The organism is Streptomyces sp. NBC_01283 (assembly GCF_041435335.1).
In the GTDB taxonomy this organism is placed as follows: domain Bacteria; phylum Actinomycetota; class Actinomycetes; order Streptomycetales; family Streptomycetaceae; genus Streptomyces.
The window spans coordinates 2326646-2557331 of sequence record NZ_CP108430.1 but is presented as its reverse complement, the minus strand read 5'-3'; the positions used below and the strand labels follow the sequence as shown (position 1 = coordinate 2557331).

196 protein-coding genes and 2 pseudogenes (2 of these 198 cut by a window edge) are annotated in these 230686 nt (G+C 70.8%); 95 read left to right on the top strand and 103 right to left on the bottom strand.

The window, feature by feature from the left end; all coding sequences use genetic code 11:
• Together OG302_RS11560 and OG302_RS11555 are read right to left on the bottom strand one after the other, a co-directional pair.
• Positions 1-231: the start of a UDP-N-acetylglucosamine 1-carboxyvinyltransferase gene (locus OG302_RS11560; RefSeq protein WP_361842539.1), read on the bottom strand. It extends 1299 nt beyond the left edge of the window; the window shows 231 of its 1530 coding nt (coding positions 1-231); the start codon lies at positions 229-231; the stop codon falls past the left edge of the window.
• 121 nt (positions 232-352) lie between these two features.
• Positions 353-2272 (bottom strand): amidohydrolase, encoded by a 1920-nt coding sequence (locus OG302_RS11555; protein WP_371526720.1) that lies wholly within the window; start codon positions 2270-2272, stop codon positions 353-355.
• Positions 2273-2405: 133 nt separating this feature from the next.
• Between OG302_RS11555 and OG302_RS11550 the strand changes: the two genes are divergently transcribed.
• Positions 2406-3407 carry a LacI family DNA-binding transcriptional regulator gene (locus OG302_RS11550; RefSeq protein ID WP_371526719.1) on the top strand — a complete coding sequence of 334 codons (1002 nt, stop codon included), beginning with the start codon at positions 2406-2408 and terminating at the stop codon, positions 3405-3407.
• Here the strand turns inward: OG302_RS11550 and OG302_RS11545 are convergent.
• Positions 3389-4498, bottom strand: a complete 1110-nt coding sequence (locus OG302_RS11545; protein ID WP_371526718.1) for an alkene reductase — start codon at positions 4496-4498, stop codon at positions 3389-3391. The two genes, OG302_RS11550 and OG302_RS11545, sit on opposite strands and share 19 nt — an antisense overlap.
• 87 nt (positions 4499-4585) lie before the next feature.
• Between OG302_RS11545 and OG302_RS11540 the strand changes: the two genes are divergently transcribed.
• The 5 genes from OG302_RS11540 (at position 4586) to OG302_RS11520 (ending at position 15572) form a co-directional block, all read left to right on the top strand.
• Complete coding sequence (locus tag OG302_RS11540; protein WP_371526717.1) at positions 4586-5497, top strand: sigma-70 family RNA polymerase sigma factor; 912 nt, start codon at positions 4586-4588, stop codon at positions 5495-5497.
• Between the two features lie 157 nt (positions 5498-5654).
• Positions 5655-8369, top strand: a complete 2715-nt coding sequence (gene acnA, locus OG302_RS11535) for an aconitate hydratase AcnA (protein ID WP_371526716.1) — start codon at positions 5655-5657, stop codon at positions 8367-8369.
• Positions 8370-8498: 129 nt separating this feature from the next.
• The gene (locus tag OG302_RS11530) at positions 8499-11678 is read left to right on the top strand and encodes an NACHT domain-containing NTPase (protein ID WP_371526715.1); all 3180 of its coding nucleotides are present in this window, start codon (positions 8499-8501) and stop codon (positions 11676-11678) included.
• Positions 11679-11808: 130 nt separating this feature from the next.
• Positions 11809-13998, top strand: coding sequence for an ATP-binding protein (locus OG302_RS11525; protein WP_371526714.1), 2190 nt, complete (start codon positions 11809-11811; stop codon positions 13996-13998).
• On the top strand, positions 13995-15572 hold the full coding sequence (locus OG302_RS11520) for an ABC transporter substrate-binding protein (protein ID WP_371526713.1): 1578 nt from the start codon (positions 13995-13997) through the stop codon (positions 15570-15572). The genes OG302_RS11525 and OG302_RS11520 overlap by 4 nt, the downstream gene beginning before the upstream one ends.
• 16 nt (positions 15573-15588) lie before the next feature.
• Here OG302_RS11520 and OG302_RS11515 read toward each other — a convergent pair whose 3' ends face one another.
• Positions 15589-15978 (bottom strand): VOC family protein, encoded by a 390-nt coding sequence (locus tag OG302_RS11515; protein ID WP_371526712.1) that lies wholly within the window; start codon positions 15976-15978, stop codon positions 15589-15591.
• 144 nt (positions 15979-16122) lie between these two features.
• Positions 16123-16470 carry a hypothetical protein gene (locus OG302_RS11510; protein WP_371526711.1) on the bottom strand — a complete coding sequence of 116 codons (348 nt, stop codon included), beginning with the start codon at positions 16468-16470 and terminating at the stop codon, positions 16123-16125.
• 155 nt (positions 16471-16625) lie between these two features.
• Here OG302_RS11510 and OG302_RS11505 point away from each other — a divergent pair, with 155 nt between their 5' ends.
• Positions 16626-19487: a BTAD domain-containing putative transcriptional regulator gene (locus tag OG302_RS11505; RefSeq protein ID WP_371526710.1), complete on the top strand. Its 2862-nt coding sequence runs from the start codon at positions 16626-16628 to the stop codon at positions 19485-19487.
• Positions 19488-19491: 4 nt separating this feature from the next.
• Here OG302_RS11505 and OG302_RS11500 read toward each other — a convergent pair whose 3' ends face one another.
• The gene (locus OG302_RS11500) at positions 19492-19734 is read right to left on the bottom strand and encodes a DUF397 domain-containing protein (RefSeq protein ID WP_371526709.1); all 243 of its coding nucleotides are present in this window, start codon (positions 19732-19734) and stop codon (positions 19492-19494) included.
• Positions 19731-20561, bottom strand: a complete 831-nt coding sequence (locus tag OG302_RS11495) for a Scr1 family TA system antitoxin-like transcriptional regulator (RefSeq protein WP_371526708.1) — start codon at positions 20559-20561, stop codon at positions 19731-19733. Before OG302_RS11495 ends, OG302_RS11500 begins: the two co-directional genes overlap by 4 nt.
• Positions 20562-20645: 84 nt before the next feature.
• On the opposite strand from OG302_RS11495, the gene OG302_RS11490 reads away from it, so the two are divergent.
• On the top strand, positions 20646-21110 hold the full coding sequence (locus OG302_RS11490; protein WP_371750096.1) for an ATP-binding protein: 465 nt from the start codon (positions 20646-20648) through the stop codon (positions 21108-21110).
• Here OG302_RS11490 and OG302_RS11485 read toward each other — a convergent pair.
• Complete coding sequence (locus OG302_RS11485; RefSeq protein WP_371526707.1) at positions 21053-24907, bottom strand: GH92 family glycosyl hydrolase; 3855 nt, start codon at positions 24905-24907, stop codon at positions 21053-21055. The two genes, OG302_RS11490 and OG302_RS11485, sit on opposite strands and share 58 nt — an antisense overlap.
• Before the next feature lie 522 nt (positions 24908-25429).
• On the opposite strand from OG302_RS11485, the gene ngcE reads away from it, so the two are divergent.
• The 13 genes from ngcE (at position 25430) to OG302_RS11420 (ending at position 42485) form a co-directional block, all read left to right on the top strand.
• Positions 25430-26863: an N-acetylglucosamine/diacetylchitobiose ABC transporter substrate-binding protein gene (gene ngcE, locus OG302_RS11480; RefSeq protein ID WP_371526706.1), complete on the top strand. Its 1434-nt coding sequence runs from the start codon at positions 25430-25432 to the stop codon at positions 26861-26863.
• 58 nt (positions 26864-26921) lie between these two features.
• A complete protein-coding gene (locus OG302_RS11475; protein ID WP_371526705.1) occupies positions 26922-27971 on the top strand; it encodes a carbohydrate ABC transporter permease in 1050 nt (349 codons plus the stop codon).
• A 21-nt stretch (positions 27972-27992) separates the two neighbouring features.
• Positions 27993-28886, top strand: coding sequence for a carbohydrate ABC transporter permease (locus tag OG302_RS11470; protein ID WP_371526704.1), 894 nt, complete (start codon positions 27993-27995; stop codon positions 28884-28886).
• Between the two features lie 150 nt (positions 28887-29036).
• Complete coding sequence (locus OG302_RS11465) at positions 29037-30299, top strand: ABC transporter substrate-binding protein (RefSeq protein ID WP_371526703.1); 1263 nt, start codon at positions 29037-29039, stop codon at positions 30297-30299.
• Positions 30300-30374: 75 nt separating this feature from the next.
• Positions 30375-31289: a carbohydrate ABC transporter permease gene (locus OG302_RS11460; protein ID WP_371750095.1), complete on the top strand. Its 915-nt coding sequence runs from the start codon at positions 30375-30377 to the stop codon at positions 31287-31289.
• A complete protein-coding gene (locus tag OG302_RS11455; protein WP_371526702.1) occupies positions 31289-32173 on the top strand; it encodes a carbohydrate ABC transporter permease in 885 nt (294 codons plus the stop codon). The genes OG302_RS11460 and OG302_RS11455 overlap by 1 nt, the downstream gene beginning before the upstream one ends.
• 199 nt (positions 32174-32372) lie before the next feature.
• On the top strand, positions 32373-33572 hold the full coding sequence (locus tag OG302_RS11450; RefSeq protein WP_371526701.1) for an ROK family transcriptional regulator: 1200 nt from the start codon (positions 32373-32375) through the stop codon (positions 33570-33572).
• Positions 33573-33692: 120 nt separating this feature from the next.
• The gene (locus OG302_RS11445; RefSeq protein ID WP_371526700.1) at positions 33693-34811 is read left to right on the top strand and encodes a sugar ABC transporter substrate-binding protein; all 1119 of its coding nucleotides are present in this window, start codon (positions 33693-33695) and stop codon (positions 34809-34811) included.
• Positions 34812-35004: 193 nt separating this feature from the next.
• Positions 35005-35793: an ATP-binding cassette domain-containing protein gene (locus tag OG302_RS11440; RefSeq protein ID WP_361842598.1), complete on the top strand. Its 789-nt coding sequence runs from the start codon at positions 35005-35007 to the stop codon at positions 35791-35793.
• Complete coding sequence (locus OG302_RS11435) at positions 35790-37079, top strand: sugar ABC transporter permease (protein ID WP_371526699.1); 1290 nt, start codon at positions 35790-35792, stop codon at positions 37077-37079. The genes OG302_RS11440 and OG302_RS11435 overlap by 4 nt, the downstream gene beginning before the upstream one ends.
• A gap of 200 nt (positions 37080-37279) precedes the next feature.
• On the top strand, positions 37280-39250 hold the full coding sequence (gene dxs / locus OG302_RS11430; protein ID WP_371526698.1) for a 1-deoxy-D-xylulose-5-phosphate synthase: 1971 nt from the start codon (positions 37280-37282) through the stop codon (positions 39248-39250).
• A gap of 145 nt (positions 39251-39395) precedes the next feature.
• Positions 39396-40898 (top strand): amino acid permease, encoded by a 1503-nt coding sequence (locus OG302_RS11425; protein ID WP_371526697.1) that lies wholly within the window; start codon positions 39396-39398, stop codon positions 40896-40898.
• 84 nt (positions 40899-40982) lie between these two features.
• Entirely contained in the window at positions 40983-42485 is a 1503-nt protein-coding gene (locus OG302_RS11420; RefSeq protein ID WP_371526696.1) for an ArnT family glycosyltransferase, read from the top strand.
• Here the strand turns inward: OG302_RS11420 and OG302_RS11415 are convergent.
• Positions 42440-42847 carry an NTP pyrophosphohydrolase gene (locus OG302_RS11415; RefSeq protein WP_371526695.1) on the bottom strand — a complete coding sequence of 136 codons (408 nt, stop codon included), beginning with the start codon at positions 42845-42847 and terminating at the stop codon, positions 42440-42442. The two genes, OG302_RS11420 and OG302_RS11415, sit on opposite strands and share 46 nt — an antisense overlap.
• Positions 42848-42926: 79 nt before the next feature.
• Here OG302_RS11415 and OG302_RS11410 point away from each other — a divergent pair, with 79 nt between their 5' ends.
• A complete protein-coding gene (locus OG302_RS11410) occupies positions 42927-44048 on the top strand; it encodes a hypothetical protein (RefSeq protein ID WP_371526694.1) in 1122 nt (373 codons plus the stop codon).
• Positions 44049-44133: 85 nt separating this feature from the next.
• Here the strand turns inward: OG302_RS11410 and OG302_RS11405 are convergent, their stop codons facing one another.
• The 5 genes from OG302_RS11405 to OG302_RS11385 form a co-directional block, all read right to left on the bottom strand.
• The gene (locus OG302_RS11405) at positions 44134-46266 is read right to left on the bottom strand and encodes a 3-hydroxyacyl-CoA dehydrogenase NAD-binding domain-containing protein (RefSeq protein ID WP_371526693.1); all 2133 of its coding nucleotides are present in this window, start codon (positions 46264-46266) and stop codon (positions 44134-44136) included.
• Positions 46263-47489 (bottom strand): acetyl-CoA C-acyltransferase, encoded by a 1227-nt coding sequence (locus tag OG302_RS11400; RefSeq protein ID WP_361842619.1) that lies wholly within the window; start codon positions 47487-47489, stop codon positions 46263-46265. Before OG302_RS11400 ends, OG302_RS11405 begins: the two co-directional genes overlap by 4 nt.
• 817 nt (positions 47490-48306) lie before the next feature.
• Entirely contained in the window at positions 48307-49584 is a 1278-nt protein-coding gene (locus OG302_RS11395) for an HRDC domain-containing protein (protein WP_371526692.1), read from the bottom strand.
• A 78-nt stretch (positions 49585-49662) separates the two neighbouring features.
• Positions 49663-50325, bottom strand: coding sequence for a response regulator transcription factor (locus tag OG302_RS11390; RefSeq protein ID WP_160507754.1), 663 nt, complete (start codon positions 50323-50325; stop codon positions 49663-49665).
• Positions 50326-50615: 290 nt separating this feature from the next.
• Complete coding sequence (locus tag OG302_RS11385; RefSeq protein WP_371526691.1) at positions 50616-51284, bottom strand: DUF3000 domain-containing protein; 669 nt, start codon at positions 51282-51284, stop codon at positions 50616-50618.
• Between the two features lie 122 nt (positions 51285-51406).
• On the opposite strand from OG302_RS11385, the gene hemE reads away from it, so the two are divergent.
• A complete protein-coding gene (gene hemE, locus OG302_RS11380) occupies positions 51407-52474 on the top strand; it encodes a uroporphyrinogen decarboxylase (protein ID WP_371526690.1) in 1068 nt (355 codons plus the stop codon).
• Between the two features lie 167 nt (positions 52475-52641).
• Here the strand turns inward: hemE and OG302_RS11375 are convergent, their stop codons facing one another.
• Both OG302_RS11375 and OG302_RS11370 read right to left on the bottom strand, forming a co-directional pair.
• Positions 52642-54024 carry an FAD-dependent oxidoreductase gene (locus OG302_RS11375; protein ID WP_371526689.1) on the bottom strand — a complete coding sequence of 461 codons (1383 nt, stop codon included), beginning with the start codon at positions 54022-54024 and terminating at the stop codon, positions 52642-52644.
• Between the two features lie 37 nt (positions 54025-54061).
• Positions 54062-55021 (bottom strand): DUF4349 domain-containing protein, encoded by a 960-nt coding sequence (locus OG302_RS11370; RefSeq protein WP_371526688.1) that lies wholly within the window; start codon positions 55019-55021, stop codon positions 54062-54064.
• A 126-nt stretch (positions 55022-55147) separates the two neighbouring features.
• Here OG302_RS11370 and hemG point away from each other — a divergent pair, with 126 nt between their 5' ends.
• The 3 genes from hemG (at position 55148) to OG302_RS11355 (ending at position 57901) form a co-directional block, all read left to right on the top strand.
• Entirely contained in the window at positions 55148-56608 is a 1461-nt protein-coding gene (gene hemG / locus OG302_RS11365) for a protoporphyrinogen oxidase (RefSeq protein WP_371526687.1), read from the top strand.
• A 4-nt stretch (positions 56609-56612) separates the two neighbouring features.
• Complete coding sequence (hemQ, locus tag OG302_RS11360) at positions 56613-57332, top strand: hydrogen peroxide-dependent heme synthase (protein ID WP_371526686.1); 720 nt, start codon at positions 56613-56615, stop codon at positions 57330-57332.
• 194 nt (positions 57333-57526) lie between these two features.
• Positions 57527-57901, top strand: a complete 375-nt coding sequence (locus tag OG302_RS11355) for an RNHCP domain-containing protein (RefSeq protein WP_150215590.1) — start codon at positions 57527-57529, stop codon at positions 57899-57901.
• 4 nt (positions 57902-57905) lie between these two features.
• Here OG302_RS11355 and OG302_RS11350 read toward each other — a convergent pair whose 3' ends face one another.
• The 10 genes from OG302_RS11350 to OG302_RS11305 form a co-directional block, all read right to left on the bottom strand.
• Positions 57906-59525, bottom strand: coding sequence for an alpha/beta hydrolase (locus OG302_RS11350; protein ID WP_371526685.1), 1620 nt, complete (start codon positions 59523-59525; stop codon positions 57906-57908).
• A 97-nt stretch (positions 59526-59622) separates the two neighbouring features.
• Positions 59623-60384 (bottom strand): TIGR04222 domain-containing membrane protein, encoded by a 762-nt coding sequence (locus OG302_RS11345; protein ID WP_371526684.1) that lies wholly within the window; start codon positions 60382-60384, stop codon positions 59623-59625.
• A 40-nt stretch (positions 60385-60424) separates the two neighbouring features.
• Positions 60425-61285, bottom strand: a complete 861-nt coding sequence (locus tag OG302_RS11340; RefSeq protein WP_371526683.1) for a DUF4142 domain-containing protein — start codon at positions 61283-61285, stop codon at positions 60425-60427.
• Between the two features lie 134 nt (positions 61286-61419).
• Complete coding sequence (locus tag OG302_RS11335; protein WP_371526682.1) at positions 61420-62412, bottom strand: TIGR04222 domain-containing membrane protein; 993 nt, start codon at positions 62410-62412, stop codon at positions 61420-61422.
• A 13-nt stretch (positions 62413-62425) separates the two neighbouring features.
• A complete protein-coding gene (locus OG302_RS11330; protein WP_371526681.1) occupies positions 62426-63736 on the bottom strand; it encodes a DUF692 domain-containing protein in 1311 nt (436 codons plus the stop codon).
• Positions 63737-63846: 110 nt separating this feature from the next.
• On the bottom strand, positions 63847-64611 hold the full coding sequence (locus OG302_RS11325; RefSeq protein ID WP_371526680.1) for a DUF4142 domain-containing protein: 765 nt from the start codon (positions 64609-64611) through the stop codon (positions 63847-63849).
• A gap of 86 nt (positions 64612-64697) precedes the next feature.
• On the bottom strand, positions 64698-65336 hold the full coding sequence (locus tag OG302_RS11320; RefSeq protein WP_371526679.1) for a TIGR03086 family metal-binding protein: 639 nt from the start codon (positions 65334-65336) through the stop codon (positions 64698-64700).
• 6 nt (positions 65337-65342) lie between these two features.
• Entirely contained in the window at positions 65343-65798 is a 456-nt protein-coding gene (locus OG302_RS11315; protein ID WP_371526678.1) for a hypothetical protein, read from the bottom strand.
• 137 nt (positions 65799-65935) lie between these two features.
• Complete coding sequence (locus tag OG302_RS11310; RefSeq protein WP_371526677.1) at positions 65936-66649, bottom strand: TetR/AcrR family transcriptional regulator; 714 nt, start codon at positions 66647-66649, stop codon at positions 65936-65938.
• A 79-nt stretch (positions 66650-66728) separates the two neighbouring features.
• Positions 66729-67730: a LysR family transcriptional regulator gene (locus OG302_RS11305; RefSeq protein WP_371526676.1), complete on the bottom strand. Its 1002-nt coding sequence runs from the start codon at positions 67728-67730 to the stop codon at positions 66729-66731.
• Positions 67731-67930: 200 nt separating this feature from the next.
• On the opposite strand from OG302_RS11305, the gene OG302_RS11300 reads away from it, so the two are divergent.
• Positions 67931-68824, top strand: coding sequence for an NAD(P)H-binding protein (locus tag OG302_RS11300; protein ID WP_371526675.1), 894 nt, complete (start codon positions 67931-67933; stop codon positions 68822-68824).
• Positions 68825-68892: 68 nt separating this feature from the next.
• On the top strand, positions 68893-69282 hold the full coding sequence (locus tag OG302_RS11295) for a darcynin family protein (RefSeq protein WP_371526674.1): 390 nt from the start codon (positions 68893-68895) through the stop codon (positions 69280-69282).
• 52 nt (positions 69283-69334) lie between these two features.
• Here OG302_RS11295 and OG302_RS11290 read toward each other — a convergent pair whose 3' ends face one another.
• Positions 69335-70099: an aminoacyl-tRNA hydrolase gene (locus OG302_RS11290; RefSeq protein ID WP_371526673.1), complete on the bottom strand. Its 765-nt coding sequence runs from the start codon at positions 70097-70099 to the stop codon at positions 69335-69337.
• 91 nt (positions 70100-70190) lie between these two features.
• Here OG302_RS11290 and OG302_RS11285 point away from each other — a divergent pair.
• Together OG302_RS11285 and OG302_RS11280 are read left to right on the top strand one after the other, a co-directional pair.
• Positions 70191-71042: pseudogene (locus tag OG302_RS11285) on the top strand (ATP-binding cassette domain-containing protein); the annotation flags it as partial.
• Between the two features lie 281 nt (positions 71043-71323).
• Complete coding sequence (locus OG302_RS11280) at positions 71324-71992, top strand: ABC transporter (RefSeq protein ID WP_371526672.1); 669 nt, start codon at positions 71324-71326, stop codon at positions 71990-71992.
• 44 nt (positions 71993-72036) lie between these two features.
• Here OG302_RS11280 and OG302_RS11275 read toward each other — a convergent pair whose 3' ends face one another.
• The 3 genes from OG302_RS11275 to OG302_RS11265 all read right to left on the bottom strand — a co-directional run bounded on the left by OG302_RS11275 (position 72037) and on the right by OG302_RS11265 (position 74260).
• A complete protein-coding gene (locus OG302_RS11275; RefSeq protein ID WP_371526671.1) occupies positions 72037-72198 on the bottom strand; it encodes a hypothetical protein in 162 nt (53 codons plus the stop codon).
• Positions 72199-72208: 10 nt separating this feature from the next.
• Complete coding sequence (locus tag OG302_RS11270) at positions 72209-73108, bottom strand: polysaccharide deacetylase family protein (protein ID WP_371526670.1); 900 nt, start codon at positions 73106-73108, stop codon at positions 72209-72211.
• Between the two features lie 102 nt (positions 73109-73210).
• On the bottom strand, positions 73211-74260 hold the full coding sequence (locus OG302_RS11265; RefSeq protein ID WP_371526669.1) for a GlxA family transcriptional regulator: 1050 nt from the start codon (positions 74258-74260) through the stop codon (positions 73211-73213).
• Positions 74261-74400: 140 nt separating this feature from the next.
• Here OG302_RS11265 and OG302_RS11260 point away from each other — a divergent pair, with 140 nt between their 5' ends.
• From OG302_RS11260 to sph, 7 genes are all read left to right on the top strand, one after another.
• Entirely contained in the window at positions 74401-75258 is an 858-nt protein-coding gene (locus OG302_RS11260) for a trypsin-like serine protease (RefSeq protein ID WP_371526668.1), read from the top strand.
• A gap of 38 nt (positions 75259-75296) precedes the next feature.
• A complete protein-coding gene (locus OG302_RS11255) occupies positions 75297-76289 on the top strand; it encodes a GlxA family transcriptional regulator (RefSeq protein WP_371526667.1) in 993 nt (330 codons plus the stop codon).
• 277 nt (positions 76290-76566) lie between these two features.
• Positions 76567-77172 (top strand): TetR/AcrR family transcriptional regulator C-terminal ligand-binding domain-containing protein, encoded by a 606-nt coding sequence (locus OG302_RS11250; RefSeq protein WP_371526666.1) that lies wholly within the window; start codon positions 76567-76569, stop codon positions 77170-77172.
• 238 nt (positions 77173-77410) lie between these two features.
• Entirely contained in the window at positions 77411-77818 is a 408-nt protein-coding gene (locus tag OG302_RS11245) for a VOC family protein (protein WP_371526665.1), read from the top strand.
• Between the two features lie 135 nt (positions 77819-77953).
• On the top strand, positions 77954-79183 hold the full coding sequence (locus OG302_RS11240) for a Cmx/CmrA family chloramphenicol efflux MFS transporter (RefSeq protein ID WP_371526664.1): 1230 nt from the start codon (positions 77954-77956) through the stop codon (positions 79181-79183).
• A 77-nt stretch (positions 79184-79260) separates the two neighbouring features.
• Positions 79261-79839 (top strand): TetR/AcrR family transcriptional regulator, encoded by a 579-nt coding sequence (locus tag OG302_RS11235; protein ID WP_371526663.1) that lies wholly within the window; start codon positions 79261-79263, stop codon positions 79837-79839.
• A gap of 227 nt (positions 79840-80066) precedes the next feature.
• Positions 80067-81062: a sphingomyelin phosphodiesterase gene (gene sph / locus OG302_RS11230; RefSeq protein WP_371526662.1), complete on the top strand. Its 996-nt coding sequence runs from the start codon at positions 80067-80069 to the stop codon at positions 81060-81062.
• Positions 81063-81121: 59 nt separating this feature from the next.
• Here sph and OG302_RS11225 read toward each other — a convergent pair whose 3' ends face one another.
• Together OG302_RS11225 and zapE are read right to left on the bottom strand one after the other, a co-directional pair.
• Positions 81122-82486 carry an alkaline phosphatase PhoX gene (locus OG302_RS11225; RefSeq protein WP_371526661.1) on the bottom strand — a complete coding sequence of 455 codons (1365 nt, stop codon included), beginning with the start codon at positions 82484-82486 and terminating at the stop codon, positions 81122-81124.
• Positions 82487-82580: 94 nt separating this feature from the next.
• The gene (gene zapE, locus OG302_RS11220; protein ID WP_371526660.1) at positions 82581-83675 is read right to left on the bottom strand and encodes a cell division protein ZapE; all 1095 of its coding nucleotides are present in this window, start codon (positions 83673-83675) and stop codon (positions 82581-82583) included.
• 37 nt (positions 83676-83712) lie between these two features.
• Here zapE and OG302_RS11215 point away from each other — a divergent pair, with 37 nt between their 5' ends.
• The 4 genes from OG302_RS11215 (at position 83713) to msrB (ending at position 87091) form a co-directional block, all read left to right on the top strand.
• Positions 83713-84477, top strand: a complete 765-nt coding sequence (locus OG302_RS11215; protein ID WP_371526659.1) for a pyrimidine reductase family protein — start codon at positions 83713-83715, stop codon at positions 84475-84477.
• A 145-nt stretch (positions 84478-84622) separates the two neighbouring features.
• On the top strand, positions 84623-85096 hold the full coding sequence (locus OG302_RS11210; protein ID WP_371526658.1) for an indole-3-glycerol phosphate synthase: 474 nt from the start codon (positions 84623-84625) through the stop codon (positions 85094-85096).
• Between the two features lie 149 nt (positions 85097-85245).
• Positions 85246-86643 (top strand): UDP-N-acetylmuramate--L-alanine ligase, encoded by a 1398-nt coding sequence (gene murC, locus OG302_RS11205; RefSeq protein WP_371526657.1) that lies wholly within the window; start codon positions 85246-85248, stop codon positions 86641-86643.
• A 40-nt stretch (positions 86644-86683) separates the two neighbouring features.
• The gene (msrB, locus tag OG302_RS11200) at positions 86684-87091 is read left to right on the top strand and encodes a peptide-methionine (R)-S-oxide reductase MsrB (RefSeq protein ID WP_371526656.1); all 408 of its coding nucleotides are present in this window, start codon (positions 86684-86686) and stop codon (positions 87089-87091) included.
• An 82-nt stretch (positions 87092-87173) separates the two neighbouring features.
• On the opposite strand, the gene OG302_RS11195 is transcribed toward msrB, so the two are convergent.
• From OG302_RS11195 to OG302_RS11185, 3 genes are all read right to left on the bottom strand, one after another.
• Positions 87174-88481 (bottom strand): M28 family metallopeptidase, encoded by a 1308-nt coding sequence (locus OG302_RS11195; RefSeq protein ID WP_371526655.1) that lies wholly within the window; start codon positions 88479-88481, stop codon positions 87174-87176.
• A 315-nt stretch (positions 88482-88796) separates the two neighbouring features.
• Positions 88797-89258, bottom strand: a complete 462-nt coding sequence (locus tag OG302_RS11190; protein ID WP_361842731.1) for a hypothetical protein — start codon at positions 89256-89258, stop codon at positions 88797-88799.
• A gap of 114 nt (positions 89259-89372) precedes the next feature.
• Positions 89373-89783 (bottom strand): organic hydroperoxide resistance protein, encoded by a 411-nt coding sequence (locus tag OG302_RS11185; protein ID WP_361054176.1) that lies wholly within the window; start codon positions 89781-89783, stop codon positions 89373-89375.
• A 125-nt stretch (positions 89784-89908) separates the two neighbouring features.
• Here OG302_RS11185 and OG302_RS11180 point away from each other — a divergent pair, with 125 nt between their 5' ends.
• Positions 89909-90448 carry a MarR family winged helix-turn-helix transcriptional regulator gene (locus tag OG302_RS11180; protein WP_371526654.1) on the top strand — a complete coding sequence of 180 codons (540 nt, stop codon included), beginning with the start codon at positions 89909-89911 and terminating at the stop codon, positions 90446-90448.
• Between the two features lie 52 nt (positions 90449-90500).
• On the opposite strand, the gene OG302_RS11175 is transcribed toward OG302_RS11180, so the two are convergent.
• From OG302_RS11175 to OG302_RS11150, 6 genes are all read right to left on the bottom strand, one after another.
• The gene (locus OG302_RS11175; protein WP_371526653.1) at positions 90501-91514 is read right to left on the bottom strand and encodes an ABC transporter substrate-binding protein; all 1014 of its coding nucleotides are present in this window, start codon (positions 91512-91514) and stop codon (positions 90501-90503) included.
• Positions 91515-91537: 23 nt separating this feature from the next.
• On the bottom strand, positions 91538-92317 hold the full coding sequence (locus OG302_RS11170; RefSeq protein WP_371526652.1) for an ABC transporter ATP-binding protein: 780 nt from the start codon (positions 92315-92317) through the stop codon (positions 91538-91540).
• A gap of 1 nt (position 92318) precedes the next feature.
• Positions 92319-93455, bottom strand: coding sequence for a FecCD family ABC transporter permease (locus tag OG302_RS11165; RefSeq protein ID WP_371526651.1), 1137 nt, complete (start codon positions 93453-93455; stop codon positions 92319-92321).
• A 133-nt stretch (positions 93456-93588) separates the two neighbouring features.
• Positions 93589-94854 (bottom strand): MFS transporter, encoded by a 1266-nt coding sequence (locus OG302_RS11160; protein WP_371526650.1) that lies wholly within the window; start codon positions 94852-94854, stop codon positions 93589-93591.
• Positions 94851-95678 carry a Rossmann-like domain-containing protein gene (locus OG302_RS11155; RefSeq protein WP_371526649.1) on the bottom strand — a complete coding sequence of 276 codons (828 nt, stop codon included), beginning with the start codon at positions 95676-95678 and terminating at the stop codon, positions 94851-94853. The genes OG302_RS11160 and OG302_RS11155 overlap by 4 nt, the downstream gene beginning before the upstream one ends.
• 45 nt (positions 95679-95723) lie before the next feature.
• Entirely contained in the window at positions 95724-96713 is a 990-nt protein-coding gene (locus tag OG302_RS11150; protein WP_371526648.1) for a pyridoxal-phosphate dependent enzyme, read from the bottom strand.
• Between the two features lie 135 nt (positions 96714-96848).
• On the opposite strand from OG302_RS11150, the gene OG302_RS11145 reads away from it, so the two are divergent.
• A complete protein-coding gene (locus tag OG302_RS11145; protein WP_371750094.1) occupies positions 96849-97799 on the top strand; it encodes a kinase in 951 nt (316 codons plus the stop codon).
• A gap of 41 nt (positions 97800-97840) precedes the next feature.
• On the opposite strand, the gene rbsD is transcribed toward OG302_RS11145, so the two are convergent.
• The 9 genes from rbsD to OG302_RS11100 form a co-directional block, all read right to left on the bottom strand.
• Positions 97841-98230: a D-ribose pyranase gene (rbsD, locus tag OG302_RS11140; RefSeq protein ID WP_371526647.1), complete on the bottom strand. Its 390-nt coding sequence runs from the start codon at positions 98228-98230 to the stop codon at positions 97841-97843.
• Complete coding sequence (locus OG302_RS11135; protein ID WP_371526646.1) at positions 98227-99168, bottom strand: ribokinase; 942 nt, start codon at positions 99166-99168, stop codon at positions 98227-98229. Before OG302_RS11135 ends, rbsD begins: the two co-directional genes overlap by 4 nt.
• A gap of 70 nt (positions 99169-99238) precedes the next feature.
• Entirely contained in the window at positions 99239-101185 is a 1947-nt protein-coding gene (locus OG302_RS11130; protein ID WP_371526645.1) for a substrate-binding domain-containing protein, read from the bottom strand.
• Positions 101175-102764, bottom strand: a complete 1590-nt coding sequence (locus OG302_RS11125) for a sugar ABC transporter ATP-binding protein (RefSeq protein WP_371526644.1) — start codon at positions 102762-102764, stop codon at positions 101175-101177. Before OG302_RS11125 ends, OG302_RS11130 begins: the two co-directional genes overlap by 11 nt.
• Positions 102761-103777, bottom strand: a complete 1017-nt coding sequence (locus OG302_RS11120) for a LacI family DNA-binding transcriptional regulator (RefSeq protein ID WP_371526643.1) — start codon at positions 103775-103777, stop codon at positions 102761-102763. Before OG302_RS11120 ends, OG302_RS11125 begins: the two co-directional genes overlap by 4 nt.
• Positions 103778-104196: 419 nt before the next feature.
• Positions 104197-105483 carry a DUF1266 domain-containing protein gene (locus OG302_RS11115; RefSeq protein ID WP_371526642.1) on the bottom strand — a complete coding sequence of 429 codons (1287 nt, stop codon included), beginning with the start codon at positions 105481-105483 and terminating at the stop codon, positions 104197-104199.
• Between the two features lie 120 nt (positions 105484-105603).
• A complete protein-coding gene (locus OG302_RS11110) occupies positions 105604-106956 on the bottom strand; it encodes a cytochrome P450 (RefSeq protein ID WP_371526641.1) in 1353 nt (450 codons plus the stop codon).
• A complete protein-coding gene (locus tag OG302_RS11105) occupies positions 106953-107774 on the bottom strand; it encodes an alpha/beta fold hydrolase (protein ID WP_371526640.1) in 822 nt (273 codons plus the stop codon). The genes OG302_RS11110 and OG302_RS11105 overlap by 4 nt, the downstream gene beginning before the upstream one ends.
• Before the next feature lie 150 nt (positions 107775-107924).
• Entirely contained in the window at positions 107925-109145 is a 1221-nt protein-coding gene (locus OG302_RS11100; RefSeq protein WP_371526639.1) for a hypothetical protein, read from the bottom strand.
• A gap of 246 nt (positions 109146-109391) precedes the next feature.
• On the opposite strand from OG302_RS11100, the gene phsA reads away from it, so the two are divergent.
• Positions 109392-111311, top strand: coding sequence for an O-aminophenol oxidase PhsA (phsA, locus tag OG302_RS11095; RefSeq protein WP_371526638.1), 1920 nt, complete (start codon positions 109392-109394; stop codon positions 111309-111311).
• On the opposite strand, the gene OG302_RS11090 is transcribed toward phsA, so the two are convergent.
• Entirely contained in the window at positions 111290-111652 is a 363-nt protein-coding gene (locus OG302_RS11090) for a hypothetical protein (protein WP_371526637.1), read from the bottom strand. The two genes, phsA and OG302_RS11090, sit on opposite strands and share 22 nt — an antisense overlap.
• 111 nt (positions 111653-111763) lie before the next feature.
• On the opposite strand from OG302_RS11090, the gene OG302_RS11085 reads away from it, so the two are divergent.
• Together OG302_RS11085 and OG302_RS11080 are read left to right on the top strand one after the other, a co-directional pair.
• Entirely contained in the window at positions 111764-112588 is an 825-nt protein-coding gene (locus OG302_RS11085) for a PDZ domain-containing protein (protein ID WP_371526636.1), read from the top strand.
• A 203-nt stretch (positions 112589-112791) separates the two neighbouring features.
• Positions 112792-113913 (top strand): M24 family metallopeptidase, encoded by a 1122-nt coding sequence (locus OG302_RS11080; protein ID WP_371750093.1) that lies wholly within the window; start codon positions 112792-112794, stop codon positions 113911-113913.
• Positions 113914-113989: 76 nt separating this feature from the next.
• Here OG302_RS11080 and treZ read toward each other — a convergent pair whose 3' ends face one another.
• Positions 113990-115735: a malto-oligosyltrehalose trehalohydrolase gene (gene treZ / locus OG302_RS11075; protein ID WP_371750092.1), complete on the bottom strand. Its 1746-nt coding sequence runs from the start codon at positions 115733-115735 to the stop codon at positions 113990-113992.
• 158 nt (positions 115736-115893) lie between these two features.
• On the opposite strand from treZ, the gene OG302_RS11070 reads away from it, so the two are divergent.
• Positions 115894-116445, top strand: a complete 552-nt coding sequence (locus OG302_RS11070; protein ID WP_361842779.1) for a DUF1707 and FHA domain-containing protein — start codon at positions 115894-115896, stop codon at positions 116443-116445.
• Positions 116446-116503: 58 nt separating this feature from the next.
• On the opposite strand, the gene OG302_RS11065 is transcribed toward OG302_RS11070, so the two are convergent.
• A complete protein-coding gene (locus tag OG302_RS11065; protein ID WP_371526635.1) occupies positions 116504-117754 on the bottom strand; it encodes a M14 family zinc carboxypeptidase in 1251 nt (416 codons plus the stop codon).
• A 337-nt stretch (positions 117755-118091) separates the two neighbouring features.
• Here OG302_RS11065 and OG302_RS11060 point away from each other — a divergent pair, with 337 nt between their 5' ends.
• Positions 118092-118724, top strand: coding sequence for a hypothetical protein (locus tag OG302_RS11060; protein ID WP_371526634.1), 633 nt, complete (start codon positions 118092-118094; stop codon positions 118722-118724).
• Positions 118703-119095 (top strand): cytochrome P450, encoded by a 393-nt coding sequence (locus OG302_RS11055; RefSeq protein ID WP_371526633.1) that lies wholly within the window; start codon positions 118703-118705, stop codon positions 119093-119095. Before OG302_RS11060 ends, OG302_RS11055 begins: the two co-directional genes overlap by 22 nt.
• On the opposite strand, the gene treY is transcribed toward OG302_RS11055, so the two are convergent.
• The gene (treY, locus tag OG302_RS11050; RefSeq protein ID WP_371526632.1) at positions 119075-121501 is read right to left on the bottom strand and encodes a malto-oligosyltrehalose synthase; all 2427 of its coding nucleotides are present in this window, start codon (positions 121499-121501) and stop codon (positions 119075-119077) included. The two genes, OG302_RS11055 and treY, sit on opposite strands and share 21 nt — an antisense overlap.
• Positions 121502-121582: 81 nt before the next feature.
• Here treY and OG302_RS11045 point away from each other — a divergent pair, with 81 nt between their 5' ends.
• The gene (locus tag OG302_RS11045; RefSeq protein ID WP_371526631.1) at positions 121583-122917 is read left to right on the top strand and encodes an MFS transporter; all 1335 of its coding nucleotides are present in this window, start codon (positions 121583-121585) and stop codon (positions 122915-122917) included.
• On the opposite strand, the gene glgX is transcribed toward OG302_RS11045, so the two are convergent.
• Positions 122892-125000 (bottom strand): glycogen debranching protein GlgX, encoded by a 2109-nt coding sequence (glgX, locus tag OG302_RS11040; RefSeq protein ID WP_371526630.1) that lies wholly within the window; start codon positions 124998-125000, stop codon positions 122892-122894. The genes OG302_RS11045 and glgX overlap by 26 nt on opposite strands.
• A 158-nt stretch (positions 125001-125158) precedes the next feature.
• Here glgX and OG302_RS11035 point away from each other — a divergent pair, with 158 nt between their 5' ends.
• From OG302_RS11035 to OG302_RS11020, 4 genes are all read left to right on the top strand, one after another.
• A complete protein-coding gene (locus OG302_RS11035; protein WP_371526629.1) occupies positions 125159-125944 on the top strand; it encodes a Tat pathway signal sequence domain protein in 786 nt (261 codons plus the stop codon).
• Positions 125945-126008: 64 nt separating this feature from the next.
• Complete coding sequence (locus tag OG302_RS11030; protein ID WP_371526628.1) at positions 126009-127325, top strand: copper amine oxidase; 1317 nt, start codon at positions 126009-126011, stop codon at positions 127323-127325.
• Positions 127326-127398: 73 nt separating this feature from the next.
• Positions 127399-128670, top strand: coding sequence for an SAV2148 family HEPN domain-containing protein (locus OG302_RS11025; RefSeq protein ID WP_371750091.1), 1272 nt, complete (start codon positions 127399-127401; stop codon positions 128668-128670).
• A 136-nt stretch (positions 128671-128806) separates the two neighbouring features.
• The gene (locus OG302_RS11020; protein WP_371750090.1) at positions 128807-129532 is read left to right on the top strand and encodes a 3'-5' exonuclease; all 726 of its coding nucleotides are present in this window, start codon (positions 128807-128809) and stop codon (positions 129530-129532) included.
• Between the two features lie 29 nt (positions 129533-129561).
• Here the strand turns inward: OG302_RS11020 and OG302_RS11015 are convergent, their stop codons facing one another.
• Positions 129562-130416, bottom strand: coding sequence for a phosphotransferase enzyme family protein (locus OG302_RS11015; RefSeq protein ID WP_371526627.1), 855 nt, complete (start codon positions 130414-130416; stop codon positions 129562-129564).
• A gap of 182 nt (positions 130417-130598) precedes the next feature.
• On the opposite strand from OG302_RS11015, the gene OG302_RS11010 reads away from it, so the two are divergent.
• Genes OG302_RS11010 through OG302_RS11000 form a run of 3 tightly spaced genes read left to right on the top strand, consistent with a single transcriptional unit; the run spans position 130599 to position 133650 of the window.
• Positions 130599-131522, top strand: a complete 924-nt coding sequence (locus tag OG302_RS11010) for a carbohydrate ABC transporter permease (RefSeq protein ID WP_371526626.1) — start codon at positions 130599-130601, stop codon at positions 131520-131522.
• On the top strand, positions 131519-132361 hold the full coding sequence (locus OG302_RS11005) for a carbohydrate ABC transporter permease (protein WP_371526625.1): 843 nt from the start codon (positions 131519-131521) through the stop codon (positions 132359-132361). The genes OG302_RS11010 and OG302_RS11005 overlap by 4 nt, the downstream gene beginning before the upstream one ends.
• Positions 132361-133650 carry an ABC transporter substrate-binding protein gene (locus OG302_RS11000; RefSeq protein ID WP_371526624.1) on the top strand — a complete coding sequence of 430 codons (1290 nt, stop codon included), beginning with the start codon at positions 132361-132363 and terminating at the stop codon, positions 133648-133650. Before OG302_RS11005 ends, OG302_RS11000 begins: the two co-directional genes overlap by 1 nt.
• A 59-nt stretch (positions 133651-133709) precedes the next feature.
• On the opposite strand, the gene OG302_RS10995 is transcribed toward OG302_RS11000, so the two are convergent.
• Both OG302_RS10995 and OG302_RS10990 read right to left on the bottom strand, forming a co-directional pair.
• The gene (locus OG302_RS10995; RefSeq protein WP_371526623.1) at positions 133710-134450 is read right to left on the bottom strand and encodes a response regulator; all 741 of its coding nucleotides are present in this window, start codon (positions 134448-134450) and stop codon (positions 133710-133712) included.
• Positions 134447-135649 (bottom strand): sensor histidine kinase, encoded by a 1203-nt coding sequence (locus OG302_RS10990; RefSeq protein ID WP_371526622.1) that lies wholly within the window; start codon positions 135647-135649, stop codon positions 134447-134449. The genes OG302_RS10995 and OG302_RS10990 overlap by 4 nt, the downstream gene beginning before the upstream one ends.
• 279 nt (positions 135650-135928) lie before the next feature.
• Between OG302_RS10990 and OG302_RS10985 the strand changes: the two genes are divergently transcribed.
• Positions 135929-138148 carry an MMPL family transporter gene (locus tag OG302_RS10985; RefSeq protein ID WP_371526621.1) on the top strand — a complete coding sequence of 740 codons (2220 nt, stop codon included), beginning with the start codon at positions 135929-135931 and terminating at the stop codon, positions 138146-138148.
• 30 nt (positions 138149-138178) lie between these two features.
• Here the strand turns inward: OG302_RS10985 and OG302_RS10980 are convergent, their stop codons facing one another.
• Positions 138179-139291, bottom strand: coding sequence for a hypothetical protein (locus OG302_RS10980; RefSeq protein WP_371526620.1), 1113 nt, complete (start codon positions 139289-139291; stop codon positions 138179-138181).
• 81 nt (positions 139292-139372) lie between these two features.
• On the opposite strand from OG302_RS10980, the gene OG302_RS10975 reads away from it, so the two are divergent.
• The 3 genes from OG302_RS10975 (at position 139373) to OG302_RS10965 (ending at position 142297) form a co-directional block, all read left to right on the top strand.
• On the top strand, positions 139373-139819 hold the full coding sequence (locus tag OG302_RS10975) for a MarR family winged helix-turn-helix transcriptional regulator (RefSeq protein ID WP_371526619.1): 447 nt from the start codon (positions 139373-139375) through the stop codon (positions 139817-139819).
• Between the two features lie 65 nt (positions 139820-139884).
• The gene (mgt, locus tag OG302_RS10970; RefSeq protein ID WP_371526618.1) at positions 139885-141105 is read left to right on the top strand and encodes a macrolide-inactivating glycosyltransferase; all 1221 of its coding nucleotides are present in this window, start codon (positions 139885-139887) and stop codon (positions 141103-141105) included.
• A 223-nt stretch (positions 141106-141328) separates the two neighbouring features.
• Positions 141329-142297 carry a CDP-alcohol phosphatidyltransferase family protein gene (locus OG302_RS10965; protein ID WP_371526617.1) on the top strand — a complete coding sequence of 323 codons (969 nt, stop codon included), beginning with the start codon at positions 141329-141331 and terminating at the stop codon, positions 142295-142297.
• Positions 142298-142388: 91 nt separating this feature from the next.
• Here the strand turns inward: OG302_RS10965 and OG302_RS10960 are convergent, their stop codons facing one another.
• On the bottom strand, positions 142389-144650 hold the full coding sequence (locus OG302_RS10960; RefSeq protein WP_371526616.1) for an MMPL family transporter: 2262 nt from the start codon (positions 144648-144650) through the stop codon (positions 142389-142391).
• Positions 144651-145019: 369 nt separating this feature from the next.
• On the opposite strand from OG302_RS10960, the gene OG302_RS10955 reads away from it, so the two are divergent.
• The 4 genes from OG302_RS10955 to OG302_RS10940 all read left to right on the top strand — a co-directional run bounded on the left by OG302_RS10955 (position 145020) and on the right by OG302_RS10940 (position 148307).
• The gene (locus OG302_RS10955) at positions 145020-146228 is read left to right on the top strand and encodes a S8 family serine peptidase (RefSeq protein ID WP_371526615.1); all 1209 of its coding nucleotides are present in this window, start codon (positions 145020-145022) and stop codon (positions 146226-146228) included.
• A gap of 66 nt (positions 146229-146294) precedes the next feature.
• Positions 146295-146858: a DUF1697 domain-containing protein gene (locus tag OG302_RS10950; RefSeq protein ID WP_371526614.1), complete on the top strand. Its 564-nt coding sequence runs from the start codon at positions 146295-146297 to the stop codon at positions 146856-146858.
• Positions 146851-147234 (top strand): DUF4440 domain-containing protein, encoded by a 384-nt coding sequence (locus OG302_RS10945; RefSeq protein ID WP_371526613.1) that lies wholly within the window; start codon positions 146851-146853, stop codon positions 147232-147234. The genes OG302_RS10950 and OG302_RS10945 overlap by 8 nt, the downstream gene beginning before the upstream one ends.
• A 32-nt stretch (positions 147235-147266) precedes the next feature.
• The gene (locus OG302_RS10940) at positions 147267-148307 is read left to right on the top strand and encodes a ketopantoate reductase family protein (RefSeq protein ID WP_371526612.1); all 1041 of its coding nucleotides are present in this window, start codon (positions 147267-147269) and stop codon (positions 148305-148307) included.
• Here OG302_RS10940 and OG302_RS10935 read toward each other — a convergent pair.
• The 14 genes from OG302_RS10935 to OG302_RS10870 all read right to left on the bottom strand — a co-directional run bounded on the left by OG302_RS10935 (position 148300) and on the right by OG302_RS10870 (position 159945).
• Positions 148300-148809, bottom strand: coding sequence for a GNAT family N-acetyltransferase (locus OG302_RS10935; RefSeq protein WP_361839133.1), 510 nt, complete (start codon positions 148807-148809; stop codon positions 148300-148302). The genes OG302_RS10940 and OG302_RS10935 overlap by 8 nt on opposite strands.
• 47 nt (positions 148810-148856) lie before the next feature.
• Positions 148857-149714, bottom strand: coding sequence for a hypothetical protein (locus tag OG302_RS10930; RefSeq protein ID WP_371526611.1), 858 nt, complete (start codon positions 149712-149714; stop codon positions 148857-148859).
• 11 nt (positions 149715-149725) lie between these two features.
• Positions 149726-150487: a sirohydrochlorin chelatase gene (locus OG302_RS10925; protein ID WP_371526610.1), complete on the bottom strand. Its 762-nt coding sequence runs from the start codon at positions 150485-150487 to the stop codon at positions 149726-149728.
• A 6-nt stretch (positions 150488-150493) separates the two neighbouring features.
• Positions 150494-151414: an ABC transporter permease gene (locus OG302_RS10920; protein ID WP_371526609.1), complete on the bottom strand. Its 921-nt coding sequence runs from the start codon at positions 151412-151414 to the stop codon at positions 150494-150496.
• Entirely contained in the window at positions 151401-152192 is a 792-nt protein-coding gene (locus OG302_RS10915) for an ABC transporter ATP-binding protein (protein WP_371526608.1), read from the bottom strand. The genes OG302_RS10920 and OG302_RS10915 overlap by 14 nt, the downstream gene beginning before the upstream one ends.
• 37 nt (positions 152193-152229) lie before the next feature.
• Entirely contained in the window at positions 152230-153363 is a 1134-nt protein-coding gene (locus tag OG302_RS10910; protein WP_371526607.1) for an aliphatic sulfonate ABC transporter substrate-binding protein, read from the bottom strand.
• A gap of 230 nt (positions 153364-153593) precedes the next feature.
• Positions 153594-154967: a sulfate adenylyltransferase subunit 1 gene (locus OG302_RS10905; RefSeq protein ID WP_371526606.1), complete on the bottom strand. Its 1374-nt coding sequence runs from the start codon at positions 154965-154967 to the stop codon at positions 153594-153596.
• 2 nt (positions 154968-154969) lie between these two features.
• The gene (cysD, locus tag OG302_RS10900; RefSeq protein ID WP_371526605.1) at positions 154970-155908 is read right to left on the bottom strand and encodes a sulfate adenylyltransferase subunit CysD; all 939 of its coding nucleotides are present in this window, start codon (positions 155906-155908) and stop codon (positions 154970-154972) included.
• Entirely contained in the window at positions 155905-156492 is a 588-nt protein-coding gene (cysC, locus tag OG302_RS10895) for an adenylyl-sulfate kinase (protein WP_371526604.1), read from the bottom strand. Before cysC ends, cysD begins: the two co-directional genes overlap by 4 nt.
• On the bottom strand, positions 156492-157205 hold the full coding sequence (locus tag OG302_RS10890; protein WP_371526603.1) for a phosphoadenylyl-sulfate reductase: 714 nt from the start codon (positions 157203-157205) through the stop codon (positions 156492-156494). The genes cysC and OG302_RS10890 overlap by 1 nt, the downstream gene beginning before the upstream one ends.
• Entirely contained in the window at positions 157202-157381 is a 180-nt protein-coding gene (locus OG302_RS10885; RefSeq protein WP_371526602.1) for a hypothetical protein, read from the bottom strand. Before OG302_RS10885 ends, OG302_RS10890 begins: the two co-directional genes overlap by 4 nt.
• The gene (locus tag OG302_RS10880; RefSeq protein WP_371526601.1) at positions 157378-159075 is read right to left on the bottom strand and encodes a nitrite/sulfite reductase; all 1698 of its coding nucleotides are present in this window, start codon (positions 159073-159075) and stop codon (positions 157378-157380) included. Before OG302_RS10880 ends, OG302_RS10885 begins: the two co-directional genes overlap by 4 nt.
• A gap of 116 nt (positions 159076-159191) precedes the next feature.
• Positions 159192-159275, bottom strand: a complete 84-nt coding sequence (locus OG302_RS10875; protein ID WP_323178717.1) for a putative leader peptide — start codon at positions 159273-159275, stop codon at positions 159192-159194.
• A gap of 109 nt (positions 159276-159384) precedes the next feature.
• Positions 159385-159945, bottom strand: a complete 561-nt coding sequence (locus OG302_RS10870; protein ID WP_371526600.1) for a GNAT family N-acetyltransferase — start codon at positions 159943-159945, stop codon at positions 159385-159387.
• A gap of 108 nt (positions 159946-160053) precedes the next feature.
• On the opposite strand from OG302_RS10870, the gene OG302_RS10865 reads away from it, so the two are divergent.
• Positions 160054-161091 carry a M36 family metallopeptidase gene (locus OG302_RS10865; protein ID WP_371526599.1) on the top strand — a complete coding sequence of 346 codons (1038 nt, stop codon included), beginning with the start codon at positions 160054-160056 and terminating at the stop codon, positions 161089-161091.
• A gap of 50 nt (positions 161092-161141) precedes the next feature.
• Here OG302_RS10865 and OG302_RS10860 read toward each other — a convergent pair.
• Both OG302_RS10860 and OG302_RS10855 read right to left on the bottom strand, forming a co-directional pair.
• Positions 161142-161372: pseudogene (locus OG302_RS10860) on the bottom strand (transcriptional regulator); the annotation flags it as partial.
• Positions 161373-161467: 95 nt separating this feature from the next.
• The gene (locus OG302_RS10855; protein ID WP_371526598.1) at positions 161468-163105 is read right to left on the bottom strand and encodes an acyl-CoA dehydrogenase family protein; all 1638 of its coding nucleotides are present in this window, start codon (positions 163103-163105) and stop codon (positions 161468-161470) included.
• 17 nt (positions 163106-163122) lie between these two features.
• On the opposite strand from OG302_RS10855, the gene OG302_RS10850 reads away from it, so the two are divergent.
• Positions 163123-164274, top strand: a complete 1152-nt coding sequence (locus tag OG302_RS10850) for a YihY/virulence factor BrkB family protein (protein WP_361839095.1) — start codon at positions 163123-163125, stop codon at positions 164272-164274.
• 116 nt (positions 164275-164390) lie between these two features.
• Here the strand turns inward: OG302_RS10850 and OG302_RS10845 are convergent, their stop codons facing one another.
• The gene (locus OG302_RS10845) at positions 164391-165248 is read right to left on the bottom strand and encodes an NAD(P)H-binding protein (RefSeq protein ID WP_371526597.1); all 858 of its coding nucleotides are present in this window, start codon (positions 165246-165248) and stop codon (positions 164391-164393) included.
• 80 nt (positions 165249-165328) lie between these two features.
• Between OG302_RS10845 and OG302_RS10840 the strand changes: the two genes are divergently transcribed.
• Positions 165329-166264, top strand: coding sequence for an AraC family transcriptional regulator (locus tag OG302_RS10840; RefSeq protein ID WP_371526596.1), 936 nt, complete (start codon positions 165329-165331; stop codon positions 166262-166264).
• Positions 166265-166290: 26 nt separating this feature from the next.
• Complete coding sequence (locus OG302_RS10835; protein ID WP_371526595.1) at positions 166291-167010, top strand: DUF6597 domain-containing transcriptional factor; 720 nt, start codon at positions 166291-166293, stop codon at positions 167008-167010.
• Here the strand turns inward: OG302_RS10835 and OG302_RS10830 are convergent.
• The gene (locus tag OG302_RS10830) at positions 166991-167410 is read right to left on the bottom strand and encodes a VOC family protein (RefSeq protein WP_371526594.1); all 420 of its coding nucleotides are present in this window, start codon (positions 167408-167410) and stop codon (positions 166991-166993) included. The genes OG302_RS10835 and OG302_RS10830 overlap by 20 nt on opposite strands.
• 143 nt (positions 167411-167553) lie before the next feature.
• Here OG302_RS10830 and OG302_RS10825 point away from each other — a divergent pair, with 143 nt between their 5' ends.
• Positions 167554-168213, top strand: coding sequence for a DUF4389 domain-containing protein (locus tag OG302_RS10825; protein WP_371526593.1), 660 nt, complete (start codon positions 167554-167556; stop codon positions 168211-168213).
• On the opposite strand, the gene OG302_RS10820 is transcribed toward OG302_RS10825, so the two are convergent.
• On the bottom strand, positions 168174-171107 hold the full coding sequence (locus OG302_RS10820) for a glycoside hydrolase family 2 TIM barrel-domain containing protein (protein WP_371526592.1): 2934 nt from the start codon (positions 171105-171107) through the stop codon (positions 168174-168176). The genes OG302_RS10825 and OG302_RS10820 overlap by 40 nt on opposite strands.
• 186 nt (positions 171108-171293) lie before the next feature.
• Between OG302_RS10820 and OG302_RS10815 the strand changes: the two genes are divergently transcribed.
• Positions 171294-171974 (top strand): pyridoxamine 5'-phosphate oxidase family protein, encoded by a 681-nt coding sequence (locus tag OG302_RS10815; protein ID WP_371526591.1) that lies wholly within the window; start codon positions 171294-171296, stop codon positions 171972-171974.
• Positions 171975-171979: 5 nt separating this feature from the next.
• On the opposite strand, the gene OG302_RS10810 is transcribed toward OG302_RS10815, so the two are convergent.
• The 5 genes from OG302_RS10810 to OG302_RS10790 all read right to left on the bottom strand — a co-directional run bounded on the left by OG302_RS10810 (position 171980) and on the right by OG302_RS10790 (position 178040).
• Entirely contained in the window at positions 171980-173251 is a 1272-nt protein-coding gene (locus OG302_RS10810) for a hypothetical protein (RefSeq protein ID WP_371526590.1), read from the bottom strand.
• Positions 173239-174474 carry a hypothetical protein gene (locus OG302_RS10805; protein WP_371526589.1) on the bottom strand — a complete coding sequence of 412 codons (1236 nt, stop codon included), beginning with the start codon at positions 174472-174474 and terminating at the stop codon, positions 173239-173241. The genes OG302_RS10810 and OG302_RS10805 overlap by 13 nt, the downstream gene beginning before the upstream one ends.
• 132 nt (positions 174475-174606) lie before the next feature.
• Positions 174607-175497 carry an ANTAR domain-containing protein gene (locus OG302_RS10800; RefSeq protein WP_371526588.1) on the bottom strand — a complete coding sequence of 297 codons (891 nt, stop codon included), beginning with the start codon at positions 175495-175497 and terminating at the stop codon, positions 174607-174609.
• 24 nt (positions 175498-175521) lie between these two features.
• Complete coding sequence (locus OG302_RS10795) at positions 175522-177444, bottom strand: CheR family methyltransferase (RefSeq protein ID WP_371526587.1); 1923 nt, start codon at positions 177442-177444, stop codon at positions 175522-175524.
• Positions 177444-178040, bottom strand: coding sequence for a chemotaxis protein CheB (locus OG302_RS10790; protein WP_371526586.1), 597 nt, complete (start codon positions 178038-178040; stop codon positions 177444-177446). The genes OG302_RS10795 and OG302_RS10790 overlap by 1 nt, the downstream gene beginning before the upstream one ends.
• 179 nt (positions 178041-178219) lie before the next feature.
• Here OG302_RS10790 and OG302_RS10785 point away from each other — a divergent pair, with 179 nt between their 5' ends.
• Positions 178220-180763 carry a polysaccharide lyase family 8 super-sandwich domain-containing protein gene (locus tag OG302_RS10785; protein WP_371526585.1) on the top strand — a complete coding sequence of 848 codons (2544 nt, stop codon included), beginning with the start codon at positions 178220-178222 and terminating at the stop codon, positions 180761-180763.
• Positions 180764-180799: 36 nt separating this feature from the next.
• Here the strand turns inward: OG302_RS10785 and OG302_RS10780 are convergent, their stop codons facing one another.
• The gene (locus OG302_RS10780) at positions 180800-180991 is read right to left on the bottom strand and encodes a ferredoxin (protein WP_371526584.1); all 192 of its coding nucleotides are present in this window, start codon (positions 180989-180991) and stop codon (positions 180800-180802) included.
• A 9-nt stretch (positions 180992-181000) separates the two neighbouring features.
• Complete coding sequence (locus OG302_RS10775; RefSeq protein ID WP_371526583.1) at positions 181001-182203, bottom strand: cytochrome P450; 1203 nt, start codon at positions 182201-182203, stop codon at positions 181001-181003.
• Positions 182204-182454: 251 nt separating this feature from the next.
• Here OG302_RS10775 and OG302_RS10770 point away from each other — a divergent pair, with 251 nt between their 5' ends.
• Complete coding sequence (locus OG302_RS10770) at positions 182455-183333, top strand: radical SAM protein (protein WP_371526582.1); 879 nt, start codon at positions 182455-182457, stop codon at positions 183331-183333.
• A gap of 25 nt (positions 183334-183358) precedes the next feature.
• Positions 183359-183769, top strand: coding sequence for an NUDIX hydrolase (locus OG302_RS10765; protein WP_371526581.1), 411 nt, complete (start codon positions 183359-183361; stop codon positions 183767-183769).
• Here the strand turns inward: OG302_RS10765 and OG302_RS10760 are convergent.
• The gene (locus OG302_RS10760; RefSeq protein WP_371526580.1) at positions 183741-185441 is read right to left on the bottom strand and encodes a hypothetical protein; all 1701 of its coding nucleotides are present in this window, start codon (positions 185439-185441) and stop codon (positions 183741-183743) included. The two genes, OG302_RS10765 and OG302_RS10760, sit on opposite strands and share 29 nt — an antisense overlap.
• A gap of 43 nt (positions 185442-185484) precedes the next feature.
• On the bottom strand, positions 185485-186141 hold the full coding sequence (locus tag OG302_RS10755) for a hypothetical protein (RefSeq protein WP_371750089.1): 657 nt from the start codon (positions 186139-186141) through the stop codon (positions 185485-185487).
• Between OG302_RS10755 and OG302_RS10750 the strand changes: the two genes are divergently transcribed.
• Positions 186058-186342, top strand: a complete 285-nt coding sequence (locus OG302_RS10750; protein ID WP_371750396.1) for a hypothetical protein — start codon at positions 186058-186060, stop codon at positions 186340-186342. The genes OG302_RS10755 and OG302_RS10750 overlap by 84 nt on opposite strands.
• Positions 186343-186470: 128 nt before the next feature.
• Here OG302_RS10750 and OG302_RS10745 read toward each other — a convergent pair whose 3' ends face one another.
• Entirely contained in the window at positions 186471-186968 is a 498-nt protein-coding gene (locus OG302_RS10745) for a hypothetical protein (RefSeq protein ID WP_371526579.1), read from the bottom strand.
• Positions 186969-187040: 72 nt separating this feature from the next.
• Positions 187041-188066: an AraC family transcriptional regulator gene (locus OG302_RS10740; protein ID WP_371526578.1), complete on the bottom strand. Its 1026-nt coding sequence runs from the start codon at positions 188064-188066 to the stop codon at positions 187041-187043.
• A 69-nt stretch (positions 188067-188135) separates the two neighbouring features.
• Between OG302_RS10740 and OG302_RS10735 the strand changes: the two genes are divergently transcribed.
• The 3 genes from OG302_RS10735 (at position 188136) to OG302_RS10725 (ending at position 192584) form a co-directional block, all read left to right on the top strand.
• On the top strand, positions 188136-189728 hold the full coding sequence (locus tag OG302_RS10735; RefSeq protein WP_371526577.1) for a flavin-containing monooxygenase: 1593 nt from the start codon (positions 188136-188138) through the stop codon (positions 189726-189728).
• A 242-nt stretch (positions 189729-189970) separates the two neighbouring features.
• Complete coding sequence (rsgA, locus tag OG302_RS10730; RefSeq protein WP_371526576.1) at positions 189971-191119, top strand: ribosome small subunit-dependent GTPase A; 1149 nt, start codon at positions 189971-189973, stop codon at positions 191117-191119.
• A gap of 112 nt (positions 191120-191231) precedes the next feature.
• On the top strand, positions 191232-192584 hold the full coding sequence (locus tag OG302_RS10725; RefSeq protein WP_371750088.1) for a DNA-3-methyladenine glycosylase 2 family protein: 1353 nt from the start codon (positions 191232-191234) through the stop codon (positions 192582-192584).
• A 201-nt stretch (positions 192585-192785) separates the two neighbouring features.
• Here OG302_RS10725 and OG302_RS10720 read toward each other — a convergent pair whose 3' ends face one another.
• The 3 genes from OG302_RS10720 to OG302_RS10710 all read right to left on the bottom strand — a co-directional run bounded on the left by OG302_RS10720 (position 192786) and on the right by OG302_RS10710 (position 194887).
• Entirely contained in the window at positions 192786-193154 is a 369-nt protein-coding gene (locus tag OG302_RS10720) for a PPOX class F420-dependent oxidoreductase (protein ID WP_371526575.1), read from the bottom strand.
• A 197-nt stretch (positions 193155-193351) separates the two neighbouring features.
• Positions 193352-193834, bottom strand: a complete 483-nt coding sequence (locus tag OG302_RS10715) for a DUF456 domain-containing protein (protein ID WP_371526574.1) — start codon at positions 193832-193834, stop codon at positions 193352-193354.
• A gap of 69 nt (positions 193835-193903) precedes the next feature.
• A complete protein-coding gene (locus OG302_RS10710) occupies positions 193904-194887 on the bottom strand; it encodes a helix-turn-helix transcriptional regulator (RefSeq protein WP_371526573.1) in 984 nt (327 codons plus the stop codon).
• A gap of 219 nt (positions 194888-195106) precedes the next feature.
• On the opposite strand from OG302_RS10710, the gene OG302_RS10705 reads away from it, so the two are divergent.
• The 3 genes from OG302_RS10705 (at position 195107) to OG302_RS10695 (ending at position 202477) form a co-directional block, all read left to right on the top strand.
• The gene (locus OG302_RS10705) at positions 195107-198868 is read left to right on the top strand and encodes a S8 family serine peptidase (protein ID WP_371526572.1); all 3762 of its coding nucleotides are present in this window, start codon (positions 195107-195109) and stop codon (positions 198866-198868) included.
• Between the two features lie 129 nt (positions 198869-198997).
• On the top strand, positions 198998-200671 hold the full coding sequence (locus OG302_RS10700; RefSeq protein WP_371526571.1) for a protein phosphatase 2C domain-containing protein: 1674 nt from the start codon (positions 198998-199000) through the stop codon (positions 200669-200671).
• A 63-nt stretch (positions 200672-200734) separates the two neighbouring features.
• Entirely contained in the window at positions 200735-202477 is a 1743-nt protein-coding gene (locus tag OG302_RS10695) for a pyruvate dehydrogenase (RefSeq protein ID WP_371526570.1), read from the top strand.
• Positions 202478-202484: 7 nt separating this feature from the next.
• Here OG302_RS10695 and OG302_RS10690 read toward each other — a convergent pair whose 3' ends face one another.
• Complete coding sequence (locus OG302_RS10690; protein WP_371526569.1) at positions 202485-205544, bottom strand: alpha-mannosidase; 3060 nt, start codon at positions 205542-205544, stop codon at positions 202485-202487.
• Between the two features lie 217 nt (positions 205545-205761).
• Between OG302_RS10690 and OG302_RS10685 the strand changes: the two genes are divergently transcribed.
• Positions 205762-206244 carry an ATP-binding protein gene (locus OG302_RS10685; RefSeq protein WP_371526568.1) on the top strand — a complete coding sequence of 161 codons (483 nt, stop codon included), beginning with the start codon at positions 205762-205764 and terminating at the stop codon, positions 206242-206244.
• Positions 206245-206283: 39 nt separating this feature from the next.
• On the opposite strand, the gene OG302_RS10680 is transcribed toward OG302_RS10685, so the two are convergent.
• Both OG302_RS10680 and OG302_RS10675 read right to left on the bottom strand, forming a co-directional pair.
• Positions 206284-207348: a DUF2637 domain-containing protein gene (locus OG302_RS10680; protein ID WP_371526567.1), complete on the bottom strand. Its 1065-nt coding sequence runs from the start codon at positions 207346-207348 to the stop codon at positions 206284-206286.
• Positions 207349-207580: 232 nt separating this feature from the next.
• Positions 207581-208432, bottom strand: coding sequence for a (2Fe-2S)-binding protein (locus OG302_RS10675; RefSeq protein WP_371526566.1), 852 nt, complete (start codon positions 208430-208432; stop codon positions 207581-207583).
• Between the two features lie 135 nt (positions 208433-208567).
• Here OG302_RS10675 and OG302_RS10670 point away from each other — a divergent pair, with 135 nt between their 5' ends.
• Positions 208568-209374 carry a GntR family transcriptional regulator gene (locus OG302_RS10670; RefSeq protein ID WP_371526565.1) on the top strand — a complete coding sequence of 269 codons (807 nt, stop codon included), beginning with the start codon at positions 208568-208570 and terminating at the stop codon, positions 209372-209374.
• 48 nt (positions 209375-209422) lie between these two features.
• On the opposite strand, the gene OG302_RS10665 is transcribed toward OG302_RS10670, so the two are convergent.
• A complete protein-coding gene (locus OG302_RS10665) occupies positions 209423-210184 on the bottom strand; it encodes a hypothetical protein (RefSeq protein WP_371526564.1) in 762 nt (253 codons plus the stop codon).
• Between the two features lie 154 nt (positions 210185-210338).
• Positions 210339-212039: a PucR family transcriptional regulator gene (locus OG302_RS10660; RefSeq protein WP_371526563.1), complete on the bottom strand. Its 1701-nt coding sequence runs from the start codon at positions 212037-212039 to the stop codon at positions 210339-210341.
• Between the two features lie 371 nt (positions 212040-212410).
• On the opposite strand from OG302_RS10660, the gene OG302_RS10655 reads away from it, so the two are divergent.
• The 6 genes from OG302_RS10655 (at position 212411) to OG302_RS10630 (ending at position 220545) form a co-directional block, all read left to right on the top strand.
• Positions 212411-213301, top strand: coding sequence for a xanthine dehydrogenase family protein subunit M (locus OG302_RS10655; protein ID WP_371526562.1), 891 nt, complete (start codon positions 212411-212413; stop codon positions 213299-213301).
• Positions 213301-213894 carry a (2Fe-2S)-binding protein gene (locus OG302_RS10650; protein ID WP_371526561.1) on the top strand — a complete coding sequence of 198 codons (594 nt, stop codon included), beginning with the start codon at positions 213301-213303 and terminating at the stop codon, positions 213892-213894. Before OG302_RS10655 ends, OG302_RS10650 begins: the two co-directional genes overlap by 1 nt.
• Before the next feature lie 2 nt (positions 213895-213896).
• Positions 213897-216287: a xanthine dehydrogenase family protein molybdopterin-binding subunit gene (locus OG302_RS10645; RefSeq protein ID WP_371526560.1), complete on the top strand. Its 2391-nt coding sequence runs from the start codon at positions 213897-213899 to the stop codon at positions 216285-216287.
• A 267-nt stretch (positions 216288-216554) separates the two neighbouring features.
• On the top strand, positions 216555-218033 hold the full coding sequence (locus OG302_RS10640) for an NCS2 family permease (RefSeq protein WP_371526559.1): 1479 nt from the start codon (positions 216555-216557) through the stop codon (positions 218031-218033).
• Positions 218034-218073: 40 nt separating this feature from the next.
• Positions 218074-219231, top strand: a complete 1158-nt coding sequence (locus tag OG302_RS10635; protein WP_371526558.1) for an XdhC family protein — start codon at positions 218074-218076, stop codon at positions 219229-219231.
• Positions 219232-219324: 93 nt separating this feature from the next.
• A complete protein-coding gene (locus OG302_RS10630; RefSeq protein WP_371526557.1) occupies positions 219325-220545 on the top strand; it encodes an FAD-dependent monooxygenase in 1221 nt (406 codons plus the stop codon).
• Positions 220546-220663: 118 nt separating this feature from the next.
• Here OG302_RS10630 and OG302_RS10625 read toward each other — a convergent pair whose 3' ends face one another.
• From OG302_RS10625 to OG302_RS10615, 3 genes are all read right to left on the bottom strand, one after another.
• A complete protein-coding gene (locus OG302_RS10625; RefSeq protein ID WP_371526556.1) occupies positions 220664-221122 on the bottom strand; it encodes an SRPBCC family protein in 459 nt (152 codons plus the stop codon).
• 39 nt (positions 221123-221161) lie between these two features.
• Positions 221162-221905, bottom strand: coding sequence for a polysaccharide deacetylase family protein (locus OG302_RS10620; protein ID WP_371750087.1), 744 nt, complete (start codon positions 221903-221905; stop codon positions 221162-221164).
• Positions 221906-222084: 179 nt separating this feature from the next.
• Complete coding sequence (locus OG302_RS10615) at positions 222085-223515, bottom strand: aminopeptidase P family protein (RefSeq protein ID WP_371526555.1); 1431 nt, start codon at positions 223513-223515, stop codon at positions 222085-222087.
• Between the two features lie 110 nt (positions 223516-223625).
• On the opposite strand from OG302_RS10615, the gene OG302_RS10610 reads away from it, so the two are divergent.
• The 6 genes from OG302_RS10610 to OG302_RS10585 all read left to right on the top strand — a co-directional run bounded on the left by OG302_RS10610 (position 223626) and on the right by OG302_RS10585 (position 229433).
• A complete protein-coding gene (locus OG302_RS10610; RefSeq protein WP_371526554.1) occupies positions 223626-224804 on the top strand; it encodes an NAD(P)/FAD-dependent oxidoreductase in 1179 nt (392 codons plus the stop codon).
• Positions 224805-224842: 38 nt separating this feature from the next.
• Positions 224843-225163, top strand: a complete 321-nt coding sequence (locus OG302_RS10605; RefSeq protein WP_371526553.1) for a (2Fe-2S)-binding protein — start codon at positions 224843-224845, stop codon at positions 225161-225163.
• On the top strand, positions 225160-226629 hold the full coding sequence (locus tag OG302_RS10600; protein ID WP_371526552.1) for an FAD-dependent oxidoreductase: 1470 nt from the start codon (positions 225160-225162) through the stop codon (positions 226627-226629). Before OG302_RS10605 ends, OG302_RS10600 begins: the two co-directional genes overlap by 4 nt.
• A 73-nt stretch (positions 226630-226702) precedes the next feature.
• Positions 226703-227608: a dihydrodipicolinate synthase family protein gene (locus OG302_RS10595; protein WP_371526551.1), complete on the top strand. Its 906-nt coding sequence runs from the start codon at positions 226703-226705 to the stop codon at positions 227606-227608.
• A gap of 52 nt (positions 227609-227660) precedes the next feature.
• Positions 227661-228662, top strand: a complete 1002-nt coding sequence (locus tag OG302_RS10590) for a proline racemase family protein (protein WP_371526550.1) — start codon at positions 227661-227663, stop codon at positions 228660-228662.
• Positions 228663-228734: 72 nt separating this feature from the next.
• On the top strand, positions 228735-229433 hold the full coding sequence (locus OG302_RS10585; RefSeq protein WP_371526549.1) for a GntR family transcriptional regulator: 699 nt from the start codon (positions 228735-228737) through the stop codon (positions 229431-229433).
• Positions 229434-229458: 25 nt separating this feature from the next.
• Here the strand turns inward: OG302_RS10585 and OG302_RS10580 are convergent, their stop codons facing one another.
• Together OG302_RS10580 and OG302_RS10575 are read right to left on the bottom strand one after the other, a co-directional pair.
• Complete coding sequence (locus OG302_RS10580) at positions 229459-230388, bottom strand: hypothetical protein (RefSeq protein WP_371526548.1); 930 nt, start codon at positions 230386-230388, stop codon at positions 229459-229461.
• Positions 230385-230686, bottom strand: the final stretch of a protein-coding gene (locus tag OG302_RS10575) for a CotH kinase family protein (RefSeq protein ID WP_371526547.1). Its footprint extends 1450 nt past the window's final position; the window shows 302 of its 1752 coding nt (coding positions 1451-1752); its start codon lies beyond the right edge, outside the window — the gene reads right to left on this strand; it ends in the stop codon at positions 230385-230387. Before OG302_RS10575 ends, OG302_RS10580 begins: the two co-directional genes overlap by 4 nt.

Below are 230686 nucleotides of genomic sequence, written 5' to 3'. Positions count from 1 at the left end.
GACGCGCAGATGCATGGGCCCCGCGTACCCGAGCGAGACGATTTCACTGTCGAGAGCCTCGCCGATCCGGGCGATCATCTCAAGGCTGATGTTCTGGTTGCCCCGCTCGATGCGGTTCACGGCGCTCTGACTTGTGCTGAGCGCCTCGGCAAGCTGCGACTGTGTCCAGCCCCTGTGCTGACGGGCGTCGCGGATGAGCTTGCCGATACGTACGAGGTAATCGTCTGCCATGTTTCGCAGGTTATCTCAGATATGAGATGACGCATGCGCTGGGGTAGGCCATCCGGGAAACGACCGATTCAGTACGGAAGTTCCCGTACGTCGTTTCCGTACGCCACCTGCCCCTGCCGGGTCAGCCGCATCCGCACGAGGCGTGCCGCCCCCCGTGCACCGCGGCCTGCGCCGTGGGCCGGGGCCCGGCCGCCGCGCGTGTCACCCGGGCGGCGGCAGCGCGCCCGGCCGACGACTCGGCGTCATGCACCACTGTGCCTCCGGTCAACGTCAGACGCACTTCGGAGGAGCTGATATCAGCCACCGGACACCGCGTCACATCGCGGTCGAGCAGCACCAGATCGGCCGACTTTCCCGTTTCGACGGTGCCCGTCAGATGGTCCATCCGGAGCTGACGCGCCGTGCCGAGGGTGTGCATGAGCAGGGCGGACGAGCGGCTCAGCCCCTCCTCCTCGCGGTAGAGATCGCCCTCGCCCTCGTACCCGAACCGGTCGACGGCGGTGCGCACCTGGTTCCACACCTGGAGCGGATCGACCGGCCAGTCCGAGCCACCGGAGAGCAGCGCCCCGTGCCGCTCCAGGCTGCGCGCCGGGTACTGCCAACGGTGCCGCCCGGCTCCGATGTAGGGCAGCAGGGCGTCCATGGTCCAGGTGTTGCGGGTGGCCCACTGGAGCTGCATGCAGGGGATGACGCCGAGCCGTGCGAAGCGGGGCAGGTCGGCGGGGTCGACGAGTTGGAGGTGGGCGGTGGTGTTGCGCAGGCCGCGCGCTCCGGTCGTGCGCAGGGCGTACGCGTACCCGTCGAGGGAGGTGCGGACGGCGCGGTCGCCGATGGCGTGCGCGTGCATCTGCCAGCCGTCCTCGTTGAAGGCCGCGGTGAGCCGGCCGTAGTCCGCCGCCGACACATAGAGATCCCCGCGGTGGTCGGTGGGCCTGCCGTCCTTGTCGAGGTAGGGCTTCAGGAGCGCCGCGGTCTGCGCCGGGTACTCGATGACCCCGTCGAGGAACACCTTGACCGTGCCGAACCGCAGTCCGCGTACGTCCTTGAACTCCGCGCGCAGCCCCCGCGCGTACGCAAGGGCGGCCGCCGGGTCCTTCGTCTTGTCGGTGTCGATGCGCAGGGCGGGCACGATGCGCTGCGGCAGCTTCCCGCTCTCGGCGAGTGCCTTGTAGAGGCCCAACTCGCCCTTGCCGACGACGGCTTCCATGAACGTGGTGATGCCCGACGCGGCGGCCTCGGCGAAGACCTTCGCGGCGGCGGCCACGAGCTGCTCCTGGTCGGGCTCGGGGATGTGCCGGGTGACGAGCGGCTGGGCGTCGTCCTTGAGCACGCCGGTGGGCTTGCCGTCCTGGCCCTTGACGATCTTGCCGCCGACCGGGTCAGGGGTGGACGCGGTGATGCCCGCGATGTCGAGGGCGCGCTTGCTGACCCAGATGTTGTGCCCGTCGCCGCCGCGCAGCGCGATGGGCCGCCGGGTCGGCAGCGCGTCCAGCATGGAGTGGTGCGGGGCGGTGCCGTGCGGCAGCAGCCCCACGGGGTTCCAGTCCTCCACCACCAGCCATCCGTCGGGCTCCTGGCCGTCGGAGTCCTTCAGGAACGCGGTCAGCGTCTTCTGCAGGTCGGCGACGGTCTGCTCGGCTCCGGCGAGCGAGGGCCGCAGCGAGCGGCTCGCGGCGTCCATGGGGTGGGCGTGCCCGTCGTGGATGCCGCTCATGAGGGTCCCGCCGCGGCCGTCCACCACCTCGGTGTCCCGCCCGATGAACCGCTTGAGCGAGGAGTCGTTCCCGACGGCAAGGATCTTCCCGTCCCGCCCGACGGCGACGGCCCGCGCCCGCTCATGCTCCCGAGTGCCGCTGAAGACACGGGCGTTGTGCACCACGAGGGCGGCGGACCGGCGCCGCGGGGCGTGCCCGGCGGCCACGGCGGGCGCACCCACCGCGGCGAGCAGTCCGGCGGCCCCGGCGGAGGCGATGAGGCCGCGCCGGGAGAGGGGGGAGGTGTACGGAGACGAGGGGGAGGACGGAGTGGACGGAGAGGGCATGGGCGCTCCTGAGTCGGGAAGGATCCGCCGCGAAGCGGTGGCACAGAGACTCACCGAGTAACCCGTTAACCAGAAGCGGCCGCCCGCGACGGATTCCGTGGGGACATGGCCCCCGGGGCAGGGAATCCGTAGGATGACCGTCGTGCCAGGGCCCACCCTCACCGACATAGCCCGCGCAGCGGAGGTGTCGACCGCGACGGTCTCGCACGCCCTGAACGGCACCGGCCGCCTGGGCGCCGCCACCCGCCGCAGGGTGCGGGAGACCGCCACCGCCCTCGGGTACGGCACGCCGGGGCCGCCGCGCAGCCGAACGCTCGGCATCGCCGTCACCACGTTCGCCACGGCCTGGAACTACACGGAGATCGCGTACTTCTCACGTGCCGTCACGGCGGCCACCTCCGCGGCCCACGCGCGCGGCTACGCCCTCACCACGCTGCCCGCCGACCGCGCCGCGGACGACACGTGGCACAGCCTCTCCGTCGACGGCATGCTGATCATGGACAGCCCGCGCGGTGATCCCATGGTCCACGCGCTGCGCGCCCGCGGCATTCCGCTCGTCTTCGACGGCGCCCCCGGCGACCCGCGCCCCGGCGACCACTGGGTCGACAACGACCACGAGGCGACCACCCGCGAGGTCCTCGACCACCTCGCCGCCTCCGGCGCCCGCCGCATCGCCCTGCAGTCCGGCCACGGCGACGAGCACTACGCACGCGCGGTGACGGCGGCCTACACCCGATGGTGCGCGGAACGCGGCGCCGAGCCGCTGGTGGTGCCCTTCGACGTGTCGGACGACCAGGGCCGGGCGTTCGACGCGCTGCTGCGGGGCCCGGACCGCGCCGACGCCGTCCACGCGGTGTACGACCCGGGCGGGCGCCAGCTCCTGGCCGCCGCGGCCCGTCTCGGCCTGCGAGTCCCGGACGAGCTGCGTGTCGTGTGCGCGAGCGAGGACCCCGGGTACGCGACGACACGGCCGCCGGTGACCACGGTGACCCTCGACCCGGAGCGCACGGCACGCGCCGCCGTCGGCCTGCTCGTCGACCTGATCGAGGGCGCCGTGACGCCGCCGGGCCCGGTCGTCGTACCGGCGAGCCTCCTGGTGCGTGACTCGTCGCGCGCTCAGCCCGCGGCCGGATAGTCGACGTACCCCCGCGCGCCGCCCTGGTAGTACGTGGCGGGGTCACCGGTCGCCAGCTCCCGGCCCAGGGCGAACCGGCCGGCGAGGTCGGGGTTGGCGACGAAGTGGGTGGCGAAGGACACGGCGTCGGCGCAGCCGGCCTCGACGAGGGCGTTCGCGGAGTCCTGGCCGAAGCCGTTGTTCGCGATCAGCGGGCCGTCGAACCGCTTCCGGTAGCGGGCGAACGCCTCGAAGGCAGGAGTCCCGCCGGGCGCCGCGACGTCGGGGCCGCGCAGGTGGAGATAGGCCAGGGGGCGGTCATTCAGCGCCGTCACCAGCTCGTCGTGGCCGGCGAGCATCTCCTCGTCGACGACGAAGCGGTCGGTCGCGGCCATGTACGGGGAGAGGCGCACGCCCACCCGCCGCCCGTCCCACTCGGCGGTGACCGCGTCGACGACGTCGAGCAGCAGGCGCCGCCGCCCCGCGCGGTCACCGCCGTAGGCGTCGGTGCGGTGGTTGAGACGGGGGTTGAGGAACTGGGCGAAGAGGAACGCGCCGAGGGCGCCGATCTCGACCCCGTCGAACCCGGCACGCCGCGCGTTGGCCGCCGCCGCGCGGAACTCGGCGACGGTCGCCTCGATGTCCGCCGCGGTCATCGCGCGCGGCGTGAGCGTCTCCTTGAACCCGCCGGGCGTGAAGGTCCGCGCACGGGGGTCGATCGCCGAGGGCCCCGCGGGCAGTTCGCCCCCGAGGTGGTCGGGGTGCGAGGCGGCGCCGGTGTGCCAGAGCTGCTGCACGATGCGGCCGCCGAGGGCGTGGACGACCTCGGTGACGCGGCGCCATCCGGCGACCTGGGCCTCGCTGTAGATGCCGGGGACGTTGACGAACCCGATGGCCCGCTCGCTGACCCAGGTCCCTTCGGTGATGATGAGCCCGGCGCAGGCCCGCTGTCCGTAGTAGGCGGCGTGCAGTCCGGTGGGGGCGAGGCCGGGATTGTCGGCGCGGGCCCGGGTGAGCGGGGCCATCACCACGCGGTTGGGTAGCCGGAGCTCGCCCAGGCCGGTGCCGCGCAGGAGCGGCTGGTCGAGGGCGGTGGGCAGGGTGGCGGTCATGGTGGTTCTCCTTCGTGGCGCTAGTGTCACGGCGGCTCGGCCGCGGGGGACACGAAGGTGACGGCGTACGACGGGGAAAGGTGACCGATGGACGGGCAAGAGGTGCTCGCGGACCGCTTCGAGGCGCACCGGGGCCATCTGCGTGGTGTCGCCTACCGCATGCTCGGCTCGCTCAGCGACGCCGACGACGTCGTGCAGGAGGCCTGGCTGCGGCTCAGCCGCACCGATGCCGATGCCGACGCCGATGAGATCGAGAACCTCACCGGCTGGCTCCGCACGGTCGTCTCCCGCCTCTGCCTGGACATGCTCCGGTCGGCCGCCGCACGCCACGAGCAGCCGGCCGGCGAGCACCTGCCCGACCGGATCCCGGAAACCGGCGACGGCGGGGACCCGGAGGAGGAAGCGCTGCTCGCCGACTCGGTGGGCCGGGCCCTGCTCGTGGTGCTCGGCACCCTGGGTCCCGCCGAACGGGTCGCGTTCGTGCTGCACGACCTGTTCGCCGTGCCGTTCACGCAGATCGCCCCGGTCGTGGAGCGCACCCCGGCCGCCGCCAAGAAGCTCGCGAGCCGCGCGCGCCACAAGGTCCAGGCCCCGCCCGAGGTCCTCGCCGCACCCGGGCTCGCGGGGGACCGGCGTGTCGTCGAGGCCTTCCTCGCGGCGGCCCGCGACGGTGACCTCGAAGCGCTGCTCACGGTCCTCGCCCCCGACGTGGTGCGCACCGCCGACCTCTCCACGGTGATCCGCGGCGCGCGGGCGGTCGCGGAGGAGACCGTGCTCCTGCGGCGCAACGCCCGCTTCGCGGAGCCCGCGCTCGTCGACGGCACGGTGGGGCTGGTCGTGGCCCCGTACGGGCGACTGCTCCTCGCCCTGCTGGTCAGGGTCGAGGGCGAGCGGGTCGCCGCGTACGAGGTGATCGCCGATCCGAAGCGGCTGCGCGGGCTGCATCTGCGCACGCTGGCATCCGGGCAGGCGGGCGCGCCTCGTCGTTCACGCGGGTGATGTACTAGAGTTATCTCGACATCGAGATATCTGCCGAGGCGCACCAGAAGCCGCCACTCGGTAAGGGTTACCTAACTAAGCCTTACCTTAGCGGATCGACGAGGAGTCGTGGCGGCAGGATGTGACGGAAACGCGCACATATATGAAGGAGACTGTCGTGTCGGCGAACAGCTTCGACGCCCGCAGCACGCTGCGCGTGGGCGACGAGTCGTACGAGATCTTCAAGCTGGACAAGGTTGAGGGCTCCGCGCGGCTGCCCTATAGCCTGAAGGTCCTCCTTGAGAACCTGCTCCGCACCGAGGACGGCGCGAACATCACCGCCGACCACATCCGTGCGATCGGCGGCTGGGACTCCCAGGCCCAGCCCTCGCAGGAGATCCAGTTCACGCCGGCCCGCGTGATCATGCAGGACTTCACCGGCGTGCCCTGCGTCGTCGACCTCGCCACCATGCGGGAGGCCGTCAAGGAGCTCGGCGGTGACGCGGACAAGGTCAACCCGCTCTCCCCGGCCGAGCTGGTCATCGACCACTCCGTCATCGCCGACAAGTTCGGCACGGCGGACGCCTTCGGCCAGAACGTCGAGCTGGAGTACGGCCGCAACAAGGAGCGCTACCAGTTCCTGCGCTGGGGCCAGACCGCCTTCGACGACTTCAAGGTCGTCCCGCCGGGCACCGGCATCGTCCACCAGGTCAACATCGAGAAGCTCGCCCGTACGGTCATGGTCCGCAACGGCCAGGCCTACCCCGACACCCTGGTCGGCACCGACTCGCACACCACGATGGTCAACGGCCTGGGCGTCCTGGGCTGGGGCGTCGGCGGCATCGAGGCCGAGGCCGCGATGCTGGGCCAGCCGGTCTCCATGCTCATCCCGCGCGTCGTCGGCTTCAAGCTGACCGGTGAGCTGCCCGCCGGCACCACCGCCACCGACCTGGTGCTCACGATCACCGAGATGCTGCGCAAGCACGGCGTCGTCGGCAAGTTCGTCGAGTTCTACGGCGAGGGCGTCGCCGCCACCTCGCTCGCCAACCGCGCCACCATCGGCAACATGTCGCCGGAGTTCGGCTCCACCGCCGCGATCTTCCCGATCGACGACGAGACGCTGAAGTACCTGCGCCTGACCGGCCGTGACGAGCAGCAGGTCGCGCTCGTCGAGGCGTACGCCAAGGAGCAGGGCCTCTGGCTCGACCCGGCCGCCGAGCCCGACTTCTCCGAGAAGCTGGAGCTCGACCTCTCCACGGTCGTCCCCTCCATCGCCGGACCGAAGCGTCCGCAGGACCGCATCGTCCTCGCCAACGCCGCGCAGCAGTTCGCGCTCGACGTACGCAACTACGTCGAGGACGACGACGAGGCGGGCAAGGAGTCCTTCCCGGCCTCCGACGCCCCGGCCACCACGAACGGTGTCCCGTCGCGTCCGACCACCGTCACCGCCCCCGACGGTTCGACGTACGAGATCGACCACGGCGCCGTCACCGTCGCCGCGATCACCTCCTGCACCAACACCTCGAACCCGTACGTCATGGTCGCCGCCGCGCTCGTCGCGAAGAAGGCCGTGGAGAAGGGCCTGACCCGCAAGCCGTGGGTCAAGACCACCCTCGCCCCGGGCTCCAAGGTCGTCACCGACTACTTCGACAAGGCGGGGCTCACCCCCTACCTCGACAAGGTCGGCTTCAACCTCGTCGGCTACGGCTGCACCACCTGCATCGGCAACTCGGGCCCGCTGCCCGAGGAGGTCTCCAAGGCGGTCAACGAGCACGACCTGGCCGTGACGTCGGTCCTCTCCGGCAACCGGAACTTCGAGGGCCGCATCAACCCCGACGTCAAGATGAACTACCTGGCGTCCCCGCCGCTGGTCGTCGCGTACGCCCTCGCCGGTTCGATGAAGGTGGACATCACCAAGGACGCGCTCGGCGCGGACCAGGACGGCAACCCCGTCTACCTGAAGGACATCTGGCCCTCCGAGGCCGAGGTGAACGACGTCGTCGCCAACTCCATCGGCGAGGACATGTTCAACAAGTCCTACCAGGACGTCTTCGCGGGCGACGCCCAGTGGCAGGCCCTGTCGATCCCGACCGGCAACACCTTCGAGTGGGACCCGCAGTCGACCTACGTCCGCAAGCCCCCTTACTTCGAGGGCATGACGATGGAGACCACCCCGGTGGCCGACATCACGGGCGCCCGCGTCCTGGCCAAGCTGGGCGACTCGGTCACCACCGACCACATCTCCCCGGCCGGTGCGATCAAGGCCGACACCCCGGCCGGCAAGTACCTCACGGAGCACGGCGTCGAGCGCCGCGACTTCAACTCCTACGGCTCGCGCCGTGGCAACCACGAGGTCATGATCCGCGGCACGTTCGCCAACATCCGCCTGCGCAACCAGATCGCGCCGGGCACCGAGGGCGGCTTCACCCGCGACTTCACGAAGGACGACGCCCCGGTGTCGTTCATCTACGACGCCTCGCAGAACTACCAGGCGGCCGGCACCCCGCTCGTGATCCTCGCGGGCAAGGAGTACGGCTCGGGCTCGTCCCGCGACTGGGCCGCCAAGGGCACCGCGCTCCTGGGCGTGAAGGCCGTCATCGCCGAGTCGTACGAGCGCATCCACCGCTCGAACCTCATCGGCATGGGCGTCCTGCCGCTCCAGTTCCCGGAGGGCCAGACCGCCGAGACCCTCGGCCTCACCGGCGAGGAGTCCTTCTCCTTCACCGGCGTGACCGAGCTCAACGAGGGCCGCACGCCGAGCACCGTGAAGGTCACCACCGACACGGGCGTGGAGTTCGACGCGGTCGTCCGCATCGACACCCCCGGTGAGGCGGACTACTACCGCAACGGCGGCATCATGCAGTACGTGCTGCGCTCGCTGATCCGCAAGTAGGCGATCCGCAAGCAGGCATTGCCGTAAGGCAGTTGGGCCCGCATCCCCCTCACCGGGGGGTGCGGGCCCTACGCTTTGTGTGCCAGAGAGCGCGCGGCGGCGACGGGGGTTTCTGTGGACGCGGGAGCAGTGGGAATCAAGGTCGCCTCCTCGGTCGTCGTGCCGCTCCTGAAGCGGCTGCTGCTGCCGCCGCCCAAGGCGCCCGGCGCCGAGTACACCGAACGGCCCGTCCGGATCAAGGGGCTGCTGGCCTTCGTGGGGGACCACCCCTCGCTCAGCAAGGACGACATGCACCGGCTCGCCCAGGAGCTGGTGCGCCGGGCGGTGCGGGCAGCGGGTCCCCACGAGCGGCCGATCGCGGACGACGAGCACGACGCCGTCGGGCAGGCCCTGACCCGGACCCTCTTCGCGCTCGGCGAGCTCGACATGGACGACGTGCAGATCTTCGTGCTCGGACCCGAGGAGCTGGCCAAGGAGCTGTCCCGGAAGGCCGGGCCCGACACGCGCAGGCTCCTCACCCGCGACGCGGCGCTCTTCCACGACGTACTCCTGCGCACGGCGTGCGTGCACCTCGTGCGCTTCTTCACCCAGCGGCCCGGATTCGCGGCCCGCGCCCAACTGGAGGAATTTCACGAACTGCGGCGCCAGCGCGAGCAGTTGGAGGTCATCCTGCGCCGCGTGTCGGGCGACGACTGGGCGGCGGCGGACGCCCGCTTCGAGGAGAAGTACGCAGGCTACGTCGTCAAGCGCCACGGCAGCCTGACCCTCTACGGAGTCGATCTGCGCGACCGCCGCGGCAAGGAATGGCCCCTGGAGAGCGCCTACCTGAGCCTGCGGGCGGTCGCCACGGCCGCCGTCGACGAGGAACCCGAGGCGGCCCGCGAGGGAAGGGCGGCGGAGCTGGAGGAGAGCGTCGAGACCGTCCTCGTCGGGCGGCAGCGCGTCCTGCTGCAGGGGCTCGCCGGGACGGGCAAGACGACACTCGTCCAGTGGCTCGCCCTGACCACCGCCCAGCAGGACACCGTGCCGGGTCATCTGCCGCAGCTCCTGGGGCGCGTCCCCTTCGTCCTGCCGCTGCGCACCCTGGTCCGCGAAGGGACGGAACTGCCGCTGCCCGACGACTTCCTGCGCCGGATGGGCTGCCCGCTGGCCGGCACCGAACCCGCGGGATGGACGGCGCGCCTGCTGCAGAACGGCCGCGGAGTCCTGCTCATCGACGGCCTCGACGAAATCCCGCACGCCGACCGAAACCGCACCCGGGACTGGCTGCGCCAGCTCCTCGCCGCCTTCTCCGGCAACCTGTGGCTCGCCACCACCCGCCCCTCCGCGCTCGCCCCCGGCTGGCTGGAGCGCGAGGGCTTCCACGAGTTCACCCTGAACGCGCTGCGCCCCGACGACCTGCGGCGCTTCATCCAGCGGTGGCACACGGCCGCCGCGGCGGAGGAGGGCGAGGGCGACGCGCTCATCCAGTCCCTGCGCGCCCGCCCGGAGTTGAGCAGGCTCGCCACCAACCCGCTGATGTGCACCCTGATCTGTGCCCTGCACCGGGAGCGCAGCGGCTATCTGCCCGCTGGCCGTGCCGCCCTCTACAAGGCGGCCCTGTCCATGCTGCTCGAACGGCGCGACGTGGAGCGCGGCCTGCGCGGTCTCAAGCTCAGCGAGGAGGCCGCCGCCGAACCGCTCAAGCGCCTCGCGTACTGGCTGATCCGCAACGAACGCACCCAGATCGAGCGCCCGGACGCGGTGGAGCTGGTCCGCAGGCTCCAGCCCCAGGTGCCGAGCCTGCAGAAGATGGGCGAACCCGAGGACGCCCTGCAGTACCTCGTCGAACGCACCGGAGTGCTCCGTGAACCCGCCTCGGGGGCCGTCGACTTCATTCACCGCACCTTTCAGGACTATCTCGGGGCCAAGGCGGTGCTCGAAGAGCGGGACTTCGGCATTCTGGTGAAGAACGCCCATGCCGACCAGTGGGAGGACGTGGTGCAGATGGCCGTCGCGCAGAGCGATTACAACGGACGCGCCGATCTGCTCATGCGGCTCAGCGACCGCGGCAAGCGCGAGAAGGACGCCACGGTCAAGGCCAGGCTCCGGCTGCTCGCCCTCGCGTCACTGGAGCAGGCCACCCGCCTCGACCCCACCGTGCGGCAGACCATCGAGACCGAGGCGGCGCGCATGGTCCCGCCGCGCAGCCTGCGCCAGGCCAGGGTCCTCGCGCGCACGGGGCCGCTGCTGCTCGGCCTGCTGGACAAGGTGCGTGACCTGGAGGGCGACGAGGAGCTGGCGACCGTCCACGCGATCTGCCAGATCGGCGGTGACGCCGCCATCCCGCGCCTGCGGAAGTTCCTCGGCACCCGCCAGCCCGTCGTGCGCGCCCAACTCCTGGGCCACTGGGACAGGTTCGAGACCGGGGTGTACGCCGACGAGATCATCCGGCCGCTCCTCACCGAGGACCCTTCGCAGCCCGTCACCGTGCGCTCGCGCGCCGAGCTCGACGCGCTCGCGACGCTGCCCGGCTGCGAACGCGTCGGCATCCACGGCGACTTCGCCCCGGAGGCCGTACGCGCGGCGCTGGACCCCCGGCGGCTGCGCGAGCTGCGGCTGCGCGGCGCGCTCCAGCTCGACGACCTCGGCCTGCTCGCGGACTTCCCGGCACTGGAGAGCCTCACCCTGCGGGGCTGTCGCAACGTCAGGGAGCCCGCGCCGCTCACCCGGCTGCCCCGACTGCACACCCTCGTACTGGAGGATCTCCCGCAGTTCGAGCCGCTGGCGAAGCTGGCGGAGTGCCCGAACCTCACCGCCCTGCACCTGGGCCTGCAGGTGCCCTGGCGCGGGCTCGCCGACCTGTCCCGCCTCGGGGACCTGCGCGTCCTCGCGCTGCCGATGGGCACGGTCGAACTGACGGAGATCAGGCACTTCCAGGCACTGGAGGAACTGCGCCTGCACGAAGCGGGCGACCGGCTGCTGCCTGACGGGTGGGGTGCCCTGCTCGCCCTGCTGCCCGAGCTGCGCACGCTGACCCTCTCCCCGGAACAACTGAGCACGCTGCTCTTCGACCCCAGGGCGCAGGTCTCACAAGTCACCCATCTCTACGTGTACGCCAAGCCGGGCGCCTCCGTGTCGTTGCGGCGCATCGCCCGGCGGCTGCCGGGGCTCGTGGAGATCCACCTCACCCAGGGCACCGACATCGATCTCTCGCACCTGGCGGGCCTGTCCGGGCTGCGACGGGTCAGGCTCGCCTATCCGGGAGCGGTTCGTGCGGCGGTGGATCTCCCAGACCGGGTCGATCTGGAGATTTACCCGCAGCCCTGAAGCGAAGGGGGGTAAGTTCCACTGTTCCGAGGGGAGTTGGAGCAGCAGTCAGCGGCTGGTGTCCGGGGGAGCGCTGCGCCTCGCCCCGGTGGTGGCCGAAGGCTCCCAGGGGGAAGCAGGAAGTCGTCGGATGGGCAAGCCGCACATGCCACTGCTGTACGGTCGCGGGCCTCTGGTGGGCTCGCTCGTACCGTCACTCACCGGGCTGGCCTACGACGAACGGGCGCGCAGGAAACGGGAGTTCGGCGACGACGTGCCCGTCCTCCTGCTCACCGGGCAGCACGGGCTCGGACGCAGCGCCGTCCTCGAAGGGCTGGCGCGGCACTACCACAAGCGGCTCCCTCTGGCCCATGTGCGGGTCGTCGTGCCCGGCGCACCCGCCGCCGTATCCGTCGGGTCCGCGCAGCCCGGGGGTGTGCCCGCCGCCCCCGCCGCCGACTTCGTGCAGATCCTGGAGCGGATCGTGTGCGCGCTCGCACCGGGGTTCGGCCTGTTCCCCGTCCTGGTGCCCGGCCTGTTCGCGGTCTCCGGCTGGTCGCTCGGCGACGCGGACGTGCGGGACGCCGTGTGCGCCCGGCACGCCCGGCTCCTGATCGCCTGCGGGCTGCTGGCCGGGGGCGAGCGGGACGTGGCGCGGGAGTGGTCGGAGCGGGTCGAGGCCTCCGTGGCCGAGGCGAAGGGCGCGGCCGACGCGGGCGCGGAGGTGGCGGACGACGACGGTTCGCTGCCGGTCACCGCGGCGATCCTGCGTGAACTCCAGTCCCTGCGGGGCCTGACCCCCGCCCGGAACTGGTACGGGCAGCGGCACACCGCTCCGGACGGCGCCACCGGGAAGCCCGACGCCCTCCTCGAAATCGGCCGGCGATTCCACCGGGGCGGCGACTACCGGCACGCCGTCGAGAACACCCTCATGGCCGCCTTCCTGGAGGAGGTGGCCGCCGGCTACGGCCTGGTGCGGCACCTGAACCGCGAGCCGTGGCCGCTGATCCTCCTCGACGAGGCGCACGCCCCCGCGGGGCAGCGCTTCCTGCAACTGCTCCTCGAACACCGCGCCCTCGTGCAGCGCCCCCACCGCGACCGGATCACCGTCGTCGCCACCCGGCTCGGGGACATACCCGAGGAGGAGGCGCCGCAGGCGGTCCGCCGCGAACTGGCCGACCTGCTGCCGGCCGCGGGCAGCGGGCGGCGCAAGCAGGCCGCCGCCATCTGGCAGCGCACCGGCCACGATCCGTCCGCCGGACTGCTCGTCGTGCCGCTCACACCGCTGTCCAGGGACGACGTCCTGTCGATGCTCGACCGCGCGTCCGCGCGGCTGCTCCACCCGCACCTGGCGTCGGCGCTGCATTCGCTGACCGGCGGACACCCGGCGGCCAGCACCGTGCTGTGCGACGCCGTGGTGCACGCGGCCCGGCAGAACCGCACGGTGGCCCCCAGGGACCTCCTCGACCTGCCCACCCCGCAGGGGCGCCCGGTCACCCAGGTGCTCCTGGAGGACCTGCTGCCGGATCGGCGCCAGCGCGACCGGCTCCTCGTGCTGTGCCTGGCGCGGGACAACGCGACCGCGGAGGCCCTCGCCGAGGACCTGCGTCTCGACGGGCCGGAGCAACTGCCCGCCAACGCGGCGGCGCAGTACCTGGTGGAGCGGCAGTGGCAGCAGTCCGTCCCCGTCGATGCGCCGTTGGTGGAGAGCCCGCTCCTCCAGTCGCTCCTCGTCCACGAGGCGCGCCGCATCTCGCCGCCGCCCGACGACCCGCACAGCTGGCACCAGATCCACCGCTTCCTGCACCTGCATCATGTGCAGCGCTCCGACACCGGGGAAGCGGACGCGCTGCGGCACAGCCTGGCCGCCGGGAACGCGCCCCGGGTGGTGGACATGTTGACGGACGAGTTCGGTGCGGAGGAGGCCGAGCAGAGCGTCCAGCACTGGCTGCTCTGCCTGCGGCACTGTGCCACCGCCCCGACCCCGCCGTCGGTCGGCACCGCGGCCGCCACGCACTCCCATGAGGACAGCGGCGGCTGGAGCGACCACCGGATGGAGATCGCGCTCGGCGAGCACGCCGCCCGCTACACCCACCTCGACGAGGCGGGCCGCAGCATCAACCGCCTCCTGCACGCCCTGTGGTACCTGTCCGAGCCGTACGCCGACCCGGCGATCGACCCGGACGCCGAGACCCTGTGCCAGGCGGTGGGCGACGAACTCGGGTTCCTCTCCCGCCGCCACCGCACCTGGTACGCAGCCCTGGGCAGGGCCGCCCGCGACTGGCCGGTGGCCGCCCGTAAACGGCAGGTCCTGCCCGTCCCCGCCAGTGAGGGGTCATGATGTTCAACCACCCGCCCAAGGAGTGGGGTCCCCTCGAATGGCTCGTGGCCGCGGTGGTGGCCGGCGCCCTCGTGATCGGCCTCGTGACCTGGAACAGTGCACGCCCCGGCCCGTGCGGCGAGGGCCTCGACGAGCTCGCCGGGCAGTGCGTCGGCGTCACCGACCAGGCCTTCGACGCGGACGAGAAGGCCAAGAGCCTCATCGAGGCGGTGGCGGACGAGAACGCCCGGGTCGCGCGGGACTGGGAGAACCCGCCGGGCGACGGGCCGCACATCCCCTACGTGCGCATCGCGCTGATGATGCCCTTCACGTCGGACGCGTCCAGCGCGATGACCAGCGACATGATCCGGCGCGCACTCGCGGGGGCCCTCGCGGCGCAACTGGAGGCCAACAGCGCGAGCGGGCCGCACTACCAGCTGCTCTTCGCCCCCGACGGCAAGGACCTCAGCCAGTGGAAGCCCGTCGTCGACCGGCTCGCCGAGCTGGCGAAGGACACCGAGGCCCCGCTGGTGGGCGTGACCGGCATCCCGAGCAGTACGACGGAGACCCGCGAGGCCGTGGCCGAGCTCACCGAGCGCGGCATCCCCACGGTCGGCCCGGTGATCACCGCCGCTTCCATGAACTTCCGGTACTTCTTCAAGACCTCGCCCAACAACGAACAGTTCGCCAAGGCGCTGTCCCACTATCTCGACCGCTATCCGCAGAACGAGAAGGGCCTGCTGCTCTGGGACAGCCGCGAGGGCGACGTCTACTCGAAGAACCTGCGGGAGATCTTCGACCGGCACTTCGGGAAGACCTACGACCTGAAGAACCACAACTCCCACTACATCGGCTCGTCGGGCGAGGACCAGGGCATCCCGCGGCGCTTCGCCGACGCCGTCGCGAGGATCTGCCGCGACAAGGCGGACACCGTCTTCTTCGCGGGACGCGACCAGGACCTGCCCGCCTTCATCAACCGCCTCGCCAATGAAGGAGGTTGTGACCGCGGGGGCAAGCTGCGGATCCTCAAGGTCGGCATCGGTCTCGAACCGACGCTCACCTCCGCCGCCATCGAACGCAGCCTGCGCAGGGCCAACGCCACGATCGTCGACGCCTCGGCGTACGAACCGGACTGGGCGGACCGCCCCGGCGAGGCGCCCTCGGGCTTCTCCCCCTTCCACGCGCGCTTCAAGAAGATCAACAGTGCGCACGACCTGGGTCCCAACGCGTTGGAGGACGGGTACGCGGCCATGTACTACGACGGGTTCGCTCTCCTAGCCTCCGCCGTCGACCGCACGTACAGCGAGATCAGCGAAGGCGGCAAGAAGACGCCGGACCCGAACCGGCTGCCCTCCACCAAGGACGTGTACAGCACGCTCACCATCTCGACCATCAGCGGCGACACCTGCACCGGCTGTCTCGTGGGGGCGGGCGGCACCTACGGGTTCACCGGCCCGGGGGAGAACGACCAGTGGGCTGTCTGCAAGCCCGTCCCGATCATCGAGTTCCCCCCGGTGGCCCGCTCCGACGGCGAGGAGAAGCTGCCGCTGTACCGGACCTACCGGGGGGACAAGGCGAAGAGCTGCCCGTCGTGAACGGGCGGGGCGGTGACTACTGCGGGAAGCCGCCGTACGGCACGGTGATGAGTTCCATGGCGTGCCCGGACGGATCCAGGAAGTACACGCCCCGGCCGCCGTCATTGGTGTTGATCTCGCCCGGCAGCTTCTGGTGCGGGTCGGCCCAGTGCTCGACGTCGCGCGCCTTGATCTTCTCGTACGCCGCCTCGAACTCCGCCTCGGAGACCAGGAACGCGTAGTGCTGCGGAGTGATCTTGTCCGCGGGGATGGTGGCGAAGTCCAGGGTGACGGAGTTGCTCAGCCCCACCGCGATGAACGGGCCCCACTCGGAGGTGATTTCGAGGCCCAGAACGTCCGCGAAGAACTCGGCGGACTCCCGGTTGTCCCGGGCGTGGATGATCGTGTGATTCAGTTCGACCGACAAGGAATGCCTCCAGAAGGCATCTCCCGACACCTCCATGCCTCACCCAGCCGGTGACCGACACGCGATGTCGCCGTGGATCTTAGGCACGGCGACACCGCGCTGTCGAGCTATTTCCCGTGGACGGTGGTCACCGCTGCCGGAGGGTCACCCCTCCTCGACGAGCACACCGCCGACGCCCGAACCACCGAAGCAGCGCGCGCTCGAGATGTCGGTCGCGCCGGGAGCCAGCTTCTTCCAGTCTCCGTAGGCGTCCGGCCACAGCCCGCAGACCACATGGACGCGGAAGGACACCTCACCACCGGTGGTGTTGGTGCAGTGTGCGTGACCCCAGTAGCCGTCGGTGTCCGTGGTGCAGGTGAGAACGCGCGCGGCTACGGCCCGTTCCTGCTGTGCCACCGCCGTGCCCTGCGTGACGGCGAGCACCGGCAGCGTGGCGGCCGCCATCGCTGCGAGCTTGAGGGCGAGCCCGGTAAGCCGGCGAGGCTTGTTCATATGTCGGTCTCCTTCTGGATCTGCGTCGCGGTGCACCGCACGTGCACCGCCGTCCGCACTCCAGTGATGTTTCCGAGCGGCGCTGTCATGCCGCTCACTCGACGGTCACTCGACACTCACCCCTCGCGCTGGAATGATGACCCTGGGTGACGGGGGTGGAGATCACGGAGTTCGAGTACAAGCTTCTGGGACCGCTTGAAGTGCTGTTCGACGGCAGGCCCGTGGCAATGCGGGCGGCCAAACAGCGGGCCCTTCTGGCCTCGCTCCTGGTGGACGCGAACAAGGTCGTCCCCACCGACACCCTGATCGACAGACTGTGGGACGAACCACCGGACGGCGCCCGCAACGCCCTGCAGAACTACGTCCTGCGGCTGCGCCGCACCCTGGGCGCTCCGTCCAGCGGGCCGATCCGCACCTGCCCGGACGGCTATCTCATCGACGTACCCGAAGACACCCTGGACCTGCACCGATTCGATGCCCTGGTCACCAGGGCAAGGGCCGCAGCGGCAGCGCAGGCGGCGGAGCGGGCTTCGGCGCTCCTGGGTGAGGCGCTTGCGCTGTGGCGCGGAGAGCCGTTCTCGGACGTTCCGTCGGAGCGGTTGCGCCTTGAGGTCGTTCCCGCGCTGAACGAACGCCGCCTCGGTGCGCTGGAGCTGCGCACCGACGCCGATTTCCAGCTCGGACGGCACACGGACGTACTGCCGCGCCTGCGTGAACTCACCGCCGCCCACCCGCTGCAGGAGCGCTTCTGGGCGCAGCGCATGCTGGCCCTCTACCGATCGGGCCGACAGGGTGAAGCCCTGGACTGCTACCGGACCATCAGCGCGCTGCTCCTTGAGGAGCTGGGCGTCGACCCGGGCGCGGAGCTGTGGCAACTCCACCAGCGGGTGCTCACCGCGGACCCCTCCCTGATCGCACCGGCATCGCCGGACGGCCCACGGGCCGAGGGGAACCTGCCCGCGGAGACGACGACGTTCATCGGCCGGGAGAGCATGCTCCGCAGAACGCGGAAGCTCCTTGAGAACGCCCGCCTCGTCACGCTCACCGGTCCTGGCGGAGTCGGCAAGACACGCCTTGCCCTGCGCGCGGCGGCCGAGGCTTCCTGGGCCTTCCCGCACGGGGCATGGCTCGCCGACCTCGCGCCGCTGACCGAACCGCAGCTCCTGGACCGTGCGGTCGCCGAGGCGCTCGGCATCCCCGACCTGTCGTCGCGCCCCGGTATGGAGGTGCTCGTCGAGCACCTGCGGGAACGGCAGTTGCTGCTGGTCCTCGACAACTGCGAGCACGTCGCCGAAGCGGCGGGGCACCTCGTGGGTACGCTGCTGCGCGCGGCCCCGGGCCTGCGCGTGCTTGCCACGAGCCGCCAGGGACTGCGCGTCCCCGGCGAGTACCTGCTGCCCGTACCGCCGCTGGCCGTCCCCCAGGACCGGGGCGCACCACCGACGCTGACGCGCTGTGAAGCCGTGCGGCTCCTTGCCGACCGTGCCGAGGCCTGTGCCCCGCACTTCCGGATCACCGCCCGCAACCAGGAAGCCGTGGGTCGGCTGTGCCGTCGCCTGGACGGCATTCCACTGGCCATCGAGCTGGCCGCGGTGCGTCTCGGCACGCTCTCGGCCGAGGAGATCCTGGAGCGCCTCGACGACCGGTTCCGGCTCCTTTCCGACACCGGGGCACACACAGGCCCCCGGCACCAGCGCACCCTGCGCGGCGTCGTCGACTGGAGCCACGACCTGTGCGACGAACGCGAAAAGAGCCTGTGGGCAGGGGTGTCGGTGTTCCCCGGAGGCTTCGACCTCGCGGCGGCCGAGGCGGTGTGCCCGGACGAGGACACCACCCGCGAGGACATCGTCGACGTCCTTGCCGCGCTGGCGCACAAGTCGGTGCTCACCGTCGACACGACAGGACCCCGGGCCCGGTACCGAATGCTGGAGACCCTGCGTCAGTACGGGCAGTGCAGGCTCCGGGAGCGCGGCCGGGACATCCCGCTGCTGCGCCGCCACTGCGCGTACTACGCGGAGATGACCGCGCGGGCGGCGGCGCGGTGGTGCGGTCCTGACGAGGTCGCATGGCTGTCCCGGCTGCGCCTGGAGTCGCCGAACCTGCGGGCGGCCCTCGACTTCTGCGTCACGGGAGAGGGCGACGCCACGGCGGGACTCGCGATCGCCGCCAGCCTCACCCGCACCCGGTACTGGTTCTTCACCAGCTCGCTCGGGGAGGGCCGCCACTGGCTGACCCGCACCCTTGACCTCGCCCCCGAGGCGCCCGCCCCGCTGCGGGTCGGCTGCCTGGCGCTCACCGCCTGGATCGCGCTGTGCCAGGGGGACCGGTCCGCCGCCGAGCGACTCCTGGCCGAGGCCGTGCGGCTCGGGAACGCCGTCGCGGACGGCGAATCCCTCGGCGGGCTCGCCTACATGGAGGGCGCCTTCGCCTTCCTCGTCTACGCGGACGTACGGTCCATCGCGCTCCTGGCGAGGGCCAGGGAGCGCTTCCGGGCCGACGGCCAGGTGGGCGATGCCCATATGGCGACCATGCTCTGGTCCATGGCGTCATCCTTCTTCGGTGAACGGGAGCCTGCCCTTGCGGCCGGGCGGGAGTACGTGAACGAGGCCGACGCCCACGGTGCGGGCTGGGCACATTCCTGGGGGCTTTGGGGCATGGGGCTCGCGGAGCTCCGGCACGGCGACCCGTCCCGGGCGGTGGAGCTGTTCCGTGACTCCCTGCGCAGGCAGTGGGCCATCGGTGACCGCTGGGGGACCGTGTGGGGCATGGAGGCCATGGCCTGGGCCGTCGCCGCCACCGGGGACCATGGCAGGGCCGCCCGGCTGATAGGGGCGGCATGCCGGCTCCTGCGGACGACGGGCGTCGCGCTGACGGGCCTACGGCCGTTCCACGAAGCCCATACCGCGGTCGAGCACCTCGTGCGCCGAGCCCTCGGCGAGCGTGCCTACGAGGCCGCCTTCGCGGAAGGAGAGGGGACGCGGGACCCGATGCGGCTCGCGCTGGGCGGGACCGCGTGAGAGGTCAGAGGGGCAGGGCAAGGAAGGCGGTCCAGGCATCCGGGGCCACGGTGAGATGCGGGGCGCCGTCCGGGGTTTTGGAGTCGCGGATGTGTACGGCGGTGGGGTGGGCGGCAATTTCGAGGCACTGGCCGCCTTCATCGCCGCTGTAACTGGACTTGCGCCAGGCGTAGGCGACTTCGAGGCAGTTGCCGCCTTCGCTGCCGCTGTAGGTCGACTTGAACCACATAAGCGCGGTGCCGCTCATTGCTCTCCTAGCAGACGGTCCAGCAGGTCCCTGGTTTCCTCGGAATTTAGGGCCTGCGTCCGCAGCATCGCACATTTCTGCGTCAGGATCGCCACCTCGTCTGGATCAGCGATCAGTTGGCTTCCGCGTTGGCTCTCGGTGTAGGCAAGCCGCTGGTGTTCAGGGGTCTCAAGCAGCACGAACGGGCCGTCGAGGGCCGCGTGGGTGGTGCGTCCGAACGGCAGGATCTGCAAGGCGAGGCGCGGTAGTTCGGCATACTCGCGCAAGCGGCGCAGCTGCTCGACGTAGACCTGTTGGCCTCCGAGTCGATCTTGCAGTACTGCCTCCCAGACCACGAAGCTGGTGGTCGGCGGAACCCTGCGGTGCAAGATTCCTTGGCGCTCGATCCGCGTCGCCACGAACTGCTCGATCTCGTCCTCGTCGAAGACCGGCACGCGACTGCGGAAGACCGCCCTTGCGTACGCCTCGGTCTGCACCTGCCCAGGCAGCACTTGATTCTCGTAGGACGAGATCGCGATCGCCTCCCGCTCGCAGTCCAAATACTCCTCCGCCCACCGAGGAACCAGATCCACCTCCGGCATATTGTCGACGGCGGTCTCCAACGTCCGATTGGTGCCCAGGAGTTCATCCAGCTGCACCGCCAGATCCATCTTCAGCGGCCGCCGCCCCTGCTCGATGGAGGCGATCAGCTCCTCGCTGATGAGGAACCGCTCGGCCAGCGACCTCTGTGTGTACCCGGCCGCCTCGCGGTGGACGGCGAGCAGCGCGCCCACCATCCGCATCGCCGAGGCGTTTCTCCGTGACCGCCGCTTCGGGCTGCTGTTCATACGGTCCAACTCCCCACCAGGAGGCGTGCGTTCACGCAGTGAACCCGTACAGCCCAGCTGTACGGGTTCACGTACTGCTTCATGATGGCCACGGAGGGTGACCCTCGTCACGTGAACGACGAAACTCCACGCGAACGCTTCTACCGGCGCGAACGCCAGTCCGTCCCCGCTGCCCGCGCCTTCGTGAGCGCCGCGCTCGCCGACTGGGGGATCGGCGTCCGGGCGTACGAAATCACGCTCTGCGTAAGCGAGTTGGCGACCAATGCCCTGCTCCACGGAGTGCCCGCCGGGCGGGGCTTCCGGCTGTGCCTGAGCCACGGCAGCGACGTACTCCGTGTCGAAGTGCACGACAGCGGCGACGGATGGCCCCGATTCGTCGGCGAAGGGGACGCCGACGAATCGGGGCGCGGCCTGCTGCTCGTGGCAGCCCTGGCCGACAAGTGGGGGGTCATGGAGCGCGACCCCGGCAAAATCGTCTGGTGCGAGTTCGCTCAGGAGAGCAGCTCCACCTCCGCGAGCGTCGCGGAGCCGTCGAGGACGAGCCGGTAGTGCTCGTACTCGCCCGGATCGTCCACGGTGAACACCCGGGTCTGCTTGTCCCAGGCGAAGGACTCGCCGGACCGCTTGTCGAGGTCCTTCCACTTCTCGCCGTCGGCGGAGCCCTGGAGGACCCAGCCGCGCGGCGCCTTCGCCTTGTCGGTGGCGGACGTCAGCGTGTACTGCACCGCCTTGGTCTCCTTGCCGACCGGAAGGTCCACGGCGGCCTCCGAAGTGGCCTCCGTCTTCGACGAGTTGTCGAAGAGCGCGCCGTCACCCTTGAGGGCGTCACCGCGCGGCGACGGCACCTCGTCGTCCTGCGTGACCGACGCCGGCTGGGCATTCTTGCCGGTGCCCCACGACGAGGGCTCGGGGCCCATGTCGAACTCCAGGACGCCACCGCGTGCGATCTCCTTGTGGGGGAGCGCCGTCGAGGTCCACTTCTTGCCGTTGACCTTCAGGCCCTGGACGTAGATGTTCTTCGCGCTGTTCTTCGGCGCCTTGACGACCAGGTCGCGACCGCCGTCCATGTGCACCGTCATCTTGGTGAACTGGGGCGACCCGATCGCGTACTCGCCGCTGCCCATGACCAGCGGATAGAAGCCGAGCGAGGAGAAGAGGTACCAGGCCGACTGCTCGCCGTTGTCCTCGTCGCCGTGGTAGCCCTGCCCTATCTCGCTGCCGGTGTAGAGGCGGGAGAGGACCTCGCGGACCTTCTCCTGCGTCTTGGACGGCTGCCCTGCCGCGTCGTACATGTAGGCGACGTGGTGGGCGACCTGGTTGGAGTGCCCGTACATGCCCATGCGTACGTCGCGTGCCTCGGTCATCTCGTGGATGACGCCCCCGTAGGAACCCGCGAACTCTGCGGACCCGGTCTCCGGAGTGGCGAAGTACGTGTCGAGCTTGTCGCCGAGCCCCTTGCGGCCGCCGTAGAGGTTGGCCAGGCCGCGCGAGTCCTGCGGGGCGGTGAAGGCGTAGCCCCAGGCGTTCGTCTCGGTGTAGTCGTAGCCCCACACGCGCGGGTCGAACTTGTCGGACGGGACGCGCCACTCGCCCTTCTCGCTCTTGCCCTGGAAGAACCCGGCCTTGTCGTCGAAGAGCTTCACGTAGTCGCGGGCGCGGTTGAGGAAGTAGTCCGACTCCTCCTTGTAGTGCTTCTCGCCCGTCTTCTTGTAGAGGGCCTGGCCCATGCGCGAGATGCCGTAGTCGTTGAGGTAGCCCTCAAGCGCCCAGGACAGGCCCTCGTGCGTCTCGCTGGGGGTGTAGCCGAGGAAGGGCGACGTCTCCATGCCCTTGCGGCCGACGCCCGAACTCGGCGGCACCACGGTCGCGTTCTTCAGCGCCGCGTCGTACGCGTCCTTCGCGTCGAAGTCCACGCCCTTGACGTACGCGTCGGCGAACGCCACGTCCGACGAGGTGCCCGTCATCAGGTCCGCGTAGCCGGGCGACGACCAACGGGACGTCCAGCCGCCGTCCTTGTACTGCTGTACGAAGCCGTCGACCAGCTCGCCCGCCTTCTTCGGCGTGAGGAGCGAGTAGGCGGGCCAGGTCGTGCGATAGGTGTCCCAGAAGCCGTTGTTCACATAGGGCTTGCCGTCGACGATCTTCGCGCCGGTGTGGGTCGGGGTGTCGGGTCCCGTCTGCGGCGAGAAGGGCGAGGCGTACTGGTACTTCGACTTGCCGCCTGCCGAAGTGACCTTCTCGAAGCCCGAGTTGGGGTAGAGGTAGAGACGGTAGAGGGAGGAGTAGAGCGAGGTCCGCTGACCCTCGCTCGCGCCCTGGACCTCGACCTTGCCGAGGATGTCGTCCCAGCTCCGCTGCGCGCGGTTCTGCACGCGGTCGAAGGAGGTGCCGGAGGGGATCTCGCGGTTCAGGTTGGCCTTGGCCTGGTCGAGGCTGATGAGCGAGGTCGCGAGGCGCAGGTTGACCGTGCGGTCCTTGCCCGCCTTGAAGCGCAGATAGCCGGTGACGTCACCGCCGCCCCCGCCGTCGAGCTTGCCGCCCGCGGTGACGGGCGCGTCGAAGGTCCCGTACACGAAGAGGCGGCTGGCACCGGCGGAAAGTCCGGACTTCACGTCCGAGAATCCGCTCACCACACCGCTCTCCTTGTCGAGGGTGAGGCCGCCCTTCTCGGAGACGTTGTCGAAGATGACGCTCGCGTCGTCACCGGGATAGGTGAACTTCATCATCGCCGCGTGGTCGGTCGGGGCCATCTCGGCCTTCAGACCGTTCTCGAACGTCACGCCGTAGTAGTGCGGGCGTGCCGTCTCCTTCTCGTGCCTGAAGGGCAGCGCGCGCTTGGTGCGGGACGCCGACGGGGTGTCCTTGTCGACCGAGGGCATCATCTGGAAGGTCTGCCGGTCGCCCATCCAGGGGCTCGGCTCGTGGCTCGCGCTGAACGCCTGGATCGTCGGCAGGTTGTCCGCGTTGTTGCCGCGCGCGTAGTCGTAGAGCCAGCTCAGGGAGCCCGCGTTGGTCACCGGAGTCCAGAAGTTGAAGCCGTGCGGCACGGCCGTCGCGGGGAAGGTGTTGCCGCGTGAGAAACCGCCGCTGGAGTGCGTGCCGCGGGTGGTGTCCGCGTAGTCCGAGGGGTGGGCCTTCGGCTTCGCCGGGGCCTTCTCCTTCAGGGAGACGTCGTCCACCCAGCCCCGGAACTTCGCGGGACCCTTGGGGGAGTCGTACGCGACGAGCACCCGGTCGACGGTCTTGCCGCCCGCGACCTGCCCGATCCGCGCGGCCACGTTGTTCCACTGGTTGACGTAGAGGCCCTTGGCGGCGCCCTGTCCCCGCGGCGTCAACGGGAAGCCGTTCTGGTCCGTCGCCTTGAGGTCACTCAGATAGGTGCCATCGGTGAACGCCAGGTCCACGGACACGTTCGTGGCGTCGTAGTCGAGGTCGCCCTCCGCCATGGAGGGGAAGATCCGGTACGACAGCTCGGTGTCGCGCCGCACCGAGACATTCACGTCGAAGACCTTGTTGTACGAATAGCCGCGGCCGTCCACCTTGTGGGTGCCCGCGTAGCGCAGCGCGCGCTTGCCGGTGAACCCGGCGCCCGACTTCGCGGTCGGGGAGCCGCTGGGGCCGCGGTCCACGAGGGAGAGCACGTCCTCGGGGACGGGCGTCTCGCTGCCGCCCACGGAGAGCTGGACGTCGGAGAGCTGGAGGGCGTCGGACGCGCCGTTGTTGGCGGTCACCTCCAGGCGGTAGTGCGCGTACGCCGTGCCGTTCTCGAAGTCGTACTTCCTGGTCTGGTGACGCTTGTCGAACGTTTCACCCTTTCGGGTGTCGAGGACCTTCCAGTCCTTGCCGTCCGTGGAGCCCTGCAGCGTCCAGTCCTCGGGGTCGCGCTCGTCGTGGTCGTTCGCCGACGTCAGCGCGTATGTGATGGCCTTGGCGGGCTCGTCGAGGTCGAACTCCACCCATCCGGTGGGCGCGAAGGTGAGCCACTTGCTGGTGGGCTCCCCGTCGACCAGGTTCTCCTTGACCTCGCCGCTGCCGGAGTTCTCGCCGCTGGCGCGGACCTCCGTGACGTGGTCGTTCACACTCCCGGGGATCCCCGAACTGAACGCGCCGTTGACCCCGGAGGTCCGCTTCTTCCCGTCGGGGCCGGTCTCCACGGTGTTCAGCCAGTCGGGCTGGGCGTCGCCCTCCTCGAACGAGGAGACGAACTCCTTGGCGGCTTTGGGCGGTTCCTCCGGTTTGGCGACGGCGGCCCCCTGGGCTGTCGCGACGAGCGTGAACGCGGCCGCTCCGAGGACCGCGGCCGAACGATGGTGTCTGAAGCGAGGTCTGCGTGATCTGTGCGGCATCCCCGAGCCCCTCCCTGCGAGTTGGACAACGTTGTCACATCGCTGCGCAAGGTCCAGTAGGGCGTCAAGTTGCCGGTGGTGTCAAGGCTGTTGAAAGCGCCGGAAGAGCCGGGAGGGGCGCCGGACCCCGGGGGAAAGTCCAAGGGGATCCAGGAGAAAGTCCAATGAGGTGCAAGTGGGCGCCAGGGAAGATCCAGGAAGGGGAGCGAAGGCGGGTCCCGGATGCGGTCGCATGCGTCGGCTGAATTTGCTCACGCCGTGAACGAACCAGGCCGTGTCTCCGCGAGGTCTCAACTCGGGAAAGACTGCAGGCCCAAGCTGCGTTCGATCTTGCTCTGTCGCCGAGAAGTGGACTATACCTATCGGCACCCTGAGTGGCGGGTGCGAGCCCTTGCCATGTAGTTGTCGCACTAACGCACCACCGAAGCTTCAACTGACCCGCGGTGTCGGGCCCTTCGCCACTGGCGAGCTGTCGGGAGCCCCGTACGCCGCCTGAGTCCTGGAGAAGGCGAGGACTTGAGCATGGGATCCACCAGCATCAACCGTCGTGACGTGATGAAGAGGGCGGCGGCCACCAGCCTTCTCGCGGTGCCGGCCATGGGCGTCCTGAGCTCCTGCGCGAGCGGGGGCGGGGACGAGAACAAGGCGGAGAAGGGCGAGAAGTCCAAGAAGAATCCGCTCGGCGTGAAGACGGACGCCGGTCTCGGGGTCTACATCTTCAACGGTGGATACGGCGACAAGTACGCCCAGTTCGTCACCGACATGTACAAGGAGAAGTACCCCAAGTCGGACGCGAGCCAGAAGGCCACGACGAAGATCGCCACGCAGCTCCAGCCGAAGATCGTCCGCGGCAAGCCGACGGCCGACGTGGTCAACAACTCCGGCGCCGACCAGATGAACATCGGCAAGCTGGTGCACAACAAGCAGGTCGCCGACCTCAGCGAGCTGCTGAGCGCCCCCTCCTGGGACGACCCGAGCGTGACGGTGCGCGAGACCCTCGTACCGGTGGTCGAGCAGATGGGCACCTTCGGCAGCAAGGAGGTCTACCAGCTCAACATCGCCCTGACGGTGTACGGCAACTGGTACTCCAAGAAGCTGCTCGAGCAGGGCCTCGACACCGAGTACCCCAAGACCTGGGACGAGATGCTCGCGGTCTGCAAGAAGGCCAAGGCCAAGGGCATCCACGGCTGGAGCTACCCGGGCGGCCACCCCCGCTACGTGTTCTTCAGCATGTACGCGATGTTCGCCCAGCGCGGCGGGCGCGACGTCACCGACGCCATGGACTACCTGGAGCCGGACGCCTGGAAGAACGACGCGGTCAAGGACGTCTTCGAGGCGTGGGAGGAGCTCGTCGCCAAGAAGTACGTGCTGACCGGCTTCGACGGCACCGAGGCGCACACGGAGATGCAGACCGCCTGGACCAAGGGCGGCAAGTGCGTCTTCGTGCCCAACGGCTCCTGGGTGGAGAACGAGGCCAAGGACACCACGCCGAAGGACTTCGAGATGACGGTGGGGGCGACCCCCTCCCTCGACTCCGGCGACAAGCTGCCCTTCGGCACGCTCTACGCCCCCGCCGGTGAGCCGTTCATCGTCCCCGCCAAGGCCCAGAACGTGCAGGGCGGCATGGAATGGCTGCGGATGATGTACAGCAAGGAAGCCGCCCTGAACCTGTTCAAGGACGTCGGCTCGATGCCCGTGGTCAAGGGCGCCATCGACGGCGAGAAGCTCCCGTCCGGCACGGCGAGCGCACAGGCCGCCATCAAGGCCGCCGGGTCCAACATCGTCATCCCGAAGTTCTTCGACTGGTACAACGAGCTGTTCCGCGAGGACTTCAACAACATGATCGCCAAGTTCATGCTGGGCCAGATCGGCACCAAGCAGGCGATGGAGACCATGCAGAAGGCGTCGGACCGGATCAAGAACGACCCCGACATCACCAAGATCAAGAAGTCCTGACCGGCACCGGCAGCGGGACCGAGAACTCAGGCATGTGAGCGAGGCGGGGCGGAGCAGCATGACGACGGACACCCGGGTGGACAGTTCCCCACCCCCGAAGAAGACGACGGAACGGACGCCCGGCGGCAAACCGGCGAACCGGCTGTTGTTCCTCCTGGCGGTCCTGCTGCCGCCCCGCTTCACCCCGGAGAGCGTGCGCTACGACCGGCGCTACCGGACGCTGGACAAGTACCGGTTCATCGCGGGCTTCCTCGCGCTGCCGCTCGCGTTCTACGCCCTGTTCGTCATCTCACCCTTCGTCCAGGCGATCTACTACTCGTTCACCGACTGGTCGGGCGGGCCGGTGGCGAACTTCATCGGGTTCGACAACTTCACGAAGATGTGGAACGACGAGCGCTTCTGGGACTCCTTGCAGGTGAGCGTCACCCTGGCGGTCGTCGCCCCGGTGGTCACGCTCGTGCTCGGCATGTTCTTCGCGTACATGATCACGTCGGGCGGACGGCACCGTAAGGGCCAGGCCATCGCCGGCGTCGCGGGCTCGTCGTTCTACAAGGTCGTCTACTTCTTCCCCCAGGTCCTGTCCGTCGCGATCATCGCCGTCGTCTGGGGCCGCGTCTTCAACACCAACAGCGGCCTGATCAACGGCGGGCTCGACAAGGTGGGCATCGCGGGCCCGGCCTGGCTGGGCGGTGACCGCTCGCTCGCCCTCATCGCGGTGCTCGTCGTGCTCTCCTGGAGCTTCGTCGGCTTCTACGTGGTCCTGTTCTCCGCCGCGATGGGCGCGATCCCCAAGGACATCTACGAGGCCGCGCTGCTCGACGGCGCGGGCCGGGGGCGGACCTTCTTCAGCGTGACGCTCCCGCTGATCTGGGACACCGTGCGGACCGGCTGGATCTACATGGGCATCCAGGCCCTCGACTCGTTCGCGATCGTGCTGGTCATGGTGCCCGAGCACGTCCTGAAGGTGACCCCGGTCTTCCTCTACGAACGATTCCGTGACGGTCAATACGGCTATGCCACGTCCATCGGTGTCGTCCTCCTCGTCCTCAGCATGGCGTTCTCGCTGATCGTCATGAGGATCGGGAATCGCGACCGGATCGAATACTGAGACCGCGGGAGCCACTGCATCATGACCACGACCACCGCGCCCCGCACCGATGCCGCCAAGGAGCCCCGCCGTGGGACCGGTGAGGCGGGCGGCACGACGCTGAACGTCTTCTCGCACGCCTTCCTCGTCCTGTGGGTGATCCTCGCCGCGGGCCCCCTCGTCTGGGTCGCGCTCACCGCGCTGCGTCCCTCGGTCGAGATCCTCAGCGATCCGATGGGCTGGCCGACGTCCTTCCACTGGGAGAACTTCGCCCACGCGTGGACCACGGCCAACATCGGGCAGTACGCCCTCAACTCACTGATCATCCTGGCCGGTTCACTGACCGGGACGATGCTCCTGGGCTCGATGGCGGCGTATGTGATCGCCCGCTTCACCTTTCCGGGCAACCGGCTGATCTTCATGCTCTTCGCGGGCGGGATGATGTTCCCGGTCATCCTCGCCCTCGTCCCGCTCTTCGCGGTCATGGAGAACTTCGGTCTCCTGGACACCCGGCCGGGCCTGATGATCGCCTACATCGCGTACTCGCTGCCCTTCACCGTCTTCTTCCTGACCTCCTTCTTCCGGACGCTGCCCACCGGCGTCCAGGAGGCGGCGATGGTCGACGGGGCCTCGCACACGCGCACGTTCTTCCAGATCATGCTGCCGATGGCCAAGCCCGGCCTGGTGAGCATCGGCATCTTCAACTTCCTCGGCCAGTGGAACCAGTACCTGCTTCCGCTGCTGCTCAACAACGAGGAGGAGAGCAGGTACGTGCTGCCCCAGGGCCTCGCCTCGCTGGCGGTGTCACAGGGCTACCGGGGCGACTGGGGAGCCCTCTTCGCGGGCCTGACGATCGCGATGGTTCCGGTGCTCGTCGTGTACGCGGTCTTCCAGCGGCAGGTGCAGGCGGGGCTCACTGCGGGTGCTCTCAAGTGACCCTGCGCACAGGTGATTTCAGCTTGGCCACGAAAGTGGTCTAGGCCTGTCGCGGCAATTCCGGCCGTGAGTAATGTCGGCCCCACGGCGCCGCGGGGGGAACCTTTTGCCCGCGTTCAAGTCGACACCGATGTCGAAGGGTTGAACAGCATGAGGAATCGATTGATCGCCACCGGTGCGGCAACGCTCGCGATGGCCATGGGACTTTCCGCCTGCGGCGGTGACAGCGACAGCGGTGACGGCAAGACCATCAAGCTCGTCGCCGCCGACTACGGCGACAAGGCCTCCAACGCCTCCAAGAAGTACTGGGACGGCGTGAAGAAGGAGTTCGAGAAGGAGAACAAGGGCTACAAGGTCGACGTCCAGGTCATCAACTGGAACGAGATCGACAAGTCCGTCAAGAACATGATCCAGGCGGGCAACCAGCCCGACCTCCTGCAGACCGGCGGCTACGCCGACAAGGTCGCGGACGACCTGCTCTACAAGGCCGACGAGGTCCTCTCGCCCAAGACGCGGGAGAACCTCATCCCGACCTTCGCCAAGGCCGGCGAGGTCAAGGGCACCCAGTACGGCATCCCGTGGGTCTCCTCCAGCCGCGTCATGTTCTACAACAAGGCCGTCCTGAAGAAGGCGGGCGTGAAGACGCCGCCCAAGACGTGGGACGAGGTCGCCGCCGCGGCGAAGAAGATCAAGTCCTCCAAGGCCGCCGAGACCCCGTACGCCCTGCCGCTCGGCCCCGAGGAGACCCAGGGCGAGACGATGATGTGGGAGCTCGGCAACGGCGGTGGCTACACCGACGCGAGCGGCAAGTACACGCTCGACAGCGCCAAGAACGTCGAGACCTTCGACTGGCTGCAGAAGAACCTGGTCAAGCCCGGCCTCACGTACTCCAACCCGGCCTCCACCGACCGCAAGACGGCCTTCGCCGACTTCGCGGCGGGCAAGGTCGGCATGCTCAACGGCCACCCGAGCCTGATCCAGATGGCCAAGGACGGCAAGGTCGACTACGGCGTCGCGCCGATCCCCGGCAAGGAGGGCCCGCTGCAGTCCACCCTCGGCGTGGCCGACTGGATGATGGCCTTCAAGGACGGCGGCGCGGAGAAGGAGGGCGTGAAGAAGTTCCTGGACTTCACCTACTCCAAGAAGATGCTGCAGTTCGACGAGATGTACAACCTGATGCCCGTCACCCAGGACACCCTGAAGACGATGCAGACCAGCGGCAAGCACAAGGACCTGGAGCCGTTCTTCGCGGTCCTGCCGAACGCCAAGTTCTACCCGCTGGGCGACACCTCGTGGGACGTCATCTCCGCCGAGATGAAGAAGACCGGCGGCAAGGCCGCGAGCGATGACCCCAAGACGGTCCTCGGCGACCTGCAGAAGAAGGCGGAAGCGGCGGCTGCTGAGGCCAAGTAGCAGGCAGACCGCACCAGTTCGCTCCGTACGCAAGGAGACCTTGTGTCACTGAAGGCCCCTCCGCCCCCGGCCGAAATCGGTCGGGGACGGAGCGGGCGCGCACCCAGGCCGGTGAGCCGACGCAGCGGCATCGCCCGACTCGGCCCGTTGCCCTGGATAGCGCCCGTCATTCTGCTGATCCTCGCCGTGGTCATCTGGCCGGTCGTCGAGCTGATCCGCACCTCGTTCCTCAACATCTCCATCGCCGGCATCGTGCGCGGCAGCGCGGGAACCGACAAGTACAAGAAGCTCTTCGAGGAGACCGACTTCGGGTCGGTCCTGCTCTGGACCGTCGTGTGGACCGTCGTCGTCGTGTCCGTGACGATGCTGCTCTCGCTCGCCCTCGCCCAGCTCTTCAACCAGAAGTTCCCCGGCCGCACCGTCACCCGCTGGGCGCTCATCGCGCCCTGGGCGGCATCCGTCCTGATGACCGCCATCGGCTTCAAGTGGATGCTCAACCAGACCGCGGGCGTGCTCAACACGCTGATGCTGGACCTCGGTCTCATCGACAAGTCCAAGGACTGGCTCGGCAAACCGGAGACGGCCTGGCCGTGGATGATGGCCGTCGCGATCTTCGTGTCGCTGCCCTTCACCACGTACACGCTCCTCGCCGGACTCCAGACCATCCCGCACGAGGTCTACGAGGCGTCGCGGATCGACGGGGCGAGCCCCTGGCAGACGTACCGGCACATCACGGTGCCGATGCTGCGGCCCGCGTTCCTGGTCGGCGTGGTCATCAACCTCATCAACGTCTTCAACTCGTTCCCGATCATCTGGGCCATGACGCAGGGCGGTCCCGGCTATGACACCTCCACGACCATGGTGTTCATGTACAAGCTGAAGGAGACCGACATCGGCGAATCCGCCGCGATGTCCGTGGTCAACTTCGCGATGGTCGTCGTACTCGTGCTGATCTTCCTGAAGGTCAGCCGATGGAACGAGGAGGACTGATGGCCACCGCGACCCAGACCCGCGCGGGGGCACCGAAGAGCCCCGCGCCCCGGCCCACGGCCAAGCGCACGTTCCGGCCGCGCACCCTGGTCATCACCGTGGTCGCCTGGGCGCTCGCGGCGGTCTTCCTGGCTCCGTACCTGGAGATGGTGATCACCGCGCTGCGTCCCAAGGACGAGCTGCGCGACCGGACGTACCTCCCGCAGGACCTGGAGTGGTCGAACTTCATCGAGGTCTGGAAGGAATCCGAGCTCGGCCAGAACCTCCAGGTGACCCTCCTGGTCGCGGGCGGCGCGACGCTCCTGGTGCTCCTGGTCTCGCTGCCCGCCGCGTACTACACGGCGCGCATGCGCTACCGGGGACGCAAGGCCTTCCTGCTGCTCGTCCTGATCACCCAGATGTTCCAGCCCACCGCCCTCCTGGTCGGCCTCTACCGCGAGTTCCACCAGCTGGACATGCTCAACTCGGTCTGGACGCTGATCATCACGAACGCGGCGTTCAACCTCGCGTTCGCGGTGTGGATCCTGACGGCCTACATCAGCTCCATCCCGCCGGAGCTGGAGGAGGCGGCCATGGTGGACGGCACCAGCCGCTTCGGGGCGATGGTGAAGGTGACGCTGCCGCTCGCGCTGCCGGGCGTGGTCACCGCGGTGATCTTCACCTTCATCACCTCCTGGAACGAGTTCGTGATGGGCCTCACGCTCACCACCGAACCCGACAAGCAGCCGCTGACCGTCGGCATCAACAACTTCATCGGCGCATACACCGTGGAGTGGAACTACCTCTTCGCGGCGTCCGTGGTGGCGATCGTGCCGGTCATCGTGCTGTTCGCCTTCATCGAGCGGCACGTGGTCTCGGGTCTCACCGCGGGATCGGTCAAGTAACGGATCGGCCCTCTCAGGCCGGGTCTGGGTGGTTTGGGGTGCATCCTCGCCACTTGGACCCGGCCTGTCCTGCTGTTCCGGAGTGCCGATTTGGGTCAAGGACTTGACTGCGCCAACCCGTTCAGCAGAGCTTGGAGTTCACAACTTGTACGGGCAGCGAAGTCGCTGTGACGTCATACGGAAAAGGGTGGCTGAGTCAATGGAGACTCCGGGGTCGCAGTCGTCGCTGCACCGGGCCAATCTCGAGCGGGTCGTACGTGCCGTACGGCTCGCCGGGTCGCTCACTCAGGCGGAGATCGCCAGGACGACAGGTCTGTCCGCGGCCACGGTCTCCAACATCGTCCGGGAGCTCAAGGACGGCGGAACGGTCGAGGTCACGCCCACCTCGGCAGGTGGCCGCAGGGCCCGCAGCGTCGCGCTCAGCGGCGACGCGGGCATCGTCATCGGCGTGGACTTCGGCCATACGCACCTGCGCGTGGCCGTCGGCAACCTCGCCCACCAGGTGCTCGCCGAAGAGGCCGAGCCGCTGGACGTGGACGCGTCGGCCGCGCAGGGCTTCGACCGCGCCGAGCAGCTGGTCAGCAGGCTGATCGCGGCGACCGGCGTGGACCGCGCGAAGATCGCGGGCATCGGCCTCGGCGTGCCCGGACCCATCGACGTGGAGTCCGGGACGCTCGGCTCGACCTCGATCCTGCCGGGCTGGACGGGCACGAAGCCCGCCGAGGAGCTCAAGGACCGCCTCGGGGTCCCCGTGCACGTCGACAACGACGCCAACCTCGGTGCGCTCGGCGAGCTGGTCTGGGGGAGCGGCCGCGGGGTCAAGGACCTCGCGTACATCAAGGTCGCGAGCGGTGTCGGCGCCGGTCTGGTGATCAGCGGGCGGATCTACCGGGGTCCGGGCGGCACCGCGGGCGAGATCGGCCACATCACCCTGGACGAGTCGGGCCCGGTCTGCCGCTGCGGCAACCGCGGCTGCCTGGAGACCTTCGCGGCGGCCCGCTATGTGCTGCCCCTGCTCCAGTCCAGCCACGGCACCGAGCTGACCATGGAGCGCGTGGTGGGCCTCGCGCGGGACGGCGACCCCGGCTGCCGCCGCGTGATCGCCGACGTCGGCCGGCACATCGGCAGCGGTGTGGCCAACCTCTGCAACCTCCTGAACCCCAGCAGGGTCGTCCTCGGCGGTGACCTCGCGGAGGCCGGTGAGCTGGTCCTGGGGCCCATCAGGGAGTCCGTGGGGCGCTACGCGATCCCCAGCGCGGCCCGTCAGCTCTCCGTGCTTCCAGGGGCCCTCGGGGGCCGCGCGGAGGTGCTCGGGGCACTGGCTCTCGCACTCAGCGAAATGGGCGATTCGACCCTTTTGGACGACTCCCTCCCTGCGACCGCACCTGCCTTCACTTAGATAACGCATGGCACCGTTGTCATCTCGTTAAGGATTTACTCCTTGACGCTGGTGTGGCGGCCGAGTTGACTTCGAGCCACCTCGGCCGCAACGACGCGGCCACGTCAGGGAGGTTCCCGAATGAACACGCGTATGCGTCGTGCCGCCGTTGCCGTTGCCGCCACCACCATGGCCGTCACCCTTGCTGCCTGTGGCAGCGCCAAGGAGTCCGGCGGTGACAAGGATGAAGCCGGCTCGGGCTCGAAGAAGGGCGACGCGCTGAACATAGGTCTGCTCCTGCCGGAGAACGAGACCGCGCGTTACGAGAAGTTCGACAAGCCGCTGATCGAGAAGCACGTCAAGGAGCTGACGAACGGCAAGGGCAAGATCACCTACGCCAATGCCAAGCAGGACGCCTCCACGCAGAACCAGCAGGCCGACACGATGATCACCAACAAGGTGGACGTGTTGATCGTGGACGCCGTCGACTCCAAGGCGATCGCCGGTTCGGTCAAGAAGGCCAAGGAGGCGAACATCCCGGTCGTCGCGTACGACCGTCTCGCCGAAGGCCCGATCGACGCCTACACCTCCTTCGACAACGAAGAGGTCGGCCACGTCCAGGGCAAGGCCCTCCTCGAGGAGATGGGCGACAAGGCCAAGGACGGTGAGATCGTGATGATGAACGGCGCGATCACCGACCCGAACGCCAAGCTCTTCAAGAAGGGCGCCGAGGCCGAGCTCAAGGGCAAGGTCAAGATCGGCAAGTCGTACGACACCAAGGAGTGGAAGGCGGTCAACGCCAACGCCAACATGGAGGGCGCGATCTCGGCGATCGGCAAGGACAAGATCGTCGGCGTCTACTCCGCGAACGACGGCATGGCGGGCGGCATCATCACCGCCCTCAAGGCCGCCGGCCTCTCCAAGCTCCCGCCGGTCACCGGCCAGGACGCCGAACTCGCCGGTGTGCAGCGCATCGTCGCGGGCGAGCAGTTCATGAGCGTCTACAAGTCCTACCCGCAGGAGGCGGAGGTCGCCGCGAAGATGGCCGTCGCGCTCGGCAAGGGCGAGAAGCTCGACTCGATCGCCAAGACGACCGTCGACAGCCCCACCGCCAAGGACGTCCCCACCGTTCTCGTCCCGGTCGTCTCGCTGACCGACAAGAACATCAAGGAGACCGTCATCAAGGACGGCATCTACTCCGTCGACGAGATCTGCACGGCCAAGTACAAGGCCGACTGCGGCAAGGTCGGCCTGAAGTAAGTCCCCCCAGCAGCCCGGGACTTCACCACCATTGAGGCCTGTCCGGCGCCCCGTTCCAACAGCCCCGCAGCTCTAGGCGGGGCGCCGGACAGAAACGCGCTCCGGTCACCCGCGGCTCGTTTCGTTCCTTTCGTTCTTCTCGTTCTTCTCGTTCTCTTCTGTTCAACCTCCCGCCGGTCAGGCGGCGAAGGAGATGGTTCACGTGTCCGCTACGCCCGTGTTGGCGTTGCGCGGGGTCTCCAAGCGATTCGGTGCCGTCCAGGCGCTCACCGACGTCGAGCTTGAGGTCCACGCCGGTGAGGTGGTCGCCCTGGTCGGCGACAACGGCGCAGGAAAGTCCACGCTGGTCAAGACGATCGCCGGCGTGCATCCCATCGATGACGGCGTCATCGAGTGGGAGAGCAAGGCCGTCCAGATCAACAAGCCGCACGACGCCCAGAACCTGGGCATCGCGACGGTTTACCAGGACCTCTCGCTGTGCGACAACATCGACGTCGTCGGCAACCTCTTCCTCGGGCGTGAGCTGCGCAAGCGCGGTGTGCTCAACGAGGTCGAGATGGAGCGCCGCGCCCGCGAGCTCCTCACCACGCTGTCGATCCGCATACCCAGCGTCCGCATCCCGATCGCCTCGCTCTCCGGCGGTCAGCGCCAGACGGTGGCGATCGCCCGCTCGATGCTCGGCGAGCCCAAGCTCGTCATCCTCGACGAGCCCACCGCCGCCCTCGGCGTCGAGCAGACCGCGCAGGTCCTCGACCTGGTGGAGCGGCTGCGCGAGCGTGGCCACGCGGTCATTCTCATCAGCCACAACATGGCGGACGTCAAGGCCGTCGCGGACAAGGTGGCGGTGCTCCGGCTCGGCCGGAACAACGGGATCTTCGACGTGAAGACCACCTCGCAGGAAGAGATCATCTCCGCGATCACGGGTGCCACGGAAAACGCCGTGACCCGTCGCGCGGCGCGCAACGTGGAGGTCCAGAAGTGAGCATCGAGAAGACCTCCACGCCAGGCGACGCACCCGTCGACGCCCCGCCGGCCGCGGCCGACGCCGTCACCGCGGTGGACCCCCGCCTGCTCGTGCGCGAGCAGGGTTTCGCGGGCTACATCACCGAGTTCAAGCGCAAGATACGCGCCGGTGACCTGGGTTCCATCCCGGTCATCGCGGGCCTCATCATCATCTGGGCGATCTTCGCCAGCATGAACTCGCGCTTCATGACCGCGGAGAACCTCAGCAACATCTCCGTCGCCATGGTCGGCACCGGCCTGATCGCGGTCGGCATCGTCTTCGTGCTGCTGCTCGGCGAGATCGACCTGTCGGTCGGCTCGGTCAGCGGTGTCTCGGGCGCGGTCGCCGCCGTGCTCGCCGTCACGCACGGCGCCCCCGAGTGGGTCGCGCTGATCGTCGCCATCCTCACCGGCACCGTGATCGGCACCATCCACGGCTTCTTCTTCGCGCGCATCGGCGCCCCGGCGTTCGCCGTCACCCTGGCAGGCCTGCTGTTCTGGCAGGGCTTCATGCTGCAGATCCTGGGTGACAACGGCACCATCAACCTGGACTCCGAAGGCCTGATCGCCAAGCTGACCTCGTACTACTTCACAGACGTCGCCGCCGCCTACGGCCTCGCGGTCGTCGCCGTCGCGGCCTTCTTCCTCTCCGCCTTCCTGGACAGCCGCCGCCGCGAAGCGGCCGGCGTCCCGTCCAGGCCGCTGAGCGAGATCATCGTGCGCACGGTGGCCCTGGCCGTCGTGGCCTTCGCCGCGGCGATCATGTTCAACCAGTACAAGGGCCTGCCGCTGGCCCTGGTGATCTTCCTGGTGGTCCTGGTCGGCACCGACTTCGTGCTGCGCCGCACCACCTACGGCCGCAAGGTCTTCGCCCTCGGCGGCAGCGTCGAGGCGTCCCGCCGCGCGGGCATCAACGTCACCCTGGTCCGTACGTCGGTCTACGCGATCGCCGGTACGTTCGCGGCGACCGGCGGTCTCTTCATGGCCTCCAAGATCGCCGCCGCCAACCAGGGCGCCGGCACCGGTGACCTCCTGATGAATGCCATCGCGGCGGCCGTCATCGGCGGCACCAGCCTCTTCGGCGGCCGGGGCCGCACCTGGAACGCCCTCCTGGGCGTCATGGTGATCACCTCGATCCAGTACGGCCTGGCGCTCGAAGGAATCGCGACTCCGGTCCAGTACATGATCACCGGTGGCGTACTGCTCGCCACGGTCGTGATCGACTCCATCACCCGCAAGACCCAGAAGACGGCAGGCCGCGCCTGACCTGCCAGAACCCGGTACAGAGCTGCCCGGCACCGCAATGAAGCGGTGCCGGGCAGCTCTCTGTGTCCCGCCGGGGTACCGCCGATCGCGTGATGGGGAACTCCCGGCCCGGACGTCACCTTCGGCGGCGGAACATTAGACTCAACAGGCCCGGCAACATCCGGTCAACGCTCGAACAGCTCTACTGCAAGGAGGCACGGGTGCCGCTGCTGACCCGCATCAGGGGACCGCGCGATCTGGACCGGCTCAGCCCGGAGGAGCTGAACCAGCTGGCCGGCGAGATCCGCGCCTTCCTCGTCGACGCAGTCTCCAAGACAGGCGGCCACCTCGGCCCCAACCTCGGCGTGGTCGAGCTCACGATCGCCATGCACCGCGTCTTCGATTCGCCCCGCGACAAGGTGCTCTTCGACACCGGCCACCAGAGCTACGTGCACAAGCTGCTCACCGGCCGCCAGGACTTCGGCAAGCTGCGCACCAAGGGCGGCCTCTCCGGCTACCCCTCGCGCGCCGAGTCCGACCACGACGTGATCGAGAACTCGCACGCCTCGACGGTCCTCGGCTGGGCCGACGGCCTCGCCAAGGCCAACGAGGTGCGGGGCAAGGACGACCACGTCGTCGCCGTCATCGGCGACGGCGCGCTCACCGGCGGCATGGCCTGGGAGGCGCTGAACAACATCGCCGCCGCCAAGGACCGCCCCCTGGTGATCGTCGTCAACGACAACGAGCGTTCGTACGCCCCCACCATCGGCGGCCTCGCGAACCACCTGGCGACCCTGCGCACCACGGACGGCTACGAGCGCTTCCTGGCCCGCGGCAAGGACTTCCTGGAGCGCACCCCGGTCGTCGGCAAGCCCCTCTACGAGACGCTGCACGGCGCGAAGAAGGGCCTGAAGGACTTCATCGCCCCGCAGGGCATGTTCGAGGACCTCGGCCTGAAGTACGTCGGCCCGATCGACGGCCACGACATCGAGGCCCTGGAGTCCGCCCTGGTGCGCGCCAAGCGCTTCGGCGGCCCGGTCATCGTGCACTGCATCACCGAGAAGGGCCGCGGCTACAAGCCCGCCCTGGAGGACGAGGCCGACCACTTCCACGCCGTCGGCGTCATCCACCCCGACACGGGCCTGCCCATCGCCGCCTCCGGCATGGACTGGACGTCCGTCTTCGGCGAGGAGATGGTCAAGCTCGGCCGGGAGCGCGAGGACATCGTCGCGATCACCGCCGCCATGCTCCAGCCGGTGGGCCTGAAGAAGTTCGCCGAGGAGTTCCCCGACCGGGTCTACGACGTGGGCATCGCCGAGCAGCACGCGGCCGTCTCCGCGGCGGGCCTGGCAAGCGGTGGCCTGCACCCCGTCTTCGCGGTGTACGCGACGTTCCTCAACCGCGCCTTCGACCAGCTCCTGATGGACGTGGCCCTGCACAAGTGCGGCGTCACCTTCGTTCTGGACCGGGCGGGCGTCACCGGCACGGACGGCGCCTCGCACAACGGCATGTGGGACATGTCGATCCTGCAGTGCGTGCCGACCCTGCGGATCGCCGCCCCGCGCGACGCCGACCAGGTCCGCCTCCAGCTGCGCGAGGCCGTCGAGGTGGACGACGCCCCGACCGTCGTGCGCTACTCGAAGGGCGCGGTCGGCCCGGCGGTCAAGGCCGTCGGCAAGGTCGGCGGCATGGACGTCCTGCGCAAGGCGGGCACCAGCCGGCCCGACGTTCTCCTGGTCTCCGTGGGCGCGCTCGCCCCCATGTGCCTGGAGATCGCGGACCTCCTGAACAAGCAGGGCATCACGACGACGGTCGTCGACCCGCGCTGGGTCAAGCCCGTCGACGAGGCGCTCGCCCCGCTCGCCGAGCAGCACCGCGTGGTCGTCACCGTCGAGGACAACTCCCGCGCGGGCGGCGTCGGTTCGGCCATCGCCCAGGCCCTGCGTGACGCGGGCGTCGACGTACCGCTGCGCGACTTCGGCATCCCGCCGCGCTTCCTGGACCACGCGTCGCGCAAGGAGATCATGGCCGAGATCGGCCTGACCGCCCCGGACATCTCCCGCCAGGTGACCGGCCTGGTGGCCAAGCTGGACGGCATCCCCCACTCTCAACTTCGTTCGAGCGGGGGGACCCCCACCGAGCGCACGGCAGCCGTGGACTCGGTCGAGGCGGGGGAGCCCGCTCGCGACTGAGTCAACCTGCTCCGCCGATGGGCCGGTTTCAGCACCCTGTACGGGTGGTGGAACCGGCCCATTCGCGTGAAACTGCCCGTGCCGGGGCTTGCGGGCCATCCCCCGTCTCGATCATGTCCAGGACGACAAGCGTGGAGGTACGTCCGTGGCAAGCAGCCTTTTCAGAACGAAGAGCATCGAGCAGTCCATCCAGGACACCGAGGAGCCCGAGCACGCGCTCAAGAAGTCGCTGTCCGCCCTCGATCTCACGGTCTTCGGCGTCGGCGTCGTCATCGGCACCGGCATCTTCGTGCTGACCGGAGCGGTGGCCAAGGAGACCGCGGGGCCCGCCACCGCTATCGCCTTCGCCGTCGCGGGCGTCGTCTGCGCCCTCGCGGCGCTCTGCTACGCGGAGTTCGCCTCCACCGTGCCGGTGGCCGGATCGGCGTACACCTTCTCGTACGCCTCGCTCGGCGAGCTGCCCGCCTGGACCATCGGCTGGGACCTGGTGCTCGAATTCGCCCTCGGCACCGCGGTGGTCGCCGTCGGCTGGTCCGGCTATGTGCGCTCGCTGATGGACAACGCGGGCTGGAAGCTGCCCGACGCGCTCTCCGGGCCCGATGCCGCCGACGGCTTCAGCTTCGACATCCTCGCCACCGCCCTGGTGCTGGTCCTCACGGTCGTCCTCGTCCTCGGCATGAAGCTGTCCGCCCGCGTCACCACGGTCATCGTCGCCATCAAGGTGGCCGTCGTCCTCATCGTCATCATCGCTGGCGCCTTCTTCATCGACGCCGACAATTACAAGCCGTTCATCCCCAAGGCGCAGGAAGTGACCGCGGGCAACAGCATCGATTCCCCGCTCATCCAGCTGATGTTCGGGTACGCGCCCACCAACTTCGGCGTCCTCGGCATCTTCACGGCCGCCTCCATCGTCTTCTTCGCCTTCATCGGCTTCGACATCGTGGCCACCGCCGCCGAGGAGACCAAGATGCCGCAGCGGGACATGCCGCGCGGCATCCTCGGCTCGCTCCTCATCTGCACGATCCTGTACGTCGCCGTGTCGATCGTCGTCACGGGCATGCAGCACTACAGCGAACTGTCGGTGGACGCCCCGCTCGCCGACGCCTTCAAGGCCACCGGGCACCCCTTCTACGGCGGCATCATCAGCTTCGGCGCCGCCGTCGGCCTCACCACCGTCTGCATGATCCTGCTGCTCGGCCAGACCCGCGTCTTCTTCGCGATGAGCCGCGACGGACTGCTGCCCCGGTTCTTCTCCCACGTCCACCCGAAGTACCGGACGCCGCACCGGCCGACCATCCTGCTCGGCGTCCTCATCGCGATCCTGGCGGGCTTCACCAGCCTCGACGAACTCGCCGAGCTGGTGAACATCGGCACACTCTTCGCCTTCGTCGTGGTCGCCCTGAGCGTCATCATCCTGCGCCGCACCCGCCCGGACCTGCCCCGCGCCTTCCGCACCCCGCTGGTGCCGCTTGTGCCCATCCTCTCGGTGGCGGCCTCGGTGTGGCTGATGCTGAACCTGCCGGCCGAGACCTGGCTGCGGTTCGGCGTCTGGATGCTGATCGGCTTCGTCGTGTACTTCGCCTACGGACGGTCGCACAGCCAGCTCGGCCGGCGGGGCGAGCAGCGCCCGGCCGGTGACGTGCGGTAATCGCGTCGGTCACTTTCCGGCCAATCGTCCGGCCCCGTATGTCCCGATCGGGTAGGGACTGCGGGGCTGGATAGCGTGCTCCCCATGCTCGCCGAGCCCTCCGTCCCACTACGCTCCGTACGCGGGCTCCGGCTGCCGCGCCCGCGTACGGAGCAAGCCCCCGCGCCGTACTGGCCGCGCCTGCTCCCCCTGCTCGCCGTGCTGGCCTGCGTCACCCGGATCCCCTCCTTCCGGTGGCCGCTGTGGAGTCCGGACGAGGGTTATCTCGCCGTCCAGGCAAGGATGCTGGCCGACGGGGGCGAGCTCTACGAAACGGTCGTCGACCGCAAGCCACCGCTCGTCCCCTGGCTGTACGAGGGGGCGTTCGCGCTCTTCGGCGACGCCACCCTGCTCCCGCTGAAGGTGCTCGCGGTGGCGGCCCAGCTCCTGACCGCCGTCCTCCTCGTCCTCATCGCCAGGCGCCGCTGGGGCGACCGCGCGGGCCGCACGGCGGGCGTGCTCTACCTCCTCATCTCGGTCGGCCTGAACCCCGAGGACGCCCAGGCAGCCACCTTCGAGGTCTTCATGCTGCCGTGCACGGCCGCCGCCATCTGGTGCGCGGACCGGCGCCGTTGGGGGTCGGCGGGCGCCGCTGTGGCGTACGCGTTTCTCGCCAAGCAGACCGGGGGAGCGGCCCTGGTGCCGGTGGCGTGGCTGCTGTGGCAGGCAGGCGGCGCGCGAAAAGACGTACTTCGCCTGGGAGTTGGGTTGTGCGGGTCGGTCCTTGCGGCGGCCGTGGTCACGAACCCCGCCGGGTTCCTGTTCTGGACGGTGACGGGATCGGGGGCGTACGCCTCCTTCACCGGCTCCGAACTCCACGTGCTCTTCCGGGGTCTGACGAACACGGCACTCCTCGCGGCGGCCTGCAGCGGGTTCATCCCGCCCGTCGTACGGGTCCTGCGCATCGCCCGCACCGGATCGACGGAGCTGTGGCTCTGGCTCGCCTCATCGGCGGGCGCGGTCCTCGCCGGCTTCCACTTCTTCGGGCACTACTACCTCCAACTGACGCCGCCGCTGGCCCTGCTGGGCACCGCCGCGCTCCAGATCCTGCCCCGGGAGCGCACCCTGACGGCGGTGTCGGTCTCGGCCGGGGCGTGCGCGCTGTTCCTGGCCTGGGGGATGCTGGCGCCGCGCCCCGAGCTGGCGCACGCGGAGCGGATCGCGGGCGAGATCAGGGCCCGCACGTCACCGGGGGAGCGCGTCCTCGTGTGGGGCATACACCCCGAGACGTACTGGCTGGCCGACCGCGCCCCCGCGAGCCGCTATCTCACGGCGGGGCTCCTGACCAACTACAGCGGCGGCCGCGACGGCCCTCAGGTGGGCGAGAAGTACGCCGTGGAGGGCGCCTGGCAGGTCTTCCGCGGCGAACTGGCGGCCGCTCCGCCCGCGCTCGTCGTGGACGACTCCCGGGGCAAGCCCTTCGCGCCGCAGCGGGTGCCCTCCCTGCGGCGGATCCTCGCGGCGGGGTACGAGCGGGTGGGGGTGGTGGACGGCGCGGTGATCTACTCGCGCCCCGACGCGGGCCGGTCCCCCTCGGCCGCGGGCTGACGCACCGCACGCGGGCCCAGGCACTCGGCACCCAGCTCGCCGACGCGGCGGCGCAGCTCCCGGTCGGCGGTGACGACGACGCAGGGGCGTGGTGCCGCATCGGCGATCAGCTCCACGATGCGGTCGTCGCCGCTGCCGGGCGCCGGGACCACGCGTACCCCTTCGACGGACTCCACGCCGCGGGCCGCGCCCTCCACCACGAGGGTGACGTCGAGCGGCCCCGGACGGCCCGGGAGCCCGGCTTCGGCGTACGCGACGAGCCGGTCCCGCAGCCGCTCGGCGGCCCCGTGCCGGTCACGCCACCAGCCGTCGGGGACCGAGCCGACGACGTTCGCCGCGTCCACGACGAGGAGAGTTCTCATGGCGTCACCCTGGCACACCGCAAACGTAGACTGATCGGACCGGAGAAACGCACGCCCACAGGAAGGTCCGCGCCGAGTCATGCCGCAGAGGTCCGCCCCCAGGCCCGAGCGGGACCCCTCCCGCCAGACGGCTGCCGCCGCCGACCACGCGGCGAGCGGCACTCTCGCGACCGGCCGCTGGCTGCTGCGCGGCAAGGACGGCAGGCTCACCGCGTACGCCCGCTCGGCGGACGGCCTGCTGCGCTGGACGGAGACCCGTCCCGGCGGCCCCGACTGGACGGGACCCGACCTCTTCGACGCCCCGCACCTGACCCATCTGACCCTGGCCCAAGGTGCCGACGGGTACGTCCACTTCGTCGCCCTGCGCACACTGCCCAAGGAGGGCGGCGGCACCGAGGTCGACGTCGTGCACGCCGTCCAGTACCAGTCGGGCCGCCCGCTCATGGACTGGCGCTCACTCGGCAACCCGCACACGAAGATGGTCGAGCGTGCCCCGCACCTCGGCGCGCCGACCGCCGCGGTGGACGCCGCGGGCACGGTCCACGTCTTCGTGCGCGACGCGGTGAACAGCGTCCGGCTGCGGCGCGAGGGCAAGGGCGGCAAGTGGGAGGGGTGGAAGGACTTCAAGGTCCGCGAGGTCCTCGACGGCATCACCGCGGTCGCCACCTCCACGGGCCGGGTGGAGGTCTACGGCCCGGCGGAGAACAAGACGCTGCACTGGGCCCAGGAGAAGCAGGGCGGCGAGTTCCAGCGCGCCGGCGACATCCCGCTGCCCCCGGCCGCGGGCTCGGGCACGGCCCTGGAGACGGGCCCCGACCGCCTCACGTTCTACGCGGCCGACGCGCGCGGCAAGGGCGTCCTGGCCCACCGCTGCGACGACGAGGACATGCGGCCCCTCGGCGGGGTCCCGGACCAGGGCCACACGGCAGCCGTCCGCGCGACGATAGAGGGGCACGACTGCACAGTTCTCGCCCACCGCGGCCAGGACGGCCGCCCCGTCATAGCGGCCTACCCCACGGAGGACGAGAAGGCGGGCGTCTGGTGGGCCGAGACGGGAGAACCCTGCCTGGGCTCCCCGGCGTTGGCCCTCGACGCCCGGGGCCGCGTGGTCATGGCGACCATCGGCCTCGACGGCACGCTGCGGCTCGCACGCCAGAAGGCGGAGTCGGGGCTCGCGCTTGGCGCGTGGACGCGCGTGTAGAAACGTGCGCGAAACGGGTGATGCCCGGCAGGCCCACTGGAGGCCGGCCGGGCATCACCCGTATGCGAGGCGTTGCGCGAGGGTGTTACGCGGGCACGCTGGCCACGCCCTGCGCCAGGAACGGCTTGCCGTTGACCCGCTGGCTGACACCGGCCCGGTCCAGGTACGGCGTGATGCCGCCCAGGTGGAAGGGCCAGCCCGCGCCGGTGATCAGGCACAGGTCGATGTCCTGCGCCTCGGCGACGACGCCCTCGTCGAGCATCAGGCCGATCTCCTGCGCCACGGCGTCGAGCACGCGGTCGCGGGTCTGCTCCTCGGTCAGGACGGTGTCGCCCTGCTTGAGGAGAGCGGCGACCTCGGGGTCGAGCTCCGGCTTGCCGGAGTCGTAGACGTAGAAGCCGCGCTTGCCGGCCTTGACTACCGCCGCGAGGTTCGGGGAGACCGTGAAGCGGTCGGGGAAGGCGCGGTTGAGCGTCTCGGAGACGTGCAGACCGATGGCCGGACCGACCAGCTCCAGGAGCACCAGCGGCGACATCGGCAGACCGAGCGGCTCGACGGCCTTCTCGGCGACGGCGACCGGGGTGCCCTCGTCGATGACGTTCTGGATCTCGCCCATGAAGCGGGTGAGGATGCGGTTCACGACGAACGCCGGGGCGTCCTTCACGAGCACCGCGGTCTTCTTCAGCTTCTTGGCGACACCGAAGGCCGTGGCCAGCGAGGCGTCGTCCGTCTGCTCGCCGCGCACGATCTCCAGGAGCGGGAGGATCGCGACGGGGTTGAAGAAGTGGAAGCCGACGACCCGCTCGGGGTGCTTCAGCTTCGACGCCATCTCGGAGACCGAGAGCGAGGAGGTGTTGGTGGCGAGGATCGCGTGCGCCGGGGCGACCGCCTCGACCTCAGCGAACACCTGCTGCTTGACGCCGATCTCCTCGAAGACGGCCTCGATGATGAAGTCGGCGTCGGAGAAGCCCTCGGCCTTGTCCAGGACACCGGAGACCAGGCCCTTGAGGCGGTTGGCCTTGTCCTGGTTGACGCGGCCCTTGAGGAGGAGCTTGTCGATCTCCTCGTGGACGTAGCCGACGCCCTTGTCGACGCGTGCCTGGTCGATGTCGGTCAGGACGACCGGCACCTCAAGACGGCGCAGGAACAGGAGCGCGAGCTGCGAGGCCATCAGACCGGCGCCCACGACGCCGACCTTCGTGACCGGACGCGCCAGGTTCTTGTCCGGGGCACCCGCCGGGCGCTTGGCGCGCTTCTGGACGAGGTTGAACGCGTAGATGCCGCTGCGCAGCTCGCCGCCCATGATGAGGTCGGCGAGCGCCTTGTCCTCGGCGTCGAAGCCCTTCTGCAGGTCGCCGTCCTTGGCGGCCTCGATGATCTCCAGGGCGCGGTAGGCGGCCGGGGCCGCACCGTGCACCTTGGAGTCCGCGATGCCACGGCCGCGCGCGACGGCGGCGTCCCAGCCCTCGCCGCGGTCGATCTCGGGGCGCTCCACCGTGAGCGAGCCGTTGAGGACGGAAGCCGTCCAGATCAGCGACTGCTCCAGGAAGTCGGCACCCTCGAAGAGCGCGTCGGCGATGCCGAGCTCGAAGACCTGCTTGCCCTTGAGCTGGCGGTTCTGGTTCAGCGAGTTCTCGATGATGACCGAGACGGCCTTGTCGGCGCCGATCAGGTTCGGGAGCAGCGCGCAGCCGCCCCAGCCCGGGACCAGGCCGAGGAAGACCTCGGGCAGCGAGAAGGCGGGCAGCGCCTTGGAGACGGTGCGGTACGAGCAGTGCAGACCGACCTCGACACCGCCGCCCATGGCAGCGCCGTTGTAGTACGCGAAGGTCGGCACGGCGAGCCCGGAGAGCCGCTTGAAGACCTCGTGGCCGCCCTTGCCGATGGCGAGCGCGTCCTCGTGGCGCTTGAGGATCTCGACGCCCTTGAGGTCGGCGCCGACGGCGAAGATGAAGGGCTTGCCGGTGACACCGACACCGACGATCGTGCCTTCGGCCGCCTCCTTCTCGACCTGGTCGATGGCGGTGTTCAGGTTCGCCAGCGAGCCGGGGCCGAAGGTGGTCGGCTTGGTGTGGTCGAAGCCGTTGTCCAGCGTGATGAGCGCGAAGCGCCCGGCACCGGCCGGCAGGTCGAGGTGGCGTACGTGCGCCTGCGTGACGACCTCGTCCGGGAACAGCTCGGCCGCACCCTTCAGAAGCTCAGTGGTGGAGCTGCTCACTTGTCGCCTCCGGCGTCCTTGTGGTTCGGGTTCTCCCAGATGACCGTGGCGCCCATGCCGAAGCCGACGCACATCGTCGTCAGGCCGTAGCGGACGTCCGGCTGCTCCTCGAACTGCCGCGCCAGCTGCGTCATCAGACGCACGCCGGAGGAGGCGAGGGGGTGGCCGTACGCGATGGCGCCGCCGTACTGGTTCACGCGCGTGTCGTCGTCCGCGATGCCGTAGTGCTCCAGGAAGGCGAGCACCTGCACGGCGAAGGCCTCATTGATCTCGAAGAGACCGATGTCGGAGATGGAAAGGCCCGCCTGGGCGAGCGCCTTCTCCGTGGCCGGGATCGGGCCGTAGCCCATGACCTCGGGCTCAACACCCGCGAAGGAGTACGAGACGAGCCGCATCTTCACCGGGAGGTCGTGCTCCCGGGCGAAGTCCTCGGAAGCGATGATCGACGCCGTGGCGCCGTCGTTGAGACCCGCGGCGTTGCCGGCGGTGACGCGGCCGTGCGTACGGAACGGAGTCTTCAGACCGGCGAGGCTCTCCAGGGTGGTGCCGGGCCGCATCGGCTCGTCGGCGGTGGCGAGGCCCCAACCGGTCTCGCCCGCTTCCTCGTTGGTCCGCCGCACGGAGACGGGCACCAGGTCCTGCTGGATCTTGCCGTTGGCGTACGCCTTGGCGGCCTTCTCCTGCGAGCGCACCGCGTACTCGTCGGCACGCTGCTTGGTGATGCTCGGGTAGCGGTCGTGCAGGTTCTCGGCGGTCATGCCCATGAAGAGGGCGGACTCGTCGACGAGCTTCTCGCTCACGAACCGCGGGTTCGGGTCGACGCCCTCGCCCATGGGGTGGCGGCCCATGTGCTCGACGCCACCGGCGATGACGGCGTCGTACGCACCGAACGCGATGGAGCCCGCGGTCGCCGTCACGGCGGTCAGCGCGCCCGCACACATGCGGTCGATGGAGTAGCCCGGCACGGACTGCGGGAGCCCCGCGAGGATCCCGGCGGTGCGGCCCAGCGTCAGACCCTGGTCGCCGATCTGCGTGGTCGCGGCGATGGCGACCTCGTCGATCTTGGCGGGGTCGAGGGCCGGGTTGCGGCGCAGGAGCTCCCGGATGGCCTTGACGATCAGGTCATCCGCACGGGTCTCGTGGTAGATGCCCTTCGGGCCCGCCTTGCCGAACGGGGTGCGGACGCCATCAACGAAGACGACGTCCCTGACGGTACGAGGCACGATGGCTCTCCTCCAGGGTGCGGGTGCGCCTGCCGGCGCGCTTCCGCGTTCCATGCTACTTGCCGGTAACTATGCTGCCCAGTCCCGGTTCGGGGAGGCGAAGGTCACATTGTCCGGCGGGGGCGCCTTTGGCGGGGGCGCCGGGGGGGGGGTGAGGCTGCTGCTGGGGGGCTTGTACGGGTACGCCCCCGCGGGGCCGGGGCCACTCCCTGCGCCGCAGCTCAGCTCGCCCTGCCCCGCGGCTTCGCGCCGGATGCCACCCACTTTCTGCGGGCCGGTGGGGGCGTTTCCTGTCCCGCCGCTTCGCGCCGGTTGTTTCCCGCCCGCCCACCCGTTTACCCGGGGTGCTTCGGGTGCTTCTCTGCGGATCGGTGGGGGGTCTTCTGTTCCGACGCTTCGCGCCGGTTGTTTCCCGCCCGCCCGCCCGTTCACCTGGAGTGCTTCGGGTGCTTCTTTGGGGATGGGTGGGGGCGTTTCCTGTTCCGACGCTTCGCGCCGGATGTCTCCCGCCCGCCCACCCGATCACCCTGCGTGCTTCCGGGGGCTGCAGGGGCTCGATGCACTGCCGGGTAAACGGGTGGGCGGGCGGGAAAGATCCGCCGCGGAGCGGCGGTCCAGGGAAGCCCCCACGGCGGTCAGGAGCTATTCCCCGGCGACCAGGCCGGCGCCCCACGGCGCCCAGGGAGGCCCCCACGCGAACCACCCACCCGCCCCTCACCCCGGCACTGCGGGGTAATCGGGTGGGTGGGTGGGAGACATCCGCCGCGGAGCGGCGGTCCAAGCCGGGGCGGCGGCGCCAGGACGAGGCGGCGGCGGTTCAGCCCGGGGTCGTGGTGAGGGCCGTCACCAAGGCGGGCGTCACCTGCGTGATCTGCCACTGCCGCGCCCCGTGCGCGGCCAGCGCCGCGGCCACGGAATCCGCGTCCACCTGACCCGGCGGCTCCCAGCAGACCCTTCGTACCGTGTCCGGAGTGATCAAGTTCTCCTGGGGCATGTTCAGCTCCTCGGCGAGAGCCGAGACTCCGGCCCGCGCGGCGGAGAGCCGCGCGGCGGCGGCCGGGTCGCGGTCCGCCCAGGAGCGGGGCGGCGGCGGCCCGGAGACGGCCTGCCCGGGCTGCGGGAGCTCCGCGTCGGGCAGGGCCTTCGCACGGTCCACCGCGGCCTGCCACTGCTCGAGCTGGCGCCGCCCCATACGGTGCCCGAAGCCGGTGAGACCGGAGAGCGCGTGGACGTTCGGCGGAAGGCCGAGCGCCGCCTCCACGATCGCGCCGTCACTGAGCACCTTGCCGGGCGACACGTCCCGCCGCTGGGCCACCTTGTCGCGGGCGGTCCACAGCTCACGTACGACCGCCATCTGGCGACGGCGCCGCACCTTGTGCATCCCGGACGTACGCCGCCAGGGGTCCTTGCGCGGCGGCGCCGGCGGCGCGGAGGAGATCGCGTCGAACTCCTCGCGGGCCCACTCCAGCTTCCCCTGCCGGTCGAGCTCCTTCTCCAGCGCGTCCCGCAGGTCCACGAGCAGCTCGACGTCGAGCGCCGCGTACCGCAGCCAGGGGTCGGGCAGTGGCCGTGTCGACCAGTCGACCGCCGAGTGGCCCTTCTCCAGGACGAAGCCGAGCACGCTCTCGACCATCGCGCCGAGGCCGACCCGGGGGAAACCCGCGAGGCGCCCGGCGAGCTCCGTGTCGAAGATGCTGGTGGGGATCATGCCTATTTCGCGGAGGCACGGCAGATCCTGCGTCGCGGCGTGCAGCACCCACTCCGCACCGGAGATCGCCTCACCGAGCTCCGAGAGGTCGGGGCAGGCGACGGGGTCGATCAAGGTGCTGCCCGCGCCTTCACGGCGGAGCTGCACGAGATAGGCACGCTGGCCGTACCGATAGCCGGACGCACGTTCGGCGTCCACGGCCACGGGGCCACTTCCTGCCGCGAACGCGGCGATCACCTCGGCGAGCGAGGTTGCGTCGGCGACCACCGGAGGAATTCCATCACGCGGCTCGAGCAAAGGGATCGGCGCCGTTTCGACGTCGTCCGGAGGGCCGCCTCCGGTGGTTCGCAGTGAACTGTCTGCTGCGGTCTCTTGGGCGTCGGTCACCTGTCAAGGGTATCTGTGTATGCACAGCGCCCGTCGACGGAACGTTCCGTCGACGGGCGCGCGAGGGGTGTAAATGAGTCAGTGGATGATTCCGGTGCGCAGGGCCACCGCCACCATCCCGGCGCGGTCGCCCGTGCCGAGCTTGCGTGCGATGCGGGCGAGGTGGCTCTTCACGGTCAGCGCGGAGAGCCCCATCGAGACGCCGATGGCCTTGTTCGACTGACCTTCCGCGACGAGACGGAGAACCTCCACCTCGCGGCCGGACAGCTCGCGGTAGCCACCGGGATGGCTGGGTGCGCCCGGCGGGCGGCGGTGCATTCGGGCGGCGGCCGAGCCGATGGGCGCGGCGCCGGGGCGGGTGGGGAGACCGACGTTGTTACGGGTGCCGGTGACGACGTAGCCCTTGACGCCGCCCGCGAGGGCGTTGCGTACGGCGCCGATGTCATCGGCGGCGGAGAGGGCGAGGCCGTTCGGCCAGCCCGCCGCGCGGGTTTCTGAGAGGAGCGTCAGGCCGGAGCCGTCGGGGAGGTGGACGTCTGCGACGCAGATGTCACGGGGGTTGCCGATGCGGGGACGAGCCTCCGCGATCGACGAGGCTTCGATCACGTCGCGAACACCGAGGGCCCACAGGTGGCGGGTGACGGTGGAGCGGACGCGCGGGTCGGCCACGACGACCATGGCGGTCGGCTTGTTCGGGCGGTAGGCGACCAGGCTTGCGGGCTGCTCGAGGAGAACGGACACCAGGCCTCCTGGGGTGCGGACTGACCCGGCTCGGGGATGAAGCCGGGACGAACCGTGCTTTCAAGGTCACCAACCTCTTCGGCATCAAACCCGTCCGCCTTTAGAGAATGATCACGATTTGGTGAGTAACAATTCGGGCGATTCGGACACGCGATCGATCATCCGAAGATCAACCCGAATCGGAGTCGTTCAGAATCGCTCATCCGCGTGATCGTCATCGCCCACCCGAGCCCCGCCCGATGCCCCGCCCGCCGTTCCCGCCCGCTACCCCCTCGCGCCGTCCCCGCCCCTCACGGCGTCTGCGGCCCCCGCCGCTGCGGCAGCGACACCACGGAGCCTTCGCCGCCGTGCCCCTGGCTCACCGGCGGCAGTCCCGCCACCTGGCAGAGCAGATCGCACCACGCGATGAGATGCGCCGCCGTGTCCGGCGTCCCGCCCGGACCTTCGCGGGGCGTCCACGACGCCCGGATCTCGATCTGCGACGCGGGCACCCGCTCGGCGAGCCCGCCGAAGTAGTGCGAGCTCGCACGCGTGACCGTGCCGCTCGGCTCCCCGCAGGCCAGGCCGCGCGCCTGCAGCGCGCCCGTCAGCCAGGACCAGCAGACCTCGGGCAGCAGCGGATCCGCCGCCATCTCCGGTTCGAGCTCCGCGCGGACGAGCGTGACGAGGCGGAAGGTGCCCTGCCACGCGTCGTGGCCCGCCGGATCGTGCAGCAGGACGAGACGTCCGTCCGCGAGATCCTCGTCGCCGTCGACCACTGCCGCCTCCAGGGCGTACGCATGCGGTGCGAGGCGCTGTGGAGGCCGCGTCGGGTCGATCTCGATCTCGGGCCGAAGCCGTGCCCCGCGCAGCGCGTCGACCGCCGCCCGAAAGGCCAACGGAGCCGATTCCGCCACCTTCCCCTCCGTACTTTCCATCTCGCCAGCGCCGTCCGACCGTTGTCCCTGAGCCGCAGCCATGCGGGGAAGATTAAGGGGAACGGCGGCTTCGCGCAGGGAGAGACACCCGTGAGAGGGGGCCCGGTCAAGCCAGGGTGTCCCTCGGGACAGGCGGCGCGGGCGCCCGTGCGAGACTTTCAGACGTGAGCGCCAACAACAGCCCCGCGGGCCACCAGAACGCAGCGACGTACGACTCCGCTTTCATGAAGGCCTGCAGGCGCGAGCCCGTGCCGCACACGCCGGTCTGGTTCATGCGGCAGGCGGGGCGCTCACTTCCCGAGTACCGCAAGGTCCGTGAGGGCACGGCCATGCTGGAGTCCTGCATGATGCCGGAGCTGGTCACGGAGATCACGCTGCAGCCGGTGCGCCGCCACAAGGTCGACGCCGCGATCTACTTCAGCGACATCGTGGTGCCCCTCAAGGCCATCGGCATCGACCTGGACATCAAGCCGGGCATCGGCCCGGTCGTCGCCAACCCCATCCGCTCGCGTGCCGACCTCGCCCAGCTGCGGGACCTGACGCCGGACGACGTCAGTTACGTGACGCAGGCGATCGGCATGCTGACGGCCGAGCTGGGGTCGACCCCGCTCATCGGATTCGCCGGGGCACCTTTCACTCTCGCGAGTTACCTGGTCGAGGGCGGTCCGAGCCGTAATCACGAGCACACCAAGGCGCTCATGTACGGCGACCCGCAGCTCTGGGCGGATCTGCTCGACCGGCTCGCGGAGATCACCGGCGCCTTCCTCAAGGTGCAGATCGAGGCGGGCGCGAGCGCCGTGCAGCTCTTCGACTCGTGGGTGGGCGCGCTGGCTCCCGCCGACTACCGGCGCTCCGTGATGCCCGCGTCGCAGAAGGTCTTCGAGGCCGTGGCCCCGTACGGGGTGCCGCGCATCCACTTCGGTGTCGGCACGGGCGAACTGCTCGGTCTGATGGGCGAGGCGGGCGCCGACGTGATGGGCGTCGACTGGCGCGTCCCCATGGACGAGGCCGTCCGGCGCGTGGGCCCCGGCAAGGCGCTGCAGGGCAACCTCGACCCGGCGGTCCTCTTCTCCACGCGGGAGGCGGTCGAGACCAAGACGGACGAGGTCCTGGACGCCGCCGCCGGGCTGGAGGGGCACATCTTCAACCTCGGTCACGGTGTCCTGCCGACCACGGATCCCGACGCGCTGACGCGGCTCGTGGAGCATGTCCACACACGGACCGCACGCTGACGAAGTCGTTTCGTAGTTGGCTGAAAATCTCGCCTGAATGTGACGGGTGAGGCGGCGGACCGGACCCGTTCTCGACCGGGACCGGTGAGTTTCTCGAGTCCTGGGGTCCTGGGGCGGAGTCCGGTCCGGCCGCCGGAGCCACGACGACGCGGTGGAGCGGAGCGGGCCTAACCCGCCGACCGCACCGCCGCGACCGCCTTGCGTGCCGCCACCAGGACCGGGTCCCACACCGGCGAGAACGGCGGCGCGTAGCCGAGGTCGAGCGCCGTCATCTGGTCCACCGTCATCCGGGCCGTCAGGGCCACGGCGGCGATGTCGACGCGCTTGCCCGCGCCCTCGCGGCCGACGATCTGGACGCCGAGCAGCCGTCCCGTGAGGCGCTCGGCGAGCATCTTCACCGTCATCACGGCCGCCCCCGGGTAGTAGCCCGCGCGGCTCGTCGACTCGATGGTGACCGACACGAACCGCAGGCCGGCCGCCCGCGCCTCCTTCTCGCGCAGCCCCGTACGGGCGATCTCCAGGTCGCAGACCTTGCTGACCGCCGTGCCGACGACGCCGGGGAAGGTCGCGTAACTGCCGCCCACGTTCGAGCCGATGACCTGGCCGTGCTTGTTGGCGTGCGTGCCGAGCGCGATGTGGCGCTCGCGGCCCGAGACGAGGTCGAGGACCTCGACGCAGTCGCCGCCCGCCCAGATGTTCTCGTGGCCCCGCACCCGCATCGCGAGATCCGTGAGCAGCCCGCCGTACTCGCCGAGCGGCAGACCCGCCGCGCGGGCCAGCTCCGCCTCGGGGCGCACGCCGATGCCGAGCACCACCACGTCCGCCGGATACTCCGCGTCCTCGGTGGCCACCGCCCTGACCCGGCCGTCGTCACCGGTGAGGATCTTGGTGACCTCGGCGCCGTTCACCATCTCGATGCCCATGCCGGACATCGCGTCATGGACGAGGCGGCCCATGTCCGGGTCGAGCGTCGACATCGGCTCCGTGCCGCGGTTGACGACCGTGACCTCGTAGCGGCGCTGGATCAGGGCCTCGGCCATCTCGACGCCGATGTAGCCCGCGCCGATGACGACCGCCCTGCGGCCCTCCGTGCCCGCCAGCGTGTCCAGGAGCGCCTGGCCGTCGTCCAGGGTCTGCACGCCGTGCACGCCGGGGGCGTCGATGCCGGGCAGGGACGGGCGGACCGGCCGGGCGCCGGTGCCGATCACGAGCTTGTCGTACGACGTCCAGGACTCCTCGCCGGATTCCAGGTCCCGGGTGCGGACCCGGCCGCCCTCGGCGTCGATCTCCATGACCTCCGTGCGCATCCGCAGGTCGATGTCGCGGGCCCGGTGCTCCTCGGGCGAACGCGCGATCAGCTCGTCCCGCGAGGGGACGTCGCCGCCGACCCAGTAAGGGATGCCGCAGGCCGAGTACGAGGTGAAGTGGCCGCGCTCGAACGCGACGATCTCCAGCTCGTCAGGGCCCTTGAGCCTGCGTGCCTGGGACGCGGCGGACATGCCCGCCGCGTCGCCCCCGATGACGACAAGTCGCTCTCTCGCGCTACTCATACGGACACGCTACGACGCGGAGGCAGTTGACGGCCTCCTAGCCTTCGTCGCCTTCGCGCGCCGGTGCGGCCGGAGCCACCGGGGCCGCCGCCACGGCAGGCCGACGCGGCAGCCTGGGCCGCACCAGGCGCTGCCACAGCAGGAACAGCAGCACGGCCACCGCCGCGAACGGCAGCATCGCGCCGAGCACGACCGCCAGCCACCGCAGCATCGTCACGAAGGCGCTCCAGCCGCCGGACAGCGCGTCCAGGAACGTGGGGTCGTCGTCGTCCGCGTCCGCCTTCTTCGCCGCCGTCTCGCTGAGCGAGAGCGTGATGGTGGACATGCTCGTACGGTCCTTGAGCGAGGACCGCTGGGCGAGCAGCGCCTCCAGCTCCGACTGACGGGTGCTCAACTCGCCTTCCAGGGTGACGACATCGCTCAGCTTGGTCGCCCTGTCCATCAGCTCCCGCACCCGCGCCACGCTCGCCCGCTGCGACTTGACGCGGCTCTCCACGTCGACGACCTGGTCGGTGACGTCCTGCGCCTTGGCCTTGCGCTCGATCAGCTTGCCCGTGCCCTCCAGGGACGTGAGCACCTCGTCGTAACGGTCCTGCGGGACGCGCAGCACGATGCGGGAGCGCTCGTGGCCGCGCCCGTCGCGGCCGGTGGTCTCGTCGCCGACGACACCGCCCGCGTCGGCGGCCACCGCGCGCGCCTCGTCCAGGGCCTTCGGCACGTCCTTGACGCGGACGGTCAGGGTGGCGGTGCGGATGATGTGCGTGCCGATGAGCTTGGGCGGCTCCTTCCGGCCGGACTTGTCCGCCGCGCCGCCCCCGGCCACCCCCTTGCCGTCGGAGTCGGCGGCGCCGCCCTCCCGGGCGGTGCCGCCCGCCGCCTTGTCGCTGTCACTGCTGGCGCCGCCCGCGCTGCACCCGGTGAGCGCGAGGGCCGCGGCGAGCAGCAGGGCGAAGAGCGCCTGGACCGTGCGGTGCCTTGACGTGCTGGACGCGTGCATCTCGACGTACCCCCGAGGATCGTGGTGACTGATGCTCCTTTGACGCAGGGGAGGGGCGGAACGATGGTTGCCGACCGGTCCCGATGGGGTCACGGTCGGGACTCGCCCTGCTCGTAGAGTGGGGGCATGCGCGAAACGGACACAGGTACGGGTCGGACGGGTCATGTCGTGGTCATCGGGGGCGGGATCGCCGGACTGGCCGCCGCCCACCGATTGCTCGGCACCGGCGCCCGCGTGACCGTCCTGGAAGCCTCCGGCCGGCTCGGCGGCAAGCTGCTCCCCGGCGAGATCGAGGGCGTCCGCGTCGACCTCGGCGCCGAGTCGATGCTGGCCCGCCGCCCGGAGGCCGTCGCGCTCGCCCGCGAGGTGGGTCTCGCCGACCGGCTGCAGCCGCCCGCCACGGCGACCGCCGCGATCTGGACCCGCGGGGCCCTGCGCCCGATGCCCAAGGGCCACGTCATGGGCGTGCCCGGCGACGCGTCCGCCCTCTCCGGAGTGCTCTCCGACGAGGGCCTGCGGCGCATCGAGCGGGACCGGGAACTGCCGCCCACCGAGGTCGGGGACGACGTCGCGGTCGGTGAGTACGTGGCCGCGCGCCTCGGCCGCGAGGTCGTCGACCGCCTCGTGGAGCCGCTCCTCGGCGGTGTGTACGCGGGCGACGCGTACCGCATCTCGATGCGCTCGGCCGTCCCGCAGCTCTTCGAGGCCGCCCGCACGCACGACTCCCTCACGGAGGGCGTCCGCGCCATCCAGGCCCGCGCCGCGCGGAACCAGCAGACCGGGCCCGTCTTCATGGGCATCGAGGGCGGCGTCGGCCAACTGCCGCTCGCCGTCGCGGAGTCGGTACGCGCGCGGGGTGGGGAGATCCTGCTGAACTCCAAGGCCCACGGCCTGCGCAGGACCGAGGAGGGCTGGGAGGTGTACGTCGAGGACTGGTGCCTGGAGGCGGACGCCGTCGTCGTCGCCCTGCCCGCCTACGCCGCCGCCGCGCTGCTCGGCGTCGAGGCCCCCGCCGCCGCGGCCGAGCTCGCAGGCGTCGAGTACGCCTCCATGGCCCTGATGACTCTCGCGTACCGCCGCGGCGAAACCGACCTCCCTGAAGGCAGCGGTTTTCTCGTGCCGCCCGTCGACGGGCACACCATCAAGGCGTCCACCTTCGCCTCGCGCAAGTGGGGCTGGATCGCCGAGGAAGACCCTGACCTGCTGGTTCTGCGCACGTCGGTGGGGCGGTACGGCGAGACGGAGATCCTGAAGCGTGACGACGACGAGCTCATCGAGCTCTCCCGGCGCGACCTGCGCGCGGCCACCGGCCTGGACGCCGCACCCGTCGCCACCCGCGTCACACGCTGGCACGACGGCCTGCCGCAGTATCCCGTCGGCCACCACGCGCGCGTGGCCCGCGTCCGCGAGCACGTGAGCAAGCTGCCGGGCCTCGCCGTGTGCGGAGCGGCGTACGACGGCGTGGGCATCCCCGCCTGCATCGCGAGCGCCTACGCGGCCGTCGACCAGCTGGGCGGCGACCTGGCCGGTGTGCAGGAGCTCACCGCCAACCCGGTGCAGAGCCTGCACGGCGGCGGAGGAGAATAGGGCCATGAGTGACGACGCCCCCGCCAAGAGCCCGAACGCGGGCAAGAAGGCCAAGGACCTCAACGAGGTCATCCGCTACACGCTGTGGTCCGTCTTCAAGCTGCGCGACCTGCTCCCCGAGGACCGCGCCGGCTACGCCGACGAGGTCCAGGAGCTCTTCGACCAGCTCGCCGCCAAGGACATCACCGTCCGCGGCACGTACGACGTGTCGGGCCTGCGCGCCGACGCCGACGTCATGATCTGGTGGCACGCCGAGACCGCCGACGAGCTGCAGGAGGCCTACAACCTCTTCCGCCGCACGAAGCTCGGCCGCGCCCTGGAGCCGGTCTGGTCGAACATGGCGCTGCACCGCCCCGCCGAGTTCAACAAGTCGCACATCCCGGCCTTCCTGGCCGACGAGACGCCGCGCAACTACATCAGCGTCTACCCCTTCGTGCGCTCCTACGACTGGTACCTCCTGCCCGACGAGGACCGTCGCCGCATGCTCAAGGACCACGGCATGATGGCCCGCGGCTACCCCGACGTGCGCGCCAACACGGTCGCCTCCTTCTCGCTCGGCGACTACGAGTGGCTGCTCGCCTTCGAGGCGGACGAGCTGTACCGCATCGTCGACCTCATGCGGCACCTGCGCGCCTCCGAGGCCCGCATGCACGTCCGCGAAGAGGTCCCGTTCTACACCGGCCGCCGCAAGTCGGTGGCCGAGCTCGTGGCGGGCCTGGCGTAACCCTCTCCGTCGCACGCACCGGGCGGGTGCGGCAGCCGTAATTCGGTTGCCGCGCCCGCCCGGTGCGCGTTTTCATCGAGAGGCCGAACCCGAGAAGTCGAACCCGAGAACGAAAGACGGTGCGTGTATGCCCAGGGCCCCGCGGATCAGCTCGAAGTCAGCCCATTCCGCGACGCACTGGAGTCACTCCCACCATGTCCCGCAACACCTCTCGGCGGGCCCGCACTGAAGCGCGCGCCCAGTCCTTCCGCTGCCTGCAGTGCGGTCTCGACGTCTCGATGACCGCCCCCGGCACCGACCACCGCAACCACTGTCCCAACTGCCTGTGGAGCCGACACCTCGACGACACTCCGGGCGACCGGGACGCGGACTGCGGCGCCAGGATGGAACCCCTCGCCATCTCCGTACGAGGAGACGGCGAATGGGTCCTCGTCCATCGCTGTACTCACTGCGGCGTCCTGCACGCCAACCGCACGGCGGGCGACGACAACGCCCTGCCGCTGACCCGGCTCGCGGTGCGCCCGCTCGCCCAGCCGCCGTTCCCGCTGGAGCGGCTCGGCGCGCTGTGACGCCCTAGAGCTCCCTGGGGAGAGCCGCCGCCCGCTTGCCGGTCTGCGGCTCGGGCTCCTTGTGCGGTGCGCACGCCGCGCGCCGCACGGGGAGCCTGCCCTCCAGGAGGTAGGCCTCCATGTGGCCGTTGACGCACTTGTTGGGTCCTGCACCGATGCCATGGGTGCCCGCGTCCCGCTCGGTCACCAGGACCGAACCGCCCAGCCTGCGGTTCAGCTCCTCGGCGCCCGCGTACGGGGTCGCCGCGTCCCGCTCGGCGGCCAGGATCAGCGTCGGCGGAAGCTCGCCCTCCGCGGTGCGGACGTCCAGGGGCTGCTGCCGGGCCTCGGGCCAGTAGGCGCACGGCAGGTTCATCCAGGCGTTGTCCCAGGTCTCGAAGGGGGCGACGCGCGCGAGGCGTGAGTTGTCGCGGTTCCAGGTCCTGAAGTCCGTCGGCCAGGCCGCGTCATTGCACTCGACGGCGGTGTAGACGGCGTTGCCGTTCTCCTGCTCCTTGGCCGCCTTCGGCTCGGGCGCGGCCTGCTCGATCAGCGGCTTCGGGTTGCCCTTCACGTACGCCGAGAGCGCCGAGGCACGCGCCGGCCAGTAGTCGTCGTAGTACCCGGCCTGGAGGTACGCGGACTGCAGCTGGCCGGGGCCGACCTTGCCGCCCGCGGGCTTGGCCGCGAGCTGGTCGCGCACCTTCTCGTAGCTCCGGAGGACCGCTTCGGGCGTCTTGCCCAGGTGGTACGCCTTGTCGTGCTTGGCCACCCACGTGCGGAAGTCGCCCCAGCGGTGCTCGAAGGCCGCGGACTGGTCGAGGTTGTTGCCGTACCAGATCTGCGCGGGGTCGGGGTTGACCGCCGAGTCGAAGACCATGCGGCGCACGTGCGTGGGGAAGAGCGTCGCGTACACGGCGCCGAAGTAGGTGCCGTACGAGGCGCCCATGAAGGTCAGCTTCTTCTCGCCGAGTGCCGCCCGCAGCACATCCAGGTCACGGGCGTTGTTCAGGCTCGTGTAGTGCCGCACGGCTTTCCCGGAGCGCTTGACGCAGCCCTCCGCATACGCCTTCGCCTGCTTCACGCGCTCCAGCTTGTACGCCGTGTCGGGGTGGGTCGGCGCCTGCGTCGGGGCCTTGACGAACTCCTTGGGGTCCTGGCAGGAGATCGGCGCCGAGCGCCCGACACCGCGCGGGGCGTAGCCGACGAGGTCGTACGCCGCCGCGATGCGTTTCCACTCGGGGAGCATGCCGACCATCGGGAAGTACATGCCGGACCCGCCGGGACCGCCCGGGTTGAACACGAGGGCGCCCTGCCGCTTGACGGCCTTGCCCCGCCTCGGTTCGGCCCGCTCGGTGGCCTTGGTGCGGCTGACGGTCAGCTTGATCTGCCTGCCGTTCGGGTGGGCGTAGTCCAGCGGCACCGAGACCGTGCCGCATTTGATCGACGGGGGCAGGTTCTCCGCCGCGGGGCAGGCGCCGAAGCGGACACCGGCCGCCTGCGCGCGCTGGGCCGCGACCTGGGTGCCCTGTACCTCCGGGTGGGGGAAGACGTCGGCCGCCGACGCGCTTCCCGTGGGAGCGGCGACGAGTGCGGTCAGGACCAAGGATCCGGCGGTTCCGTAGAGGGCGGCTGCTGCTCTCATCGCTCTCCATCCCTTCATTCGGCCGTGTGTTGCTCGAACAAAAGGGATGATTCGTTCGGTAATAGGCGAAGTAAAGCACCGCCTCGCCGGATTCGGCTCAATGACCCCGATGCGCCGCATCCCGGTGTGCGAAGGCCGCACGCAGTTCCGGATCGGCGAGGGCGCGGGTGCCGCGTACGGCGACGGCGGTGAGGTCGGAGCCACCGCGCGCCGGGAGCGCGCTCAGCAGGAGCTGTCCCGCGGGCGAGGCCCAGCGCGGGTAGGGGTGGATCTCGAAGCGGGCGACGGCCAGGCAGCTCGCGTTCAGGACGAGGGGCAGCGCGAACCAGAGCGCCACCGGCACCTCTCCCTGCGGCTCCTGGGCGGGCATCAGCAGGGCGACGGCCCCCAGCGCGACCACCGCGGTCGCCGCCACCCGCACCTGCCGGACCGCTCCTGCGACCCCCGACCAGGTGCCGTCCGGCAGGGCGAGCCCCGCCGCCACGAGACGGTCGGCAAGGGCCCGCATCGCGTCGGTGCCTGCCGCCGCCCGGCGCACCGGCGCTATCGGCGACTGCCCGTCGGGGCCTATCGCGCCGAGCACGGACCGCTCCATGTCGTCGCCGCCCACCGGGTCGACGACCGTCGCCCAGCCGGTGTGCGCGAGCAGCAGCCGCCGGGTGCGGGCCATCGACACCAGGGTGAGGTCGGTGACGCGTGCGGGGCCCCCGGAGAGGAACGCGGCTTCGTAGAGCGTCAGTTCATGGCGGAGCTCCGGGGTCGCGCCGCGCCGGGCGGTGCGGTACGCGGTGAGGCAGAGCCGGGCGCAGGACAGACCCGTCACGACCCAGGCCACGAGAAGGAGCGGAAGCCAGAACATGCCGGTGTTCTATGCGAGGGAGCGGGGGGTGCGCCACGGGTTATTCACCATGCGGACGTGGGATCGCGGGTACATAACGTTCCGCTTTGCTGTGGGCCCTTTCCTTGCCCTTGTCGCCCCCTTTGTCCTTCTTCTCTTTGTCCTCGGCGCTCTCCTTGGGCTCCTTGGGCTTGGGGCGGGATGCCGGCGGAGGCAGCGAGAACGTGGGGGAGGGGGAGACCGGGGTCGCCGGATCCGGGGACTCGGCCGGGCCCGGCGGGGCGGGGGAGCGGGTCACCGGGACGGGGGCCGCCGACGCCGCCTCGCGCGCCAGCTCGTCGAAGTCGACGAGGCCCGTGCCCTCCAGGACCTTGATGTGGTCGAGGACGGTCGTGTTCGCGTCGTCCGCGAGCGCGCGCACCAGCGAGTTGCGGGTGGTCGCGCGGACCTGGGCCACCACCGAGAAGACCTTGCCGTGGGCGGCCCGCAGGATGTTGGCGAACTTCTCGTCGTACGTGTCGCCCTGCGCGTCGCTCAGTTCGTCGAGCCAGTCCCGCTGCTGCGAGCTCGGCTGGTTGGGCAGCTCCAGGTTGAGCCGCGTCGCCACCTCGCGCACCCGCGCGTCCAGGAACGTATGGCCCTCCACGAGGTGCTCGCCCGCCGTCTGGACGGCCTTGGTGGTGCCGCGCGCCTCGGCCTGCTGCCCGGCCGGCAGCTCCCAGAGGCCCGCGAGCCGCACCTTGGTGATGAACTCCCGGTCGAGCGCGGAGAGCGGGCCGAACTCCGTCGACACGGTTTCCGCGTCGAGTCTGTCCAGGCCGGTGCCCGACCTGTCCGCGTACGACCAGACGGGGAAGAGCAGCGCGGCCAGGGTCGCGACGAGTCCCGCGACGATGAGGCCGGTGCCGTTGATGGATCGCATGACGCCTCCTGTTGCGGCACCGCACGTTAGTGCGCCACGGGGAGGCGCCTGCCGCTTACCGCCCGGAGTACGTCAACTGCCGTACGGGTAAGGGGCATCCGATGCGGGGCGGGCGCCGATCGCACGGCAGGGGGCTAGGAACTGCTCCCTCCGCCACCTCCACAGCCGCCCCCGCCGCCTCCTCCGCCGCAGGACGAAGAGGAGCCGCCCCCGCCGCCACAGCCGCCCGAACTCCCGCAACCGGAGCCGCCGCACGACGAACCGCCGCCTCCGCCCCCGCCCCCGCCGCCGCCTCCGCACCACGCGATGGTGCCGGACCCGGAGCTCGCGTACGACGATGACGTCCGCGGCGTACGCCCCGGCCGGACGCGGTGCGCGGCCCGCAACTGTGCCTGCAGGTCGGGGTCGAGGACGCCGACGAGACCGTCCACCGCAACGCGGTGCGCCGCGGTGCCGGGCGCGTGCGCGCCCGCGGCGCGGTACTCCGCGAGAGCGTTCCGGCCCGTGGCGGTCACCCGGGTGCGGGTGGCGCGACTGGAGAGCTGACCGATCAGGGCGCCGAGCACCCAGGTCACGATCAGGGCGATGGTCGAGGCGCTCACGGGGTCCCATGAGGGGCCGTCGTCGTCCTCGACGGCGATGACGGCGATGAGGAGGAAGAACCCGGCGAAGATCACGGCGTTGTGCCGGATCTTCCGTCGCCGCAAGCGGCCGAGGGCCTCGGGGCGCACCATCAGGCCGCGCCGGACCAGGGTGTCGCCGATGTCCTGCACGGCGGCGCTGCGCATCACGCCGATGCGCAGCCAGTGCAGGGCGCCGCTCGGTGCCTCTGCCTGGGCCTGGAGCAACGCGGCCTCCACCGGGTTGCGGACCTCCGTCGACTGGATCGCGACGACCCCGGGGAACGCGACGACCAGGCGTCCGTCCTCGTGCAGGGCCGCGATCGCGGCGTCGGCGACCCTGCCGGGGCCGCCGCCGAGGAAGGCGGCCTCCATGGGGTCGAACACGGTTCCATGCCGGGCGTCGGGCTGCGGTGGCGCGGCCTGCCGGATGCGGGAGACGCCGATGAGGAGACCGGCCGACGAGGCGGCGATCAGTAAGGCGAAACAGACGGAGACCATCTGCATGGCCGCCGCCCTCCTAGCCCCGCCGCAGCGCGAACCGCGCCGCCCGGAGCCACCGGGTGACAGGGCGTGCGTCCAGCGGCGCGGGCCCGGACCGTTCGAGCCACCACCGGGTCAGCGCGCCTCGTGCCTCGGCGTTCTCGGGCTGTCCGGCCAGCAGCAGCCGCTCGGCGAAGTCCAGCGCGTCACGCCGGTATCCGCCGGTCATGGGGCGTGCCTGCGCGTACGCGAAGAACTCCGGCCGGTAGCTCTCGCCCAGGATCTCCGGCAGCTCGGGTGCCACCTTCGCCACGACGTCCGCCCGCTTGCCGGTCAACGCCCGGCTCTGCACGGCCAGCCGGGCCCGGTCGAACCCCTCGGGCGCGGGCGTCCCGGCCACCAGAGCGGAAAGGAACGCGGTCTGCGCGAGGGCGAGGCGCTGGCGGGCGGGGTCGGGAGCGGGGTCGGGTTCTGTGGCCTCGGCGGCCGGTGCCGTGACGGTGGCGCTCTCGCCCGAGACGGGCGCCTTCGTCCGCACCCGTTCCCGTATCGCGGAAAGCTCCCGCTCCAGCTCCTCGGGGGCCGGGAAGTTCTCGTCCCGCTCCAGCAGGACGCCCGGCGGGCTCACCCGTGCCGCCAGGTCCGACAGGATCGCGAGGACCGGCTCGGGGACCGGGTGGGCGTGGCTGTCGTGCCAGACGCCGTCCCGCTCGAAGCCGCCCGCGACATGGACGTACGCGATGGCCTCGACCGGCAGCTCGTCCAGGGCCTTCGCGGGGTCCTCGCCGCGGTTGACGTGGTTCGTGTGGAGGTTGGCGACATCGATGAGGAGACGCACGCCCGTGCGCTCGACGAGCTCGTACAGGAACTGCCCCTCGGTCATCTCCTCGCCGGGCCAGGAGATGAGCGCCGCGATGTTCTCCACGGCGAGCGGCACCGGCAGCGCGTCCTGCGCGATGCGCACGTTCTCGCACAGCACGTCGAGCGCGTCACGGGTGCGCGGCACCGGGAGCAGATGGCCCGCCTCCAGCGGCTGCGAAGCCGTCAGCGGGCCCCCGGCCCGTACGAACGCGATGTGCTCGGTGACCAGCGGCGAGCCGAGCACCTGGGCGCGCTCGGCGAGCGCGGCCAGGCGCGTCCCGTCGGGGCGGTCGGCGCCGCCGAGGCCGAGCGAGACGCCGTGCGGCACCACCGTGACACCGCGCTCGCGCAGCCGCAGGAGGGAGTCGGGGAGGTGTCCGGGGCACAGGTTCTCCGCGACGGCCTCGACCCAGTCGATGCCGGGCATCCGTTCCACGGCGTCCGCGATCTCCGGACGCCACCCGATTCCGGTCCCCAGGTGCTTCATGTTCCCCCTCCTCCGCCAAGACCCCGCGTCGTACCCCGTGTCTTGTGAACGTGTGCAGAGGTCATGGCCCCGGCGCCCGCCGCCGAACCCCTGAGGAGGGACGTTCAGAGCTACATTTGAGGTTCCGGCCGGTTCGTGTTGACTTCTCCCGGCGCCGCCGGCGAGGGCCTCGATGTGGTGGACACATCGCCGGTCGGGCCTGCCGCCGGGGGCACCGGAGGAACGCCGGAGGGCGGCGGCGGACCGCTGGGGCTGGCCGTGGCGGTGGCGGCGCCGCCGTTCGCGATGTCGTCGAAGTCGACGCGTCCGGTCGCCTCCAGCATCGTGATGTGGTCGAGGACCGTCTGGTTGGAGTCGGTGGCCAGTTGCCGGATCAGCGAGTTGCGCGTGCTGTCCCGCACCTGCGCGATCGCGGCGAACACCTTGCCGTGCGAGGCACGCAGCAGGTTCGCGAACTTCTGCTCGTACGTCTCGCCGCTGGCCTCCGTCAACTCCTGCAGCCAGCCCTGCTGTTGGGCGGTCGGCTGGTTCGGCAGCTCCACGCCGAGCTGGGCCGCGACCGAACGGGCCCGCTTGTCGAGGTCCGTGTGGCCGACGATGAGATGGTCACCGGCCTCCTTGATCGCCCGGGTCGGTGCCCGCTCGACCGCCTGCTGTCCCGCGGGTATCTCCCACAGGCCGGCGAGCCGCACCTTCACCAGCAGATCGCGGTCGGCCGCCGAGAGCGGACCCCACTGGGTGGCCACGGACCCGGCGGCCAGATTGGCGGGCCCCGTGCCCGAGCGGTCGGCGTAGGACCACATGGGGAACGCGAGCGCGCCCAGTGTGACCACGAGTGCCGCGATGATCAGAGCCGTGCCGTTGATGCGCCGCAATGTGCCGTGCCTCCCTGCCCGTCAACCTGCCGTGGGGGCAAGCTACTTCCTGGTACCGGGAGATACGGAAGAGGCGTGCGTGATGTTCAACGCTTTGCCGGGCCGGTGTGAGATTCCGGCGCCGCCCCGGCGGAGCGCCCCAGGAGGGCCAGCATCTCCGCCAGCGGGGAGGCGTCCTCCGGTGTGGGCAGTACCGGCGCGAACGCGGCGCCGGGGCCTCGGCGGTCGGGGTCCTTCGGCACCCTGCGGGCGATGTCGAGTGCGGCCTCGACGACCGGCAGGGGGAGGTCGAGACCGACGCCGATGGTCGTCGCCACGTCCCAGGAGTGCACCACGTAGTCCAGGAAGTGGAAGCCGACGGCGATGCGTCCCGTGAAGGTGGCGCCGATCTCGGGAAGGGTGAACCCCCTCTCCATGACAGCGACTTCGGTGCCTTCTTCGGGGCCTTCCTCCGTGAACGCGGCCAGTACGTGACGCACTGATTCCTCGTAGACCTTGAGCGGGTCTCGGCCGAGGTCCGGCGCGATCCAGTACGTACGGTCGGCGCCCGCGCCCCGCGCCGCCGCCGCGAATCCGTGGTGCTGCGCGGCCATGTGGGCCACGAGGTCGCGCAGTGTCCAGCCCGCGCAGGGGGAGGGGCGCTCCCAGTCGGTGTCGCGGGCCGCGCGCAGGACGCGGAGCGATTCCTGGACGGCGGTGCGGTCGAGTGCGAGAAGGTCGGTCATGGATCCTCACGGTCCTTCCGTCGTATGAACGGCCGTTTCCGGCCAGGGGGTTGAGGCGGAGATCAGGGCGTGCGCGGCGGCCCAGACGGCGACTTGGCCGCCGGGCCGGTCCGCTGTCCAGGTCGTGGAGCGCATCGTGCCGCGGTCCTGGTGTGCGCGGACGGTCCGTATGTGGTCGGGACGCCCGACGAACGCGTACAGCGACCGCTCGTCGGTCCAGACCGAGACGGACCCCGAGCGCTTGCGCCACGGGTCGACCCAGAGCCACATGCCGACGGCGCCCGGAGTCCTGGGCCAGCTCCGGCGCAGCCGCAGCCCCGCCAGGGCGATCGGGACGGTCTGGGTGTGCCGGTCGGCGGTGAACTCCGTGACGCTCACCAGGACCGGTCCCGACGGGGGTGCCACCTCGGGGCCCGCTTGCCACGGCGTACGCATGATCGATCGCAGGATCGGTGAAGGCATACGACGAGCATAAATCTAAACGAACGGTCGTGCTACTTGTTTTGGGAAGTTGTTCGGGGACCCAACCGGTGGGCAGGGAGAGGGCTTTGCTCGGGGGAGTCGCTCAGGGATTGAGGCCGCCCAGAGACTGAGGTCGCTCAGGGGAGTTGAGGCACCTGTGACGGGTTCGTCGCCGCCGTGCGCAGCCGTGCCGTGATGGCGGCGCCCGCCCTGCGGTAGGCGTCCGGCTCGCCGTGCAGCACCGAATGCGCGTTCGCCGTCTCCATCAGGGCGATGAGCTCGAAGGCGAGCTGCGGAACGTCGGTGTCCGGGTGCAGTTCGCCGGTGTCGCGGGCTTCCGTGATGCAGAGTTCCATCCGGGCGGTCCAGTCGCGGTTGGCCCGGACCATCGCGTCGTGCACCGCGCCCTCCCGGGCGCCGAACTCGGCGATCACCCCGTAGAAGAAGCAGCCGCCGGGAAAGACCCGCTGTTCCGAGTAGGCGAGCCACCGCGTGCAGAGCTGCCACAAGCGGTCGAGGCCGGGCGGGGTCTGCTCGGCCGGTTCCACCACCGTGTCCAGGTAGATGCGGCCCGCCGCGCGGACGGTCGCGAGCTGCAGCTCCTCCTTGGAGCCGAAGAGCGCGAAGACCCCGCTCTTGCTGAGCTTCAGCTCGGTGGCGATCCGGCCGACGGAGAGCGCGTCCAGGCCCTCGACCGAGGCGATGTCGACGGTGCGGCGCAGGACGAGACGCCGGGTCTGGTTGCCGCGCTCCACGCGGCCGTCGAGCTTGGTGCCGGCCGCGCGCGCGTCCGCGCCCGCCGTCCTCGCCCCTGCTCCAGCGTCCTCGCTCACGCCGAGCTCGCTCGCCATGCCGGTCTCCTCAACGCCGTTCCTCCGTGGGTTTCCCGAGGTACATCTTCTCTCGTGCCGCCGACTCGTGGCGCGCTCGTCAGGAGGGCGGGCTCCCAGGTGCGGGCGAGGGTGCGGACACGGGCGCGTGAACCGTCCGGCGGACGGCGTCGCGGAGCCAGTGGTGGCCTCCGTCGGCCGCTTGGCGGGGGTGCCATGCCATGCCGAAGGCCAGGGGCGGCAGGGGCAGCGGGATGTCGAGGATGCGCAGGCCGAGGAGGGTGGCGGGGTCGCTGAGTGGGGAAGGGGCGGCGCCGGGGAGAGCGGTGGGAATGAGGCATACGACGTCGCTGCGGGCGGCGAGGGTCATCGCGGCCATGTGGCTGGGGAGGACGACGGCGACGCGCCGGGTGAGGTTCCGCTCGGCCAGGGCGGTGTCCAGGGGCCCGCTGAACCGGCCGCGGCGGCTCACCACGACGTGTTCGGCGGCGGCCAGCCGGTCCGGGGTCAACACCCCTTCGGTGAGGGGGTGTCCGGGCCGGACGGCCGCCGCCATCCGCAGGGTGACGAGTTCTTCGACCCGGGTCTCGGGGTCGACGTGGTCGATGGACCCGACCTCCAGGTCGATGCGGCCGTCACGGAGGGCGGGACCGGCTTCCAGCTCCTCGGCCCGGAACCGCAGCGAAACCCCTGGCGCCTCCTGGTGGGCGAGCCGCAGCAGCCCGGGGGCCAGTGCCGCGCCGACCAGGTCGGCCGCCTGGAGGGTGAACGTGCCGCGCAGGGCCGCGGGGTCGACTCCCGCGCCGGGCGTGAGCAGGGCGCCGAGCCGGTGGACCACCGCGGCGGCCTCGTCGCGCAGGGCCTGGGCCCGGGGCGTGGGGACCATGGTCTGACCTGCCCGGACCAGGAGGGGGTCCTGCAGGATGCGCCGGAGGCGGCCGAGGGTGCGGCTCATGGCGGCGGGGGACGTGCGCAGGCGGGCGGCGCCGCGGGTGACGCTCTGCTCGGCCAGCAGGGCGTCGAGCGCGATGGCGAGGTTGGCGTCGATGGCAGGTGCCGGCGGCTGTGAGCCGACTGAGGCCCCTGAGGTCCCTGAGGGCACTGAGGTCGCTGAGGGTGCTGACACCCCTGAGGTCCGCGGGGCCCCTGAACTATGTGGAGCCTCTGAAGACGCTGGACTGCTGCTCATCGGCATAATTCCATTTCAGGCAATGATTCCTTGCTGATGTTCCCATTGTGGCAACACCTGGATCCTCCACAGGATGAGGGACGTACCCATTCGGCACGACCCCTGAGGTTTCCATGATCGTCATTACTGCTCCCACCGGGAACATCGGCCGCCAACTGCTGCCCCTGCTCCTGGAGTCCGCCCCCGCCCGCGGCGAGGAACTGCGCGTGATCGTGCGCGATCCCGCCCGCCTGCCCGACGCGGTGCGGGAACACGTCGAGGTGATCACCGGCTCGCACGGCGACCCCGGGGTCGCCGACCGGGCCTTCGAGGGCGCGGACGCCGTCTTCTGGCTCGTCCCCCCGGACTCCTCCCTTTCCCCGGAGGAGGCCTACAGCGGCTTCACCCGTCCCGCCGTGGCGGCCCTCGTCGCGCACGGTGTCGGCCACGTCGTCGGCGTCTCCGCGCTCGGCCGCGGTACCCCGGTCGCCGACCGCGCGGGGCTCGTCACCGCCTCGCTCGCCATGGACGACCTCATCGCCGACGCCGGTGTCGCCTACCGGGCCCTGGCGAACCCGTCCTTCTTCGACAACCTCCTTGAGGAGGCCGAATCGATCCGCGAGAAGGGCGTCTTCGTCGACGTGGTCGACGCCGACCGCAGGGCCCCTCTCGTCGCCGTCGCCGACATCGCGGCCGTAGCGGCCGGTCTGCTCCTCGACCGCGGGTGGACCGGACGGGACGACGTCCCGGTCCTCGGCCCGCAGGACCTGTCGCCCAACGACCTGGCCCGCATCATGACCGAGCAGTTCGGCCGCCCCGTCCGCTACGAACGCCAGCCGCTCGACGAGCTGTACTCCACCCTCGTCGGCTACGGCCTCGACGAGGCGTTCGTCCAGGGCATCGTCGACATGAAGCGGGCCAAGAACGAGGGCCTCGACGCCGGTGCCGCCCGCACCCCGGCCACTGCCACGCCCACCACCTTCGAAGAGTGGTGCGCCCGGACGCTGAAGCCCGCCGTCCTGTCCTGAAGGCGCGCCACCCCGCGCCTGATCCTGCCCCTGAATCTGCACCACCTGACGCCCCGGAGGCGCCCGTCATGCCCGCTGAGAACACCACCGAAAACGGTGCGGGAAAAGCCGCACCGCCGGTCACCGCGTTCATGCTCATCAAGACCATGCCCGAGTGGCTCGCCATGACTCCGCAGGAGCGGGTGAACGCTTTCACCAGCCAGGTCATCCCCGCGATCACGGCCAAGACGACCGGCGTCCGGTCACGCTTCTACGACACGGAGTTCTACTCCACCCGCGTCACCGACGTATGGGTCTGGGAGGCCGACGACCACGAGGCCTACCAGCTCCTCATCGACGCGCTGCGCGAAACCCCGTTCTGGGACCGCTACTTCGAGATCGTCGATCTCCTCGTCGGCACCGAGAACGGCTACGCCCGTACCTACGGCCTCGCCCCCGTGGCCACCGTCATCACCTGATACGCCTGATACGCGGCATACACCTGATGCGCCGCACCCGCTGCGGCAACCGTCAGCGCAGGGCAGGGTGGTCGGCGACCACGGTGCAGGAGCCGGGGGCGATCTCCGTGAAGCCCGCGTCCCGCACCACCGGCAGGCCACTGGCCACGAGTTCGCGCCAGTGCGCGGCGTCCGGGGTGCGGACGGAGAGCGGGAAACCGGCGTCCCGCCAGGCGGCGCGCTCCTCGTCGGACAGTTCCCACCACGCCAGTTGGGCGCCGTGCCCCGCCTGCGCCATCGCCTTGCCCGCCGACATGTCGACATCGGGGCTCATCCACAGGACCGGCGCGGTCGCGTCCGCCGGCGGCACCGCCTCCGGGTCGTCCAGGTCCGTTCCCGAGACCTGGAGCCGGGCCAGGTCCTTGGGCCAGCCGTCCAGCGGCACCGGCGGGAAGACGCGGACCTGCGCGGACTTGCCCGTGACCGTGATGCCCGGGAGCGCCTCGGCCCGCCGCCACTCGGCGCCGCGGGCGCGCCGCACCACCTTGCGGATCCTGGCGTCCTGCCAGTCCCGCATGGCCTGCGCCCACTCGCCTTCGCCGAGGGACCGCTCGTCGCCGAGCATGACGAGGACCGCGCGGGCCGCGGTCTCCAGGGCGTCCGTACGGTGCGGGGGCTCGGTGCGTTCGATGCGCGCCACCAGCGGCAGTACGTACTGAGGTGCCTCGTCGCGTGTCGTCTGCTCCACGCGGAAGGGGCTGTCCTGGGGATCTGGGGTGCCCTGGGGGTCTGGGGTGTCCTGCGGCTGGGGGGTCCCGGCGGTCTGGTCGCTGCTCACGCGTCCAGTCTGCCAGGCGGAAGATCAGGCCGGTCAGGGGCTTTGCCTGTGATCGCCTGTGACGGCCGGGCCCGTGCGCCAGGATGGCCGCATGGACAATGATCTTGCGGGGGCCGCGCTGCGACTCGACGGGGTGGGGCGACGCTATGCCATGGGCGGGCCGTGGGTGCTGAGAGGCGTCAGCCTCGGCGTCGGCGCGGGCACACTGGTGCGGATCGAGGGCGCGAACGGCACCGGCAAATCGACGCTGCTGCGGCTACTGGCCGGGATCGACGCCCCGAACGAGGGCCGGGTCGTCGGTCGGCCGCGCACCGCATACGTCCCCGAACGCTTCCCCGCGGCCCTGCCGTTCACGGCCGCCGGGTATCTCACGCACCTGGGCCGCGTCCACGGCCTGGGGAAGGGGGCCGCCGCGCGGGGCGCGGAGGAGTGGCTGGAGCGCTTCGGGGCCGGGAGTTATGCGCGTATGCCCCTGTCGGAACTGTCCAAGGGCAGCAGCCAGAAGGTCGCCGTGGCCCAGGCTCTCCTCGCGGGTCCCGAGCTGCTCGTCCTGGACGAGGCGTGGACGGGCCTGGACGCCGCGGCCCGCGACGAACTCGACCGGGCGGTCGCCGAGCGGGTCGCGAAGGGCGGCACCGTGGTCTTCGTGGACCACGACCCGCGGCGGCTCTCGGGGTCGGTCGACGTGACGTACGCGGTGGTCGGCTCGGCGGTCAACGCCCGTACACCGGAGGATACTTCGCGAGAATCCGCCGCCCCGGAAGGCCCGACGGTCGTGATCGAAGCCCAGGGCCCACCGGGCACCGCGCCCCCCTCCATACCGGGCACGGTCACCGCCCCCTCCTCTGAAGGGGCCCTACGACTGACGGTCCCGTCGACGCACTCGGACATCGCCCTGCGCACGCTCCTGACGGCACGTCCGCCGTGGCACGTGGTGTCGGTGTCCATGGCGGGGCCGGGGGCGGGGACGGGTCCGACGGCTGCCGAGGGCTCGGTGCCGGGCCAGGCATCGGCTTCGGGTTTGGGGCAGGCGTCCGTCACGGACTCCGGGCCGGGGGCGGTGTTGGCTTCGGGGGCGGATCTCGGCCGTGCGTCCGTCGCGGACCCCGACCCCGGCCCCGACCCCGGCCCCGACCCAGACCCTGACCCGGCGCCGGAGCAGACGGTGGCCGCGGACTCCGCCGAGCCCTCGGCCCGGCCCGTGGTGGGCGAGGTGCGTGAGCGGTGAATGCTCTGCTCGGCTATCAGTCCGCCCTCCTCGTGCGCTCCCAGCGCTGGCTCGCCCCCGTCATCCTGTACGCCGCGTTCCTCGCCGTCGGCGTACAGAGCGGGCAGCCGGTGCTCGACTCCCTCGCGTACGCGGCCGCCGCGCTGCTTCCCGTCGCCGCCTGGCTGGTACGGATCTGCGTCACCAACGAGCCGCCCGCGGCCAGGAGTTGCACGGCCGCGGCGGTCGGCCCCTGGCGCGCCCAGCTGGCCTGCCTGCTCTCCGCGTTCCTCGCCTCGGCCGTGCTCGGTGCCGTGGCCACTCTCGTCGTGTCCGTGATCAGCGACCCGGCGAGCACGGATCACCGGACTGCCGTGAACCGTCTCGGGGCGAGTGCCGCGGGGCTGCTCGCGATGCTGGTGAGCGTGCTCGTGGGCACCGCCATCGGCGCTGTCACGAGCTGGCCGCTGATGCGTTCGCCGGGCCGGGCGGTCTCCGTGATGCTGCTCGCCTCGCTGCTCTCCCTGGTCACCACGGGCTCCCCCGCGAAGGCGGTCATGACCGGGCTCGTCTCGGGCTCGCGGGACGGCGTGGTGCCGGTGCCGTTGCTGCCGGTCATGGGAGCGGCGGTCCTTGCGATGGCGGCGATGGGCGCGGCCTGCGGGCTGGCTTCGCGGAGGGGTTGAGTACGCCCCGGGGCGCGACGTGGGCGGGCGTCGGGGCCCTGTGCTCAGCCCGAGCAGGCCGTGCGCTGTGCCTCGTGCCACTCGCACACGGGGCACAGCGTTACCCCCTTGTGCGTCTCCGGGTACTCGGTGGGCTCGCGGCACAGCACGCACTCGGCGAACGGGCCCTCGGCGGTGGGCTTGGCGCTGCTGTTGGTGTCTGCCACGCGCGCCAGACTATCCGCGCGTACCCGCCGCCCTGATCTGCTCCGACACCCGGACGAACCGGAAGCCGCGCTCGCGCAGCTTCGGGACGATCGTCCGCAGGGCGCGCTCCGTCGTGGGAGCCGCGCTGCGCGTGCAGTGCATGACCACGACCGAACCGGGCCGCACCCCGTCGAGCACCTGCCGGGCCACCGCGTCGGCATCCGTCGCGAAGGCGTCTCCGCTTACGACGTCCCACTGCACGGCCGTGACGCCGCCCGGAGCCAGCGCGCGCAGCGCCCGCTTGTCGTAACAGCCCCCGGGGAAACGGAAGTACGGCACCTGGTGCTCGACGCCCGCCTTGCGGAAAGCGGCGAAGGCGCGCTCCATGTCGGCGCGCATCCGGGAGGCGGGCACGGTCGGCAGGCCGTAGCAGCGGCCGGTGAAGGCGTAGTGGCTGTACGAGTGGTTGGCGACCTCGAACAGCGGATCCCGGCCGATGTCCTTGGCCTGCGCCGGGTACTCCTCGGCCCACCGCCCCGTCATGAAGAACGTCGCGGGCACCTTCAGCCGGCGCAGCGTCGACACCAGCGCCGGATTGTCGAACCGCTCACCCGAGGCCGCGCGCGGCCCCTGGTCGGCGGTCATGTCGGCGTCGAAGGTGAGGGCGACGGTGGGGGCGGCGGACGCCGGAGTGCGGGGGGCGTTCTTGAAGACGGGGGTGAGACCGGCGGGACCGGGCGCGAGCGTCGCGGGGCGGGGCGAGGCGCTCGCCGTGGAGCGCGCGTTCTGCGCGTTCTGGTCGTGGCTGCCCGGCTCGGAACCCGTGCCGCAGGCGGCGAGCGCCGTGAGGGTGAGGGCGGACAGGGCGCAGGCTGCGGTCAGCCTCCGCGCGGTGCGTGTTCGTGTGCGTCTACGTGTCAGGGCGATCATCCGGCGAACGTATCGGCATAAAAAGGATGAAATGGTGAAGTGCGGGCCGTGCTCCCCCGTACTGCCCCGGACGGCCGAACCACCGGCCCCAGTGCGCCCCGCTCAGCCCCCGGACGCGCCGTGTCCCGATGAGTCGCCGTCCGCGCCCGCGCGCCGCTCCGGCCAGGTGAGGTCGGCGACCATCGAACGGAACGCACCGCGATAGGTGCTGGGACTCGTGCCCGTCAGGCGCTGGAAGTGGTGGCGCAGGTTGGCGGGCGTGCCGAGGCCGGTCCGCGCCGCGATGCGCTCCACCGGGTCATCGGTGCGTTCGAGGAGCCGCTGGGCCCGCTGGATCCGCGCACGGAGCAGGTACTGGAGCGGGGTGAGGCCCGTCTCGGCGCGGAAACGGCGGGTGAGGCTGCGGACGCCGACCCCCGCGTGTGCGGCGATCTCGGTGAGCGTCAGGGGGTGGTGCAGATTCGCCTCCATCCACCGTGTGGTCGGCTCGACGGCGCTGCCGGGCCGGGTGACCGCGTTGAACGCCACGTCGGCCGAGGCGTCCGACGCGAGGCCGACGGCGGGGGAGTGGAGCTGGAGGAACACCTGCCGCTCGGTCTCGATGGCCACGGGCTCGCCGTGGTCCAGGGTGATCAGGTGCAGACAGAGGTCGATGCCGCCGAGCACCCCGGCGGCGCTGTGGAAGGGCCCGTCCGCGACGGCCGCACCCTCCGGGTCGACCTCGATACGGGGATGCAGCCCGGCGAGTTCCGCCGTGTGCCTGCGGCTGGTGGCGGCCCGGCGGCCGTCGAGGAGCCCCGTGGCGGCGAGCGTGAACGTCCCGGTGCCGACCGCCCCGATCCGGCAGCCGCCCGCGACGGCGGCGCGCAGGGCGTCCACGACCTCGGGAGCGGGCGCCTCGCGGAAGCCCGCATGCCCCGGCAGCAGCACTGTGTCACCACCGCCGAGGCCGGCGAGTCCCTCCAGCCCCCGGTCGGCCTCGACGTGGAAGGAGCCGGGGCCACCCGTCGCCCTGAACCCGGGGCCGGTACGGATCCGCAGGTCGTAGGCGACGGTGGGGTGATGCCGTGCCGCGGTGGCGAAAGCGAGGGCGGGCGCCGTGAGCTGGTGCCCGGGGACCCCGTCGAGGGCGAGAACGGCGATCACTGACATGTCCAGAATTTAGCCGAGGGTGACATTCAGGCGCCTGTTTCCGGTCGGAGCCGGACCGGAGGATGACGGGGACGAGGGGCGGAAGCGAGGGGACGCCCGGCCCTCGCCCAGCCGCACCACCATCCTTGAAAGGTCACCACATGCACCGTCCGAACCAACGGCCGACCACCGATGCCCGCTCCCCGCGACGGCGGCGCCTGCTCGCGCGAGCCGCCGCGGCGGCCGGTGCGACGGCCGTACTCGGCGCCACGGCGATGACCGGCAGCGCCGGTGCCGTCGTCAACGGCCATGACTCGACGCAGCGTTACCCCTTCATGGCGACGATCCCCATGGTGGAGGCCGACGCCCAGTGCGGGGCGACGCTGATCGACCGCCAGTGGGTGCTCACCGCCGCGCACTGCGTCGACCCCGAGCTGGAGATCACCCCGACCGGGAAGGTGCGCGTCGGCAGTGAGCACCGCAAGACCGGGGGTACCGTCCGCGACATCGACAAGGTTGTGATCCACCCGGGCTACGAGCAGGGCAAGGAGATCGCCCCCGGCAGGACCACCCCCAACAAGAACGACCTCGCCCTGGTGCGCCTGGACCGCCCGGTGGCCCAGCACCCTCTCCGTATCGCCGGGAAGGCGGGGCCGGCCGGCACACCCACCCGGATCCTAGGCTTCGGCACCACCGTCGACACGGGCGACCTCGACAAGGTGAAGTTCCCCGAGCGGCTCCAGGAGCTGGACACCCGCAGGGGCTCCGAGGCCGAGTGCTTCGGCCGGGCCGGGGCCACCCGCCTGTGCACGGTCAGCCCGAAGCCGGGAGCCATGGCGTGCTTCGGCGACTCCGGCGGCCCGCAGATCCAGCGCGCGAAGGGTGGCCGCTGGGAGCTCATCGGGACGACGTCGGGCGACGGCGACTGGAACACGCAGTGCTCGACCGGCCCGGGGCTCTACAGCAACGTGCCCGCGTACAAGGGCTGGATCGGGAAGACGCTCCACAAGAACGCCTGAGGCAGATCACTCCCGGGGCGTCCGGTTAGATTCTGGACATGCCAGTCATCGCGGTCCTCGCCCTCGACGGAGCTCCGGGGCATCAACTCACCACCCCGGGCCTGGTGTTCGGCACCGCCTGCCGCGAGCATCGCGCAGCGGAGTACGAGGTGAGGCTCTGCGCGGGCCCCGGTCTGCGGACGACGGGTGGCCCGGCGCCCGCGCTGCGCATCAGCGCGCCGTACGGCCTTGACGGCCTCGCGGACGCGGACGTCGTACTGATTCCCGGGCGCGACCGTCACCGTGACGAGCCGCCGCCCGGGGTCCTCGCCGCGCTCCGTGCGGCGGTGGGCCGGGGGAGCCGGGTCGCCGCCGTCGGCACCGGGACGTTCACCCTCGCGGCGGCCGGGCTCCTCGACGGCCGCCGCGCCACGACCGGGTGGCGGCACATCGAGGAACTGGCGGAACTGCATCCCCGTATCGACGTCGACCCGCTCGGCACCGTGGTCGAGGACGGGCCGTTCCTCACGGCGGCGGGCGTCTACGGAGGGATGGATGTCTGTCTGCACATCCTGGGCCGTGATCACGGGCGACGGGTGGCGGGCGAGACGTCCCGTGAGCTCCTCACGCCCCTGCACGCCGACGCGGACAGCGTCCAGGAGGAGATCGACCGGGAGGTCGCGGAGAGCGTGGGCCTCGAACCCACCCTGCGGTGGATGGAGGCAAGCCTCCACCTCCCGCTCACCGTCCCCGACATCGCCACCCACGCGGGCACCAGCATCAGCAGCCTCACCCGCCGCTTCCGCGCGCACACGGGCCTCAGCCCGCTCCAGTACCTGCTCCGCGCACGCCTTCAGGAGGCGCAGCGACTCCTGAGAGCGACGGACACCCCGGTCGAACGCATCGCCGCCCTCACGGGATTCGCATCCTCGGCGGCCCTGCGCCACCACTTCCGCGCGCTCACGGGCACCACTCCGAGTGCCTGTCGCCGGGCCCACCGGATCTCGGATGATCCCGGCCGCGGGTGCGGCCGGTCTCCCGACCGGACATGAAACAGACGTCAGCGCGAGCCCAACACCCATACGGACAGGGCAGGTTCACCGGACGGAACGAGCGCGCCCTTCCAGTCCTTCATCATTCTTAACCCCCGCAATCGTGGCCGGTCGAAGTGTCTCGGTGCCGAAGGATCACTAATGCTCACCAAGGAGCATTAAGCTGCGCTCACGTTAGCGAGAGGCGGGCCCCTCGCGCAACGCGAGCCCCACACGGCCCGCCGGGCCCACCGAGGCGGCCGGGGGCGGCGGCCTGGTGCGCAGTACATTGGCGCCGATGACAGAGCGACCACCACACGGCTCGGCCCGCCCCGGCGGGCGGACGGCCCGCACCCGCGCCGCCGTCCTCGCGGCTGCCCTGGACGAGCTCGACGTGGCCGGGTTCAACGCGCTCACGCTGGACAAACTCGCCGCACGCTCGGGCGTCCACGTCTCGACGATCCGCCGCCGCTGGCGCACCGTCGAGGGCGTCGTCGTCGACCTGCTGGCCCAGCACAGCTCGACGATCCCGACCCCGGACTCCGGCGACTTCCGGCAGGACCTGCATCAACTGGCCCAGGCCATCGCCGACTTCCATGCCGCGCCGCGCAACTACAACCTCATCGAAGGCATCGTGGCGGCGGCCGCGCACGACGCGGACGTCGCCGGCATCGTCCGCGGCGCCTTCACGGCACGCACCGAGCACGTCACCCAGCTCGTGAGCCGCGCCGTCGACCGCGGTGAACTCCCCCCGGAAACCAGCGCCACCGAAGTCATCGCGGCCCTGAGCGCGCCCTTCTACTACCGCCTCCTCATCCTCCGCGCCCCCGTGGACGAACGACTGGTCCACACGAGCGCCGAAGCCGCCTATCACGCCGCGCACGCCGGGGTGTTCGGCCGATAGGACCCGGCTGGAGGCCATACCCGTACGCCAGTCCCCCGGAGTCGCACACCGGTCGCCCCGGGCCCCCGCCGTGCGGGACACCTCCTCGGTGAACCTGCCGCAGCAGCTCGTACTCGCATCAGCCAGGAGCAGCGGATTCATGACCGCCAGAATGGCACCCGTCACTGACATCGCCTCTGGCGCAGGCTTCACGCACGCACCTCTACGCACGCACCTCCACGCACGAAGGGCCTCACCCATGCGCTCGACCCTCTTCAATGTCGCTTTCGACTGCGCCGACGCGTACGAACTCGCCCAGTTCTGGAGCAAGGTGGTGGGCCATCCGTTGAACGCCGACGACTTCCCCGGTGAATCGACGGCGGCCATCGCCCTCCCCACCGGGCTCCACCTCTACTTCGCCGAGGTCTCCGAGCCGAAGACCCAGAAGAACCGCGTCCACCTCTGTCTCCAACCCGAGAGCACCCGCGACGCGGAAGTGGAACGGCTCCTGGCGGTGGGCGCGACCGTGGCGGCGGACCGCCGGAACGCCGACGGCACCGGCTGGGTGGTCTTCCTCGACCCCGAGGGCAACGAGTTCTGCGTGCTGCGCGGCGCGGGCGAGCGCGCGGCGCGTGAAGCGGTCAGCTGTGACCGAGCCGCTCACTGACGGGGGCGGATGACGGCGCGTATATAGGCACCCGGACGGCATTTTGAAGCGAGCGATTCAGAATGTGCTAGCGTCCTGATCGTCGATTTTGGAGCGAGTGCTCCAAAAACTCAGTCGCGATCAGGAGGACAGTCAATGCCGCCTGCGGTGTACATAGTTGGGCTCGGCATCTTCACCCAGGGGACCTCGGAGTTCATGCTGTCCGGCCTGCTGCCGGGCATGGCCGCCGACCTGGGGGTGTCGATCCCCGACGCGGGGCTGCTGATCTCGGCCTTCGCGATCGGCATGGTCGTCGGCGCGCCGCTGCTCGCGGTGGCCACCCTGAGCTGGCCCCGCCGGACCGCTCTCGTCTCCCTCCAGGCGGCCTTCGTCGTCGCCCACGTGATCGGCGCGCTCGCGCCCGGCTACGGGGTCCTCTTCGTCACGCGCGTGGTCAGCGCCCTCGCGTACGCGGGGTACTGGGGCGTGGCCGTGGCCACCGCCGTCGCCCTCGTGCCGCCCGCTGCCAAGGCGAAGGCGGTCGCCGTGGTGGCGGGCGGTCTCACGCTGGCCACGGTCGTCGGCGTGCCCGCGGGCACCCTGCTCAGCCAGTACTCCAGCTGGCGTGCCGCGTTCTGGGCGGTGGCCGCCGCCACCCTGGTGAGCCTCGTGTGCACGCTGCTCGTCGTCCCCGGCGGCCGGTCCGAAGCCGGGCGTACGTCGGTGAAGGCGGAGCTGCGCGGCATGGCGCGGCCCCAGCTCTGGCTCTCGTACGCCGTCACGGCCTTCGCCTTCGGCGCGGTGATCGTCACCTTCAGCTATCTCGCACCGCTCCTGACCGACGTGAGCGGAGTGTCCGAGGGGTGGGTGCCCGCGGTCCTCGCCCTGTTCGGCGTCGGCGGGATGGTGGGCCTGGCGATCGGCGGACGCACGGCCCAGGCGCACCCCCTGCGGACCCTCGGCCTGGGCCTCGGGGCGCTCGCCCTCTTCTCCGCACTGCTCGCCCTCACGGCCGGTTCGACGGTCGTCGTGATCGCGCTGGTGTTCCTCCTGGGGCTGGTCGGGTACGTCACCAACCCCGCCCTCCAGTCACGGGTGTTCACCCTCGCGCCGGCCGCCCCGACGCTGGTCGGCGCCACCAACACGGCCGCGTTCAACGTCGGCAACACGCTGGCCCCGCTCCTCGGCGGCCTGACCATCGACGCCGGGCTCGGCTACGCCTCCGTGGCCTGGGTCGGCGCCGCACTCGCCGCCGCCGGAGCGCTGACCGTGCTCTGGGCGGGCCGGCTGCAGCGGGCGGACCGCGACGTGGTGTCCGAGCCCCACAACCCCCACAACCCCCACGACCCCCACGACCCTCGCGAACGTACGCACGCGGCCGCATGACCAGACCGTGCGTTCCGACTGTCACCATCAGGGCGCGACATTTTGTACGTGTATTCCAAAACCCGTACTGTGGGGCCATGGCCAGGCCACGAGAGTTCGACGAGGACCGCGTCATCACCGCGGCCATGGACACGTTCTGGCGGCACGGCTACGAGGGCACGTCGACGCGCGCGCTGTGCGACAGCACCGGCCTCGGGCCCTCCAGCCTCTACAACACCTTCGGCGGCAAGCGCCAGCTCTATCTGCGCGCACTGCAGCGCTACTACGAGACCAGCACCGCCGAGCAGGTCGAGCTCCTGCGGGGCGAGGGCACGGCGAAGGACCGGCTGCGGGCCATGATGGTCCACGCCGTGGACGCCGATCTCGACGAGGCGGACGGCCGCGGCTGCTTCGCGATCAACGCGGCCGTCGAGATCGCCGGGCCCGACCCCGCGGTCAAGGACGCCGTACGGCGCAACTTCGACCGGGTGGAGGAGGAGCTGCGCGCGGTCGTGACGACCGGCAGGCGTACGGGCGAGCTCCGGTCGACGGCCGACGCGCGGACCGTCGCCCGCCGGGTGCAGAGCACGTACTACGGCCTGCGCGTCCTCGCCCGCGTCCAGGACGACCGGCAGACGCTGCTCGACACGGTGGAGAGCACGCTCGCCGATCTCTGATCACCGGGCCGTGCCACGCGCCCGGCGCCACTCGGGCCCTCCGGGCATGGCGGGACGCACAAAATCGTCGCGCTCCCGCCGCGGGTTCTTTGTTCACGTGACGTATCCCCAGAAGTAGTCACGGCTGATTGGATGTGCGGCGCCCCATCAGCCACACCGCGTGCACGTCGTGCCAACGCGTGCATCGCGTGCACCCTCACAACTACCCCCCACTCCCAGGAGATTCAGTGCCGCACCCAGCGCTGCGCAGGACTCACGCCGTCGCGATCACCACGGTGCTCGCCGCGGCCACGCTCGTTGCCGTCGCCCCGTCCGCGACCGCCGCCGACGCGCCTGCCGCCTCTGTCGACACTCCCGCACTCAAGGTGCTCTCGTACAACGCGTTCCTCATGAGCAAGAACCTTTACCCGAACTGGGGTCAGGACCACCGCGCCAAGGCCATTCCGGCCGCGGACTTCTTCCAGGGCAAGGACGTCGTCGTCCTCCAGGAGGCCTTCGACAACTCCGCGTCCGACGCGCTGAAGGCCAACGCCGCCGACCGCTACCCGCACCAGACGCCCGTCATGGGCCGGAGCAAGGACGGCTGGGACGCCACCGGCGGTGCGTACTCGTCGGTGACGCCGGAGGACGGCGGAGTGACCGTCCTCAGCAAGTGGCCGATCGTGCGTAAGGAGCAGTACGTCTACAAGGACGCCTGCGGCTCCGACTCGTACTCCAACAAGGGCTTCGTCTATGCCCAGTTGGACGTGAACGGCAAGAAGGTGCACGTCGTGGGCACCCACGCCCAGTCCACCGACCCGGGCTGCGGATCCGGCGAGGCGGCCGCGACCCGTTCCCTGCAGTTCAAGGAGATGGACGCCTTCCTGGACGCCAAGAACATCCCGGCGGGCGAACAGGTCCTCGTGGCAGGGGACTTCAACGTGGACTCCCGCAGCGGTGAGTACGCCTCGATGCTCGCCGACGGCGGCTTCGACCCCGCCGACGGCCGTACGGGCCACCCGTACTCCTTCGACACCCAGGACAACTCCATCGCGTCCGAGCGCTACCCGGACGACCCCCGCGAGGACCTGGACTACGTCCTGCACCGCAAGGGCCACGCCCGCCCCGCCACCTGGCACAACGAGGTGGTCAAGGAGCAGAGCGCGCCCTGGACGGTCTCCAGCTGGGGCAAGAAGTACACGTACACCAACCTGTCCGACCACTACCCCCTGATCGGCTCCTAGCAACGGGGCGCGGGGTGCGCGGCGGCACACCGCCGCGCACCCTGTCACGTCACGTCAGGTCAGGTCCGGTGCCACGGACCCGTCACCGCGAACGTCGTGCCGGGGGTGTAGCAGTTGACGTACATCGTCTCGTGGTCCGGCGAGAAGCAGACGCCCGCGAACTCGCCCCACTCGGGCTCCTCGGGGGTGCCGATGTTCTGCTGCCCGCGGGCCATCGCGTAGACCTCGCCGCGCCGCGTCAGGCCGTACACGTGCTGCGCGCCCCCGCCGTCCTCGGCCACCATCAGGCCGCCGCTGGGTGCGAGGCAGATGTTGTCGGGGGACTCGCCGGGCAGCTGGATGTCGGTGCTCGGGCCGAAGACGATCACCAGGGTGAGGCGGCGCTTCGAGGGTTCGTAGCGCCAGATCTGCCCGAAGTGGTCGGCCGCGGAGCCCTCCGCGCTGTGCGCGAACGACGACACGAAGTAGACGGAGCTCCCGCCCCAGTAGCAGCCCTCCAGCTTCTGCGCGTGCGTGATGCCCTTGGGGCCGAAGTCCTGGTTCCTGATGGGGGTCTGAGCCGCGAGCGGGTCGGGCACGTCGACCCATTCGACGCCCTCGAAGTGTGCACCCGTCTCCTGGATCGCGGACAGGTCGGGCACGCCCGGCACCCGCATGGCCTGCAGCTTGCCGCCCGCGCGGAGCGAACCGCGGCCTCCCTCGGGTTTCTTGGGCAGGAAGCGGTAGAAGAGGCCGAAGGGCTTGAGGAAGGCGTCCTCGGTCTCGTAGACGACACCTCGCCGTGGATCGACGGCGATCGCCTCGTGCTGGAAGCGGCCCATCGCGGTGAGCGGTACGGCTCCGGTGCGGCGCGGGTCGACGGGGTCGACCTCGAAGATGAAGCCGTGGTCCTTGGTGTAGCCGTTCGTGCCGGCCTTGTCCTCGGTCTCCTCGCAGGTCAGCCAGGTGCCCCAAGGGGTGGGCCCACCCGCGCAGTTGACCGCGGTACCGGCGATCGCGACGCGCTCACCGATGACGTTGTTGTGGCGGTCGAGGGAGAGCGCCGTACAGCCGCCCTTGCCCATCGGGTCGTAGGTGAGGCCCTCGACCGTGGGCACGGGGATTCTGCCGTCCTTGCGGTTCTCGTGGTTGCGGACGAGATTCGTGCCGCCCTTCCTGCCGCGGAACGTGGCCATGCCGTCGAAGTTGCTCGGCACCTTGCCCTCACCGGACGGCAGATCGCCGCCCTCCCGCGAGAGGACCTTGTAGCGGAAACCTTTCGGCAGATCGAGCAGACCGGCGGGGTCGGGCACCAGCGGCCCGTACCCGGCCTTGCCCTGCGCGGCGGCGCTGCCCGCGAAGAGTTCCGAGAGCGCTCCGGTGAAGGCGATTCCCGCACCCACCGCACCGGTACGGGCTAGCACCTGACGTCGTGTCGTGGACATAAAAGGCCGACCTCCTGCTGGCGGACAGGAACATGACCGGATGTGTGTACCACGCGCCTAGGCGTGCGGGAACCACGCGCGTAGCGGTGAGTCGCTACGGCTTGACGAGGCTCTTCGCGTCCCGCGCGAGCGCGGTGAGCCGGGAGATCGCCCGGAAGTACTTCTTCCGGTAGCCGCCGTTCAGCATGTCCTCGCTGAACAGCTGGTCGAAGGGGACACCCGAGGCGAGCACGGGGACCTCGCGGTCGTACAGGCGGTCGGCGAGCACGACGAGGCGCAGGGCGGTCGACTGGTCGGGGACGGGCGTCACATCGGTGAGGCAGACGGCCCTGAGGTCGTCGGTGAGCGCTCCGTACCGGCTGGGGTGGACACGCGCGAGGTGGTCGAGCAGATGCGGGAAGTCGTCGAGGCTCGCGCCTTGGGTCGCGTACGCGGTCCTGGTGACCTGCTCCTCCGAGTGCGGGGACGGCGCCTCCGGAAGACCCCGGTGGCGGTAGTCCTCGCCGTCGATCCGCAGCGACTTGAAGTGGGTGGCCAGGCCCTGGATCTCGCGCAGGAAGTCGGCGGATGCGAACCTGCCCTCGCCGAGCTTGCCCGGAAGCGTGTTCGAGGTCGCGGCGAGCGCGACGCCCTCGTCGACGAGCCGCGAGAGCAGCGAGGAGACGAGCACTGTGTCGCCCGGGTCGTCGAGCTCGAATTCGTCGATGCAGAGCAGCCGGTGCCCGCCGAGGGTGCGCACGGTCTGCTGGAAGCCGAGCGCCCCGACCAGGTTCGTCAGCTCGACGAAGGTGCCGAACGCCTTCTGCTCGGGCGCGGCGGGCGTCGCGTGCCAGAGGGAGGCCAGGAGGTGGGTCTTGCCCACGCCGTAGCCACCGTCGAGGTAGACACCGCGGGGTCCCGTGGGGGCCGCCGGCTTGGCGCGGCCGAACCAGCGCTTCTTGCCGGCGCCGGACGCGTGCGCCCCGCCGAGCCCGGCCGCGAAGCCGCTCAGGACCCGCACGGCCTCGGTCTGGCTCGGCTGGTTCGGGTCCGGGATGTACGTATCGAAGCGGACGGAGTCGAAGCGCGGGGGCGGCACCATCTCGGCGACCAGACGGTCGGCGGGGACATGGGGCTCGCGGGCGCACAGCGACAGGGGAGCCGCTTCGGCTATGGGGCTCTGCCCGGGGGCGGCGGTGGAGGACGACACGGTTCCTAACTCTAAGCGCCGTGCAAGACTGCTGGACATGCGACGCCTGTTCCCTGTGACCGACCAGACAGACGAAACATCAGTACGAGAGTGGGAGCTGGGCGAGCTGGCCGACGCGTACGCCTACCCTCCGGGCGACACTCCCTGGCTGCGCGCCAACATGGTGTCCACGCTCGACGGGGCGGCCCAGCACGACGGCCGGTCGCAGCCCATCTCGAACGCCGCGGACATGCGGATCTTCGGCACCCTGCGCGCGGTCGCCGATGCCGTGGTCGTGGGTGCCGAGACGGTCCGCCAGGAGGGTTACCGCCCGGCACGCGTGCGTGAGGCCTTCGCTGAGCGCAGGGCGGCTGCCGGGCAGTCGGTGGTGCCCGCGATCGCCGTCGTCAGCGCGAGCCTGAACCTGGATTTCAGCCTTCCGCTTTTCACCTCGCCCCCGGTGCCCACGCTCGTGGTGACCGGTGCCGCGGCGCCCGCCGACCGGGTCGCGGAGGCGGAGAAGGCGGGTGCCGTGGTGGTGGTCGCGGGGGAGGGCACGGCGGTCGAGCCGGAGCGGATCGCGCCCGCCCTGGCCGAGCGCGGCCTGACCCGGCTGCTCACGGAGGGCGGGCCACGGCTGCTCGGCCAGTTCGTGGCGGCGGGGGCCCTGGACGAGCTCTGTCTGACGGTGTCCCCGATGCTCACCGCGGGGGACGCGCAGCGGATCGCCTGGGGGTCCGCGCTCGCGGTGCCGGAACGATTCGTCCTGGCTTCCCTGCTGGAGGAGGCCGGGTTCCTCTTCACCCGATACCGTCGGACCTGACAATCAGCGGAATCACCCGTTCCGTTTCGCTTCCGCTGGGCACACTAAAAGTCGCAGACCCCGTGCGGCCACGGGGCAGGATGGTTTCCGCAGGGGCCCGTCGAGACAGCCTCTCGGCGGCCCACGGATGAGAAGGGCGCCTGTCGTGTTCACAAGCGTATTGATGATCGAGAAGGCCCTGACGTCCGCCGACGTGGAGTTCGTCACCACCTTGCACGGCGACGAGACGGTCACCTTCCGAGTGCTGCTCCAGCCCCGCGGCGATCAGGCGGACCGCCTGCTGCGGGCCATCGACGACGTGGCGCTGGGGGAGCTCGACGAGGCGGCGAGGGAAGGCGACGTCCCCGAGGGGCAGGACGCCACGGCCCCCGCGCAGAAGGCCCTCGAGGTCTCGCTGACGGCGCTGCGCGCGGCGGGCTGCGAGGCGAGGGGACAGCTGATCGAGGACCACCCCCTCGACGCGCTCAGGCAGCTGGTCGACGAGGCGGGCGCGGACGAGGTCATCGTGCTGACCGACCCGCACTACGTGGAGGAGTTCTTCCACCGGGACTGGGCCTCACGGGCGCGGCACAAGGTCGGCGTACCGGTCCTGAAGCTGTTCTCGCACGCGAAGGACTAGGCGCCCCGGGCGGGGCGGCGAGGGCGGCACGACAGGGGGCGGGGCGGCACGGCAGGGCGCAGGTGTGCCCGCCGTCCGCCCGAGGCAATAGTCTGGGCCCTGCTCAGCTGCTCATTTGCCGCACTCTTGGATCTTGGGGAGACACACGTATGGCACCCGGCCTGCCCACCGCCATGGACCGACCGCACTTCATCGGCATCGGCGGCGCCGGAATGTCTGGCATCGCCAAGATCCTGGCCCAGCGCGGCGCCAAGGTCGCCGGCAGCGACGCGCGGGAGTCCGCCACGGCCGAGGCCCTGCGGACCCTGGGCGCCACGGTCCACATCGGCCACGACGCCGCGCACCTCGCGTCCGACGCGACCTGCGTGGTCGTCTCCTCCGCGATCCGCGCCGACAACCCCGAACTGGCCCGTGCCACGGAGCTCGGCATTCCGGTCGTGCACCGCTCGGACGCCCTTGCCTCCCTCATGGAGGGCCTGCGCCCGATCGCGGTGGCCGGTACGCACGGCAAGACCACGACGACGTCGATGCTCGCCGTCACCCTCTCCACCCTCGGCCTCGATCCCTCGTACGCGATCGGCGGCGACCTCGACGCGCCGGGCTCGAACGCGCTGCACGGCGACGGCGACATCTTCGTGGCCGAGGCGGACGAGAGCGACCGCAGCTTCCACAAGTACGCGCCCGAGGTCGCCATCGTCCTGAACGTGGAGCTCGACCACCACGCCAACTACGCGTCGATGGACGAGATCTACGAGTCCTTCGAGACCTTCGCGGGCAAGATCGTCCCCGGCGGCACGCTGGTGATCGCCGCGGACCAGGACGGCGCGGCCGAGCTGACGCGGCGCGTGCGCGGCGCGCTGCCGGACCTCAAGGTCGTCACGTACGGCGAGTCCGAGGGCTCCGACCTGCGCATCCACAAGATCACCCCGCGCGGTCTGACCAGCGAGGTCACGGTCGTCCTGAACGGCAAGTTCCTGACCTTCACGGTCTCGGTCCCCGGCCGCCACTACGCCCACAACGCGGTGGCCGCCCTGGCCGCGGGCATCGCCCTCGGCATCCCGGCGCACAATCTCGCGTCGGCCCTCGGCTCGTATACCGGCGTCAAGCGCCGCCTCCAGCTCAAGGGCGAGGCGAAGGGCGTCCAGGTCATCGACTCGTACGCGCACCACCCCACGGAGATGACCGCGGACCTGGAGGCGATGCGCTCCTCCGCGGGCGACTCGCGCCTTCTGGTCCTCTTCCAGCCCCACCTCTTCTCCCGCACGCAGGAGCTGGGCAAGGAGATGGGCCAGGCCCTGGCCCTCGCGGACGCCTCCGTGGTCCTGGACATCTACCCCGCCCGCGAGGACCCGATCCCCGGCATCACCAGCGCCCTGATCACCGACGCGGCCGTCGCGGCCGGCGCCGACGTCCGGGCCGTGCACGACAAGACCGAGGCCGTCACGGTCATCGCGGGAATGACCAGGCCCGGTGATCTCGTTCTCACCATGGGAGCGGGCGACGTCACGGACCTCGGCCCGCAGATCCTGGCCGGGCTCTCCCACTGACCGGCCCAGCCGAATTTGTCGAAGTAAGGGGTTCAGTCTCATGTCGTACGACGTCGAGAAGCCGGACGAGCAGTGGCGCGCGGAGCTGAGCCCCTCGGAGTACGCGGTGCTGCGCCAGGCGGGCACGGAGCCCGCGTTCCGGGGTGAGTACACCGACACCAAGACCAAGGGTGTCTACTCCTGCCGCGCGTGCGGCGCCGAGCTGTTCACCTCGGAGGAGAAGTTCGAGTCGCACTGCGGCTGGCCGAGCTTCTTCGACCCCAAGGACACGGACGCGGTCGAGCTGATCGAGGACACCTCGCACGGCATGGTGCGCACGGAGGTCCGCTGTGCCCGATGCGGGTCGCACCTCGGTCACGTATTCGAGGGCGAGGGCTATGCCACGCCGACGGACCAGCGGTACTGCATCAACTCGATCTCGCTGACGCTGGCGCCCACGGAGGGCTGAGCGGCGGTTCGTCACGTGCCCGGCGCCCGGCAGCGGAAGTCCCCGCTGCCGGGCGCCGGTGCGTTCGCCGGTGCTGAACGCTCTAGAAGGTCAGCTTCCAGCTGTTGATGTAGCCGGTGTCCTGTGCCGCCACGTCCTGCACGCGCAGCTTCCAGGCGCCGTTCGCCGCCTCGCTCGACGCGTTGACCGTGTACGTCGCGACGACGTTGTCCGCCGAGTCGTTGCTGCTGGAGTTCTTCAGGCGGTACGCCGTGCCGTCGGGGGCGACCAGGTCGACCACCAGGTCACCGCGCCAGGTGTGCCGGATGTCGACGCCCACCTGCAGGGTGGCCGGGGCGTTGCCCGTGCGGCCGGTCACGTTCACCGTCGAGGTCACGGCCGCGCCGTTGTCCGGGATGGTGACGTCCGCGGTGTTCTCGTACGTGTCACCCGGCGGGACCGGGGTGTCCGCGCCGAGCGTCCAGATCGCGTAAGCGATGGCGTCGCTGTTGCGGTCCAGTGCGGTGTCGTTGATGTTCGCCGAGGTGTCGCACGACGAGTGGTAGCAGCGGTCGAAGGCCTGGCCCGCCGTGCCGCCCCACTTCTGGGCCTGGGCGGACGTCTTGGTGTAGTCGGCGCCGGAGAACAGGCCGCCGACCGGGATGCCGACGTTCTTGAAGCTGGCGTGGTCGGAGCGGCCGTCGCCCTCGGTCTCTATCTCCGTGGGTATGTTCAGGCCCGCGTAGAAGTCCTTGAAGGTCTTCTCGATCGTGGGGTCGTCGTCGTAGACGAAGTAACCCGGGTTCGGGGAGCCGATCATGTCGAAGTTGAGATAGCCGCTGACCTTTGAACGCTCCGCGGAGGGCAGGTTGTTGACGTAGTACCGGGAGCCGATCATGCCCAGCTCCTCTGCGCCCCACCAGGCGAACCGCAGGTGCTTGGCGGGCTTGAGCTGCGCGCGCGAGACGGCGAGCGCGGTCTCCAGGATGCCGGCCGAACCCGAGCCGTTGTCGTTGATGCCGGGGCCCGCCGTGACGCTGTCGAGGTGGGCGCCCGCCATCAGGACGCTGTTCGCGTCGCCGCCGGGCCAGTCGGCGATGAGGTTGTAGCCGGTGGCGCCGCTGGAGGTGAACTGCTGGACGGTGGTGGTGAATCCGGCCGCGTCCAGCTTGGCTTTCGCGTAGTCGATGGAGGCCTTGTAGCCGGCGCGCCCATGGGCACGGTTGCCGCCGTTGGCCGTGGCGATGGACTGGAACTGCGAGAGGTGCGCCTTGACGTTGGCGAGCGGGATGTCGGGTGCCGCGAGCGTCGGGGAGGGGGCCGCGAGCGCCGTGGGCGCGGTGACGGCGAGCAGTCCGGCGGCGGCGAGCGTGGCGACGCCCGCGGTGGCCCGTCTCAGGGTGCGGGGCATGGCAGGTCTGGAGATTCTCATGTGGGGCTCCGAATTCCGAACAGCGAGGGGGACGGAACGTACTGACGCCCTGCGACGCGGGTGCCGCAGGGCGCTGGAGCTGTACTGGGCTGCACTGAGCCGAAGAGAGTTGCGTGAGTGGGACGAGTGAAGTGAGGTGCGTGGCGCGAAGTGCGTTGCCTGATATTGGGGGTGCGTCGACTCGCCGTCAAGAGAGGAAATCGGTCAGAAGCCGGTCAGCCAGTTTCGGATACCGGACACCCTCGAAGACACGCGGAACCCCGTGTGGGTGGGGCGGGCCCTCGGTGTGGGCCCTCAGTCCTCTTCGGGTGTCTCGGGGCGCAGCAGGGGGTGCTTCACGCCCGGGAACACCCGAGCCTTGATCACCGGCTCGGCTGACGCGCCCTGCACCACCGTCTCGGCGATGCCCCACGGGCGGCCCGGCAGCACGACGAGGATGGTGTACGTCGAGGCACAGCCCATGCAGTCGTAGCGGTCCGCCCAGGTCTCGACCTCGGTGCGGCTGCCGGGGTAGCGGGCCACGTGGCGGTGGCGGGCGTGGCAGTGGTCGCACTTCTCGCCCGGCTCGCAGGTGCCGCCGCAGGGGCACGGCACGTCCAGGGTCTCGGCGGGCTGCCAGCGCTGCGTGACGACCGCTTCGCGGGTGGCGCCCATGTCCTTCATGGCCTTGAGGTTGCGGGCGGCGACGTTGTACGACTCGCCGGTCGACGTCATCCGGTTCCGGATCACGTCCTTGCGTCCGCGGTTCGTCGTCATGCTGGGCCTCCTGGGGTTCACGCAGCCCACCAGGAGGCCCATGAGATCGGTACCTCTACGGTACCCGCCGTCGGACCCTCTCCTGTTCGACCCCTGGCTTGACCGCCGGGTCGGCTACTCGATGACGAGCTCGACCTCGATGTTGCCGCGGGTCGCCTTCGAGTACGGGCAGTACGCGTGCGTGGCCTCGACCAGCTGCTGCCCGGTCTCGCCGGCCAGGGAGTCCGGCAGCTCCACGCGCATCACGACCGCGAGGCCGAAACCCGCGTCGTCCTTGCCGATGGAGACCTCGGCGGTCACCGAGACGTCCTTCGTGTCGACCTTCATCTCACGGGCGACGGCTCCCATGGCGCTGGCGAAGCAGGCCGCGTACCCGGCGGCGAAGAGCTGCTCGGGGTTGGTGCCCTGTCCGTTGCCGCCGAGGGCCGGGGGCATGGCGAGCGCTAGGTCGATCTGGCCGTCGGAGCTGACGGCGCGGCCCTCGCGGCCGTTGGCGGTGGCGACGGCGGTGTACAGCGCGTTCATGGGGGTGCCTCTTCCCTCGGTCTGAGAACGGAACGAGAGGAACGGGGTGCGTTCGCTCTGCCGTAATAGTTGCACACGATTTAGTTGCACACAACTTAATGGCGTGTGCGAGGTACGCTGGATCCATGACGTCATCGCCGACCGCCGTACCGCCCCCGCCCGGAGGCGAGCTGCCCGCCACCGAGCTGCCCGTCGCCGATCCGTCGCACGCCGAGCTGCCGGACGTGCCCGACGCCGAGCTGCTCCGCCTCGATCACCAGGTCTGCTTCTCGCTGCACGCCGCCTCGCGCGCCTTCGGCGGCGTGTACCGCGACGCCCTCAAGGATCTGGGCCTCACCTATCCCCAGTACCTGGTGATGCTGGTGCTCTGGGAACACGGTCCGCAGCCCGTCAAGGCGATCGGCGAGCGGCTGCGTCTCGACTCCGGCACGCTCTCGCCGCTCCTCAAGCGTCTTGAGGCCGCGGGGCTCGTACGGCGCGAGCGCAGCGCCGCCGACGAGCGCTCCGTCACGGTCCAGCTGACGGAGGCGGGGGACGAGCTGCGCGAGCGCGCGCTGCCCGTCCCACGCCGGATCCTCGCGTCGACCGGGATGACCGTCGAGGAGATCCTCACCCTCCAGGGGCTCCTCGGGCGGCTCACGGGCTCACTCGACCAGGCTCAGTGAGGGCGGTCTCAGAGGGGCCTGGTGCGGCGGGCTCAGTGAGGCGCGGGTCGCGTCACCGCTTCAGTTCCCGCACGTACTTCCCGAACTTCTCCAGGCCGTCGATGTTGCGCGGGCCGCTGATGCCCTCGTTGTAGTCGAGGACGAAGAAGTTGTTCTTCTTCACGGCGGGCAGTTCCCTGGTGTGCGGGGACTTCTCCAGGAACTCGATCTTCTTCTTGGCGGGCATGTCGCCGTAGTCGAAGATGATCACGACCTCGGGCTCGGCCTTGGCGACGGCCTCCCAGTTGACCTGGGTCCAGCGCTCGTCGAGGCCGTCGAAGATGTTCCTGCCGCCCGCGGCCTTGATGATGTCGTTGGGCGGGACCTGGCTGCCGGCCGTGAAGGGCTGGTCCGTGCCGGAGTCGTAGAGGAAGACGGGGACCCGGCCGCCCTCGGGGTTCTTGGGGGCCTTGGACTCGACGGCGGCCACGCGCTTCTTGAGGCCGCCCACGACCTCGTCCGCCTTCTTCTCGACCCCGAAGATCTTGCCTAGGCGGTCCAGGTCCGAGTACAGGGCCTTGAACGGGGTCACTTTCTCCGGGTACTTGGGGTAGTTGAAGCAGCTCTCCGTGTGCATGAAGCTCTGGATGCCGAGCTTGTCCAGGATCGCCGGGGTGATGCCCCGTTGGTCGCTGAAGCCCGAGTTCCACCCGGCGACGACGAAGTCGGACTTCGCCTCCACGACCAGCTCCTTGTTGAGCAGGTCGTCGCCGAGCATCTTCACCTTGGCGTACTCCGACGCCCAAGGGGACTCGCTCACCGGGGGGTTGGCCGGAGGCATCACGTAGCCGTGGACGTGCTTCGTCAGGCCGAGGCTGAACATCTTGTCGGCGCTGCCGCCTTCGTAGACCACCGCGCGCTGCGGGGTCCTGTACGGGACCGGCTCACCGCAGCGCTTGACGGTGACCTTCTTGGAGGCGCCCGCGGCTCCCTCGGTGTCGGAGGCTGTGTCGACCTCCGCGCCGCAGCCGCCGAGCAGCAGGGCCGCCGCGAGCGCCGATCCGATGGTGGTACGTGTTCTGGGCATGGTCCGGTGGTGCCTTTCGGGTGTCAGAGGGGAGTGGAGGGGGTCAGGGCGTAGAGGAGTTGGGGGTCGCCGGTCAGGGGGTGGCTGATCACGCCGGCCTTGACGCCGAACACCTCGTCGACGAGCCCCGTCGTGAGCACCTCTTCCGGCGTACCGGCGGCCACCAGCGCGCCGTCGGACAGCACCCCGATGCGGTCGCACGCGGATGCCGCGAGGTTGAGGTCGTGCAGGACCACGAGGACGGTGAGGCCCGAGCCCTTCAGCAGCGAGAGGAGCTCTATCTGGTGGCGTACGTCGAGGTGGTTGGTCGGCTCGTCGAGGACCAGGATCCGCGGCTCCTGCACCAACGCCCGTGCCAGCAGCACGCGTTGGCGTTCGCCGCCCGAGAGGGTGAGCACGCCGCGGTCGGCGAGGCGGGTGAGGTCGAGGCGGGCCATCGTCCGCTCGCACAGCTCCCGTTCGCGCGCGCCGAGTGCCTGGTTCCCGCGCAGATGGGGCGCGCGGCCCAGGGCGACGACCTCTTCGACGGTGAAATCGAGGTCCACCGAACCGTCCTGGGCCATCGCGGCGATGACCTGCGCGCTGCGGCGCGGCGTCAGCCGGGAGAGGTCGTCGTCGCCCACCCGGACCACGCCCGAGCTGGGGCGCAGCGCGCGGTAGACACACTTGAGGGCGGTGGACTTGCCACTGCCGTTCGGGCCGACCAGGCCCACGATCTGGCCGCTGCCGACCGTCAGGGAAAGGTCCCGGACAAGGAGCTTTCCGTCGATGGTGACGGACAGGCCGTCAAGAGTGAGTTCCATCTCAACGGCCCCCGAACATATAGCCTTTGCGCCGCATCAGTGCGACGAACACCGGCACCCCGACCAGCGCCGTGATGACCCCGAGCGGCAGCTCGCGCGGCGCGACCAGCGTCCGCGACACCAGGTCGACCCAGACCATGAACACCGCTCCGACCAGCGGTGCGACGGCGAGCACTCGCGTATGGGTGGCGCCGACCACCATGCGTACGAGATGGGGCATGACCAGGCCGACGAAACTGATCGCACCGCTCACGGCGACCATCACTCCGGTGATGAGCGAGGCGAGCAGGAGCAGGCCCTTGCGGTGCCGGTCGGGGCTGATGCCCAGGCTCGTCGCGGTCTCGTCGCCGAGCGCCAGGACGTCCAGCGCCCTGCTGTACCGGTGGAGCACGGCGATGCCGAGCAGCACGCAAGCGGCTACGACGGGCAGGGCGCCCCAGGTGGCGGCGCCGAAGCTGCCCATCGTCCAGTACAGGACCATGCTGGTCGCCTCGCTGTCCGGGGCGAAGTAGATGATCACGCTCATCACGGCCTGGAAGCCGAGTGCCATGGCCACACCCGTCAGGACGAGCCGCAGCGGCGAAAGGCCGCCACCGCGGCTCGCCGAGGCGACGTACACCAGAAGGGAGGCGACGAGCGCGCCGATGAACGCCCCCGCCGACACCGCGTAGATGCCGAGTGCCGCGAGCCCTCCGGTGACCGTGACGGCGACCGCGCCGACCGAGGCCCCGGAGGAGACACCGAGGACGAACGGATCGGCGAGCGCGTTGCGCACCAGCGCCTGGATGGCGACGCCGACCGCGCTCAGCCCCGCGCCCACGAGTGCCGCGAGGAGCACCCGGGGTGTGCGGATCTGCCAGATGATCTGATACGTCGTCACCTCATCCGCATCGATGCTTCCGCCGCTCAGCGCCGCCCACAGCAGCCGGGCCGTGTCACCCGGGGATACGACGGCGGAGCCGAGGCCGATGGCCACGACGACGGAGACGACAAGGACGAGAAGAAGCGCGCCGCAGGCTGCCGCGAGCCCCGTGCGGGAGGCGAGCCGACTCCGTACGCCTTTGGCCGGCACATCCGGAGGCGGGACGTCGGACGTCGCGGCAACGGCTGCCGTGGGAGTGAGCGAGGGCGGGGGCATGGCGGTCGCGCCTTTCGAGTTGGGGCGAGGGCAGATGTGTTGGAGTGGGCGCGCTGGAGCCGGGTGTCGCGACGCGCCCCGCAAGGAGCGCGGGGAACTGCGCGACCAGCCCCCACCGGGCCCGCGGTTTCACTCAGGCCGTTGCCTCCGCCTCCACTCGTTCCGCCCGCAGCACGAACACGCCCGCCACAAGTGCCGCCACCACCAACGCCCCGAAGGACACGGCGATGCCCGGATAGCCGGCGAGGCCCAGGCCGAGGCCGCCGAGGCCCGCGCCCACGAAGACTCCGAGGCTCATTCCCGCGGCGTTCACGCTCAGGGCCGCGCCGCGCTGTGTCCCGCAGCGGCGGACGAGCAGGCTGACCACGCACGCGGCCACGACGGCGTGGCTCGCCGCGTGCAGGGACGTCATCGCGAGGGCCAGCGGCAGCCAGTGCGTGAAGTAGAAGCCCACGACCGAGACGAGCGCGGCGACCAGGCCGACGGCCAGCATCCGCTCGGTGCCGATCCGCGGTTCCTCGGAGTTCGTGATCCGCCCCGTGAGGAGATTGCTCACGAAGAACGACGCGCCGCTCAGCGTCCACACGAACGCGAAGAGCCCGGGGGCGAGTTGGAAGCGGTCGTCGTAGTAGGCCGCCAGGTAGGAGAGGTAGCCCATGAACACGGCGGTGCGCAGCAGGGCGATCAGGAGCAGCGGCACGACACCGGGGATCGCCCCGAGCGCCTTGAACGAGGCGATGTAGCCCAGGCGTGGGGAGTCGGCCTTCTCCTCGACCGGCTTGTCCTTGCCGCGCACGAAGAAGACCGCGGCGAGCAGCAGCGACAGCCCGGTCACGGCGAACAGATCGCCCTGCCAGCCCCAGAACAGCGCGGGCAGCGCGATGACCGGTGCCGCGAGCATCGCGGTCATCGACTGCGTCGCCGTGACGAGGGTGGCCGCGCGCCCCGCCGCCTTCCCGGAGCCGAAGCGGTCGGCGGCGGCCGCGGTCAGCGCCGGGTTCAGTACCGACGTACTGGCGCCGACCAGCAGGCAGAACACGGCGAGCAGGATGAAGTCCCCGCTCGCGCCGAGGGCGGCGGACACGCCGAGCGCGGCGAGGCCGCCCGCCGCCGCCCACTCCTTGCGCACCCGGTCGATCAGCGGGGCGAGCGCGGTGCCCACCAACAGGGCCGCGAGACCGCCGAGTCCGCGCAGACCGCCCAGGGTGGCGACGCTGCTGTCGGCGTCCTGGGCCATCGGCACCAGATACGTGCTGAAGACGGTGAACGGCAGCAGGCCGACCGCCGAGGCGACCAGGACGGGCCACAGCGCACGGGCCATCCGCCAGTCGCCGGGCAGCGCCTCGTCCGCCCCCGCTTTCCGGTGATCCACGGCGGGGCCCTTGGATTCGACGCTCACGCCGCCTCCCTGTAGCGGTAGAGCGGCGTCTCGTCGGCGCTGAACTGCGAGAACGCGAACGGCTCCGCGGAGAGTCCGGTGACCCCGGCGGGCAGGAACGCGCGGGCCACGGCACTGCCGCTCTGCGCGTACACCACCAGCGGCACCCCGTGCTCGCGGCAGTGCGCGAGGATCAGGTCGAAGGTGCCGTTGCTCAGCGTCATTCCGGTGGCGACCACGGCGTCGGCCTCCCCCAGCACCTCCGTCATGTCGTCGGTGATCCGGTCGCCCCACTGGGTCGTACGGAGATTGAGGTCGCAGGGCAGGCAGACGCCGCCCCGCTCACGTATCGCCGCGACCAGCGGATTGACCACGCCGATGAGCGCGACTCTCGCACCCGGCTCGATGTCCAGCAGCCCGGCGATGGCGGCGTCGCGGGCCTTCGCCCTGACCTCCGGGGTGCCGGTGGGCAGCATGATGCGCTCGGCGTCGGCGGCGTCCCGGTGCGGGTTGACCTGCGCGAGATAGGCGTCGAGCGCGGCGATACGGACGGGCGTGGACTCGGCGCGCAGCAGCTTGTCGAGGCTGTGGCCCGAGGCGTTCTCGCAGAAGTCCGGGGTGAGTTCACCGGCCTCGAAGGAGCAGGCGCCGAACGCCGTGCCGACCCGGAGCAGCAAGTAGTGGTTGTGGTAAGTCACTTGGCTGCCCGGGAGGCGGGTGGTGTTGTACAGCCAGAACGCGCTGGTGACGGAGAGGTCCTTGGGGTCGGGGCCGTGGTCGCCCGCCAGGACGGCGTCGATGAGCTCCGCGACGTTCTGGGGCGTGCGCGGGTCGGGGTGTGACATGTGGAGTTCTCTCAGATGGTGGTGGAGGAGCAAGTGGTGATGCGGTCAGGGAAGGTCGGGCCAGGAAGTGGTCGACCAGGGGTGCCTCAGCTCGTCGAGCGAGGTGACCTCGTGCGGCTTCAAGGTGTCGATGTCCGGTGCGTCCGCGTGCTTCGCATAGGCGCTCTCGACATAGCGGTGACCCGTGTCCGCGGCGATGAAGACGTACGTACGGGAATCGTCGCGGCGCCGCTCCCAGAGGGCGGTCAGATAGGCGGCACCGGTGGAAAGACCGGCGAAGATTCCGCTGTTCCGCAGAAGCGAGACCGCGCCGGACACCGCGCAGTCGAAATTCACCCAGTGCACGCGGTCGTACGCCTCGTGCCGGACATTCTCGAAGGTGATGGCGCTGCCGATCCCGGCGATGATCATGTCAGGGTCGGCCACGCGCTCCGAGCCGAAGGTGACGCTGCCGAAAGGCTGTACGCCGACGAGTGAGACATCGCGGCCCGCGTCCCGGAGATATCCGGCGATGGCGCCGGTCGAGGCCCCCGAGCCGACCCCGCCCACCAGGGCGAGCGGCCCTTCGGGCGTCTCGGTGTCGATCGTCCCGGCCACGTCGCGGTAGCCGAGGTAATGAATGCTGTCGTGGTACTGCCGCATCCAGTGGTACGAGGGATTCGCCTTGAGTATCTCGGCGATGCGCCGCACCCTCAGCTCCTGGTCGAGCCGGAGATTCTTGGACGGCCGCACCTGTTCCAGCGTGGCGCCGAGTATCTCCAGCTGAATGCGCAGGGTGCGGTCCACGGTCGTGGAACCCACGATGTGGCATTTCATTCCGTAGCGGTGGCAGGCGAGCGCCAGGGCTTGCGCGTAGATGCCGCTGGAACTGTCGATGAGGGTGTCGCCGGGTTTCACGGCACCCGTGTCGAGAAGGTGACGGACCGCTCCCAGAGCCGAATAGATCTTCATCGTCTCGAATCGGAGACAGACCAAGTCCGGCTCCAGGGATATGAGATCGGGTTTCTTCACCGCTTCGGCTATGTGGTCGTGCATGTCTGGCCTCTGCCCCCTGTGTCGGTCGCCGAGCCGAGAGCATCACACTAGATGAAAATGATTGTCAAGACGGATAGTCCTGTGGCAGCCTGTGGGCACTGAAGGTGTCGGGACGTTGAGAGGAGACCTGTGGAGCTGTCCCAGGAGGCCGGGCCGCGGCCCGGTCCGGCGGGTGCGCGGTCGGCCGGAATCGGAGTGGGCACCGCCTTCGGGACCTTCGGCGAGCTGCTTCAGGGTGTGCTGCCGGAGGAGGACGGGGACTTCCTGGTGACGTTGCCCGTCGCGCGGTGGACGATGGCCACCTTCCGGCCGGAACCCGGCCCCGGGGACGTGCTGGTCCGGCCCGCGCGCAAAACCAAGGCGCTCCAACTGGCCCGTACGATCTGTGAGTTGGCGGAGCTGCGCACGGGCGTACCGGTCGGGGGAACCCTCCGCGTCAACAGCGTCATCCCGGAGGGCAAGGGCCTCGCGAGCTCGTCGGCCGACCTGGTCGCGACCGCGCGGGCGGTCGGGCAGGCGCTGGACGTGGCGATGCCGCCGTCCCGCATCGAACGGCTCCTCGCGGACATCGAGCCCACGGACGGGGTGCTCTATCAGGCGATCGTCGCCTTCCACCACCGCACCGTGCGGCTGCGCGGCATCCTCGGATCGCTCCCGGTCATGGCCGTGGTGGGGATCGACGAGGGCGGTTCGGTCGACACCGTCGACTTCAACCGCATCCCCAAGCCGTTCACCCTCGCCGACCGCCACGAGTACGCACGCCTGCTCGACCGGCTCGCGTGCGCCGTCCGCCGCCGCGACCTGGCCGAGGTGGGCAGGGTCGCGACCCGCAGCGCCCAGCTGAACCAACTCCTGCGCCACAAATGGTCGTTGGAGCCAATGCGGGAGATCTGCCGGGAGGTCGGCGGCCTGGGCGTCGCCGTCGCGCACAGCGGCACGACCCTGGGCATCCTGCTGGACACCGCCGACCCCTCGTACACGCAGCGGGTCAGCGCGGCGGCGCAGGCGTGCGGGGAGCTGGCGGGCGGGGTGACGGTGTACCGGACGCTTGGCTTTCCCACTGGGGCGAGGGGCGCGAGCAGCTAGGGGCCGGGAGCGCGCGGGGTCGGGGCAGGGGGGGTACGAGGCTAGAAGAACACCCCGCACCGCAGCAGCACATTCGCGTACGGCGTTGCCTCGCCGGTGCGGACCACCAGGCGGGCCGTGGCCGTGCGGCGCTTGAGTTCCTCGTGCGGGATCAGGGTGAGGGGCGTGACGCGGGCGGACAGGAGCCCGGCCGCCGCCGGGTTCGCCTCCCGGACCTCCTCCGCCGCCGTTCCGCCCTCCGTCACCAGCTCGGCGAGCAGCCCGTCCAGGACCTCGGCGAACGACGGGACGCCTGCCCGGAACGCCAGGTCGACGACCCGCGGCCCCGGCGGGACGGGCATGCCCGCGTCGCAGATCAGAACAGCGTCCCCGTGGCCCAACTCGGCCAGGGCGCCCGAGAGATGGCGGTTGAGGATGCCGCTCCTCTTCATGCCGAAGCACCCTCTTCCCGGGCCGGAATCTCGTCCGCCGTCGGGTACGACTCCTGCGCGCCCTGCCGCGTGACCGACGCGGCCCCGACACGCGCCGCGTACGCAGCCGCCGTCGGAAGGTCATCGCCCAGGCCGATGCGCCACGCCAGGGCCGCCGTGAAGGCGTCGCCCGCGCCGGTCGTGTCCACCGCGTCCACCTTCGGGCTCGGCACCCTGACGGGGGAGCTGGTGCCGTCCGCCGTCAGTGCTCCCTCCGCGCCCAGGGTGATCACCACCGAGCGGGGCCCGAGGGCGAGCAGCGCCCGCGCCCAGTCCTCGGGGGAGTCCGAGGATTCCCCGGCATCGCCCAGGATGTAGCGCGCCTCGTGCTCGTTCACCACCAACGGGTCGCACGCCGCGAGGACTTCGCCCGGCAGCGGCGCCGGTGGTGAGGGGTTGAGGACGAAGCGGGCGGTCTCCGGCAGGGTGCGTACGATCTCGGCGACCGACTCGATGGGGATCTCCAGTTGGGTCGAGACCACCCGGGACGCGGCGAGCAGGCTGCCCGCCGCGCGGATGTCCTCGGGGGTCAGCCGGGCGTTGGCGCCCGGCGAGACCACGATGCTGTTGTCGCCCGACGGGTCGACGGTGATCAGCGCGACACCCGTGGGCGCCCCGCCGACCAGGACGCCGACCGTGTCCGCGCCCGCCGCGCGCTGCGATTCGAGCAGGAGCCGGCCGTGTGCGTCGTCGCCGACCCGCGCGAGCAGGGCGGTACGGGCGCCGAGCCGGGCCGCCGCGACCGACTGGTTCGCGCCCTTGCCACCGGGATGCGTGGCGAGGTCGGAGCCGAGGACCGTCTCGCCGGGGGCGGGGCGGCGCTCGACGCCGATCACCAGGTCGGCGTTGGCCGACCCGACGACCAGGAGGTCGTACGTGGCGTCGTCGTGGTCGTTCATCGGTGGATCCAGCTCCTGTGTTCGTTCGTCCGGCGGGGGCGGTGGGGGAACCGGCGGGGGTGCGAAGGAGTCAGGAGAAGTCGGCCACGTTCTTCTTCGTGACCACCTTCACCGGGACCTTCACCATTGTGTCGACGTCCTTGCCGCGCAGCGCCTTCACCGCGTTCCGCACGGCGATCCTGCCCAGCTCCTTCGGCTGCTGCGCCACGGACGCGTACAGCGAACCCGACTCGACGGCCTTCAGGCCGTCGGGGGTTCCGTCGAAGCCGACCACCGCGACCGACTTGCCCGCCTTGCCGCCGAGCGCCTTGGCCGCGCCGAGGGCCATCTCGTCGTTCTCGGCGAAGACGCCGTCGATGCCGGGGTTCGACTGCATGAGGTTCGTCATGACGTCCAGGCCCTTGGTGCGGTCGAAGTCCGCGGGCTGGGAGGCGACGACCTTGATGCCGGGGAACTCCTTGATGCCCTCGGCGAAGCCCTTGCCGCGCTCGCGGCTCGCCGACGTGCCCGCGACGCCCTGCAGCGTGACGATCTTGCCCTTGCCGCCCAGCTTCTCCGCGAGGGTCTTCGCGGCGAGCTTGCCGCCCGCGACGTTGTCGGAGGCGACGAGCGCCGCCGCCTTCGCCTTGTTCACGCCGCGGTCGGCGGCGATCACCGGGATGTCCGACTTGTTGGCGCCGCGCACCGCGGGGCCGACGGCGTCCGAGTCGACCGGGTTGACGATGATCGACTTCATGCCTTCGCCGGTGAAGTTCTGCAGCTGGTTGGTCTGCTGCGAGGCGTCGTTCTGCGCGTCCGTGACCGTGAGGTCGATGCCGGCCTTCTTGGCCTCCGCCTGCGCGCCCTCCTTCATCTGCACGAAGAAGGGGTTGTTGAGGGTGGAGAGCGACATGCCGATCTTCGTCGTCGTGCCGGAGGAGCCGTTGTTGAAGAAGGAGACGGTGCCCACGACGGCCGCCACCAGCACGGCCGCGATGCCGATCTTCAGGAGCTGCGGCCCCTTCTTCCCGCCACCGGCCGCCGCGCCCGTCGAGGCCCCCGGGGTCGCTCCGGCCTTGCGGCGCAACGTGTCGAGCAGCACCGCGAGTGCGATGACGACGCCGATCACGACCTGCTGCCAGAAGGCGGACACGGAGAGGAGGTTGAGGCCGTTGCGCAGGACCGCGAGGATCAGCGCGCCGATCAGGGTGCCGGACGCCTTGCCGACACCGCCGGCCAGGCTCGCGCCGCCGATGACGACCGCGGCGATCGCGTCCAGCTCGTAACCCTGCGCGGCCTGCGGCTGCGCGGAGACCAGGCGGGACGCGAGGACGATGCCCGCGACGGCGGCGAAGAGGCCGGAGAGGCCGTAGATGACGAGCTTCTGCCGCTTCACGCGAAGGCCGGAGAGACGGGCCGCCTCTTCGTTGCCGCCGATCGCGTACATGGAGCGGCCGATGTACGTACGGGCCAGGATGACGGCGGTGATCAGACCCATCGCGATCATCACGATGACCGGGACCGGCAGCCAGCCGCCGATGGTGTCACCGAGGTTGGACACCGAGTCGGGGAACGGGATCGGGCTGCCCTGCGAGATGACCAGGGAGAGACCGCGGGCCACCGAGAGCATCGCCAGCGTCGCGATGAACGGCGGGAGTTTGCCGTACGAGACGAGCAGACCGTTGACGAAACCGCACGCTATGCCGGTGCCGACGGCGAAGACGATCGCGAGCCAGACCGGAAGGCCCTGCGAAGTCGCCGTCCACGCGAGGACGGTGGCCGAGAGCGCGGCCACCGAGCCGACCGACAGGTCGATGCCCGCCGAGACGATGACGAAGGTGACGCCGAACGCGAGGATCGCGGTGACGGCGGCCTGCACGCCCACATTGAGCAGGTTCTGGGTGGTGAGGAAATCGCCCGACAGCAGCGACATCGCCACCAGGAGGACGACCAGGGCGCTCAGTGCGCCGTTGTCGAGCAGCACACGGCGGAGACCGGTGGCGCCACCCGCGTTGCTCTTCAGCGTTTCAGTGGCCACGGGAGGCCTCCCCTTCGGTTGCTTCGTCGTTCTGAACTGCCGTGCTGCCGTGGGCTTCCGTGGTGCTCACGGCCAGTGCCATCACCGCGTCCTGCGTCGCGTCGTCCCCGGCGAGTTCGCCCGCGATGCGGCCCTGCGCCATGACGAGCACACGGTCGCTCATGCCGAGGACCTCCGGGAGATCACTGGAGATCATCAGGACCGCGTGCCCGGAGGCCGTCAGTTCGTTGATGAGCTGGTAGATCTCGACCTTCGCGCCCACGTCGATGCCGCGCGTCGGCTCGTCGAGGATCAGGACCTTGGTGTCTGCGAGCAGCCACTTGCCGATGACGACCTTCTGCTGGTTGCCGCCGGACAGCGTGCGCACATGCTGGCCGAGCCCGGCCATCCGCACGCCGAGCTGCTCGGCGATCCGGGCCGCCGCGACGCGCTGCCCCTTGAGGTCCACGAGCCCGGACCGCGTCGCCGAACGCAGCGTCACCAGGCCGAGGTTCTCCTGCACGGACGCGTCCAGCAGGAGCCCCTGGCCCTTGCGGTCCTCCGGGACGAGGCCGATTCCGGCGCCCATCGCGGCGTTCACGTCATGCCGGGGCAGGCGTTCGCCGCGTACGTCGACGGATCCCTTGTCGTACGGATCGGCGCCGAAGACGGCGCGCGCCACCTCGGTGCGTCCCGCGCCGACGAGTCCCGCGAGGCCGACGACCTCGCCGGCCCGCACCTCGAAGCTGACGTCGTGGAAGACGCCGTCGCGGGTGAGGCCCTCGACGGTGAGCAACGCGCCGCCGGTGTCCGGGCGTTCGCGCGGATACTGCTGCTCGATGCTGCGGCCCACCATCAGCCGTACGAGCTCGTCCTCGGGGGTCGACGCGGGCACCTGGTCGACGCTGCGGCCGTCGCGCAGGACGGTCACCCGGTCGCCGAGCGCCGCGATCTCCTCCAGGTGGTGGGTGATGAAGACGACGCCGACACCGTCCGCCCGCAACTGCCGCACGATCAGGAAGAGTTTGTCGACCTCCTCGCTGGTGAGGACGGCCGTCGGCTCGTCCATGATCAGGACGCGGGCCTTCAGACTGAGCGCCTTGGCGATCTCGACCATCTGGAGCCGGGCGATGCCGAGTTCACGCACCTTGGCGCGCGGCGACACCTGGACGCCGACCCGCTTCAGGAGTTCCTCTGCGGCCGACTCCATCGCCTTCCGGTCGATCATCCCGAAGCGGCGCGGCTGGCGGCCCAGGAAGATGTTCTCGGCGACGGTGAGGTCGGGTACGAGGTTGAACTCCTGGTAGATCGTCGCGATACCGAGCCGCTCGGCGTCCTGCGCGCCGTGGATACGGGCTTCCTTCCCGTCCACGAGGATGCGGCCGCTGTCGGGGCGGTAGGCGCCGGAGAGCATCTTGATGAGCGTGCTCTTGCCCGCGCCGTTCTCGCCGAGCAGGACATGCACCTCGCCGCGGCGCAGGTCGAAGTCGACGGAGTCGAGCGCGACGACACCGGGGAACGTCTTGCGTATCCCCTCGATCCGCAGCAGCTCGTCGGGACCGCGGTCGGCGCCGCGCGGCAACTCGTCCGTGACGCTCACGTGGTGCTCCTCTGGTCGGTGGGGGACTCGCCGCAGGAGCGGCGTACGACGAGACGTGCGGGCAGGGTGACGGACCGGGGGCGCCGGCCCTCGATGAGGTCGACCAGGGCCTGCACGGCGGCCCGGCCCAGATCGCCGGTCGGCTGCGCGATGGCGGTGATCGGCGGATCGGTGTGCACGAACCACGGGATGTCGTCGAAGGCGGCGAGCGCGATGTCGTGCGGCACGCTCAGGCCCTGGGCGCGGATGGCGTCGAGCGCGCCGAGCGCCATCAGGTTGTCCGCGGCGAAGACGGCGTGGGGCGGCTCGGGCAGCGCGAGGAACCGCTCGGTGGCCCGGCGCCCGCTGTCGGCCTGGAAGTCGCCCTGCCCGATGTAGTCGTCGGGCAGCGGGAGCCCGTAGGCGCCGAGCGCGTCGCGGAAGGCCTCGACGCGCTCGCTGCCGGTGGTGGTGGCCGCGGGCCCGGCGATGATCGCGAGTCTGCGGTGGCCGACGGCGTGCAGGTGGGCGACCAGGTCACGGACGGCCTCGCGGCCGTCGGCGCGGACGACGGGGACGTCCACGCCCGGGATCCAGCGGTCCACGAACACCATCGGCGTGCTGGAGCGCGCGGTCTCCAGCATCAGCGGGGAGCCGCCATCGGTGGGGGAGACCAGCAGCCCGTCGATCCGGCGGTCCAGGAGCGTGCGCACGTGGTGGTCCTGCAGCTCGGGCCGCTCGTCGGCGTTGCCGATGATCACGCTGTAGCCGAGCGCGCGGGCCGCCTCCTCGACGGAGCGGGCCAGGGCCGTGAAGTACGGGTTCAGCACGTCGCTGATGACCAGGCCGAGGGTGCGGGTCTGGTCGGTGCGCAGCGAGCGGGCGACGGCGTTCGGGCGGTAGCCGAGGCTCTCTATCGCGGCGATGACGCGGGCGCGGGCGGCCGGGCTGACCGAGGGGTGACTGTTCAGGACACGCGAGACCGTGGCGACGGATACGCCTGCCTCGGCCGCGACGTCCTTGATGCTCGCCATCGCCGGTCCACCTCCTTGTGGAATCGATTACACGGAGGATTGGAATCGATTACATGGGCGGGTGGCAAGCCCCTGAAGGGGCAGCGAGACCAGATTGTGATGCGGGGTGCTCAGGTGAGCGGAGGAGACGGAGTGGGCCGGGGCCGGGGCGCGGGCGGGGTGGCCGCGGGATTGCGGGTGAGGGCGGGGGCGCGGACGGCGGCATCGGTCGAGAGCAGGGACGGCGCCATCGGCCGGCGTGCGGGTGACGCCCTCGGCCGACCATGTGGACGGCGCCGTCAGCAGATCATGCGGACGGCGCCGCTGGTTGATCACGCGGTTGATCACGCGGTCGGTCACGCGATCGGTCACGCGCTGGGCGCGTTGGTTGAGTACACGGACGCCGCGTCAGCCGAGCGCGCGTACAGCGCGTCAGTCGGTCATGCGAACGGCACCGTCAGCCACGGGCTGTCCGGGTCCGTGGCCAGCTCTCGGTGGGCCTGGAGCACCGTCGTGTACCAGTCGCCGAACTGCTCCTCGTCGAAGTGGAGGCAGCGGCCGAGGACGTAGCCCGCGGAGAACTCCTCCCATGAGGTGTACGCCGACCGGGCCGCATGGCTCGCGCGCTCGACGGCGGCCTCCAGCTCCGCATGGGTCGCGTAGCGGGCGCCGCGTCCCCAGCGGGCCATCTTCGACGCACGCCCGATGTCCCAGGCGGCGATGGTGCGGACATGGCCGTCGGGCGGCAGGAGGTCGTCGGCGCGGAAGCGCGACTCGTAGCGGATGATCTTGCCGACGAGCCCGCGCAGCGCGGCGACGAAGTCGTCCAACTCGGGGTCGTCGCCCGGCTTGTGCGGGGAGTCGGGGCCGTCGGCCTCCACCATGCGGTTGCGGATCGTCACTTCCACGCACTGCCGCCACAGCTCGGGGTCGACGCGCGGTCCGAACTGCTCGATCAGCGACGTACGGGCGCCGAGGACGAAGTCCCAGTACCACGGGCTCACTTCACGGTTCAGGAGCCGCTCCTGCGTGGCGAGCCAGTCCTCGCGGTCGTGCACGCCCCACCACTCCGCCAGGCGCTCGATCTCGGAGTGGTGGCCCGCGCCGTGCCAGTCCAGGGTGTTCCAGGCGTCGCCGTTGGCGAAGCAGAGGTGGGCGCCGCAGGCCAGGCCGTGCAGGAGGACGGGGGACTCGGGGGCACCGGTGCGGCGGGTGTCGATGCGGTCGTGCAGGCGGTCGTCGACGTAGAGGTCCGCGTGCAGGTCCGCCCAGACGTCCCGTTCCTCGTCGGTCGTCAGATAGAACTGCTGGCAGGGCGTGGCCGCGTTGACCACCAGGAGGTCTATGTCGTCGGGCAGTTCGGCGGCGAGCGTGCCGAGCGTGACGAACTCGTACACCACCTCGGGGTGCGGGCGGGGAAGCAGCCCGGCGGTGTACATCTGCGCGATCCGGCGGCCGTCGGGGAGATCGACGGTGAGGACCGGGCGGTCGGTCGCGCCCGGCTCGATCTCGGCCACCGACACCGGGCGGTACAGGCCGGTGACGGCTATCGCCCGCAGGTAGGTGTACGCGTCGTCGGCCTCGCACAGTTCGTACAGGTGCTCTTCGAGGTCGGCGGGTGCCTGCCAGGGGGTGCCGTCCTCGGGGGCTTCGGCGTACGGGAAGACGTCGTCGTGGTACTCGTCGGGGTACTCGTCCTCGGCTGCGGGGACGGCTGCGCCGTGCATGCGGGGGTCTCCGTGGTCAGGGGCGCGGGTGCTCGCGCGCGGGGCTCGCGGTAGATCTTGAACGGTATCCGATGGCTGTCAGGGCGCGGCGCTCCTGTGCGTCCCAGGTGCTCGCACCGCCTACCGCACCGGCACTCGTACCGGCACCGACTTCAACCCGTTGATGAAGTTGGATACGAGGCGCCGCGGCGGCCCCGCCAGTTCGAGAGGGCCGGCCTTCAGGGTGCGGAACTCCTCGTACAGGAGGCGGAGTTGGAGGCGCGCGAAGTGGGCGCCCAGGCAGACGTGCGGCCCCTCGCCGAAGGAGACGTGGGGGTTGGGGGAGCGGGACAGGTCGAGCCGGTGCGGGTCCGCGAAGACGCGTTCGTCGTGGTTGGCCGACGCGTGGAAGACGACCACCTTGTCCCCGGCGCGGACGGCCCGGCCGCCCAGCATCGTGTCCCGGGTGGCCGTACGGCGGAACGTGAGCACCGGAGGGTGCCATCGCAGCAGTTCGTCCACTGCCGTGGAGACCGGGACCTCGCCCTCGCGCAGGCGGCGGTACTCCTCCGGGTGCTCCACGAGCGCGAGGAGGCCGCCGGGAGCCGCACTGCGGACGGTGTCGTTGCCCGCGACGGTGAGCAGGAAGAAGAACATCTCCAGTTCGGGAGCGGTCAGTTCGGGATCGGTCGCGAGGGTGGTCATGACGTCGTCGGCGGGCGCACGGCGCTTGTGTGCCGCGAGATCCTGCGCGTAGCCGAACATGTCGCGCAGCATCGCCGGTGAGCGTGGATTGACCGGCTTCCCGTCCGCGCCGAGCATCAACTCGCCGGCCTCGTCGGGATCTTGATAGCCGATCACGCGCTGCGTCCAGTGCAGCAGCAGGCCGCGATCGCTCTCGGGAACGCCGAGGAGGTCGGAGAGATTGAGCAACGCGTAGTCGTCGGTGACGTCGCGCACGAGATCGCATGCGCCTTCGCCGCTGCCTTCGCCGCTGCCGGCGCGGGCCCGTTCCGTCGCCGCGTCGAGCAGGCCGCGGGCCCGGTCGCGAGCCAGGGACTCGAAGCGTTCCACCCGCCTGGGCGTGAAGGCGCGGCTCACCAGGCGGCGTAACCTACCGTGCTCGGGCGGATCCTGATTGAGCATCATGCGCCGGATGAACGGCAGGTCGTCCGGGTCGGGGTCGCGGATCTGGGTGGCGCCCAGGTGCGAGGAGTAGGTGACGGAATCCTTGAGCACGCGAACGACGTCCGCGTGCCGGGTCACCGCCCAGAATCCGGGCCCCGCGGGCCAGTCGAGCACCTGCGGCTCAGCCTGCCAGGCGACGGGGTACTGGTCGCGAAGCGCACGATAGCGATCGTGGGGAACCCCGGCAGCGTACTGCCGGGGGTCGAACACGTCGGATCCGACTGACCTGCCTGACCTGCCTGACCTGCCTGACCTGTCGGGCCCATCGGGTACACCGGGTACATCGGGGGGTTCAGCGACGCTCATGACGAGCTGTCGTCGCTCTCGACGTCCTTGCGCAGGAAGTCCTCCACGGTGCGGATCAGGGCGAGCGGGGTCTCGTCCATCGCGTAGTGGCCCGCCTCGCTCAGTTCGGTGAGTTCGGCGCGCGCGTACCAGCGCAGCCAGGTCCGGCGCATCAGATCCGCCCCCAGCGCGGGATCCAGCGCCCCGACCACCGCGAGTGCGGGCACGGTCGAGCCCTCGACGCGGTCGTGGAAGTCCTCGCGGGCCCAGGAGTCGAGCCAGGCGCGGAAGGCCTTCGCGTCGCTGACGTCCAGCGAGCGTTCCACCATGCGGTCGAGCCAGGCCGCGGGCCGTGTGCCGCCGGTGGTGATGTCGATGATCGCGCGGCGGTTCCCCGGCAGCTGGTCCGCCTCGGCGAACAACTCCCACTGCTCCGGCGGGAGATCGAGCCCGGACGCGGGCACGGGGGAGACGCCGACCAGCCTGCGGACCCGGTGCGGCGCGATCGCAAGGACACGCTGGGCGACGCTGCCGCCCATGGAGTGGCCGATCAGCGAGAAGCGTTCCCAGCCGAGGCGGTCCGCCAGGGCGACGACATCGGCGGCACCCTCGGAGGTCGTGTACGCGCCGGCCGCTTCCTTTGCCTCCCCGTACCCGCGCAGATCGACGACCGCGTACTGGAACGAGGCGAGGTCGAGGTCCGCGAGCACCGGCGCGTACGCCGAGCGGTCGCCGAACCAGCCGTGCACGGCAATCACCTTGTGGGGGCCGTCGCCCAGGAGGGCATGCGGCAGCTGGAAGGAGGGGGAGGAGGCAGGGGTGGAGGGGCTGGAGGCCACGTCGACTCCGATCACCTTGAGGGGGAGGGGGCCGTTCGTGGCGGCCCGGGACAACGTTCGCCCCAACCCTTCCTGGCCGCAAGGGCGCGGGGGTGTCGCTGGCCCCCGTCGCGCACGGAGAGGCGGCAGCCGCACCGGTGCGGGCGAGACCTACGACTCCGCCGCCGCGGCGTCCACCGCCCTCCGCTCCAGCTCGGCCAGCCGCGCGTCGGCGGCCGCCCGGCCCTGGTCGGTGCCCTGCAGCGCCCGGTGCAGACGCTGTGCCCGTATGGCCTGGGTGTAGTCGCCGAGCAGCGCCAACTCGTCGCGCAGGACGGCCAGCTGGGCCGGATCGGGGCCGGTGTCGTCCAGCTCGCGGATCAGATGGGCGCGGGCCGTCTCCACCATCCCCTGCTGCCGCGCGAGTTCGAGCCAGGTGGATTCCGGTTCGTCGTCGGGGTCCGCCCCATAGTTGGAGTCGTCGAACGAGCGTGCCCACTCCTGGACTTGCCCCGCCTCCTCCGGAAGTCCCGCGAGGCCGCACCAGGTGTCGTACGTCGTCTTGCGGGCCTCGCGCAGCAGTGGCAGGTCCTCGGTAAGGCAGTGCAGCCCGACGAGGACGACGGCGAGCCGCAGTTCGTCGGACATGGAGGCGTCCGCCTCGTGTTTGAGGAGGTGGCGCAGGAGCGCGCGGTCGGTGTTCCGCCGGTCGTACTGCGCGGCCCGCAGCGCCGCCACCCTGCGCGCCCGGTCCCGGGCGACACCGTCCCAGACCGTGCGGTCGCCCGTCCGCAGCAGGGCCAGGTCGGTGCGGCCCTTGGCCAGCACCTGTTCCCACAGGGGCGGGCGCGGATGCGGGTCGAGGCGCCTGTACGCCAGGTGCTCGACGGCGTTGAGGAGGAGGTGGTCCGGTTCGGTGCGCAGCAGCGAGGCGTGCAGCCGGGCGACGAGCTGCAAGGGGGAGCGCTCCGGGAGCCCGAGCGCGGTCCGGAGTTCGGTGCGGTGCGCGTCGAGATCGGGCACGCAGTCCTCGCGGAAGTCGCCCTCCGTGTCGGCGATCTCGGCGAGTATCCGCGCCTCGCCGTCGGTCGGTGAAAGCCGTACGTAGTCATGCCAGCCGGGCAGGCCGACGAGGATCTCCAGGGCTTCGTCCACGCTGTCCCCGATGATCCCGGCGGAGCCCTCGGAATCGGCGTACAGCACGGAGCCGTCGCCGCACACGAAATACGTGCCCCCGGAATCGTCCCCGGCGATCGGTTCCAGCGGACCGCCCGACGCGAGGCGGACCTCTTCGACATGGTCCGTGCGGGACAGATCGAATGCGAAAGGGAACGCGGCCAGCTCGGCCAGGCGTGGGTCCTGTCGCAGCAGCCGGAGTGCACGTTCGGTCATGTTCCGAAAGTAACAGCGGTCACTGACAGCAGACCCACAACAGGACTGCCCAATTCCCTCTGTGCTTTCCGATACTTTTCATGCGGAATGGGGGATTCGTGGAACTTGGCGGGGGTGCCGAGAGTCTCTATTTGTGAGGGGGCGGCCACTGACCAGGCTGCTCAACTGGCCGCAGGATTGCGGCCCTTGCATTTGCATTGATCAACACGGCTGATCGATGCAGCCATCAACACGGGGGTGTTCATCTTGACCGACATCATCGAGCGCACCACGGACCGCCTGACGGCACAGGGGGAGCTGACGCCGTACGTCACACCGCTGCCGGTGCCGCCGGTCCTGCGGCCGGACTCCGTCGACTGGCGCGACGAGACCGACTTGCCCGCGGAGACCGAGATCGCGCTGCGCCCGGCCTGGATCCGGCTGCACCCGCAGCTGCCGCCGACCCAGATGTGGGGGTACGACGGGTGTGTGCCGGGCCCGACGATCGAGGTGCGGCGCGGCCGCCGCATCCGGATCGCGTGGACCAACCGCATCCCGAAGGGCGCCGAGTATCCCGTCACGTCCGTGGAGGTGCCCCAGACTGTCCCGAGCCCCGGCACCCTGCCCGGCCGCGCGGGCGTCGAGCCGAACAAGGACGTGGCCGCGCTGCCCGCCTGGTCGGTGACGCACCTGCACGGCGCGCAGACGGGCGGGGGCAACGACGGATGGGCGGACAACGCGGTGGGGTTCGGCGACGCCCAGCTCGCCGAGTATCCGAACGACCACCAGGCGGTTCAGTACTGGTATCACGATCACGCCATGAACATCACCCGGTGGAACGTGCAGGCGGGGCTGTACGGCACGTACCTGCTGCGGGACGACGAAGAGGACGCGCTCCACCTCCCCTGCGGGGAGCGGGAGATCCCGCTGCTGCTCGCCGACCGGAACCTGGACACGGACGAGGACGGACGGCTGAACGGCCGCCTCCTGCACAAGACCGTCATCGTCCAGGCCGCGAACCCGGAGACGGGCAAGCCGGTCACGCTGCCCTTCACGGGTCCGTACAGCACGGTGAACGGCCGCATCTGGCCGTACGCGGACGTCGACCCGGCCTGGCACCGCTTCCGCCTGGTGAACGCGTCGAACGCCCGCATCTACGACCTCGTGCTCGTCGACGAGGACAACAACCCGGTGCGGGGCGTCCTGCACCAGATCGGCAGCGACGGCGGTCTGCTGCCGCGTCCCGTGCCGGTCGACTTCGACGAGACGCTGCCCACGCTCACCGTCGCGCCGGCCGAGCGGATGGACCTCCTGATCGACTTCCGTGCCCTCGCGGGCAAGCGGGTGCGGCTGGTGAACAAGGGCCGCGACCAGGCCCCCGGGGTGCCGGACCCGGCGAACGACGTGCGCTATCCGCAGGTCATGGAGTTTCGCGTGCGGGACACCGAGGCCGATGACTCCTTCTCGCTGCCGGAGATCCTCTCGGGCTCCTTCCGCCCGCTGAGCCACGGCATCGAGCACGGTCACCGCCTGATCGTCCTGACACCGCCCGCCACGAAGGGCGGCGGAGGGCACCCGGAGATCTGGGAGATGACCGAGGTCAAGGACGCGGGCGACATCCGGGTCGCGACCGAGGGGGTCATCCAGCTGACGGGCGCGGACGGGAAGACCAAGACCTACCGCCGGACCGCGCGCACCTTCAACGACGGTCTCGGCTTCACCATCGCCGAGGGGAGCCACGAACAGTGGAGCTTCCTGAACCTCGCGGTGAACCCGCCGGTGACCCACCCCATGCACATCCACCTGGCCGACTTCCAGCTCCTGGGCCGCGACGCGTACGACGTGTCGGGCTTCGACGTCACGGTGGGCGGCACCCTGGCCCCGATCGCCTTCGACCCGAAGAAGGAGGTCCCCCTCGCCCCGAACGAGCGAGGCTGGAAGGACGTCTTCCGGGTACCAGGTGGCCAACTGCTGCGCGTGATGGGCAAGTTCGACGGTGCTTACGGCCGCTTCATGTACCACTGCCACCTCCTGGAGCACGAGGACATGGGCATGATGCGCCCCTTCGTGGTCATGCCGAAGGAGGCCCTGAAGTTCGACCACGGGGCGGGCCACGGCGGCCATGACGGCCATGATGGGGCCGGCCACGAGCGAGGTCGCGCGGGTTACATGGGTCCCACGGGCTGACAGAGACCCCGGGCGGACAGCCAGTTACGCAGGCCCTCGGAATGGACCAGCGGGAACTGGCCGTCCTGGCCGTATTCGAGGTCACTGCTCACCTTGCCCAGGTGCAGTGTCAGCCGCTCGACATGCCGCCCGCGTGCGTCGCTGAGGTCGAACCGCAGGTCACCCCAGCACATGCAGCAGAAGGCGTCGGCGGTGGGATCGATCGCGAGGAGCCCCGACAGTTCGCGGAGCTCGGCGGGGTCGTGCACGAGGTGGAGCAGCTCCGGCCCGCCCGTCGTACCGGTGATCCGGACGCGCGTCGTCCGGGCCCAGAGGGAGGTGATGTCGGGGGTGGCCGTCACGCGGACACGCTATCGGGCGCCACGGTCGCCGAGGCCGCACACCTGGACGTCACTCGTTCGTGAATCGTCGCGCCGCGTCACGCCGGGTAGGGCTGTGGCCGGAGGCGAGCCATGGAACAGACTGCGTTGCGTCCCAAGCCGATGCCCGGACAGGATCCCGGCGACGGTGACGGCGGCAGGTTCGGCAAGTTCGGAAGGGGCGGCAGAAGCGGCAGAGGCGGCGGAGGTGGCAGGGACGGCGGATCCGGTGTCGGCCGGAAGTTCGGCATAGGGCGGAAGGCCCGCGCCGGGCGCACACCCGGCTCGGGCCACCGATCCGGGACCGGCCCCCGCCCGCACGCCGCGCGACGGCGCGGGCGGCGGCTGATCACCCTGCTCTTCGGGCTGCTCGTCTCGGTCGTTCTCGTGCTGACGGGGGTGGGTCTCGGCACCGTCAGCACCACCGTCATCGGCATGAGCAAGCTCGCCGACATGCAGAAGCAGGCGCAGGCTCAGGCGCAGGGCGGCGCCAAGGGACAGGATGGACAGGCCGGGCAGGCTCCGGGTCGCCATGCCCCGGGTGGCCAGGCCGCTCCGGGTGCGGCGTCCAAACCCGGCGCCGTCCCGCCCGCCGCCGCGCCGAAGCCGCCGCGGAAGGAGCACGGCAAGGCCGAGGCGCGGACCGCCGCGCGACCCACGCTGGGCGTGGAGGCCGTCGATGCCCCCAAGGGTGCCGGAGCCCTGCTCGTCGGCGTGCACAGCCCGGGGCCCGGTTACACCGCCGGTCTCGTACGGGGTGACGTACTGCTCGCCTTCGGCGGGACCCGCATCGCGTCCGCCAAGGGCCTGGCGGTCGCGGTCGCCGCCGCCACCCCGGGAAGGAACGTCACTGTGACCGTGCGCCACCAGAGCGGAGGGCGGCAGGCCCTGTCGGTGACGCCGGGCTTCGTGACGTGAGGGCCGCGGCGTACGGGTACGGGACACGAGTGCCGCGACTGATGCTCGTGACGTACGTGATGCGACGGGGGCCGCCGTAATGGGCTCGCGCACGCGCTGGGGCAGAGGCAGGATCGGCATCACCGGCAGCACCACGCCGTACCGCCGTAGACGCCGTACCGCCGCAGCGATCAGCCCTGGAGGCACCCATGACCGGCACCCCCATGACCGGCGCGCCCGCGCCCTTCACCGCCGATGACTACAAGGCCCGCATGGACCGCGCCGCGGCCGACGCGGCGGACGCGGGGCTCGCCGGGCTGCTCGTCGCGCCGGGCCCCGACATGGTCTGGCTCACGGGCTACCGTCCGGTCGACACCGAGCGCCTCACCGTCCTCGTGCTCGCCGCGGGCCAGGAGCCGGTCCTCGTGGTGCCCACCCTGGAGGCCCCGGACGCGGAACTCGCCGCGGGCGCGAGCGCGCTCTCCCTGCGGGACTGGACCGACGGGAAGGACCCCTACGCCGCTACCGCACCGCTCCTGGACGTCGACGGCCGCTTCGGGATCAGCGACAACTCCTGGGCCATGCATCTCCTCGGCTTCCAGCAGGAGCTGCCGAACACCTCGTACGTGAGCCTGACCGAAGCGCTCCCCATGCTGCGCGCCGTCAAGGACGCCGCGGAGCTGGAGCGCCTCGCGGCGGCCGGTGCCGCCGCGGACGCCACGTACGAGGAGATCAAGAAGGTTGCCTTCGCGGGCCGCAAGGAGACCGACATAGCCGCCGAACTCGCCGATCTGTTGCGGAGGTTCGGGCACTCCCAGGTCGACTTCACCGTCGTCGGATCCGGCCCGAACGGCGCCAACCCGCACCACGAGGCGGGTGAGCGCGTCATCGCGAACGGCGACATGGTGGTCCTCGACTTCGGTGGCCTGCTGCAGGGCTACGGCTCGGACACCTCACGCACGGTGCACGTGGGCGAGCCCGACGCCGAGGAGCAGCGGGTCCACGACATCGTGCGCGAGGCACAGGAGGCCGGCTGCCGCGCGGTGCGGCCCGGCGCCGTCTGCCAGGACGTCGACAGGGCAGCGCGGGCGGTGATCACCGAGGCCGGGTACGGCGAGCACTTCATCCACCGCACCGGGCACGGCATCGGCGTCACCACCCACGAGCCGCCCTACATGATCGAGGGCGAGGAACTGCCGCTCGTGCCCGGCATGTGCTTCTCCGTGGAGCCCGGCATCTATCTGCCGGGCCGCTTCGGAGTGCGTATCGAGGACATAGTGACGGTCACCGAGGACGGCGTACGGCGCCTCAACTCCACGCCGCGCGAGCTGGCGATCGTCAACTGACTCTCCCCGCACAGCCCAACTGACCCTCCCCGCAGCCCTCTGACTCTCCCCGCGGCCTCATGGCGCCCCGCAGTCCTCACGGCATCGCGAGCACCGCGCAGGACTCGGCGGGCAGCCGCAGCAGCCCGTCCGCTCCGGGCGCGGTGACCGGCTGCCACGCCGCGAGCACCCGTGCGCCCCGGCCGCCCAGCGGGATGTCGACCGCCTCCTTGCCGATGTTCAACGCGATCCGCAGATCACCGCGCCGGACCGCGAACCACCGCCTCTCCTCGTCGTACGCGACCCGGAGCGTCGCCAGATCGGGGTCGCGGAGGTCGCCGCGGGCCCGGCGCAGGGCGATCAGTTCGCGGTACCAGGCCAGCACGCGCGCGTGGGGGTCGGTCAGCGGCTCGGCCCAGTCGAGGCAGGAGCGCTCCCTGGTGGCCGGGTCCTGCGGGTCCGGAATGTCTCCCTCGGCCCATCCGTGCGCGGCGAACTCCCGGCGCCTGCCCCGGCGTACGGCCTCCGCGAGCTCGGGATCGGTATGGTCCGTGAAGAACTGCCAGGGCGTCGCGGCGCCCCACTCCTCGCCCATGAACAGCATCGGCGTGAACGGTCCGGTGAGGGTGAGCGCGGCGGCGCAGGCGAGCAGACCGGGGGAGAGGGTGGCGGAGAGGCGGTCTCCCTGCGCGCGATTGCCGATCTGGTCGTGGGTCTGCGTGTAGCCGAGGAAGCGGTACGCGGGCGTCCGGGCGCGGTCCACGGGCCGGCCGTGCCGGCGTCCCCGGAAGGTCGAGTACGTGCCGTCGTGGAAGAAGCCGCCCGTCAGCGTCTTGGCGAGCGCGGCGAAGGGCGCCCGGGCGAAGTCTTCGTAGTAGCCGTGCGCCTCACCGGTGAGCGTGGCGTGCAGCGCGTGGTGGAAGTCGTCGTTCCACTGCGCGTGCACCCCGAGCCCGCCCTGCGCGCGCGGGGTGACGACCCGCGGATCGCCCTGGTCGGACTCGGCGATCAGCGAGAGCGGCCTGCCGAGCTCGTCGGCAAGACCGTCCACGGCCGTCGAGAGCTCCTCCAGGAAGTGGCACGCGCGCGTGTCCCGCAGCGCGTGCACCGCGTCCAGCCGCAGGCCGTCCAGGCGGTAGTCGCGCAGCCAGGCGAGCGCACTGCCGACCAGATACGCGCGCACCTCGTCCGAGCCGGGGGCGTCCAGGTTGACCGCGGCGCCCCACGGGGTCTGGTGGGTCTCCGTGAAGTAGGGCCCGAACGCGGGCAGATGGTTGCCGGACGGGCCGAGGTGGTTGTGGACGACGTCGAGCACGACGCCGATGCCGTGCGCGTGCGCGGCGTCGACGAATCGTTTCAGCGCGTCGGGACCACCGTACGGCTCGTGCACGGCCCACAGGGAGACGCCCTCGTACCCCCAGCCGTGCTGCCCCGGGAACGGGCAGAGCGGCATCAGCTCCACATGGGTGACGCCGAGCTCGGCGAGGTGGCCCAGACGCCCCGCGGCCGAGTCGAGCGTGCCGTCCGGCGTGTACGTCCCCACGTGCAGCTCGTACAGGACCGCGTCCCGCACTCCGCGCCCCGCCCAGGGCGCGCGCCACGCGTACCGGTCGTGGTCGACGACCGCGCTGAGCCCGTCCGGTCCGTCCGGCTGGCGTCGCGAGCGGGGGTCGGGCAGCACGGGGCCGCCGTCGACCGAGAAGCCGTACCGCGCCCCGTCGGCGGCCTCCGCCCGCACCGTCCACCACCCGGCCCGGCCGTCTGCGCGCTCCATCGCATACGTGCCGTCCTCGCACTGAAGTGCGACTCGCGCGGCCCCCGGTGCCCACACCTCGAACTCCACCGACAGTTCCCCCTTGTCCGCCATCCGCTGTCGTCCGTCCGTCCTCATCCGTACGTCATCCGTGGTGACGTACGTTCCATCGTGCTGCAGAAGTGATCGGTTCGCGGTCGTTCCGCGTTTTCTGGACACCCCGGCCGAGCTGACCGACAATCACCAGGGTGACGTCGTCCTTCGAGTTCCACACGTACCCCGCGCGGCTGACCGACGCCGAGCGTGACAGGGCGCTGAAGGTGCTCAGGGAGGGCGCCGCCCTCGGCAAGCTGTCGCACGACACGTTCGTGCGGCGCATGGAGCTGGCGCTCGCCGCCCGCCAACCCGACGAACTCGCCGCGCTCACCGCCGATCTGCGGACCGAGGGGCGCCTCTCGCGCGTGGTGTTCGGCACCGTCGGCGCGGTCTCCGGGTTCACGGTCCGGCTGCGCAGGGCCTGGCAGGCCGAGCGTCTGCCGAAGCTGCTTCTTCCGGTGCCGGGGAACCCGCATCCGCTGCGGATCGGCCGCGACCCCGCGAACGGCCTCAGGCTCAGCCACGAGACGGTTTCCCGGGTGCACGCAGAGCTGAGCAGACAGGGCGGCATGTGGGTGCTGCGCGACCTCGGGTCGACCAACGGCACGTCCGTGAACGGCCGCAGGGTGATCGGCGCGGCCGTCGTCCAGGACGGCGATCTGATCGGCTTCGGGAAGATGAGCTTCCGGCTCTCCTCCTCATGAGGCCCCGTGCGCCCCGTGAGTCACCGCAGGGACCTGCGTGAGCTGTGCCGTGCCGCGGTCAGTCGTCCTGCACGCGCGCGTGCCGCGCGGCGGCGACCGTCGTCCGTGACTGGTGCTCCACCTGGTCCTCCACCGGCACCCAGCGCGCCCTGAACCGCTCGGCGAACGCCTCGCTCCAGTGCTGGACGAGCCGTTCGAGGCGGGGTGCGGCCGGGTCGCCCGCCGCGTCGAGGACCCGCAGCAGCATCGCGGCGGCCCGCAGCGGAAGGCGGCGCCCGAAGGCGTCGACACTGCCGATGTACGCCATCGACGTCCCCGCGGGCGGCAGCCGGGCCCAGTCGTCGGCGAGGCCGGGCACCAGGTCGAGCGCCCAGCGTGCCGCGCGCAGGAGTGGCCCCCGCGCCTCCGGGAGCCGCGGCATGGCCTCGCCGAGGATGCCCTCGACCAGACCCGCGTCATGGCGCAGCCGCCGCGAGAAGCCGCGCAGCGCCAGCACCGGCGAGGGGTGGACGGCCGCGTCGTCCACGAGGTCGCTCGCCCACATGGGAACCTCGACGATGGCGGTCAGGCCGCCGTACCGGTGGGCGTGGTGCCAGGTCGTGTGCCGGGCGTCCTCGGGGAGGCTCGGATAGGCGGCCGCCGAACCGGGACCCGGCAGCACATGGACCCCCGGCCCCGAGACGGGCCAGCCCGCGGCGTCCGAAGCCCCCGTCTCCACCGGTATGTGCAGCTCCGCCGCCGACTTGGCGAACGGCTCCACGAGCCCCGGGATGTCCCGCGTCAACTGCACCCAGCTGCCGCCGAGATCGGTGCCGTGCAGCGACACCTGCAGGTAGGGCCGCAGTTCGTCGATGACGCCGGTCAGGGCGCGCGTCTCCGGAGGCAGCCGGTCGGGCGGAAGCACGGAGGGGGACCACTCCGGCTGCTCGGGTCCGGCGGGCCGGAAGAAGTGCCGGTGGTAGTCGAAGAGGGTGCGCGGGGCGGGCGTGCGGTGCAGGTTCGCGCCGTCCGGGTCGGCGCACAGGAGGAAGTGCCAGGAGGCGTCGGCACGCAGGTCCTCGTCCTGCAGTGCCCATTCCGCGAGGTGGAGCAGCGTCGAGCCGCCGGTCGGTTCGTTGGCGTGCGCGCCCGCGACGACCAGGACGGCGCGCGGTGAGCGGCCGATGGACAGCAGGTGCAGAGGTCTCCCGGCGCGCGAGGCCCCCACCTGACGCAGCGTGCTGAGCTCCGGACGGTGGGCGGCCAACTGCCTTGCGGACAGCACGAGTTCGGCCACATTGGGATAGCGCTGCTCCGCCAGTTGACTCACCCCCGTCTTGTCCGCTGACGCAATCCGCAGTACGCCACGCGGTCGGGCAGGTGTCAAGCGTGCGACCCAAGGGGCGTCACCCCACGTCGGACCTTATCCCCGAGCGTCACCCGAATGGGTGTATGGGAACTGCGCGAGCCGTCCGGCGGTGATCCGCTGAAACCCCCACACGCACCTGCCGGCGGGGGCGCCTAGGAGGAGCGGGGAGCCAGCCGTGTTGTCGAGCTCGTCCCCTCGTGGGCACCGTCCGCCGCCGGCCGCGCCGAGTCCGTGCGCGAACGCCGGACCGGCCGCGGAGGCACTGGCCGCTCCGCTGCCCAGCCTCCTGTCCCCCCGCGTGGCGCGTGATCCCTACCCGCACTACCGCCTCCTGCGCGAGGGCTTCCCCCTCGTCCGCGACGAACCCCTCGGGGCCTGGCTGCTCAGCCGGTACACGGATGTGCGGGCCGCGCTCGCCGACGCCCGGCTCGGTGCGGCACCGGCCGGCCTCGGCCCGGACTGCCGGGTACTCCTGGAGCCCGCGCTGCGGGCCGCCGCCGAGCGCACCGCCTACGTCCTCGCCCGGCGCATGGCGGGGCGGGGCGAGGCCGACCTCGTCGCCGACTTCACCGCCTGGCTGCCCGCCGCCGCGGCCGTCGCCGCGCTCGGACTGCCCTGGGAGGACGCCGTACGGGCGCAGGAGTGGTGCCGGACCGGCTCCGTGCACCCCGGCGTCCCCCACCCGGAGCTGGCCGCACTGCTGCGCCCCCATGTCGCGCGGCGCCGTGCCCATCCCGGCGCCGACCTGCTCTCCGCGCTGTGCGGAGGCCGGGCGGACGGGCAGGCGCTCTCGGACGACGCCGTGACCGCCTCGCCTGCACGCTCCTCACCGGTGGCGGCGAGGCCACCGCCCTCGCGCTGGCCTCCTTCCTCGCCAACCTCCTCGACCACCCGGCCCAGTTGGACCTCGTGCGCGCCCGTCCGGGGCTGATACCCGGCGCCTGGGCGGAGTCCCTGCGCCGTGATCCGCCCGCCCCCGTCGTGCTGCGCCGCGCCCTGGGCGGCACCACGCTGCCCGCCGGAGCCGTGGTGGCATGCCTGATCGGCTCCGCGGGGCGCGACCCCTACCGCTTCGCCGACCCCGACCGCTACGACATCTTCCGCGCCGACCCGGCGCACCTGGCGTTCGGGGCGGGGCCGCACTACTGTCCGGCCACCGCCCTGGCCGGACTCGCCGCCGAATGCGGCCTGCGGGCCCTGCTCGACGCCATGCCGGGCCTGCGCTGGGCACCCGGATTCCGGTCCGCGCCCCAGGGCCTCATGACGCGGGCGCCGCGCCGGCTACTCGTCCGCCCCTGTTGAGACCCGCTCCAGGAGCACCACCGGCAGCTCCCCGAAGAGCTCCTCCACGCGCGCGTGCCCCGTGAACTCCCGCCCCCGGGTGAGCAGATCGGCCCACCGCCCCTCCGGCAGCTCCAGTTCCGTGGAGCGCCAGCCGCCCGCCTCGGCGAGCCGCAAGGAGAGCCGCGTCGCCGCCGCGATCACCTCTCCGGAGCGCGTGAAGGCAACGCAGTGCGCCGCGCCGGGGCCCCGCGCCGCCAGTGGCTCGTACGTCGCCGCGCCGCCGAACAGCTCCGGGCGCCGCCTGCGCAGCCGCAGCGCGGTCGACGTCAGGGCCAGCTTCTCCTCGGAGAGGTCCCAGCGGTCCCGGTGCTGCTCCAGGTACTCAAGGACATGCGGTTGGAACCGCACGGGCCGCCGGTTGTCCGGGTCCACGAGCGCCCGGTACTCGCTCTCCGTGCCCTGGTAGAGGTCGGGCACCCCGGGCATCGTCAGTTGGATCAGCGTGGCCCCCAGGACGCCGGCCCGCACATGAGGCCGCAGCCCGCTCGCGAACTCAGCCACGGTGTAGAGCGGCGGCCCGCAGGGACCCGCCTCCACGAACGCCGTCACGGCCTTCTCGTACGCCTCGTTCGGCTCGGTCCAGCTCGTGTGCAGGCCCGCCTCGCGCACGTGCTTGAGCAGGGCCTGCTGGAGCCGTTCGTCGTAGGGGAAACCGAAGCCGACGGCCGTCTGCCAGGCCGCCCAAGCCAGTTGGGGATCCGGCGCGCTGGTGCCGCCCGCGCGCGCGGTCTGCTCGGTCACGTCGACCAGCAGGTCCGCCCACTTCTCCGGACACTGCGTCAGGACGGCGATGCCCGCCCGTACGTCGGCGCTGCGCTTCGTGTCGTGCGTGGAGAGCACCGTCCCCGCGTACGGCCAGTCGCGCTGCACGCGCGCGCAGTAGGCGTGAAAGGCCTCCGGGGTCACCGCGGGACGATCGGGGGAGCCGCCCACCTCGGCGGCCGACAGGAGCGGCGCGTGCCGGTAGAACGCCGTGTCCTCGACCGCCTTGGCCCGCAGCGCCGACGAGGTCTGCGCGAACCGCGCGCGGAAGCCGTCGACCGCGGGCCCCGACCCCAGCCGCCCGAGGACCAGGTCCCGTACGACATCGACCGCCTCGGCCTCCTCCCGTACCGCGAAGGCCGCCTTCGCCTCCTCGGCGGCCCCCACGGTGAGCACCGAAGCGGGGTCGGCGCCCCCGGAGACGTACGGCCGGTAGACGGGGAGCCGCACGAGCAGCTCCAGGAGCGCGGTGCGCAGGGCCCAGGGCGCGTGGTCGCGCAGCGCGGGGTCCACGGTGCAGAGGGCGGTCGCCTCGCGCGTGAGGCGGTCGGTCTCGGCGGCCAGCTCATGGGTGAGCACCTTGTACGCGGCGCGCCGCACCGTCGCCTCCCAGTCGCCGCCCCGGTCCACCGCGGGCGCCGTGAACCTGCGGTACTGGCCGAGGAGCTCGCCCGCCCCCGCCGGGTCCGTGAAGAGGCCGTCGATGTGGCGCAGCGCGTCGTATCCGGTGGTGCCCGCGACGGGCCACGCGGCGGGCAGCTGCTCCCCGTCGGCGAGGATCTTCTCGACGACGGTCCAGCTGCCCCGTGTGGCCTCCTGGAGCCGCTGGAGGTACGCGCCCGGATCCGCGAGCCCGTCGGGATGGTCGATCCGCAGTCCCTCCACGACCCCCTCCCGCAGCAGTTCGAGGATCTTCCCGTGGGTGGCGTCGAACACCTCGGGGTCCTCGACGCGCACCCCGATGAGGTCCGAAATGGTGAAGAAGCGCCGGTAGTTGAGCTCCGTACGGGCAAGGCGCCACCAGCCGAGCCGGTACCACTGCGCGTCCAGGAGCCGGGGCAGCGGCAGCTCCGCGGTGCCTTCGCGGAGGGGGAAGGCGTGCTCGTGGTAGTGCAGCACGTCGCCGTCCACCCGCAGGCGCTCCAGCTCGTCCCCGACCCCGCGCCCGAGCACCGGAAGCAGCACGCGTCCGCCGCCCGCGTCCCAGTCGATGTCGAACCACCGCGCGTACGGCGATCCGGGCCCCTCCCGCAGCACTTCCCAGAGGGCGTGGTTGTGGCGCGGCACCGCCGCCATGTGGTTCGGCACGATGTCCACGACGAGGCCGAGTCCGTGCGCCCGCGCGGTGCGCGAGAGGCACCGCAGCCCCTCCTCCCCGCCGAGCTCCTCGCGTACGCGCGCGTGGTCCACGACGTCGTAGCCGTGCGTGGACCCGGGAACGGCCTCAAGCACCGGCGACAGGTGCAGGTGCGAGACGCCCAGCGACGCCAGGTACGGGACGGCCGCCTCGGCGGCCTCGAAGGGGAACTCCGGCTGGAGCTGCAGTCGGTACGTGGCGGTGGGCGGCGGCGGGACCGCGGGCTCTGAGCGCTCAGGCGTCATGCGAACGTACGTACCCGCCTGGCGGGCTTTCGTGCCATCGACTCATGCTTCTGGCCGTCATGGTGTGACTAGCTTCGGACGATGGCTGCAAAAGTACAGGTCGCTCAGGACGGGCCACGGAAGGACGGAAACGGGAGCGGGGACGGGGACGGGGGAGCACCCGGGCTCCTGGACACCTACCGGGAAGTCATCGGGCACACCGGAGTGCTCCTTCCGGTGATCTCGTTCCTCGGCAGGCTCCCCGTGGCCATGATCCAGTTCGGCAGTGTCCTGCTGGTCACCGAGACCAGCGGATCCCTCGCCACGGGCGGCGTGGTCGCCTGCGCCCTCGCGCTCGGCCAGGTGACCATGGGCCCGCTCGTCGGCCGCCTCGCCGACCGGCGGGGCCAGCGCGCCGTCGTCCTCGGCTTCTCGCTGCTCAACGCCGTGGCGATCGCGGTGTACACGCTCGGCGCGCTCCTGAAGCTGCCCACGCCCGCGCTGATCGTCCTCGCCGTGCTCGCCGGCGCGAGCATCCCCGGGATCGGCCCGCTGGCCCGCGCACGCGCCGTCCCGCTGGTCCGCCGGGCGGGCGGCGACGACCGTCTGGTCAACACCGTGCTGTCCCTGGAGAGCACGATGGACGAGCTGTCCTTCGTGCTCGGCCCCGCCTTCGTGGGCCTCGCCGCGGTGGCGTGGCACCCGGCGTACGCGTTCGGCGCGGCAGCACTCCTGGTCGCCGTCTGCGGCTCCGGCTTCGCACTGCACCCCACGGGCCGGACGGTACGGGCCGCCCCGGTGCGGGGGCGGGCGGCACGCGCGCGTGGCGGCCGGGAGCGCCTTCCGCGCGCGGTCGTCGTCGTACGGGTCGGCCTCGTCTTCGTCGGCGTGCTGCTCGGCGCCTGTGGGGCGGGCATCACGGCCCTCACCGAGGAGTTGGGGCAACCGGGCCAGGCAGGGCTCGTCTACGCCGCCATGGGCGTCATGAGCGCCGTCGTGGGGCTCTCCATGGCCGCGCTGCCCGAGCGCTTCGGCCTGTACGCCCGCTGGCGCGTGGCGACGGCCGCCGCGGCACTGCTCTCGCTGCCGCTGGTGTGGACGGACAACATCACGGCCCTGTACCTCGTGGTGACCGTGTTCGGCGCCGTCTACGCCCCGAACCTGATCACCGGCTTCGCGCTCACCGAGCGCTCCTGCCCGCCGCGGCGCCTCGCCGAGGGGATGACGTTCGCGGCGAGCGCCTTCGTCGGCGGCCAGGCGGTCACGCTCGCCGTGGCGGGACGCCTGGCCGAGTCCTACGGCCCCGGAGCGGCGTTCGCGCTCGGCAGCGTGGCCGCCGCCGTCGCGTTCCTCGTCGCCCTTGCCGCCCGCCCCGCGGCGGACGACGGCGCGAACGCCACCACCCCTCAGGTCACGCCGGGCGCCGCAGGACGGTGAGGCTCCGGTCGGTGAGCGTCAGGCGTTCACCGGCCGCCGCCTTCGGTCCCGTGTCCGGCGGCACCCCCTCGGCCCGCGAGGTGTCCACGACCACCTGCCACTGGCGGCCGTGATTGACCGGGACGACGAAATCGAGCGGCTCCGCCGACGCGTTGAACATCAGCAGGAACGAGTCGTCGGAGATCCGCTCGCCGCGCGAACCCGGCTCCGAGATCGCGTTGCCGTTCAGGAACACCGTCAGCGCCCGCGCGTGCGACGCGTCCCAGTCCTCCTGCGTCATCTCCTCGCCCTCCGGCGTGAACCAGGCGATGTCGGAGAGCTCGTCGTGCGTGCCCTCGACCGGCCGGCCGTGGAAGAACCGCCTCCTGCGGAACACGGGGTGATCGCGCCGCAGCCACGCCATCGCGCGCGTGAACTCCAGCTGCGTGCTCTCGCCCTGGGGCCAGCGCACCCAGGCGATCTCGTTGTCCTGGCAGTAGGCGTTGTTGTTGCCTCCCTGCGTGCGGGCGAACTCGTCGCCGTGGCTGAGCATCGGGACGCCCTGCGAGAGCATCAGCGTCGCGATGAAGTTGCGCATCTGCCGCTCGCGCAGCTCCAGGACGGCCGGATCATCGGTCTCGCCCTCGGCGCCGCAGTTCCAGGAGCGGTTGTGGCTCTCGCCGTCCTGGTTGTCCTCGCCGTTGTCGTCGTTGTGCTTCTCGTTGTACGAGACGAGGTCGTGCAGGGTGAAACCGTCGTGGCAGGTGGTGAAGTTGATCGACGCCAGGGGGCGCCGCCCGTCGTCCTGGTAGAGGTCGGACGAGCCGGTGAGCCGGGACGCGAACTCGGCGAGGGTGCGCGGTTCGCCCCGCCACAGGTCGCGCACGGTGTCGCGGTACATGCCGTTCCACTCGGTCCACAGCGGCGGGAAGTTGCCGACCTGATAGCCGCCCTCGCCGACGTCCCACGGCTCGGCGATCAGTTTCACCTGGCTCACCACGGGGTCCTGCTGCACGAGGTCGAAGAACGACGACAGCCGGTCCACCTCGTGGAACTGCCGGGCGAGCGTCGCCGCGAGGTCGAAGCGGAAGCCGTCCACATGCATGTCGGTGACCCAGTGCCGCAGCGAGTCCATGATCATTTGAAGCACGTGCGGCGACCGCATCAGGAGCGAGTTCCCGGTGCCCGTGGTGTCCATGTAGTAGCGCGGATCGTCCGTGAGGCGGTAGTACGAGGCGTTGTCCAGGCCCTTGTAGGAGAGCGTCGGGCCCAGGTGGTTGCCCTCGGCCGTGTGGTTGTAGACGACGTCGAGGATCACCTCGATGTTCGCCTCGTGCAGCGCCTTCACCGCCTGCTTGAACTCCAGGACCTGCTCGCCCCGGTCGCCCCAGGACGCGTACGCGTTGTGGGGCGCGAAGAAGCCGATCGTGTTGTAGCCCCAGTAGTTGTTCAGGCCCATGTCGACCAGACGGTGATCGTTCACGAACTGGTGCACCGGCATCAGCTCCAGGGCCGTCACCCCCAGCTGCACGAGGTGATCGATGACCGCCGGATGCGCGAGTGCCGCGTACGACCCGCGCAACTCCTCCGGAAGGTCCGGGTGCCGCATGGTCAGGCCCTTCACATGGGCCTCGTAGAGCACGGTCTCGTTGTACGGGGTGCGCGGCGGGCGGTCGTCGCCCCAGTCGAAGTACGGATTGACCACCACGGACGTCATCATGTGCGGCGCCGAGTCCAGGTCGTTGCGCTTGTCCGGGGCGCCGAAGCGGTAGCCGTACACCTCCTCGCCCCAGTCGATCCGGCCGCTGACGGCACGGGCGTACGGATCGAGCAGCAGCTTCGCCGAGTTGCAGCGGTGCCCCTGCGCGGGGTCGTACGCGCCGTGCACACGGAAGCCGTACCGCTGGCCCGGCATCACGCCGGGCAGATAGGCGTGCAGCACGAACGCGTCGGACTCACGCAGCTCGACGGCTGTCTCCGAGCCGTCGTCGTGCAGCAAACAGAGCTCTATGCGGTCGGCGGCCTCGGAGAAGACCGCGAAGTTCGTGCCGGCGCCGTCGTACGTGGCACCGAGTGGATACGCCTGTCCTGGCCACACCTGCATGCATACGACTCTTCCACTACCGCCCCCTCGGCCCGGGGTCACTTTGGTCAGAGTCTCCCCGAAAGTGGGGCAACCACGCGGGAGTTGAACCCGTCTAACCGTCCGACCACATACTCGGTATGCCCTTTGAAGGGGCTCGTGGGGGAAATGGGGAGTAAGTGAGAGAGCTAGTCAGACGCCACCTGGGGAAGGTGGTGGCGGGCGCGGCAGTAGCGGTGGCCGCCACCGCGGTGCTGGTGGGCGTCACACTGCCGGGGGCGGGCGAGTCGGGGGGCCGCCAGGCCAACGCGGCGGACGCGAAGCAGGACGCCGTCATGAAGGACGGTGTCGTCGAGGCAGCGCCCGACGAGGGCGAGAAGGGCATAGGCAGCGACCCGCTGACCGATGCGGAGATCAAGCGCGCGGAGAAGGCGTCGGTGTCGGGCGCCCTGCGCTCCAGCGCCAGGGACGTCGAGGGCGACCGCGGCCCGCAGCTCCTTTCGACGAATCTCAGCGAGCCGGAGCCGACCGACGCGGGCGCCGCGGCCCCGCGCCGCGCGGAAGTCGTCTACTACGACTACAAGAAGGACGCGGTCATCACCAAGACGGTCAACGTGGAGACCGGCAAGGTGGAGGACACGACCACCGCGCAGAACGTCCAGCCGCCGCCCAGCCAGGAGGAGCTCGCCGAGGGCGCCGGGCTGCTGATCGCCGACCCGCTCGGCAAGGGCCTGAAGCAGGACTTCAAGCACGCCACGGGCAAGGCGCTGACCGGCCCGGGGCAGCTGCAGCTGAGCGGCATGGTCTTCCGCAAGGAGACCGTCGAGCGCGTCCCGGCCAACCTCGCCGACTGCGGCAAGCACCGGTGCCTGCAGGTCGTCACCAAGGTCAAGAACGGCCCGTGGATCGACACCCGGGCCCTCGTCGTCGACCTGAGCACCCGCTCCGTCGGCCGCCTCGGCTGATCTCGGCCCACCGCGCACGACACCACACTTCTGCTTCTCCTCGTACGAGGGAGTTCACAACGCAATGCACGTCAACAGACTTTCGCGCGCCCGCACAAGGGTCACCATGGCCCTCGCGGTCTCCGCGCTCATCGGCGGCGCCGCCACCGTCGCCTCACCCGCATCGGCCGCGCCCAAGGCGCCCAGCGCCCCCACGGCGGCCGCCGACTGCAGTGACGCCTACAAGATCGAGCAGACCGTCGACGGCGGCACGACCTGGCGCATGTGCTGGCACTACAACACGCTCTCGGGTCTCATCCTCGACAAGATCAGCTACCAGCCCAAAGACGAGGCGAAGCCGATACCCGTCCTGACCAGCGCCCGCCTCGCGCAGGTCCACGTCCCCTACGACGACGGCCAGGCCGAGTACGACGACGTCACGGGCACCGACTTCGGCCAGGCCCTGCAGGACCTGAACCCCGGCGAGTGCCCCGGCGGCACCATCAAGACCGTGAAGGTCCCGCAGCGGGGCGACGTGAAGGGGCTGTGCGCCACCACGCGCGCGCGTGGCCACGCGTACCGCCTCAACGACGACCAGAGCACCGGCGGCACCGGCAAGGTCTACACGGGCCAGGGCAAGGACCTGCTCGTCTACACCGTGAACAAGGCCTCCTGGTACGAGTACATCACCGAGTGGCGCTTCTCCTCGGACGGCACCATCACCTCCCAGGTCGGCGCGACCGGCAGCCTCTCTCCGTACGACTACGACGGCGGCGACAGCCGCGGCTGGCCCATCGGCAAGGGCGACCAGGCCAAGGCCGAGAGCCACGCCCACAACGTCTTCTGGCGGCTCAACTTCGGTCTGGACGGCTCCCCGAAGGCCAAGGTCGAGCAGTACGACTCCAAGGTCACCCCGCCCACCGGCCAGGGCAGCCCCACCACGAAGACCACCCGCACCAAGGTCACCAAGGAGCTCGCCGGTGACAGCAAGGACATGCGCTGGTGGCGCGTGGTCAGCGGGGCCGGCAAGAACAAGGACGGCCACCCCCGTTCGTACGAGATCGTGCCCGGGGCCAGCAGCAAGCACGCCGGACGCCCCTTCACCAAGCACGACGTGTACTTCACCGAATACAAGAAGTGCGAGCAGTACGCGAGCAACAACCCGGGATGTGCGGCCGGGGCACCGACGAGCGTCGACAAGTGGGTGAACGGTCAGTCCCTGACACACCCGGTCACCTGGGTCCACATCGGCTTCCACCACATCGCCCGCGACGAGGACCAGCAGCCGATGCCGGTCCACTGGCAGGGCTTCTCGCTGGCCGCGCGCGACGTGACCGCTATGAGCCCGCTCACTCCGCAGGACCTCGCCAACCAGAACGGCCAGCCGCCGCTGGGTGGTTGAGAATCCACCCTTGCCATCCGGCTGCACCGCCCGCCGCTCCCGGAGTACCCTTCCTTGATCGTTGAACGGGGGAGTGCTCGGGGGAGCGGAAGGGGTGCGCTGGGTGAGCTCGGGAGGGCGGGAACTGCCCCCTGGTGACGAGGGTCACGAGGGGGGTCCCGCGGACGGCCCGCCCGGAGCGGTGTCCCTGGCGCGGCCGATGGAGATGGGATCTCAGATCGGACCCGAACTGGACTGGGGCGCCGAAGCCTGGCGCGAGGTGCGCACACGCGCCCAGCGCGCCGGGCGGGCCTACATCTGGCTGAATCTCGTGGAGCAGCGGCTGCGCGCGGTCGTGGCCGCTGTTCTGCGTCCCATCTACGAACCCGTCCACGCCGACGACTGGGTGGTCGCCGCCGCCGGACCCGCCGGGCAGGAGTGGGTGCAGCGGGCCGTCGCCGTACGCGAAGTGAGCCGCCGCAAGGGGTACTTGCTCGACCCGGCCGACGACAACGTCCTCAGCTTCCTCACGCTGCCCCAGCTGCGCGAGCTGATGGTGCAGCACTGGCCGTGCTTCGAGCCGTACTTCGACGACCGCAGGGACGTCGAACTCGCCCTGGACGAGCTGGAGGTGACCCGCAACGTCGTCTCCCGCAACCGCGCCCTGTCCACCGCCGTGCTCGCCCAGGCGGAGCGCGCGTCGGCCAAGCTCCTGGACATACTCGGCGCGGGCACGGACACGCCCTCGGCTCGCCGACTGCCCGTCGACGCGGTGGAGTCCCTGGTCGGCGACCGGTACGCCGACGTGGTGGGCGTCCACTCGGACCGGGTGCGGCTGCTGCGGCAGTTCCCCGCCGAGGACATCTTCGGCGGCGCCCGCCGCCTCGACGCGATCGGGATCGGCCTGAACCTCCTGGTCCAGAACTTCTCCGGACGCCGCCTCGTGCGCCTCGCGGAGTCCGGCTGCCGGGTGCGGCTGCTCTTCCTCAACCCGGCGAGCAGCGCGGTCAAGCGCAGGGAGCGTGAACTGGGCCTGAAGCGGGGTGAACTGAGTCGTAGCGTCGAGATGAACATCCTGCACATGCGCCGGGTGCGGGCCCGCCTGCGCGACCCGGGCGCCTTCGAGATCCAGGTCTTCGACGAGACGCCGCGCTTCACCGCGTATCTGGTCGACGGGGACGGCGCGGACGGCATCGCGGTCGTCCAGTCGTATCTGCGCAGGACGCGCGGGATGGAGGCGCCGGTGCTCGTGCTGCGCGGCGGCCGCCGGGTGGTGAAGGCGGACGAACCGGACGAGAGCGGGCTCTTCGAGACGTACCGGGAGGAGTTCGAACTTGCCTGGGCGGACTCGCGCCCGGTCTCCTGAGCTGTCTCATGACCCATCTCCCGAGCTGTCCCCCGAGCCGTCCCCGGCGGCAAGCGGAAGGTGGCCCTTGGATTGTCAGTGGCCCGTGGGATCGTGGTGGTCAATGGGGGAAAGCACCACAGAGAAGGGGGCGGCCATGGGCTGGCACCGGGAGCTGCTGATCGGTTTCGACCTGGAGACGACCGGGACGGACCCGCGCGAGGCACGCATCGTGACGGGCGCGGTGATCGAGGTCAGGGCCGGCGAGACGCTGGGCCGCAGGGAATGGCTCGCCGACCCGGGGGTCGAGATCCCGGCGGATGCGGTGGCGGTGCACGGCATCTCGAACGAACGGGCGGCCAGCGACGGCAGACCGGCCGCGGAGGTCGCCGACGCGATGGCCGCCGTGCTCGTCTCGTACTGGCAGTCCGGTGTCCCGGTCGTGGCGTACAACGCGACCTTCGACCTGACCCTGCTCTCCGCCGAGCTGCGCAGGCACGGCCTGCCGTCCCTGCGGGAGCGCCTGGGCGGCGCGGAACCGGCCCCGGTCATCGATCCGTACGCGATCGACCGCTCCGTCGAGCGCTACCGCAAGGGCAAGCGGAACCTCGAAGCGGTCTGCACCGAGTACGGCGTGCTCCTGGAATCGGCGCACGACGCCACGTCGGACGCCCTGGCCGCGGCCCGCCTGGCCACCGCCATAGCCGACCGCCACCCGAAGCTTGCCGCGTTCGGTCCGGCGGAGCTGCACCGCCGCCAGATCGAGTGGTACGCGGAGTGGGCGGCGGACTTCCAGAAGTTCCTCCGGAAGAAGGGCGAGACGGACGCGGTGGTGGACGGTACGTGGCCGCTCCGCGAGGAGTTCAGCGCGTCCGGCGTCTGACACCGCCGCGGGCGTCTGACTCCGCCGCGTCAGAAGGGGTACCACCGCACGCTCGGGTCACCGTCGCGGAGTGACGCGACCCGGCGGCGGAACTCGGCCAGGGCCTTCGGGTTGGTCGGCGCGTGCTGCGCGACCCATGCGCAGCTCGCCGTCTCCCGGGCGCCCCGGAGCACCGCGCACCCCTCCCACTCCCGCACGTCCCAGCCGTACTCCGCGACGAACCCGTCGTACGCCTCGGCCGGCAGTCCGTACCGGTCCCGCGAGAGCGCCATCACCACCAAATCGTGCTCCCGCAGATCGGCGGAGAAGGTCTCCAGGTCGACCAGGACCGGACCGTCCGCGCCCACCAGGACGTTGCGGGGCAGCGCGTCGCCATGGATGGGGCCGGGGGCGAGCCGGGGGGTGAGCGCCGCTGCCGCCGCCTCGAACCCGTCCCTGCGCTCCCGCAGATAGTCCGCGTCCGCCACGTCGATCGCGTCGCCGGCGAGCCGCAGCCACCGCTCGACACCGCCGAGCAGCTCACGCCGGGGCAGCTCGAACTCCGGCGCGGGAAGCGCGTGCACAAGGCGCAGGAGTGCCGCGAGGTCGCGCGGCTCGGCGGGGCGCACGGACTCCGGGAGGCGGTGCCACACCGTCACCGGGTGCCCGTCCACGAGCCGGGGTTCGCCCTCGGCGGCCCGCACCGCGGGCACCCCGGACTCCTCAAGCCAGCGCGCGATCCGCAACTCCCGCCGCGCGCGGTCGAGAAGCTCGGGCGCCGCACGGCCGACCTTGACCACCGTCCCGCCGCTGCCGAACACCGCGTTCTCACCCAGGGCGAGCAGTGCCGCGTCCCGCTCAAGACCCGCGGCGTCCAGTACGTCCCGTGCCCGCGCCTCGTCCATCCGTTGCCTCCCGCACCGCTCGCTGCGTTCGCCACGCAGCCCGGCGCACAGTCTCCCATTCGCACAGGCCAAGGGGTTGCGAGGCCTGCGTAGCTGCTTGACGTATCAAGATCCCATCAGCACGATGACGGGGGCCGCCTGGGCGGCCAAACCCCGATGAGCCGCCCAAAGGAGCCGATTCCGTGACATTGGCGACCGCGACAAAGCGGTCAGCGAACGGCGCGTCCGCCCGCAGAGGCGCGGACCACGGCGCCTGGTTCCTGGTGCTGCCCGCGCTGATCCCGATCCTCGTCCTCAGCGTGGGCCCGCTCCTCTACGGCATCACGCTCGCGTTCACCGACTCCCAGTCGGGCCGCACCGAGCCCACCGAGTGGATCGGCCTCCTGAACTTCCAGGACCTGCTGCACGACACCCTGTTCTGGGACTCGTTCCGCATCGGCCTGCTGTGGGCGGTCGGCGTCACCGTGCCGCAGTTCCTGCTCGCGCTCGGCCTGGCCCTCCTGCTCAACCAGAACCTGCGGTTCCGCTGGCTGGCGCGGTCCCTCGCGATCATTCCGTGGGCGATGCCCGAAGTGGTGGTCGGCATCATGTGGCGCCTGGTCTACAACCCGGACGCGGGCGTCCTGAACGAGACCCTGAGCGACCTCGGCCTGGGCGACGGCCGCGACTGGCTCACGGGACTGAGCACCGCACTGCCCGCGGTGATCGTCGTGGGCATCTGGGCCGGCATGCCGCAGACCACCGTGGCGCTGCTCGCCGGGCTCCAGAACACCCCGCGCGAACTGCACGAGGCCGCCGAGATGGACGGCGCGGGCGCCTGGCGCCGCTTCCGCACGGTCACCTGGCCCGCCCTGAAACCGGTCGCCCTGGCCATCACGGCACTCAACTTCATCTGGAACTTCAACTCCTTCGCCCTCGTCTACGTCCTGACGAACGGCGGCCCCGGCGGCCGTACCCGCCTCCCCATGCTCTTCGCCTACGAAGAGGCGTTCCGCTACGGCCAGTTCGGCTATGCGGCGGCGATGGGCTGTGTGATGGTCGCGGTGATCTCGGTCATCCTCGCGTTCTACCTCGCGGGCCGGCTGAGGGGAGGCGACGAGAAGTGAGCACCACACGCACCAGCAAGCCCGCACGCGCCGGGCAGTATCTCGCGCTCCTCGGCTACCTCGTCTTCCTCGCCTTCCCCTTCCTCTGGCTGATCTCCACGGCCTTCAAGCCGCCGCGAGAGCTGGCGAGCCTGCACCCGACCTGGATCCCCAAGGACCCCACCCTCGCCAACTTCCGCCAGGCCTTCGACGAACAGCCGCTCCTGCGCGCCGCGGGCAACTCCCTGATCGCGGCGGTCTGCGCTGCGCTCATCGCCGTCGCCATCGCGACACCCATGGCCTACGTCATGGCACGGCACCGCACGCTCCTCGCGCGGGCGGCCACAGGCTGGGTCGTGGTCAGCCAGGCGTTCCCGTTCGTCCTGGTGATCATCCCGCTCTTCCTCGTCCTGAAGAACCTCGGCCAGATCAACTCCCTGCCCGGCCTGATCATGGTGTACGTCGTGTGGTCGCTGCCCTTCGCGCTGTGGATGCTGGTGGGCTATGTGCGCGCCGTGCCCACGGAGTTGGAGGAGGCGGCGGCGGTCGACGGCGCGGGCAAGCTGCGTACGCTCGTCTCGGTCACCGCGCCGCTCCTCGCGCCCGGCATCGTGGCCACGGTCCTCTTCGCCTTCATCACCGCGTGGAACGAATTCTTCTTCGCGCTCGTGCTGCTCAAGACCCCGGAGAAACAGACGTTGCCGGTCGTCCTCACGCACTTCATCGGCGCGGAGGGTGCCGCCGACCTCGGCCCGCTCGCCGCGGCCGCGTTCCTGGCCACCCTTCCCTCGCTCGTCATCTTCGCGGTCATCCAGAAGCGGATCACCGGCGGCATGCTGACCGGGGCGGTGAAGAGCTGATGCGCGCACGGATCGCCACCGCGCTGACCGCGGCCCTCGCCCTGCTGCTCGCCGGATGCAGCGGCGATTCCGACGGGTCCGACGACGGGAAGATCACCCTCCGCTTCCAGTCGCTCGCCTGGCAGAAGGAGTCGGTCGACGCCAACAAGGAACTCGTCAAGGAGTGGAACGCCACCCACCCCGACGTCAAGGTCGAGTACGTCCAGGGCAGTTGGGACAGCGTCCACGACCAGCTCCTCACCTCCTTCGAGGGCGGCGAGGCACCGGACATCATCCATGACGCGTCGGACGACCTAGCCGATTTCGCGTACGGCGGGTATCTCGCCGACCTGGACGAGCTGCTCCCCGACCGGCTCAAGTCCGACATCCCCGAGCGGAGCTGGCAGACGACGACGTTCGGGGACGGCGTCTACGGAGTGCCGTTCCTCCAGGAGCCCCGCGTCCTGATCGCCAACGCGAAGTGGCTGAAGAGGTCGGGCGTACGGATCCCGACCCCCGAGAAGCCGTGGTCCTGGGACGAGTTCCGGGCGGTCTCGAAGGAACTGAGCGACGGCAAGGGCAAGTACGGCGTGGCCTGGCCGCTCAAGGAGCCGGTCTCCGCGACGCTCAACCTCTCGCTCTCCACCGGCGGCCGGATGTTCCACCGCGGCGACGACGGCAAGGTCGACATCCGCTTCGACAAGGCCGACGCGATCATGCCGCGCACGGTCCACGACCAGGTCAACACCGACAAGAGCGCGTCCGGCACGACCTTGGGCATGGGGGGCTCGGACACGCTGCCGGGCTTCTTCGGCGGCAAGTACGCGATGGTCCCGCTCGGCTTCTCCTACCGTCAGCAGATCGTCCAGCAGGCGCCCAAGGGCTTCGACTGGCAGGTGCTGCCCGCCCCGGCCGGAGCGGAGGGGCTCGCGCAGGGCGTCAGCCCGCAGACGCTGTCGGTCTCCGAGGACACCGCACACAAGAAGGAGGCCGTCGAGTTCATCGACTTCCTCCTCCAGCCGAAGAACATGGTGCGCCTCGCGCAGGGCGACTGGATGCTGCCGACCGGCGAGCAGGCGCTGAAGGACCCGGCGCTGCACACCAAGAAGAACGACTGGGCGACGGGCACCGCGCTCGCGAAGGACCTCCGCTCGGCGCCCGCCCAGTCGGTGCGCGGCTACGCGGAGTGGAAGGACAAGGTGGCGACCCCGGCGCTCCAGGAGTACTACAGCGGGGCGATCGACATGGACGAGCTGCGCAAACGGCTGGTGACGGACGGAAACCTGGTGCTCAAGAGGTATCAGCGCTAGGTACCCGCGCTAGGTATCCGCGCTAGGTATCCGCGCCAGGCCACCGCCCGCCCCGGCGCTCAGGTGCGGGAGCCGTTCCCCTGACCTGCCCGCACGAGCCCCGATTCGTACGCCGCGATGACCGCCTGCGCGCGGTCGCGGACGCCCAGTTTCGCGAAGATGCCGGTGGCGTGGTTCTTCACGGTCTGGACGCCGATCTCCATCCGCTGCGCGATCTCGGCGTTGTCGAGGCCCGCGGCGATCAGCCGGAGCACGTCTACCTCGCGCGGCGTGAGCCCGGCGAGGTCGGCCGTCGGCGGGTGCGCGGCCGGGGCCGGGGTCACGAAGGTGGCGAGCAGCCGGGTCAGGAGCCGCGGGGCGACGACGGCCTCGCCGCGGTGGACGGTGCGCAGCGCGGCCACCAGCTCCTCGGGGGAGACGTCCTTGGGCAGGAACCCCGAGGCCCCCGCCCGCAGGGCGCCCACCACGTGCTCGTCCATGTCGAACGTGCTGAGCGCGAGGACCCTGCACCCGGGCAGCTCGGCGGCCAGGCGTTCGGTGGCCCGGACGCCGTCGAGCACGGGCATGCGGATGTCCATCAGGACCACGTCGGGGCGGAGTTCGAGGGCCGCCGCGACGGCCTGCTCGCCGTCGCCCACTTCGCCGACGACCCGGATGGCGGGGTCCGAGAGCAGGATCAGCGACAGGCCACGGCGCACCAGCGGCTGGTCGTCCGCGATGAGCACGGTGATGCCGTCGGGCTCGGCTCCGGAGTCGGTCCCGGGCTCGGGTTCGGGTCCGGGTGCGGTGGGGGAGGTCATCGGGTCCTGTCCTTCTCGTACGTGTCGGTGGACAGCGGCACGCTCGCGGTCACCGCGAATCCGCCTTCCGCGCGGCTGCCGGCCCGCAGGGAGCCGTCGTGCAGGGCGACGCGCTCCCGCATGCCCAGGAGACCGTACCCACCGCCCTCGCCCTTCCCGCCATGCGCCCTGCCGTCACCGGCACCGTCGTCGGCCACCTCGACGGTGACGCGGTCCTGGAGATAGGCGAGCCGCACCGTGGCGCGGGCGGGGCCCGCGTGTTTGCGGGCGTTGGTCAGCGCCTCCTGGACGATCCGGTACAGGGTGAGACCGACCGGCATCGGCAGCGCCACGGGCCGCCCGGTGACGTGGAGTTCGGCCGGCAGGCCGGCGGCGGTCGAATCGGCGACGAGCCGCTCGATGCCGTCCACCCCTGGCTGGGGCTCCGACGGCGCCTCCGGGGTGTCGGTGCTGCGCAGGACCCCGAGGAGCTGCCGCATCTCCCGCAGCGCCGTGCGGCCTGACTCCTCCAGGGTCACCAGGGCCTCGCGGGCCGTGTCCGGGTCGCGGTCCAGGGTCGACCTGGCCCCGCCGGACATCAGGTACATGGTGGTGATGTGGTGGGCCACGATGTCGTGCAGCTCGCGCGCGATGCGGCGCCGTTCCTCGGTCACCGCGCGATCCGCGAGGAGCTTGCGGTTGATGTCCAGCTGCCGCTTCCACTGCCGCACGGCCAGGCCGATGGCGACGATGAGGCAGGGCGTGACCAGCACGTCGGTGAGGCCCACCCCCAGGAAGGGCACGTCGTTGTTCAGGTAGCGCGCGAGCTGCACGGGCGCGGTGGCCAGGACGCTCAGCGCCACGGCGCGCCGCTCGCTGTGCCGGGCCACGGTGTAGAGCGCCACCGCGACGGCGCCGCCGTAGCTGTTCGACATCGGCGTGCCCGGGTCGACGGCGAGGCCGAGGTTGACGGCCAGCTGCACGGTGAGGACCACGGCGAGCACCGGCACGGCGTGATGGCGCCTGAAGAGCAGCGGGACCACGGACGAGACGACCAGCAGGACACCGAGGACGGTGACGGGTGCCCCGGGGGCCTCCTCACCCGGGGCGAGGTAGGCCAGTACGTCGAGCCCCACCGCGACGACGGCGACCGCCACGTCGCCCGGCGTCGGCCGCGGCCCGCCCGTGGGCGGTGCCGGTGGGAAGAAATCGCGGCCCATCCGGGCGCCTCCTGGTCGAGCGTCGAGCCGTGCCGCGGGTCCTGAAGTTCCCGCCTTTCCCCACCCATTAGATCCCGGACCGCCGGGCCGGTGATCGGCGCATGGGGGGTTCTTCCGCCCAGTACTGGAGTACTGCCCGCGACGGAGTACCGGACCACGGTCAGGGGTGCGTCCCCTTCCGGCGGCCGACGTTCTCAAGGGGTGTTCCGTGATGACCTGTTGGAGCCTCGAGGAATTCTCCTGGCCATTCCGCCGCCCGGGAAAAAGCAGGGACAAGAAATGATCCGCAAGCTGACCTCGTTCTCCACCCGACATCGATGGCTGACGATCGTCGTCTGGACCATCCTCGGAGCGGCCCTGTCGCTTGTGGGGAATGCGATGATGTACGACGTCACCGACTCCCAGGCGGGGGATTTCCTGCCCAAGAAGTACGACTCGGCCGTCGCCCTGCGCATCGCTGAGGACGAGTTCGGCACCAAGCCCGACCCCAACGCCCTGACCGTGCTGGTCGGCAGGGACGACGGCAAGAGGCTCACGGCGGGCGACCAGCGCCGGATCGCCGCCACCGCGGCCGATCTGGGCCGGGAGCGGATCGTCGCACCGAAGCCCGAAGAACTCATGAAGGACCACTCCCAGACCCCGCGGGTCTCGCCGGGAGCCGTCGCCCCCGACAAGTCCTTCCGGCTCCTGACGGTCTCGCTCTCCGGAAATCCCGCCGACCCGGGTCTGCAGGACGTCTACAAGAAATTCCGGGACGGCGCGAAGGACGAATTCGCCGCCGACGGCCTGCGGGTGGGATTCACCGGCGGAATAGCCTCCACGGTGGACAACACGGATGCCGAGGAGCCCACGGGGAAAGTCGTCGGCAGCCTGACGATGGGCCTCATCGTCATCCTGAACGTGCTGGTGTTCCGCAGCCTGGCCGCCGCGTTCGTGCCGCTCATCGCGGTCGCGCTGATCGGCGGTGTCGCATCGGGAGCGGTGGTCGGCGCGGCGAAGCTCTTCGGCATCGACCTCGACCCGTCCACTCCCTCGCTGATCGGTGTCGTGCTCCTGGGAATCGGGATCGACTATTTCCTCTTCCTGATGTTCCGGTTCAGGGAGCAGCTGCGGAACCATCCCGAGCAGAACGCCCGGTCGGCCGCGGCCGAGACGACAGGGCGCGTGGGCAGCGCGATCACGTCCGCGGCCCTGACGATCGTGGCGGCGTTCGCGACGCTCGGCCTGGCGAGCTTCGGGCAGTTCCGGGTCCTCGGCCCCGCCATCGCGATCTCCGTGCTCGTCATGCTCCTCGCCAGCCTCACGCTCATGCCCGCCCTCCTCGCCGTGCTCGGCCGCGGCATGTTCTGGCCCGCCCGCGCCTGGAAGAAGGAGCGCACCGGTGGGATCAGCGCCCGCCTGGGGCACGCGGTGACCGCACGGCCCGTGCGGTACGCCCTCGGCAGCCTGGTGCTGCTCGGCGCGCTCGGCGCCGGCGCGCTCGGCATGAAGATGAGCTACGACCAGCAGGGCCTGCACGAGACCGCCGCGGTCCGGACGGCGGAGCAGATCTCCCGCAGCCTGCCCGCGGGTGTGTCCGACCCGCACAGCGTGTACGTACAGAGCACCGACGGCCGTGACATCAAGGCGAGTTCACTCACCGGCATGACCCGTGGCCTCGCCAAGGCTCAGGGCGTCGGCGAGGTGGGCAGGCCGGTCCTCAGCAAGGACCGCACGGCCGCGCGGATCGACCTGTTCCTGAGCGTCGAGTCCGATACGCAGAAGGCGCGCGACCTGGTCTCCGGGCCCGTCAGGGACACGGCAGCGCGGACCACCCCGCAGGGCACCAAGGCGTACGTCACGGGAACGGCCGCCGTATTCGCCGACATCTCGACGGCCGTGGAGAAGGACCTGCGCCTGGTGTTCCCGGTCGCCGCCCTGCTGATCGCTGTGATCCTCTTCCTGCTGCTGCGCTCCCTGCTCGCACCGGTCGTCCTGATGATCGCCGTGGGGCTCGGGTTCGTGGCCACCCTTGGCGCGAGCACACTCCTCTTCCAGCACGGCCTCGACCGGCCCGGGGTGTCGTTCACGCTGCCCCTGGTGCTCTTCCTGTTCGTCGTCGCCCTCGGCACCGACTACAACATCCTGATCACCGACCGGATCAGGGAGGAGATGGAGAAGCCGGTCCCGGCGCGGCACGCGGTGGCCGAGGCGGTCCGGCACACCGCACCCGCCGTCGCCACGGCCGGCATCGTGCTCGCGGGTTCCTTCGCCAGTCTCGCCGCGAGCCCCTCCACCCAGGAGATCGGCTTCGCCACCGGCCTGGGGATCCTGCTGTCCTCGCTCGTGCTCTCCCTCGTCCTGGTGCCCGCGCTCGCCGCGCTCCTCGGCCGCGGGCTGTGGTGGCCGCGCAGGTCGGACAGGACCCGGGGCCGCCACCACACACCGGACGCGCCGCCGCCCGCCCCCGAGGAGTACTGGCCGCAGGCTTCCGCCCGGGCGTACTCCGAACGGCACTAGGCGGCACGGCCGGTACGGCGTCGGTGGCCGTCACACGGCCACCGACTCCTCCATCTCCTCTTCCTGCTCCCGCTGCTCCCGCTGCTCCCGCTGCCCGTGCCCGGCCTCGCCGCCGGTCGCGGGCACGGCCACTGCTGCGCGCTGCCGCCGCTCCCAGAGGGCCGCGATGCCGGTGATCACCAGGCCGAGCAGCAGCCACGCGGCCAGCGTCCACACGTGCTGGGCCATGCCCCGGCCGCCGAAGTAGAGGTGGCTGCGGATGCCCTCGACGAATCCGGCGCCGTTCCAGAAGGCGTGCAGCGAGCCGAAGAAGCCGTTCTGGAGTTCCGGCCTGAACAGACCGCCGGACGACGTGAAGTTGAGCATCACGAAGAGGATCATCATCGTCAGCGTCGTCCAGCGCTTCAGGAACGTGTGCAGCCCGATGCCGACGAACAGGATCCCGGCCGCGTACAGCCACGCCATGGCCCACACGCCCCACAGGCCCTGGTGCGCCAGATGGAAGACGGGTCCGGCGAGCGCCGCGCCGATCAGGCTCACGGCGAACGAGACGCCGACGACGAGCCCCGCGCGGGCCCGCATCCGCATCCCGGCGCCCGCGGCGCCCAGCGCCGCCACGGACGCGTACGAGCCGATGCTCACCGCGACGAGCAGGAAGAACAGGCCCTGGCCCGTGGGGTCGTCGTCGACGGTGGGCGCGACATCGGTGACCTTCAGCGGGACGCCCCGCTCCGCCGCGACGGGCGTGAAGATCTTCTCGACCGCCATGGCGCTCATGTCGGAGCCCGCGGTGGCCACGATCACCTCGGGGTGCCCGGCGTCGGGGACGTAGGCCCCCGATATGTCCATCGACCTGAGCGCGTCGACCGCCTGCGCGCGGGAGCCGACGGTCCGTACGTCGAGGGCGTCGCCCGCCTTGTCCTTGACGGTCTGCGCGAGGGCCTGCGTCTGCTCGCCCGATCCGACGACGGCGATCGGCATGTCGTGCGGCTCCGGTGTGACGAAGGCGCCCATGTAGGCGAGGCCCATGCCGAGGCACATCAGCAGGGGCGTCACGAGATGGAGGAGGACATGGCGGAGTGGTCCGGAGGCGGTTGCCGGGCCGGCTGATGCCTTGTGGGCGGGCGCCGAGGTGGCGGTCATCGGAAGACCTCTCGCAATAGTTGGCTTATACACTCAATCTTGGTGTTGTACTGTACAACCATTCGTGGAGAGGGAGAAATCGTGGCCGACCGGGACGGGTCCATCGAGATCATTCAGCGGGAGATGACGGCGTTCGCCCGGCGGGCCCGCGCCACCGCCGCGCGGATGCACCCCGAGCTCTCGCTCGTGTCGTACACGCTCCTGAGTCACCTGGAGTACCAGGGCGGATGCCGGGCCACGGACCTCGCCGCGCACTACACGCTGGACAAGTCGACGATCAGCAGGCAGGTGGGCGCGCTGGAGAAGTCCGGTCTCGTGGAGCGGCGGCTCGACCCGACCGATCACCGCGTGCACGTACTGCACCTCACCGAGCGGGGCATCGAGGTGCTCGCGCAGGTCACCGACGCGCGCCGGGTCGCGTTCCAGGAGCGGCTCACGGACTGGAGCGGGCCGGACCTGGAGAAGTTCGCCGAGTGCCTGCTGCGTTACAACGATGCCGCGTCGCGGAGCGGCCTGGACGTCGAGTAGGCCGAGGGGGAGTCGATCCCTCTTTTAAGTTGCACGAGACGTCTCGTCTCGTTTAGGGTTCCGGCATGACCACACGCCAGCGTGCCCACATCGCCATGTTCTCGATCGCCGCGCACGGGCACGTCAACCCGAGTCTCGAAGTGATCCGCGAGCTCGTCGCCCGCGGCCACCGCGTCACGTACGCGATCCCGCACCTCTTCGCCGAGAAGGTCGCCGAGACCGGCGCCGAACCCGTCCTCTTCGAGACGACGCTGCCGGCCCCGGACGACGACCCGGAGGCCTGGGGGACCGAACTGATCGACAACATCGAGCCGTTCCTCACCGAGGCGATCGAGACGCTGCCGCAACTGGCGGCGGCGTACGAGGGTGACGAGCCGGACCTCGTCCTGCACGACATCACCTCCTACCCCGCACGCGTGCTCGCCCGTCGGTGGGGTGTGCCCGAGATCTCGCTCTCGCCGAACCTGGTCGCCTGGGACGGTTACGAGGAGGAGGTCGCCGAGCCGATGTACGCCGACCTGAAGGAGACCGCGCGCGGGCAGGCCTACTACGCGCGCTTCCACGCCTGGCTGGAGGAGAACGGGATCACGCAGCACCCCGATCCCTTCGTCGGCCGCCCGCCGCGCTCGCTCGTCCTGATCCCCAAGGCGCTCCAGCCGAACGCCGACCGGGTCGACGAGACGGTGCACACGTTCGTCGGCGCCTGCCAGGGCGACCGCTCGGCGCAGGGCGACTGGCGGCGCCCCGCCGGTGCGGAGAAGGTGCTGCTCGTCTCGCTCGGCTCGTCCTTCACCAAGCAGCCCGCCTTCTACCGCGCGTGCATAGAGGCCTTCGGGGATCTGCCCGGGTGGCATGTGGTGCTCCAGGTCGGCAGGCACGTCGAGGCGGGCGAACTGGGGGAGATCCCCGGGAACGTGGAGGTCCGGCAGTGGGTGCCGCAGCTCGCGGTCCTCAAGCAGGCCGACGCCTTCATCACGCACGCCGGAGCGGGCGGCAGCCAGGAGGGGCTCGCCACCGCGACGCCGATGGTCGCGGTGCCGCAGGCCGTCGACCAGTTCGGCAACGCGGACATGCTCCAGGCGCTCGGAGTGGCCCGGCACGTACCGATGGAGGAAGCCACCGCGGAGGCCTTGCGGGAGGCCGTACTGGGCCTGGCCGGTGACCCGGAGGTGGCGCGGCGCCTCGCCGAGGTGCGGGCCGGGATGGCGGGGGAGGGCGGCACGAAGATGGCCGCGGACCTGATCGAGGAAGAACTCGCGAAGGCGGCCGGACGGGGTGAGGTTTGATGCTCCGCGAGGCATTTCCGTTGCGCCCCGGCCCATTCTGTTACGAGCCTGTCATTCGATAACGCTCAGGTAACGCAGGGTGGTTCTGGCATAGGTATTGACTCGTCCTGAAAGGTTGACCGTTACCCCCGGCCAAAGGTTGCACGGTCAGGTTCTTGTTCCTTGAACCAATACCTTCTTAGCGTGAGGTGAACGTTCCGCGAACGCCAGGAAGTTGACCCCCATGCGACGAGACATACCGCCCCTCGACGAGGTGCGCCGCATCACCCAGAAGAAGCGCGATGCGTGGTGGACCGTGATTCTGGTCGACCCCGTCGCCACGCCGCTCGTGCGGTGGACGGCGATGCGGACCAGGATCACGCCCAACCAGATCACCTGGGGTGCGTTCCTGCTGGGGCTCGTCTCCGCGGCGTTCTTCGCGATGGGTGACTGGCAGTGGCTCGTCGCCGGTGCGGTCGTCTATCACTTCAGCTTCATCCTCGACTGCATGGACGGGAAGGTCGCCCGCCTCACCGGCACCGGCTCGGTCTTCGGCGCGTGGCTCGACTTCGTCTTCGACCGCATCCGCGTGATGGCGTGTGCGGTGGCGCTGATGGGCGGGCAGTTCCACCGCACCGGTGATGCCTTCTACATCTGGGCCGCGGTCGCCGTGGTCGCCCTCGACACCCTGCGGTACATCAACGGGCTCGAGATCTTCAAGATCCGGCACACCATGCGCAAGCAGATCAAGGTCCGCATGCGGGCGGCCCGCCGGGCCGAGAACGAAGCCGAGCTGGCGTTCATGGAGGACCTTCTCCGGGACAACCCCGAGGCCGACATCGAGCAGGACATGCAGAAGGCGCAGTCCGAGCAGGGGGTTCCGGAGGCCCCGGAGGCTCCCGAGCCCGCGCCCAAGCGACAGGTCATCGACCTGCACCAGGAGTTCCGGGGCAAGTTCCCCGCGTATCTGCGGGCGCGGTCCTTCCTGCTGCGCCACCGGATCCGTACGCACCTGGTGAGCGGCATCGAGTTCCAGATGGGCGTCTTCATGATCGGCCCGATCTTCGACGTGGTGCTGCCCGCGACGATCGTCTCCGGTGCGCTGCTGCTCGTCTTCGAGCTCGCCATCATTTACAAGCTGCTGCTGTCCACGCGGGACTTCACGCGGACGATCGATTCCTTCGAGGAGCGCAAGCTCATGGCCGCGGTGTAAACGTCACCGGCCTCGCCGAGTTCGTCCTCAAGCGCCGGACGGGCTGGAAGTATCCGGATGGGCTGGAGATCTCCAGCCCATCCGGCGTTCGTCAGGCCCGCACCTGCTCCGCCTCCACCGCCGGAGCCACCTGCCCCTCCACCACCGACTCGTCATGCGTCAGGTCCGGCAGCCACCGCAGCCACCGCGGCAGATACCAGTTCCGCTCGCCGAGCAGTGCCATCACGGCCGGGAGCAGTACCCCGCGGATCACCGTCGCGTCGATCAGGACCGCCGCCGCGAGGCCGACGCCCATCTGTTTCATGGACTGCATCGACAGCGTCCCGAAGATCGCGAAGACGGCGACCATGATCACTGCCGCGCTCGTCACGACCCCCGCCGTGGTCACCACGCCGTGGCTGATCGCGTCCTTCGTCGTACGTCCCTGAAGCCGCGCCTCCCGGATCCGGGAGACGACGAACACGTGGTAGTCCATCGACAGGCCGAACAGGATCACGAACAGGAACAGCGGCAGCCACGCGATGATCGCGCCCACGCCCTCCGCGCCCACCAGCGAGGCGCCCCAGCCGTGCTGGAAGACCATCACCAGGATTCCGTAGGCCGCGCCCACCGACAGCAGGTTGAGGACGATCGACGTGATCGCGATCGTCAGCGAGCGGAACGACAGCAGCATCAGCAGGAACGCGAAGGCCACCACGAACGCGAAGACCGGCGGGACCGACGACGAGAGCTGGTCGTTGAAGTCCTTCGATCCGGCCACCTGACCCGTCACCGGTGCCTCGACGCCGTCGACCTCGCCCAGCGTCGCGGGCCGCACCGTGTCCCGCAGGAGGTCGAGGCTCTTCTCGGCCACTCCTTGATCGGAGCCGCCGACCAGCGGCACAGTGAGAAACGCCACGTTCTCCCGCTCGTGCACCTGCACGTCGACCGGACCGTCGGAAGCCCCCGAACTCACCGCCTGCTTGCGGAAGTCGGCGATCGCCACCCGTACCGGAGCCGCCTCGATGTCGTCGGCCTTGACCACGACCTCGGCGGGTTCCGAGCCACCCGGAAACGCCTCGTTCACCCGGTCGTACGTCGCCACGATCGGCAGCGAGTCACCGAATTCCTGGTTCAGCGTGAGCTGTTGGGTCTTCATGCCGAGCGCGGGCAGCGCGATCGCCGCGAGGACGCCCGCCGCGATCGCCACCGACACGGCAGGGCGCTTCAGGACCCGGCCGACGACCGCCCGCCACAGCCTGCTCTCGCTGGGCACGCCGCCCGCCCGCTCCCTGCGCCGCAGGAACGGCACACGGCCCTTCTCCACCCGCTCGCCGAGGAGCGAGAGCAGCGCGGGCAGGACCGTCACCGAACCCACCATGGCGACCGCGACCACCATCAGCGAGGCGACGCCCATCGCCTCGAACTCGCCGATGCCCGTGAACAGCATGCCCGCCATCGCCACGCACACCGTGATGCCCGAGACGACCACGGCCCGGCCGCTGGTGGCCGCCGCGATGCTCAGCGCGGTCTGCGCGTCACGGCCCTTGGCGCGCTCCTCGCGCTCGCGCCGCAGATAGAAGAGGCAGTAGTCGACGCCGACGGCGAGACCCACCAGGAGCATCACCGAGTTCGCCGTCTCGCTCATCGGCTGGACCTGGCTGACCACCGCCATCAGGCCCATCGTCGCCATGATCGCGGTGATGGCCAGGGCCACCGGAAGAAGCGCGGCGACCAGCGCGCCGAAGGCGATGAGCAGGATGCCGAAGGCGACCGGCACGGCGGAGTACTCGGCCTGCTGGAAGTCGTTGCCGAGGGCGTCGTCGAGCGTCCTCTGCATGCTGGCGCCGCCGATCTCCTCGATCCTCAGGCCGTCGCGCCCGTGCGCGTCCGCCACCTTGTCGACCGCGTCGAGGACAGGCCCGACCCGGTCGCCCGCCGTCTCGTCGTCGCCGCGCATGTCGAACCGCACCAGCGCGCTCCGGCCGTCCCTGGACACCGAGTCGCTCTTGTACGGCGACGTCACCGCCGTCACCTCTCCGGTGGCCCCGACCGCCTTCATGACGTCGTCGACGGCCCGCCGGAAGCGCGGGTCGGTCGCCTTGAGGGCGTCTCCGCCGGTCTCCTTGGCCTGGATCAGGACGCTCTCGCCGACCGGTTCCTTGATACCGGCGTCGTCCACGATCCGTGTCGCCTGGTTGATCTCTCCCTTGAGGTCGTTCTGGTCGACGTCGGTCCGGCCCACGGCTGAGCCCAGGCCCATGGACACGACGACGAAGAGCACCCAGATGCCCACGGCCGCCCATCGGTGCCTGGCGCTCCATCCACCGGCCCGAGCGGCTATCCCCCGTACTCGCGTCTGCTGATTCCCCATGGCTCGAAGCTAGGGCGGGGCCGGTATTCGCTCGTCGTGCTGGCCGGTGAACCGGGTGGGCGCGCTCTCCTCCCTGCGGACCGGGAGCCCTCCTCGTCAAGAAGGAGTCCGGCCGTCACAAGCCCCTTACATCTATGACGACTTGAGAGGGTTGGGCCGCCCCGTGTCCGATCTGGCGGCGGGGGCCCGTTTTGTTATTACAGAACCTTGTTGAACAAGTCACAGGTGCATGTAGGTATTGATCTGGGCGCGTCAATCAGACATGGTTTCGTCCCAACGCCCGGAGATCTTCCGGATCTCGAGGGCTGTTGCAGTGAAGTTTTGAAACCCCCCACATCCCCCCACATCACCACGAGGAGATCCCTCTTCATGGCAACTCACAAGCGTGTCCGCTCGGTGAAGCTTGTAGCGGCGATAGCCACCGCGGCCACCGCGGTCGGCGTCACCGTCTTCGCCACCTCGTTCGCCGGCGCGGCAACCCCCGCCGAGGGCAAGGTATACGGAGCCAACGCCAAGGGCGCCGTCTCCGGCAGCTACATCGTCATGCTCGACGAGAAGGCCGACAAGGGCGCCAAGTCCGACCTCGCCGACAAGTACGGCGGCGAGCTCAAGCGGAACTACTCCTCCGCGATCAACGGCTTCTCCGCCAAGGACCTCAGCGAGACCGAGGCCAGGCGCCTGGCCGCCGACCCGGCCGTCGGCAAGGTCGTCCAGTCGAAGAAGTTCTCCATCGACGCCACCCAGGACAACCCGCCGTCGTGGGGCCTGGACCGCATCGACCAGGCGGACACCGCCGCCGACAAGAAGTACACGTACCCGGACGCCGCCGGTGAGGGCGCCACCGCGTACGTCATCGACACCGGAGTCCGCGTCAGCCACAAGGACTTCGGCGGTCGCGCCAAGTCCGGCTTCGACGCCGTCGACAACGACGACAACGCGGACGACGGCAACGGCCACGGCACGCACGTCGCCGGCACCATCGCCGGTGAGGCGCACGGTGTCGCCAAGAAGGCGAAGATCGTCGCGGTCCGCGTCCTGGACGACCAGGGCTCCGGCACCACCGAGCAGGTCGTCGCGGGCATCGACTGGGTCACCAAGAACCACGAGGGCCCGTCGGTCGCCAACATGAGCCTGGGCGGCGGCGCCGACGAGGCGCTGGACGCCGCGGTCCAGAAGGCGATCGCCGCCGGCGTCACCTTCGCGGTCGCGGCCGGCAACGAGTCCGCGGACGCCTCGCAGGGCTCCCCGGCCCGGGTGAAGGAAGCCATCACGGTCGCGTCCTCCACCAAGGACGACGAGCAGTCGGACTTCTCCAACTTCGGCAAGGCCGTGGACATCTACGCTCCGGGCTCGGACATCACGTCCGACTGGAACACCGATGACAACGCCACCAACACCATCTCCGGTACGTCGATGGCGACCCCGCACGTCGTGGGCGCCGCAGCCGTCTACGTCGCGGCCCACCCGGACGCCAAGCCGGACGCCGTCGCCAAGGCGCTGACCGACGGTGCGACCCCGGACAAGATCTCGAACCCGAGCGAGGGCACGCCCAACAAGCTGCTCAAGGTCGTCGAGTAACACCCACTGACCGACGGCCGCCGCGCCCACCCCCACGGGGCGCGGCGGCCGTCTTATGGTGTGCGGATGACGGTCAAGGCATACGCGGCGCTCCTGCGCGGCATCAACGTGGGCGGCAGCAGAAAGCTGCCGATGGCGGAGTTGCGCCCCCTGCTCGACGGGCTGGGTCTCGGCGACGTACGCACTCATCTGCAGAGCGGCAACGCGGTCTTCACCAGCGAGGCCACCGACGAGGACGCCCTGGCCGCGCGGGTGAGCGAGGCCATCGAGGGGCACTTCGGCTTCGACGTGCAGGTCCTGGTGCGCGACGGCGCCTACCTGAAGGCGGTCGCCGACGCCTGCCCCTTCCCCGCCGCCTCACTGGAGGGCAAGCAACTGCACATCACGTACTACTCCGAGCCGGTCGACGCGTCCCGGCTCGACACGATCGACCGGGCGGCCTTCCTGCCCGAGGAGTTCCGGCTCGGCGACCGCGCGCTCTACCTCTACGCTCCGGACGGCCTGGGCCGCTCCAAACTCGGCGAAGTCCTGGCGCGGCCCGCCCTGTTGAAGGGTGTCACCGCCACCACCCGCAACTGGAACACCGTCGCCAAGCTGGTCGAACTGACCCAGGAGCTGGACCATGGCTGACCGCACGCCCGCCGTCGAAGCGGCCATCGAGGGCGAACTGCGCCTGCTCGCCCCCGAGGTGCGTACGTCGCCCGAGCTGCTCGGGGAGCTGCTGCACCCGGAGTTCACCGAGTTCGGCGCGTCCGGCACCCACTGGGACCGCGCGTCGATCATCAAGGCGCTGGCCGCGAACACGCACCGGACCGGCCGGCCGATCGTGAACTCCCGGATGCGGGGCGTCCAGCTCGCCGACGACGTCGTGCATCTGACCTTCGACACCGAGAGCAACGGCCGCAGGGCACACCGCAGTTCGCTGTGGCGGCTGTACGAGGGGGAGTGGCTGCTCTGGTTCCACCAGGGGACGCCGTTCAGCGTGGAGAGCCCGCCGGAAGCCTGATCCTCCCGGTGCGATGTGCGAGGCTCGGCCCCATGCGTTACATCATCATCGGAGCAGGGGCGATCGGCGGCACCATGGGCGGACGCCTCGCCGAGAGCGGACACGACGTGGTCCTCGTCGCGCGGGGTGCGCACCACGAGGCGGTACGGGAGGGCGGCCTTCGGGTCAGGACTCCCGAAGGGACGGCGACGCACCGGCTCCCCGTCGTCCGGGATCCCGCCGAACTCGGTGAGCTGCGCGCGGACGACGTGCTGTTCCTCGCCGTGAAGACCCAGGACGGCGAGGCCGCCCTCGACGCCTGGAGCGCCCGCCCGGTGGCGGGCGGCGGAACGGCGGGCGAGCTCCTTCCGCTGGTCTGTGCGCAGAACAGCGTGGAGAGCGAGCGCATCGCGCTGCGCCGCTTCCGCCGGGTCTACGGCATGTGCGTCTGGCTGCCCGCGACCCATGTCGAGCCGGGCTCCGTCTCGGCGGCGGGTGCCCCCTACACGGGCATGCTGCACATCGGCCGTTACCCGAAGGGCACGGACGACACCGCCCGCCTCATCTCCGCGGACCTGGAGAAGTCGAAGCTGCTCGCGCCCGTCGTGGCGGACGTGATGCGCTGGAAATACGGGAAGCTGCTCTCGAACCTGGCCAATGCCATCGAGGCGGTCACGGGCCCGTTCTCGGGCGACGAGGCCATCGCGCTCTACCGGCGGGCCCGCGCGGAGGGCGAGGCGGTCTTCGCCGCGGCCGGCATCGAGGCGGTGGGCGAACTGGAGCAGAAGGAGGCCCGCGGCGACCGCATCCGCATGGAGCCCCTCGACGGCTCGGCGCGCGGCGGCGGTTCGTCCTGGCAGAGCCTGAGCCGGGGTACGGGAACCATTGAGGCGGACTACCTCAACGGCGAGATCGCGCTCCTCGGCCGCCTGTACGGGGTGCCCACGCCGGTGAACGCCACCCTGCAGAGCGTGGCGAACGCCTTCGCGCGGGAGCGGCGGGAGGCCGGGTCGATGCCGGTGAACGAGTTGCTCGGCCTGGTGGCCGAGGCGGAGGAGCGGGCCACGGCGGCGGACCGGCAGGAGTTCAGCTGAGCACCGAGGTCATCAGGAGCGTGGTGCGGCCGTTGTCCTCCGGGACCGCGCGGCCCTGGGTGAAGCCCAGGCGCTTCAGGATGGTGAGGGAGGCCGTGTTCTCCGCGTCCACGGTCGCGTGCACCTCGGTCAGCGCCAAGGTCTGATGGCCGTACGAGGTGAGCAGACGGGCCAGTTCCGTGCCCAGGCCCATGCCCCAGCTGCCCCGGAAGAGGCCGTAGACGATCTCGTGCCCGTCGAGCCAGCTCTCGGGTGACGGCTTGATCTCCGCGTGGCCTATGTAGCGCCCCTCGTGCCGCACCGCCCACACCGGGAACTGGTTCTCCGCGTACACGAGGTCGAAGACGCGGCGGAACAGCGCGTGGGTCTGCTCCACGCTCTGCATCCCGTCCCCGAACCAGCGGCCCACGGCCTCGTCCTGGAGGAGTGCGACGAACTGTTCCTCGTCGGCGGCGACATAGGGGGACAGGCTCAGACGCTCGGAACGGAGTACGGGGGTCATCGGCGAGACGGTAGGTGCTGGGAGAACCGCTTCGCAAGCGGATTGGCTCAGCCTGTGGGCCGCGGCAGTCCGATCGGGTTGGGGAAGGGGAGGACGTCCGCCGCCAGGATCTGCCGCACCGGGCGTTCCAGCGCGGCGAGGAGCGTGTCCGCGTCCCGCGCGGCGAGCGGCCGCAGCAGACGCGCCGAAAGCCGGTCCGTGGAGTCCTCGATCAACTCCCGCTCCGTACGGCCTCGTTCGGTGATGTGCCCGTCCCCGTCCACCAGGCCGCGACCGCGCAGCCGGTCCACCGCGTGCGCCCACTCCTGTTCGTCCCACCCCCGGTCGTGCCGGATGGTGTCCTGGTCCACGCGGCCCGTGGCGGCGGCGAGCACCAGCGCCTCGCAGGCGTCGAGGCCGTGGTCGGCGAGCACGGCGACATGCGCGTCGCCCCTGAACTCACGGACGCACGTGACCAGTTGCCACAGCCGCTGCACCGGGTCGGTCCGCTCGCTCACGTCGCGGTTCGCGGTGAACAGCGGGCGGGCCAGCGCCGGGGCGTCCGCGACCATCGCCGCGAGCGGTGGACAGAGGGCGACGGCCTGGTCGTCGATGCCCGGGACGAGGGCGCGCAGGGCCCGCGCGGTGGAGGCGGCACGCTCCTCGACGATCCGGCCCGGCGACACGTACTGCCAGGCGGAGGGCAGGGCCCGCGCCACCATGCCGGGGGCGAAGACACCGAGCGCGGCCGTCGCCGGGCCCGACTCGACCGGGCCCATGGGAGCGGTGCGCGCCGCGAAATAGCCCATCCAGAAGCCCTTGAGGCCCAGCGTCCTGCCCAGATCGCGGCAGTGCTCCTCGAAATAGATCACTGCGTGCAGGGGCTCGGTCCGCAGCCAGAGCGTGCGGGATCTGGAGAGGGTCATGAACCCACAAACTAGGCCAGCACGGGAACCCGCGCCATATGCCCGACCACACCGTTCTCGGCGCACGCCTCGTCGTAACGGCGCACCAGAAGCCGCGCCAGCCCCGCGGAGGGGCCGAGGACTTGGGCCGTGACGTCCGCTTCGGCGGCCCCCCGCTCGATGCGGTCGGGCAGGAAACCGGGCGCGATGACATAGGGCGCCACCGCGACCCTGCGCACCCCCAGGGCACGCAGTTCCCGCACGGCGTCCTCCGTGCGGGGCAGAGATGCGGAGGCGAACGCAGGCCGCACGGCGCACCAACCGGTGTGCCGCCACTCCCGCGCGATTTCAGCGATCACTGCGATCGCCTCCGGGTCCGATGACCCCGCCGAGGCCAGCACGACCCCGGTCGAGGACTTGTCGGCGGGGGTGAGCCCCGCCTCGTACAGCCGCTGGTCCAGAGCGGTCAGGAGCAGCGGCGAGGGGCCGAGTACCGCCGCCTGCCGGATGCGGAGCCGGGGCGGTGCCTGACTCAGGACCGCCGGAATGTCCGACTTCGCGTGGAACGCCCGGGTGAGGAGCAGCGGCAGGGCGATCACATCGCGTACGCCCTCGGCGTCCAGGGACTCCAGGACCTCGGGGACCGAGGGCGAGTTGAAGTCCAGGAACCCCGTCTCCACCCGCAGCCCCGGCCGCTGCTCCCGCACCCGGCGCACCAGGGCGCGCACCGTCGCGGCATGCCGCGGATCGCGGCTGCCGTGGGCGACGACGAACAGGACGGGACGGGCGTACATGGCGGGTCAGCTCCTCACGAGGAGTCCGCGGCTGCGCAGCACGCGCCGCTCCAGCGGGCTGAAGATCAGCAGGTCGATGGCGATGCCGACGATCAGGATGAGCAGGATCGCGAAGAACACCTGCGACATGCTGCTGTTCGTGCGGCCCGCCTCCAGGAGCTGGCCGAGTCCCATGCCCAGGTCGGGGGACTGCGCGATGATCTCCGCGGCCATGAGCGAGCGCCAGGAGAAGGCCCAGCCCTGCTTCAGGCCCGCGAGGTAGCCGGGCAGCGCGGCCGGCATGACGATGTGCCAGGTGTGGCGCAGGCCCGTCGCGCCCAGCGTGCGGCCCGCCCGCAGGAACAGCGGCGGCACCTGGTCGACGCCCGCGACCAGGCCGTTGGCGATCGAGGGGACCGCGCCGAGCAGGATCACCGCGTACATCATCTGGTCGTTGAGCCCGAGCCAGATCACGGCCGGGGGAACCCACGCCACCGACGGCAGCGACTGGAGACCCGAGAGGATGGGGCCGATGGCCGCCCGGATGAAACGGACCCGGGCCACGACCAGGCCGAGCGGCGTACCGATCGCCAGTGCCATCAGGAAGCCGAGCAGACCGCGTGAGACGGACGTCCAGATGTACTCCAGGAGCGTGCCCTGCAGCCAGGCGTCCTCCACCTCGTGCCAGACGGAGGAGGGATCGGGCAGCTTGTAGGAGTCGGTGACCTTGGCCCACACCAGGATCTGCCACACCACCACGACCAGCACGACGGCGGTCACCGGCGGCAGGATCTTCTGGACGAAGGTCTGGCGGAAGGGCGTGCGCCGGGTCTGGACCGCGTCCAGGGCGTCCAGGCCCGCCTCCAGACCGGCCAGGTCCTGGCTGCTGTCCCGGTCGGTCCTGTCGGCCTTGGCGACCTTGTCGACCGGGGTGTCAGTGCTGGCCATGTCGGCGGATCTCCCCACGCAGTTGTTCGGTGATCTCGACGGACAGTTCCGCCACGGCGGAGTCCTCGATGCGGCGCGGGTGGGGGATGTCGACGCGCCACTCGTGCGCCACCCGGCCGGGACGCGACGAGAGGAGCACGACGCGCTCGGCGAGGCGGACGGCCTCGCGCACGTTGTGCGTGACGAAGAGGACGGAGACGTTCGTCTCGCGCCAGATGCGGGTCAGCTCGTCGTGCAGGACGTCGCGCGTGATCGCGTCCAGTGCCGCGAACGGCTCGTCCATCAGAAGGATCTTGGCGTCCTGCGCGAGGGCACGGGCCAGGGCCACACGCTGGCGCATGCCGCCGGACAGCTCGTGCACCCGCTTGCCGTACGCCCCCTGGAGCCGTACGAGGCCGAGGAGCTCCTCGGCGCGCTCGCGCCGCTCGGCCTTCGGGACGCCGCGCAGCTTCAGGGCGAGCTCGATGTTCTTGCCCGCGGTCAGCCACGGGAACAGCGCGTGCTCCTGGAACATCAGGGCCGGGCGGCCGTCGGTGGCGATGTCGCCCGACGAGGGCTTGTCGAGCCCGGCCACCAGATTGAGCAGCGTCGACTTGCCGCAGCCCGAGGCTCCCAGGAGGGTGACGAACTCGCCCGGAGCGACATCGAGCGTGATGTCGTCCAGGACGAGCTGCTGCCCGGCGGGCGTGGCGAAGGACTTCGAGACGTGCTCGATCCGGGCTGCGTGCGGGGCGGCCGTGATGTCGTCCGCCGCCTTGGCGAGGGTGCTGGTCGCCATGGTCGTCACCTCCTGGGAACTGATCGGGTTTCCGGGGTTACTTGACGCCGAGACCGGCGTCGTCGACAGCGGGCTTGCCCTCGGCCTTGAGGACCTTGTTCAGCGGCTTCAGGTCGTAGATGCCCTTGAGGTTCGGCTCCTCCAGGAGGCCTGCCTTGACGGCGTGCTTCGCCTCGGAGTCGAGCGTCGCGGCCAGCGGGTCATCGGTGGTCTGGATGGACTTCCACGCCGGGTCGATGACCTTGGCGGGCAGCTCCTTGCCGGACGCTTCCTTGAGGGCCGCGTTGGCGGATGCCTTCGCCTTGTCGGGGTTGTCCTTGATCCACTGGTTGGTCTTCACCGAACCGCGCAGGACGGCCTCGACGACCTTGGGGTGCTCCTTGAGGAACGACTGCGACACGATGATGTTCGTGATCACGAACTTCTTGTCCGGCCACAGGTCGGCCTCGTCGAGGATCGCCTTGCCACCCTCGGCGACCAGCTTGGACGCGGTCGGCTCCGGCACCCAGGCGCCGTCGATCGAGCCGGACTTGTAGGCGTCCGGGGTGATCTTGTTGTCGGTGCGGACCACCGAGACGTCGCCCTTGCCGCTCTCCGCGTCGACCTTCCAGCCCTTTTCCTTGACCCAGTTGAGGAAGGCCACGTCCTGGGTGTTGCCGAGCTGCGGGGTGGCGATCTTCTTGCCCTTGACGTCGTCAAGGGACTTGATCTTCTTGGGGTTGACCACCAGCTTCACGCCACCGGACGCCGAGCCGCCGATGATGCGCAGGTTCTTGCCCTGGGACTTGGTGTAGCCGTTGATCGAGGGCGACGGACCGATCCAGCCGATGTCGATGGACTTCGAGTTCAGCGCCTCGATCTCCGAAGGGCCGGCGTTGAACTGCGTGTACTTCGCCTTCGTCGCGCCCAGTTCCTTCTGGAACAGGCCCTCCTGGTCGCCGACCAGGGCAGTGGCGTGCGTGAGGTTCGGGAAGTACCCGATCTTCACCTCGTCCAGGCCCTCGATCTTCTTGGCGCCCGCGGCCACCTTGGCCTTGTCGCTCTCGTCGGAGTCCGAGTCGGACCCATAACCGCAGGAAGTGAGCACCACGGCGAGCAGGGGCAGGGCGGTGACCGCGGTCAGGGCGCGGCGGCCGCCGGTGGTGCGTGGAGTGCGGAAGCTGGCAGGCACGGGAGGTGGTCCTCTCGTTGGCCCGGCTTGCACGCCGTCAGGGCGTGGCCGGGAGATCGGCAGGTTTTCGTCTTCGCAGGTCGAACTCGCGGGGGGTGTGGGCGCGCAAGCGGTGCGCGTACGTCATCACGCACATCGCCCGACCCCGCCCTGCCCGCTGCCGAGGGCGCCGCTGCCGACGCGGCCGCCCTCCTTCGCGAAGGTCGAGAAGTAATCGATGGAAATCATGGCTAGAAGTCCCAGCCTTCGTCGTCGGCGGCCGGCTTGGGCTCTTCGGCCGCCTCGGAGGTGGTGGCGAACGCGTCGCCCGCCATGCCCGCCGCGAGCGTCGTGCCGTCGGCCGGGTCGATCAGGAGGAACGAACCGGTACGGCGCGACGCGGCGTACGAGTCGACCGCGATCGGCTCGGCGGTGCGGATCACGACCCGGCCGATGTCGTTGGCGACCAGCTCGCCGGGCGCCGGGTGCTGGGAGAGGTCGTCCAGGGTGAGCCGCGAGGGGATCTCCTTGACGATCGCCTTCACCGTGCGCGTGGTGTGCTTGAGCAACACCCGCTGACCGACGGCCAGTGCGGTGTCCGCGACATGGCAGACCGTCGCCGTGATGTCCTGCGACGTCGGCGGCTGGTCACCGCTCGGCACGATCAGGTCGCCGCGCGCGATGTCGATGTCGCTCTCCAGGAGCAACGTCACGGACTGCGGCGTCCAGGCGACGTCCACCTGCTTGCCGAGGAGGTCGATGCCCGCGATCTTCGACGTCTTGCCCGAGGGAAGCACCGTCACGGACTCGCCGACCCGGAAGGTGCCCGCCGCGATCTGTCCCGCGTAGCCCCGGTAGTCGGGGTGCTCGGCGGTCTGCGGACGGATCACGTACTGGACGGGCAGGCGTGCGTGGCAGGAGGTCAGGTCGTGGCTGACCGGGACCGTCTCCAGGTGCTCCAGGACGGTGGGGCCGCCGTACCAGTCCATGTTCGAGGACGGCTCGACGACATTGTCGCCGGCGAGCGCCGAGATCGGGATCGCGGTGATCTCCGGGACGCCCAACTCGCTCGCGTACGCGGTGAATTCCTCGGCGATCTTCGCGAAGACGGTCTCCTCGTACGCCACGAGGTCCATCTTGTTCACGGCGAGCACGACGTGCGGGACGCGAAGCAGCGCGGCGACGGCGGCGTGCCTGCGGGTCTGCTCGATGACGCCGTTGCGGGCGTCCACGAGGACCACGGCGAGGTCGGCCGTCGAGGCGCCGGTGACCATGTTCCGGGTGTACTGCACGTGGCCCGGGGTGTCGGCGAGGATGAACCGGCGCTGCGGCGTCGCGAAGTAGCGGTAGGCGACGTCGATGGTGATGCCCTGCTCGCGCTCGGCCCGCAGGCCGTCGGTGAGCAGCGCGAGGTCGGGCGTCTCCTGGCCACGGCCGAGCGAGACGCGCTCCACGGCTTCGAGCTGGTCGGTGAGGACCGACTTGGAGTCGTGCAGGAGGCGGCCCACGAGGGTGGACTTGCCGTCGTCGACGGACCCGGCGGTGGCGAACCGCAGCAGGGTGGTGGCCGACAGCTGCTCGGCGGAGAGCGGCTGTGCCTTGTCGGGTTCGGTGCTGCTGGTCATGTTTAGAAGTACCCCTCGCGCTTGCGGTCTTCCATCGCGGCCTCGGACATCTTGTCGTCGGCGCGGGTGGCGCCGCGCTCCGTCAGCCGGGACGCGGCGATCTCGGTGATGACGGCGTCCAGCGTGGTGGCGTCGGAGTCGACGGCACCGGTGCAGGACATGTCGCCCACCGTGCGGTAGCGGACGAGCCGCTTCTCGACCGTCTCGTCGTCCTTGGGGCCGCCCCACTCGCCGGCGGTCAGCCACATGCCGGAGCGCCGGAAGACGTCCCGCTCGTGCGCGAAGTAGATCTCGGGGAGCTCGATGCCCTCGCGGGCGATGTACTGCCACACGTCCAGCTCGGTCCAGTTGGACAGCGGGAACACGCGGACGTGCTCGCCGGGTGCGTGGCGGCCGTTGTAGAGCTGCCACAGCTCGGGGCGCTGGCGGCGCGGGTCCCACTGCGAGAACTCGTCGCGCAGGGAGAAGACGCGCTCCTTGGCGCGGGCCTTCTCCTCGTCCCGTCGTCCGCCGCCGAACACGGCGTCGAACTTCTCGCGCTGGATCTTCTCGGTGAGCGGGACGGTCTGCAGCGGGTTGCGGGTGCCGTCGGGGCGCTCGCGCAGCTTGCCCGCGTCGATGTACTCCTGCACGGAGGCGACGTGCAGCCGAAGACCGTGCTCGGCGACGACGCGGTCGCGGTATTCGAGGACCTCGGGGAAGTTGTGCCCGGTGTCGACGTGCAGCAGGGAGAAGGGGATCGCCGCGGGGGCGAAGGCCTTCAGCGCGAGGTGCAGCATGAGGATCGAGTCCTTGCCGCCGGAGAAGAGGATCACCGGCCGTTCGAACTCGCCCGCGACCTCGCGGAAGATGTGCACCGCCTCGGACTCCAGGGCCTCCAAGTGGCTGAGCGCGTAAGGGCTGTCGGTGCCCTCGCTCACGGTGGCCACGGTCGTGGTCATGCCAGACCCCTTTCGATGAGCAGCGTGTGCAACGCCGCCGCGGACTCCTGCACGGTCTGGTCCTGTGACTCGATGCGCAGATCGGGTGACTCGGGTGCCTCGTAGGGGTCGTCGACCCCGGTGAGCCCGGAGATCTCACCGGCCGCCTGCTTGGCGTACAGACCCTTCACGTCGCGTACGGAGCAGACCTCGACCGGCGTGGCCACATGGACCTCCACGTAGGGCGTGCCGCCCGTCTGGTGGCGCTTGCGGACCGCCTCGCGGCTGTCCGCGAACGGTGCGATCACCGGGACCAGGACCTTCACGCCGTTACGGGCGAGCAGTTCGGCGACGAAGCCGATGCGCTGCACGTTCGTGTGCCGGTCCTCGCGGCTGAAGCCGAGGCCCGCCGAGAGGAACTCGCGGATCTCGTCGCCGTCGAGCACCTCGACCTGGTGGCCCTCGCCGCGCAGCTTCTCCGCGAGTTCGAACGCGATGGTGGTCTTGCCCGCACTGGGCAGGCCGGTGAGCCAGATGGTGGCTCCGGTGGTCACGTGCTTCTCCGATACGTTCCGGGGACCGGTGGCTTGCTGGGGGTCTGTCATCAGTGGATCCCGCACTCGGTCTTGGCGTTGCCCGACCAGCGCCCCGCGCGCGCGTCCTCGCCCTCCAGGAGGCGGCGGGTGCAGGGCGCGCAGCCGACGGAGCCGTAGCCGTCCATGAGGAGGGGGTTCGTGAGAACCCCGTGCTCGTTCACGTAGGCGTCCACGTCGTCCTGCGTCCAGCGGGCGATCGGCGAGACCTTGACCTTGCGGCGCTTCTCGTCCCAGCCGACGACCGGGGTGTTCGCGCGGGTGGGGGACTCGTCGCGACGCAGTCCGGTCGCCCAGGCGGCGTACGAGGTCAGGCCCTCCTCAAGGGGCTTGACCTTCCGCATGGCGCAGCACAGGTCGGGATCGCGGTCGTGCAGCTTCGCGCCGAACTCGGCGTCCTGCTCGGCGACCGACTGCTTCGGCGTGAGCGTGATGACGTTGACGTCCATCACGGCGGCGACGGCGTCACGGGTGCCGATGGTCTCGGGGAAGTGGTAGCCGGTGTCGAGGAACACGACGTCGACGCCGGGGCGGGCGCGCGAGGCGAGGTGGGCGACGACGGCGTCCTCCATGGAGGAGGTCACGCAGAAGCGGTCGCCGAAGGTGTCGACGGCCCATCGGAGGATCTCCAGGGCGGACGCGTCCTCCAGGTCCCGCCCGGCCCGCTCGGCAAGGGCCCGCAACTCGTCGTCCGTACGCTGCTCTTGGGCCTGAACGGTCGTCATATCTCTTCCCCTCCACCGTTGTTGCGCTGAACTCCCCGGGCGAGCAGCCCGAGGAACTTCAACTGGAAGGCGCGATTGCATGCGGCGCATTCCCAGGCGCCGTGACCGGTCTCGTTGGGACGCAGGTCCTCTTCACCGCAGTAGGGGCAGTGGAAGGGGGCGGCACGCTCACTCATGAGAGGGCCTCCTCGCTGGCGCGGCCCACCCAGGTGGCGAAGCGCTCGTCGTCCGCGCGCTCCTCCTGGAAGCGCGTGAGGACCCGCTCCACGTAGTCGGGCAGCTCGGCCGAAGTGACCTTCAGGCCACGGACCTTGCGGCCGAACCCGGCATCGAGACCGAGGGCGCCGCCCAGGTGTACCTGGAAGCCTTCGACCTGGTTGCCATCGGCGTCAAGGACCAGCTGACCCTTGAGTCCGATGTCGGCGACCTGGATGCGGGCGCAGGCGTTCGGGCAGCCGTTGATGTTGATGGTGATCGGCTCGTCGAACTCCGGGATGCGGCGCTCCAGTTCGTCGATGAGCTGGGAGCCGCGCGCCTTGGTCTCGACGATCGCCAGCTTGCAGAACTCGATGCCGGTGCAGGCCATGGTGCCGCGCCGGAAGGGCGAGGGAGTGACCCGCAGGTCCAGGGCTTCGAGCCCCGCGACGAGGGACTCGACCTGAGCCTCCTCCACGTCGAGCACGATCATCTTCTGCTCGGCGGTGGTGCGCAGACGGCCCGAGCCGTGGGCCGCGGCGACGTCGGCGATCTTCGTGAGCGTCGTGCCGTCCACGCGGCCGACGCGGGGGGCGAAGCCGACGTAGAAGCGGCCGTCCTTCTGCTTGTGGACGCCGAGGTGGTCACGCCAGGTGCCGGCGGGCTGCTCGGGCGCGGGCCCGTCGACGAGCTCACGCTTGAGGTACTCGTCCTGAAGGATCTGCCGGAACTTCTCGGGACCCCAGTCGGCGACGAGGAACTTCAAGCGGGCGCGGGTGCGCAGGCGCCGGTAGCCGTAGTCGCGGAAGATGCCGATGACGCCGGTCCACACGTCCGGCACCTCGTCGAGCGGCACCCAGGCGCCGAGCCGCACGCCCAGCTTGGGGTTGGTGGAGAGGCCGCCGCCGACCCAGAGGTCGAAGCCGGGGCCGTGCTCGGGGTGGTTGACGCCCACGAAGGCGACGTCGTTGATCTCGTGCGCGACGTCGAGCTGGGGAGAGCCCGAGATGGCCGTCTTGAACTTGCGCGGCAGGTTCGAGAACTCCGGGCTGCCGATGAAGCGGCGCTGGATCTCGTCGATGGCGGGCGAACCGTCGATGATCTCGTTCTCGGCGACACCGGCGACGGGCGAGCCGAGGATGACGCGGGGAGTGTCACCGCAGGCCTCGGTCGTCGAGAGCCCCACGGCTTCGAGGCGCTCCCAGATCGTGGGGACGTCCTCGATGCGGATCCAGTGGTACTGCACGTTCTGCCGGTCGGTGAGGTCGGCGGTGCCGCGCGCGAACTCCTGCGAGATCTCGCCGATGACGCGCAGCTGCTCGGTGGTCAGCCGCCCGCCGTCGATGCGGACCCGCAGCATGAAGTACTCGTCGTCCAGCTCCTCCGGCTCCAGGATCGCGGTCTTGCCGCCGTCGATGCCCTGCCGGCGCTGGGTGTAGAGCCCCCACCAGCGCATACGCCCACGAAGATCGTTCGGGTCGATGGAGTCGAAGCCACGCTTCGAGTAGATCGTCTCAATGCGTGTCCGCACATTGAGACCGTCGTCGTCCTTCTTGAACTGTTCGTTCCCGTTGAGGGGCGTGAAGTGGCCAACGGCCCACTGGCCCTCACCACGGTGACGGCTCGCCTTGCGCCGGGGCGCGGCAGTCGTGGGCTTTTCGGGGGTGGCAGCCATGGCTATACGTCCTTCAAGGCGGGCTGAGGGCGGCTGTGACCTGCACACTTCGCGCTAGGGGCGCGGCGGTGCGCAAGATGATGGTCAAGCAGGGGGAGTCGTCGGCGCTGGTGCTGTCAGCTCGCCGGACACATGGCGCTGGACATGCGGCAGAGATCGACGTGGCGTCGACTCACCAAGGCAATTCCAGTGCGATCCATGACGGAAGCGTGTCATGGGACTTTCGGCCCAGTCCACCATTATCCAGAATGTGGACGCGTGAGTCTCGCTGTGTGAGATGGTGTGGTGTCGGTCACTCGCCGTGGAGAGTTACGCGCCGGGCCACGGGCCCGGAGTGGCCACGTCCGGCTCCTGCTCGACCTTCGTGTCGAAGAGCTTGAAGCCGCGTCGCAGGTAATTGTCCATGGCGTGCTCGCCGTCCTTGGAGCAGGTGTGCAGCCATACCCGCTTGGTCGGGGGAAGCTCGGGCCACCGCTCGGCGAGGTCCCAGGCCCGCCGCGCCCCGTACGACAGCAGATGTCCGCCGATCCGGCGGCCCCGGAAAGCCGGGATGAGGCCGAAGTACACGATCTCGACGACACCGTCGTCCTGCGCCGCCAGTTCCACGTACCCGGCGGGCGTCCCCTTCTCGTACGCGACCCACGTCTCGACGCCCGGCTTTCCGAGCTGCTCCTGCCACTGCGCGTAGGAGAGGGAGAGCCGGTCCGTCCAGCGGATGTCGCCGCCGACGGAGGCGTAGAGGAAGCGGCTGAACTCGGGGGACGGGATCTCGGCCCGGACGATCGTGACGTCCCCGTCCGGCGCCGCCGCGGGCAGCAGATCGGTGGGAGCGGTCTGCTCAAGGGACCAGGTGGTGACAGTGAGGCTCATGCCGGTCAGCGAATCATGTGCCACGCACCCTGGCCAAAGGTGCCCGGGGTGCGGGAAGATCCCGCAGCGCCTGCCACCCCCCGCATTCTTCGAGCTGGAGGATGTTCCATGGCCCGCCGCACACCCCGCGGCCTGCTCGCCGCGGCCACCGTCACCGTGGCCCTCGCGACGCTTGCCGCACCCGCTTCGGCCTCAGCACCCGCCTCCGCGGGTCCGCAGGCCCGTGTCTTCATGGTCAACCCCGTCCAGTCGTCGGGGGACCAGACCCTCGTCGACGCGAAGGACTCCGCGAGTTCCGTGCCCATGAGTGCCTACGCCACCGCAGCCCTGCGCAATCTCGACTCCAGTGGCGGGCTCTCCGGAAAGTGGGCGTACATCAGATCCGAGACCGGCGCCCCCGCCAAGGTGGCGGACGCCGGGAGCTATGCCCGCGACGACGACCGGTTCGAGCAGGTCATGGCGTACTTCTGGGTCAATGAGGCGCAGGAGTACCTGCAGAGCCTCGGCTTCGGCAGCGAACTGCCGGGGGCGAACGACCGGGCACAGCCGGTCCGCATCAACCAGTGGGGCGCGGACAATTCCTTCTTCACCGACAAGAAGGCCGAGATCCGCTTCGGCAAGGGCGGCGTCGACGACGCCGAGGACGCGGAGGTCGTCGTCCACGAGTACGGGCACGCCGTGCACCACGCCCAGGTGCCCGGCTTCGGCACGTCCCTGGAGGCGGGCTCCATCGGCGAGGCCTGGGGCGACTACCTGGCGGTGTCGGTCGGTGCGTACGCGGACGCCAAGTACGGCTGGCCCGCCAAGGCCGACCTCGCCTGTGTCGCGGACTGGGACTCCGTCCCGTACTCGGACGCCCCGCACTGTCTGCGCCGGGTCGACAGCGACAAGACGTACGCCGACAAGGTGGGCGAGGTGCACGCGGACGGCGAGATCTGGTCCCGTGCGCTCTTCGACATCCGTGGCTCGCTCGGCGCCCGGACCGCGGACCGGATCATCGTCAACGCCCAGTTCGGCTTCGCGCCCGACACCAGCTTCAAGGACGCGGCCCTGACGACGATCGCGACGGCCCAGGAGATGTACGGCAAGAGCGCGGCGGACGCGGTGCGGGCGGCGTTCCGGGCGCGGGCGATACCCGGCGTGTGAGGGTGACCGGCGGGTGACGGGGCCGGTGCGGCCGGGAGGAGGACCGGCACTCAAGGCTCCGGCACCCGCCGTGCCTCCACGACCGCCGGTGCCGTCGAGTGCGGCAGCAGGTCCGACGCACGCTCGGGCAGCGGCACCTCCGCGTCCGCCTCCCCGGTGAAGCGGTAGGGGCGGCGGGTCAGCCGGCCGTCCAAGTAGCGTCGGACCCGGGAGAGTTCGGCACGCACCGTCACCGTGCGCGCCGGACCGCCGAACGTGTCCTCGGCGCGGCCCGCTGACGTCCAGGACGAGGCGAGCCGGTCCATCGGCGGCATCCCCGCTCAGCGTGCCCCTTCGGCGCCCCCGTGTCGGCGCAGCACCACCCCCGCGGTTCCCGCTAGTCGCCCCGCGGAGCCGCCCGCTCCACCACGGCGGCCAGGTCGAGCGTGTGCGGCAGCGTCCCGAACGCCGAGCCCCAGTCCCCGCCGAGCCGCGAGGCACAGAACGCGTCGGCCACCTCCGGGGGCGCGTACCGCACGAGCAGCGAGCCCTGCAGCACCAGGGCCATCCGCTCCACCAGCCGCCGCGCCCGCGCCTCGATGCCGTCCAGGTCGGCCAGCTCGGTGAGCAGCCCCTTGATCGCGCCGTCCAGGCGGTGATCGGCGCCGCGCGCGAGCCCGACCTCCTGGAGGAAGGCGTTCAGCGCCAGCGGCTCCCGCTGCAGCGCCCGCAGCACGTCAAGGGCCTGTACGTTCCCCGAGCCCTCCCAGATGGAGTTCAGCGGCGACTCACGCAGCAGCCGCGGCATCCCCGACTCCTCGACGTATCCGTTGCCGCCGAGCACCTCCAGGGCCTCCACCACGAGCGGCGTGCAGCGCTTGGTCACCCAGTACTTCGCGGCCGGCACCGCGATGCGCAGGAAGGCCCGCTCCTGCTCGCTCCCGTCGTCGTACGCGGCGGCGAGGCGCAGCGCGAGCGTCGTGGCCGCCTCCGACTCCAGGGCCAGATCCGCCAGTACGTTGCGCATGAGCGGCTTGTCGATGAGCTTCCCGCCGAACGCCTCGCGGTACGTGGCGTGGTGCACGGCCTGCGCGACGGCCTGCCGCATGAGCGCCGCCGAACCCACCACGCAGTCGAGCCGCGTGGCCGCCACCATCTCGATGATGGTGCGCACCCCGCGCCCCTCCTCACCGACCCGGCGCGCCCACGTCCCGTCGAACTCGACCTCGCTGGACGCGTTCGACTTGTTGCCCAGTTTGTCCTTCAGGCGCTGAATGGCGAAGGCGTTCCGGGTGCCGTCCTCAAGGACCCGCGGTACGAGGAAACAGGTAAGGCCCGGGTCGGTCTGCCCGAGCACGAGAAAGCCGTCGGACATGGGTGCGGAGCAGAACCACTTGTGCCCCGTGAGTTCATAGGTGCCCTCTTCCGCAAGGGCACGCGCACGCGTCGTATTCGCGCGCACGTCGCTGCCGCCCTGTTTCTCCGTCATGCCCATCCCGAAGAGCGCCCCGGCCTTCTGGGAGGCTGGCCGCAGCCCTTCTTCGTAGACGAGAGAGGTGAGCCGGGGCTCCCACTCGGCGGCCAGCACGGGATCGGCCCGCAGTGCGGGAACGGCCGCGTGCGTCATCGAGATCGGGCAGCTGTGCCCCGCCTCGACCTGCGACCACACCAGGAACCCGGCCGCGCGCCGCAGATGGCCGCCCGGCCGCGACCACGCCGTGGTCAGGCCCGACGACACCGCCTTGCCGAGCAGCCGGTGCCACGCCGGATGGAAGGCGACTTCGTCGATGCGATTCCCATAGCGGTCATGGGTGTGCAGAACGGGCGGATTCTCATTGGCCAGAAACCCCCATTCCCGCGCCTGCGCCGAACCCGCCGTGCGCCCGAGTTCGGAGAGTTGCTCACGCGCGGTGCCGAGAAGGGCGGGATCGAGATGCCGTTCGACTCCTTCCGCGAGTGCGCGGTCCGACGTAAAAACGTCATATCCCACCAGGGGCGGAGCCTGGTTGGTCACTGTGTGGGTGGTGGCTGCCATGCCGCTACGGTAAGGAGGTGCACCAGGCAAAAGAAACACCCGGGAGGCCGTCGGGCCGCTGGAACCGGGCCCGCGCTCTCTACAGCAACGTCTCCAAGCGCAGGACTGCCTGGCTGCTGCTCAAGGACACGGTCAACTCGTGTGTGGAGTACCGCATCCTGGGCCTGGCCGCCGAGGCGGCGTTCTTCACGCTGCTTTCGGTGCCGCCGCTGCTCCTGAGCCTGATCGGCCTGCTCGCGTACGTGGACCGCTGGACCGGTGCGAACACCATCGCCAGCGTCGAGAACAACATCCTGGAGGCGTCCCGCACGGTCCTCTCCGACAAGGGCGTCAGCCAGATCGCGCAGCCGATACTGGAGGACGTCATGCGGGTCGGCCGGCCCGACGTCATCTCCATCGGCTTCGTCTTCGCCCTGTGGTCGGGCTCGCGCGCCGTGAACGTCTTCATCGACACGATCACGGTGATGTACGGGCTCGACGGCGCGCGCGGCATCGTCAAGACCCGCCTCCTCGCGTTCGGCCTGTTCATCGTGGCGCTGCTGATCGGTTCGGTGGCGCTGCCGCTGATGGTGGCGGGGCCGGACGCGGTGGTGAAGCTGGTGCCCGGCTCCACGACGGTGGTGCAGATCCTCTACTGGCCGGTGGTGACGCTGCTGTCGGTGGTGTTCCTGACGACGCTGTACCACGTGTCGGTGCCGGTGCGTTCGCCCTGGGTGGAGGACATGCCCGGTGCGCTCATCGCCCTGGGGATGTGGGTCCTCGGCAGTTTCCTGCTCCGGATCTACCTGACGAGCACGGTCGAAGGACCCACGATCTACGGTTCGTTGGCGGCGCCGGTGGCGGTGCTCCTGTGGATCGGCGTGTCGGCGTTCGCGGTCCTTGTGGGGGCCGCGGTGAACGCCGCGATCGACCGGGTGTGGCCCTCCGTCGCCACGGCCGCCGCGCGCGCGGCCAACGACCGGATACGGGAGGCGCGCGCGGTGGAGGTGGTGGCCCGCGCGGTGGCGGCGCGGGAGGCTTCGCAGGACCCCTACGACCCGGACGACCCGGACATGCCGTCCGAGTTCCCCGAGCGGTGGTCACGCTTCCTGCCGCCGGACGACGTGACGTCCCGGCTGCGGGGCCACGGGAAGCGGAACGGCGGCGGGGAAGAGCCGCCCCCCGAGTAGGCCCGGGACGGGCTGGGTTTCCAGCCCGTCCGGCGTGGGGTTTCAGCCCGTCCGGCGTGTGAGGACGAACCCAGCGGAGCCGGTGACCGCCCGCCCCGCAAGGCTCCGGAGCCCGCTCAGGCCTTCCAGACGCCCGCCTCCGCGTGCTCCCTGGCGAACTCGGCGAAGTCGCGGGGCGCCCGCCCCAGGACTTCCCGCACCCCGTCCGAGAGATGCGCGTTGCGGCCGTCCAGGTTCGTCTCGAAGAGCTCGATCAGGAACTCCGTCTCCTCATGCGGCACCCCGAACTCCGCGAGCGCGCTCCCGTACTCCCGGGCCGATACGGGGACATAGCGGATCTCCCGCCCGGCCGCCGCCGACACCTCGGCCACCGCGTCACGGAACGAGATGAGGCGCGGCCCCGATATCTCCACCACCCGCCCCGCGTAACCCGAATCGGGGCGGAGCACCGCCACCACCACATCGGCGATGTCCCGCGCGTCGATGAACGGTTCGAGCACCTCCCCGGCCGGGAACACCAGCTCCCCGGCCCGCATGCCGTCGAGCAGCGGGCCCTCGCTGAGGTTCTGGGCGAACCAACTCGCCCGTACGACGGTCCACTCGGCCCCCGACTCCCGCACCGCCCGCTCGGCCGGCTCCGCCTGGTCCTCGCCCCGGGCCGAAAGCAGCACGAGCCGCCGCACACCGAGTGCCACCGCCCGCCGGGCCAGCGCGCCCACCACGTCGCCCGCACCGGGCGCCCCGACGTCCGGCATGTAGGCGAGGTACGCGGCGTCCGCACCCCGCAGCGCGTCCTCCCACGTCGTGGGGTCGTACCAGTCGAACCGCACCGCACCCGACCGCGAGGCGGCCCGCACCGTGTATCCGGCCGCCTCCGCGGCCTCCGCGACCCGGCGTCCGGTCTTGCCGGAAGCACCCGTGACCAGCACCGTCATGTTCTGCGTGCTCTGCTTGTTCACTGCCGTCTCTGTCATGACTTCAGTGAACTGCCCCGCGCCACAAGGAACCATCCGTCAGGGCCCCGCCCCCATACGCGTGCGTCTACGCTCTGGGCATGGACGTACTCGCAGGCTTGCTGGAAGGCCCCCGCGCGCGAGGAGCCTTCATGATCCGCGCGTGCTTCGACCCGCCCTGGTCCGTCCGCATCGCGGACGAGGCGCCGCTCTCGGTCATGATCATGGTGCGGGGCACCGCCTGGATCGTGCCCGACGACGGCGAACCCCAGCTGATCCGTCCCGGCGACGTCGCCATCGCCCGCGGCCCCGACCACTACACGGTCGCCGACGACCGGACGCGCAAGCCCCACGTCGAGATCCAGCCGGGCGAGGACTGCGTGCCCCTCGGCGACACCCCGCCCGACCGGTACCGCGACCTCGGCCGGCGCACCTGGGGCCAACTGCCCGACGGCCCCGCGGAGATGCTGATCGGCACCTATCAGGCGCGCGGCGAGATCACCGGACGGCTCCTGGACGCGCTGCCCCAGCTCCTCGTCCTGCCCACCGAGGTGTGGGACTGCCCGCTCACCCCGCTGCTCGCCGACGAGATCGCCAAGGACGAGCCGGGGCAAGACGTCGTGCTCGACCGGCTGCTCGACCTGCTGATGATCGCCTCGCTGCGCGCCTGGTTCTCCCGGCCCGAGGCGGAGGCCCCCGCCTGGTACCGCGCGATGGGCGACCCCGTCGTCGGGCAGGCGATCCGGCTGCTCCAGGACGACCCCGCACACCCCTGGACGATCGCCGAGCTCGCCTCGAAGGCGGGCGTGTCGCGGGCCGCGCTCGCCCGGCGGTTCACCGAACTCGTGGGCGAGCCGCCGATGGCGTACCTGACGGGCTGGCGGCTCGCGCTCGCCGCCGACCTGCTGCGGGACAGCGAACAGACCATCGCCGCCATCGCCCGCCGTGTCGGGTACGGCAGCGCGTTCGCCCTGTCCAGCGCCTTCAAGCGGGTCTACGGGGTCAGTCCGCAGGAGCACCGCTCCCCGGCCGCCTAGCCCCTGGGCGGCGTAGCCTTGAAGACGTGTCGTACGAGACCGTGGAGTACGCGGAGCGGCCGTCCCGGGTCGCGGGTGCGGTCCTGTGGACCCGTACCGCCGGTGGCTCGGACGCCCCTGTCTACCCCGTCCTGCCCGACGGCTGCATGGACCTGCTGTGGAGCGGCGGCAGGCTCCTGGTCGCGGGCCCCGACACCCGCGCGTACCGCCCCGAGCCGGACGGCGCCGCCCGGTACGTGGGCATCCGCTTCTATCCCGGCACCGCCCCCGCCTTCCTCGGCGTGCCCGCGCACGAGCTCCGTGACCGGCGCGTCGACCTCGCCGACCTGTGGCCGTCCGCCGAGGCACGCCGGCTGACCGAGCGCATGGACGCGGCCCGCGATCCGGCGGCCGTCCTGGAGTCCGTCGCCCTGGCGCGGGCGGACGGTGCGGGACCGCCCGACCCACTGCTCGCGCACGTCGTCAAGGCACTGGACGCGGGGCGGAGCATCGCGTCGACCGCCGCGGAGGCGGGCATCAACGCCCGCCTCCTGCACCGGCGTTCACTTGCCGCGTTCGGCTACGGACCCAAGACGCTGGCCCGTGTGCTGCGGCTGCAGCGCGCGCTCGCCCTGGCCAGGGGAGGCCTGGCGTTCGCGGAGACCGCGGCGGTCTCGGGCTTCGCCGACCAGGCCCATCTGGCGCGTGACGTCAAGGAGTTGACGGGCATGCCGCTGGGCGAACTGCTCAGCCCGCGGCCTCAGTAGCCAGCGGCGCGAACAGGTCGACGCCGTTGCCGTCCGGGTCGAGGACCGAGGCGTACCGCTGGCCCCAGAAGGCGTCCCACGGCTTGAGTTCACCGTGGTGTCCGGCGCCCACAAGCTCCGCGTACACCGCGTCGACGCCCTCGGGGGTCTCGCAGTGGAAGGCGAGCCCGATGCGGCCCGCGCTCCGCGGCGGCTCCCAGTTCTCGGTGAAGGACCTGATGGTCTCCTCGGTGTCGAAGGCGATGCGCAGACCGCCGGGGAGGGCCGCCTCGACATGCGGCTGGTCCTCGGAACCCGGGGGAAACTCCAGGCCGAGGCGGCGGTAGAAGGCGAGCGTGGCGGCCATGTCGGAGACGACGATGCCGACCAGATCGAAGCGGGGTGTGAGGTGCGTGTTCATGCCTCGCAGCGTAGGCAGCCGCCCCGCGCCCGTCTTGAAGAAAACGGACGCCGCGCCACTCCTTGCCGCCGCCCGCGCACGGTCGTACATGTGGGCAAGGCACATGCGTGCCGCCCGTACGGAGACGAGGGGAGTTGACTGCTATGTCCGCCATGCCCACGGCGACCGATCTCGGCAAGCACCCGGTCAGTCCGGTCCGCCTGGAGGGGCGGTACGACGCCGGTCTTTCCCGCTGGCTCTGGCTGGTGAAGTGGCTGCTCGCGATCCCGCACTTCATCGTCCTCGCCTTCCTGTGGGTCGGCGCCCTCCTCGTCACCTTCGTCGCCTTCTTCGCCGTCCTGATCACCGGGTCCTATCCACGGCTGCTGTTCGACTTCAACGTCGGTGTGCTGCGCTGGAGCTGGCGCGTCGAGTACTACGCGTACGGAGCGCTCGGCACCGACCGATATCCGCCCTTCTCCCTGGGTGACGTCCCCGACTACCCGGCCCGCCTGGACATCGCCTACCCCGAGCACCTCTCCAGGGGGCTCGTGCTCGTCAAGAGCTGGCTCCTGGTCGTGCCGCAGCTCCTGGTGGCGGCGCTGATGTCGGGCGGCTACCGCTTCAACGGCGGCCTCACCGGGCTCCTCACCTTCTACGCGGGCGTGTCCCTGCTCTTCACCGGCCGCTACCCCCGCGGCATGTACGACCTCAACATCGGCCTGCACCGCTGGGTCGCGCGCGTCATGGCCTACGGCCTGCTGCTCACGGACGTCTATCCGCCCTACCGGCTGGACCAGGGAGAGCGGGAGCCCCTCGGCTGAGAGCCTTGCTCCGCCGTGCTCTCCCGGTGCGAGAAGGTGAACGTGAACTCGGCCGGTGCGGCGTGGAGTTCATACCGTGGAAGCACCCCGGGACCGCACGACTGAGAGCCGATGCCGTGCTGCCCGTGGTCGAGGTGGACCCACACCGTGTCGCCGGGGACGAGATCCGTGCGGTGCGTGGCCGCGTCGAGCTGCTCCGTCGTCCAGCGGCGTGCCGTGAACCAGAACGCGGGCTCGCCGGCGACGCGTACTCCCTCGCCGGCGAAGTCCGTCCGCAACTCGGCCCAACGGACGTCCGGCCGGGCGCCGTTCTCCTGGGGGCGGACGTACGGGGTCTGCATGCGGTCCACCGGTGCGAAGTGCCGGCCGGTGAAGGATGCCGCTGCCGTGTCCGGATAGGCCTCGTCGCTGCCGCCGAACCAGTGCGCGTACCCGTACGCGGCGGGCAGTCCGAGCCGGATGCCGAGGCGTGGCAGCGGCACCGTCCACTCGCCCTCGGGCACGACGGAGACGGTGAGGCGCAGGTGGGCTCCGTCGGACGTCCAGCGGTAGACGGTGCGCAGACCGATGTCGCGCGCGGCGGGCGCCACGCGGGTGCGGACGGTGAGCGTGTCGTCCGACGGCTCGACCGCGTCGAGCCGGTGCTGCATCCGGTGCAGGCCGAGCTCGCGCCAGACGAGACCGTTGCGCTGACCGCCCTGCCAGGACGCCCCGTTGTCGTTGTCCGTGGGGGCGCGCCAGATGTCCAGGCGGGGTGCGCTGGACAGCGGGATGTCGTGCAGCGTGAGCAGCTCGCCGGTACGGGCGTCGAAGGTTCCGGGGCCGAGGGTGATGAAGTCGCCGTCGCGCGCGGGGCGTTCACCGGTGGCGGGCCGGAGGGAGGGGCGTGGCGCGACGGGGAACTCGGCCCGCGCGACGAGGTGGTCCAGCTTCGTCCAGTTGCTCTCCACGCCGACCGCTGCCGTGACGTGCAGGAAGGCCTCGGAGTCATGGGCGGCCAACGGTGCGTCAGGCAGCTTCAGTTCGACGGAGTCACCGGGGCCGAGCTCCGCTGGTACGGCCAGTTCGCCGCCTTCGAAGGGTGCTTCGTCGTCATCGCAGATGTACGACCACTCGAAGGACAGGTGGGACAGGTCCGCGAAGTCGTGCAGGTTGGTGACCCGGACCGTCCCCGCGTCCTCGTCGTACGCGAAACGCACCGGCTGGATGACCCGCGCGTACGCGTCGAGGCCCGGTGACGGCAGCCGGTCGGGGAAGACCAGGCCGTCGCAGACGAAGTTCCCGTCGTGCAGCTCCTCGCCGAAGTCGCCGCCGTAGGCGTAGCCGAACTCCGGGTGACCAAGGCCGTGGTCGATCCACTCCCAGATGAAGCCGCCCTGATTGCGCTCGTGGTTCTCGAACAGCTCCTGATACTCGCGCAGGCCGCCCGGGCCATTGCCCATCGCGTGCCCGTACTCGCAGAGGATGAAGGGGAGTTGACGCCGTTCCGGCGGCCCGTCGGTGTCCGCCCGGTGGCCGATGCGCTCGACCTCGGCATGGTCGGCGTACATGCGCGAGTACATGTCGGTGTCCGCGCAGGACCGGTCGCCCTCGTAGTGGATGAGGCGTCCCGCGTCCCGTGCGCGGATCCAGCGGGCCATGGCGGTCAGGCCCCGGCCCGTACCGCACTCGTTGCCGAGGGACCAGATGATCACCGAGGCGTGGTTCTTGTCGCGCTCGACCATGCGGGCCGCGCGGTCCAGGAGGGCCGGCGTCCAGCGGTCGTCGTCGACGGGGTTGTCGCGCCACCCCTGCTCGGTGAAGCCGTGGGTCTCCAGGTCGCACTCGTCGATGACCCACAGGCCCAGCTCGTCGCAGAGGTCGAGGAAGGCGGGGTGCGGCGGATAGTGGCTGGTGCGGACCGCGTTGATGTTGTGCTGCTTCATCAGCCGGACGTCCGTGAGCATCGTGTCGAGGTCGAGCGCGCGGCCCGTCTCCGGGTGGAACTCGTGCCGGTTCACGCCGCGGAACAGGATCCGGCGGCCGTTGACCTTGATGACCCCGTCCTCCACGGCGACCGTACGGAAGCCGATGCGCAGCGGAACGCGCTCGCCCGCCGTGGCCAGGACCCCGTCGTACAGCCGTGGCGTCTCGGCGGTCCAGGGCTCGACGGCCACCGTCACCGACTCGCCCGTGGCGACGTCGACCCCCAGCTCGGGCACGGTGACCCGGCCGTCGGCGTCCGAGTCGACCCGCAGTGTCCCCGTCCCCGCGACGTGGTCGTACGAGGCGTGCGTGAAGAAGTCGAGCGCGCAGCCCTCGGGGCGGTGCAGCAGGGTCACGTCCCGGAAGATGCCCGGCAGCCACCACTGGTCCTGGTCCTCCAGGTAGGAGCCGGACGACCACTGGTGGACGCGGACCGCGAGGACGTTGCCCGAGGGCTTCAGGAGGTGGCCGACGGTGAACTCGTGCGGCAGCCGCGAGCCCTTGAACTCGCCGAGTTCCGTGCCGTTCAGCCAGACGCGGGCGCAGGACTCGACACCGTCGAAGCGGAGTGTGCCGCCGCCGGTCGCGGGCCAGTGGGCGGGCAGGTCGAAGGTCCGCAGGTGGTCGCCGGTCGGGTTCTCGGTGGGCACGCGGGGCGGGTCGACCGGGAACGGATAGACCATGTTCGTGTAGATGGGTGCGCCGTGGCCCTGCAGCACCCAGTGGCCGGGCACCGCCACGGTGTCCCAGGACCTGGCGTCGAAGCCGTCCGAGGCGAAGGAGTCGTCGGCGGTGTCGGCGGCCGGGGAGAGCCGGAAGTGCCAACTGCCGTTCAGGGAGAAGGAGATGGCATCCGATCGCGCATACCACGCGCGGGGCGGGAGGCTGCCGGAACCGGGGGATACGTCCTCGAAGTAGGGGAGCTCCATGGCTTCCATCAGACAGCGGGGAGGTGGGACGTCACAACAGTCACGCGCCGAGGGTTGTTGGATTCTCGGCGGCTGGGTTGGACGAAAGGTGCATGGGATGCGGATTTCGTCGTATGCCGTCGATGTCTCGGCTGTAATTCGTTGATGTATGGCATTTCATGCGCGATATCGGTAGCTTGCGGAGGTGTGAACACCAGCAAGCAGCAGACCACGCTCGCGGAGACCGACCGCACCCGCCACAGCCGCCTGCGCGAACAGGGCAGCCTGGACCGCGCCGACCTCGAAGCGATCCTGGATGCGGGGTTCATCTGCCATCTTGGCGTCGTCATCGACGGCCACCCCATGGTGGTGCCCACCGTCTACGGCCGCGACGACACCCAGCTGTATCTGCACGGCTCGGTCGCCAGTCGCAGCCTGGCCACCGACTCCGGCGCGACGATATGTGTCACCGTCACCCACGTGGACGGCCTGATCCTGGCCCGCTCCGTCTTCGAGCACGGCGTCAACTACCGCAGCGCGATGATCTACGGCGTCCCCCGCAAGGTCACCGACCCGGACGAGAAGCTGACGGGCCTGCGCCTGCTCACCGAACACGCGGCCCCCGGCCAGTGGGACCACGCCAGGCGCCCCAGCCGCAAGGAACTCGCCGCCACGACGCTGCTCGCGCTCTCCCTGGAGGAGGCCTCGGTCAAGACGAGCGCGGGCCCTCCGGACGACGGCGAAGGGCCGGACGCGGAGCTCGGCATCTGGGCCGGAAACCTTCCCCTGACGGCCAGTTGGGGCACCCCGGTCACCGACCCGCTGCTCCCGCCGGGCATCGCCGTCCCGCCGCACATCGCCGAGCGCGGCGGGACGCGGCACGGCTGATCAGGTCAAGGCTTGACGGAATCAGGCGTCCCGCAGCCGTGCGCCTTCGCCGAGCCTTCCGCGAAGGCCCTGAGCGCGGCGCGCTGATAGGCCCGGTCGGCAGGCGTGGGCTTGTCCTTCTCGTCCCGTTGGTACGAGGGGGAACGGGACCCCGGCGGCTCGACGGTGAACAGGGCGCGCTCACCGCCCTTCTCACACTCCGCGCTCACCCAGTAGCCGCCCTCCGGGAGGCGGCCGGAGGGCGCCACGCCGGGGATGCGGTCCTGCGCCATGTAGTCGTAGCGGTCCTGGTAGCGATACCGCTCGTCCTGCGCGTACGGGCCGTAGGAGGCGCTCAGCCGATAGTGCCCGCCCACGTCGTCGGTCGACCTGGCGACCGGCAGGCCGTCTCCCCTCACCGTCCCGGGTCCCAGTACGCAGACCTCGACCGGCGTTCCGCGCCGCGAGCCCTCCCATGCCCGCGCGACCTCGGAGCCACGCCCCGGAACGCCCCGGCAGGACGCGGTGGCATCGGCCGGCGGCACCGCCTCGTCCGAGTTCACGGGCAGCGCCACCGTGCGCGGGGGCTTGCCCAGGTCGGCGTCGCAGCCCCAGTGGCCGGAGGCGTTCGCCGCCGTGGTGGTGGCGATCCTGGCGAAGGCGGTGCGCTGCCGGGGGGCGTCGAGGGTCACACCTTCGTCCTTGGCGTCGACCGTGACCAGGAGCCCGCCACGGCCGCGCGCGCAGTCGAGCACGACGGCGGTGGTGGCCGACGCCTCGCCGCCGCTCGCCTCGTCCGCGGAGAAGACGCCGTTCCAGCCGGGGCCGACCGCGACCGGCGGCAGGGAGGGGTACACGTCCGGGTAGACCCCGTCGTACTCGCCGGTGAAGTCCTCGCGCCGCCGCTCCCGCGCCGCGAAGCCGGTGTCGTCCTTCGCTACCCGCTCCGGCACCGCCCGCACGTTCACCTTCACCGAGCCGACGCGCGTGGATGTGCCCGTGGGGTGCTCGGTGTCGCGGGCGATCGTGCAGTCCACGCGCAGCGAGGCATCGCTCAGCTCGCCTTCCGCCCGGTCGCGCGTATCGTCCTGGAACGGCCCCTCGCCCAGTACGTCACGCACTTCGGCGGCCGGGAGCACCCCGTCGCAGGCACCGGCCACCAGGCGCTGCGCCACCCACCGGTCGTAGCCCCCGCTGAACCAGAAGTACCCGCCCGCCACCAGCGCGAGGGCGAACACCGCCCCGGCCGCCGTGGTGAGCTTCCTTCCCGCCCCGGACCGCCAGGTCAGCCCTGCCACTGCTCCACCTCTCCCATGATCTCCGTGTCACGGCAGTGCGAGCGCCGGGGCCAGCCGTCGTCCGCGGCCAGATAGCGGTCGAGCACGGCCCGCGCGTCCGCCGAGATCCGCTGCCATTCCTTCTTGTCCACGACGACCTCGTCCTGGTGCCGGAAGTCCAGGGCGGGCGTGACCGTGACCCGGTGGAACGTCGGACCGCCGTCGCACACCGACCGCGCCCAGAGCGCGAGCAGCGGATCGTCACCCGGCATGTCAAAGGTCAACTGGCCCTCAGGGCCCCGCTCATGGCGGCTCTGTTCGGTCCCGGGGACGTATCCGCTGTCGCCGAAGCTCTCGTACGCGCCCGGCGCGAGGACACCGGACCAGCTCTGAGCGCCCGCCGCCGTGACCTTCAGATCGGTGGCCCAGCCTGCCGTGTCGTCCCATTTACCGCCGCACGCCCCCGCGCGCTCGCTGTACACCGTGTCGTTCTCGTCGAACCGCCAGTCGCCCCGCGCGAACCGCAGGGCCTGGGGGGAGAGCCAGTCGCAGAGCGCGTCGGCGCTCTTCGGCTTCCCGGCATCGGCCAACGGCTCTGTGCCGCAGCCCTGTTCACGGCTCACCCAGTCGGCGACCCGGACCGCGGTACGGGACGCCAGGAGCTGGTCGGACCTGGGGATGTCGTACTCGTTGTCGGCGCGTGAGGGCAGGTCCACGGAGACGAGCAGGTCCTTCGACGGCCGGACCCGACCGCTCAGCCCCTTCGGGCACTCGGTGAGCAGGGTGGCCGACACCTGACTGCCGTCGAGCCGGTACTCGCTGGAGCCTGTGCCGCCCAACGTGCCGCTCGGCAGGGGCAGTTCGAAGTCTCCGGTCGGCGCTTGGGTCTTGCCGAGCACGGCCTCGGCCCGGACCCGCACCTGTGCGTCAGGCTCACGGCCGCCGGCGTCACCGCCCCATGACAGCGTGCAGTCCAGCAGCGCCCTGCTCTGCTGCCGTGACGTCAGGAGCGTGCCGTACTCGTCCAGTACACCCGCCGAGTCGTCCGGCACGAAGGAGCTCAGCTGCTGGGGGAGCAGGCCCGCGCAGGCCCGGTTCAGCTGGTCCCGGTTGGCGGCGATGCGGTCGTCACGCCCCTGAGACTGCGAGACGGCGATCCCGGTCCCGGTGGCCGCGAGCGCGAGTACGGCCACTCCGGAGACCATCAGCCACGTACGCCTCCGGACCTCACGCACCCTGGGCATGGCGCTCCCCTTCCCCCGCGAGCCACGTCACGACGACAGGTCGAGACGACTCGTCTTGGCGAGACGTCGAGATGACATGTCAAGATCAGAGGAGTGACGCTATCAACCGGGGGCGGGCCTCCCGGACGAGGGTCAGGCGAGCTTCAGTTCCCCGGAGATGACCCGCCGGGCCACCGAATCGAGTGACTCATCCACGGCGTACGCCCGCGCCCGGATGAGAGCCAGGGCGTCATCGACCGAACTGCCCGTCTGATAGGACAGCACGCCCGCGGCCTGGTGGACCACCGCCCGCAGATCCGTGCCGCCGTACAGGCCCGGATCCGCGTCCGGGCCGAGCAGGACGGACTTGGTCAGCGCGTCGGCGACGGCGTCGAAAGCCCCGGCCCGGACCAGTGCGGGCGGGGGATCGAAGACGGTGAGTGCCCCGAGGCAGCCACTGGGCACCCGCAGCGGCAGCGCGGCGACCGAGCTCAGGCCGAGAGCCGCGAGGCCGGAGCCATAGCCGGGCCAGCGTCTCTCCAGGTCCGCCCCCGACGCGTGGACCGCACGGCGGCTGCGGGTCGCGTCACGCCCGGGGCCCGAAGTCAGGATGTACTCCAGATCTTGGGCGCCGCGGGAAGGCCGGTCCGAAGCGGCGACCGCGAGCTGATTCAGATCCACCCCGACGAGCGCGAGCGCGGCGCTGAGCGTCCCGCAGGCCTCCGCGACCCCGGCCATGAACAAAGGGCGGTGTTCTTCCTCGCTTCCCGCGCGAGGAGTGTTGGTGCGGCCCGCCGCCCATGCCCTTACCCGGCGGGCGTACGTCTCCTGGAGCCTGGCCGCCGTGCGATGCCGCTCCTCGACCGCGCGGTGCCGCGTCGCCATCTTCGCGTGGAACTCGCGTCCGGACTGCGCGTAGAGCCTCTCGTGCCGCTCGGCGGTCACCGATGCCAGCGTCGCGCGTTCGCCCGCCGATACAGCACGCTGCCAGGCGGCGTCCGCCCGGCCGTCACCTGAGCGTGAACTGTCCTGCATGGCGCTCATGTTCACAGAATACGACCGGGGCCGTCAGCTGCCCTCCCCGTTGGCGACGTCTTCCATCAGGAGGACGACGCCGCCGTTGTGGCCATCGAACGGAGAACAGATGATCGAACAGTTGATGCTCCGCCCGATGCGGTTCACAGCCGGGATCGTCACCGGGCCCGCGCGCTTACCGGACGCGACGCACTCCTGGACGATCCCGCGCAGGCTGTCGGTGGGGAGCCCGAAGTCCAGGGCGAAGAAGTGTTCGCCAAGGACCTCGTCGGGCCGAAGCCCCCACAGGTCGACCGCGCCGCGGTTCCAGCTCTTGGCCCGCATGTCGGCGGAGAGCACCACCACCCCCGCCGCGATACTGCTCACCACGCCCTCCAGGAAGGCGCGGGCCTCGTCCAGGTCGGTGGTGCGCAGGCGCATCTCGTCGTTCATGGTTTCGAGCTCTTCGTTGCCGGACTGGAGCTCTTCGTTCGTCGTCTCCAGTTCCTCGTTCGTGGACTGGAGCTCTTCATTGGTGGTCTCCAGCTCCTCGATGCTCGACTGGAGTTCCTCGTTGGTGGTCTCCAGTTCCTCGTTCGTGGACTGGAGTTCCTCGTACGCGGTCTCCAGATCCTCGCGTACGCGCTTCACCTCGGCCTTGAGCTGCATGGCCAAGGTGACGTCCGTGAACGTGATGTTGGTGGCGACCGGAAGGCCGGGGCCGCTCACGATCGGCTGGATGACGATGTCGAAGTACTGGATCTCGTTGCCGATGCGCCGCTCGGCGCCGTTCACCCGCAAGGTCCGGCGCTCATGGATGGCCTGGTCGATCAGGGAGCGGAGCTCGGTGGGCCGGTAGGAGAGCTCCAGGTCCTGGAAGGGGCGCCCCACGTCATGGGCCGTGAGGCCGAACTGGGATCGGGCCTCGTTGTTGATCACCACCAGAATGCCGTCGCCGTCCAGGGCGACAGCGGCACCCGGAGCCGCGTCGAGGATGAGGTCGCGCAGCTGGCGGGTGCGTGTGGCCGCCTGCATCTCGATGCCCACACCGGGTCTGATCTTCACGGGAATCGAGGGGTAGGGAGCGGCGCTGCCGCCCGGCCGGCGCCGGAAGACGCGCTGGCGGATGCTGACCGCCTCGAACCGCTCACTGTCATTCAGGAGCATCTCGGCCTTGCCGAGGAAGAGGTAGCGGCCCTCGCGCAGGGCGAAGTGGAAGCGGTCGACGATCTGGGCCTGCGCCTCGACGTTGAAGTACATCAGGGCGTTGCGGCAGACGAGGAGGTCCAGGCGGGAGATCGGGGCGTCGCGGGTGATGTCGTGGCGGCCGAAGATCACCCGGCGCCGCAGGTCGGGGCGGAAGACGTATTGGTTGTCATGCTCCTCGAAGTACTTGTCGCGCAGCTCGACCGCGAGCGATTCGAGGCTCCTTTCCGGGTACTGCCCGGCGCGGGCATCGCGCAGAGCCTCCTCGTCGACGTCCGTGGCGTAGATCTTGACGCGGTTCAGGCTCTCCTCGATGCCGAGCGCCTCCGCGAAGATGATGGCCAGGGAGTATGCCTCCTCGCCGCTGGAACAGCCCGCGCTCCACACCCGGATCTCGTCGTCGGCACCCAGGTCCGCGATCAGCTCCGGCACCACCTCACGCTGGAGAAGCTCCCAGGCTTCCGGGTCGCGGAACATGGAGGTGACGTTGATCAGGATCGTGTTGAAGAGAGTGCGGAACTCCACCGTGTCGGCCTCGAGCAGATCGCGGTAGTCGGCGTAGTCACGCGTGCCGACGTCGTCCATCCGCTTGCGGATGCGGCGGCCGAGAGTGGACCGCTTGTAGCCGGTGAAGTCGAATCCCCGCGAGTCGCGGATGAAGCCGAGCAGGTCTTCCAACCCCTGGTCGACAGCTGGGCCGGGCGCGCGCTCGGGGTGTCCGGCCCGCGGCTCGGCGCCCTCATCGGTACCGGCGCCGGACGACTCACTCATCACTGCCTCTTGTCCTCGACAAGTCCGCGAACCGCCGCGGCGATTTTCTCAAGACGGAGTACGAAGTCCGCTGCTCCCGTGTCGACCGCCGCCCGGGGCATCCCCGCGAACTGCGCGGTCTCCGGATCCTCGACGATCACGGTGCCGCCCCGGTGCTTGACCGCGGCCACGCCCATCGCGCCGTCCACGCCCGTGCCGGTCAGGACGCAGGCGATGGCCCGCGACCCGTACGAGTCGGCCACTGACTCGAAGAGCAGGTCGGCGGAGGGGCGCACGAAGTGCACGGGGTCGCTGCCCGACAGGGCGAGAACCCCGTCGGGCCCGACGAGAAGGTGCAGGCCGGGCGGCGCGAGATACACCGTCCCCGGCTCCACGTGCTCCTGGTCCCCCGCCAGCTTCACAGCCAGCTCCGTGCGCCGCGAGAGCACCTCGGCGAGGAGGGTCCTGTGGCGTGGATCGAGGTGCTGGACCACCAGCACGGGCACGGTCAGTTCAGGGCCGAGGCCGCCCAGGAGGGCTGCCAGGCCTTGGATGCCGCCGGCTGATGACGCGACAGCCACGACGGCGTACGGCCCTGAAGCGTGCTGTTCCGACATCACATGACGAGCCTAGCCGCTGGTGGTCCGGCAAGCTGCACATGGACGGCCGGGCACCGGCCCTTGTCGACGGTCGGGGCATCTGCTTGACTCCGCCCGCCCCGAACGCCGGAAGACCCGGACGCCAAAGGACCAGAGCACCAGAACGCCACATCGCCAACGCACCGGCGGAGGACGCCATGGAGATCACCCGCAGACGCCTGTTGTCCGCTCTCTCGGCCGCCGGTCTCCTGGCGGTGATCCCCACGCTGCCGGCGAGCGCCGCGGCGGCCGCCGCGGACACCGCGCGCCTCCTGGACAACACCGTGGCGGTCTTCGCGGGGACCACCGAGTCCAACGCGCGCCCCGAGACGGCCGCCAAGCTCGCCGCGATCGACAGGACCGCGCGGACGAACCTGAAGTCGATGGACGACGCGGGCGAGGGCGAGCTCTTCGCGGGACTGACGCTCGGCACGGACGACGCCAACCTCAACACGGCCTTCAAACGGCTGTACGAGATCGCCCTCGCGACCCGCACCCCGGGCTCCCTCTCCGACCTGCACGGGAACACCGGCGTGCAGCACCGCGTGATCGACGGCCTGGTCTGGCTGCACGAGCGCCACTACGGCGACCAGTCCAAGGGGTATTACGGCAACTGGTTCAACTGGGAGATCGGCATCTCCCAGCACGTCAGCAAGACCCTCACCCTGCTCGTCGACGAGGTGCGGACCTACCGGCCCGCCCTCATCACCACGTACGTCGCCTCGATGGACGCCTATCTGCGCAACGGCACCGACGGCGACGTGAACCTGGACTCGCGGTTCCACACCGGAGCCAACCTCGCCGACATCACCACCAACCGGATCCTCCAGGGCGCGCTCCTCGGTGCCGGGGGAGAGGCCCGCATCCGCAAGGCCCTCACCGACCAGCTCACGGTCTTCGTCACCATCGACCCCTACCGCCTGAACCACGGCGTGACGGACGGCTACTACGCCGACGGCTCCTTCATCCAGCACGCCTCCGTCGCGTACACGGGCTCGTACGGAAAGGGCCTGCTCACCCGGGTCGTGCAGACGCTCAAGATCCTCGACGGCACGGGCTTCGCGCACGGCGAGGAGCTGGTGCCGACCGTCCGGGGATGGGTGCGCGACGGCTTCGCGCCGCTCATCTTCGAGGGCTGGATGATGGAGATCGTCAAGGGGCGCGCGGTGTCGCGACCGGACGGCGGGTACACGGATGTCGCGGTCGTCGTGGAGGCCGTCGTCGACCTCTCCTCCCTGTCCACGGGCGCCGAGGCCACCGCCCTGAAGAGCTATGTGAAGCACATCCGGTCGACCTCGCGCGCCGCCCTCAACCCGACCGGCTTCGTCTCGCCGGTCAGCATCGTGCGCTACGCCGACATCATCGGCGACGCGTCGGTGCCGCCCGCCGACCTGAATCCCGCGTCGCGCAGCGTCGCCTTCAACGCCATGGACAAGACCGTCCACCGCAGACCGGGCTACGCCTTCGCGCTCGCGCGCAGCTCCGACCGGATCAGCAAGTACGAGTACATGAGCGGCGAGAACCTCATGCCGTGGTTCCAGGGCGACGGCGCTTACTACCTCTATCTCTCCGGCCAGGACCAGACGCAGGCGTACGGGGTCGACTACTTCACCACGGTCTCGCCGTACGGCCTGGCCGGGGTCACCGCGCCGGTCGAGCGTCGCGGGACGATCCCCGAGCTGTACGGAAAGCCGTACTACGACAACCCCGGCCACCCCCTGAACTTCACCTCCTCGTCCGAGTCGCAGAACAAGTACGTCTACTTCCCGCGCGGCACGAACCCGTACTCGGGTGGCGCCGTCCTCGGGGCGTACGGCGCGGCCGGGATGGTGCAGTCCAGCGATGTCGCCTTCCGCGACCGTGCGTTGCTGCCGGACGACTTCGTGGTTTATCGGAACGCCACGGCGACGAAGTCGTGGTTCCTGCTCGACGACGAGATCGTGGTGCTCGCCGCGGGGGTGGGCGACGGCGCGGGGCGCGCCGTGACGACGACGGTCGACGCCAGGACCGCGGCGCCGGACGACCAGGTCTCCGTGACGGGGGAGCTGCGTGACGGCCGCCCGTGGACCGGCGCGGGCACGGCCGACCTCCGGTGGCTGCGCTACGCCAACGCCACGCTGCGCACCTCCGTCGGCTACGTCTTCCTGGACACCCCGCAGGTGCGGGTAGCCCTGGACAAGGTCACCCGGAGCCGCCGGGTCGTCCGCACCGCGAACCCGGACACCGCGGTGACGCGCACGGTCCTCGGCGTGACGGTGGACCGGGCGGCGGGCGCCCGGCCCGTCTCCCTCGCCTACGCCCTGGTGCCGAACGCGGGCGAGGCCGGGCTGAGGTCGTACCGGGGCGGGCAGCCGCTGAAGGTCCTCGCGAACACGGTGCGGCTGCAGGCGGTCGGCCATGCCGGGCTCGGCCTGACCGCCGCGAACAGCTTCACGGCCGGCCGCCACGAGGCCGCCGGTCTCCACATCGACGGCCCGGCCTCGGTCCTCGTACGCCGCGAGCGGCGCGGCCCGACGACCGTGGCGGTGTCCGACCCGACGATGAACCGCGACAGGATCAGCGTGCTGCTCCGCGGCCGTCCACTGCGGGCGGCGCGGGCCGACGAGGGGGTGCGGGTGAGCCGGGCCCACGGCGGGACCCGGATCGACGTCGACACCCACCACGCGTACGGGCGGAGCTTCACGGTGACGCTGCGGGACTGACGGCGGCCGGGCCGCCCGCGGCGCCCGTGCCGGTCCTCATTCGTCGAGGGTGACGGCCTGCACCGGGCAGGCCCGTACGGCCTCGCGCACCAGCGGGTCGCCGCCGCCGTCCTCGCGCCCGGGGAGCACCTCGCTGAAGCCGTCGTCGTCCTGGGTGAAGACGCTCGGGGCGGTGAGCGCGCACATGCCCGCGCCCACGCACCGCTCCGTGTCTACCTTTACGCGCACGCTCAACTCCTACCAAATGACGGGGAGTTCGAGCATCCCCTGGATGGTGTCGCCCGGCTTGAACGGAATCTCGCGCGCGGGCACCGCGAGGCGGAGGTCCGGCATCCGCTCGAAGAGCGTCCGCAGGGCGATGTCGATCTCGGCGCGGGCGAGGTTCTGGCCGAGGCACTGGTGGATGCCGAACCCGAAGGCGAGGTGGTGGCGGTCGGCACGGTGGAAGTCCAGTTCCTCCGGCGTCTCGTAGGCCGCGCCGTCGCGGTTGATGAGGGAGGTGGAGAAGATGACGCCGTCGTCCGCGCGAATGGTGCTGCCGGCGACGTCGATGTCCTCCTTCGCCACCCGCAGCATGCCGTCCGCGATGGACAGGAAGCGCAGCAGCTCCTCCACGGCGGCGGGCATCAGGCTCTGCTCGGAGCGCAGCTCTGCGAGCTGCTCGGGGTGCTGGAGGAGGGTGAAGGTGCCCAGGGAGATCATGTTCGCCGTGGTCTCGTGGCCCGCGATCAGCAGGATCGTCGCCAGGCTGACCAGTTCCTCGCGGTCCAGCGCGCCCTCGGCGAGCTGCCGGTGGATCAGCTCGTCGAGCAGCCCGGCACCGGGCTCGCGCGTCTTGCGGTCGATCAACGCGTGGAAGTACGCGTCCAGTTCGTCCCTGGCCCGCTCGGTGTCCTCGGCGCGGGGGCCGCGCAGCAGGCGGCGCGACTGCTCCTCGAAGAACTCGTGGTCGGCGTAGGGCACGCCGAGGAGGGCGCAGATCACCATGGACGGAACCGGCAGCGCGAACGCGCCGACCAGCTCGGCCGGTGCCCCCTTGGCCTCCATGGCGTCCAGGAGTCGGTCGACCGTCTCCTGGATCTGGGGGCGCAGCGCGGCGATCCGCTTGACCGAGAAGCTGGGGATCAGCATGCGGCGCTGCCTGTTGTGCACGGGGTCGTCGACGCCGAGCAGGGCGACGCTGCGGTTGCGCACCTTCGCGAAGCGTTCGGTCGGCGCGGGGAACGCCTCGTTCTCGCGGTCGGTGGAGAGGCGTGGGTCGACGAGCAGGTCACGGGCGGTTCCCTGGCCGGTGACGACCCATACGGACCGCCCGTCGAAGAGGCGGACCCGGGCGAGCGGCCGGGCCTCGCGGAGCGGCTCGTACGACTCCGGCGGGCGGTAGGGGCAGGTGCGGTCCTGCGGGAAGGCGACTGGTTCGGACGCGACTGATTCCGTCATGGACTTACCTCACAAGCGGAGGGGCTCCTTTTACCTCTTCCATTGGATGCCTGGGGCATCTACTTGGTCCACGACAAGACAAGCCAGATGGCGTCACTTTCGCCCCGGGAATCTGGCCGGAATCGCCCCGTCCGCTCAATCGGGTCGCGTCCGCGGATGCGGGACGGGCGCGTGCTGAGCGCAGGTGTTCGGGGGTGACTCCTTGGGGGATTCACCCGGCCTTTGGCCTCAGGGGTCGCTAAGGTCCCCCCATGCTCATCCCCGCCTTCGTCGACATGCGACCTATTGGGCGATGCAACCTCGACTGTCCCTTTTGTTTCGGTCCGAGGCATGAAGTCCCCACCATGTCCCGGGGTGACGCGCTCAAGGTCGCGGCGGCGCTGAAGGACGCGGGTGTGCGTGGGGTCGTCATCTCCGGGGGTGAGCCGACCCTGCTCCCCTATCTGGACGAGCTCGCTGCCGTGCTGCGTGAACCCGGCGAGGGTGGCGGCTCCCCGAAGATCGTTCTGAGTACCAACGGCCTCGCGCCGCTGCGGACGATGGAGCGCGTGCTGCCCCACCTGTCCTGGATCGCGCTGCCCCTGGAGTCCGCCGACGCGGACGAGCACCGGGCGCTGCGCACCGGCGTGGCGCCGCACCGGGAGCGGATGCTCGCCCTGCTCGGCGAGGTGCGCCGGAACCACGGGCACGTCAAGGTGAAGCTCGGCACGGTCGTGACCAGGCTCAACGTCAAAGGGGCGCCCAAGGTCCTGAGCCTGATCGACGACAACTGCCTGCCCGACGTGTGGAAGGTGTACCAAATGTCCGAAACCAACTATGGTGCGGACAACCGGGGCTGGCTCTCCATCGGCGACGAGGAGTTCGAGGACGTGGTCCACCGGTGCGCGGACGCCGCCCGCGAGCGCGGCGTCACCCTGCGGGTATACCGCAATCGCACCCGCACGGGCAGCTACTTCTTCATCGACCCGGACTGCGAGGTCGTCGTCGTCGACGAGGGCGGGGAGCGGCGCATCGGCAACTTCTTCGACCGGCTTTCGGAGAGCTTCGCCGAACTGCCCGCCCCGGTCGAGGGAGCCAGGAACGTCGAGAATTTCACCGGCACTTACCCGGACGAGAGCCCGGACATGTGAGAGCCGGACACGTGAGGAGTCCGCGATGACGGCACAGGTACGTGTAGGGGTCCAGGCGATCGTCCGCGCGGGCGACCGCGTGCTGCTCGGCCTGCGGGCCAACACCTTCGGCGACGGAACCTGGGGACTGCCCGGCGGGCATCTCGAAGTGGGCGAGTCGCTGGCCGGCGCAGCCTGCCGTGAGCTGGCGGAGGAGACGGGCCTGCGCGCGCTCGGCACGCGCGTCGCCTGCGTCACCGACCCCGACCCGGCGGCCAATCACCACATGCAGGTCGGCGTGGAGATCCTCGACTTCACCGGCGAACCCCGGGTACTTGAGCCCGAGCGGTGCCTGCGCTGGGAGTTCTGGCACCTGGACGCGCTGCCCGACCCGCTGTTCATCGGCTCGGCGGGCGTGCTCCGCAGCATCAGGGACGGGGCTCTCCATCTCCCTTGAACCGGTCGTCCGACTGGGCGCGCACCGCGTCCCGTAGCGCCGTCTTGTGCTGGTCCTCGCTCGCCTCGAACTGGTCAAGCGTGCTGGCGAGTTCCCACTGGATGTCGAATTCCGCCCGGCTGTCCGCGTAGTACCTGCTGTCCTGGTGGAACTCCACTTCGAGGACATTGAGCTTGCGGCGGGTCCTGCGTTCCGGATTGGACGTGATGTAGGGCTCGAAGAACCCGCGGTCCGTGGTGAGCAGGGTCGAACCGGGGATGTCGATGTGCGTCAGCCGTAACTCGATCCGGTCGTGATATGTCTCGCGCAGCGTGCGGTAGGCGTCTATCACATGCAGGAAAGTCTTCGAGTAGTAGTCGCTCGCCGCGATGATGTCCACGATGTTGTGCGAGTTGGGGCGCTCCGCCGTCGCATCGTGCTTGGTGAAAATGCCGAGGTTGTTCCAAGGGCTGCTGATGATGGCGTAGAAGTAACTGCCCTGATTCAGGGCGTGAATGACCTGCGGATGAAAGAGCTTCAGGTCCTTCAGGAAGAAGGACGCACCCGCGTGTGCGACCAGCCTGATCACATTGCGCTCATGGCGGAGTGCGTCCCCCTTGGCCTTGTTGCGGGCGCTGTTCTCCTGGGGCGTGTAGACATGCTCGATGAGATAAGGGAGTTCGTCCGACGGTGCGGTGGCACCCCGCATGTCCGCGAGCGCCGCACGCAGGGCGAGCGTCTGGGAGTGGTCACGGCCAAGGGTCGCCGCCGCCCTCGCGGTGGCCGAGTCGAGCAGGGACACCGCCTGCTGCCTGCGCGACGCGCAGCACGCCGTGCCGTCGGCCGCGTCGAACTCCGCCGTGGCGAGCGCCGCTTGGGCGACCAGCGTCTCCTGGTGATCGGCGCCGAGGAGCGCGGAGGCGCGAAGATGGGCGATTTCCAGCTCGCCGAGTTCCGCCTCGATCCGCGCCTCGTCCTGCACGGCCTTGGCGGCCTGGAACCTCGCCTGGGCCAGCGCCGAACGAGCCGCGACGGCCTTCGGGGCATCGTCGTCCGTGACACTCGTGAACCAGTCGACCGAAGCCGCGAAGTCGTCCAAGGTGCGGGTGAGTTCGGCGGTGTCGCGCCGGATCGACGCCACTTCGACCCGCACCCAGTCGGCGGTCAGCCGTGCTTCCGGATCGCCGCCGTAATACTTGCCGAGGACGGCGACGGCCTTCTGCGCCCAGACCTTGGCGTCCTCCAAGTGCCCGGCCCGCAGGCTCACCGCGCTCAAATTGGCGAGAATCCTTGCCAGTTCGGGTGCGGCGGCGCGCTGCGCACGGTTGAGGGCGTAGTTCAGGACCATGCGGGCCCGGTCGAGATCGTCGTGCTCCGCGAGCAGCGAGCCCAGTTCGTTCCAGGTGTCGGCCGCGAACAGTTCCTGGTCCGCCTCGGCCAGCTCCATGTGACGCAGGGTCACCGCGGCGAGCGCGTGCGAGCGTTCCTTCAGGTCGAGCGCGAGAAGCAGTTGCGCGAGATTGATGTGCTGGCGGGCGTGGGGCCGAAGGAGGGCGTAGCGCCCCTCCGGCGTGGTGAGGCGTTCCACGTATCCCGCGAGGGATTCCTTCAGGTCGGACCGGGCCGTTCCGTGCGCCTCCAAGGCGTCCTCCGCAGTCGCCAGCGCCTCGCTGACGTTCGCGATCGTCGTCATGTCCCCTCCAGGAGGCGGGCCGCCATGGTGTGCGGCATGCTCGTCACGGCCGGGGCCGGTGCCAGCGCAGGTTCACATAGCTGGTCACGGCGGCCAGTCCGGCCGGCACCGTGCGGTCCTTGCGGGCCAGTGCTTCCGCCTCGTGGTCCTGGCGCACTTCGTAGATGCGTTCGGAGTCGGACAGCGGCTGTTGTGGTTCGGGGCGGAACTTGAAGGTGTCGAAGCGGCGCACCGCCTCGTCGATCGTGCCGGCGAACAGCGTGCCCTCCGGCGCGTCCGTGGTGGCGGGCCGTGCGACGAGGAGCCCGAGGACGACCGCGGGGCGGTCGGGTTCGGGCACTCCGCGGTCGACGGGGCTGCCGGAGAACTTCCGTACGTCGTCGCACGAACCGTGGGGCCGCAGCCGGTGGCTGTTGACGGTCTGCTCGCCCGTGCTCTGATAGATGACCGATACGTGGCTGACGGTTCCCCGCAGCCTGCCGTTGTCCGAAGCGCGGCGGGCCGCGGTCCACGCTTCTCCTTCGCGTGCCGCATCGAAATGGATGCCCGGCAGCGGTACTTTCTCGCCCTTCTGGAACACGATCTTCACTAGCGCCATGTCGGAGAGGAGATCGAATTGCTGGACCTCGCCCTCCAGACGCCTGCCGTCCGGGAGCCGCAGAAGAACCGGCCGCAGACGATTCTCTTTGTCATCTCCCAGGCAGTGCGCGGCAGTCAGCGCGAAATGCCTGGTGAGGCGTACACCGGAGCCGAGGCGATCGTTGTTCCGGAATATCTGGATCAAGTGCTTCTGGTGCGGCTCGTGATGCGTCATGGGTTCGTCCCCCCGTCCGATCCCAGGAACGAGCAGCTGCCTTGTGCGGAGGCCGACTGCTCATGCGCCGTGAATATTCAATGGTAGCCACGAACGGTTCCTGGGCGGGAGTGACCGCACAAGAAACATTCTCAGGACCCGAGTTGAGGAGATCCCTGAGGAGATCCCTCCGAGGGCGTGCGCCGGAAACGGCGCCCCTTGCACCGCGATCTTCTTCATTTCTTCCTTCCGTGCACCTCCTCGCGCAGGATGCCCAGGAGCAGTTGGTCGGAATCCTCTGATTCCTTTACGTGCTCCGTGAATTTCTGCCACAGCGGGTCCGTTTGGCTGACCCGGGGATTGGTCCCCTCCTGGTTGTCCCAGTCGTGCCACGCCTTGATCCACGCACGTGTCGCCTGGAGGGCGTTCCAGTGCGCTTCGAGGACCGGAGCCGTGGCGTAGATCTCCAGCCGGGCCGCGAGGACATGGACGTCGCTCACCGCCGCGCCGGTGCCGTCCGGCCAGTCTCCCGTGTCCGACAACTGTGAGCGCAGATCGCCGACCCGGTGCACGGCGATCATCGCCTCCTCGTAGACGTCCATGCACCGCGCCCACACCCTGTTCTCGCGCTCGCGCCTGTCCGTCGCGTGCTGGGTGAGCCAGGCGCCGGAGAACGAGGCGATGGCGCCCAGGGTCGTGCCGGTGATCGCCGCTTCGGCCGGATTGAGTCCCACCCCGCCAGCATGAGGGCTCGCCTCGGTGGTGCCCAGGCGTTCGCTTCAGGTGCTCCAAGCGTTCCAGGTGCTTCAGGAGACCGGCGGCTCCTCGGTCCCGTATCCGTGCGCCCGCACCGCCCGAGGCGTCACCCCCCACCAGCGCCGGCAGCAGCGGTTCAGCGCCGATTGTTCGGAGAGGCCCAGGAGCAGGGCGACCTGGCCCAGTGGCAGTTCGGTCTCGGTGAGGTAGCGCCGCGCCGCGGTGCGGCGTTCCTCGTCGATGACCTCCGCGAACGTCGTGCCCACGGCGCGCAGCCTGCGCTGCAGGGTCCGCGGATGGACGTTCAGCAGGCGGGCGACGGTCCCGATCTCGGGCGGCGACGTGCCAAGTGACCGCCCCACCACGGCGCGGACCCCGCTGACGACGTCCGTACGCTCGGCGGGCAGCTGCTCGTCCAGGTACGCGAGCGCGAGGCGCCGCAGATGCGCGTTGCCGCCGCCGAGGGGCCGGCCGGCCAGGCTGAGCGGGACGCGCAGCAGGGCCGCGGGGCGGTCCGCCTTCACGGGGACGCCGAAGAAGTCCTCGTACACCGGCAAAGGCGCGAGCAGCGGGTGCGGCAGCTCGACGGAGCCGAGGCCGTAGGGGCCGACCAGGTAGACGATCGCCCGGTGCATGAACCCCAGGGAGAGATCGATGCCCTGCGGCGGCGCCTCGACTCCCTCGCGCACGCCGTAGCGCAGGGCGGCCACCCCCGGAGTGCCGTACGGATCCGGCTCCAGGCTCAGGCTCAGCGAGCGCGCGTGGACGAACAGATAGCGCGTGGTGCACTCCAGGGCGTCCCCGAGAGTGGCGGAGTTCTGGATGGCGAGCGCCAGGGCACCGAGCATGCCCAGGTCCTGCCGGGCCGCGATGCGCAGGCCGAGATCAGGACAGCCGAGATCCTCCGCGGCCAGCTCCAGTACGGTGGCCATCGCCTCCTCGGGCACCAGGAGGTCGTCCGCGTCGAGCGCGGCCGTGGGGCAGCCCGCCTGCCGGGCGTACGCCTCGGCGTCGCCGCCGAGCTCCGCCACCGTGGCGCGGAAACCACGGAGCCCCGCCGATCTGATCACGGACATGTCGTCCAGGGTCAAAGATCTGTCGTCCCGGGTCAATTCCTGCCGGGTGTGCTTCCGGACACTGAAGGAATGACGTACTCCGCAGACTCAAGCACCGCCGACACGGGCGCCACGGCCGACACCACCGCCACCGGCGCCCCGGCCGAGCCCATCGAGCACATCGACGTCGTCATCGTGGGCGCCGGTCTGTCCGGTGTCGGCGCCGCCTACCGGCTGCAGACCGAGTGCCCCGAGCGCTCGTACGCGCTCATCGAGGCGCGGCAGTCCATGGGCGGTACGTGGGACCTGTTCCGCTACCCGGGCGTGCGCTCGGACTCCGACATGTTCACCCTCGGCTACGCCTTCAAGCCCTGGCGCGACTCGAAGGTGCTCGCCGACGGCCGGTCGATCCTCGGCTACATCAAGGAGACGGCCGCGGAGTTCGGCATCGACCGCCACATCCGCTACGGGACCAAGGTCGTCGGCGCCGACTGGTCCACCGCGACGGCCCGCTGGACGGTGACGCTTGAGCGCACCGCCGAGGACGGCAGCCGCACCCTGACCACCGTCACCTGCGACTTCCTGTACTCCTGCGCGGGCTACTACAACTACGACCAGGGCCACGCCCCCGAGTTCCCCGGCGCCGACTCCTTCACCGGCAGGGTCGTGCACCCGCAGTTCTGGCCCGAGGGCCTGGACCACGCGGGCAAGCGCGTGGTCGTCATCGGCAGCGGCGCCACCGCCGTCACGCTCGTGCCCGCGATGGCACGGAGCGCCGCCCACGTCACCATGCTCCAGCGCACCCCGACCTGGATCGGCTCGCTCCCCTCGCGGGACAAGCTGGCCGACGGCATCCGCGCCGTACTGCCCGCGGGTGCCGCACACCGGGTCGTGCGGACGAAGAACATCCTCTTCACCATCGGCCTCTACCAGTTCTGCCGCCGCAGCCCGAAGGCCGCACGGCGGCTGCTCACCGGACTCAACAAGCGCATCGTCAAGGACGACAAGCTCGTCGCCGACCACCTGACGCCGTCCTACGACCCCTGGGACCAGCGGCTGTGCGCGGTGCCCGACGCCGACCTGTTCGAGGTGCTGAAGACCGGCGACGCGGAGATCGTCACCGACCACATCGACCGCTTCGTCCCCGAGGGCATCCGGCTCAGGTCCGGCCGCGTCATCGAGGCGGACGTGATCGTGACCGCTACCGGACTCCAACTGCTCGCCTTCGGCGGCATCGTCCCGCGCGTCGACGGCCAACCAGTCGCTCTGAACAAGCAGTTCGTGTGGCGCGGCGCGATGATGACGGGCGTACCGAACTTCGCCGTGTGCATCGGCTACACCAACGCCTCCTGGACGCTGCGCGCCGACCTCACGTCCCGCCTCGTGTGCAAGGTGCTCAACCACCTGCGCGACAACGACTACGCGGCGGTGGAGCCGAGGCCGACGAGCACGCTCACCGAACGCCCGCTGCTCGACCTCGCCTCCGGATACGTCCAGCGCTCCATCGACGCCTTCCCCCGGCAGGGCGACCGCGGCCCCTGGAAGGTCCGGCAGAACTACGTGCTCGACGCCGCGTCGACGATGCGCACCAACCTGCGCAAGACCCTCGCCCCCACCCCGCTGTCCGCCGTACGCCGGGCCCGCGCGGCCACCGCCGAGGAGCCCGCCCCGGCCGGGCGCTAAAAGCGTTGGCGCTCCGGCTGAGCCCGGGGCTAGGGTTGGACCTGTTCCTCCGGCGGCCTGTTGGCCGCCGGTGCAGGCCGAGTGTGTGATCCAGGAGGTGTGACCGATGGCTGTCGTTGAGATGGGCGCTGCCCGCATCGAGAAGTCCGTTCATTCCACCTCCGTGGCCACCGGCTGACCTTCCTCTTTTCCACGCGCCGAAGTGCGCGTGTGCCGGGGCCACCCCTGTGAAGGGTCACCCCTTGTCTTCCTCTGCGTCTCCGCAGTCTTCTTCACCTTCTCCTTCTCCGCGGTTCTCTGCTACTCCGTCCTCGCGGCACCCTCTCGCGCCCTACGGCTGGGACGAGAGCTGGGAAGCCGAGTTCACCCCGTACGCGGCGCAGGGCCTGCTGCCCGGCCGTGTCCTGCGCGTCGACCGCGGTCAGTGCGATGTCGTCACGCCCGACGGCACGATGCGTGCCGACACCGAGTTCGTCGTGCCCCGCGACCCGATGAAGGTCGTGTGCACCGGCGACTGGGTCGCCGTCGACCCCGAGGGCGGCGATCCGCGGTACGTGCGGACGCTGCTGCCGCGGCGTACCGCCTTCGTGCGCTCCACCTCCTCCAAGCGGTCCGAGGGGCAGATCCTCGCGGCCAACGTCGACCACGCGATCATCGCGATCTCGCTGGCCGTCGAGCTCGACCTGGGCCGGATCGAACGGTTCCTGGCCCTGGCCTGGGAGTCCGGGGCTCAGCCGCTGATGGTCCTCACCAAGGCCGACCTGGTCCCGGACGCGACGGGCCTGTCCTACCTGGTCGAGGACGTGGAGACGTCCTCCCCGGGCGTCCAGGTGCTCCCGGTCAGCGCCACGACCGGCGAAGGCGTCGACATCCTGTGCGCCGTCGTGGCCGGCGGCACGTCCGTCCTGCTCGGCCAGTCCGGCGCGGGCAAGTCGACGCTGGCCAACGCGCTGGTCGGCGAGGACGTCATGCTCGTCAACGCCGCCCGTGACGTGGACGGCAAGGGCCGCCACACCACGACGACCCGCAACCTCCTCGTGCTCCCGGCCGGTGGCGTCCTCATCGATACGCCGGGACTGCGCGGGGTCGGTCTGTTCGACGCCGGGACAGGTGTCGGCCAGGTCTTCTCCGAGATCGAGGAGCTGGCGGCCGACTGCCGCTTCCAGGACTGCGCCCACACCGCCGAACCCGGCTGTGCGGTGCTCGCGGCCGTGGAGGACGGCACGCTCCCGGACCGCCGCCTCGACAGCTACCGCAAGCTGATCCGTGAGAACCAGCGCATCGTCGCCAAGACGGACGCGAAGCTCCGGGCCGACATGCGGCGCCAGTGGAAGCTGCGGGGCGCGGAGGGGAAGGCGGCCATGGAGGCCAAGCGGGGCCGGATCCGCTAGTCGGCGTCCGCCGGACGGCGGCAGTGTTGCGGGGGCGCTCGGGCGCCCCCGCAACGTGGTGTCCGAATTCCGCCAGCCGAAGTGCCGGTGGCGTCGCACACTGGAAGACGTGATCGATGAAGAGACCAGGTACGAGGCGGTTCGCAGCCGTGACGGGCGCTTCGACGGTGAGTTCTTCTTCGCCGTCGAGACCACCGGCATCTACTGCCGGCCGAGCTGCCCCGCCGTCACGCCCAAGCGCCAGAACGTCCGCTTCTACGCCACCGCGGCCGCCGCCCAGGGCTCCGGGTTCCGGGCCTGCCGTCGCTGCCGCCCGGACGCCGTGCCGGGGTCCGCGGAGTGGAACGTACGCGCGGACGTCGTGGGGCGCGCCATGCGCATGATCGGTGATGGTGTCGTCGACCGCGAGGGTGTCTCCGGTCTCGCCGTGCGGCTCGGGTACAGCTCCCGGCAGGTGCAGCGGCAGCTCACCGCCGAGCTGGGGGCGGGACCCGTCGCCCTCGCGCGGGCCCAACGGGCGCACACCGCAAGGGTGTTGCTCCAGACCACGGCTCTGCCGATCACGGAGATCGCGTTCGCGGCGGGGTTCGCGAGCGTCCGGCAGTTCAACGACACGATCCGGGCGGTGTACGCCCTGACGCCCACCGCGCTGCGGGCCGCCGCGCCGCGTGGCGGGGGAGCGGGGCAGGCGACCCCGGCCGCCGGGGTTCCGCTGCGGCTCGCCTACCGGGGGGCCTACCAGGCCGGAGCCGTCTTCGACCTGCTCTCCGACGAGGCCGTCGCCGGGATCGAGGAGGTCGGCGGGGAGCGGGGCGGGCGGACCTACCGCCGTACGCTGCGGCTGCCCTACGGCGCCGGGATCGTGGCCGTCGAGGAGAGTGACCACGGGGTCGGCGGGTGGCTTGACGCACGGCTCCACCTGACCGATCTGCGGGACCTCACGACCGCCGTGCAGCGGCTGCGGCGCCTCTTCGACCTCGACGCGGATCCGTACGCCGTCGACGAGCGGCTCGGCGCCGATCCGCGGCTCGCCCCGCTGGTCGCGGCTCGGCCCGGCCTGCGGTCGCCGGGCGCGGCCGATCCGGAGGAGTTCGCGGTGCGGGCGCTGGCGGGGCGTTCGGAGGCGTCGCTTCTGGTGGAGCGGTACGGGAAGGCGCTGGACGCGCCGTGCGGATCCCTCACCCACGTGTTCCCCGAACCGGGCACGCTCGCCGGGGAGCCGGGACCCGTGGGGGAGCTGGCCGCCGCGCTGGCCGACGGGCGGGTGCGGCTTGACGCGGGGGCGGACCGGGAGGATGCGGAGGCGGGGCTTTTGGGGTTGGCAGGGGTAGACGCGGGGGTGGTGGCGGTTGTTCGGATGCGGGCTCTCGGGGACCCGGATGTGGGGTTGCCGGGGGTGGATGTGCCTGAGGGGTGGCGGCCTTGGCGGTCGTATGGGGTGCGGCATGTGCTGGCGGCGGGGTAGGAGACTCCGCAGCACCTCGTCTTCATGGTCGCCGGCGGGGTGACCGAGACGGCGCGGGCGACTTTCGCTTTCCCCAACCCCACCCCTTCCCGAAAACCCGCTCGGCGCGGGGGCCTTGCGTGCCGCAATCACCGGCTCCGCCGAGTTCGTCCTCAAACGCCGGACGGGCTGATATTTCCCCGCGCGGCGGCGCATGTCACATCACTCCTCCAAGCCCCAGCTATGGATCCGCCGAGGATGAATCCGGATCAGCTCCTCGCTGAAGTGAGGGCCCAACTCATGAGGCCCCGTGAGGAGTTCGGCATCGCCCCTGATGTCGACGCCCCGCACCTTCCACGGCCGCTCACTCACGATGTCGTCGACGACCAGCGACACCTTCGGGTTCTGCTGGAGGTTGCGCCACTTCTTGGTGCTGCCCAGCGCGTACCCGCCGATCAGGATCGTCCCGTCGTCCTGCGGGAAGAACCCGACGGGATTCGCCTGCGGCTGCCCCGTCGCGTCGACACTGGCCATCCGGCCCAGACGCTGGGACTTGAGGTACGCCCGCTCGGCCTCGCTGAATTCGGTCATGGCGCGAGCCTCGCACGCGTACCCCGTCCACGCACGGATCTTGTCAGGTCGCCGGCAGACCCCACCTCGGTGGTGATCAGCATCGGCCCACCCCGCCCGAGGGCGGAGAGACCCGATGCTCGTATGGGTATGTGAACGGCCGCTGTGTACGCGGAAGAGGTCGGCCGACCACGCCGGGCTGCCGGGCGGGCGGGAGCTCAACCCCAGATCACGGCCCCCAGCCAAGCCCCCGCGATCAGCAGGCAAGCGAACAGCTCCGTCAGCACGCTCCAGCCGCCCGCCCGCATGGCCGTCCTCGTCGCCGTCACCGCCTCCCCGTGCCCGCCGAGCCGCAGTCGTTCGCCCAGGTAGATCCCTGCGACGAACCCTGGCAGCGACCCGATCACCGGCACCACGCAGAACCCGACGAGGGCCCCGGCCCCCGCGTACACGGCCGTCCGGCGCGTGGCTCCGCTCTCCCGGAAGCGCCGCGGCGGCAGCAGCCAACGGACGCCCTGCGCCACGAGGAGTACGACGGACGCGCCGACCAGGACCCACCAGGCGACCGGCTCCGGGTCCTGCAGCGCCCACCAGAGAACCGCGGCCCACACCAGCCACGGCCCCGGCACACCGGGCACAAGCACTCCGCCGATCCCGAGCAGCAGCACCACTCCGACCAGCAGGAGTTCCCACGCTCCCATCTGCCAAGCGTGCCGGAAAACCGGGAAAACCGCAGGTCGCGCAAGTCCAGCGGCCGGTACTTCCGGGGCCTAGCGCGCCACCCAGCCCCGCTCGTACGCGTGCCAGCCCAGCTGCAGCCGCGTTGTCACGCCCGTCAGCTCCATCAGGCGCTTGACCCGGCGCTGCACCGTCCGCAGCCCCAGATCGAGCTGCTTGGCGACGCTCGCGTCCGTCAGGCCCGCGAGCAGCAGCGAAAGGATCTCCAGGTCCGCGCCGTCGGGGCCCTCGGGGGCGTCCTCGGCGACCGAGTGGCCGTCCTCGCCCAGCCGCAGCGGCAGCGCGCCCCGCCACACCGCCTCGAAGAGCCCCGTCAGGGATTCGAGCAGGCCGCTCGCGTGCACCACGAGCGCGGCGGGCTCCGCCCTGCGCGAGGTCAGCGGCACCATCGCGAGCGAGCCGTCGGCGATCACCAGCTTCGTCGGGACGCGGTCCACGACGCGCACCTGTTCGTTTCGGCCGATCGCCGTCGACAGCTCGACGAGTCCGTTCGGGAGGGCGAGGACGGAGCGTTCGACCACCACGCGGTAGGTGACGCCACGGCCCGCGGCCTGCTCCTCCGCGTCGTTCTCCATGCCGGTGACCGCCACCGGATTGCCCGTCACCAGGGCGCACACCTCGTCGCTCGCGCCCAGCTGGAGCTGGAGGAAGCGCTGGGAGACCGCGCCCGCCCCGGTGACCACCTCGACCAGGTCGTGCACCGCGGGCTCGGCGCCCTGCGCGCGGTACTCCTCGGCGAGCAGCTTCGCCGCCAGCTCCGCCTTCTCCAGCTCGTGCCGCTGCTGGGTCAGGAGCGCGCCGAGCGCCACGCCGGGCGGGGCCGCCACCCACCGGCCCGCCTTGCCGGAGGCCTGGGCCGCGAGGCCGTGCAGCTCCAGGCGGCGCAGCGCGCGCACCGTCTCCGGTTCGCCCAGCGAGAGCCGCCGCGCGAGATCGGGCACGTCGGCGGCGCCCACCGCCACCAGCGCGCGGTACGCCGATTCGTGCAGCTCATCCAGACCTATCGCAGCCAGCATGCGGCGACGTCCCTCCCCAAGGATCCGTTCGGGCGGCGCCCTGGCGGAAAAGAGCCACGGCGTAAACCCGCCCCAGGACATCATCCCCGCACCCCCCGTCTCTCTGCCAAGGTGACGCCACCGCAGCACCAACGGCAGCCGGAATTAAGGCTTTTGGTCCCTTTTCGGCTGTGGTTCCGCATGCCCGTCCATGCATGCCCATCAATCCTGGGGAGAGCGATGCGCCCGATATCGCGCACGGCCTTGGCGGCGGCGTCCGCCGCCGTGCTCGCCGTCACCGCGGCCGTTCCGTCCGCGGCCGAGCCGCGCACGGCCACGGCGGACACGAGTCCGCTGGTGGGGAGTGCCCCACGCGGCGAGGGGAGCTCCGTCGTCACGCTCGTCACCGGTGACCGCATCCTCGTGACGTCCGACGGCAAGAAGCGGGCGGGCGCGAGCGCGCTGCCCGGCGCGGACGGCACCGTGCCCCTCGTCCAGACCCGGCAGTCCGGCAAGGACCTGTACGTCTACCCCGAGGGCGCCGTCCACGCGATCGCCGAGGGCCGGGTCGACGAGGAACTCTTCAACGTCACCGGCCTCGTCCGGCAGGGCTACGACGACGCGCACGCCAAGAAGCTTCCGCTGATCGCCGTGTACGGCACGTCCGTCGACGTCACGCGCGCGGTGCCCGCCACGCCGCGCGGCGCCGAACGCGGACTCGTCCTCGACTCCGTCGGCGGGGTCGTGCTGAAGGCCGACAAGAAGAAGGCCGCGGACTTCTGGGCGGACTTCACCTCCGCCAAGTCCCGTTCCGGATACAGCACGTCGGGGATGAAGAAGCTCTGGCTCGACGCCAAGGTCAAGGCCACCCTCGACAGGTCGACGAAGCAGGTGCACGCCCCCGAGGCCTGGGCCGCGGGCTACGACGGCAAGGGCACCAAGGTCGCCGTGCTCGACACCGGCGCCGACGCCGCCCACCCCGACCTCAAGGGCCGCATCGGTGCGGTCAGGAACTTCACCGAGTCCCCGGACAACGAGGACCGCCAGGGCCACGGCACCCACACCACCTCCACCGTCGGCGGCACCGGCGCGGCGAGCGGCGGCAAGAAGAAGGGCGTCGCACCCGCCACCGAGCTGCTGCACGGCAAGGTCCTCGACGACAGCGGCTCCGGCGCCACCTCCTGGATCATCGCGGGCATGCAGTGGGCCGTCGACGAGAAGGCCGACGTCGTCTCCATGAGCCTCGGAAACCCGGCGCGCACCGACTGCACGGACCCGATGAGCACGGCCACGGAGGAGCTCGCGCGGTCGAGCAAGGACACCCTCTTCGTCCTCGCGGCGGGCAACACAGGACCGAGCCTCAACTCCGTGTCCTCGCCCGGCTGCGCGCCGAGCGTCCTGACCGTCGGCGCCGTCGACCGTGACGACTCCACGGCCTCCTTCTCCAGCCGGGGTCCCGCGTACGGCTCGCACACCCTCAAGCCGGAGATCGCCGCTCCCGGAGTCGACATCTCCGCGGCGGCAGCGGGCGGCCGAGGCGTCCACGCCTACCAGTCCATGAGCGGTACGTCGATGGCGACCCCGCACGTCGCGGGCGCCGCCGCCCTGGTCAAGCAGCGCCACCCGGAGTGGAGCGCCCAGCAGATCAAGTCGGCCCTCGTGTCGTCGGCGGACAGCGCCATCCCCGGTGACGTGACCGAGACGGGCGGCGGGCGGCTCGACGTGAAGGCCGCCGTCGACCAGAAGGTCCTCGGCTCACCCGCCGTGCAGGGCGGCACCTTCGGCTGGCCCCAGGACCACTCGGACCGCACCACGGTCGACGTCCCGTACACCAACACCACTGACAAGGCAGTGGAGTTGAAGCTGTCCGTGCAGGGCGTCACCGGCAACGACGGCTCCGCCGTGCGGTCCGGCATCGCCAGACTCGGCGCACGCACGGTGAAGGTTCCGGCGGGCGCGAGCGTCAAGGTCCCGCTCAAGCTCGACCCCGACGCGGACCTCAAGCGCTCCCAGTACGGCGACGTGACCGGCCGCGTCCTGGCGAAGGCCGGCGGTGTCGCGGTCTCCACGCCCTTCTCCCTCTACGTACAGCCGGAGACCGTCAGCCTCCGCGTGAAGCTCGTCGACCGTGCAGGGAAGCCCGCCGGCGGCCCCTCGTCCGTCGACCTCATCGGCACCGACGACGCGAGCGGCGAGCGGCGCTTCAACGAGGGCGCGAACGACCAGACGTACCAAGTCCGCCCGGGTGCCTACTTCCTGACCGGCTTCATCGCCACGCCGGACGCGGACGGCGGCACGCTGACCGACTCGCTCACCCACATCGCCCGGCCCCAGGTCGAGGTGAAGAAGGACATGACCGTCACGCTCGACGCCCGCAGGGCACACCGGCTCACGGTCAGGACGGACAAGAAGTCCGAAGTGCGCGGCGCCACCCTCGGGTTCGCCCGCACCTGGGGCACCGACCACTGGCTGCACGCGGGCACCGCGGCCGGACCGCGCTCCATCCGCGGCTTCTACCAGTCCGTCGAGGGCAAGGCGACCGACGGCACGTTCGAGTCCAGCACCTACTGGCGCGCCGCGGCGCCCCTGCTCTCCGAACTCTCCGTCACCGGCGGCACTTCACTGCACCCCGTGACAGCGTCCACCGGTTCGGCCAACCTCGACGGCACGGGCAAGGCGGCTCTGGTAGGCGCCGGTTCCGGCACGCCCGCCGAGCTGGCAGCAGCAGGGGTCAAGGGAAAGATCGCCCTGGTCAAGGCCCCGGACAGCGGCGGCATGAGCACCGTGGCGGGCAACGCGAAGGCCGCCGGAGCGGTCGCGGTCATCGCCCACCGCACGGCGCCGGGCCGCTGGTACCCCTCGGTGGGCCTCACCGGCTCCCCGCTGCCCGTCCTCGGCATCCAGGCGCCGGAGGCGGCCTCACTCCTCGCGCAACTGTCCGAAGGGCCGGTCGAGTTGAAGTGGCAGGGGACCGCGAAGAGCCCCTACATCTACAACCTCGCCTTCCCCGAGACCGGCCAGATCCGCGACGACCGCACCTACCGGGTGCGGGACAAGGACCTCGCCGCGAACGAGGCGACGTACCGCGCGATGGGCACGGCCACGGACTACGTGGACCTGCCGTCCGCCGTCCGCCCCTCGGGTCTTGAGGTCTACTTCGCCGACATCGAGTCGGTCCCGGCCCCCGGCAAGCGCACCGAGTACTACTCGGCGGGTACGACCGGCTGGGGCCACCAGGTCTCCAGCAGCTTCCCGTTCGGCGAGTTCATGATCGACCCGGTGCGGACGTACGAGAAGGGGGAGCGGCGCACCGAGAAGTGGTACGAGGGCGTGCTCACCCCGGCCGCGCCACGCGACGCCGATGGCGGGCTCGGTCTCGCGGGGGAGCGGCAGGGCAACCTGATCGGTGTCGCCCCCGGATTCTGGGGCGACGGCGAACACGCCGGGATCCAGGGCGGGTTCGGCGACATCGGCAGCGTGGAGCTGAAGCGCGACGGCGAGGTCGTGGGGGAGTCGGGCTGGCCGTTCGGGGTCTTCACGGTCCCGGCCGGGGATTCCGCGTACGAACTCACCCTGAGCACCCAGAAGATCGGGTCGAGGGTGTGGCAGCGGTCGACGGGCACGCGGACCACCTGGGCGTTCCGTTCGCACCTCGACGAGGAGGCCTACTCACAGGGGATCCCCATGCTGTTCCCGCGCTACCGGCTGCCGGAGGACGGCATGAAGACCCTGGCCGCCGAGGACGGCCAGATGATTGAGCTCACGGCTACGGGGCACGCGGGCTACAGGCCCGGCGCGCTCAAGTCGGCGGCGCTGTCCTACTCGTACGACGAGGGCAAGACCTGGACCGAGGCGAAGACGTCCGCCTCCGGTGGCAGGTGGAGCGCCACCGTCGATCACGCGGGCGCCTCGGGCAAGCAGGTCTGGCTCAGGACCGAACTGAAGGATGCGAACGGAAGTTCCGTCACTCAGACGGTGACTCGCGCCTACGACGTGCGATAAACACACAGACACCGCCGGGCGGTCCTCCCGTGGGGGGTGGGTCCGCCCGGCGGCCCTCATCACTCTTCCGGTGGCCGGAATTTCCGGATGCACCGTTTTCGTACGGCCTTTGCGGTGGACAATAGGGGCATGAGCCAGCAGGGGGAGAGGCACGACGGGGCCTCCGGCCAGGAGGACGACTGGTGGGGTCAGCTCTACGACGACTCCGCTCATGACACGGGTCCGGCCGAGGCGGCCGACACCCTCGACGACAGGTTCGCGTCGGCGGTTTCCGCGGCGGGCGAGGGTGCGGCTGATCCCGCCCCCGTGGGCGAGGGCGCGGAAGGAACACTTCCGCGTCCCGGCCGCTTCCCCGACCCGGAGCCGCCGCCCCCGGAGTTCCGGGACCGGCGGGGTGCGCCGGGCGCCACCGGGGACCTGACTCCCCGGACGCCGGATCCCGCGGCCGCGGGGGAGCCCTCCGGGCGAGACACCGGGGCCGGAGCCGCGCAAGGCGAACCGTTCATGCCGCGCGAGCCATCGGCGCCGCCCGGACCGGCGCCGTCCCACGAGCCCTCGCCCCCGCCGCCGTCGTACGAGCCGCCGCCTCCGACCCCACCCTCGCCGCCACCCGCCGCCCGCGTCCGCCCGGGCGCCGCCCCCTGGGAGCCGCCCGCCGCGCCCACGGGACCGGTCACCTTCCCGGCGGGGCCGACGAAGCCGCCCGGCGACCCGAGCCGCACCACCGCCGTCCCCGCTCCCCGCACACCCGAGGAATCCGCGGTCCCGGAGCCGCAGGCACCCGATCCGGTGGAACGGGAGCCGACCGTGACGGCAACGGCCGTCGAAGCCGTCTCCTACGTGGGCGACGGGCCGCCCACCTACGACGCCGAGCCCACCGTCCTGCCCGCCGCCGACCCCGACGACCTGGGCGACCTCGTCGCCGACACCGTGCTCGACGGCGCCCGCTACGGCACCTCCACCCTGCGCGCCGTCTCCGTGCGCGGGGACTCCGCGCGCTACCGGGGCGAACCGCGCCGCGACTCGCTGCTCACCGCGCGCTTCGGGACCGGCGATGCCGCGCTCGTCCTGGTGGCGATGGCCACCGGAGCGCGCGCCACACCCGGCGCCCATCGCGCCGCGGCCGAGGCCTGCGCCTGGATCGGGCGGGCCGTGGGCCGCAGCCACCAGCGGCTCTCCGAGGACATCAGGGCCGCCCGGCGCGGCGACCTCAAGAGCGGTCTGCACCGGCTCACGGACCGCAGCCTCGGCAAGCTCCGCGCCCATGCGGTCGACCTCGGCATCGAACCCGAGGAGTACGCCGCGTCCCTGCGCTGCCTCCTCCTGCCGGCCGACCCCGAATGCCGTACGCGCGTCTTCTTCGGTGTCGGCGGCGGGGGGCTCTTCCGGCTGCGGGACGGCACCTGGCAGGACATCGAGCCCCGCGTCAGCGACACGGCCGGTGACGCCGGACCGCCCGTCGTCGGGTTCGGTTCCGTGCCGCCGGAGACCCCCGAGGGCGACCGGCTCACCATGGACATGGGGATCATCACGCCCCCGAGTCCGTACGAGCCCGCCCCCGAGCCGCCGCCCCGCGAGCCGTTCCGCTTCCGGGCCTCCGTAGCCCGCCCGGGTGATGCCCTGATGCTCTGCAGCGGCGGCCTCGCCGAGCCTCTGCGCGGCGAGCCCGACCTCGCCGCCCACCTCACCCAGCGGTGGGCGAAGAGCGGCCCACCGGGCCTCGCGACCTTCCTCGCGGACGTCCAGGTCCGGGTCAAGGGGTACGCGGACGACCGAACGGCGGCCGCCGTTTGGGAGGCGTGAGCGCCCGCCCTGTGAATTCATGGAACCCAAGAGAGTCAAGGGGACTGAAGGGTTCGTGAAGCCATGGCCAAGCAGAACGTCGCCGAACAGTTCGTCGACATCCTCCACCGCGCCGGTGTGCGCCGGATGTACGGAGTCGTGGGCGACAGCCTCAACCCGGTCGTGGACGCGATCAGGCGCACCAAGGGCATCGACTGGGTGCAGGTCAGGCACGAGGAGACCGCCGCCTTCGCGGCCGGTGCCGAGGCCCAGATCACCGGCAGCCTCGCTGTCTGCGCCGGTTCCTGCGGCCCGGGCAACCTCCACCTGATCAACGGCCTCTACGACGCCCACCGCTCCATGGCGCCCGTCCTGGCCCTCGCCTCCCACATCCCCTCCAGCGAGATCGGCCTGAGCTTCTTCCAGGAGACCCACCCCGATCAGCTCTTCCGCGAGTGCAGTCACTACAGCGAGATGATCTCCAACCCGCAGCAGATGCCGCGGCTGCTCCAGACCGCCATCCAGCACGCGATCGGGCAGTCCGGCGTCAGCGTCGTCACCCTGCCGGGAGACATCGCCGACCAGCAGGCCCCCGACAAGTCCCCGGAGAGCGCGCTCGTCACCTCGCGCCCCACCGTGCGCCCCGGCGACACGGAGATCGACAAGCTCGCCGAGATGATCGACAAGGCCGGCAAGGTCACCCTGTTCTGCGGCAGCGGCACGGCGGGCGCGCACGCCGAGGTCATGGAGTTCGCCGAGAAGATCAAGTCCCCGGTGGGTCACGCCCTGCGCGGCAAGGAATGGATTCAGTACGACAACCCGTACGACGTGGGGATGAGCGGTCTGCTCGGATACGGCGCCGCGTACGAGGCCACCCACGAGTGCGACCTGCTGATCCTGCTCGGCACCGACTTCCCGTACAACGCCTTCCTGCCCGACGACGTCAAGATCGCCCAGGTCGACGTGCGCCCCGAACGCCTCGGCCGCCGCTCGAAGCTGGACCTCGCCGTCTGGGGAGACGTCCGCGAGACCCTGCGCTGTCTCACCCCGCGCGTCACGCCCAAGACCAACCGCAAGTTCCTCGACAAGATGCTCAAGAAGCACGCCGACGCCCTCGAAGGCGTCATCAAGGCCTACACGCGCAAGGTCGAGAAGCACATCCCGATCCACCCCGAGTACGTGGCGTCCGTCGTGGACGAACTGGCATCGGACGACGCGGTGTTCACCGTCGACACAGGTATGTGCAACGTCTGGGCGGCCCGCTATCTCACCCCGAACGGCAAGCGCCGCATCATCGGCTCCTTCAGTCACGGCTCGATGGCCAACGCCCTGCCGCAGGCGATCGGCGCCCAGTTCACCGACCGCAAGCGCCAGGTCGTCTCTATGTCGGGCGACGGCGGATTCTCCATGCTGATGGGCGACTTCCTCACCCTCGTCCAGTACGACCTGCCGGTGAAGGTCGTCCTCTTCAACAACTCGTCCCTGGGCATGGTCGAGCTGGAGATGCTGGTGGCCGGGCTCCCTTCGTTCGGCACGGCCAACCACAACCCCGACTTCGCCGCCGTCGCCCGCGCCGCGGGCGCCTACGGCGTGCGGGTGGAGAAGCCCAAGCAGCTCGCCGGAGCCCTGAAGGACGCCTTCGCGCACAAGGGCCCCGCCCTCGTCGACATCGTCACCGACCCGAACGCCCTCTCCATCCCGCCCAAGATCAGCTCCGAGATGGTGACCGGCTTCGCGCTGTCCGCCAGCAAGATCGTCCTGGACGGCGGTGTCGGCCGCATGGTGCAGATGGCGCGCTCCAACCTGCGGAACGTGCCCCGCCCCTGACGTCGCGTCAGCGCACCGGCCGCAGCCGCAGCGTCACGATCTGGAACGGACGCAGCGCCAGCACGAGCCCCGCGTCATCGGTGTGGGCCGGTTCGAGCGGACGCTCCAGGAGATCGGTCACCTCGGCCGCGCCCACCGCGAACGACGTGGTGAGCGTGGCCGCGGCGCGCCCGCCCCGCGACTCGTAGAGCCGCACCACGACATCGCCGCTTCCGTCGTCCGCGAGCTTCACCGACTCCACGGTCACCGCCGGATTGTCGACGCTCACCAGGGAGGGCAGCACGGGCGCGTCGGCCACCCGCAGCGGCAGATTGAGCGCGAGCCCCTCCGCGACCGCGTCGCCCGTCGTCGCGCCGGGCAGCAGGGCGTACGTGAACCGGTGCGTGCCCAGGTCCGTCTCCGGGTCCGGACTGTGCGGGGCGCGAAGCAGCGTCAGCCGCACGGTGGTGCCGAGCCCGTCGCCGTGCGGGGAGCGCGTCACGTCGTGGCCGTACGTCGAGTCGTTGAGCACCGCCACGCCGTACGCCTCCTCGGCGACCCGCAGCCACCGGTGCGCGCAGATCTCGAAACGGGCCGCGTCCCAGCCGGTGTTGGCGTGCGTGGAGCGGTGCACGTGCCCGAACTGGATCTCGGCCGCGGACCGTTCGGCGTGCACGTCGAGGGGGAATGCGGCCTTGAGCACCTTCTCCGACTCCTGCCAGTCGACGTCCGTGACGACGTCGACGCGACGGCTGCCCGCCGCGAGCCGGATCTCCTGGGTGATCCGCGACGTCCCGAAGGACCGCACCACGCGCACGGCGACCCGCAGCGGCCCGTCCTCGACTAGCTCCACGGACTCGGCCTCCGTGAGGTCGGTGTGCGTGTTGCGGTAGTGCTTGTCCAGGTCCCAGGCGTCGTAGTGCGTGGGGTGGTCGGGATGCAGCTGGAGGAGGTTGCCGCGCGAGCCGGGGGAGAGGACCTCGCGGTGCGCGTCGATGTCGTGCACGGAGGTCAGCAGTCCGTCCGCGTCGATGGCGACCCGCAGGTGCTCGTTCAGCAACTGGATGTGGCCATCGGCGAGCAGAGCGGTCGCCCCGGTCTCGCGGGTGTACGAGGCAGCCTCCTCAAGTCCCTTGCTTCCCAAGGCCGGAACGTTGACGTGCACCAGGGTGCCGTCCTCGGCCGCGACGACCTCACTGCGGGCGTACGGCGACGCGTTGAGCGCGGTGGGGCCGCCCGGACCGAGGGAACGGACCGCCGCCGCGGTGAGCTCATCGAGCTCGGCGAGCACACGCGCGTACGTGTCGCGGGCCTCGCGGTGCACCCAGGCGATCGACGATCCCGGCAGGATGTCGTGGAACTGGTGCAGCAGCACGGTCTTCCAGAGCCGGTCGAGGGTCGCGTAGGGATAGACGTACGCGGGGTCGCGCACCGCGGCGGCCGTGCACCACAACTCGGCCTCGCGCAAGGCGTGTTCGGTGCGGCGATTGCCACGCTTGGTGGCCGCCTGCGTCGTGTACGTCGCGCGGTGCAGCTCCAGGTAGAGCTCGCCCGACCAGACCGGCGCCTCGGGCCCGTACTCCTCCTCGGCGGCGGCGAAGAACGCGGACGGCTTCTCGATCTCGACGCGCGGTGAACCCTCCAGGGAGCGCGTGCGCCGCGCCTTCTCCAGCATCTCGCGGGTGGGACCGCCGCCGCCGTCGCCCCAGCCGAACGGCACCAGGGAGCGGGACGCGCGGCCCTTCTCGGCGAAGTTCCGCTCCGCGTGGGCGAGTTCGGCGCCGTGGATCTGGGAGTTGTAGGTGTCCACCGGAGGGAAGTGCGTGAAGACGCGGGTGCCGTCGATGCCCTCCCACCAGAAGGTGTGGTGAGGCATCTTGTTGGACTGGTTCCAGCTCAGCTTCTGGGTGAGGAACCAGCGGATGCCCGCGAGCTTCGCCAGCTGCGGGAACGCCGCCGTGTAGCCGAAGGAGTCCGGCAGCCAGATCTCCTCCGTCTCCACGCCGAGCTCCTCGCGGAAGAACCGCATGCCGTGCGTGATCTGCCGGGCCAGTGCCTCGCCGCCCGGCATGTTGGCGTCCGACTCGACCCACATGGAGCCCACCGGCGCCCAGTTCCCGTCCGCGACTGCCTTCTTGATGCGCTCCCAGATGTGCGGCTGGTGCTCCTTGACCCAGGCGTACTGCTGGGCCTGCGAACAGGCGAAGACCAGCTCGGGATAGTCCTGGGCGAGAGCCGTCACATTGGCAAAGGTGCGGGACGCCTTGCGCACCGTCTCGCGCAGGGGCCACAGCCAGGCCGAGTCGATGTGGGCGTGCCCGGTGGCCGAGACCCGGTGTGCGCTGGCGTGGGCGGGACGTGCGAGGACCTCCGCCAGCTCGGCTCGGGCCGCTGCCGCCGTGCCCGACACGTCGTGCAGATCGAGTGCGTCGAGCGCGCGCTCCAGGGCGCGCAAGATCTCGTGGCGCCGCGGACGGGCGGCGTCCAGTTCGTACATCAGCTCGGACAGGACCTCGATGTCCAGGGTCAATCGCCAGACGTCCTCGTCCAGTACGGCGAGATCGGCAGACGCGAATCGGTAGATGAGGCCATCGCCCGCGGTCAGTACGTCGCCCAGGGGGGTCGGTTCGAAGTCGTGCAGGATGAGGGGATTGGCCGCCGCCTCCAGCAGGAGGTGCACCGGCTCGCCACCCCGTGCGGAAGCTGCCACGGGGATGTGCCGGTTGCGAGGGTGAATCCCCTTGAGGGGGACGCCCGCCGCGTCGTACACCAGACCCTCCGCCTGGAAGCCGGGGCCGTCGCCGGTGAAGCCGGGGTCGACGACCACCTCGACGTGCCGTCCGCGCCAGGCGTCGGGCACCTGACCGCGCAGCCGGAACCAACTGGTTGACCAGGGTTTTCCCCAGGCGGTGCCCGTCTCGAAGGGCTCGTACGAGGCGTCGAGGGCTTCGGCGACGGGGACGGGTTCGCCCGGCGCGTGCCAGACGGAGAGGGCGAGCGGCACACGGTCCGCGTACTGGGCGGGGCGGATGAACTGCCGCAGGGCGCGCTCCAGGCGTCCCTCCACCAGCAGTCGGTCGTCGTGCACGGCGGCTCCTCGGAATGCTCGGGCGGGCCCGGCGCGGCGCTGCGGGGCCCGGTCGGGATCAAGAAGAAACGGTCCATCGCTTCACTTCCCCGCCGAGCTCGGGCGCACCCACTCCAATGATTGACGATTAGACATGAGTGCCGCCATCCGAGTGGGGCATGCATTCCGTGAGCGTGTTCGAGCAGGGAGGAATGGACTCGGTTTGTGGGCGGGGGTCATGACAAGGCAGGTAAGAGACGGAGGTCCCCTTCATTTCGGGGCTTCCTCGCCGAATGCAAGGGATGAGCCGATCGACGGCAAGCCGGTGGAGCTCCATAGGGCTCAACTCCGGCGCAGATTGGGGAGATCCGACCTACGCGCGGTCCCTGAGGTCAGGGGCGCGCTGCGCGAACTGCTCCGGACCTGGGGGAGGCCCGGACGATCCGAGATAGCCGAGCTGCTGACCAGCGAACTGGTCACCAACGCACTGGTGCACACCGACCGCGACGCCGTTCTGACGGCGACCGTGCGGCCGGGCAGGCTGCGCGTCGAGGTCAGGGACTTCGTCGGACGCCGCCCGAGGCTCTGCGTGCCGGACGCCGACGACAGCACGCACGGCCGTGGCCTGATGCTCGTGCAGTCCCTCGCCGACGCGTGGGGTGTGCGGGCGCACGGGGTCGGGAAGGCGGTGTGGTTCGAGCTGGACGGCGGCCCGGCATGAACCGGGCCGCCGGCCAACTCCCGTCCTGCGCTGCTGACATCAGCCGAACTGCTGCTCCAGATCCTTGAGCTTGCGCTCAAGGGAGTCGAGCCGCGGCAGCGCCTGGGTGTCGTCCTCGGCGGTGAGGTCGACGGTGACGGGTTCAGTGCCGTTCTTCACGGCCTGGAGGGAGGGGCGGGAACGCAGCGGCAGCTGTTCCTGTTCCGGCGGGGCTATGGCAGGGTCCGTGCCGACCTGCGCGGCCCCGGCGGCCGGTGCGACGGCCGGCAGGTCGACCTGCCGGGCGCCGCCTCGGCCCGGCAGGCCGCGATGGCCCCTGCTGATCGCCTTGAGCTGCGCACGTTCCAGCTTCTCCCTGCCTCGCCTGGTGATCCGGGTGCGCTGCTTCTCGCGCCGGTCCTCGCGGACCTCCTCGACCGCCTCGTCCAGGGTGCGTACGCCTTCGAGGAGCATCAGTGACCAGGCACCGAAGGTCTCCCGGGGCGCGCGCAGCCACCTAACGATCCGGATCTGCGGCAACGGCCTCGGCACCAGGCCCTGTTCGCGCAGTGCCGCCCGGCGTGTCTGCTTCAGCGCGCGGTCGAAGAGCACCGCCGCCGAGAGCGACATCCCGGAGAAGAACTGCGGGGCGCCCGCGTGGCCGAGTCCCCTGGGCGCGTGCACCCAGTTGAACCAGGCGGCCGCGCCCGCGAACGTCCACACCAGGAGCCGTGAGCCGAGCGCCGCGTCACCGTGGCTCGCCTCGCGCACGGCGAGCACGGAGCAGAACATCGCCGCGCCGTCGAGGCCGAACGGGACCAGGTACTCCCAGCCATCGGTGAGGTTGAGATTCTGGCGGCCGAAGCCGACCAGGCCGTGGAAGGAGAGTGCGGCGGCGACCGCCGCACAGCAGAACAGCAGAACGTACGAGGCCGTTCCATAGACGGCTTCCTTGCGCCTGCGGCGCTCCTCGCTGCGTTCCCAGGATTCGTCGCTGGAGGCATTGGCGGCCGATTTCTGCCCGGCGCGTTTGCCGCGTGCGAGTACCGCCACCGCCACCAGCATGCCCAGGAGCAGGACGCAGCCCGGAAGCAGCCAGTCCAGCGATATGTCGGTCAGTCTCATCTGGGGTCCCTTGCGTCGCGGTAGGGCGTTCGGGCGCCATAGTGACCCAATCCCGATGGCCCTCAGAGGGGTTTCCGGGCAAGAGAACGCCAAGGGGGGTGCAAAGGGGTGCGACGCGCGCCGTTTTGCTCGAACTCAAGCCTTGGTAAGGGGAGTTGAGTTCGATTAAACGAACACGAAAGGGTGGTTCAAAGGGGAGGGGCTGCGATTTCGGCTCGGGGCGGGGCCCCGGTCAGGCCGCCGCGGCGGCGCTCAGCCGTGCGACGCGGTCCGCGTCACAGGTGCGCGGGCAGGTCACACAGGTGTCCTCGGGGCGCAGCGTGTAGAACATGCAGCAGCTCGCGCGGTCCCGTGTCGGCAGGGACTCGCCGTTCGGTCCCGTCAGCTCACGGAACCCCGCCGTGCCCACGTACGGCTTGGTGGCGCCCGGCAGCAGCCGCTCCAGCTCCGTCGTGGCGCGCTGCTCCTCGCCCAGGAGATGGGCGATGTACCAGAGCCCCTCGACGATCTCGTCCGTGGCGACGCTCCACAGGGCGCGCGAGCGGCGCCGCATGCGGGGCCCGAAGGCGTCCAGGAGCGGTCCCAGGTGCTCGGCGACGGCGGCCCGCACCTCCGCGCGCAGGGCTTCCTCGTCCGATACGACGCGGGCGCCCGACAGTGCGGCGGCCGGATCGCCGGGCAGGCAGGCGAAGCCTGCGTCACGGACGGCGAGGCGGCCGAGGGTGCGCTGGAAGGAGACGTTCTCTACGGGGTAGCGGGGCACCCGGCGGTGCAGGAACCACGGCAGGGTGATGAGGAGGGTGGCCGGCCAGGCATAGCGGTGCAGGGCGAAGCCGGCGATGACGTCCGGACGCCCCGCCTGCCCGTAGTCCTTCAGTACCTGCGCCTCGTCCCACGCCAGAAAAGCGTCGAGGTCGGCCCCGCCCTCCGCGAGCCGGGCGGCGGTGACCCAGCCGCCGCCCCGTGGGGCCTGCTCCTCGTCGCCGAGCTCGGTCACGCGCAGTCCGGGGAACACTTCGGTGAGGCGGGCGTAGGCGTCCGCGAGGGCGCTCGGGGCGCGCTTCGCCAAGGTGGGAACGGACATGCGAGAACCACCGAATCACGATCGATTGCAGGTAAGCCTAACCTTACCCAGAATGATCGAGGTTTCAACTGCGGGGCTGTCCGCCTATGGTGCCTCTCGTACCTTTCGGACCGAGCGGACTTTGGGGTGGACCTCGTGGAGCAGGCCAGAGCGCATGACGCGTACCGCCTCGCCGCCCGGGTGCCGGCGCAGGTGCAGGCCTCGACGGCCCGGGACGCGGTCCCCGCGCCGCCCCCGGCCCGCGGCGAGCACACGCACGGGGAAGCGGCGTTGCCCGCGCCGGTGCCCGCCCCGCGCAGGACGGTCCAGCGGAACTCGGTCCGCGGGCAGATCCTGGACGCCCTGCGGGCCGCGCTCGTCGGGGGCGACCTCGCACCCGGCGAGGTGTACTCGGCGCCCGTGCTGGGCGAGCGCTTCGGGGTCTCGGCGACGCCGGTGCGCGAGGCGATGCAGCAGCTGGCGACCGAGGGCGCGGTGGAGGTCGTGCCGAACCGCGGCTTCCGGGTCACCGAGCGGAGCGCGCGCGAGCTGGGGGAGCTTGCGGAGGTGCGGGCACTGATCGAGGTGCCGGTGATGCTGCGGCTGGCCCGTACGGTGCCCGCCGCGCGCTGGTGCGAGCTGCGGCCCCTTGCCGAGGCGAGCGCGGTGGCGGCGGCGGGCGGCGACCTTGCCCGGTACGCGGAGGCGGACCGGGCTTTTCACGGGGCGGTACTGGGCCTTTCGGGTAATCAGCAGCTCGTGCAGGTGGCCGATGATCTGCACCGGCGCTCGCAGTGGCCCCTGGTGAGCGGCCCCGTCCACGGCCGCCGCGCGGACCTCGTCGCCGACGCGGCGGAGCACATGGCTCTGCTTGAGGCGCTGGTGGCGCAGGACCTGGGGGTCGTCCAGTCCTTGGTGAGGGAGCATTTCGCCGGGTCCGGATCCAGCCCGTCCGGCGTCTGAGGACGAACTCGGCGGAGCCGGTGATGACGGTGCGCCGAGGCCGGAGGCCTACGCCGCCGGCGCCGGTGGTGTCAGATGTTGTGCCAGCCAGGACGGCACCCCGCCCATCAGGCGGAAGAGGCGCGCGGCCTCGGCCCGCAGGCGGCCGGCCTCCGGTTCGGGTTCCGTGTCGGCCAGTGCGGCCAGCGCGGGCGCCGTGCCCACCAGATAGCCCAGCTCCTCCCGGATCCGCAGCGACTCCCCGAAGCCGTGCCGCGCCTCCGCCAACTCCCCTTCGCGCAGGGCCAGTCCGGCCAGGTGCCGCCAGGTGAAGGAGAGGAGGAGAGAGTCCGAGTGTGCCGTCGCGCCCGCATGGGCCCTGCGGTACGCCGCCCGCGCCGCCTGGGGCGAATCCGCGATGTGCTCGGCGATGAGCCCCCGGCGGAAGTCGAGGAGAGGGCGCCCCGCAGCGTTCGGGGCCAGCAGTGCCGCCGCCCGCCCCAGAGCCGTACGCGCCTCGTCCGCCCGGTCCCGCACGGCGAGCACCGTGGACGCGTACGCCAGCTGGCCGCGCTCGCAGGCCGCCGCCCCGCGGTCGTCGTCCTCCACGGCAAGCGCCTCCGCCGTCCGCAGTCCGTCCTCCGCCTCGGCCCAGCCCTCACCCGTGAACAGGCACCGCTCCACCAGGAGCGAGGTCCTCTGAAGCGCCGGCCCAGGCCCCTCGCGTGAGGCCAGCAGCGCTGCCGCGTCGGTCCAACAGCCGCGCGAGCGCAGCCGCCATACCGCGGTCTGGAGTGGATCGTCCCCTGCAGTCGTTCCGGAACCAGACATGGCGGTATGCGCCACGTTGCCCTCCCCGAGCACGCCATTGAGCTGTTGAGTCGTGGGCGCATCTCAGCATGGATCGGCGCACCCGGCCAAGGGGCTGGGTGAAAGAATTCACAAAGGGCGTGTCATGAAAGGTGTTCGACCGGGGCCGCCCGCGTCAGCTCATCCGCAGTGCCAGGAAGAAATCGAGCTTGTCCTCGAGCCGCGAGAGGTCACGACTCGTCAACTGCTCGATACGGCCCACTCGGTAGCGCAACGTGTTGACGTGCAGGTGCAGCCGCGCGGCGCACCGCGTCCACGAACCGTCGCAGTCCAGGAACGCCTCCAGGGTCGGAATGAGCTCCGCCCGGTGACGCCGGTCGTAGTCCCGCAGCGGGTCCAGGAGGCGTGCCGTGAACGCCCGGCGCACGTCGTCCGGGACGAACGGCAGCAGCAGGACGTGCGAGGCGAGCTCCTGATGCCCGGCCGCGCAGACCCGCCCCGGACGCGCCGCGGCGACCCGGCGGGCGTGCCGCGCCTCCTCCAGGGCGCCGCGCAGGCCCTCCGCCGAGTGCACGGAGGCGCTGACGCCGAGCGTGAGGCGGCCGTCGCCGTCCAGGCCCGCAGACAGGGGGTCGCGGACGGACTCCAGAAGGGAATCGGCCAGCAGGCCCGTCTCCGGGCCGTCGTGCTCCGAGGGGACCGCGGGCAGCGGCACGAGCGCGATCGCCTCGTCACCCGTATGGGCCACCGCGATGCGGTCGGACGGCTCGGGCCCCGCCGACAGCGGGTCCACGAGGATCTCCTCCAAGAGGGACTGGGCCACCGGACCGCCCTCGATCTCGCCGCCGTCCCACTCCACGCGGGCCACCACGACCTGCCAGTGCGGCGCGGCGCCCAGGCCGGGCAGCAGCACGGGGGCCGCGACCCGCAGGCGCGCCGCGATCTCCGCCGGGGCCGCGCCCGTCTGGACCAGCTCCAGGACCTCCTGGGCCAGCCTGCGCCGTACGGTGCGTGCGGCGTCGCGCCGGTCACGCTCGACCGCGATCAGCTGGGTGACGCCCTGCAGCAGGTCCAGGCGCTCCTCGGGCCAGTCGCCCGCGTCCGCCTCGACCGCCAGGAGCCAGTCCGACAGGACCGTCTCGCGTACGTCACGCAGCGCCGCCGTGCTCGCCGCCGCCGCGGCGGAAGCCGGACCGCGCCCACTGCTCCGGATGGGGAACAGGGAGTACGTCGTGCCGTCCACCTGGACCCGGTGCGGGCCCCGGCGACCCGTGCGGGCCGCGGCCAGGTGTTCGCCCGCCAGACGCGCGCACACGGCCGCGGGCAGGGCGGGGCCCGCCGCGCTCGACCCCGCGATGGCGCGGCCCGCGGGGGACAGGACCCAGGCCCGCAGGTCCAGGTCGGAGCCGAGCAGGTCGAGGACGACGTCGGGGCCGCCGCCGGTGGGGCCCGACGTCATCAGGCGGCGGTGCCGGTCCACGACGGCCGCCAGGTCACCGGCGCGCTCACCGGAGACCTGCCGGACGACGTGTTCGGTGATCGTCGCGAAGGCGACCGACTCGTTCACGGCGAACAGCGGCAGGCGGTGCCGCGCGCAGGCATCGACGATGTCGTCCGGGATGTCGCCCAGCTCGGCCTCGCCCGCGGCCAGCGCCGCCACCCCGGCGCTCGCCAGGATCCGTACGAAGGGTTCGGTGTCCGAGGCGTCGTGGCGCCAGGCGAGGCCGGTCAGGACCAGCTCACCGCCCGCGAGGTACCGGCTGGGGTCGCGCAGGTCCGTGGTCATCACACCGCGCACGGTGCGGTCGAGCTCGTCCTCGCCGCCGAGCAGTCGCAGGCCCAGCGCGTCGGTGTCAAGGAGTGCGCGCAGCCGCATGGTGGTCGCCGCCGATCTTGTCTCGAATGGGATGTACAGACAGTTCAGATCTGTCGACTCTGTGTTGCCAGCGGTCGACCCGGGCCTGCGTGTCCCCTCGTGGCCCCCTCGTGTCCTGGGGGACCTCCGGTTTCCAGGGGGAATCCGCGAGGTTACTGAGGCCCGTTCTTCATACGAATCTACAAGACGCGCGGCTTGGCCAGCCAACTCCTTCATGGTTTCGGTGACTGACCCCATCGGACGCAGGAGCGGTGTACTTGGCCCACTCCGCGTTAACAGCACATGAACGAGCAGTCGAGGGACGAATGGCCCGAGTGGCCGGAATGAAGTCCCTTGAAGCGAACGACCCACGATACGAAGAAGAGAGCCTCATGGACTTCCTTCGCCCCGCCAGCTGGGAGGAGGCGCTCGCCGCCAAGGCCGAGCACCCGACAGCTGTGCCGATTGCGGGTGGCACCGACGTGATGGTCGAGATCAACTTCGACCACCGCCGTCCCGAGTACCTGCTTGACCTCAACCGCGTCGCCGAGCTGAGCGAGTGGTCGGTGGGCGAGGAGACGGTCCAGCTGGGCGCCTCGGTTCCCTACACGCGGATCATGGAGGAGCTGCGCACGGAGCTCCCCGGTCTCGCCCTCGCCTCGCACACGGTCGCCTCGCCGCAGATCCGTAACCGCGGCGGCGTCGGCGGCAACCTCGGCACGGCGTCCCCGGCCGGTGACGCCCACCCCGCGCTGCTCGCCGCCGACTGCGAGGTCGAGGTGGAGTCCGTACGCGGCTCGCGCCTCATCCCGATCGACGACTTCTACACTGGTGTCAAGCGCAACGCGCTCGCCGCCGACGAGCTGATCAAGTCCGTCCACATCAAGAAGGCGGACGGCCCGCAGCAGTACTCGAAGGTCGGCACCCGCAACGCGATGGTCATCGCCGTGTGCGCCTTCGGCATCGCCCTGCACCCCGAGACCCGGACCGTACGGACCGGGATCGGCTCCGCGGCCCCGACCCCGATCCGGGCCAAGGCCGCCGAGGAGTTCCTGAACGCGGCGCTCGAAGAGGGCGGCTTCTGGGACAGCAAGAAGATCATCACCCCCTCGATCGCCAAGCAGTTCGCGGAGCTCGCCTCCGGTGCCGCCAACCCGATCGACGACGTCCGCGGCACGGCGAACTACCGCCGCCACGCCGTCGGCATCATGGCCCGCCGCACGCTCGGCTGGACCTGGGAGTCGTACCGCGGCGAGGGCCGCAGCACTGAGGGAGTCGCATAATGCGCGTGAACTTCACGGTCAACGGCCGTCAGCAGGAAGCCGACGACGTCTGGGAGGGCGAGTCCCTCCTCTACGTCCTGCGCGAGCGCATGGGGCTCCCGGGTTCGAAGAACGCCTGTGAGCAGGGCGAGTGCGGATCCTGCACCGTCCGCCTCGACGGCGTACCGGTGTGCTCGTGTCTGGTCGCCGCCGGTCAGGTCCAGGGCCGCGAGGTCGTCACCGTCGAGGGCCTGGCGGACTACGCCAAGCACCGCGAGGACGCCCATCCGGGCGGTGCCTGCGGCTCCGTCTGCGGCGGCACCAGCCTCCAGGAGGCCCGCCAGTGGCAGGCCAAGGGAACCGACGGTCAGACGGGTGAGGGCGGCGGACTCTCCGCGATCCAGCAGGCGTTCATCGACGCCGGCGCGGTCCAGTGCGGCTTCTGCACCCCCGGTCTCCTCGTCGCGGCCGACGAGCTCCTGGAGCGCAACGCCTCGCCGTCCGACGCCGACATCCGCGAGGCGCTCTCCGGCAACCTCTGCCGCTGCACCGGTTACGAGAAGATCCTGGACGCGGTCCGCCTGGCGGCCGCCCGTCAGGAAGAGACGGTCTGATCATGGCTGGAACCAAGACCACCACGGGCGCGCCCACCGAAGTCACCCAGAAGCACAACAAGGGCGGCATCGGCGAGTCCACGCTGCGCCCGGACGGCACCCTGAAGGTCACCGGTGAGTTCGCCTACTCCTCGGACATGTGGCACGAGGACATGCTCTGGGGCCAGACGCTCCGCAGCCCGGTGGCGCACGCCGAGATCGTCTCGATCGACACCGTCGAGGCGCTCAAGACGCCCGGCGTCTACGCCGTCCTGACGTACGACGACCTGCCGGCCGAGATGAAGAACTACGGCCTGGAGATCCAGGACACCCCGGTCCTCGCCCACGGCAAGGTCCGTCACCACGGTGAGCCGGTCGCCCTCGTGGCCGCCGACCACCCGGAGACCGCCCGCCGTGCCGCCGCGAAGATCGTGGTCGAGTACAAGGAACTGCCCCTCATCACCGATGAGGCGTCGGCCACCGCTCCCGATGCCGTGCTCGTGCACGAGGGCCGCGACGACCACCACATCGGTCACGTCCCGCACCCCAACATCGTGCACCGCCAGCCGATCGTCCGCGGCAACGCCGACGAGGCCGCCAAGAAGGCCGACTTCATCGTCAAGGGCGAGTACACCTTCGGCATGCAGGACCAGGCCTTCCTCGGCCCGGAGTCCGGCCTCGCCGTGCCGTCCGAGGACGGCGGCGTCGAGCTGTACGTCGCCACCCAGTGGCTGCACTCGGACCTCGGCCAGATCGCCCCCGTACTCGGCCTGCCCGAGGACAAGGTGCGCATGACGCTCTCCGGCGTCGGCGGCGCGTTCGGCGGCCGTGAAGACATCTCGATGCAGATCCACGCCTGCCTCCTCGCGCTGCGCACCGGCAAGCCGGTCAAGATCGTCTACAACCGCTTCGAGTCCTTCTTCGGCCACGTCCACCGCCACCCGGCGAAGCTCTACTACGAGCACGGCGCCACCAAGGACGGCAAGCTCACGCACATGAAGTGCAAGATCGTCCTGGACGGCGGCGCCTACGCGTCGGCCTCCCCGGCGGTCGTGGGCAACGCCTCGTCCCTCTCGGTCGGTCCGTACGTGATCGAGGACGTCGACATCGAGGCGATCGCCCTCTACTCGAACAACCCGCCCTGCGGCGCGATGCGCGGCTTCGGCGCCGTCCAGGCCTGCTTCGCCTACGAGGCCCAGATGGACAAGCTCGCCGACAAGGTGGGCATGGACCGGGTCGAGTTCCGCCAGCTCAACGCCATGTCGCAGGGCACGCTCCTGCCGACGGGTCAGTCGGTCGACTCGCCGGCCCCGGTCGCCGAGATCCTGCGCCGCGTCAAGGCCCGTCCGATGCCGCCCGAGCGCCAGTGGGAGTCCAGCGAGGGCGCCGACGTCCGCGCGCTGCCCGGCGGCCTCTCCAACACCACGCACGGCGAAGGTGTCGTACGAGGTGTCGGCTACGCGGTCGGCATCAAGAACGTCGGCTTCTCCGAGGGCTTCGACGACTACTCCACCGCCAAGGTGCGCATGGAGGTCATCAACGGTGAGCCGGTCGCGACCGTGCACACCGCGATGGCGGAGGTCGGCCAGGGCGGCATCACCGTCCACGCGCAGATCGCCCGCACCGAGCTCGGCGTCCAGCAGGTGACCATCCACCCCGCCGACACCCAGGTGGGCAGCGCCGGTTCGACGTCCGCGTCCCGTCAGACGTACGTCACCGGTGGCGCGGTCAAGAACTCCTGCGAGCTCGTCCGCGAGAAGGTCCTGGAGATCGGCCGCCGCAAGTACGGCTCGTACCACCCCGCGTGGGCCACCGCCGAACTGGTCCTCGAAGGCGGCAAGGTCCTCACCGACGGCGGCGAGGCCCTCGCGGACCTGGCCGAGCTGCTCGAAGGCGAGACCGTCGAGGTCGAGGCCGAGTGGCGCCACCGTCCGACCGTGCCCTTCGACCTGAAGACCGGTCAGGGCAACGGCCACGTCCAGTACTCGTTCGCCGCGCACCGCGCGGTCGTCGAGGTGGACACCGAGCTCGGCCTGGTCAAGGTGATCGAGCTGGCCACCGCCCAGGACGTCGGCAAGGCGCTCAACCCGCTCTCCGTGGTCGGTCAGATCCAGGGTGGTACCACCCAGGGCCTGGGCGTCGCGGTGATGGAGGAGATCATCGTCGACCCGAAGACCGCGAAGGTGCGCAACCCCTCCTTCACGGACTACCTGATCCCGACCATCCTCGACACGCCGACCATCCCCGTCGACGTACTCGAACTGGCCGACCCGAACGCGCCCTACGGCCTTCGTGGCATGGGCGAGGCCCCGACCCTCTCCTCGACTCCGGCGGTCCTCGCGGCCATCCGGAACGCGACGGGTCTGGAGCTGAACAGGACGCCGGTACGTCCGGAGCACCTCACCGGCACCTGATCCCCCGATCCCTCCGGGCGGCGCGTGCCTCCCATGGAACGTCACACTTCCGCCGCCCGTGCCGCCCGGAGAAACCCAGTACCGCACCGCTCGCGGTCATGGCAGTACCACGCAGCACCCACGCTCTTCGGAGCCCCAGTTCGTCTCGGGCCGTCCCCCGGGTCGTGCGCCCAACGCACCATCCCAAATCCCGCAGTCTCCACAGGCCCAACCCTTGCTCGACCAGCCTGTTGCGGGTGCCCCTTTGAACCTTGGGAGTTAGGCACCATGACCCAGCAGTCAACGGAGCCGAAGACCACTGCGGAGGACGCGGGCAACGGCTCGCGCGTCCCCGCCGGCAGGTCTTGGCTGGACCGGTATTTCCACATAACGCAGAGAGGGTCGACCGTCGGCCGGGAGGTGCGTGGCGGCATCACCACCTTCATGGCGATGGCCTACATCATCCTCCTGAACCCGGTGATCCTCTCGGTACCCGATGCCACGGGCCACCGCCTCGACGGTGATCAGCTCACCACCGCCACGGTCTTCGCGGCGGCCGCCACCACCATCGTCATGGGCATCCTCGGCAATGTGCCGCTGGCCCTGGCGGCGGGACTCGGTGTCTCCGCGGTGATGGCCTTCCAGGTCGCCCCGGAGATGACCTGGGGCAACGCGATGGCGATGTGCGTCATCTACGGCGTCATCATCATCCTGCTGGTCCTGACCGGTCTGCGGACCCTGATCATGGACGCGATCCCGCTGGCGCTGAAGCACGCCATCACCATGGGCATCGGCATGTTCGTCACGCTGATCGGCCTGGTCCAGGCGGGCTTCGTCACCTCCATGCCGTCCAAGCACGGCGACATGGGCGCCAAGCCGATCCAGATGGGCATCGACGACAAGCTCATCGGCTGGCCCGTCCTGTGCTTCGCCGTCACCGTCCTGCTGATCTTCGTGCTCCAGGTCCGCAAGGTCCCGGGCGCGATCCTCATCGGCATCGTCGGCGGCACCGTGTTCGCCGCGATCGTCAACCAGGTCGCGGGCATGGGCCAGCGGGACTGGGGCCTGAACGCCCCGGAGCTCAAGGGCTCCGTCGTCTCGTCGCCGGACTTCGGCCTCTTCGGCGAGGTGTCCTTCAGCGGCATCGGTGACATCGGCGCCATCACCGTGGGCGTCATCGTCTTCACCCTGGTCCTGGCCGGCTTCTTCGACGCCATGGGCACCATCATCGGCATCGGCCAGCAGGCCAACCTCGCCGACAAGGACGGCAAGATGCCGGGCCTGAACAAGGCCCTGGCCATCGACGGTGCCGGCGGTGTCGTCGGCGGTCTCGCCGGTGCCTCAGGACAGACCGTGTTCGTCGAGTCCACCGCGGGCGTCGGCGACGGCGCGCGCACCGGCTTCGCGAGCGTGATCACCGGTCTCGGCTTCGCCCTGTGCCTCTTCTTCACCCCGCTGGCCCAGCTCATCCCGACGCAGGTCGCGGCCGCCGCGCTCGTGGTCATCGGCGCGATGATGCTGACCAACGCCCGGCACATCGACTGGACCGACCAGGCCACCGCCATCCCGGTGTTCCTGACCACCGTCCTGATGCCGTTCACGTACTCCATCACGGTCGGTATCGCGGCCGGTGTCATCGCCCACGTCCTGATCAAGGCCGCGCAGGGCAAGGTCCGTGAGATCGGCTGGCTGATGTGGGTGCTCGCGCTCGTGTTCCTCGCCTTCTTCGCGCTCCATCCGATCGAGAACTGGATGGGCGTCAAGTAGCCGCTCATCCTGTTGAACACACACCCGTTAGGAGACGGACATGCTGGACATCGCCGAAGAGCTGGACCGGTGGGTCGAGCAGGGACGCGACTTCGCCGTCGCCACCGTGGTGGCGGTCGGCGGCAGCGCGCCCCGGCAGCCCGGTGCGGCCCTGGCCGTCGACTCCGACGGCACGGCGATCGGCTCCGTCTCCGGCGGGTGTGTGGAAGGCGCCGTCTACGAACTCTGCCAACAGGCCCTCGAAGACGGCGAGAGCGTCCTCGAACGCTTTGGATACAGCGACGAGGACGCCTTCGCCGTGGGCCTGACCTGCGGCGGCATCATCGACATCCTCGTCACCCCGGTCCGCGCGGACTCCTCCGTGCGGCCGGTCGTAGCCGCCGCGCTCGCGGCGGCGGCATCGGGCGAGGCCTCGGCCGTCGCCCGCATCACCTCCGGACCCGCGGAACTCGTGGGCCGGGCCCTTCTCGTACGTTCCGACGCCGACGCCCCTCACGAGGGCGGGCTCGGCGGGCACCCCGAGCTGGACCGCACCGCGGCGGGCGAGGCCCGCGCGATGCTGGACGCGGGGCGCACCGGCACGGTGGAGATCGGCGAGGACGGCTCGCGCTGCGGGCAGCCGCTCACACTCCTCGTCGAGTCGAGCGTCCCGCCACCCCGCATGATCGTGTTCGGCGCGATCGACTTCGCCTCCGCGCTCGTCAGGATCGGCACGTTCCTCGGCTACCGCGTAACCGTCTGCGACGCGCGGCCCGTGTTCGCCACGGCGGCGCGGTTCCCCGACGCCGACGAGGTCGTCGTCGAGTGGCCCCACAAGTACCTGGAGCGGACGGAGGTCGACGGCCGCACCGTGCTGTGCGTCCTGACGCACGACGCCAAGTTCGACGTGCCGCTGCTCGAACTGGCCCTGCGCCTCCCGGTCGCCTACGTGGGCGCGATGGGTTCGCGCCGCACCCACGAGGAGCGCAACGAGCGGCTGCGTGAAGTCGGCGTCGGCGAACTGGAGCTGGCCCGGCTGCGCTCGCCCATCGGCCTCGACCTGGGTGCCCGCACCCCGGAGGAGACGGCCCTCTCGATCGCCGCGGAGATCGTCGCCAACCGGCGGGGCGGCAGCGGGGTCTCCCTGACCGGCGCGCACACGCCGATCCACCACGACGCCTCACGGCGACCTGCCGGGCGCATAGGGTCCGTGGCCTGACGCCCCGGCCCCGCCCGGGGTCCACGGGCCCGCCCTCCATTGCTGCTACCTTGCGTCACGAATTGATCACTTTGTGACACAACAGGAGCATCCGTGAAGGTCGCCTGCGTCGGTGGCGGGCCCGCCGCCCTGTATCTCTCGATCCTGCTCAAGCGGCAGGACCCGTCCCACGACATCACCGTCCACGAGCGCAACCCGGCCGGGTCGACGTACGGCTGGGGGGTCACCTACTGGGGCGGCCTCCTGGAGAAGCTCCGGGCCGGTGACCCGGAGTCCGCGCGCGCCATCAGCGAGCACTCGGTCCGCTGGAGCGACGGGGTCGCGCACGTCGGCGACCGCACGACGGTCCACCACGGCGACGAGGGCCACGGCATCGGGCGCCACCGGCTCCTCGACATCCTCGCGAGCCGGGCCCGGTCCCTCGGCGTACGCGTCGAGTTCGAGCGGGAGATCACGGACGCGGCCCAGCTGCCCGACGCCGATCTGATCGTCGCGGGTGACGGCGTCCGCAGCGCACTGCGCGAGCGTCACACCGACCACTTCGGCGCGGAGGTCGCGCTCGGCCGCAACAAGTACATCTGGCTCGGCACCACCAAGGTCTTCGACTCCTTCACCTTCGCCTTCGTGGAGACCGCGCACGGCTGGATCTGGTGCTACGGCTACCGCTTCAGCGACGAGCGGAGCACCTGCGTCATGGAGTGCTCCCCGGAGACCTGGAGAGGCCTCGGCCTGCACGAGGCGAGCGAGGCCGAAGGACTCGCCCTCCTGGAGCGGCTCTTCGCCGGGCCGCTGGACGGGCACCGCCTGATCGGCCGCGCGCAGTCCGACGGCAGCGCGCAGTGGCTCAACTTCCGGACGCTGACCAACCGGACCTGGCACCGGGGCAATGTCGTCCTGCTCGGCGACGCCGCGCACACCACGCACTACTCCATCGGCGCGGGCACGACGCTCGCCCTGGAAGACGCGATCGCCCTCGCGGACGCGCTGCGCGGGAGCCCGGAACTCACTCCCGCCCTCGCGCGCTACGAACGCGAGCGGCGGGCCGCGCTCCTCTCCGTGCAGAGCGCGGCCCGCTACAGCGCCCAGTGGTACGAGAACCTGCCGCGCTACATCGGCCTCGAACCCGCCCAGATGTTCGCGCTCCTCGGCCAGCGCCACTCACCGCTCCTGCCGCACATCCCGCCGCAGCTGTACTACCGGATCGACCGCGCCGCCGAACAGTTGGAGCCGCTGCGGAGGATGAAGCGGTGGCTGGGCCCGCGGGTGGCGCGGACCCTGCACGGACGGTCTCAGCGGGGCGTGCCGACCTCGTAGGTCTCCGTGGTCCGGGCGCTCGTTGAACAGGGGCTCCAGCCAGTCGAAGTGCTCCACCCACGGCTCGTGCGGGTAGGCCGGGCGGGTTCGCCCGCCCTGCGGGCGGTGGGCAGTCCGCTCATGCGTGGGGGTGGGGCGGGGGAGAGGAGAGCAGCCCGTCCACCGCCCGGCCGAACATCCGTCGCGCCGCGGCCACGAGCACCCGGTCGAAGGCCTTCGGCAGCCATCGCACGCGCAGATCCTCCCGCCAGGCGACAGCCGAACCCTCCGCGCCGGGCCGGGGGGACACCCGGATCTCCGCCCACCCGGTCACGAACGACCCCCGCTTCTCCAGCCGGCACAGGCCCCCGCCCTCCGCGGCGGGGCGCCAGGTCACGACCTCCATCACGTCGTCGAACCCGACGGGGCCGAGGGCGCTGCGGGCGACGAACACCGTTCCCTCCCCACTGGGCGGCGGCGTGCGGACGACGATCCGCGTCAGTGGGACGACATCGGCGTGCCGCTCCCACGCGGTGAGCCGGCGCCAGACCTCGTCGGCGGGCAGGGATGATTCCCGGTCGATACGGAAGAGAGCCACACGGCGATCCTGCCAGGCCCAGGCGGTGAAACCCGCCTGCTAGGGCCGGTAGACCTTCCCGGGCTCGGCCTTCCCCGGGGCGAGCAGCTGCGGAACCGTCACGAAGACGTAGCCGCGCTTCTTCAGCTCGTCGATGATGCCCGGCACCGCGGGCACCGTCCCCTTGTAGATGTCGTGCAGCAGGATGATGCCGTCCCGCTTGGTCTGATCGATGACGCGCTTCTGGATCAGGGCGGAGTCGTTGGTCGTGTAGTCCTTGGCGGTCACGCTCCACAGGACCTCCGAGAGGCCTTCCTCGCGCGAGATCTTGTTGACGTCGGGGTTGGTGCGGCCCTGCGGGGGACGCATCAGCGTCGGCTTGTGACCGATCAGCTTCTCTATCGCCTCGTTCGGCCTGCGCAGTTCCTCGCGTGCCTCGTCCGGGGTGATGTCGGTGAGGATCTTGTGCGACCAGGTGTGGCTCGCGACCTCGTGCCCTTCGGCTTCCATCCGCTTCACGAGCTCGGGGTGCTTGGCTATGTGGTTCTTGCCGAGCAGGAAGAAGGTGGCGGGCACCTTCTCCTCCTTGAGGATGTCGAGCAGCCGCGGCGAGTTCTCGCTGGGTCCCGCGTCGAACGTCAGGGCCACGCACTTCGCCTTGCGGCAGTCGACGGTCCCGAGCTTCCCCTGGCTCTTGACGCTCACCGACGCCGCGTCCTTGCGCGCGGAGCTGGGGGAGGTGGTGTCCACCTTGGTGCACCCCGTCAGGGCGACGGCCATGACCACGGAGGTCATGGCCGTCATGGACGCGGCTCGACGGAACCCTTTGGCGGATCTGTTCATCTTGCTTTTCGCAGCGGGCATGCCAGCACTATACATAGCGTGTATATACGGAGTGTATAGAGGGGGTGCCAGGTCTGCCGGATCATGCGCGCAAGGTGTGTCCGCCCTGGTGGCAGCCTTGGAGGGGCCTTGGCGGGGCCTTAGCGGCGGTCGCCCGCCAGGCCGCTCATCCAGGCCTCCACGGCTTCGGGGCGTCGGGGGAGCCCGGCGGACAGGTTCTCGTTGCCGTCGGCCGTGACGAGGATGTCGTCCTCGATGCGCACCCCGATGCCCCGGTACTCCTCGGGCACGGTGAGGTCGTCCGGCTGGAAGTACAGGCCGGGTTCCACGGTGAGCACCATGCCCTCTTCCAGTACGCCGCCGACGTACTCCTCGGTGCGGGCCTGGGCGCAGTCGTGGACGTCGAGGCCGAGCATGTGGCCCGTGCCCGCCATGGTGAAGCGGCGCTGCAGGGCGAGCTCGAAGACCCGCTCGGGGTCGCCGTCGAGGAGACCCCACTCGACGAGCTTGTACGCGAGGTACCGCTGTGCCGCGTCGTGGAAGTCGCGGTACGCGGCGCCCGGCTTCACCGCGGCGATGCCCGCCTCCTGCGCCTCGAACACCGCGTCGTAGACCTTGCGTTGGAGTGGGGTGAAGGTGCCGTCGATGGGGAGCGTGCGCGTGACGTCGGCGGTGTAGAGGGTGTGCGTCTCCACGCCCGCGTCCAGGAGCAGGAGTTCGCCGGGGCGCACGGGGCCGTCGTTCTGCTCCCAGTGCATGATCGTGGCGTGCTCGCCGGCGGCGCAGATCGAGCCGTAGCCGATGTGGTTGCCCTCCAGGCGGGCGCGGCGGAAGAAGGTGCCCTCGATCCAGCGCTCCGAGGTGGCGACGGCGGTCGCCAACTCGCTTACGACGTCGGTGAATCCACGGACCGTCGAGTCGACCGCCTTGCGCAGCTCGCCGATCTCCCAGTCGTCCTTGACCAGGCGCAGCCCCGAAAGTGCTTCCTCCAGCTCGGCGTCGCGCTCCTCGTCGGTCGTCACGGCCTCGTCGAGCTCCGTGTCGTGGCCGCGCACGATGCGGGTCGGCACGCCGGGCGATGCGGCCAGCTCGGCCGGGGCGTCGCGCACGTCACGGCAGGGCAGGCCGAGGAGGAGCTCGGACTCGGCGAGGCTGCGCCTGCGGCCCATCCATAGCTCGGCCGTCATGCCGGTCCAGAACTCGTCACTGTCCCGGCTGTCGCGGGGCAGTTGGTAGAGGTGCGCGTCGTGACCGTCGCCCCCGGTGCGCGGTTCGAGCACGAGGGCGCAGTCCCGTGCCTGGTCGCCGGTCATGTGGACGTACGCGGAGTACGGGCGGAAGGGGTAATGGCTGTCGTTCGAGCGGGTCTTGAGCTTCCCCGAGGGGATCACCAGGCGCTCGCCCGGAAACAGCGCGGACAGGGCGGCGCGGCGGCGGGCGGCGTACGGGGCCTGTTCGGCGGGGCGCAGGTCGCGCTGTTCCGTATCGGCCCAGCCGGTCCTCATCAGGGCGGAGAGCTCTTCGGAGATCTCGGGGTACAGGCCGTTCTTGCGCGCCTTCGACTGGGCCATGGGGTTCACCTTTTCCTCCCCGTTCCGGGGCTCGTGGTGGAGTGCTCGACGTCGGTACCGCCAGCGTAGAGACCCTTGGCCCGCAAGGGAACATGTGACATAGTACTGGCGTGACAAAGCGGCTGACCTGCGATGTTGTGGTAGTCGGCGCCGGGATGGTGGGCGCCGCCTGTGCCCTGTACGCGGCGCGGGCCGGTCTTTCCGTCGTCCTCGTGGACCGCGGCCCGGTGGCCGGCGGCACGACCGGATCCGGCGAGGGCAACGTCCTCGTCTCCGACAAGGAACCCGGACCCGAGCTCGAACTCGCCCTGCTGTCGGGGCGGTTGTGGACGGAGCTCGCTGCCGAGCGGGGCGTGGGCGCGAGCATCGAGTTCGAGGCCAAGGGCGGCGTGGTCGTCGCTTCGTCCGGCGAAGGACTCGCGGCGCTGGCGGAGTTCGCGGCCGGGCAGCGCGAGGCCGGGGTCGACGCGCAAGCGGTCACGCCGTCCGATCTCCACGAACTCGAACCGCACCTCGCTCCCGGCGCGGCGGGCGGCGTGTACTACCCGCAGGACGCCCAGGTGATGCCGTCACTCGCCGCAGCCCAACTGGTGCGCCTGGCGCGGTCCTTGGGGGCGGATCTCCGTACGGGCTGGACCGTCACGGCCATGCTGCGGACCGCGGACGGCGGGCTACGCGGGGTCCGCACCGACCGGGGCGAGATCCACGCCCCGTACGTCGTGAACGCGGCCGGTACCTGGGGAGGCGAGCTCGCCGCCCTCGCCGGAGTGGCCCTGCCCGTGCTGCCGCGGCGCGGCTTCGTCCTGGTCACCGAGCCGCTGCCGCGCATGGTCCGGCACAAGGTGTACGCCGCCGACTACGTGGCCGACGTGGCCAGCGGGTCCGCCGCGCTCCAGACGTCACCCGTGGTCGAGGGCACGGCGGCGGGGCCGGTCCTGATCGGCGCCAGCCGCGAGCGGGTCGGCTTCGACCGGAGCTTCTCGCTGCCGGTCATGCGGGCGCTGGCGGCGGGGGCGACCCGGCTCTTCCCGTTCCTGGAAGAGGTCCGCGCGATGCGCGCGTACGTCGGCTTCCGCCCCTACCTGCCGGACCACCTCCCCGCGATCGGCCCCGACACCCGGGTGCCGGGACTCTTCCACGCCTGCGGGCACGAGGGGGCGGGGATCGGACTGGCCGCGGGGACGGGGCACTTGATCGCCCAGGTCCTGAGCGGAGCGACTCCGGAGCAGGATCTCCACCCGTTCCGCCCGCACCGTTTCGCCGACCGCCCGCCCGAGGAGGCGCCATGAACACCCGAGGAGGTGCCATCAACACCCGAGGAGGCGCCATGAACAAACGCACCCCCCTGGCCCTGGCCCACGCCCGGCCGGGCCCACCGCACACCATCACGTTCGACGGCCGCGAGATCCAGGCCCTGCCGGGCCAGACGGTGGCCGCCGCGCTCTGGTCGGCGGGCGTCACCGCCTGGCGCACCACGAGGGGCAACGGCGAACCGAGGGGCATCTTCTGCGGGATCGGCGTCTGCTTCGACTGCCTGGTGGAGATCAACGGCCGCCCGAACCAACGGGCTTGTCTGGCACCGGCCGAACCTTACGCCGAGATCCGGACGCAGCACGGCAGCGGTCATGGCGTGGGAGACGGCCGGTGACGGCCAGGCGCGGCACGCTTGCCGTGATCGGCGCGGGGCCCGCGGGGCTTGCGGCGGCGGTGAGTGCGGCCCGGTGCGGGGTGCGGGTGACCGTGGTGGACTCCGCGGGGCAGGCGGGCGGACAGTTCTACCGGCAGCCCGCCGGAGCGCTCGGCGCGCGTCGGCCACAGGCCTTGCATCATCGGTGGCGGACGTGGGAACGGCTGCGGGACGGAGTCGCCGAACAGATCGCCGCAGGACGCATCACGCACCTGACTGAGCATCATGTCTGGTTCGTGGAAAGCCACTTCGGGGATACGGCAGCGATTGATGGTTCGGTTGAGGGATCGGGCGGAGAAGCTCCGTGGGCCGGGCGTCGCTTTACCGTGCATGCGCTCCTCGGCCCCGAGCAGGAGCGGCCCGCGACGGTGCACGCCGACGCCGTGCTCCTTGCCACCGGGGGATACGAGAAAGTCCTGCCGTTCCCCGGCTGGACCCTGCCCGGCGTGCTGACCGCCGGTGGTGCCCAGGCCATGCTCAAGGGAGGCCTCGTCCTGCCGGGACGCACCGCGGTCGTGGCCGGGACGGGCCCGCTGCTCATGCCCGTCGCCGCAGGGCTCGCGGCGGCCGGGGCCGAGGTCGCCGCCCTGGTCGAGTCCGCCGACCCCAAGGCCTTCGCGCGGCACGCGGCCACCCTCGCCGCCCATCCGGACAAGCTCGCCGAAGGTGCCGGGTACGCCGCTCAACTGCTGCGCCATCGCGTCCCGTTGGTGTCACGTCACACCGTCGTCGAAGCACACGGCAAGGATGCGCTGGACGCGGTGACCATCGCCGCGCTCGACGCGGCGGGCCGGGTCAGGCCCGGCACCGAGCGGCGCATCCCCTGCGACACCCTCGCCGTCGGCCACGGCATGCTCCCGCACACCGATCTCGCCGAGGGTCTCGGCTGCCGGGTCGACGGCCCGAACGTCGCCGTCGACGCCGAGCAGCGCACCGACGTCCCCGGCGTCTGGGCCGCAGGCGAGACCACCGGCATCGGCGGCGCCGCCCTCTCGCTCGCCGAGGGACACATCGCCGGACGCTCGGCCGCCGCCCGGCTGCGCGGGAGTACGCCCGACCCGACCGCATGGGCCGCCGCGGCCACGGCACGTACGAAGGCGCGGGAGTTCGCCGACGTGCTCGGCGCCGTGTACGTGCCGTCCGCGCACTGGACCGAGCAGCTCCGCGACGACACCCTCGTCTGCCGCTGCGAGGAGGTCCCGGCGTCAGCGGTCCGCGAGGCCGTCGACGAACTCGGGGCCACCGACGTGCGGACCGTGAAACTCCTGACCCGGGCCGGCATGGGCTGGTGCCAGGGCCGCATGTGCGCGGCGGCCGTCGCCGGACTCGCGGGCTGCGCCGAGGGTTCCGCGCGTCGGCCGTTCGCCCGGCCGGTACCGCTCGGAGTGCTCGCACGGACCGCCGACGACGAACCGGGCCCCTTCTAGCCACCGCACCTCCCCGCACCTCCCCGCACCTCCGCCCCGCGCCGCCCCGCACCGCAACGAAGGGACCACTCCCATGAACCCGCCCGCAGCAGACCGTCCCCGCCCCTGGCACGGAGTCCTCGTCGCCACCGCACTCCCGATGAACGACGACCTGTCCGTCGACTACGGCAAGTTCGCCGAGCACTGCGCCTGGCTGGTCGAGAACGGCTGCGACGGCGTCGCGCCCAACGGATCCCTCGGCGAGTACCAGGTCCTCACCCCCGAGGAGCGCGCCAAGGTCGTGGAGACCGCCGTCGCGGCGGTCGGCGGGCAGCGTGTGATGCCCGGCGTCGCCGCCTACGGCTCCGCCGAGGCCCGCCGCTGGGCCGAGCAGGCCAAGGACGCGGGCTGCGCCTCCGTGATGCTGCTCCCGCCCAACGCCTACCGCGCCGACGAGCGCTCCGTCCTCGCCCACTACGAGGAGGTCGCCAAGGCGGGCCTCCCCGTCGTCGCGTACAACAACCCCATCGACACCAAGGTCGACCTCGTGCCCGAGCTCCTCGCGAAGCTGCACGCCGAGGGGTACATACACGCCGTCAAGGAGTTCTCCGGCGACGTACGCCGCGCCTACCGCATCGCCGAACTCGCCCCCGAACTCGACCTGTTGATCGGCGCCGACGACGTCCTGCTCGAACTCGCCCTCGCGGGCGCCAAGGGCTGGGTCGCGGGCTACCCGAACATGCTGCCCGCCGCGTCCGTCGAGCTGTACCGCGCCGCCGTGGCCGGCGACCTGGGCACGGCGGGCAAGCTCTACCGGCAGCTGCACCCGCTGCTCCGCTGGGACTCCAGGCCCGAGTTCGTGCAGGCCATCAAGCTGTCCATGGACCTCGCGGGGCGCCACGGCGGCCCCTGCCGCCCCCCGCGCGTGCCGCTGCTGCCCGAGCAGGAGCAGGCCGTGCGCACCGCCACGGAGCGGGCCATCGCCGCCGGGCTCACCTGACAGCCGTACCCGGCGACGACCTGACAGCCGTACCCAGCGAAAGGCACCGCACATGCGCAGCAAACTCGTCCTGCACGCGGTCGACTCGCACACCGAAGGCATGCCGACGCGAGTGATCACCGGCGGCATCGGCACCGTCCCCGGCGCGACGATGAACGAGCGCAGGCTCCACTTCCGCGAGCACCGCGACGACATCAAACAGCTCCTGATGAACGAGCCGCGCGGCCACGCGGCGATGAGCGGCGCGATCCTCCAGCCGCCCACCCGGCCCGACTGCGACTACGGCGTGATCTACATCGAGGTCTCGGGCTATCTGCCGATGTGCGGGCACGGCACCATCGGCGTCGCCACCGTCCTCGTCGAGACCGGCATGGTCGAGGTCGTCGAGCCGGTCACCACGATCCGTCTCGACACCCCGGCGGGCCTCGTCGTCGCCGAGGTGGCCGTCGAGAACGGCGCGGCGAAGGCCGTCACCCTCAAGAACGTGCCGTCCTTCGCCGTCGGCCTCGACCGCAAGATCACCCTGCCCGACGGCCGTACGGTCACCTACGACCTGGCCTACGGCGGCAACTTCTACGCCATCCTGCCCCTGGACCAGTTCGGCCTGCCCTTCGAGCGCGGACGCAAGGACGACATCCTCGCGGCGGGCCTCTCCCTCATGGAGGCCATCAACACCGCCGACGAACCGGTGCACCCCGAGGACCCGTCCATCCGCGGCTGCCACCACGTCCACCTCCACGCACCCGGCGCCACCGCCCGGTACTCCCGGCACGCGATGGCCATCCACCCCGGCTGGTTCGACCGCTCGCCGTGCGGCACCGGGACGAGCGCGCGCATGGCCCAGCTCCACGCGCGCGGCGAACTGCCCCTGGACACCGAGTTCGTCAACGAATCCTTCATCGGCACGCGCTTCAGCGGGCGGCTGCTCGGGACCACGGACGTCGCGGGCATCCCGGCGGTGCTGCCCAGCTTCACCGGGCGTGCCTGGGTGACGGGCACCGCGCAGTACCTCCTCGACCCGGACGACCCCTTCCCGGCGGGGTTCGTTCTCTAGGGCCCTTCTGACGGATCTCCGCGGCCTGGGATACTCGTGGCACGTGACATTGCACCAAGGAGGAGCGACCCCATGGCCGCCCGTCGCAACCCCGCCCCGTCCGCCGCCCCCGCGGCCCTGCCGAGCCTGGGCGGTACGCGCAGCAGCTACCGCGAGCGGGTGGCGGACGCGCTGCGGGCCGCGCTCATCGCCGGTGAACTCCGCGCGGGTGAGATCTACTCCGCGCCCACCCTCGCCGTGCGCTTCGGCGTCTCCGCCACCCCGGTCCGCGAGGCCATGCTCGACCTCGCCAAGGAGGGGCTCGTCGACACGGTGCCGAACAAGGGCTTCCGGGTCACTGCCGTCTCCGAGAAGCAGCTCGACGAGTACAAGCACATCCGCGCGCTGATCGAGATCCCCACCACCGCGGAGCTCGCCACGTCGGCGGACCCCGCCGCGCTCGAAGCGCTGCGCCCGGCGGCGCAGGCGATCGTCACGGCGGCGGCGGACGGCGACCTCATCGCGTACGTCGAGGCCGACATCCGCTTCCACCTCGGGCTGCTCGCGCTCGGCGGCAACGACCACCTGGTCGAGGTGGTCGGCGACCTGCGCAAGCGCTCACGCCTGTACGGACTCCAGGCGCTCGTCGACGCGGGGCGCCTGGAGGCGTCGGCCGAGGAGCACCTGGAGATCCTGGACGCGCTGCTCGCCCGCGACGAGGACGCCGTACGCGCGGTCATGACCCGTCACCTCGGTCACGTACGCGGCCTGTGGGCGGCCGAGGCCGAATAGGCCGGCGAGCAGCTCGGTGAGCGGGTCAGCCGTTGTTGCCCGGGATCAGGAACAGGTGGATCGACTGGTCCTTCGCACGGAAGCGCTCGCTCCCCGCGCCCTTCTTCGCCCGGTCGGACACGATCACCACATGGTCGGACGAGATCCAGGAGACGCCCTCCGGATTGCCGTAGACCGCACGGCCCTTGCCGTCGGTGGGCAGGCGGTGGACCGTGCCCTCGTCGACCTCCCACTTCTTGGTGGAGATGCGGCCCACCCACAGCGCCGACGACGCCTGCGACAGGACGGCGATCCGCCCGTCGCGCACGGACACGCTGCTGAAGTCCTCGAAGGGCAGCGACTCGGGCAGCCGGATCGTGGCCGTGTGGATCCAGCGCTTGCCGCCCTGCCGGAGAACCTGGATGCGGCCACCGCCCGGCGTCCTGCCCTTCTTGCCGCCCGCGCACCGGTTGCCCTCGCACAGGGCGAGGAGATGGCTCGCGCCCGAGCGCTCGACCCACTCCAGGCCTTCCATGCCCTTGTTGGCGTCCGGCAGATCGAAGTCGAGCAGGGTCGAGCCGACCGGGCGCAGCTTCTCGTCGAACTCGTGAATGCGGGCGCGGAAGCCCTTGGGCTTGATCGGTTCGGCCTCGCTCAGCGCGAAGTAGTGGTCGCGCCGCTCGTCGTGGGCGAGGTCCTCGAACCCCTCGTTCGCCCCGGACTTGCCCTTCTTCTTTCCCTTGGTGCGCTTGAGAACGCCGTTCTCCGGCGCCTTGGGCGACAGCTCGCTGCTGACCCGGATGAGGGAGGGCAGGTTGTCGCAGACGATCAGGAAGGCGCCGTCGCGGTAGACGACACCGCTCGCCTCCAGGCGGGTGCCCGCGCCGTCACCGATCAGGTCCCGGATCTTGGCTTCCTTGACGAGGCGGAGCTCGTGCGCGGCATCGGCCTTGGCGGACTTCTTCGTTGCGGTCATGAGGGCAGTACCTCCATCGCGCCGGGGAACGACGCCCCGCTGGCGCCGTTCGGATAGGTCTTGCGCAGCTCGGCAAGCTGCTGTCGTGCGTGGTCGTAGCGCATGCGCGTGTAGTGGAAGATCCCGTACGTGAACTGCGAGCCCCGGCTCAGCTCCCACTGCCGGTACCCGGCGCGGTACACCTCGTCGTTCGTGAACTGCCGCCCGGTGAAGGCCTGTCCGTGCGGACTCGTGGACTCGCCGTACGCGGCGGACGCGACGAGCTGCCACAGGCCGTCGGTCCGCCCGGAGCCCTCCG

Coding starts and splice junctions, on each gene's coding strand:
- OG302_RS11350 (WP_371526685.1), bottom strand. CDS start 59,525: ATGAGAGCAGCAGCCGCCCTCTACGGAACCGCCGGATCCTTGGTCCTG.
- OG302_RS11455 (WP_371526702.1), top strand. CDS start 31,289: ATGGCCACCGCGACCCAGACCCGCGCGGGGGCACCGAAGAGCCCCGCG.
- OG302_RS10925 (WP_371526610.1), bottom strand. CDS start 150,487: ATGTACGCCCGTCCCGTCCTGTTCGTCGTCGCCCACGGCAGCCGCGAT.
- OG302_RS10740 (WP_371526578.1), bottom strand. CDS start 188,066: ATGTCCGTGATCAGATCGGCGGGGCTCCGTGGTTTCCGCGCCACGGTG.
- OG302_RS10705 (WP_371526572.1), top strand. CDS start 195,107: ATGCGCCCGATATCGCGCACGGCCTTGGCGGCGGCGTCCGCCGCCGTG.
- OG302_RS10795 (WP_371526587.1), bottom strand. CDS start 177,444: ATGAGTGAGTCGTCCGGCGCCGGTACCGATGAGGGCGCCGAGCCGCGG.
- OG302_RS11020 (WP_371750090.1), top strand. CDS start 128,807: ATGGGCTGGCACCGGGAGCTGCTGATCGGTTTCGACCTGGAGACGACC.
- OG302_RS11300 (WP_371526675.1), top strand. CDS start 67,931: ATGATCGTCATTACTGCTCCCACCGGGAACATCGGCCGCCAACTGCTG.
- OG302_RS10790 (WP_371526586.1), bottom strand. CDS start 178,040: ATGTCGGAACAGCACGCTTCAGGGCCGTACGCCGTCGTGGCTGTCGCG.
- OG302_RS11520 (WP_371526713.1), top strand. CDS start 13,995: ATGATGTTCAACCACCCGCCCAAGGAGTGGGGTCCCCTCGAATGGCTC.
- OG302_RS11340 (WP_371526683.1), bottom strand. CDS start 61,285: ATGCGATCCATCAACGGCACCGGCCTCATCGTCGCGGGACTCGTCGCG.
- OG302_RS10675 (WP_371526566.1), bottom strand. CDS start 208,432: ATGTCCGTTCCCACCTTGGCGAAGCGCGCCCCGAGCGCCCTCGCGGAC.
- hemQ (WP_371526686.1), top strand. CDS start 56,613: ATGAGTGACGACGCCCCCGCCAAGAGCCCGAACGCGGGCAAGAAGGCC.
- OG302_RS11115 (WP_371526642.1), bottom strand. CDS start 105,483: ATGCACGGCGCAGCCGTCCCCGCAGCCGAGGACGAGTACCCCGACGAG.
- OG302_RS11225 (WP_371526661.1), bottom strand. CDS start 82,486: ATGTCCACGACACGACGTCAGGTGCTAGCCCGTACCGGTGCGGTGGGT.
- mgt (WP_371526618.1), top strand. CDS start 139,885: ATGACCACACGCCAGCGTGCCCACATCGCCATGTTCTCGATCGCCGCG.
- OG302_RS10605 (WP_371526553.1), top strand. CDS start 224,843: ATGAACAAACGCACCCCCCTGGCCCTGGCCCACGCCCGGCCGGGCCCA.
- OG302_RS10770 (WP_371526582.1), top strand. CDS start 182,455: ATGCTCATCCCCGCCTTCGTCGACATGCGACCTATTGGGCGATGCAAC.
- OG302_RS11295 (WP_371526674.1), top strand. CDS start 68,893: ATGCCCGCTGAGAACACCACCGAAAACGGTGCGGGAAAAGCCGCACCG.
- OG302_RS11370 (WP_371526688.1), bottom strand. CDS start 55,021: ATGCACGCGTCCAGCACGTCAAGGCACCGCACGGTCCAGGCGCTCTTC.
- OG302_RS11475 (WP_371526705.1), top strand. CDS start 26,922: ATGACGACGGACACCCGGGTGGACAGTTCCCCACCCCCGAAGAAGACG.
- OG302_RS11175 (WP_371526653.1), bottom strand. CDS start 91,514: ATGCCCAGAACACGTACCACCATCGGATCGGCGCTCGCGGCGGCCCTG.
- OG302_RS11245 (WP_371526665.1), top strand. CDS start 77,411: ATGCGCTCGACCCTCTTCAATGTCGCTTTCGACTGCGCCGACGCGTAC.
- OG302_RS10955 (WP_371526615.1), top strand. CDS start 145,020: ATGGCAACTCACAAGCGTGTCCGCTCGGTGAAGCTTGTAGCGGCGATA.
- OG302_RS10840 (WP_371526596.1), top strand. CDS start 165,329: ATGGACGTACTCGCAGGCTTGCTGGAAGGCCCCCGCGCGCGAGGAGCC.
- OG302_RS10665 (WP_371526564.1), bottom strand. CDS start 210,184: ATGTCTGGTTCCGGAACGACTGCAGGGGACGATCCACTCCAGACCGCG.
- OG302_RS11250 (WP_371526666.1), top strand. CDS start 76,567: ATGACAGAGCGACCACCACACGGCTCGGCCCGCCCCGGCGGGCGGACG.
- OG302_RS10830 (WP_371526594.1), bottom strand. CDS start 167,410: ATGAACACGCACCTCACACCCCGCTTCGATCTGGTCGGCATCGTCGTC.
- rbsD (WP_371526647.1), bottom strand. CDS start 98,230: ATGAAGAGGAGCGGCATCCTCAACCGCCATCTCTCGGGCGCCCTGGCC.
- OG302_RS11320 (WP_371526679.1), bottom strand. CDS start 65,336: ATGACCGACCTTCTCGCACTCGACCGCACCGCCGTCCAGGAATCGCTC.
- OG302_RS10695 (WP_371526570.1), top strand. CDS start 200,735: ATGGCCAAGCAGAACGTCGCCGAACAGTTCGTCGACATCCTCCACCGC.
- OG302_RS10885 (WP_371526602.1), bottom strand. CDS start 157,381: ATGAGTGAGCGTGCCGCCCCCTTCCACTGCCCCTACTGCGGTGAAGAG.
- OG302_RS11410 (WP_371526694.1), top strand. CDS start 42,927: ATGCCGCAGAGGTCCGCCCCCAGGCCCGAGCGGGACCCCTCCCGCCAG.
- OG302_RS11555 (WP_371526720.1), bottom strand. CDS start 2,272: ATGCCCTCTCCGTCCACTCCGTCCTCCCCCTCGTCTCCGTACACCTCC.
- OG302_RS10875 (WP_323178717.1), bottom strand. CDS start 159,275: ATGGATCGCACTGGAATTGCCTTGGTGAGTCGACGCCACGTCGATCTC.
- OG302_RS11345 (WP_371526684.1), bottom strand. CDS start 60,384: ATGTTCTGGCTTCCGCTCCTTCTCGTGGCCTGGGTCGTGACGGGTCTG.
- OG302_RS10990 (WP_371526622.1), bottom strand. CDS start 135,649: ATGGGCCGCGATTTCTTCCCACCGGCACCGCCCACGGGCGGGCCGCGG.
- OG302_RS11310 (WP_371526677.1), bottom strand. CDS start 66,649: ATGGCGAGCGAGCTCGGCGTGAGCGAGGACGCTGGAGCAGGGGCGAGG.
- OG302_RS11500 (WP_371526709.1), bottom strand. CDS start 19,734: ATGAGCGGCACCGCGCTTATGTGGTTCAAGTCGACCTACAGCGGCAGC.
- OG302_RS10620 (WP_371750087.1), bottom strand. CDS start 221,905: ATGACGGCCATGACCTCCGTGGTCATGGCCGTCGCCCTGACGGGGTGC.
- OG302_RS11470 (WP_371526704.1), top strand. CDS start 27,993: ATGACCACGACCACCGCGCCCCGCACCGATGCCGCCAAGGAGCCCCGC.
- OG302_RS10940 (WP_371526612.1), top strand. CDS start 147,267: ATGCGTTACATCATCATCGGAGCAGGGGCGATCGGCGGCACCATGGGC.
- OG302_RS10865 (WP_371526599.1), top strand. CDS start 160,054: ATGGCCCGCCGCACACCCCGCGGCCTGCTCGCCGCGGCCACCGTCACC.
- OG302_RS11265 (WP_371526669.1), bottom strand. CDS start 74,260: ATGTCAGTGATCGCCGTTCTCGCCCTCGACGGGGTCCCCGGGCACCAG.
- OG302_RS10700 (WP_371526571.1), top strand. CDS start 198,998: ATGAGCCAGCAGGGGGAGAGGCACGACGGGGCCTCCGGCCAGGAGGAC.
- OG302_RS11150 (WP_371526648.1), bottom strand. CDS start 96,713: ATGCACGACCACATAGCCGAAGCGGTGAAGAAACCCGATCTCATATCC.
- OG302_RS10775 (WP_371526583.1), bottom strand. CDS start 182,203: ATGACGGAATCAGTCGCGTCCGAACCAGTCGCCTTCCCGCAGGACCGC.
- OG302_RS11315 (WP_371526678.1), bottom strand. CDS start 65,798: ATGCCTTCACCGATCCTGCGATCGATCATGCGTACGCCGTGGCAAGCG.
- OG302_RS11490 (WP_371750096.1), top strand. CDS start 20,646: ATGGCCACGGAGGGTGACCCTCGTCACGTGAACGACGAAACTCCACGC.
- OG302_RS11330 (WP_371526681.1), bottom strand. CDS start 63,736: ATGAAGCACCTGGGGACCGGAATCGGGTGGCGTCCGGAGATCGCGGAC.
- OG302_RS10720 (WP_371526575.1), bottom strand. CDS start 193,154: ATGACCGAATTCAGCGAGGCCGAGCGGGCGTACCTCAAGTCCCAGCGT.
- OG302_RS10680 (WP_371526567.1), bottom strand. CDS start 207,348: ATGAGACTGACCGACATATCGCTGGACTGGCTGCTTCCGGGCTGCGTC.
- hemG (WP_371526687.1), top strand. CDS start 55,148: ATGCGCGAAACGGACACAGGTACGGGTCGGACGGGTCATGTCGTGGTC.
- OG302_RS10905 (WP_371526606.1), bottom strand. CDS start 154,967: ATGACCAGCAGCACCGAACCCGACAAGGCACAGCCGCTCTCCGCCGAG.
- treY (WP_371526632.1), bottom strand. CDS start 121,501: ATGACGCCTGAGCGCTCAGAGCCCGCGGTCCCGCCGCCGCCCACCGCC.
- glgX (WP_371526630.1), bottom strand. CDS start 125,000: ATGCAGGTGTGGCCAGGACAGGCGTATCCACTCGGTGCCACGTACGAC.
- OG302_RS10765 (WP_371526581.1), top strand. CDS start 183,359: ATGACGGCACAGGTACGTGTAGGGGTCCAGGCGATCGTCCGCGCGGGC.
- murC (WP_371526657.1), top strand. CDS start 85,246: ATGGCACCCGGCCTGCCCACCGCCATGGACCGACCGCACTTCATCGGC.
- OG302_RS11085 (WP_371526636.1), top strand. CDS start 111,764: ATGGAACAGACTGCGTTGCGTCCCAAGCCGATGCCCGGACAGGATCCC.
- OG302_RS11420 (WP_371526696.1), top strand. CDS start 40,983: ATGCTCGCCGAGCCCTCCGTCCCACTACGCTCCGTACGCGGGCTCCGG.
- OG302_RS11255 (WP_371526667.1), top strand. CDS start 75,297: ATGCCAGTCATCGCGGTCCTCGCCCTCGACGGAGCTCCGGGGCATCAA.
- OG302_RS11525 (WP_371526714.1), top strand. CDS start 11,809: ATGGGCAAGCCGCACATGCCACTGCTGTACGGTCGCGGGCCTCTGGTG.
- OG302_RS10760 (WP_371526580.1), bottom strand. CDS start 185,441: ATGACGACGATCGCGAACGTCAGCGAGGCGCTGGCGACTGCGGAGGAC.
- OG302_RS10645 (WP_371526560.1), top strand. CDS start 213,897: ATGGCTGGAACCAAGACCACCACGGGCGCGCCCACCGAAGTCACCCAG.
- OG302_RS10655 (WP_371526562.1), top strand. CDS start 212,411: ATGGACTTCCTTCGCCCCGCCAGCTGGGAGGAGGCGCTCGCCGCCAAG.
- OG302_RS11180 (WP_371526654.1), top strand. CDS start 89,909: ATGACGTCATCGCCGACCGCCGTACCGCCCCCGCCCGGAGGCGAGCTG.
- OG302_RS10880 (WP_371526601.1), bottom strand. CDS start 159,075: ATGGCTGCCACCCCCGAAAAGCCCACGACTGCCGCGCCCCGGCGCAAG.
- OG302_RS11415 (WP_371526695.1), bottom strand. CDS start 42,847: ATGAGAACTCTCCTCGTCGTGGACGCGGCGAACGTCGTCGGCTCGGTC.
- OG302_RS10945 (WP_371526613.1), top strand. CDS start 146,851: ATGGCTGACCGCACGCCCGCCGTCGAAGCGGCCATCGAGGGCGAACTG.
- OG302_RS11385 (WP_371526691.1), bottom strand. CDS start 51,284: ATGGCTGCGGCTCAGGGACAACGGTCGGACGGCGCTGGCGAGATGGAA.
- OG302_RS11545 (WP_371526718.1), bottom strand. CDS start 4,498: ATGACCGCCACCCTGCCCACCGCCCTCGACCAGCCGCTCCTGCGCGGC.
- cysC (WP_371526604.1), bottom strand. CDS start 156,492: ATGACAGACCCCCAGCAAGCCACCGGTCCCCGGAACGTATCGGAGAAG.
- ngcE (WP_371526706.1), top strand. CDS start 25,430: ATGGGATCCACCAGCATCAACCGTCGTGACGTGATGAAGAGGGCGGCG.
- OG302_RS10805 (WP_371526589.1), bottom strand. CDS start 174,474: ATGCCCAGGGTGCGTGAGGTCCGGAGGCGTACGTGGCTGATGGTCTCC.
- OG302_RS11335 (WP_371526682.1), bottom strand. CDS start 62,412: ATGCAGATGGTCTCCGTCTGTTTCGCCTTACTGATCGCCGCCTCGTCG.
- OG302_RS11550 (WP_371526719.1), top strand. CDS start 2,406: ATGACCGTCGTGCCAGGGCCCACCCTCACCGACATAGCCCGCGCAGCG.
- OG302_RS11000 (WP_371526624.1), top strand. CDS start 132,361: ATGCGCGCACGGATCGCCACCGCGCTGACCGCGGCCCTCGCCCTGCTG.
- OG302_RS10855 (WP_371526598.1), bottom strand. CDS start 163,105: ATGGCAGCCACCACCCACACAGTGACCAACCAGGCTCCGCCCCTGGTG.
- OG302_RS11170 (WP_371526652.1), bottom strand. CDS start 92,317: ATGGAACTCACTCTTGACGGCCTGTCCGTCACCATCGACGGAAAGCTC.
- OG302_RS10685 (WP_371526568.1), top strand. CDS start 205,762: ATGACAAGGCAGGTAAGAGACGGAGGTCCCCTTCATTTCGGGGCTTCC.
- OG302_RS10785 (WP_371526585.1), top strand. CDS start 178,220: ATGGAGATCACCCGCAGACGCCTGTTGTCCGCTCTCTCGGCCGCCGGT.
- OG302_RS10580 (WP_371526548.1), bottom strand. CDS start 230,388: ATGACCGCAACGAAGAAGTCCGCCAAGGCCGATGCCGCGCACGAGCTC.
- OG302_RS10590 (WP_371526550.1), top strand. CDS start 227,661: ATGCGCAGCAAACTCGTCCTGCACGCGGTCGACTCGCACACCGAAGGC.
- OG302_RS11080 (WP_371750093.1), top strand. CDS start 112,792: ATGACCGGCGCGCCCGCGCCCTTCACCGCCGATGACTACAAGGCCCGC.
- OG302_RS10935 (WP_361839133.1), bottom strand. CDS start 148,809: ATGACCCCCGTACTCCGTTCCGAGCGTCTGAGCCTGTCCCCCTATGTC.
- OG302_RS10710 (WP_371526573.1), bottom strand. CDS start 194,887: ATGCTGGCTGCGATAGGTCTGGATGAGCTGCACGAATCGGCGTACCGC.
- OG302_RS10870 (WP_371526600.1), bottom strand. CDS start 159,945: ATGAGCCTCACTGTCACCACCTGGTCCCTTGAGCAGACCGCTCCCACC.
- OG302_RS10650 (WP_371526561.1), top strand. CDS start 213,301: ATGCGCGTGAACTTCACGGTCAACGGCCGTCAGCAGGAAGCCGACGAC.
- OG302_RS11375 (WP_371526689.1), bottom strand. CDS start 54,024: ATGAGTAGCGCGAGAGAGCGACTTGTCGTCATCGGGGGCGACGCGGCG.
- OG302_RS11190 (WP_361842731.1), bottom strand. CDS start 89,258: ATGACGACGAACCGCGGACGCAAGGACGTGATCCGGAACCGGATGACG.
- OG302_RS11030 (WP_371526628.1), top strand. CDS start 126,009: ATGCACGTCAACAGACTTTCGCGCGCCCGCACAAGGGTCACCATGGCC.
- OG302_RS11215 (WP_371526659.1), top strand. CDS start 83,713: ATGCGACGCCTGTTCCCTGTGACCGACCAGACAGACGAAACATCAGTA.
- OG302_RS11165 (WP_371526651.1), bottom strand. CDS start 93,455: ATGCCCCCGCCCTCGCTCACTCCCACGGCAGCCGTTGCCGCGACGTCC.
- OG302_RS11235 (WP_371526663.1), top strand. CDS start 79,261: ATGGCCAGGCCACGAGAGTTCGACGAGGACCGCGTCATCACCGCGGCC.
- msrB (WP_371526656.1), top strand. CDS start 86,684: ATGTCGTACGACGTCGAGAAGCCGGACGAGCAGTGGCGCGCGGAGCTG.
- OG302_RS11110 (WP_371526641.1), bottom strand. CDS start 106,956: ATGAGCGTCGCTGAACCCCCCGATGTACCCGGTGTACCCGATGGGCCC.
- OG302_RS11495 (WP_371526708.1), bottom strand. CDS start 20,561: ATGAACAGCAGCCCGAAGCGGCGGTCACGGAGAAACGCCTCGGCGATG.
- OG302_RS11270 (WP_371526670.1), bottom strand. CDS start 73,108: ATGATCGCCCTGACACGTAGACGCACACGAACACGCACCGCGCGGAGG.
- OG302_RS10915 (WP_371526608.1), bottom strand. CDS start 152,192: ATGGCGACCAGCACCCTCGCCAAGGCGGCGGACGACATCACGGCCGCC.
- OG302_RS11100 (WP_371526639.1), bottom strand. CDS start 109,145: ATGACCGAACGTGCACTCCGGCTGCTGCGACAGGACCCACGCCTGGCC.
- OG302_RS11045 (WP_371526631.1), top strand. CDS start 121,583: ATGGCTGCAAAAGTACAGGTCGCTCAGGACGGGCCACGGAAGGACGGA.
- OG302_RS11445 (WP_371526700.1), top strand. CDS start 33,693: ATGAACACGCGTATGCGTCGTGCCGCCGTTGCCGTTGCCGCCACCACC.
- OG302_RS11195 (WP_371526655.1), bottom strand. CDS start 88,481: ATGCCCCGCACCCTGAGACGGGCCACCGCGGGCGTCGCCACGCTCGCC.
- OG302_RS10950 (WP_371526614.1), top strand. CDS start 146,295: ATGACGGTCAAGGCATACGCGGCGCTCCTGCGCGGCATCAACGTGGGC.
- OG302_RS11465 (WP_371526703.1), top strand. CDS start 29,037: ATGAGGAATCGATTGATCGCCACCGGTGCGGCAACGCTCGCGATGGCC.
- OG302_RS11540 (WP_371526717.1), top strand. CDS start 4,586: ATGGACGGGCAAGAGGTGCTCGCGGACCGCTTCGAGGCGCACCGGGGC.
- OG302_RS10920 (WP_371526609.1), bottom strand. CDS start 151,414: ATGGCCAGCACTGACACCCCGGTCGACAAGGTCGCCAAGGCCGACAGG.
- OG302_RS11260 (WP_371526668.1), top strand. CDS start 74,401: ATGCACCGTCCGAACCAACGGCCGACCACCGATGCCCGCTCCCCGCGA.
- OG302_RS11135 (WP_371526646.1), bottom strand. CDS start 99,168: ATGAACGACCACGACGACGCCACGTACGACCTCCTGGTCGTCGGGTCG.
- OG302_RS10715 (WP_371526574.1), bottom strand. CDS start 193,834: ATGGGAGCGTGGGAACTCCTGCTGGTCGGAGTGGTGCTGCTGCTCGGG.
- OG302_RS10635 (WP_371526558.1), top strand. CDS start 218,074: ATGCTGGACATCGCCGAAGAGCTGGACCGGTGGGTCGAGCAGGGACGC.
- OG302_RS10595 (WP_371526551.1), top strand. CDS start 226,703: ATGAACCCGCCCGCAGCAGACCGTCCCCGCCCCTGGCACGGAGTCCTC.
- OG302_RS11185 (WP_361054176.1), bottom strand. CDS start 89,783: ATGAACGCGCTGTACACCGCCGTCGCCACCGCCAACGGCCGCGAGGGC.
- OG302_RS11120 (WP_371526643.1), bottom strand. CDS start 103,777: ATGGCGAGCATCAAGGACGTCGCGGCCGAGGCAGGCGTATCCGTCGCC.
- OG302_RS11240 (WP_371526664.1), top strand. CDS start 77,954: ATGCCGCCTGCGGTGTACATAGTTGGGCTCGGCATCTTCACCCAGGGG.
- OG302_RS10660 (WP_371526563.1), bottom strand. CDS start 212,039: ATGCGGCTGCGCGCACTCCTTGACACCGACGCGCTGGGCCTGCGACTG.
- OG302_RS11440 (WP_361842598.1), top strand. CDS start 35,005: ATGGTTCACGTGTCCGCTACGCCCGTGTTGGCGTTGCGCGGGGTCTCC.
- OG302_RS10820 (WP_371526592.1), bottom strand. CDS start 171,107: ATGGAGCTCCCCTACTTCGAGGACGTATCCCCCGGTTCCGGCAGCCTC.
- OG302_RS10585 (WP_371526549.1), top strand. CDS start 228,735: ATGGCCGCCCGTCGCAACCCCGCCCCGTCCGCCGCCCCCGCGGCCCTG.
- OG302_RS10965 (WP_371526617.1), top strand. CDS start 141,329: ATGCGACGAGACATACCGCCCCTCGACGAGGTGCGCCGCATCACCCAG.
- OG302_RS10980 (WP_371526620.1), bottom strand. CDS start 139,291: ATGACCGCCACCTCGGCGCCCGCCCACAAGGCATCAGCCGGCCCGGCA.
- OG302_RS10985 (WP_371526621.1), top strand. CDS start 135,929: ATGATCCGCAAGCTGACCTCGTTCTCCACCCGACATCGATGGCTGACG.
- OG302_RS10640 (WP_371526559.1), top strand. CDS start 216,555: ATGACCCAGCAGTCAACGGAGCCGAAGACCACTGCGGAGGACGCGGGC.
- OG302_RS10845 (WP_371526597.1), bottom strand. CDS start 165,248: ATGACAGAGACGGCAGTGAACAAGCAGAGCACGCAGAACATGACGGTG.
- OG302_RS11015 (WP_371526627.1), bottom strand. CDS start 130,416: ATGGACGAGGCGCGGGCACGGGACGTACTGGACGCCGCGGGTCTTGAG.
- OG302_RS11155 (WP_371526649.1), bottom strand. CDS start 95,678: ATGTCACACCCCGACCCGCGCACGCCCCAGAACGTCGCGGAGCTCATC.
- OG302_RS11450 (WP_371526701.1), top strand. CDS start 32,373: ATGGAGACTCCGGGGTCGCAGTCGTCGCTGCACCGGGCCAATCTCGAG.
- OG302_RS11510 (WP_371526711.1), bottom strand. CDS start 16,470: ATGAACAAGCCTCGCCGGCTTACCGGGCTCGCCCTCAAGCTCGCAGCG.
- OG302_RS10615 (WP_371526555.1), bottom strand. CDS start 223,515: ATGGCCCAGTCGAAGGCGCGCAAGAACGGCCTGTACCCCGAGATCTCC.
- OG302_RS11355 (WP_150215590.1), top strand. CDS start 57,527: ATGTCCCGCAACACCTCTCGGCGGGCCCGCACTGAAGCGCGCGCCCAG.
- OG302_RS10735 (WP_371526577.1), top strand. CDS start 188,136: ATGACGTACTCCGCAGACTCAAGCACCGCCGACACGGGCGCCACGGCC.
- OG302_RS10995 (WP_371526623.1), bottom strand. CDS start 134,450: ATGACCTCCCCCACCGCACCCGGACCCGAACCCGAGCCCGGGACCGAC.
- OG302_RS10930 (WP_371526611.1), bottom strand. CDS start 149,714: ATGACCCTCTCCAGATCCCGCACGCTCTGGCTGCGGACCGAGCCCCTG.
- cysD (WP_371526605.1), bottom strand. CDS start 155,908: ATGACCACGACCGTGGCCACCGTGAGCGAGGGCACCGACAGCCCTTAC.
- OG302_RS10960 (WP_371526616.1), bottom strand. CDS start 144,650: ATGGGGAATCAGCAGACGCGAGTACGGGGGATAGCCGCTCGGGCCGGT.
- OG302_RS10825 (WP_371526593.1), top strand. CDS start 167,554: ATGTCCGCCATGCCCACGGCGACCGATCTCGGCAAGCACCCGGTCAGT.
- OG302_RS10800 (WP_371526588.1), bottom strand. CDS start 175,497: ATGAGCGCCATGCAGGACAGTTCACGCTCAGGTGACGGCCGGGCGGAC.
- OG302_RS11485 (WP_371526707.1), bottom strand. CDS start 24,907: ATGCCGCACAGATCACGCAGACCTCGCTTCAGACACCATCGTTCGGCC.
- OG302_RS10890 (WP_371526603.1), bottom strand. CDS start 157,205: ATGACGACCGTTCAGGCCCAAGAGCAGCGTACGGACGACGAGTTGCGG.